Source organism: Vagococcus proximus (assembly GCF_029143285.1).
Lineage (GTDB): Bacteria > Bacillota > Bacilli > Lactobacillales > Vagococcaceae > Vagococcus_D > Vagococcus_D proximus.
Window position 1 is genome coordinate 230686 of the sequence record NZ_JAPDSH010000002.1, and the last position, 194827, is coordinate 425512.

The window sequence follows — 194827 nt, forward strand, 5'->3', positions numbered from 1 at the left end:
TTAAACGTTTCTAATAAATCGTCAACTAATTGTACTAAACGCATATGGTGTTGCTCATATGGCATGTACCATTCGCGATCCCAGTGGCTATGTGAAATAATATAAACTTTTTTCTTTGTCATAATAATCCTCTTTCTTTTAAAAAGGGAGCTAACCGAAACGATTAGCTCCTCTTATGATTTAGTTTTGAAGCTAGTGACAGATAAAATTGTCAAATATAACAGTTATTTCTAACGCTCAACACGGATGTCATAGTAATCCATGACTAATTCACAGAACATCATGTTAGCCCATGAGAACCATTCACGAGTGAATTTGCTTGGATCATCAACATGAACACCTTCATGCATTAAACCAGTTCCGGCTGTTGTTGAGGCTAACATATCTAAGATACGTTTTTTCTCTGATTTATCTGAAGTAGACATTCCTTCTACAGAAACAGCGATAGGCCAGATGTAATCTTCTGGAGTATGAGAGCTTCCCACACCTTTAGCGAATTTACCTTCATAGTAGTAAGGATTTTCTTTACTTAATAGTGTTTTACGAGTGGCTAAGTAAACTGGATCATCTTCAGCACAGTATCCTAAGTATGGTGCTGCCATTAAGCTTGGCACGTTTGAATCGTCTTGGATAGAGTAGTTGCCAAGTCCATCTACTTCGTAAGCGAAGATAGTGTCACCAGCAGCATTTTTAACTTGTGCAAATTCTTTAATACCAGCATCGATTTCTTTTTTTAATTTAGCAGCGCGAGTGACTACTTCAGGTTGAGGTAAGATATCAGTGTAGATTTCTTCTAAGTAATCTAACACAACAACTGCAAACATATTTGAAGGAACTAAGTAACCATAGATACAGCGGTCATCACTTGGACGGAATCCTGACCAAGTCATACCTGTTTTGGCAACGGGTGTTCCGCGGCCATCGTGAGTAAGTGTATCTTCTTCACGCCATGTATCACGTTCAAATGTGTAAGGTGATTGCGTATGATCTTGTTCTGTTTCCCACACTTCTAATATTTTTTGAACGCCTGTTTCAAAATCTTCATTGAAGTGCTCAGTGCGTCCTGTTGATTTATATAATAGGTAAGCTAATTGAATAGGGTAGCAAAGTGAATCAATTTCATATTTACGTTCCCAAATCCAAGGGTTCATTTCTGTGTGGTCAGTTTGGTGACCTGCATTGTTCGCTTCTTCATTGAAAGCATTTGCATAAGGATCCATGTTAATATAGAAGAATTGACGTTTAACAAGGCCAGCAATCATGTCTGCTAAATCGCTATCATTTTTAGCGATAGGTAAGTAAGGTCTTACCTGAGCAGTTGAATCTCGTAACCACATAGCAGGGATATCACCTGTTAATAAGAATGTTGTGTTATCTTCTAAACGTTTAACCGTAGTAAGTAATGTGTTAGCAAAGCAGTTTGAGAAAATCTCGCCCCATGCTGGGTTATCTTGTTGCGTCTTTTTGTTAATCTCATCCATAAAGTTTTGGACAGAAGTTGGTACTGTTTCATAAGCCATAATAATAGCCTCCTTTTAAATGGTATATCAATATTTACAATTACGATTATATGGTATATCATTTGGTTTGTCTAGTAGAAATTATAGGAACCTATAAAATGAGAGTTTATAACTATAATATGTTAGTTTTTAAAATAAGATGTAAGACCTTTCATTGTTTATTTAGAAAGGTTTGTTTGAAAGTGATAGAGTAGATAAACGAAATGTGATAAGATATAGTGGAAAGAAATGGGGAGTCAAGATGAAAAAGAAACCATTATACCAAGTTATTTTAAATGATATAAAAAAAGATATATTAGATGGTCTTTACCAAGTAAACGATCAGATTCCAACAGAGTTAGAGTTATCTGAAAAATATGATGTTAGTAGAATAACATCAAAACGCGCTTTGGCAGAGCTCGAAAATGAAGGGTATATTTATCGTTTGAGAGGTAAAGGAAGCTTTGTTAAAGAAGTGGTTAAACAAAACGGTTCGCCTAAAAAACAAGATATTCTATTTATTATGCCCTTCCCTAAAGATATAGGTTTTGGGAACTATACGCAGGGGATCTTTCAAGGAATAGAAGAAACCAGTTACCGTTTAGTTGTACAGTCACATGAAAATATTAATGTTGACACGTTACCACAGATTATTGAGCATTATGCGGGTGTGATTTTTTATCCAATAAATAAAGGATCAGATTTGGAGCTGTTATATAGTTTGTATTTAAATCATGTCCCAACGGTTATTTTAGATAAAGAGTATGAGGGAATTGATTTTACAACGATTGTTTCTGATAATAAACAAGGTGGATATGAAGCGACGAAGTACCTGCTTGAGTCAGGTCTGGAAAAAATAGGTTTTGTTAGTAGCCAACCTATTATGGATATTTCAACGGTTAGAGAACGTTATTTAGGGTATTTAAAAGCATTGCATGATGCTGGAAATAAAGATAAAACGTTATACCAAGGGAAATCAGGCCAGACAACGGAACAGTTTATTGATAAGATTGTAGCTAGTGTTAAGAAAAAAGAAATCGAAGGACTTGTTGTTGAAAATGATATTATCGCTATTTCATTGATTAATAGCTTAAAGCAAGCCGGTATTTCTATTCCGGAAGAAATTTCAATTGTTGGGTTTGATAATATTCAGGCTAGTGAGCTTATTGAACCAAAATTAACAACTGTCGCACAGAATTTTAATCAAATGGGCTATCTTGCTTGTCAAAAATTAATCGAACAAATAGAAAAACCTTATCCACAATCGGATACGATAGTGGTTGCTGTTGATTTTATTGAACGTGGTACAACTAAAAAAGGAAGAAACGAGTAATCGTTTCTTCCTTTTTTAGTTGTGTAATTTTTCTAAATGAGAAAAATCAACACCTTGTAAATTATCTAAATCGTCTCCATAAGATAAACCGATTCCTCTGGTTTGATCATAACCAATTCCGCTATAAAAGATATAATAGTTCCCGTTTTCTTTTATAAATGAGCTACGATAAAGTCCTTTTCCATCCCAGGCTGTTTTTATTCCAGAGGGATGAAGAATAGCTTTGAGCGGCTCCCAATCTTTACCATTAACTGAAGTGCTGTGATACAGACTCATGGTGTGTCGGTCTTTTAACGTGTTGTCACTTTTTTTTCTGAATCCGACTACCATCATTTCGTATTTGCCATCAATTTTTTGAACATCTAAATGCCAATGTCTCATCTCATCAGGACGCTTAACATCATATGGGATAGATAATTTTTTTACATGTTTCCATTTTTTTCCATCTAGACTGTCTCTATAAACGATATTAAAACCACGTGTCACGTACCACACCTTGTAACCAGATTCATCTTTAACGAAGGCAGGTGAAATCCAATCGTTAGGTTTCCTATTTTCTTTGTAGATGATTTCTTTATTCGACCAATCTTGTCCATCAGAGGTAGTTTGTCTATAAATAGTCACTTTATTTCGAACATCATCAACATAACGCCAAAAAATTTCAAGACGTTGTTTTTCTTTATTGAAGATGAGATGAGTATCCGAATCATATTGTAGGGGACGATTATGTTCGTCATTTTTACTCGAATGTGGTTCATCCAAAGGATTAAGACCACTTTTGGGTTCAACCCATTGTGTTAAATCATTGCTGGCTAAAATATGCGGATTTTCTTTAGTGGCATCACCTTTTGGATAGGCTGTTACGGCCATCCAATAGCTGTATCCATGCCATTTTTTTTCAAAGGAAACGACCGAAGGATGAGTGGCCTCTATTGTGTCATATGCCATAGGTAAAAATAACCGTTCTTTTGCGTTAGCTTGAGTTGTAACTATTTTACCATCAAATTGTATGGCTAATTCCTTACCTGGTATATTTCGTTTATTTTTTAAGTAAATAGAACAAGGATAACTGAAAAGTAAAGAACCAATGATAGTGAGAGTTATCATAAGTGTATAAAATGTTTTTGCCTTGTAATCTTTCTTATTAATGTAAGCATAGAAGCAACTGGTCAAGGCAAAAATAACCAGTGAAACTCCTAAAATGCCAAGAACAACTAATCTTATTCTCAAGGGAACATCTCCTTTAGTATAGTCCATCTCCAAATTCGTTATATACTACCATGAAATGAGAAAAAAATCTATATAGCAAGTACAAATAATATGATATATCAAATGTTTACAAACGGGATAATATGATATATCATATAGTAAAATAAAGTTAAAAGGAGCGCTTACATTGTTAATTGAAAGAGACTTATTAAAGATAGATACGAGGCAAGGGACAAATAATCAACATTCATATTCTAACGGAAATTGTTTACCGTATACAGCAGTTCCTTTTGGAATGAACCATTTTGTAATGCAGACGGCTGACCAAAGAGGCAGTTGGTATTTTAATCCTCATGATCGTGTATTCCAAGGATTCCGATTAACGCATCAGCCTAGCCCATGGATGGGTGATTTTTCTCATATGGTATTTAACCCAATTAGTGGAGAACTTCCTAATCAAACTACTTTTTTTGCTCAAAGTAGCTACCGTCCAGAAGAAGCAGTTTTTGCTCCTCATTATAATAAGGTGAGACAAGAGCGTTATCAGATCACGTCAGAGTTAGTTCCAACTTTGTATGGTGCGAAAATTAAAAGTAGCTATCGCTATACTGACAATAAAGGTATGATTGTAACCTCTCCCGGTCGTTATAAGTTGACGATTGATTTAGAAAAGAATGAGCTTTCAGGTTATATTATTAATTTTTCGGGTGCAGAAGATCCAGACTTTAAGATGTACCTAAGTGTAACTTTTAATCGTAAACTAAGTTCAACTAAATCAGGCTTCTTTATTGAGGATAAGTTATCTGTAGTAACAGAGAATGAAGGCGATGACTTACAGTTGATGCTACGTTTTGAAGAAGGGGAAACAGTCGAAACCACTTTAGCAACAAGTTTTATTTCTGTGGAGCAGGCGAGGTTGAATCGTGAACGCATGATGATGTCTGATTTTGAAGAAACAAAAGCGAACGCTGCTGCTAAATGGTTAGATTATTTAAACCGTATTGAAGTAGAAGATAAAGACGAAACGAAAGTTCATACGTTTTATAATATTCTGTATCGTTCATTTTTATTCCCTCAAACTTTTTACGAGTTAGATAAATCAGGTAATGAGATTCATTATGATACGTTGAGTCAGACTATTAAACCTGGTAAGTTGTTCTCAAACAATGGTTTTTGGGATACGTACAAAACGGTCTATCCATTATATTCATTAATTGCCCAAGATGAGTACGAAGATATGCTAGAAGGTTTCCTAAATTCGTATCACAATAATGGCTTCTTACCAAAATGGTTATCACCAGATGAACGTGGGTTGATGCCAGGAACACTCGTTGACGCTGTGATTGCAGATGCTGCTGTTAAAGGTATCGGAGAAAAAAATATGCCTGAATTTTTAGAGGCGATGATAAAAGCGGCACAAGTTCAAAGTGACAATCCAAATTATGGACGTCGTGGGACAAATCAATACAACGAATTAGGTTATGTATCAAGCGAGTTCGGTGAGAGTGTCAATCATACACAAGATTATGCCTATAGTGATTTCTGTATTGCACAAGTTGCCAAAACACTTGGTAAAGAAGGATTAGTAGAAGAGTATCTAGAACGGTCACATAACTACCGTAATATTTTTGATAAAGAAGTTGGCTTTATGAGAGCGAAAAATCCTGATGGGACTTTTGTCGAAGAGTTTCACCCCTTCAATTGGGGTAAGCATTATACGGAAGGGTCTGCTTGGCAAAATAGTTTTGCTGTCTTCCATGATTTTGCAGACTTAATTGAGCTTCACGGTGGAAAAGAGGTATTCACTGAAAAGTTAATTGAGTTGTGCAATACTTATCCAGAGTTTAACGTGACGGGATATGGCTTTGAAATTCATGAGATGAGTGAGATGGCGGCTGTTAATTTTGGTCAAGTGGCGATGTCTAATCAACCAAGTTTCCATATTCCATACTTGTTTAACTATGTGAATCAACCGATGTATACCCAGTTGTTGGTGAAAAATATTAAGGATAATTTATTCAATGCTGGTTTTGATGGTTTCCCAGGTGATGAGGATAATGGCAGCATGGCGACGTGGTATGTCTTTTCTTGCTTAGGTTTTTATCCAGTGTGCCCAGGATCTGGAGAGTATACAATTGGAAATCCAAGTTTTGATAAAGTAACCTTGCATTTATCTAATGGTAAGGCCTTAGAGATACAGACAACTCATCATTATGATACCCATCATTTTGTTGGGAAAGTGGAACAAGGTGGTAAAGTGGTTAATCCGTTAGCCATTACCCACGATGCCTTGATGACAGGTGAAAAAGTATCGTTTGACATGACGTTAGTGCCACCTTTACCAAAATCAACTTATACAAACTTGCCATTTTCTGTGACAAAATAATAATCTAAAAGCTGATTCTTAGAATCAGCTTTTTCATTTAAAAGATATGGTTTGTACTATTTTATGTGTAATTTATATATAGAGAAATTACAAGTGAAACGTTTACAATTAAGGTGTTGTCAATTTGGTTACTTTTTAGTGCATAGTGACAGAATTCCTTTTTTTAGTAGCATTTACTAAAAAAACTAGGTAAAATCAAGTTAATAAATTAAGAAAGTAGGCATAGAAACTATGACAGATCTAGCTAAAAAATTCGCAGATTATCAAGAAATTTATACCAAAGGAAAGTATGTAACATTTAAATCAGAAAAAGTAAAAGTTATGTTCCATGGAAAATTTTTCCGTTTTGAAGGTGTCAAAGATGTTATCACTGAGGAACAAGAAAATATTTTAGTAGAATGGGTTGCAAGCGATTACTTAGAAGAAGTTGATTTTAAATTTTATCATGAGTTTGATCGTAACCTAACACCAGATAGCTTCACACTAGATGTGACAGAAGACAAAGTGATTACTGTAAAAACTAAAAATTTACGCGGATTCAGATATGCAATGGAAGCGTTTAATTTGTTGTTTGAGAAGATTGAAACAGGAGTAGCATGTCCGATTATTTCATTGTCACATCACGTATCATTTAATATGCGTGGCGTCATTGAAGGTTTTTACGGTATTCCTTGGACTCATCAAGACCGTGTCGAACTGTTAAGTTATTTAGGTCAAAATCGTTTAAATACGTATATGTATGCGCCTAAAGATGATGAATACCAACGTAAATTATGGCGTGAGTTATATCCAGAAGAGAATTTAGTTAAGTTTACTGAATTAGTTGAAAAAGCGGAAAAAGAAATGATTGATTTTTACTATATGATTAGTCCTGGTAATGACATTGATTATACAAAACCAGAAGAAGTAAAAGTGCTGACGGATAAATTACAGCAAATGATTAATTTAGGGATCCGTAATTTTGGCTTATTACTGGATGATATTGATTACATCTTAAAAGGAAATGCGAAGAAAAAATTCTCATCATCTGCAAGTGCCCATGCTTTCTTAATTGCAGAAGTCGATCGTTTCTTAGCTTCTGAATTAGCAGACTATGATCTGGTTGCGTGTCCGACAGAATATGACAACCATCATGATTCGTTATACTTGGAAATTTTAAATCGTGAGTTACCAAAGCATATTCCATTATTCTGGACAGGTCCTTCAACATTAGCGACACAAATCAGTACGAAAGATATTGAAATTATGTCAGCAAGCTATGAGCGTCCAATTGTTATTTGGGATAACATTCCTGTTAATGATTATCAAAAAGATTATGAGTTATTATTCCTTAGTCCATATGAAAATCGCTCACCAAAATTAACTAACAAAGAATTTGATGTTGTTGGGATTGTGTCTAATCCAATGGCACAGTGGGAAATGTCTAAATTTACAGTTCAAAACATGAGTAAATATCTATGGAATACGTCTGCCTATAAAGTTTCACAAAGTTGGACTGAAACGTTAACGGAGTACGCAGGTAGTGATTATTACGAAGCGTTAGAAGTCTTTACATCATTTAATCCAAATAAATACACACGTGAGGTTTACACGTTAGAACAATTAACTAAAATTGAAGCAAAAGATGAAGCTTATATTACTGCAGAGCTAGCTAAATTAGCAGCGGCGAGTGAAAAATTAGCAACATTGCCAAATGAAGCATTCCAAAAAAATGTAGGCCCTTGGTTGGAGCGTGTTAAAAAAGACGTAGCGTATTGGGAAGTAGTGAAGTCTGGTGATGTGACTAAAGTGAAAGAGATGAAAGAAGAGTTATCACAATACCCACATCGTATTGGTTCAGACTTAGTGGCAAAATATGTTGAAGAAACAGGTTTATTAAAATAATATCCTAGGAGTGTTATCTATGACTTGGCAATTAGCAAGTGGTTCGGACTTGCCTCAACCAACATTTGAGATAATTCGATCACATTTAGAAAAAAATCATATATTAAATAAACTGACGGTTGCGCTGGAACTTAAAAGGCAATCGCTAACAATCACATATGATAATAAAAAACAGATGGCGGTCATTCAAGCTCCGACACTTGTTCAATTGTGTCGTGGGTTAGCACGTTTATGTGAGATGCAAGATAAGCAAGAAACCTTTGTGACAGAAAATGCTCATTTTGAAGAGTTGAATTTTATGTTAGAAGCGTCTCGAAATGCTGTTATGACGCTAGCTGTGACTAAAGAATATATCACGATTCTTTCTTTGATGGGATATACTGGCTTATATCTTTATATAGAAGATACATATGAGTTGCCGAATAACCCTTATTTTGGTTATCTGCGTGGTCGTTACAGTAAAGAGGAATTGCAGGAAATTGTTTCTTATGCTTCCATGTTTGGTATTGAAGTCGTTCCGTGTATTCAAACGCTTGCACATTTGACACAAATGATGAAGTGGGAGAGTTATGGTGCTGTTAGGGAAGATAATGATACGTTACTAATTGATGAGCCTCAAACCTACGACCTTATTAATGACATGTTAGTCTTTGTAAAAGAAGTATTTCCATCAGGTAAAGTTCATATTGGGATGGATGAAGCATATGGTGTAGGAGTTGGGCAATATCTTTCTAAACATGAGTATAAGGAACGTTACCAATTAATTCGAGATCATTTAAATAAAGTAGTAGGGATGTGTAATGATTTAGGCTTAGAAACACTGGTGTGGAGTGATTTTATTTATCATACCTTGGATACTAAGCGCATTCCAGGCTACTACCCTGTAAATGTTTCGATAGCACCAGAGAGAGCGGCTGCAATACCTAAGAATATAACATATGTCTACTGGGATTATGGAGAGTTTGTTAGTGAGAACTACGCTAAGCGTATTGAAAACCATAGCAAATTCGCTGATGATATTATGTTTGCTGGAGGTATTCATATATACGGTGCGATGACACCCAATCATGGTAAGTCGCTTAAAACATTGAATCCAGCTTTGATGACGTGTAAAGCACAAGGTGTAAAAAAAGTACTTGCGACAACATGGGGAGACAATGGTCAAGAAGTATCTCATTGGAATGCCTTGCCAATCATGCAGTGGTACGCTGAGCATTGTTATAATACGGGTGTCTCAGAAGACGTGGTTTCGGCTCGTTTTGATTACTCTGTTGCGCCAAATTACTATGGAAAAATGATGGCCATACGTTATTTAGATGAGATTCCAGGGATTGAAGAATTGAATCATTATATGGCTAATCCATCAAAATTCTTACTATGGCAAGACCCGTTAGTTGGTTTGTTTGAAAAGCATGTCAGTGACTATCTGAAGGACCATGATTTGGTAGGGCATTATAAAAAAATGATAGACCAATTATCTTTAGCTCAGTCTGATGGTTCTTTGTTAGCTTTAAATCAAGCATTCTATCAACAATTAGCTCATGTGTTGAGTCTAAAAGCAACACTAGGGTTAGACCTCATAGAAGCCTACCAAACGAATACTGAAGCATTAGAAACAATCAAGACGGAACGACTACCTGATTTAATAGATCAAGTAACTAAATTACGAGACTTACATAGTACTATTTGGTACGGAACATACAAACCATTTGGTTGGGAAGTCCTTGAAAATAGGTATGGCGGGTTGTTAAGTAGATTGGAAACCACTATTAAACGCCTAAATAGCTATTTAAATAACGAGCTAAGTTCTCTTCCTGAATTAGATGAAGAACGCTTAGACTTTACTTCAGTTCCAAATCCTATGACCTTGAATGTTAGTGATTACCGAAGAATAGCATTTACAGGATATAATTAAAAAAACGTGATTGTCGAAAAAGACAATCACGTTTTTTTGTTTGTAATAAGGGGAAATATGTAATTGTTTTCATCCTTGATAGTAAAGGAAGTAACTGCTTACCTATAATCTGTATACAAAAAACAATATTTTTTCACTTATATAAAATGTAAAGGCTTTATATAATGAAGATGTTAAGAAGAGGAGGGGAATTATGAAGAAAGCAATGAAGAATAAGGCCTTACTACTTATGGCCCTACCAGGAACGTTATGGTTAATTATATTCTTCTACATCCCTATTTTTGGGAACGTAGTAGCATTCAAAAATTTTAAAATTTCAGATGGAGGATTCATCAGAAGTTTGATTGATAGTCCATGGGTAGGATTTGAAAACTTTAAATTCTTATTTAAGTCATCAAATGCGTACCTCATTACACGAAATACAATTATGTATAATCTAACATTTATTATTTTAAATCTAATTGTAGCGGTAATATTTGCTGTTATTTTAAGTCAATTAAGATCTAAACGTTCGATTAAAGTGATTCAAACATCAATGTTATTACCATATTTCTTATCATGGGTAATTATTAATTACTTCGTTTATGCATTTTTAAGTCCTGAAAAAGGATTATTTAACGCAATTATTTCAGCAGGTGGCGGAGAAGCGATAAGTTGGTATAACGAACCTAAATATTGGCCATTCATTCTGATCTTTATGGGTGTATGGAAAGGGATAGGATACAACAGTATTATTTACTTTGCTTCTATTATGGGCATTGATCCAACATACTACGAAGCAGCAGAAGTTGATGGTGCAAGTAAATGGCAACAAATTGTTCACGTAACAATTCCACAATTAATTCCGTTAATGACTGTTTTAACAATTTTAGCAGTCGGAAATATCTTTAAAGCTGATTTTGGTTTATTCTACCAAATTCCAAGAAACTCAGGAACATTATATGAAGTAACAGACGTTCTTGATACATACATCTTCAAAGGCTTAACAACAACAGGAGATATCGGTATGGCATCTGCAGCTGGTTTATATCAATCAGTAGTCGGTTGTATTATGGTTGTTGTGACTAACTTAGTCGTTAGAAAATATGATGAGAATTCAGCACTATTCTAGAAGGAGAGAACTATGAGTAAGAAGAAAAAAATCGATTCAGTTAATGTTAAAGGGTTCAGTAAACCAGCTAACATTATTTTTACTATCTTAATGGCACTCGTTGCTTTAACTTGTGTCTTTCCTTTCATCTTTGTTATCATCATTTCTTTTACAAGTGAGCAATCAATTACAATGAATGGTTACCGCTTAATTCCAAGTGAGTGGAGTTTAGATGGTTATCGTTACTTGATTGAAATGAAAGGTCAAATTTTACAAGCATTATTTATCAGTGTGTTTGTAACGGTAGTGGGTACGATTGTAAATGTAGTCTTTACATCAACTTATGCGTACGCTATTTCAAGAAATTCATTTCCATACAGACGCTTTTTCACAATGTTAGCACTTGCTTCAATGTTATTTAGTGCTGGTATGGTTCCAAGTTATATCGTTATGACAAACATGTTAGGTTTAAAAGATTCAATCTGGGCTTTAATTTTACCAATGGCTTTATCACCATTTAACATCATCGTAATGCGTACGTTTTATCGTCGTTCTGTTCCGGATGCTATTATCGAAGCAGCTAAGATTGATGGTGCTAGTGAATTAAGAACATTCTTACAAATTGTATTACCTTTATCAGTACCAGGTATTGCAACAATTAGTTTGTTTGCAGCTCTAGCATATTGGAATGACTGGTTTAATGCATTACTTTATATTCAAAGTGATAACTTAGTACCATTGCAATACTTGCTAATGAAAATTCAAGGTAGTATTGATTTCATGATGCAAAATACAGCATTAGGTGCTCAAGTTACTGGTGGCGTTAATATTCCAAAAGAAGCAACACGTATGGCAATGGTTGTTATTTCAACAGTGCCAATCGCTGCAACTTATCCATTCTTCCAAAAATATTTTGTTGGTGGATTAACAATCGGTGGCGTAAAAGAATAAGGTTATTACCTGATATCTGATTCGAAAAGAATCAGATATCAGATTTATAATAAAAATACTATGGAGGTCTTGAACTATGAAATTAGGTTTTAAAAAGCTTTTATTATCAGGTGCTGTTTTAGGGTTAGCTGCGGTAACATTAGCAGGTTGTGGTAGTTTGACAGGTGATAGTAAGAAGGCAAGTAATGATAAAAGTAAAGATGGTAGTGACACATTATTAATGTATCGTGTTGGAGATAAACCAACAAACTACGATGAAATTATGGAAGTTGTTAACAAACGCATGAAAGAAGAAATTGGCGTTGAGTTAAATATGCAATTTATCGGTTGGGGCGATTATGAAAAGAAAATGTCAGTTATCACATCTTCTGGCGAAAATTATGATATCGCTTTCGCGAACAACTATGTTAATACAGCGCAAAAAGGAGCTTATAAAGATATCACTGAGTTAGCTCCAAAATATGCGAAAGAAACATATGAAAACTTAGATCCAACTTATATTGAAGGTAATAAAGTGAATGGTAAACTATATTCTATTCCAGTAAATGCTAACGTATTTGCACAACGTGTTATTACTTTTGATAAAGAATTAGTAGACAAATATAAAATGGATATCACGAAAGTGAAAACATTAGATGATTTGGCACCATTATTAAAAACAATTAAAGAAAATGAACAAAATGTCGTACCTTTTGCAGCGGGTAAAGATATCCGTATGGGTAATTTCGATTATGTTTATGATGTAAATGTTCCATTAGGTATTGATTTAGATGGCGACGAAAAAACAATTGTAAACCCTTATGAAACATCAGATAGAATGAAGAATGAGTTAAAAGCGATGCATAACTTATACTCACAAAAATTCATTCCTCAAGATGCGGCGACAAGTGATGAAATTTACCGTTTAGATGATAAAACTTGGTTCGCTCGTGTTGAAACACAAGGACCATTCGATTATGGCGATACAATCTTAACGCGTGCTGCTGGCCGTGAATTAGTATCTGTACCACTTACAGATCCATTAAAAGATAATGGTCAAATGTTTGTTGCTAACTGGGTTATTTCAAACACATCTAAAAATGCTGAAAAAGCATTAGAGGCTATTAACTTAATCAATACAGATAAAGATATCTTAACTACTATGGTATTTGGACTTGAAGGCGAAGCGTGGGAAAAAGTTGGCGATGATAAAATGAAAATTTTAGATGGCTACGATGCAAGTAAAAAAGTTATCGGTGGAGCTTGGATGTCAGGGGATAACAAAACATTATACACTGATGAAGCAATCACTGATGATATGATCAAAGAACGTGATGAAAAAATTGCTGCAGCGAAAACTTCTCCTTTATTAGGGTTCAACTTTAATGGAGATAGCGTGAAAACAGAAGTCACTAATATTACTAACGTTACTGCACAATACCGTTCAGGTTTAAGTACAGGAACATTAGATCCTGAAAAAGCTATTCCAGAGTTTAACGCAAAACTTAAAGAAGCTGGTTTAGAAAAAGTACAACAAGAAATGCAAAAACAATTTGATGAATTTAACAGCAAGAAAAAATAGTTATTAATTTATCAACTACAAAATAGAAGTAAAGGTAAATTTCGACTGCGAAGTTTACCTTTACTTTTTAATTTTTTAAGCACAGTTTTAAAACAAGAAAGAATCATGTATCATTAAGGAAGAATGGAGTGGATAGGTATGATAGAAACAGGTGTAACAGAAGGGATTAATAAATTTTATTTTATATTAAAATTAACCCTATATTTTTGGGCATTAAGTATCAGTAGGGGTGTTATATTTGGAGTAGGTCCAGCTTTCTTAACGATCATGGCACTTTTTGGTGAGTACGGCTGGGATCATAGTAAGGTAACATGGAAAAACTTATACCCTGAATTTAAAAAGGAATTTAAATTTGGAAATCAGTTGTTTTATAGCTTTTTCTTGATAGGTTTATTTTTATTTTTAAGCTTATGGACGTCTGTTCAATTAAAAGGAATGTTATTTTTAATGACAGATTTTATTCTTATTTTTCTTTTATTAGTCGTTATAATAGCGGGAGGATTTGCTTTTTCTCTATATAGTCATTATGACATTAGTCTAAAAAATTTAATAAAGTTATCAGTAATCTTATTCTTTAGAGAATTTAAAGCGGCACTATCATTAGTTGTATTCTTAGTAATCATGACGGTTATCAATTTAAAAATGCCGGCTTTTATATTCTTTATATCAGCAGGAGTGCTTGCCTTATTTTTATACCGTTTGGGTAAAAAAGTAAGTGAAGGTCTCGTGGTAGATTAACGAAGAGGTGATCTAATGAAATTGAAAGACAACTTAATGTATCGCCTACTGAAAATTTTTTCATTAACATTAATCGTCATTATCACGCTATTTTCTTTGATAGCAGCTTATGTTGTAAATAGAGATAACCATAAACAAGCTGTAATGTTAGGCGAAAACGCATTAAATAGACTGGAAAATTATGTGACTGAGAATCAAAATAAGATAAAAAAATTGAGTACTGATTTACAAACAGTTGAGACAGAAAATCAAGGGATTACACATTATTTTTCGATGAATGCTACAGAGTACTTGGAGTATACTTTATCGCATAATTATAATTTAGGGTACTTGCCACAAGTTGTTCAAGATGCTTATTTATCTGATGAAACAATCGAATCATTGGCTATTGATTATAATTTATCTCAAGATAAATTTTACTCGTCTAAAGAGTTGAAGAACGGAAAAAAAGTTATAAGCTATCCGGAGAGCAAAGGTGTAAAGTTTAGTTCTGTTTTAAGAAACCAATCAACTAATGAGTTGTATGGGAATGTTCATATTACAGTGGACACAACTAACTTAACGAATAATTTGAAGCAATTGGAAAATCAATTTAATAATGAGTCGTTTATCATTTATAATAGTTCTAATATTAGCTATACTAATACTAGTGATTCAGCGTTATATAATCGCATGAAAAATTATATTGCTACTGGTCAGAAAATGGCTGATTCAGACTTAACATCGGATTATTATGTGTATCAAAAGACATTTGATTCGTATCAAGTACTATCTTTAGTGTCGAGAAAACAAGTATTAAGACACTCATTATCTGTACTATTAGAATTACTTTTATTTAGTGCGATTGTTGACAGTGTGCTTTTACTTTTATTATTTAGATTGTTTAATGGCTATCTTTATCAAGTAGAAGATATTTTAGCCTCGATAAAGAATGTCTCAAATGGTGAACGAACAAAACGTATTTGTTTGGTAGATAAAAAAGCTGAGTTACGTGATATCTCAGAAAGTATAAATGAAATGTTAGAAAGCATGGATTCATTTATTAGAGAAAATTATGAATTAGAATTAAGGCAAAAGGAAGCAAACTTTCAAGCCTTACAGGCACAAATTAACCCCCATTTCATGTATAATACATTAGAATATATTCGAATGTACGCTGTAAGTGAAGGAATGGATGAGTTAGGTGAAGTGGTTTTCTCTTTCGCTTCAATTCTGAGAAATAATATAACGCAATCTAAAATTATTACGTTAGAAAATGAAATGAAATTCTTAGAACAGTATGTGTACTTATATCAGATGCGTTATCCAAAAAGTGTCGCTTATTCTTTCAAGTTACAAGAAGAGGTTAAACTAGTTGAAATTCCAAAATTCTGTTTACAACCACTTGTAGAAAATTACTTTGCGCACGGAATTGATTTTACTCGTACGAATAATGTTATAAGTGTAACTGCAACTAAAAAGGATGATAGGTTGAAAATAGAAATTAGGGATAATGGAAATGGTATTTCTGATAAAAAATTGGAACAAATTAATCGCTATTTATCAGAGGGACATCCTTATGAAAATCAATCAATAGGAATTCAGAATGTTAATGAACGAATGAAAATTATTTTTGGTGATAGGTACAGTATGGTCTTTACACATACAGATGGTGGCGGTACAACTATTCAAATAAAATTAAAACTTGAGGAGTGAGACTGATGAATAATGTGTTACTAGTAGATGATGAATATATGATTTTATCAGGGTTAGAACGCTTAATTCCTTGGGATGATTTAAATTTGAAATTAGTTGGGACTGCTTCTAATGGGCAAGAAGCCTATGACTTTGTTAAAGATAATGAGGTGGACATTATCGTCTCAGATATAACGATGCCCCTGATGTCAGGTATTGAATTTAGCAGAAAGTTGAAGTCGGAGGGTCATAGTGTAAAGACAATTTTCTTATCAGGTTATCAAGAATTTGAATTTGTAAAAGAAGGAATGGCGTTAGGTGCAGTTGATTATTTGGTAAAACCTGTAGACTCTAAAGAATTAGTGGCAACACTAACAAAAGCAATTGAGTTGATAGAAGAAGAGAAAGAACAGTCAACATATAAAGAAATGCAACTTGCCCAACAATTTAAATCATTAATTTTAGGGGATGGCAATGCAGAAGAGTACATCAAAGCCAATAATCTAGAAAGTATAAGTGACTTTAATGTGTTTATAGGAACATCGACATCAGAAGCATTTTTTGATTATTTAGATAAACAGGCTAATATTTCCTACATTGAAGACCCAGGACAAGACAAGATGATTATAGGGTTGATCACGGGTATGGGAAAAGAAGAGTTAAGTCTTTTTTATAATCGTTTAGCTGATATGTTTCCTAAAGATGTTTTTATTTTTGCTGGGACATGGCAAGGCTCATATACTGAAATAAATGCAAGCTACTGTGTCGCTGTGAAATTACAGGAAAGTTATTATTTTTATAATTTAGTACAAGAGGGATGTATATGGTTAGAGTTAAATAACCACCTTGAAGAACTATACTATGATAATTCAGAAGACTTGCCCTTAATTTCAAAGAGTGATACAAGTAAGAGGTTACATGATAAGATTGAGGATATGATTTTGTATATTGAAAGAAATCCAATTCCACCCAATCATGTGAGGTATATTACGTTATTATTACTTTCAGATGCTCTAACATTTTATAACCTTAGTCCTGTAGAATCTTATCAGAAGCAGATTGAGCGCGTAAAAGACATTAAGAATATCTCTGAAGTAAGGGAAGTCTTTGAGGAATTAGAATCTAACATTTCAGAAGTTATATCTGAGCGATCGTATAGCGAACTTACTAAGAAAGCTATTGAGATAGTCAATAAAGATTATCAAAAAGATCTTCTTCTAAAAGAAATTGCAGAGGAATTATTTGTTAATTCTATGTATTTGGGGCAATTGATAAAAAAAGAAACGGGTCAAACATTTTCGCAATATTTAAATAGTTACCGTATGAAAAAGGCAGAGACCTTACTTTTGAAATCAACTAAAACAGTGAATGAAATAGCAACGGACATAGGGTATTCAAGTACGGGTTATTTCCATCGAAATTTCAAAGAAACCTATAATATGACACCTAGGGAATTTAGAGAAAAATTCCAAGCTCTAGGTTAAAAATAAGGACACTATATCTTTATTCTGAGTGGCTATCATGCTATACTTATGAAATAAATGAAGACCATAGTGTCTTTTTTTTTGAGAATGAGTAGTTGACTAACAATAAGTTCCTGATGGTGAAAGGAACACTAAATAAAGAGAATAGCACTTAATTAAGTGTTTAAAATAAGAGGAGCAAACTAATGAGTTTAAATTTAAAAGAAGCGGTAGATAGTCGTCGTACTTTTGCGATTATTTCCCATCCCGATGCGGGTAAAACAACAATTACAGAACAATTACTTTTATTCGGTGGCGCGATTCGTCAAGCCGGTACGGTAAAAGGTAAAAAAACAGGTAACTTTGCTAAATCAGATTGGATGGAAATTGAAAAACAACGTGGTATCTCTGTAACAAGTTCAGTGATGCAATTTGATTACGATGGCAAACGCGTAAACATCTTGGATACACCAGGACATGAGGATTTCTCGGAAGATACTTACCGTACGCTTATGGCCGTTGATGCTGCTGTCATGGTAGTAGATAGTGCTAAAGGTATCGAGGCACAAACAAAGAAATTATTCCAAGTCTGTCGCATGCGCGGTATTCCAATTTTTACATTTATGAATAAACTAGATCGTGATGGTCGTGAGCCGTTGGATCTACTAGCTGAATTAGAAGAAGTTCTTGAGATTGAATCTTATCCGATGAACTGGCCTATTGGTATGGGTAAAGGTTTAGAAGGGTTATACGATGTGTATCACAAACGTGTTGAATTGCACCGTCCTGAGAAATATGATGGCGAACGTTTCATTGAATTAAATGAAGATGGCGATATCCCAGCAGATCATCCTTTACATAAAGACAGTGTTTATACTCAAGCTATGGAAGATGTTGAATTGTTAACAGAAGCAGGAAATGAATTTTCTGAAGAACGTATTGCAGAAGGTAAATTAACACCGGTATTCTTTGGTTCAGCCTTAACTAATTTTGGTGTTCAAACATTCTTAGAGACATTTTTACAGTTTGCGCCAAAACCATCAGCCCATAAAACATTGGCGGAAGAGACCGTTAGTCCTTATGAAAAAGAGTTCTCAGGCTTTGTTTTTAAAATTCAAGCGAACATGAACCCAGCTCACCGAGATCGTATTGCGTTTATTCGAGTGTGTTCAGGTGAATTTGAACGTGGTATGGATGTATTCTTAGAACGTACTGGTAAAAAATTCAAACTAACAAATTCAACACAATTCATGGCAGATAGTCGCGAAACGGTTGAAAGTGCTGTAGCAGGAGATATTATTGGTCTTTACGATACGGGTAACTATCAGATTGGTGATACGTTATATTCTGGTAAAATGAAAGTCGCTTATGAAGAGTTACCACAATTTACACCAGAGTTGTTTATGAAAGTAACGGCTAAAAATGTTATGAAACAAAAGTCATTCCATAAAGGAATGGATCAATTGGTTCAAGAGGGAGCTATTCAACTTTATAAAACGATTCTAACGGAAGATTACATCATTGGCGCTGTTGGTCAACTTCAATTTGAAGTCTTCCAACACCGTATGTTAAATGAATACAATACTGAAGTTATTTTAACGCCAATGGGGAACAAGACAGCACGTTGGATTAATGAAGAAGATTTGGATGAACGCATGAGTTCAAGTCGTAATATCTTGGTTAAAGACCGTTATAACCAACCGCTATTCTTATTTGAAAATCAGTTTGCAATGCGTTGGTTTGCTGATAAATATCCAGATGTTGAATTAAAAGCTCTATTATAATAAAAAAAAGACCTTCCAAGAGGAAGGTCTTTTTATAAATTTTTAATGGAATCAATCTAAAATAAAGTAACCACTAGTTATGAGACTACAGCAGAATCTGGTGCAACAGGGATAGACATTTCTACAATCCCATGTAGTTTAATCATATTTAAATTTTGTCGGTCATTTTCATCTTTGACTAGTCGACGTAAAACGGTATCTATTTCTGATTGGTTGATATTACGTGTTCGGTTGGTAATAAGGATTTCCTTATGTCGTGGTGCTTCTGTGTAAATTACTGAAGTTTTTCCAATACTGTAGACCTTGATAAAGTTGGCATCTGTGTTTGCAAGTTGTTGGCTAACTAAATCAGGGTAGCTGTTTGTTACGTCAATCAATTTCATCATGCTCACCTCACGAAAGTATTTGCTAATCACTTGTAAGTTGTGATTAAAAATTCTTGTTATTTTATAATTAAAGTATAACGCTTTATCAAAGAAACTTCAAAGAATATACTTGATTTAGACAATTAAAATTCACAATTTTTAAAAGGGACATTTTACTCAGTAAAAAAACTATAGTGTGGTAGTATGATAGTATAGTAAAAAGATAGAGAATGGAGGGTATAACTTGGATTATCAAGCGGAATTAGACCGATTAGTTTCTGGAGAAATAAAAGAGTTGGTCATTGATCGGGATCATTTTTTACTATGCAGGACAGCATGGTTAGCACATCCGAAGCGTAAAGAAATAGTAGGAGAAGCGTGTTTAGGAGGGAGTGTTATTTATAGATATATACCTAATCCTACAGATGAAAAATAAAGTTTCATTTAACATATAAGTCTTTGAATATAAAACTGTTGTAAGAATCATAAAAAAATGGTAATCTTTATTGGAGAAAGAGTACCCTAACTATAATTTGTCTATGGTCAAATAACGGTTATGGAAACTCTGATTCATTAAAAAACACTCAAGGGAGAATGATAATTATGGAAACAAAAAACTTTAACATTATTGCTGATACTGGGATCCACGCTCGTCCTGCAACTTTATTAGTTCAAACAGCTAGCAAATTTAACTCTGATATTAACTTAGAGTACAAAGGTAAATCAGTTAACCTTAAATCTATCATGGGCGTTATGTCTTTAGGTGTTGGCCAAGGTGCTGACGTAACTATCACTACTGAAGGTGCTGACGAAGCAGAAGCTATGACAGCGATTGCTGATACAATGACTAAAGAAGGTTTGTCTGCATAATGTCAGAATTATTAAAAGGGATTGCAGCAAGTGATGGCGTAGCGGTTGCCAAAGCTTATATGCTTGTACAACCTGATTTAACATTCGCAAAAAAAACCGTTGAAGATTCAGAAGGGGAAGTAGCTCGTCTTGCTGATGCGCTAGCTAAATCTACTGAAGAGCTTCAAGCTATTCGTAATAAAGCAGCAGAAACATTAGGTGAAGAAGAAGCGCAAGTTTTTGACGCACATTTAATGGTTCTATCTGATCCAGAGATGATTGGTAGTATCGAATCAAGTATTCGAGATAATAAAGTCAATGCTGAATCAGGCTTAAAAGAAGTAACAGATATGTTTATCGGTATGTTCGAAGCTATGGAAGATAACCCTTACATGCAAGAACGTGCTGCTGACATTAAAGATGTAACTAAACGTGTATTAAGTCATTTATTAGGTGTTAAATTACCTAACCCATCAATGATTGATGAAGAAGTTGTTGTTGTGGCTCATGACTTAACACCAAGTGACACGGCTCAATTAGACCGTCGTTATGTTAAAGCGTTTGTTACTGATATTGGGGGACGTACGTCTCACTCTGCTATTATGGCTCGTTCTCTTGAAATTCCAGCTATCGTTGGAACAATGGAGATTACTTCAAAAGTTGAAGATGGTACTATGTTAGCTGTTAATGGTATTGACGGTGAAACATTCATCAACCCAACGGATGAAGAAAAAGCTGCAGTAGCTAAAAAAGGTGATGAATTTGCCGCTCTTAAAGCTGAATGGGATAAGTTGAAAGACGCTCAAACAGTCACAGCAGATGGCAAACACATCGAATTAGCTGCTAATATTGGAACTCCTAAAGATTTAGATGGTGTTAACGGAAATGGCGCTGAAGCTGTTGGTTTATACCGTACTGAATTCTTATATATGGATTCTCCAGACTTCCCTACGGAAGATGCTCAATACGAAGCTTATAAAGCTGTTTTAGAGGGTATGAATGGAAAACCTGTTGTTGTTCGTACAATGGACATCGGTGGGGATAAAGAATTACCTTACTTAACGTTACCGCATGAAATGAATCCATTCCTTGGATACCGTGCGATTCGTATCTGTTTAGCTGAAGATGCTATGTTCCGTACACAGTTACGTGCGTTATTACGTGCGTCTGTTCATGGTCAATTACGCATCATGTTCCCTATGATTGCAACACTTCCTGAATTCAGAAGTGCTAAAGCAATGTTAGAAGAAGAAAAAGCTAAATTAGTATCAGAAGGCGTTGCTGTTGCTGAAGATATTCAAGTAGGTATCATGATCGAGATTCCAGCTGCTGCTGTAATCGCGGACAAATTCGCTAAAGAAGTTGACTTCTTCAGTGTTGGTACGAACGATTTAATTCAATACACAATGGCTGCTGACCGTATGAACGAACGCGTTTCATACTTATACCAACCTTATAACCCAGCGATTTTACGTTTACTTAAAAACGTTATCGATGCAGCTCATGCTGAAGGTAAATGGGCAGGTATGTGTGGCGAGATGGCCGGCGACCAAACTGCAGTTCCACTGTTAGTTGGTTTAGGGTTAGATGAGTTCTCAATGAGCGCAACAAGTGTTCTGAAAACTCGTAGCTTAATGAAACGTTTAGACTCAGCTAAAATGGCTGAATTAGCAGATAAAGCAATCAATGAATGTGATACTGCTGACGAAGTTGTAGCTTTAGTTGAAGCATACACAAAATAATACTTTTTAACACATCTAAGACTTCTTAGGTGTGTTTTTTTATTTTCTAAAAATTGAACATAAAACTTGGGGATTAAGTGTTAAAAAGGGTATAATCAAGGTAACAATAAAAGAAAGTTGGAGGGATAGAAATGAAAAAAATAGGGTTTATAGGTACGGGTGTTATGGGTGCGTCAATTGTTAAACATTTACTGAATGCAAACTATACAGTGACTGTGTATAATCGTACAAAAAGTAAAACTGATGAGTTGGTAGAGTTAGGTGCGACATGGGCAGAAACACCTAAAGAAGTCACAGAAAACAGTGAGCTTATTTTTTCAATGGTAGGCTATCCTTCAGATGTTGAAGAAATTTATTTTGGTGAAACAGGTATCTTCAAGTCAAATGTTAAGGGGAAAGTAATTGTAGACATGACAACAAGTACGCCTGCTCTTGCTAAAAAAATAGCAGATTATGCAGCAAAAGAAAACGCTGTTGCATTAGACGCACCTGTTTCAGGCGGCGATTTAGGTGCAAAAAATGGAACATTGACCATCATGGTGGGTGGAGATGCTAAAACTTACAATGAAATTGAACCTGTTCTTTCAGTTTTTGGCGCTAAGGTTAACTTACAAGGCGAAGCTGGTGCGGGCCAACATACAAAAATGGCTAATCAAATTATGATTGCAGGAACAATGACAGGGATGACTGAGTTACTGGTGTATGCTAAAGAGGCTGGATTAGATCTTGAAAAAGTATTAGATACGGTTGGTGGAGGTAGTGCAGCAAATTGGTCGCTTGCTAATTATGCGCCGCGCATCCTAAGAGAAGACTATTCAGCGGGTTTCTTTGTTAAGCATTTTGTAAAAGATTTAAAAATAGCTCTTGATGAAGCGGAAAAGATGGAAATTTCCTTACCTGCAACAGAGAAAGCTAAAGAATTGTATGAGAAATTAATGGCTGAAGGTCATGAAAATGATGGTACACAAGCCTTAATAAAGCTATGGTGGGATAAATAAAACCTGATTGTAAGGTATTGGACTTTATTGTAAAAAAAGTTAAAAAAAAATAACTTAAAATTCACATTTTTTCGGTGCATGTTATCAGATAGTCTGATACAATATAACAGGAAGTGATATTGAAGGAGGCTTGCCCTATGAAAAACTCACAATTAGTGGCTATTATTAAAAGATTAGAAGCTATGACTGAAGCAACAGACAATGAAATTCAAGTACGCCGTTTTGAGCGTGAAGGCAACGAACGTTGTACCGTAACTTTTGATTCATCTGCTGAGATGTTCGAGCTTACTGAAACAGATACTCGTCAGGTTTATCAATTTGATGATATTGATTTAGTAGGTATGGAAATATACGAATTATTACAAGCTTAAAGTGAACAACTGTCTAAAGTTGGACAGTTAATAATTTGTCGAAGGATCTGGAGTAAAACTTCAGGTCTTTTTTTTGAAATTTATATAAGCGAGGGAAAAATATGACAAAGAAAAGATGGGTAGCTATAGGTATTGCAGTGGCACTTTTGGTAGTGAGAGGATTTTCATTTGGTTCGACAAATGATTCGGTTACAGATGTATTATCTGAAGATGGTGTGACAGAAGTTGTTGTGACGGAGCGTTCACTTGATGAAAAGATTGCGCTGCTTAAAGTAGATGGCACAATAGGACCTTCAGAAGAAGGCGGACTTTTTGGAAGTGAAGGCTATAATCATGATATCTTCATGTCAACTCTAAAGAAAATAGAAGAAGATGAGACCGTTAAAGGAATTCTATTAGAGGTGAATTCTCCAGGAGGCGGCGTTTATGAAAGTGCTGAGATTTCTCGCGCGTTAACTCATTTACAGAAAGATAGAAAACTTCCGATTTATGTTTCAATGAAGAATATGGCAGCCAGTGGTGGTTATTATATTTCGGCTAAAGCTGATAAAATATTTGCTACAGAAGAAACAATGACAGGGTCAATTGGTGTTATTATGTCTGGGTTAAATATGTCAGGTCTTCTTGATAAGTTAGGTGTTAAAGATGAATCAGTTAAAAGTGGGGATCTGAAAGATATAGGATCATCTACACGTAAATGGACTGAAAAAGATCGAGAAGTATTACAAGAAATGGTAGATACATCATACAATCGTTTTGTTAATTTGATTTCCGAAGGCCGTAGTATGCCTGTAGAAGATGTTAAAAAAATTGCTGATGGTCGTATTTACGATGGAACTCAAGCTTTAGAAAATGGCTTAGTAGATGAAATTGGTTTTCCTGATCAAGCGTTAGAAGGATTACGTAAAGATAAAAAATTAAAAGAGGCTTCAGTGGTTGAATATGAGGCGTCAAGTAAGTTATTGTCTGGCTATTTAGGGAAAAGCTGGTTAGGTGCAAGTGCTAAAAAAATGTTTAAGAACCAAAAAGTAGATATGGATTCAATTGTTAAAAATAGCAGTACAACAGAAGCACCTCGCTTGATGTACCAGTATGGGGGTGAATAGGATGTCAGATAATAATGAGGACTATAAGGAAGAACAACAGTCAAATGGTTTGCCAGATTTTCCATCAGAACAAGATTTAGAAACATGGAAAAAAAAGCAAGAAACTCAAAAAGAAAATGAAGATAAAGAAGATACTTTGCTGAAAGAAACGAAAGAAGTTTCTTTCATGAGTGAGCAAGAACAGGCGAAATCTAAACTTAACAAAGACGCGACTGATTTTTTTATTCATAATAAAGAGGATAATAAGAGTAAAGAGGAATTATCTGAATTAAGAGATGAAAATAGTAGGCAATGGGATCACCTTACTCGTTTAGAAGAAGACCGGGAGCCAGTCCATCACTATCATGATTTTCCGATTTATTTTTATGCAGGTTTTTGGATGAGAGTTTGGGCATTTGTCGTGGATACTATGTGTATTGGAAGTTTAACAGGTCTTATTTTAGGTATGCTTTCAATGATGGTAACACTAAATACCGCGTTAAGTGCTTTCTTATCTGTTGTTATTTATCTCCTATATTTTGTATTACTTACGAAATATACGAATGGACAAACGATTGGAAAGATGATTTTTGGGTTGAAAGTAGTAAGTTTTACAGAGGAAGACTTAAGTTGGGCAACGGTATTAGTTAGAGAGGGTGCTTGTCGTTTTATTTTGCAAATAGGGCCATTAATGTTAGGCTATATAGTAGCTGCATTCACCCCTAAGAAACAACATATCGGTGATTTGTTCAGTGATACTAGTGTTGTAACGATAAATACATTAAAGGCTTACAATGGCCAAATTAAATAGAATGTTTGGAAGGATGAACAATTATGGGAGACAGGATAGAATTCCCGAAAAATTTTGAAGGTTACATGAAAATGGCGCAAGACGCTGAGGCTACAGGGGAAAATGAAGAGGCCCTTACGTTGTATGAAGAGGCTTATGATTTACAGCCTGATTTTTTAGCCAATACTAAAATTGTAAAACTATTGATGGCTGAAGGGAAATTCCAAGAGGCTTTAGGTGTATGTGAAGAGATGTTACAAGGCTACTTCGAAGAGGAAGAGTTATTTATGACCTATATCCAATTGTTACTTGGAAATCAAGAATTCATTAAAAGTCGTAAAATGATCAAGAAAAATCGTTCTCGTATAAAAAATGAAGAAGAGCTACTAAGGTTAGTGGATACAAGTGAAGAACAATATGCTATGTTCAATCCTGAAAAGATAAAAGCTTATAAGGCAGAAGGACGAGAGATAAAAGTCCAACCGTTTTACCAGCAAATGGGTACATTAAAGTTATTGGAGAAGCTGCCTAAAAATGATTATATTGATGTCGTTAAAGAGTTATTGGTTAATGACGAGCTTCCGTTATTGCTCAGACAATCTCTTTTAGAATCGGTTGTTGCAATTTGTATATCAGAAGAATACGAGATTATTAACATTTATGGAGAACGTTGTGTAGTGGCTATTAGTGAGATACCATCACCAGGTGAGCAACGTACTTATTTAGAAGCTAAGGAAGTTCTTGAGAAGAAACTCGAAGAATATGAAGATGTCTTCCAGACCCAAATGTTAGAAGAGTTGAGAGTAAATTTTAGTGTGATGTATCCTTTTGCAGATACATGGTTAACTGACGTTTCCCTTTGGGTTAAACAGTTACTTTCTAATTATTTAGAAGTAGAATTTACTGAAGAAGAGCAAAACAGCGAGGCCTTTGATAAAAATAAAGAGTTGCTTGAGTTGATTCAAAAAGAATTAGTAAAAATCATGCAATAACCCCTTGTTTTTAGGGAGTATTTGTTGTAATATTGTTTACTTTTACCCCACAATAGTGTACTATTGTGGGGTATGCAATTGATAGAATTGTGAATAAGAAAAAATTTCTGGAGGGTAATATAATATGACTGCCAAGTTTGAAAAGAAAGGCACCAACGATGGTGTATTAACATTTGAAATCGAAAAAGAATTAGTAGCACAAGAATTAACTAACACATTTAATAAAGTTAAGAAAAACATCTCAGCGCCAGGTTTCCGTAAAGGTAAAATCTCTCGCCAAATGTTTAACAAAATGTATGGTGAAGCATCATTATACGAAGATACATTAAATGCTTTATTACCAGCAGCTTACGAAAAAGCTATCGCTGAAGCAGGTGTTGAACCAGTTGTTCAACCACAAATTAACATCGAAAAAATGGAAGCTGACTCTAACTGGGTTATCTCAGCTGTTGTAACTATGAAACCTGAAGTTAAATTAGGTGAGTACAAAAACTTAACAGTTGAAAAACAAAATACTGAAGTAACTGACGCTGAAGTTGACGAAGCTATTGCTACTAAACAAGCTGGTTTAGCTGAATTAGTTTTAAAAGAAACTGCAGCAGCTAATGGCGATACTGTTGTTATCGACTACAAAGGTATGAAAGACGGCGTTGCATTTGACGGCGGATCTGCTGAAAACTACTCATTAGAGTTAGGTTCATCATCATTCATCCCAGGTTTCGAAGAACAATTAGTTGGCGCTAAAGCTGGCGAATCAGTAGAAGTTAAAGTAACTTTCCCTGAAGAATATCATTCAGCTGATTTAGCTGGAGCAGAAGCTATCTTTGAAGTTACTGTTCATGAAGTTAAATCAAAAGAATTACCAAAATTAGATGACGAATTTGCTAAAGATGTTGATGATTCTGTTGAAACATTAGCTGACTTAAAAGCTAAAATCCGTACTGATTTAGAAGTAAGTAAATTAAATGCTGCTAAAGAAGCTGTTCAAGAATTAGCTATTCAACAAGCTGTTGACAATGCTGAAATCGTTGACCTACCAGGTGAAATGGTTCACGCTGAAGTACACCGCGCTATGGAAGAATTCTTAAACAACATGCAACGTCAAGGAATCCAACCAGAAATGTACTACCAATTAACTGGTACTACTGAAGCTGACTTACATAAACAATTTGAAGGTGAAGCTGAAGTTCGTGTTAAAACTAACTTAGTTATCGAAGCAATCGCTGCTGCTGAAAAATTTGAAGCTAACGACGAAGATCTTGCTAAAGAAATTTCAACATTAGCTGAAACTTATGCAATGGAAGAAGATGCTGTTCGTAAAGTTTTATCAGACGACATGTTAAAACATGATATCGTATTGAAAAAAGCTTTAGACGTAATCACTGATACTGCTAAAGAAGCTTAATAATCAAAACTAGTAAGAGCGAAGGTATCCCCTTTGCTCTTTTTTATCTTAAATAGCATAAAACTAAAAGTATTTTTAGTTTTATGTTAAAATTAATCAAATGGAAATAGCGCTAAAATAATGCTATTTTCTGATAGGTAGGAGGGTAACAATGTACGATAATACAGACGAAGCAGGAACTGTTAGATGTTCATTTTGTGGTAAAAATCAAGATGAAGTGAAAAAAGTTGTAGCAGGCCCTGGCATTTATATTTGTAATGAATGTATTGACTTGTGTAAAGAAATCATTGATGAAGAGTTTCGTGAAGAGTCTATTCCAGAAGAATTAGATGTGCTTAAACCTAATGAAATTGTGAATGCATTAAATGATTATGTAGTTGGTCAAGATAGAGCTAAAAAAACATTATCAGTTGCGGTATACAATCACTATAAGCGTGTAAGTAATGAAGAAGTATCCGAAGATGGTGTAGAGCTTCAAAAGAGTAACATCTGTTTGATTGGACCGACTGGTTCAGGTAAAACATTCCTAGCTCAAACATTAGCGCGTACTTTAAATGTACCGTTTGCGATTGCTGATGCAACGAGCCTGACAGAAGCAGGATATGTTGGAGAAGATGTTGAAAATATCTTACTTAAACTATTACAATCAGCTGACTTTAATGTTGAACGTGCTCAAAAAGGTATCATTTATATCGATGAAATTGATAAGATTGCTCGTAAGGGTGAGAATGTTTCGATTACTCGAGATGTATCTGGTGAAGGAGTGCAACAGGCTTTACTTAAGATACTTGAAGGAACAGTTGCTAGCGTACCACCTCAAGGAGGACGTAAGCACCCTCAACAAGAGCTGATTCAAATTGATACGACTAATATTCTATTCATTGTAGGCGGCGCGTTTGATGGCATTGAAACAATCGTTAAAGAACGTTTAGGTGAAAAAGTGATTGGTTTTGGAACAAGTAATACTAAGCTTGATGAAGAAGAAAGTATTATGCAAGCTATTATTCCAGAAGACTTATTGAAATTTGGGCTTATTCCAGAATTTATTGGTCGTTTACCTGTCATGACAGCTTTAGAGAAATTAACAGTTGCAGACTTAGTACGTATCTTAACGGAGCCTAAAAATGCTCTAGTTAAACAATATAAAAAATTATTGTCATTAGATGAGACTGAGTTAGAATTCAAACCTGAAGCATTAGAATTAATTGCGAAACAAGCAATTGAACGTAATACAGGAGCTCGTGGTTTACGCTCGATTATTGAGCATATTATGCTTGATATTATGTATGAAATTCCGATGCGTGATGATATTGAAAAAGTCATTATTACAGAACATACGGTTGAAACAGGAGAAAATCCTGAATTGATCTTAAAAGATAAAAAATAAACAGAGAGCGTGCTCTCTGTTTTTTTTTATTTATCACATCAGTAGTGTGAGCGTTATAAGTATGCTAAAATAGATAAAGATTTAGAAAAGGAACCTGTTCAAGAGAAGTTTTGTAAAGAATGGGTCACAAGGAGTGTCAAAATGAAAGTACATAATGCAGATATCGTAATCAGTGCGGTTGCACCAAAACAATACCCGGAAGTAGATATCCCGGAAATCGCTTTAGCGGGCCGTTCGAATGTTGGGAAATCTTCTTTTATTAATACGTTGATTAACAGAAAAAATTTAGCGAGAACATCTAGTAAGCCCGGAAAAACACAGACATTGAACTTCTATATTATTGAAGATAAGTTTCATTTTGTGGATGTTCCAGGATATGGTTATGCTAAAGTCTCAAAAACCGAACGTGCTAAATGGGGTGCAATGATCGAAACATACCTTACGCAAAGAGATCAACTCCAAGCAGTAATTTGTTTAGTGGACATCCGTCATAAGCCTAGTGTTGAGGATGTGCAAATGTATCAGTTTTTAAAATTCTATGATATCCCAGCTATTGTTGTTGCAACGAAAGCAGATAAAGTACCAAAAGGTAAGTGGAATAAGCATGAGTCTATTGTCAAAAAAGCGTTAGATTTTGATAATAACGATGACTTTATTTTGTTCTCATCTGAGACAAAAAAAGGTAAGGAAGAAGCTTGGGAAGTTATTGAAAAGTATTTAGACTTAGATTAATTTTATAAGATAAGGATGAGTCAGTTATGGAATTTAATGAGTATCAAGGGTTAGCTAATCAATCGTTAGCGGGTGATGAGCAGGTTTTAACTAAGTGTGCATTAGGTCTAGCTAGTGAAACAGGAGAAGTTTTAGAACTAATTCAGAAATATACATTTGACCATTATGATTTAACTAAAGAGGCTTTGATAAAAGAGATGGGAGATGTTCTATGGTACCTTTCTCAAATCTCTGAGTGGGCGGGTATTCCGTTTGAAGAGGTTGCAAAGCAAAATATAACGATGTTAAGAGAAAGATATCCCGAGCGATTTGAAAAAAAGAGAGATTAGTATAGGAGTTTGAAAGTAAATGCAAAATAGAATGATGAATATGCCTGTTGTCAAACAAGAGGTTATTGATTTTATGCGTAATGGTCAAAAACAGCTGACTGGTCCAGTAGGAGATCTTCAAAAAGTAGCTAATGAAAATGGTGTACCCGTTATCCCTCATGAGACAGTTGTGTTTATGCAGTTTTTATTAGGGCAATTAAAACCTAAAAATATTTTAGAAATTGGGACGGCTATTGGCTTTTCAGCAAGTCTAATGAATGAATTTGTTGGAGATGATGGACACGTAACGACAATTGACCGTTTCGATGTGATGATTGAAAAGGCAAAAGCTAATTTTGAAAAACAAGGAATTACAGATAAAGTAACGTTACTTGAAGGTCAAGCTGCAGATATTTTACCAACTTTAGAAGGGCCGTATGACTTCATTTTTATGGATAGTGCCAAATCAAAATATATCGAATTTTTACCAGATTGTTTACGTGTTTTAAAAACAGGCGGTGTTATTATGATTGATGATGTTCTTCAAGGGGGGACAATCTTCCAACCTATTGAAGAAATTCATAGAAGTCAACGTGCGATACATCGTAAATTAAATGAGTTGTTTGACAGGGTAATGGCATCACCGGACTTAACTGCAAGTCTAGTACCATTAGGCGATGGTGTCTTATTAATTACGAAAAATAACGAAAAGGTTTCCTTATAATAGGAAACCTTTTTTTTGTAAATGTGAGTGTTTAATGATTATATGAATAAGTTGTGAAACTTACTTGAAACAACAGTGAGTTGTATTGAGAAGTACTAGATATTGTTATATTATGAACAAGTAATATAACAAGCTAAAAGGAGTTGTCTTTATGAAAAAAATTCTTATTGTAGGTACAACGGTAGTATTGGGATTAGCTGCATTTGGCGCGATGAGTTCGGCTAGTAGTTTTGATTCGGAAAATTCAAATATGACTAGTATGAGTGACCATCACCAAGATAGAAATCGTAATGGAATGACAGGAGATGAGTTTCTTCTTAATAAAGAGAAGAGATCATCTGGAGGTAAAAGAATGATGGATAGTAATAATCATAATGATAATCACATGAAAAATAATAGAAGAGGCTATTGCCATAGATAAGACGTTTCATTACGTCTTATCTTTTTTTATTGATTATGATTACAAAAAAAGAGTAAGTAATCTTAAGATTACTTACTCTTTTAAACGTTATGTCACAGGAGGGATTCGAACCCCCGACCGTCCGCTTAGAAGGCGGATGCTCTATCCGGCTGAGCTACTATGACGTTTTTTACCGAACAAACTTATTATATAAGTATATGGTGTATAAGTCAATAGCTTGAATGAAAAAAGTTGCTTTTATCCACTAGTTAGAGTTAGTATGTTTTTTATTCTAAAAAATTAGGGTTAATAGGCAAATTTTAGATAAATAGTAGTCTAGACAAATAAAAAAATTCAAGCTATACTGATTTTATTATAAAAACAAATTATTATACGAACGTTAAATGAAAACGACATATATATATATAAATTGAAAGAAGGAATATAAACTAATGACTAAAATAGACCCTCGTGTACTGAAGACTAAAAGAAAATTAAAGTCAGCATTTTTTACGCTGATAGCAAATGGAAAGCTTAATAGTATTAACGTAAAAGATTTAACTGAGACAGCTCAAGTAACAAGAGGAACTTTTTATCTTCACTTTAAAGATAAAGAAACATTTGTTAAAGCTATGATGACAGAATTAGTTAATGAATTCTTCGAACGTTCAATTATTGAACGAGAGTTACCAGACGGTAGTATTCAACCCCGTTTATTTTTAACTAATGTATTCGAGTATGTGGATGAGCGACCTGATTTCTTTACAGTATTACTCAAGGAAGATGATGCGGCTGAATATCAAAGAATGTTAAGTGATAAATTACATAGCTATATAGAAGTCTACAATGAAAAGACTAATCAAAAAACAGAGCATAATATTCCGAAGCAGTTACTAATGAATTTTATGATTTATGGTGTATTAGGATACATCGATCAATGGTTGAGAGATGGAAAAATATATGCGACACATTACATGGCTGATAATTTACAAAAATTATTAGATTCAGCTGTTATTAGAGAAGCAGATTTAACGGGTTTCTTTGTCACGACTGAAGTGTAAACTTTACTACTATAAAATAAGTATAGGGTTTAGGTCTGAAATGTCTTGACTTATATTTTTATATTTGATAAAATGTTAATGTTGTAATTGTGGGCACCACAACTACAACCGCACAAAGTGAGTAATTAAGAATCTTGATCGATCGCTTACGATGGCGAGTCTAAGTTAAAAAATAAGGAGGTGCTTAACAGCATGTACGCAATTGTTAAAACAGGTGGTAAGCAAGTAAAAGTAGAAGTAGGTCAAGCAATTTACGTTGAGAAATTAGACGTAGAAGCAGGACAAAAAGTTGTCTTTGATGAAGTTATCTTAGTTGGCGGAGAAACAACAAAAGTTGGAACTCCTACAGTTAAAGGTGCTACAGTAGAAGGAACTGTTGAAAAACAAGGTAAACAAAAGAAAGTTGTTACTTTCAAATACAAACCTAAAAAACACACTCACCGTAAACAAGGTCACCGTCAACCGTATACTAAAGTTGTCATTGACTCAATCAACGCGTAAGGTTAGCTAACGAAAGAGGGATTAAGGATGATTGAAGCGACATTTAAGCGACAAGCAACAGGTCAGATTGTTTCATTTGAACTTTCAGGTCATGCTAATAGCGGTCCTTATGGTAGTGATATTGTATGTGCGGGTGTTTCGGCATTAGCATTTAATACGATCAATAGTATTGACGCTTTAGCTGGATTTACTCCTATTGTAGAGGTAGATGCAGTGGATGAAGGGTATTTATACTTAGAAACGTATGATGATATTACTGACGAACAATCAGCTAAATCGCAACTTTTATTAGAAAGTCTTGTGTTGGGTTTACAAGGGTTACAAGAAGAATATTCAGACTTTATTAGTCTTAAAACTATTAACAATTAATAGGAGGTGCAACACTATGTTGAAAATGAATTTACAATTCTTCGCGACAAAAAAAGGTGGTGGTTCTACTGCCAATGGTCGTGATTCACAATCAAAACGTCTAGGCGCTAAACGTGCTGACGGCCAAACTGTTACAGGTGGTTCAATTTTATACCGTCAACGCGGAACTAGAATTTACCCAGGTGTAAACGTTGGTAAAGGTGGCGACGATACTTTATTTGCTAAATGTGATGGCGTGGTACGTTTCGAACGTAAAGGCCGTGACAAAAAACAAGTTTCAGTATACCCAGTTGCTCAATAATAACTAGTTAAACCGTTTCTCTTTTGAAGAGAAGCGGTTTTTTTGTATGTTCTAGGTGGTTTAGTTTTAAAAATGTTATTGTTTTGCTATAATGCTAGTAATACTACAAAAAGAAAGAGGGCTACTTTTATGATGAATCGTATTGAAAAGTTAAGAGTTAAGATGCAAGAGGCGGAATTAGAGTCATTTTTAATAACAAGTCCATATAATTTAAGATATTTAACAGGATTTACAGGGACAACAGGTCTAGCAGTTATCACGAAGAAAGAGGCTTATTTTGTAAGTGACTTTAGATACGCTGAGCAAGTTGCAAAGCAATGTCCTGACTACACATTTATTCAAAATATGGGTCCGATTTTTGATGAAGTAGCTAAAATTATTAAATCAGATGGTTTGATTAATATGGCGTTTGAAGAAGAACACATGTCGTTTGCGACGTATACAACATTAGCTGAAATGCTTGAAACAGGATTAGTTCCTGTAGCAGGTATGATTGAAGAACTGAGAGAAGTTAAAGAAGAATCAGAAATGAAAATCATTCGTAAAGCGTGCGAGATTGCTGATAGTGCCTTTAAACATATTTTAGATTACATTAAACCAGGTATGACAGAGATTCAAGTGGCAAATGAATTAGACTTTTATATGCGTTCTTTAGGAGCGACAAGTGTATCATTTGAAACGATTGTAGCAAGTGGGGTGCGTTCAGCTATGCCTCATGGCGTTGCTAGTGATAAAGTTATAGAACAAGGTGACATGATTACGATTGATTTTGGCTGTTACTATGAAGGGTATGTGTCTGATATGACCCGTACGATTGCGTTAGGTGATCCAGGTGAAGAGCTTAAAGAAATCCACCAACGTGTCTTAGATGCGCAGTTAAAGGTTACTGAGGCTGCTAAACCAGGTATGTCAGGCGTTGAGCTTGATGCTGTTGCTCGAGATTATTTTGAGACACTTGGTTGTGCAGAAGCGTTTGGTCATTCTACAGGGCATGGTATTGGTTTAGAAATTCACGAAGGTCCAAATGTATCTCGCATGGCAGAGAAAAAGTTTGTACCTGGTAATGTGATAACTAATGAACCGGGCTTGTACTACCCAGGTGTCGGTGGGGTTAGAATTGAAGATGATATGTTAGTTACTGAAAAGGGAGTAGAAATTTTGACTCACTCACCTAGAGGTCTAATTATTATTTAAGTCTAAACCAACTATTTTACTGATATTCCTAATGACAACACGCCTAGTTTAATGATAAACTAGGGGAGAGTATTTAATTAGGAGGCAGTGTATGATTTCAGTAAATGATTTTAAAACAGGTTTAACAATTGAAGTAGACGGCGGTATTTGGCGTGTAATGGATTTCCAACATGTAAAACCAGGTAAAGGAGCAGCGTTTGTTCGCTCAAAATTAAAAAATTTACGCACTGGTGCGATGCAAGAAAAAACATTCCGTGGTGGCGAAAAAGTTGCCAAAGCTCAAATTGATAACCGTAAAATGCAGTATTTATATGAAAGTGGTGGCAACCATGTCTTTATGGATACTGAAAACTACGAGCAAATCGAATTGCCAGAAGAACAAATTAAAGATGAATTAAAATATTTATTAGAAAATAGCATGTGTAATATTATCATGTATGGTAGTGAAACGATTGGTGTCGATTTACCAAATACAGTGACTTTAGCAGTTAAAGAAACAGAACCTGGGATTAAAGGTGATACTTCTTCAGGTGGTTCTAAACCAGCTATTATGGAGACAGGTTTAGTTGTCCAAGTCCCATTCTTTGTTAATGCAGAGGATAAATTAATTATTAACACGGTAGAGGGATCTTACGTATCACGTGCTTAATCAAAAAGGAGGAGTTCTCATGTCTGAAGAAACATTTGTAATAAATAATGACACTGAAATGATTGGTGGCGATATTGTTATTGCGCCAGAAGTTATCGAGGTAATTATTGGTATTGCGGCCTCAAAAGTTGAAGGTGTTTACGGAATGCGCGGTAACTTAGCATCTAACGTTACTGAACTTTTTGGTAGAGCGTCACATGGTAAAGGTGTCTTCTTAAAAAATGATGAAGATGGTTTGAAAGTAGAATTATATTGTTACTTAAATTATGGTGTTACTGTCCCTAAAGTAGCGCTAGCAATGCAAGAGGCGGTTAAACAACAAGTCTTATACATGACAGATATTGACCTTTCAGAAGTTAATATTCATGTTGTTGGGGTTGTACCTGAGAAATTAGAAGGCCCAAATTTTGACGAATTATTTGATTCAGAAGAGGATGAGTAGAGTGGAATTTACAAGACATGAAATAAGAGAAAAAGCATTACAAGCGTTGTACCCTTTTGATTTTTCTAACGAAACAACAAAAGAAGACGCAATCGCTTATGCTTTAGAGTACAATAACGCTGAGCTAGTTAGTGAAGAAGGCGATATGTTTATTCCGACTTACTTAGACCAACTTGTTGAAGGTGTTTGCTCTCATAAAGAAGAGTTAGATACTTTAATTCAAGATAATTTAAAGAAATGGACATTAGCACGTATTGCTAAACCAGATTTGATCATCATGCGCATTGCTATCTTTGAAATGAAATATAGTCAAGATATTCCAGCGAAAGTAGCGCTAAATGAAGCACTGGAATTAACTAAAAAATATAGTGATGACGACTCACGTAAATTTGTCAATGGTGTCTTATCAAATATTATTAAGAAAGAAGATTTAGAGGGATAACCTCTAAGTTTTCTTTTTTTTATTCTTTATAGGTAGTTTGTCCTAGCTTTATCGAATGGGTTGTTTATGATAAAATGATAGGAAAGACTAATTTGAAAAGAGGGCTAAAATGGGAATGATAATGAATGGTCGCGAACTTGCGGATGAACTGCAATTAGAGATGATTGAAGAAGTAAAAAAAATGCCAGTCAAACCTGGTTTAGTCGTAATGATAGTAGGAGAAAATCCAGCTAGTCAAACATATGTGAAAAACAAAGAACGAGCTGCTGAAAAGATAGGGATTAACTCTAAAATTGAACGTTTGCCAGAATCAATTACTGAAAAAGAACTATTAGAATTGATCAAAAAGTATAATGAGGATAGAGTTTACCATGGTATTCTTGTTCAATTGCCGTTGCCGGCTCATATTGACGAGGAAAAAGTACTTTTAGCGATCGATGCAAAGAAAGATGTAGACGGTTTTCATCCTCTTAATATAGGTAAAATGATGTCGGGTGATGCAGAGTTGATTCCATGCACACCGTACGGGATTATGATGTTATTGAAAAAATATAATGTTTCGTTAGTAGGGAAACACGCTGTTGTTGTTGGTCGTAGTAATATTGTAGGGAAACCAATGGCACACTTATTATTACAAGAGGATGCGACAGTAACCATTACTCACTCTAAAACTAAGGATTTAAAAGCTATTACACAACAAGCAGATGTGTTAGTTGTAGCGATTGGTAGAGGACATTTCATCAATAGTAGTCATGTTAAAGAAGGTGCTGTTGTAATAGATGTTGGGATGAATAGAAGCCCCGAAGGTAAATTGATTGGGGATGTTGATTTCGACGATATGCTTGAAAAAGTGTCGCTAATCACCCCTGTTCCTAAAGGGGTAGGGCCTATGACGATTACGATGTTAATGCGTCAAACAATAGATAATGCAAAAAAATAAAGAGTAAGTGAAGGGGTCATCTTGTGGCGGAAAAGTATTTATCAGTTACAGCGTTAACTAAATATATTAAACGAAAATTTGAAGTTGATCCACATTTAGGTCGCGTCTATTTGACGGGTGAAATTTCAAATTTTAGACCTCGTCCTAATGCTCATCAATACTTTAGTTTGAAAGATGACAAGGCTAAGATCGGTGCTGTGATGTTTAAAGGTGCTTATCAAAAATTGAAGTTTCAACCTAAAGAAGGAATGAAGGTTTTGGTAGTTGGCCGAGTGTCTGTTTATGAAGCGAGTGGTAATTATCAAATTACGATTGAGCATATGGAGCCAGATGGCGTGGGTGCTTTGTATCAAGCACTTGCAGAATTACGTGAGAAATTAGAGCGGGAGGGATTATTTTCATTACCTAAAAAAGAGCTTCCGCGTTATCCAAAGCGTGTCGCAGTGGTAACCAGTCCTAGTGGCGCAGTTATACGTGATATTATGACAACGGTTAAGCGCCGTTACCCCATTGCGCAGCTAGTATTATTTCCAACATTAGTTCAAGGGGATAAGGCAGCTCAAAACATCTGTGATAACTTAGATAGAATAGAAGAAATGGGTAATTTTGATACGGTTATTGTAGCTCGTGGTGGAGGCTCTATTGAAGATTTGTGGCCATTCAACGAAGAGAATGTAGCGCGTAAGATTGTTTCGATGAATTTGCCTGTTATTTCTTCAGTGGGTCATGAAACAGATACGACTATTGCTGACCTAGTAGCGGATGTTCGGGCAGCAACTCCGACAGCTGCTGCTGAATTAGCAGTACCTGTTTTATCGGATGAGTTACTTAAAATAAAAGAAAAAGAAAACAGACTGGTTAAAAGTTATGTGTATCAACTGGAGAGGCAAAAGCAACGCTTTGCTCGCACTCAAGAATCATTTGTATTCAAGCAACCAGAACGTTTATATGAAGGTTTCAGTGTTAAGTTAGATATGCTCGTTAGACGATTTCAGCAGGAAGGATTAGCCATTGTATCTGGTAAGAAAGAGCATATGATAGAGGTTATAAATAAACTTTATCTACAAAATCCAAGTCGCAAAGTCGAGCAATCCTCACAGCAACTGACTCATAATCGTGCCCAGTTAGAACAGGTCATAAAGGCTTATATGAAACAAAAAGAGATCGATTTAGGTAGGCAAATTCAATCGTTGGATATTTTAAGTCCTCTCAAAACAATGAGCAGAGGATATACCTATGTGACAACCCCGGATAAATTGTTAACATCGGTTTCTGATTTGGAACAAGATGATGTGGTGACGCTGCATTTTAGTGATGGTGAAGCCGACGTATCGGTAAATGAGATAAGAAATAAGACGGATGAAAGTGAGGAGAAATAATGGCTAAAAAAGAAGAAATGACATTTGAAGAGTCTATGATGGCATTAGAGTCGATTGTAAGAGAATTAGAACAAGGTGATGTTCCATTGGAGCAGGCTTTAGATCATTTCCAAAAGGGGATTGAGTTAAGTAAAGTTTGTCAAGAGACACTAACAAATGCAGAAACGACTTTAACTAAAATTATGACAGAAACGAATGAAGAAGTCGTATTTGATGAGAGTGGTAATTAGATGACTAAAGAGAGCTTTTCGAAAGAGTACTTACCTTATGTGATGTCAGAAATAACAAATGTTTTAGAAAAGAATGCATCCGAACGAACTCTATTTGAAAGTATGTCTTACTCGTTAGAAGCAGGTGGTAAGCGTCTACGTCCTTTATTACTATTAGCGACGATTGATTTCTTTGGCTCAACACTTTCAAAAGGTCACTTTCAAATTGCAGGTGCCTTAGAAATGATTCACACATATTCTTTAATTCACGATGATTTACCAGCGATGGATAATGATGAACTAAGACGAGGGAAGCCTACTAACCATATTGTATACGGTGAGGCTCTTGCTATTTTAGCGGGAGACGGTTTGCTTACAGAAGCGTTGCATCTAGTGGCTATTAGTGACTTATCTAGCACGCAAAAAGTATGGTTAATGACAGAATTGACAAAAGCATCTGGATCAAAAGGTATGATTGGTGGACAAGTTGGTGATATAGAAGGCGAGAAAACAATACTGACTTTAGAAGAACTTCAAGCTGTTCATGAGAAAAAAACGGGTGCTCTAATTCATTTTGCTGTAGAAGCAGGCTGTTATTTAACTAACCAACCTGAAGCTATTATGGCAGAGATGATGACGTATGCGGATAATTTTGGTGTTGCGTTTCAAATTAAGGATGATTTACTTGATGTATTGGGTGATGAGGCCGAAATAGGGAAGCATACCGGTATGGATGAAGCGTTAAACAAAAGCACCTATACTTCTCTTTTAGGTGTTAGAGGAGCGCAAGAAGCGCTATCGGAGCATTATAATAAAGCTATATGCGCTTTGAATACTGTAAAACATCAGTTAGGAAAAACTGAAGAAATAACGATTTTAGAAGAATTAATTCAGACCCTTATGGGGTAGAGAGTGGTAGAAAAATTATGAAAAAAGAGCGTGTAGATGTATTGGCTTTTAATCAAGGATTGTGTGAAACAAGAGAAAAAGCGAAACGTGCCGTTATGGCTGGTTTGATTTATGATATAAATAATGAGCGTATGGATAAGCCAGGTGAAAAAATAGACGCAGAGATGGAGCTTCACTTAAAGGGTGAAGGGTTGAAGTATGTCTCACGAGGTGGATTGAAATTAGAAAAAGCTTTGGATGTATTTAAGATTGATATAAAAGGCAAACAGTTGCTTGATATTGGCTCATCTACGGGAGGTTTTACTGATGTAGCACTTCAAAATGGTGCTGTGATGAGTTATGCCTTAGATGTCGGATACAATCAATTAGCTTGGAAATTACGTCAAGACGAACGTGTTGTCGTTATGGAACGTACTAACTTCAGATATTCTAAACCAGAAGATTTCGAAAAAGGTTTACCGGATATTGCGAGTATTGACGTATCATTCATTTCACTAAAACTTATTTTACCTGTATTGAAATCGATATTAAAAGCAAATGGTGAAGTTGTTGCGCTAATTAAACCTCAATTCGAAGCTGGGAAAGCTTTAGTTGGGAAAAATGGAGTGATTAGAGAAGCGAGTACGCATCGTTTGGTATTGGAGAAAATGTTAACGTTTATGAATGAAGAAGGCTACAACATTGTGGGCTTGGATTATTCACCGATTAAGGGTGGAGAAGGTAATATTGAGTTTTTAGCTTATCTAAAATGGCCCGGCTTAGGTAAAGAAAAAGTTGAAGAACTTGATATTGAGAAGATGGCAGCAGATATCGTTGAAAAAGCACATACTGAATTGAAGGTAAAAGCTGAAGGTTAGATGTAGGGGAGGCTAATATGAAGAAAATAGAACGCCAACGACTTTTGAGACAGTTGATTAAGGAACGCCGCATTCAAAAACAAGAAGAATTTGTGGAATTACTTAATGAACAAGGAGTAGAGGTAACCCAAGCGACGGTGTCTCGAGATATTAAAGAGATGAATCTGATTAAGGTAAGCCAAGCGGACGGCAGTTTTTTTTATAGTTTACGAGAAGATACAGGAGAACCTGATCGTCAGCGTTTGAATAAAATGCTTAAGCAATCCGTAATATCTGTAGCTCTAATGGATAAGTATATTTCGCTTAAAATAGTACCAGGAAGTGCTGTTGCGCTAGGTATTGTCTTAGAAAGCATTTATGAAAAAGCTCTTTTTACATTGATAACAACAGATGATAAAGTGTTAATGATTTTTTTTGAAGAAGAAAAAGCTGCTGAGGTTTCTTCGATGATAACGCAGTGGCTATACGGATAAGAGGTGTTTAGGATGTTGCAAGAACTGGCGATTGAAAATTTTGCGATTATTTCAGAATTAAATGTATCATTTAATGAAGGGATGACGGTTTTGACTGGTGAAACAGGCGCAGGTAAATCTATTATAATTGATGCGGTAGGCTTGTTAGTTGGTGGTAGAGGTTCTGCTGATTATATCAGACAGGGTGCAGCTAAGTGTTTGTTAGAAGGGCAATTTTTTGTTAAACGTAACGAAAAATTAGATGGATTATTAGATGAGTTGGCGATTGAAGCATCTGATAATACTTTGATTTTATCGCGTGAAATTACTCAAAGTGGTAAAAATACCTGTCGAGTTAACGGGAGATTAGTTAATACATCTAAGCTTAGAGAAATTGGAAGCTATCTAGTGGATATACATGGTCAAAACGAGCATCAAGAGCTCATGCAAGCAGATACTCACTTAGGGCTTTTGGACCATTATGGAGCTGATTCTCTAGGTGATGTGAAAGCAGCGTATCAAACTGTTTTTGAGGGGTATCAAGATGTGCGTAAAAAGCTTAAAAATAAGCAAACGACTGAAAAAGAATTTGCGCAACGTATGGATATGTTGGAATTTCAGTCTCAAGAAATAGAAGCTGCAGAATTAATAGTAGGGGAAGAAGAGTCATTACTTGCTGAACGTTCTAGGTTAGTAAATTTTCATAAAGTAGTTAGCGCATTAAAAAATACTTACGAGACATTAGCAGGTGGTGAAGCGAGTAGTCTTGATGCTATAGGTTATGCTATGAATGAAATGCTAGAAATTGAGAGTTTAGACGATGATTATTTGGAAATTTCAGAAACTGTAAAAAACAGTTATTATCAAATTCAAGAAGCGGCTAATAGTGCTTTACGATTGGTTGATAACTTAGAGGTGGATGAAAGCCGAATAGATGTTGTGGAGCAACGTTTAGACTTGATTAGACAGTTGAAGCGTAAATACGGAGAGTCAGAAGAGTTGATTCTGAATTACCTTGAAGAGATTACTAAAGAAATTCGTGAGTCTCTTGCGTTTGAATCTAAAAATGAACAATTAGAGGCGGAGTTGAAACAGTATGAAATAGAATTGGCTGACTTGTCAGAGCAGCTAACTACTCTAAGGAAACAAGCGGCTCTTGATCTAGAGAAAGCCATTTTAGTTGAATTAGGTGGTTTGTACATGGATAAGACTGTTTTTGAAGTTCGTTTTAAAGAAATGTCAGGTACTTACACATCATCAGGAAAAGATGATGTTGAATTTTATATCACAACCAATCCAGGAGAACCCTTGAAACCCTTAGTTAAAGTTGTATCTGGTGGTGAGTTATCACGGGTTATGCTTGCTCTTAAAACGATTTTCTCTAAATCTCAAGAATTAACAAGTATAGTATTTGACGAGGTGGACACGGGGGTTAGTGGTAGAGTAGCTCAAGGAATTGCTAATAAAATTCATCAGATTTCTAGTCAATCCCAGGTATTGTGTATTACTCATTTACCACAAGTTGCGGCAGTGGCGGATACACAGTATTTTATTGAGAAAGTTGTAAATGATGAGCGGACAACAACATCACTTAGAGAGCTGTCTAATGAAGAGCGTGTGATGGAAATCGCAAGAATGCTTGCAGGTGATGAAATAACTGATCTAACTAAAGAACATGCAAGAGAACTACTAATGTTGGCTTCAAAATAAAAAACATTCCCTAGGGAATGTTTTTTATTTTTTATAGAACAGACATTACAGCGCCTAATACTGCTGAACCAACCATTGCGACTAGCATGATCCAGATTACAACTTTAGTGATTTTAGCAAAAGTACTTGTTTTTTTCTTTTCCAAAAAAATTACACCTCGTTTACCAATTAAATATGACGTTTAAAAAACGCTCTCGCAAGTAGTTTACACCTTTTCAAGAGCAGAGTGCAAGCGTATTAGAAAAATTTCTTTTTCTTTAATATCCAAATTGTAGCGATACTGCTGATAACTATAAGGAACATAAGAATCCAGAATGCGTTAGTATCATTTGAAAATGGTAAGCGGACGTTCATGCCGTAGATTCCACCTACTAAGGTTGGGATAGTTAAGATGATGGTAATTACAGTTAATAGTTTCATTACGATATTCATGTTATTACCAACAATTGCAGAGAACATACTCCCTAGTTGACCTAGTAGCTCCGCTTGAATTTTACCAGAAGCTAAGGCTTGTTTTGTTTCAATGATAATATCGTAAAGAGCAACTGAACCTTCTTTTGTTGTCATAATAATCTTTGACTCATAAGTACGTTGTAAAACAGATAAATTTTGCTCAAGAGCTGAATCAAAGTAAACTAGACTTTTTTGCATATCCATCAATTCGAATAATTGCTTGTTTTCTGTAGCAAGGTGTAGTTCACTTTCTAAGCGATCCGTTTCATATTTGATACCTTTAATATGGTGATTAAATAAATCGGAAAAAGACCAAGCGAGTTGTATCGCTATTTTTTCTGTAGTAGGTAATGGAGAGTTAAAAGCACGGCCTTTTTCAAGTTCATGTCTGAAATTAAAATCACCTTTACAACTAGTGATAAGTAGATGTGGTGTTAGTATGATACTGAATGGTAAGGCTTCAAATTGTACAAATCCACTGGGGCTTGTAATTTCTTTTGGGTACTGTAGTAAGAGTAAAATGGGTTTGATTAATTCATTTTGCACAGGCGCCTCATAACGTGAAATTTCTTGATTATCAAGTACGGCAGAAAGATAGTCTTGTGGAAATTCGTAGTCTCTTGAAAGTGAGGCGATTTCTTCTGGTGTTGGATTTTGGACATGTATCCAGTGCAGAGGTGTTGTTCCATTTGCTTCCAAAATTTTATTGTCTGATGTTACATAAAGCGATTCTATCATGTATTATTATCCTTTCTGATACAATATCTTACCTAATATACTACACAAATACTGTTATTCAAGCAAATTAAAGCTTAAAGTATATCTGGAATTTGCTATAGTAAGCATTCGAATTTTGTAGTACAATAACAAGCGTGAAGTCGGAGTGCTGTGTGCGCAAAGCGAATAGTTTTTTCGCATTATTAATGATGAAAAAGAGAAAGGAATTTTTTGCATGAATGGAATGCCTTTTATGGTTATATTTTGGTACATATTTCCAGTAGTATTGTTATTTGCAAGTAATTTTGTAGTTCAAACGTTATCGTTAACGAGGCGGTTTAACATTAAATCACCAGATATCGCAACGCCATTCTTGTTAATGGGTATCCAAGCGTTATCGTTAGATACTTATCAAAAGTCTGCTGTACCATATGTTGTTATATTGATGTTATTAGTAGGAATTAGTGTCGCGTTGGGGCATGCTTATTATTATGGTGATATTCAATATAAACGTTTCTTTAAGATTTTCTGGAGAATTGTTTTTCTCTTAACATTTGTTTTGTATTTCTTACTAATTTTATTAAATATCTTTAGTTATTTATAAGAGAAAAAACTCCTATTCCTTGTTTAAGGAATAGGAGTTTTTTTTAATCTGAATGATAAGTCTTCCGTGGTAGAGAAAAGTGTGTTTTTTTTGAGGAATTGTGGTAGAAAGTGGGGGAATGTGGTAGACTATTAATATTAAGTGGGTAAGTGGGGTAATCTATCATGTTTATGGGTGAATTCAAACATAATATAGATCCAAAAGGTCGACTGATCATGCCTTCGAAATTTCGTGAAGAACTTGGCGAAAAATTCGTTGTAACGCGTGGTATGGACGGCTGCTTATTTGGCTATCCCCAAGACGAATGGGTTCAATTCCAAGAAAAAATTCAACAAATGCCCATTGGTAGAAAAGAAGCCAGAACCTTTACGCGTTTCTTTTATTCAGCAGCTACAGAATGTGAGCTTGATAAACAAGGGCGTATTAACTTACCACAAACATTGAGAGCACATGGTGATTTAGAAAAAGAGTGCGTTATTATTGGTGTTGCGAATCGTATAGAGATTTGGGCACAAGAGAAGTGGGAAGAATTTTCTAGTGAAGCTGAAGAAAATTTTGATGAAATAGCTGAAACAATGATAGATTTCGGTTTTTAAAAGATAGAAAGGAGGGATAAAGATGATGAAAGAATTTAATCACACAACTGTTTTATTAAATGAAACAGTAGATATGTTAGATATCAAAGAAGATGGAATTTACATTGACTGTACGCTAGGTGGTGCAGGACATAGTAGTTATTTATTGTCGCAATTATCAGAAGAAGGTCATCTTTATGCCTTCGATCAAGATCAAATTGCAATTGATAATGCTAAAGTTAAATTAGCTGAGTATGTGGAAAAAGGAATGGTTACTTTTGTAAAGTCCAATTTCAGATACCTTGAACAAGAGATGTCTTCGCTAGGAGTTAGTGAGGTGGATGGGATTTTATATGATCTCGGAGTATCATCCCCACAATTAGATGAAGCTGAACGTGGCTTTAGTTATCATCAAGATGCCCCTCTAGATATGAGAATGGATCAGGATAGTCCGTTAACGGCACGAGATTTGATTAATGAGTATGATTATCACGAATTAGTAAAAATCTTCTATCGTTATGGAGAAGAAAAATTTTCTAAACAAATTGCACGAGAAATTGAACGCGTTAGACAAATTAAACCGATTGAGACAACTGGTGAATTAGTAGAAATTATTAAAGATGTCATACCAGCGCCAGCTAGACGTAAAGGTGGGCATCCTGCCAAGCGAGTTTTCCAAGCAGTGAGAATAGCTGTTAATGATGAACTTGCGGTTGTTGAAGAGTCTTTGGAACAAGCAATAAGAATTCTAGGAAAAGATGGGCGTATTAGTGTTATTACTTTTCATTCTTTAGAAGACCGTATTGTGAAAACAATATTCAAAGAATATAGTCAACCAAAAGATACACCGCCTGGTTTACCTGTTATCCCAGACGAGTTCCAACCTATATTAAAATTAGTAAATAGAAAACCGGTACTACCTTCTGATGAAGAGTTAGAAGCGAATAATAGAGCGAGAAGTGCAAAATTAAGAGTGGCGGAAAAAAATAGAGTATGAAAGGGAGGGGAAATCGAAATGGCAGAATTAAAAGAGTTTAGTCATCTGGAAATGGAACGTGTTCTAGATGAAGCTGTGGAAGAAAGTAACCTAACTTCACCTGTTGTCACGAAATCTAAAGCAACGTTGAAAAATATTTCACGTATAGAAAAATTAGCGGTGTCATTATTATTGGTGGCCGTTTTGGGATTGGCTGTTGTTACAGTTAAACTTACGACAACTATTTCTCAAGCGGAGGAAGATATTTCTGTGATGCAGCTAGATATTAATGACAAGACAGAAAAAATTACTAAGCTAGAGCAGAAAAAAAATGAAATGTCACGTACAGATAAAATTAAAGCTGCTGCTGAAAAAGCAGGATTAGTGATTAATGATGAAAATATAAGGAATGTTGACTAATGAATTTAAAAAAATGGCGAGCTTTTATCGATAGCAAGTGGTTAGAACCTAGAGCTAATCGGCGTAAGTTTGGCTCATTATTATTTTTCTTAACTATTATTGTATTTTCTGTATTTATAGTACGTTTTATGTATATTGTAGGTGCTGGTAAAGTAGGGAAGACTTCTTTAGAAACTAAAACTCAAGAATTGTACCAAGGCAGTAGCGTCGTTCAGGCAAAACGAGGCACCATTTATGATAGAAATGGTGACGCGATTGCAGAAGACGCTACTTCTTATTCTTTATACGCCGTTATGGATAAAAAGTACTTAGGTCTAGAAAATCCTAAGACTGGTAAACGAGAGAAGTTATATGTAGAAGAGAAAAATAAAGCTGATATTGCAAAGATTCTAGCTAAATATACAAAATTAGAAGAAAAAGAGATACTTAAACGATTAGTACCTAAAAAAAATAAACAAGGTAATTTAATCAAGCAAGTTGAATTTGGTTATGATGGTAAAAAAATAACACTTGAAACAAAGGAAAAAATCGAGAAAGAACTTGAAAAAAAAGAGATTAAAGGGATTTACTTTGAAAAACATCCAGCTCGAATGTATCCAAAAGGGGTATTTTCTCCTTATATCGTTGGCTATGCGTCTTTAGCGGATGAAGATAATGATGCTAAAGGGCTAGTAGGTAAGATGGGAATTGAGAGATCTTATGATAAGATTCTCGCTGGCACCAATGGTAAAATAAGATATCAAAAAGATAGATACCAACAGCCCCTTCCTGGAACAACGGTTGTGGAAAAGGAGACGGAAGATGGTAAAGACATTTATACGACATTGGACGCTCAACTTCAATCACGTTTAGAAGATTTAATGACACAATCTTATGAAGAGTATGGATCAGAAGACATAACTGCTATTCTAGCAGATGCTAAAACAGGTAGTATTGTAGCAGCTTCTCAGAGACCCGCTTTTAATCCAGAAGGATTAGTTGGGTTAGATAAAGGGGAAGATTCTCCTTGGCTTAATTTATTAATTGAACAACCCTATGAACCAGGATCAACAATGAAAGTTTTTACGGTTGCTGCGGCAATTGAAACGGGTGTATTTAAAGAAAATGATACATTTAGAACTGGATCAATTCAGGTGGAAGATAAGAAAATTAATGATCATATTCCTGAAGGTGTGGGAACTATTACGTATAGGCAAGCATTAGCTTGGTCAAGTAACGTTGGTATGGTTCACTTACAGCAAATGATGGACATGAGATGGGTTGATTATATTAAAAAATTTGGATTTGGTGAATCGACTGAATCAGGTTTATATGGTGAGTTGCCTGGAACGGTTAATGATAAAAACGTAGTAGATATAGCCATGTCAGCTTATGGTCAAGCGATTGCGGTAACACCTTTTCAAATGATTCAGGCTTACACAGCGATATCGAACGATGGTAAGATGATGAAACCAAATTACATTAGTAAGATTGTGGATCAAAAAGGAAATGAAACAATCAAAAAACCTGAAATGATATCAAAACCAATCAAAGCTTCAACTGCTAAAAAAGTAAGAGAGATGATGGTTGATGTGACTGAAGATGAAGTCTATGGAACAGGTAAGAAGTTCTATAAAATTGATGGTTATCATGTAGCTGCTAAAACCGGAACCGCTCAGATATTTGAGAATGGTGGTTTGGTACAAGATCAGTATCTCTATTCAGTTGTGCAGATGGCACCAGCTGATGATCCAAAATATATTATGTATGTCACAATGAGAAAACCACCATTAGGTGTAGTAGCTGAAGAACTGATTTCGAAAATTTCTAATCCGTTATTAAAACGTGCTTTGGATTTCGATGAGGGCGAGGCAGCAAATAAAGCAAAAGAAGCTTCTAAAGAAGAAGCTGCTAAAAAAGAACAAACAGGAGAATAATTATTATGGAATGGACACAAGTATTTTTACCAATTGCACTAAGTTTTGCAGTAACAGTTTCGATTATGCCGTTATTCATTGGATATTTTCAAATGAAAAAACACGGTCAATCGATTCGTGAAGAAGGGCCAACGTGGCATAATCAAAAAGCAGGAACACCAACAATGGGTGGTTTAGTTTTCTTAATCGCTATTGTTATAACATCATTAATTTTTGCTATTTGGAAGGGTGCGTTTACTGCATCGTTCGTTATCTTACTTTTCATTTTGATTTTATATGGAGCATTAGGTTTCTTAGATGATTTCATCAAAGTCTTTAAGAAAAGAAATATGGGATTAAATTCAAAACAAAAATTAGTAGGTCAAATTGTGGGTGGACTAGTATTTTATAGCGTATACCGTTATCAAGGTTTTTCAAATACATTAACAATACCAGGTATTGGCAGTCTTAACTTAGGGATTGCGTTTGGTTTGTTTGTATTAGTATGGCTGGTTGGTTTTTCAAATGCAGTTAACCTAACAGATGGTCTTGATGGACTTGTTTCTGGTTTAGGGATGATTTCTTTTGGGACTTATGCGATTATCGCTTGGAATCAAAATCAACTAGATATTCTAATTGTATGTTTAACTACAATGGGCGGTTTACTAGGGTTCTTTTTATATAATAAAAAACCAGCAAAAATATTCATGGGTGATGTGGGATCGCTAGCTTTAGGTGGTATGTTAGCAGCGATTTCAATTCTACTTCATCAAGAATGGACATTGTTATTAGTAGGTCTAGTTTATGTTTTAGAAACATTGAGCGTAATGATGCAAGTAACATCATTTAAACTGACGGGAAAACGTATTTTTAAAATGAGTCCGATACATCATCATTTTGAAATGTCTGGTTGGTCAGAATGGAAAATAGATATTGTTTTTTGGATAATAGGATTAGTAATGTCAGCCATTACTTTAATGATTTTATATTAAGGAGATATCAATAGGATGAAAAAAGTAAATAAGTATGAAAACCAAAAAGTATTAGTATTAGGTCTTGCAAGAAGTGGGATGAGTGCGGCTTCTCTATTGCATGACTTAGGTGCTTTAGTAACAGTGAATGATGGGAAAAGCTTTGATGACAATCCTGAAGCCCAAGAACTATTAGCTAAAGGTATTCGTGTTATTGCTGGAAGTCATCCTGTTGAATTGTTAGATGAGGATTTTACCCTGGTTGTTAAAAACCCGGGTATTCCTTATTCTAATCCCATTCTCGAAAAAGCAATTGAAAAAGATATACCGATTATTACAGAGGTTGAATTAGCTTATCAGATTTCTGAAGCGAAAATTGTAGGTATTACAGGAACAAATGGTAAAACTACGACAACGACAATGATTGGAGAAATTTTAAACGCAGGTTTACCAAAAGGTGAGGCGCGTTTAGCAGGTAATATTGGGATGCCAGCAAGTGGCGTTGCGCAAGAAGTTAATGCTGATGATGTCATGGTCACTGAGTTATCTAGTTTCCAATTGATGGGCATTCAAGAATTTAAACCTGCAATAGGAATTATTGTTAATTTATACGAAGCACATCTGGATTATCATGGGAGTCGTGAGGGCTACGTGAAAGCAAAATGGGAACTTCAAAAGAATATGACGGCATCTGATGTGTTAATTTTGAATGGGAATCAAGAGGAATTGGTTAAGTTAAGTCAGGAGACCAGCGCTAAAGTGATGTTCTTCTCGACTGAAAAGGAATTGGATGAAGGAGCTTACTGTCTCGACGGACGCATGTACTACAAAGGTGAATATATTATGGATTCTTCTGAAATTGGAGTACCAGGTGGGCACAATATTGAGAATGCTTTAGCATCAATTTGTGTAGCTAAACTACTTGATGTAGAAAATAAAGCGATTAAAGAGGCAATTTCTGCTTTCGGTGGTGTTGAACATCGTACAGAATATGTGGGCGAAATTGACGGACGAAAATATTATAATGATTCAAAAGCAACGAACATGCTGGCGACTGAAAAAGCATTAAGTGGTTTTGATAATAGTAAAGTTATTTTGTTAGCAGGTGGATTAGATAGAGGAAATTCATTTGATGAATTCATTCCGACTATAACAGGCCTAAAAGGAATTGTGCTGTTTGGAGAAAGTAAAAATAAAATTGAAAAAGCGGCTGTAGAAGCAGGTATTAACGCAATTAAAGTAGTTGATACTCTAGAAGAGGCTGTTTGCGAAGCTGAGAAGATGAGTTCACAAGGCGATTCGGTCTTATTATCACCTGCTTGTGCAAGTTGGGATCAATATAAGAATTTTGAAATCAGAGGGACTGTTTTCAAAGATGAAGTAAAAAAAATACAAGATAGAAGTGAGAGATAATGAAGATATTAGTATCAGGCGGAGGTACTGGGGGGCATATTTACCCAGCTCTGTCTTTAGTCAAACAAATTAGAGAAGAACATCCGGATGCAGAGTTTATGTATGTTGGAACAGATCGAGGATTGGAAAGTAAGATTGTTCCGAAAGAAGGCATTCCTTTTAGTACAATTCAAATTCAAGGTTTTAAACGTTCATTAAGTTTAGATAATTTCAAAACAGTTTATTTATTTTTAAAGAGCATTAAAGATTCAAAAAAAATAATTAAAGAGTTCAAACCAGATGTTGTAATGGGAACAGGCGGTTATGTATCTGCTGCAGTAGTATATGCAGCGCATAAGTTAAAAATTCCTACTATCGTTCATGAGCAAAACAGTGTACCAGGAGTAACCAATAAATTTTTATCAAAATATGTTGATAAAGTTGCGATTTGTTTTCCAGATGCTGCGGAATTTTTCCCAAAAAATAAAGTGGTTTTAACAGGGAATCCTCGTGGTCAAGAAGTTGTCCGAGTGACAACTACCGATAACTTAACACAATTTGGTTTAGATAATGATAAAAAAACAGCACTTATTTTTGGTGGAAGTCAAGGTGCTTGGACACTGAATCAGGCGATGACAGATATCTTGTCAGAGTTAAGTCAAAAAGAGTATCAAGTACTTTTTGCCACAGGTGAACGTTATTTTGAAACAATTGATAGTAAATTAAAAGAAGAGGGAATAACTTCTGATAATTTAGTAGTTGTACCCTATATTTCTAACATGGAAACAGTATTGAAAAATGTTGATTTAGTTGTAAGTAGAGCAGGAGCTACTACTTTATCAGAGTTAACAGCGTTAGGCTTAGCTTCTATTTTGATTCCAAGCCCTAATGTAACCAACGACCACCAAACTAAAAATGCGATGAGCTTGGTAAAAGTGGGAGCGTCGCGCTTGCTTAAAGATACAGATTTATCAGGTGCTAATTTATTAAAAGAGTTAGATGATATCTTACTTGATGATACTGTACTTAAGGAGATGGGCGATAAGGCAAAAGGACAAGGTATTCCAGATGCAACAGATCGTTTGGTAACGTTAGTCGATGAATTAATTAAATAGTATGAAGGAGGCTAGTCTGTGGATAAGGATGAATCAAATAATAAACTACCTTCTGAAGTTGAAGAAGAATTAACACCGTGGCAAATAGAAAATCAAAAATATTTAGAGTCATTGAAGGAAAAAAGTGAGGATGAATCTGAACAAGATGAGGCCTCAAATGAAGAGCAACCTTCCCTAGATTTGGAAAATGATGACGAAGAAAAAAATCGTCTAAATAAGAAATCTAAGCTAAAATTAGTTCTCAATAGAAAAAGTAAAAAAGTAAAAATAAAAGAACAAGAAGAGATAGAAGAACCAGGTGAAAATGAGAGTGGGGTCAAAGAATTACCAAAGTCAGTCTCATTTGCAGACCGCTTACCTAAAATGAAGGAAACTAGACAGAAGCGCTTAAAACGTCGTCTTGTTGCGATTGTAGGTGTTTTTGGTGTTGGTGCACTCAGCTTGATGTATTATATCTCACCATTAAGTAAGGTGAGTAAAGTCTATGTAACAGGAACTAGACTAGCGTCTAAAGATAAAGTTGTTTCATCTTTGAATCTGTCTAACTCTGATTTTATTTGGGAAGTTTATGGCGACAATAAAATAGAGAGTAAGATAAAAGAGAATAATCCTAGAATAAAAAATGTTGAGAAATCATTAAAAGGTATTAATAGTATTAAATTAGAAGTTGAAGAATTTGAAGAAGTAGCTTATTTGAAAGAAGGGAAAGAACTGTATCCTATTCTTGAAAATGGCACGATAATTAAAGATAAAGATCAAGGACTGCAAAAATCATTTCCAATTTTAATTGGATTTAAAGAAGGAAATGCACTTGTAGAATTTATTAAAAATTATCAAAAAGTACCGATGGACGTTAAAGAAAAAATTGTTGATATAACATCAGCACCGACTAAAGATAATGAGTATTTATTGATGATTAACATGAATGATAAAAATAAAGTAGTTGCTTCTTCGCAAGATTTTCATAAAAAAATAAAGTATTATAACGGCGTCGCTAAAGAAATAACAGAACCTAGCTTGATTGATATGGAAGCGGGTATATTCTCACGAAGCTTCGATTCAATAGCTAAAGAAGAAGCTGAAAAAGAAGCGGTATCTGGTGAGCAATCTGTTGAAGGCATACAATCACCAGTAGAACGAGAACCAGTGTTTGATGAGAATGGCAATGTTATTCCTCAAGAAGATCTTTCGAAAACTGAAAAAATACCAGTTGAGGGAGAAACAGGGGAAGAGCAACCTAAAAAAGATGAAGCAGTTGCAAATCAGTCTATTGAAAAGATGGTTTATGAAGATTGGTTAAATGATTTGAAAGAAAATGGTACTGGTGAACTATTAGAAGAAGATGATTCTGAAAATTCAATAGCTGAATACAATGAAGGTGCGGCTTTAGATGAGTAAAAAAAGTCGTGAATTAGTAAATCAACTATAAAATATCAACCTATAATAATAAATTAAGTAATATCATAGAATCTTCTTTTGAAATGCGAGGTTTTTATGGTAAAATTGTAGGAAGATGGGTTAAAATCTCAGTGAATAATAGATAAATAATAAAAATGACTTGTATAAGAAAAGAAGTTAATAGGAGGGACGACCTATCATGGCAAAAACAGGTATTTATGTTGGTCTTGATATAGGTACTACATCAGTTAAGGTTGTAGTTGCTGAATACATAGAAGGACAAATTAATATAATTGGTGTAGGTAACGCAAAATCAGAAGGTTTAAGCAGAGGAATAGTTACTGATATTGATAATGCAGCAGCATCAATTACTCGTGCTATTTCACAAGCTGAAGAAAAATCAGGAATTAAGATTAGAAATGTAAATGTAGGTTTACCAGCTAATTTATTACAAGTAGAATCATGCGAAGGTATGATTGCAGTTAATACGGAAGCAAAAGAAATCACAGATGAAGATGTGAGAAAAGTATCAGCAGCAGCAATTGTACGTTCAACTCCGCCAGAAAGACAAATTGTGGCTATCGTACCTAAGGAATTCAAAGTAGATGGTTTTGAAGGGATTAAAGATCCTCGTGGCATGATAGGTGTACGTTTAGACATGAATGGTGTTGTTTATACGGGACCTAAGACAATTGTTCATAACATTCGTAAGTGTGTTGAAAAAGCAGGGCTACAAATTGCAGAACTTGTCATTACACCACTTGCTTTGACAGAGTCAATTTTATCAGATGGTGAAAAAGACTTTGGAACAATTGTAATTGACATGGGCGGTGGTCAGACGACAACAGCTGTTATTTATGATCACGATTTGAAATTTGCACATGTCGAACAAGAAGGTGGCGAATTTATTTCTAAAGATATTTCAGTTGTTTTGAATACATCACTTAATAATGCAGAAGCGTTAAAAATTAATTATGGTGATGCTTATCCAGAACGTACATCTGAGCAAGAAGAATTCCCAGTAGATGTTATTGGCAAAAGTGAAGCTGTTAAAGTAGACGAACGTTACTTATCAGAAATCATTGAAGCGAGAATGGAACAAATTTTTAGCAAATCTAAAGATATGCTAGAACAAATTGAAGCGTTAAACTTACCAGGTGGTATTGTTTTAACTGGAGGTAACGCAGGAATTCCTGGTGTTGTAGAATTGGCTACAGATGTTTTTGACCGTCAAGTAAGATTATATGTGCCAAATCACATGGGCTTAAGAAATCCAATATTCTCAAATGCGATAAGCATTGTTGAATACGGTTCTAGACTAAGTGAAATTCACCGTTTAGCTAATTCAGCAATCATGGGTGAAAGACGACCAGTAATGGCAACACCTGATGTTAGACCGGCTATTCAAAAATCACAACCGACTCAACAGTCACAGCAAGTTCAACAATCAGCACCGGTTCAAGAGTATAGTGAATACAATCAAACAGATGAAGAGTTTTTAGGTAATACTGAAACTAAAGGCGACAATGTAAAAGAGAAGTTAAAAGGTTTCCTTTCAAATATTTTTGACTAAGAATTAGGAGGATTTTAAATATGGAATTTTCAATAGATAGCACTATGGATAGTGGTGCAGTAATTAAAGTAATAGGTGTCGGCGGTGGCGGTGGTAACGCTGTTAATCGTATGATCGAAGAAAATGTTAAAGGTGTAGAGTTCATCGTTGCTAATACAGATGTTCAAGCACTTAAAGATAGTAAAGCAGAAACAGTTATTCAATTAGGGCCTAAGTATACAAGAGGTTTAGGTGCGGGATCACAGCCTGAAATTGGTAAAAAAGCTGCTGAAGAAAGTGAAACAATGTTACAAGATGCCCTAAGCGGAGCAGATATGATTTTCATTACTGCAGGTATGGGTGGAGGTACTGGTACTGGAGCTGCTCCAGAGGTTGCTCGTATCGCTAAAGAATTAGGTGCTTTAACAGTAGGTGTTGTGACACGTCCATTTAGCTTTGAAGGACCAAAACGTGGCCGTTACGCTGCAGAGGGTATTTCAGATTTAAAAGAAAATGTTGACACACTACTAATCATTTCAAACAACCGTTTATTAGAAGTAGTAGATAAAAAGACTCCTATTTTAGAAGCTTTCAGAGAAGCTGATAATGTATTAAGACAAGGGGTTCAAGGGATTTCAGATCTAATTACAGCACCGGGTTATGTAAACTTAGACTTTGCTGATGTAAAAACGGTTATGGAAAACCAAGGAACTGCCCTTATGGGAATTGGTTCTGCAACAGGTGAAGATCGTGTTATTCAAGCGACTAAACAAGCTATTTCTTCACCATTATTAGAAACATCAATTGCTGGTGCTGAACAAGTCTTATTAAATATCACTGGTGGATTAGATATGACGTTATTTGAAGCGCAAGATGCATCTGATATTGTAACGCATGCTGCTGATGGTGATGTAAATATTATCTTAGGTACGTCTATCAATGAAGATCTTAAAGATGAGATTGTTGTAACAGTTATTGCTACAGGAATTGACCCAACAAGAAGAGAATCTAAAAGTTCTCGTACTCAAACACGTCAAACAACACCATTAACACAAACAACAAGTAGCTCATCAGTTACTGAACCATTATCAAGACAAAATGTTTCCATCGATCCAGTAGTTCCAGATGCTCATGAGGAAGAAAAAAGTGCATTTGGTGATTGGGATATCAGACGTGAACCAAATCACAGAGGGCGTGTAGAAGAACCTCAAAGTGAAAAAATAGAGAAAAAAGAATTTGATAGTTTTTCTAAAGCGTCAGAACAAGATGACGAAGAATTAAATACCCCAGCATTTTTCCGTAGAAAAAGATAGGAGTTGACTGAATTGAGTAGGCTTGAGAAAAATGTCCTTAGTGTTCAGGAGACTATAGATCAAGCGTGCCAATCAGTTGGTCGTAATGCCAAAGACGTGGTAATGCTTGCAGTTACTAAATCTGTTAGTTCTGAAGTTGCGGCACCTTTATTAGAGCTAGGTATTACTAAATTTGCTGAAAATAGGGTAGATAGTTTATTAGAGAAACAACTTTATTTTCAAGAGAATAAGATTGAATGGCATTTAATTGGAACGCTACAACGTAGAAAAGTTAAGAAAGTGATCAATTCAATTGATTACTTTCATGCTTTGGATAGTTTGAAATTAGCAGAAGAAATTCAAAAACACGCAACGCAAACAATTAAGTGTTTTGTTCAAGTGAACGTGTCAAATGAAGAGTCGAAACATGGATTAATCATAGAAGATACAATTAATTTCATCAAAAGTATTGAAAAGTATGATAAAATTAAAATTGTTGGTTTAATGACAATGGCTCCTAAAGATGCTACAGAAGTTGAAATTAATTACTATTTTAACGAATTAGCTTTAAAATGTAACGAAATCAGAGAATTGGATTTAGACCATGCTCCGTGTACCGAATTAAGTATGGGTATGAGCAATGATTATGAGCTTGCAGTAAAATCAGGTTCAACTTATGTTAGAATAGGAACAGCTTTTTTCAAAGACTATATATAAAGTAGAGGGAAATATAAATGACATTTGTGACAGTAGCGAAGGAGAAATTTCAGAAAATGACGGATTTCTTTGGTCTTGCTGAAGATCAAGAAATGCAAACAAATCCGCAATTTAACCACCGCCAAATTCCAGAAAATAGACAGCAACAAACAACAAATATTGTAGCTGAAAATACACGTATTCCAGTTCCAAATGCCGAAGCTCCAGTTAGAGAAGAAGCGATTAGAGAAACAAGAATGTCACGTATTAGTCAAGCTGCAAAGGGTAAACAAAAGAACACTAGACCAGTAAAACCAACACCAGTTTATCAAGATGACGTTTTAAGAGAAAATGTAAGAATACCTCAAGAAGGTGTTCAAGTGCAACAACCTCAAGAAACGCCAGTTCAACCAAATCGTTCTGCTAGAGTTGACGAAACATACGAAAATGTTCGTGTTGATTCGGTAAAAGCAGATAGACCAGCTATGGCTAAAAAAACTCAATCAGAGGCATCGGGTGAGAATATCGTGAAAAAAGTATCTATTTTAGAACCAAGAACATATACAGAATCAAAAACTATTGCTCAATGTATTTTCAGAAATGAAATTGCGATTGTAAACTTTCATTTAGTTGATGAGAGTCAAGCTAGAAGGATTGTTGACTTTCTTACAGGTGCAGTATTTGCTTTAGATGGTGACATTCAACGTTTGGGTGGCGAAATATTTATTTGTACACCGCCAAATACGGAAATTGATAGTGCAACAGCTAAGAGCTTACTAGAAACACAATTTAAAGAGTATTAGAAGGAAGTGGTTGCATGATTATCAATTTGATTAGTTTTATTCGTCTCGTTTCTGAATTATATTCAGGAGCACTTGTTATTTATGCCCTATTATCGTGGTTCCCAGGTGCGTATGACTCGTCATTAGGACGATTTTTATCAAAAATATGTGATCCATACTTGCGTATTTTTGATCGTCTTAATTTGAACTTCGGAGGCATAAGTTTTTCTATCATGGTTGCCCTGTTGGCATTAAATTTCGGGACAGAGTTTGTCGTAAGATTAATTGTGAAACTATACTATATTTTTTAAGGTGTTATAATTAAACCATGAAAGGGTGTGACTCTATGAATGTTAATGTTTATCAGCATTTTCGTAAAGACGAACATCCTTTTGTTGATATGGTCGGTGACTGGATTGAACAGGTCGATAGTCAGTATACGCCATACTTAACTGATTTTTTAGATCCAAGACAGGCATTCATTCTTGAAACTCTTGTTAAAGCAAGAGGCGAATTAGAATTGATGTTTTATGGAGGGTATGAAGTAGCAGAGAGAAGACGTGTTTTGATTTATCCCAATTATTATGAAGCAACAAATGATGATTTTGATATTGAACTTTATGAAATAAGCTATCCAACAAAATTTGGTAGTTTATCACATGGTAAAATATTGGGAACATTAATTAGTACTGGATTGAAACGTGAATTTTTTGGAGATATTATCTCTGATGGATCGAGATGGCAACTTTTTATAAAAAAAGAAATGGCTCATTATGTGACATCACAATTAGATAAAATCGGGAAACTACCAGTCAAACTTAAAGAATGTGACTACACACAGATGATTGAACCTAAAGATAGTTGGGAAATAGAAATGATGACAGTGACATCTATGAGATTAGATACAGTCATTGCTTCAGCATTCAATATTTCCAGACAACGTTCTAAACTTTTAATTGAAAGTGGGAAAGTAAAAATCAATTGGACAGAAGTAAGTAAAATTGATTTTCTTTTAGAGCATTTGGATATAGTATCTATCAGAGGATTTGGAAGAATTCAAATCCGAGAAATAGAAGGTAAAACTAAAAAAGAACGTATAAGATTACAAGTAGGAATGTTAAGAAAATAAAATATGAGGTGAAGTAATATGGCATTAAGTCCAATCGATATTAAAAATAAAACTTTTTCAAACAAAATGCGTGGTTATAATCAAGACGAAGTAGATGATTTCTTAGATCAAATTATTGAAGATTTTGAAGCAACGTTAAGAGAAAAGAAAGAAACTGAAAAAGCATTAAAACATGCTAACGAGAAATTAACTTATTTCAACGAATTAAAAGATGCATTAAACCAATCAATTATTGTTGCACAAGATACTGCTGATAAATTAAAAGATTCAGCAGAAAAAGAATCAGAATTAACTTTAAATACAGCTAATTCAACATCAGCTGAAATTTTACGTCGTTCAAATGAAGAAGCTGAAACGACAGTTTCTGAAGCTAAACGTAAAGCAAATGAAATTATTACAAATGCCCAAACAAGAGCAACTGTTTTAGCTAAAGAAACAGATGAATTAAAAACAAAAACTAAAGAATTCCACCGTAAATTGTCTCTAATGTTAGAGTCTCAGTTAGAGATTGTTAATGCTAAAGATTGGGATAGTTTATTATTACCATTCTCAGCTTACATTGGTGAGGACCACCAAGAAGTAAAAAAAGTTTTAGATAATGAAGCTAAAAAAACTGAGAATAAAGCACCAGAAACAGCTGCTGAAGCAGTTCTAACTGAAGAAAAAGTTGAAGTTAAAGATAATGCAACTAAAGAAGTTGAAGTGAAAGCTGACAAAGTTGTAGAAACTGTTAAAGAAGAAACAAAAACAGACTCTATAAAAGAAGAAGAAAAAAAAGAAGTTAAAGGTTCTAAAGCAATGCAAGAAGCTATGAACTTAAATCGAAAAAACCGTAAAAAGGTTTAATGTAAAACAGAAAAGCTAATAGGTATTCTTAAAGCGAGTTGCAGATAGTGAAAGTGCAATAGACCCTACCTCTTAGAAAGATCCTTTACTAGATTTAATCATGAACTAGAGTAGTGATTAACGTGTTATTCTCGTTACGAATAACTTGAGGGAAAGATTAGTATTAATCTTTCTAAATCTGGGTGGTAACACGAGCACTTCGTCCCTTTATGGGGCGGAGTGTTTTTTTTATAGATAAAATTTGAGAGGGAGTTGGAAAAAAATGAAATTAAAAGAAACATTACAACTGGGTAAAACAGACTTTCCGATGCGTGGTAATTTACCAGTAAGAGAAGAAGCGTGGCAAGCTGAGTGGGAAGAAAATCAAATGTATCAACAACGCCAAAAATTAAATGAGGGTAAACCAACTTTCGTATTACATGATGGACCTCCTTATGCAAATGGTAACATTCACTTAGGTCATGCTTTAAATAAAATTAGTAAAGATATTATCATCCGTTCAAAATCAATGTCAGGTTTCCGTGCACCGTACGTTCCTGGTTGGGATACACATGGTCTTCCAATTGAACAAGCGTTAACTAAAAAAGGTATCAAACGTAAAGAAATGTCACGTGCTGACTACTTAACGTTATGTGAAGAATACGCTATGGAACAAGTTAATACACAACGTAATGACTTCAAACGTTTAGGTGTTACTGGTGAGTGGGATAAACCTTACATCACGTTACAACCTGAATATGTAGCAGAACAAATTCGTGTATTCGGAAAAATGGCTGAAAAAGGCTATATCTATAAAGGTCAAAAACCAGTTTACTGGTCACCATCAAGTGAATCATCATTAGCTGAAGCTGAGATTGAATACCAAGATGTTAAATCTGCTTCTATCTATGTTGCTTTCCCAGTTAAAGATGGTAAAGGCTTAATCGATACTGACACATCATTTGTAATCTGGACAACAACTCCTTGGACGTTACCTGCTAACTTAGGTATCTCAGTAAATGGTGAGTATGTGTATAACGTTGTGGAAGCTGACGGACGTAAATTTGTTGTGGCTAAAGAATTGTTAGAAACTGTGACAGAACAAATTGGTTGGGAAACAGTGACTGTCTTATCTGAAATTAAAGGTAGCGACATGGATATGATGACAGCACAACATCCATTCTACGACCGTGAGTCATTAGTAATGGTTGGGGATCATGTTACACTTGATGCTGGTACTGGTTTAGTTCATACGGCACCAGGTCATGGTGATGACGATTACCAAATTGGTAAAAAATATGGGTTAGAAATCTTATCACCAGTCGATGCTCGTGGGTGTTATACAGATGAAGCGCCTGGCTTCGAAGGAATTTTCTACGATAAAGCTAATCCAATGGTCACTGAGTTATTAACAGAAAAAAATGCTTTATTAAAATTAGAATTCTTTACACATAGTTATCCACATGACTGGAGAACTAAAAAGCCAGTTATCTTTAGAGCAACACCACAATGGTTTGCCTCAATTGATAAATTTAGAGCAGAGATTTTAAGTGAAGTAGAAAAAGTTGACTGGGTATTACCTTGGGGTAAAACTCGTCTTTATAACATGGTTCGTGACCGTGGCGATTGGGTTATTTCTCGTCAACGTGCGTGGGGTGTGCCACTTCCAATTTTCTATGCTGAAAATGAAGAAGCGATCTTAACTCCTGAAACTGTAGAACATGTTGCACAAATCTTTGCTAAAGAGGGTATTAATAGCTGGTATGAACGTGATATCAAGGATTTATTACCAGAAGGATTTACACATCCGGGTAGCCCAAATGGTATCTTTACAAAAGAAAATGACATCATGGATGTATGGTTTGATTCAGGATCATCTCATGAGGCTGTTTTACGCCAACGTGAGGACTTAACATTCCCTGCTGATTTATACTTAGAAGGATCTGACCAATATCGTGGTTGGTTTAATTCAAGTATTACAACAAGTGTGGCTATTAATGGTGTGGCTCCTTATAAACAAGTCTTATCACAAGGCTTTATCATGGACCAAAATGGTCGTAAACAAAGTAAATCATTAGGTAACACAATTGAACCTAATAAAGTTATCAAACAAATGGGTGCGGATATTATCCGTCTATGGGTAGCCAGTGTCGATGCTGAGTCTGATGTACGTGTTGATATGGATAACTTAAATCAAGTTTCTGAAGTGTACCGTAAAATCAGAAATACAATGCGTTTCTTATTAGCGAACACAAATGATTTTGAACCGAAATCTCATGCGGTATCATACGATGAGTTACGTTCTGTGGATAAATACTTGATGGTTCGTTTAAATGAGTTAGTTAAAACGATTAGAGAAGAAGGGTATGAAAACTATTCATTCCCAACTGTGTATAAAGCAATCGTTAATTTCTGTACAAATGAATTATCAGCTTTCTACTTAGACTTTGCTAAGGATGTTGTGTATATTGAAGCAGAGGATAACTATGAGCGTCGTTGTATGCAAACTGTATTCTACGAAACATTAGTGACATTAACTAAATTAATGACACCAATCTTAGTTCATACATCTGAAGAAATTTGGAGCCATTTGAAAGAGGAAGAGAGCTATGTTCAGTTAGCAGAAATGCCTGAGTACCAAGAATTCCCTAATCAAGATGTTTTAATGAGTAACTGGGCTGAGTTTATGACATTACGTGACAATGCACTTAAAGCGTTAGAAGAAGCGCGTAATGCTAAATTAATCGGTAAGTCATTTGAAGCGAAATTAACAATTTTCCCAAGTGAACCGACTGCAATGTTAATTAAAGCAATCGATTCTAACTTAGAGCAATTATTGATTGTCTCTCAATTAGAAGTGGCTGATGTGAACGCAGAAGTTCCTGCTGAAGCAGTTAAATTTGATGGTATGTCTATCTTAGTTGAAAAAGCTGCTGGTGAAACATGTGCGCGTTGTCGTGCCGTTAAAGAAGATGTTGGTTCACATGAGAAATTAGAAACATTATGTGACCGTTGTGCGACAATTGTGGAAGAAAGCTTTCCAGAAGCTGTTGAAGTTGGATTTGAATAAGCGATAAAAAAAACTTGGAAGAATTTCTTCCAAGTTTTTTTTATTTTATAATTTACCTTGTTTTCGGTACCACTCATCTGGTGTCCAGACCCAGTTGAAACCATCTTGCTCAAGTAAATCAAAAGCGGCTTTGGGTCCCATTGTTCCACTAGCGTAGTTAGGGAAGTCCGGTGTTTCATTGTCCCAAGTCTTTCTTATAACATCCACAATACGCCACGATTGGGCTACTTCATCCCAATGTGAGAAGTTAGTCCCATCCCCTTTAAGACAGTCTAAGATAAGCTTCTCGTAAGCCTCAGGACTATTATCTAAAGCTTCAGCTGAATGACGATAGTCTAATTTTATTGGATCGATGTTAAAGCCATCGCCAATTTCTTTACCGTTCATTGTTAGTGAAAAGCCTTCTGTTGGCTGGATATAAATAGTTAAAACATTTGGAGGCATTGTTTCTGCTTCGCAGGCTGTTTCATTTTCAGAGCGGAAGACATTAATCGGTGTGGGTTTGAATACAATATTAATACGTGTTCCTTTTTCTGTTAATTGTTTACCTGAACGAACGTAGAAAGGCACACCACGCCATCTAAAGTTATCCACCATTAATTTACCAGCAACAAATGTTTCAGTTTCAGATTCTGGATTAACGTTGATTTCTTCACGGTAAGGAATGAACGTTTTACCATCTAATTCTCCAGCACCGTATTGGCCGCGAACAAAGTTTTCTTTTACTTCGTCTTCTGAATAAATACGAATTGAATTGAGTGCTTTTACTTTTTCTTCACGAATATTTTTTTCAGTGAAAATAGCGGGTGGCTCCATTGCTAAAAGTGAGACCACTTGCATAGTATGATTTTGGATCATATCTTTTAAAGCACCACTTGTATCGTAATAGCCACCACGTTCTTCAACACCGAGTGATTCGGCTAACGTAATTTGAATATTATCAATGTACTTATTATTCCAAAGTGATTCGAAAATATTGTTTCCAAAACGGATGGCAGAAATATTTTGAATCATTTCTTTACCTAGATAATGATCGATACGGAAGATTTGTTCTTCTTCAAATGCTTCACGAATTTCGTTATTTAAATTATTGGCTGATTCAAAGTCAGTTCCAAAAGGTTTTTCAATAATTAAATGATTGAAGCCTTTTTCAGTGACAATATTTTCTGATTTTAAATGACTTGTAATAGTCCCAAAGAAGTTTGGTGCCATAGCTAGATAGAAGATACGGTTTTGTTTTAGGTCATAACGTGTATCTAAGTTATCTGCTAATTTTTTTAGATTTGTATAGTGTTCGGTATCCGTCACATTGTGTGATTGATAGTAGAAATGGCTAGTGAATTGAACAAGCTCGTCTTCTGTAGGTTTGAATGAAGCAATACTTTGAGAAACGATGTCACGATAATACTCGTCACTCCATTCACGACGGGCAGTCCCTATAACTGCAAAGTGTTCTTTTAGATACCCTTTACGGTAAAGTCTAAAAAGTGAGGGATATAATTTACGCTGTGCTAAATCTCCTGTGCCACCAAAAATAGTAAATAAGGCAATTTGTTCGTTCGACATACCTAACTCCTAACTGATAATAAATTTTCGAATAGCTAACTAAGTAAGTTAATTCTATCCACAATAACTTCATTCTAGCGTTTTAAGTTTCTTAACGCAAGGTAAAGGAACTGATTTTTTGTAAAAAAAAGAACCTTTCTCAGATTTACAGAAAGGTTGATATTTAGGTGTTTTCTACCTATATTTAGCAAGGACTTACAAAAATATTATTTGCCGCTTTATAGCTGATATGGATTTTTTTATCTGCTTGTGTAATCAAAGTTAAAGGGCCTTCGTATGCACCAATTGTTTTAATCATTACGATATCATGTATATTGAGACCAGCGCTTGCTAAGTAATCAAGTAATTCAGTTTCATCAATGACGCGTTCAATCCTAACCTGGGTGTTAACGTCAAAATCATTGAGTGATTTTAATTTTTGTTCTTGAATGACTTGATTTTCTCCAGGTATTATCCCACCATGAGGACAGACTTTGGGATGGTCTAAAAAAGTTTCTAATCGTGTAGCGAGTTCTGATGAAGTAACATGTTCTAAGACCTCTGCTTCAACGTGAACTTCATTCCATGAATAGCCTAGGTGTTCAACTAAAAAAACTTCCCATAAGCGGTGTTTTCTAACAAGTGAACTGGCGTGTTTTAAGCCTTCATCTGTCAATTGGACACCTTGGTAAGGGGAATGTTTTACAAAGCCATTTTTTTCTAATTTTGAAATCATTTCACTAACGGAAGCCGCGGAAACATTAAGTCCAGCAACGATGGATTTATTATTAATCTTTTTTTCATAGCCACCTAATTCAAAAATGAGTTTTAGGTAGTCTTCTTTATTTGGAGTCATTATATTCGGCCTCGCTTTCACTTACTATTCTATCAGAAATATGTAAGCTATCGCAATGTAAATGGCAACAAATTAACTGTATGAAAACGAATTAATTTACCTGTACTTTAAGAGATCTCACTTGTCAGTCCATCTTGTTTGTTCTAAAATAGTAAATAAACAAAAGATTAGGGTGGTTTGATGGCAAGTAAGTTTACAGAAGAACATGAGATTAAGTTTTATGAATGTGATGTTTTAGGGCGGTTAACGTTGCCGATGATTTTAAACGTTGTAATAAAGACATCAGAGTCACAAAGTGATGCCTTAGATCGAGGAACAGATTATGTAACGAAGTTAGGTCTTGGTTGGGTCATTACTCAACATGAAATAAAAATTAATCGTTTACCAGTCGTAAGTGAGACGGTTAAAGTGACAACACAAGCCACAAGCTATAATAAGTATTTTTGTTATCGTGATTTTTGGATTCATGATGCGGATGGTAATGAATGCTTGACTGTAAGTTCTACCTTTGTATTGATGGACTTAGAAACTCGAAAAATGACAAGTGTTCCAGAGGCATTAATTCAACCGTATGAATGTGAAAAAATCAAAAAAATTAAACGAGGGACACCTATAGAATCACCAGATGCTGATAGAATTATCCGTCCGTATCGTGTTCGCTTTTCAGATATTGACAGTAACCGTCATGTTAACAATGCTAGATATTTAGACTGGATGGTTGACGGTTTAGACTATGACTTTTTAGTTAACCATGAACCAACTGCTGTTAATATTAAGTTTGATAAAGAAGTGGCTTACGGCGATGAAATCAATTGTGAGACTACTTTAATAAATAACGATGAATTAAATTCAAACCATTCAGTAACATTGGACGGAAATTCATGTTCTGCATGTAATATTTCATGGAAATAAATATAAAAAGACACTTTTTTTAAAGTGTCTTTTTTCTTTGATTAGAAAATAATGAGCATATTATTTGTGAAATACACCCGTTTAACATTATAATCTTTTTATAGACAAGTTTTTTTGAAGGGAATGTTTGTATGATTGAGTACAAGAATGTATCAAAAGTATTTAAAGGAGGTAAGGTGGCGGTTGATAATGTATCGCTGTCTTTTAATAAGGGCGAGTTTGTTTGTTTTATTGGAACAAGTGGAAGTGGTAAGACAACAACAATGAGAATGCTGAATCGGATGATCGAACCATCATCTGGTCAAATTTTAATAGATGGTGTGGATATTCAAAGTAAAGATGCAGTTGAATTAAGACGTGAAATCGGCTACGTGATTCAGAATATCGGTCTAATGCCGCATATGACGATTAGAGAAAATATTGTGTTGGTCCCTAAATTACTTAAATGGCCAGAAGAAGAACGTAATCGTATCGCAAATAAATTGATTGATTTAGTGGAGCTACCACGTGAGATGCTAGACCGTTATCCTAATCAATTATCAGGTGGGCAACAGCAACGTATTGGGGTTGTGAGAGCCTTAGCAGCAGATCAAGATCTGATTTTAATGGATGAACCGTTTGGAGCACTTGATCCGATTACACGTGAGTCATTGCAAGATTTGGTAAAAGAGTTACAAGTGAAGATGGGGAAAACATTTGTCTTTGTTACCCATGATATGGATGAGGCTCTTAAACTGGCGAATCGTATTTTAATTATGGACGAAGGTAAGGTTGTTCAATTTGATACACCAGAGAATATTTTAGAAAATCCAGCTAATGAGTTTGTGGAAAACTTATTAGGTGAAGAACGTTTGATGCAAGCACGTCAAGATGAAACGACAGTTGAACAAGTGATGCTTAAATCAGCTATCTCAATTACACCAGAGAAATCTATATCACAAGGTATAGGTTTGATGAGAGAAAAACGTGTTGATACGTTGTTAGTTGTTGATGGTAGTGGTGTCTTAAAAGGCTATGTTGATGTTGAGGATATAAATAAGAACCGTAAGACTGCTACAAGTATGGGCGATATTCTAAATAAAGAAGTGTTCTTTGTTAGAAAGGATACGTTACTTCGAGATACAATGCAGCGCATCTTAAAACGTGGGTTGAAATACGTGCCGGTAGTCGACGATGACAATCGTTTAGTTGGGATCGTGACACGTTCATCACTTGTTGATATCGTCTACGATGCAGTTTGGGGTATTGAAGAGCCAACTCCGATTGTGAAGGAGGAAGCCTAATGAATAAGTTCATATTAGAACATGGCCAAGAGTTGGTCGTTAAAACAGGGGAACATCTTTTTATCTCAGCATTGGCTTTGATTTTAGGGATTGTTGTAGCAGTACCATTAGGCATTGCTTTAACTCGTACGCCTAAAATTTCAGGTTTTGTCATTGGATTGGCAAGTCTACTGCAAACTATTCCGTCATTAGCACTTTTAGCTTTAATGGTGCCACTGCTTGGTGTAGGTAAATTACCAGCTGTTATTGCATTGTTCATTTACAGTTTATTACCAATCTTAAGAAATACGTTCATTGGGATGGATAATGTGGACCCGGATTTAAAAGATGCGGCTAAAGGCATGGGTATGACAAATATGCAGTCGATTTTATCGGTTGAATTGCCAGCAGCACTGCCAACAATTATGTCAGGTGTTAAGTTGTCGGCTGTTTATGTTATTGCATGGGCAACGTTAGCTTCATACATTGGTGGTGGTGGTTTAGGTGACTTTATCTTTAGTGGCCTTAATAACTATTTACCAGAATTAATTATTGGTGGAACAATTCCAGTGACACTATTAGCTTTATTAGTTGATTTTCTTTTCAGTAAGTTGGAAGACAAATTGACGCCTGTAACAGAAAGGGGCGAATAGGATGAGAGGATTAAAAAAGATAAAAGCGATGGCCTTAGTCATGAGTTCACTTTTACTTTTGAGTGCCTGTTCGTTGCCGGGTTTACCAAGTAATAAGAGCAGCAATACAGTATCTATAGGAAGTATGTCGACATCAGAGTCTCAACTTTTAGCTGGTATGGTAAAATCGATGATTGAGCACGACACAGATATCAACGTTAATGTGGTTAATAATTTAGGGACATCTACAGTGATGCATCAAGCGATGATCAATGATGACGTGGATATTTCTGCCTCAAGATATACTGGAACAGATTTAGCAGGAGTCTTGAAAGAAGAACCTGAAAAAGACCCAGCAAAAGCACTGGGGATTGTTCAAAAAGAATTTAAGAAACAATTTAACCAAAAATGGTATGACTCTTATGGTTTCGCTAATAGTTATGCGTTTATGGTAAGTAAAGAAACGGCTGAGAAATATAATTTAAAAACGATAAGTGACTTGAAAGCTGCCGCAGATAACTTAACAGCTGGTGTGGATACGTCATGGTTGGACCGAAAAGGTGATGGCTATAAAGGGTTTACCCAAACTTATGGCTTTGATTTCGGGAAAGTTTTTCCGATGCAAATTGGATTAGTTTATGATGCTGTTAATGCAGGTAAGATGGATGTTGTTCTTGGTTATTCGACTGATGGTCGTATTGCCAGCTATGATTTAGTGGTTTTAGAGGATGACTTACAGTTTTTCCCACCTTATGATGCGTCGATTGTGGCTGATGAGAAATTATTTGAGCGTTATCCAGAATTGGATACTGTTCTGAGTAAATTAGTTGGAAAAGTAGATACTAAAACAATGCAAGAGTTGAACTATGAAGTTGATAATAACTTATTAGAACCAGAAGTTGTGGCAGAACGATTTTTACAAGAGCACCAGTATTTTGAAGAAAAAGGGGGAAACTAGCCAATGGAAAATATGTCAGTCTTTCAACAGTTTATTTATTATTTTCAAGAAAATGGTAGTTATGTTTTAAGTCAGTTTACCCGTCACTTTTTGATTTCAGTATACGGTGTACTGTTTGCTGCGATTGTAGGGATTCCAGTAGGGATTATGATTTCTCGTAAGAAGAAAATGGCAAAATGGGTATTAGGTGCTGCTAATGTTATCCAAACGATTCCATCACTTGCGATGTTATCGATCTTGATGTTAGGTCTAGGTTTAGGGGTAAATACGGTTATTGTAACAGTCTTCCTTTATTCATTACTTCCTATTATCGCAAATACTTATACAGGAATGTCGCAAGTTGACCCAACCATCTTAGATGTAGGGAAAGGGATGGGGATGACTCGTGCGGAATTATTATTTCAAGTTGAATTACCACTATCGCTTTCAGTTATGATGGCTGGTATCCGTAATGCGCTTGTTGTAGCCATCGGGGTTACAGCAATCGGCTCATTTGTTGGAGCAGGTGGTTTAGGAGATATCATCACACGAGGGACAAATGCAACCAATGGAACAGCTCTTATCTTAGTAGGGGCTTTGCCAACAGCTTTAATGGCGATTATGGTGGACTGGTTATTAGGTCTACTCGAACGAAAATTAGATCCAGCACGTAAATTAAAAGGCAATAAATAAAAAGAGACGACCTCGGTCGTTTCTTTTTTTATTAAAATTATTTAAAACAGTTGCAATTTTTTTTCAGTAAGTGTAATTTTATTATGAAAGATTAAAAATAGATTAGAGTAGGTCTGACTAGAAGAAAGTAGGAGCGCAAGATGAGAGAGTTTTTAAAATCAAGCAAACTAGATAATGTAAGTTATGACGTGAGAGGTCCGGTTCTAGATGAAGCGGATAGAATGATTGAAGAAGGTATTAATATTTTAAAATTAAATACCGGTAACCCAGCCACGTTTGGTTTCGATGCTCCCAATGAAATTGTCAGAGATTTAATTATGAACGTTAGAGAATCTGAGGGCTATTCAGATTCAAGAGGTATTTTTTCAGCCCGTAAAGCAATTGAACAGTATTGCCAATTAAAAGGTTTCCCAAATGTGGGAATTAATGATATTTATACAGGAAATGGCGTAAGTGAGTTAATCACAATGAGTATGCAAGGGCTACTTGATAATGGTGATGAAGTCCTAATCCCAATGCCTGATTATCCACTTTGGACAGCTTCGGTATCACTTGCTGGCGGGACTCCTATTCATTATGTATGTGATGAACAAGCAGAATGGAATCCTGATTTAGCAGATATTCGTAAAAAAGTAACACCACGTACAAAAGCAATTGTTATTATTAACCCTAATAATCCGACAGGTGCTTTGTATCCACGTGAGATTTTAGAAGGTATTGCACAAATTGCACGCGAGTTTAATCTGATTATTTATGCAGATGAGATTTATGATCGCCTTGTTATGGATGGTTTAGAGCACATTCCAATGGCGACGATTGCGCCAGATTTATTCGTGGTATCCTTTAACGGCTTGTCTAAGTCACATCGTGTGGCAGGTTTCCGTTGTGGTTGGATGGTATTGAGTGGAGAGAAGCGTCATGTTCAAGGGTATATTGAAGGCTTAAATATGTTAGCATCAATGCGATTATGCTCCAATGTATTGTCACAACAAATTATTCAAACAGCATTAGGTGGGCACCAAAGTAGTGATGAGTTACTTCTTCCTGGTGGTCGTATCTACGAGCAACGTGAGTTTATTACAAATGCTTTAAATGATATTCCAGGCATTACAGCGGTGAAACCTAAAGCAGCCTTCTATATTTTCCCTAAAATCGATGTGAAAAAATTCAATATTAAGAATGATGAACAATTTGTTTTAGACTTCTTACATGAACATAAGATTTTAATGGTTCATGGGGGAGGATTTAACTGGAACCAACCAGATCATTTCCGTGTGGTTTATCTTCCTAAGGTGGACGAATTAGAAAAAATGACAACGTCAATGGCTGAATTTTTGAGTACATATAAACAAAGGTAGACAATAGTCTGCCTTTTTTCCTTAAGGTATACACCAATCTTGACAATTTAGTCAAATGAGCGTAATTTATAGACATGAGAACGTTATCTTAAGAAAGAAGGATTAACAATGACACAGTATATAAAAGCAGACAAATTCTTTTTAAAAAGTGGTCAAGTAGGCCCAGGATTTTTAGAAATTAATGATGGTAAATTTGGTTCTTTTACAAAAGAAGTCCCAACAAATGCAGATGTAATCGATCACTCAGGTAAATGGATTGCACCAGGTTTAGTAGACACACACATTCATGGCTACATGAATCATGATGTGATGGACAATGATGCAGAAGGTATTAAAGTCATGTCAGAAGCGTTACTATCATGTGGGGTAACGTCATTCTTACCAACAACTTTAACATCATCACGTGAGTTATTAACAAAAGTAGCTCGCACGATTGGTGACGTTCATGAAGACGTTGAAGGGGCTAAAATTCAAGGGATTTATTTTGAAGGTCCTTTCTTTACTGAAAAATACAAAGGGGCTCAAAATCCAGGCTATTTCTCAGATCCAAGTCTAGAAATCTTCAATGAATGGCAAGATGCTTCAGGCGGGATTATTAAGAAAATCGCTTTGGCTCCAGAACGTGAAGGCGTATCAGAATTCGTTAAAGAAGTGACAAGTCAAGGTGTAGTTGTCGCTTTAGGTCATAGTGATGCGACTTTAGAAGAGGCGCAAAAAGCTGTCGAAGCAGGCGCTAGTGTCTTTGTTCATGCGTTTAACGGAATGCGCGGCTTACACCATAGAGAACCAGGGATGGTAGGGGCTACTATGACGCTACATGATGTGTATGCGGAGTTGATTTGTGATGGGCACCACGTTCACCATAAAGCAATGGATGTTTTAGTTAAAACAAAAGGTCATGACCATATTGCTTTAATTACAGACTGTATGATGGCTGGCGGAATGCCGGATGGTGAATATATGTTAGGTGAATTCCCAGTAGTTGTAGCTGAAGGTACAGCTCGTATGAAAGAAGGAAACCTAGCAGGTAGTATCTTAAAACTTAAAGAAGCTCTTAAAAATGTAGTGGATTGGGGAATGGCAACACCAGAACAAGCTGTGATGATGGCCAGTCTTATTCCTGCAGTGAGCTGTAATATTGATGATAAATGCGGAATGATTGCCGCTGGCAGAGATGCTGATTTTATCGTGTTAACACCTGAATTAGAATTAGAAGCGACATACCTTGATGGAGCGTGTCGTTACGAAGCATAAAAAAAAGAAGCCTATAGAGGCTTCTTTTTTTAGTCGTTTTTAATATCTGGTAAGATATCTGATGCTAAGAATCCTTGTTCGAACGCTACAAAGAACTCGATAGCAGATAAGTCGTAAACTTCTACGTCATCAGCTATTAATCCTTTTTCCATAACATAAATTTCAGTATCACTAGCTAAAATAAAGTCGCCATCGATAGTCATCGCAACGACATGAATATCATCAGTGAAAAAGTCAGGATCAATAGTTAAGTCACTGTCCATAGCTTGTAGAGATGATAAAAAACGACGATTAATAACAGTTTGATCGAAAATGAAAAAATCCTCATCTGTTGTTTTATGTTCAAGTTGTATAAAATTAATAAAAGTATGAACAGTTGAATCGGGTATAAAATCTGCGAGTTGTTTAAAAGTTAATGTCATATGAAATCTCCTATTTGGTATTTAAAATTTTGATGTTGAAGTTGATGAGTTTTCCGTTACCAATACTTTGAGCTTCCATTAGAATTTCAGTTGGAATAGGTTCTTGTTTGTCGTAAACAGGGATAACACGGTAGCGCACGGTATCTCCTTTACCAACTGCCCAACGAATCATATTTTCATAATCAGTCATAAGAGGGCTGTTAACAGGTTCTTGATACATAGTAACTAAGTTTTTCATATCATCACCACTCCCACCAAATTGACGACCAATTAAATGGCCTCTAGAGTGACCATAAGGTTCTAGACCGGATTTAAATCCAGGCGGGCGAACTTTAGGATTTGCTTTTGTACCAGTGTTAATCATCTCTTTATTGATAACAGCTTCTGCTTCAGTAGCACGGCCTTGTTTGTCTAATGGTTCATAGTTAACCCAGCCTTTTTTTACAAAGTTTAATTCGTCTTTTGTAAATGTTGCTTTACCGAGTTCGATGATACCAGGATTGTCCCCCATAACAGTGCCATCATTTGAATGATCAAATGGAGGTTGCTCTTTATTGTAATCGTGACGAACCCAATCATTATTTTTAGTATTAGATTTTTGTTGGGGTGAATTATTTTTTTTATAGGTATCATTTTTACGATACGATTGTTTCTGTGACGAGTTATTAGATTGACGTTGCTCTTGCTTAGGTTTGAATGTGTCTTGAATAAAGTCAGTCGAACTAATTCCGGCAGCACCTAAAGCAAGAGCTAAGGCTGTTGCAAATGTTTTTGAACGTGTGACTTTTTTATAGTCAAATTTTCTAGGTTGTTGTTTATTATTCTTATTAGGACGATTATGTTGCTTGTTATTATTTGAATTATTTTGATGTGTCATAGTTTCCCTCATTTCTGTTTACTTATTATACGTGAGTTTGTAAAAGAACTCAAAGAAAAAATGAAAGAGTATTTGAACAAAAAACTTCTTTTTTTTAGTTATATGGTAAAATATAGAGGACAGAATAGACTGTGTTAAGGAGTGAAGTAGATGAGTTACGTACAATTAAAGGAGGTTTCTAAGTATTACGAAATGGGAGAAACTACCATTATAGCGAATGATGCAATTACTTTTTCGATAGAAAAAGGTGAATTCGTGGTAATCTTAGGCCCAAGTGGTGCTGGAAAATCAACAACTTTAAATATTTTAGGTGGTATGGACAGCTGTGATGATGGCGAAATAATTGTAGATGGTACAGATATAGCATCATTTTCGGATAAAGAATTAACAACTTACCGTCGTTTGGATGTTGGATTTGTTTTCCAATTCTATAATTTAGTGCCAAATCTAACAGCGAAAGAGAATGTGGAATTAGCGTCACAAATTTCACCCAAAGCGTTAGATGTGGATCTAGTATTAGAGCAAGTTGGGCTGACAAATCGTAAAGATAACTTTCCAGCACAATTGTCTGGAGGAGAGCAACAGCGTGTGGCTATTGCTAGAGCTTTAGCTAAAAATCCAAAGTTACTACTTTGTGATGAACCAACAGGAGCTTTAGATTATGAAACAGGTAAACAAATTTTAAAATTATTACAAGATAGTTGTCGTGATACGGGAACTACCGTGGTTGTAATTACACATAACTCTGCGATTGCGCCGATGGCCGATCGTGTTATCAGGATTAACGATGCACAAGTTCGTTCAGTTGAACTGAATGCAACACCTCAACGTGTAGAAGATATTGAGTGGTAGGAGTGAGATGATGAAGAAAAGAGCATTATATAAATCTATTTTTCGTGAGATAAGATCATCTAAAGCACGTTTTTTCTCTATTTTAGGTATTATTCTACTAGGGGTTTGTTTTTATGCAGGGATTAAAGCAACAGGCCCTAATATGCTTAAAACAGCTGACAAGTATTACGCTGATCAACAGTTGATGGACCAGCATATCGTATCTACTTTAGGGTTAGATAAAGCCGATGAAGAGCTAATAAAAAAAAGACCTGAAGTTAAAGACTATTCACTTGAGTATACGAAAGATTTAAGTGTCGCTTCGGTCAATCGTGTTATCAAATTCCAGTCATTAATGGATGGAAAAAATAAAGGTTTAAACAGGTATCGGATTATGTCTGGTCGTCTACCAGAGAAAGATGGAGAAGTTGCTCTAGATGATCTTGCACGCCTTTTAGGGGACTATCAATTAGGCGATAAAGTCGTTTTAAATGATGATGAGGGAACAGCAGACTCAATTAAATTTAAAGAGTTGACAGTTGTTGGATTTGTCAATTCACCGCTATATGTTGAGAATTCTTCTAGAGGGAACACAACAGTGGGGAAGGGGGCAGTCGATTATTTCGCAGTCCTACCTAAAACGAGTTTTAGCTTAGAAAATTATACGGATTTATTCGTAAGATACCGTACTACGGATAAAGAAAAAGCGTATAGTGATGACTATGATAAAGAATTTAAGTCAGCGCAAAAAGGAATAAAAAAAGAATTTGCTAAACGACCAGCAGAACGTTTGAAAGAAGTTAAATCAAAAATTGAAAAGCCGTTACTTGATAATCGAAAGAAAGTCGATAAGGGAAAAAAAGACTTATCAGATGCGAAAGCAAAAGTTGCAGAAGGTGAAACAGCTTTGAAACAATTAAAAGCAAGTGGTTTACCTAATACAGCGGTACAAATGGTGAGTCTGGAAAAAAACCTTGCTAAAAATAAAGAAGTTATTGCTCGTGAAGAGCATAAGATTATCAAAGCAGAAAAAAGTTTAGATGAAAATCAAAAGAAATTAGACGAGATGAAAGAACCGGATTATTTCTTTTGGACTCGTGATGAAAATCCTGGCTATACAGAGTATCAAGAGAATGCAAAGCGTATTTCCTCAATTGCCACTATTTTTCCAGTGTTCTTTTTCCTAATTGCGGCCCTAGTCAGTCTAACGACAATGACACGTATGGTGGATGAAAAGCGTGGTGAGATTGGGACACTGAAAGCATTAGGTTATCGTAATCATGAAATTGCATTAAAGTATATTGTCTACGCGACACTTGCAAGTTTAATTGGAAGTGGTCTTGGACTAGTTATAGGATTTAATGTCTTTCCTAAAGTGATAATCGATGCGTATGGAGCGCTTTATAATTTACCGCAAGCAGAAGTTACTTATTATTTAGGATATTCTATACAGTCAGTTTGTGTGGCATTAGTTTGTACGTTAGTATCAGCCTTGCTTGTTTTGCGCTATGATTTATTTAGCTCACCGGCAAGTTTAATGAGACCTAAAGCACCTAAAGCAGGACAACGTATTTTACTGGAACGTTTGTCATTTATCTGGCGTCGTTTTAATTTTAATCAAAAGGTGACAGCTCGAAATTTATTTAGATATAAACAGCGCATGTTTATGACGATTTTTGGTATTGCAGGGTGTATGGCTTTGATTATTACAGGTTTTGGGTTAAGAGATTCTATTTCTGATATTGTGTCTTTACAGTTTAATAAATTGTGGCACTATCAAGGCATTGTCTCGTATGCTGAGAACCCTTCAAAAAAAGCGGCAGAAGAACTTGAAAAAACACTAGCGGATTTACCTGAAATCAGTGATCGCTTGGTCGTTAGTCAGCAATCGTTTGAAGCTAAAAAAGAAGGAATAGCGACTCAAAAAGTAACCTTAGATGTGCCTAAAGAATTAAATAAGATACCTGACTTTATGTTATTTAATGACCGACTTTCAGGTGAAACTTATGCCTTAGGAAATAAAGGGGTTATAGTCAATGAAAAATTAGCTAAGATGTTAGGCCTAAAAGCTGGCGATACATTGGAATTATCGGATAGCAAAAACAAACGCTATCCTCTGAAAATACAAGCAGTAGTAGAGAACTATGCGATGCATTTTGTCTACATTAGTCCGGAGTATTATACAGAAGTTTTTGGGAAGAAAGCTGTCTATAATTCTGAATTGTTATTATTTAAAGAAAAACTGACACAAAAAATGGAAGATAAAGTCTCTGAGACCCTGATGGAAAATGAAAAAGTAGTGAATGTCAGCTTCTTAAGTCAAACAAGTAGTGCGATGGATGATACGATTTCTAGTTTAAATGTAGTGGTGTGGGTGTTGATTATTTCAGCAGCACTCTTAGCATTTATTGTGTTGTATAATTTAACTAATATTAATATTTCAGAACGTATTAGGGAACTGTCAACGATTAAAGTTTTAGGTTTTTATAATAAAGAGGTTACGATGTATGTGTACCGTGAAAATAATATTTTAACGATTCTCGGCATAGCAGTAGGGTGTCTAGTCGGCAAGCTGCTTCATGGGTTTGTACTCAACACAGCAGAGGTCGATATGGTTATGTTTTCGCCAACAATCCATGTAATTAGTTATGTGTATTCAGCCTTGTTAACGTTGTTATTTTCAACGTTAGTGATGTGGGCGATGCACAGAAAATTGAAACATGTTGATATGATAGAAGCACTTAAATCGACAGAATAAAAAGAAACTCCCTAATCATTTAGGGAGTTTCTTTTTGAATGCTTCATTTTCTTTTCTCAGTTCAACAAGTTGCTTAGCTTGTTCGTCCAATTGCTTCTGCAAGTTTTCTTCTTTTGATGCTGAAATCTCTAGCGGTTCTGGAGGCTTCACAAAACGGTTAACGAGCAGAGCGATACATGTGCCTATTAAGGTATCGACAACACGATCAATAGCATAGCCTATCGTTTGATATTCAGGAATCGTCATGACGATAATTAAAAAAGTAGCAGACGCTCCAATAATGGCTTTATTTAAATTGATAGCATCAGCTGATGTAATAAGAATAGTGAGTAAGACAGGTATTGCGAGTAATTCAACTAAAAAATTATAGTTGAAATAAGCATATAAATAAAAATAAAAAACACCAAGCAATCCGCCCATCAGATTGCCTAAGATACGAGAAGAACCAAAGCTGATGGACTTGGTTACATCTTCACGCATAGAAAAGACAGCTGCTAAAGAGGCGATCATTGGTGTTGGACGGTCTAACAAGTGAAAGAGTAAGATACAAATCAACACTGCCAAAGACGTTTTAAGTGTTCGGTAGCCAAGGCGTACAGAACTAATTGTCATCAGAACTCACCTTACTTTTTTTTGCATTTTTTTCAAATGTTGTAATGAGGTCAGTTGTATATTTGATATTAGCTTGTCCTTCATCCGTAACAAGATAGATGGCACCGTAGTTACGTTCTAAAAGAGCTAGTTTAGAATCTAATTTTTCAGGTAAGTCTGAATAAAATTCTTCTTCCTTATTAAACGTTGTGTCACAATAATTTTTTAATGATTTGTAATTATTGTCGATAATATCAAGACTGTCTGAGATTAATTTTAATTCATCGTTATTAACATCTGCTGCATTTTGTTTAATAATTTTTTCTAACCCTTTTTTCAATGTAATGATAGACTTCTGTTGATCTGTTATTTTATCTTCTAATGTTAAGCGGTATTGGTAGTTTTCAAAGACAAGACCTTCTTGATCAGGAAAAAGTCCTTTTTCAGGTTTGTCCTTCAAGTCAGACTCAAGAGCATCATTGATACGTGTAATTCGGCTACCCATTTCTTTAAAATAATCACCTTGCGTTTTCAAAGCGACTTTTAACTCAGCAACATTATTTTTCGCTTGGTCAAGTTCTTCTGTGATACCACAGCTTGTTAAAATAAAAAGACAACTCATTAAAAGAGCCATTACTATTTTTTTCATCATTCTATTTTACCTCCTAAAATACGTAACTCTATCATAACATAAAAAAATTAGTGGTTAAAATGACAAACAAAAAATTCGGAAAAAAAATAAAATTCATGTTATCCTATCTAAAGAACTGGGGGAATTGAAATGAGAATTTCTATTGGAATGAGAACAATAAAAACAGCGGTAGGATCTGCCATTGCTATTATGTTAGCTCAATTCTTTAATCTTGCAAGTCCAACAGCCGCGGGTATTATCACTTTACTAAGTGTAACAAATACAAAGCGGTCATCATTTGAAACAGGGTTATTTCGAATTGCGTCCTTAGCGTTAGCATGTACCATCAGTTTTTTATGTTTTACATTAATAGGCTACAATGCTATCGCCTTTGGTTTTTATCTTTTATTTTTTATTCCACTAGCAGTTAAAGGCAAGATGTCAGACGGTATACCCGTTAGCTCGGTCCTAGTCACTCACTTTTTAATTGCCAAAGAAATGACAATAGGGTTGTTACTAAATGCTTTCTTACTATTATTTATTGGTGTAGGGATTGCTTGGCTGGCTAATTTATTTATGCCTGATGTAACGAAGGAATTAAAAGAAAGTCAAAGTATTATCGACGATAAAATCAGACAGCTTTTGGTAGGAATGAGCTTTTATTTAAGTGATAAGGATACTGTTGTGGATTGTGATAACTTATTGGATAAGTTAAAAGTAGCTTTGAAACAATCAGAAACTAAAGCAAGGTTGCATGACGAGAATCAGTTATTCTCTGAAGACTCTTATTACTTGGATTATTTTACGATGAGACGCTTGCAAGTCAATATACTATCTAAAATGAATCAAGTAATTAAAGAGATTGAAGTGGAAGATAGTCGCGTAGTTGTAACAGGTGTGGAGCAGTTATTATTGAAAACAGCGAGTTACTTTTCTGAGGAAAATGACGCGAAAGACTTATCAAAGGAGTTAACTGCTGTTCTTGTGGCGTATAGAGAAGCTGATTTACCTCGAACGAGAGATGAATTTGAGCATCGTGCTAAATTATATCAATTATTAAATGAGTTTGAACGGTTCTTAGAATTGAAAACAACCTTCTCTGAAAAACATCCACCACGTCGGCTATAAAAAGAAACAGCCCTATTTAGGGGCTGTTTCTTTTGGTTTAGTTGCGTGAAGCCCACTGAGTAGACATTGTATCTAATAGTGTCATAACATCTTGGGTTAGTTCAAGGGATGTATTTGATTTCTTCCCTTCAATATAATCAATCATGTCTGCAACTTCATAGACTAATGCGTCTTGAGTGTTCCCAACTGTAATTGAATCGCTAGAACCATCTAGATAAGTAAGTGTTGCAGTATCTGCACGAGGATAGTCCGTCACTGTTATATAGGCTTTTTCTAACGCGATAATACATTGTTTGGGCATTTTTGCTTGGAATGTAAGGGCAACGGTTGCCATTTCATTTTGTTTATTTTTAAAAATAGTAACAGATTGTTCATCGACGCCAGTTTCGAATGGAGACATTAAAGAATGAACGTCATTGGGTTGTTCTGATAAAAAGTAACGAACAAATGAAACAGCGTAAGTTCCAATGTCAAGTAACGCACCACCAGCTAAGTCTGGATTGAAGAATCTATTCGTTGCATCTGCTTCTTTATAGCTACCAAAAGAAGCCTGTATCATTTTTAATTGTCCAAACTCATTATTAGCCATACGTTTTTTTAAATTCTCGAAAAGAGGCATGTGAAAAATAGTCATAGCTTCTGCTAAAACTAAGTTTTTCTTTTTAGCTAACGAGACAGCTTTTTCAAGCTCCAAACCGTTTAAAGTAATGGCTTTTTCACACAGGACATGTTTACCGTGGTTAAGAGCGCTCAATATAGAGTCAATATGGTGATTATGAGGTGTTGCAATATATATAATATCAATAGAGTCATCATTGAACAGCTCATCATATGAACCATAAGCTTTTTCAATATCATGTTGGTTTGCAAAATGTTGTGCTTTTTCAAGTGAACGAGAAGCCGCAGCTTTAAGTGTTGCATTTGGATGTGAAAAGCTTTCTGTGAATTGTTCGGCCATTGCTCCTAGCCCTAGGATTGCCCAATTATAATGTGTCATATTATACCTCCTTATGTGTATAGAGAAATTATAACAGAGATTATGATACAGAGATGCTACAAAAAGATTAAAATTCTGTGTAAAGGATGCAATTTTAATTCATTAGATGTAAAATGTAGATTGAGGTGAGGAATATGCATCAAGCAATGGTAGATATTATGACTGATCGTATTTTAAATCAATTTTCATCAGAAGCATTTTTTTGTGAGCATGTTTTAAAGATTGAACAAACAGAGTGGAACGCGTGGAAATTTCACCAAACACCGCTAAAGACTGAAGATATGCAAAAGTTAATGAGTTTATTTTCAGATTATGAGTGGATGTTGATTCAAAAACTAATGAGACAGACATGTCTGTTTCCAGAGAAAAGGCATTATGTTGTGTCGGAGTATAAACGAGTTAAAACATTAATTGCTAAAAAGTGGTTACAAGAAGGTAACGCTCGTATTGAATTAATCAATCGAACGGATCAAAGTCAATCGGAAGGTCCACAAGGTTATAAGGAAATATTTATTTTGAAAGTCTTTCTCCAGTATGAAGTTTGGGGATATGATGATTGTTTAGAATTTTGTTTACCCGCGACCGTTCAAGATCAAATAAAGGATTCTTCAAAAGGACTTTTAGAATGGGTAAATGAAAATTTAGAAGAAGAGTATATGTAGAAAATGCAAGTCAGAAGTGAGGATATGTAGTGAAGACATTTATAAAAAGAAATAAAAAAAACATTTTGGGCATTGCCTCAATCTTAATGGTTATCTTTATGGTAATAACATTCATAAAAACACCTAGTCCGTCAAATGTATATGAAGATGAGCCGGTTGAAGACAAATCGACAGGTTTGAAAGCAGATAATGAAGCTAGTAAGCCTAAATCGTCGAAAGAGCAATCGAAAGATAAAGCAAAAGATACGCAATCTAAGAAAGACGTACCTAAAGACCTCCCAAATGTGAAAACGTCGGATTGGCAATTGGATTTAGTAAATGCAGAGCATCCGATAAGAGAAGAATGTAAAACGTTAACAGTGATGCCGAATGGTTTCGAGATTGACAAGCGAATTGCTCAGGATTATTATGCACTTGAAAATGAAGCAAGAAAAGCAGGGCATCAGATGGTAGTAGTATCAAGTTTTAGATCAGTTGCTCAACAAGAGAAAGTAAAGCAAGATGATATTGCAAAATACATGGCACAAGGTTTTTCAGCAAAAGAATCCAAACAAAAATCGGATGAATATGTAACAGTGCCTGGAACAAGCGAACACCATACTGGTTTAGCCTTGGATGTTATCGATGCACCTTGGTCAGATGGTGGAAACGGTCTTGAAGAAGCATTCTATAATACACCAGGTGGAAAATGGCTAGATGAAAATGTTGAGAAATTTGGTTTTGTTATTCGTTACCCTAAGCATAAAGAAGATATAACTCATATCAATTATGAACCATGGCATATCCGTTATGTAGGTAAAGAAAACGCTAAGTATATGAATGATAAGGATTTAACATTAGAAGAATATGTGGAAGTTTTAAAAGAAGCTAAGAAGTAAGGTGATCATTAGATGGCAAAGTTAAATAAGCGTCGTTCAAAACCTTTAAATCAGCGTCTTTCTTTTTGGATTATGATAACATTAGTGATGGGAGTAGCGTTTTTTGGAGCATTAGCTCTAATCGCTACTCCTTTTAGAAATTTTCAAGAACCTGTTGATCATACGAAGGAAGAATTTATTGAACGGTTAGCTCCCTATGCTCAGACCATTCAACAACGTGAAGGTGTGCTGCCTTCGATTATTTTAGGACAAGCTATTTTAGAATCAGACTGGGGACAAAGTGGTTTAAGTCAATCTTATAATAATCTATTTGGTGTTAAGGCGGGACCGGGAGAGCCATCAGTTGATTTGGCGACTAAAGAATTTGTAGATGGTAAATGGTTTGATATCAATGCCCCCTTTAAAGTGTATCAAGATTGGGAAGCCTCCATGGATGACCATGCTAAATTATTTAAAAATGGTGTAACGTGGAATACTGAGATTTACAAAGGGGTATTAGCTGCTAAAAATTATAAAGAAGCGGCTCACCAACTTCAGTTAGCGGGTTATGCTACTGATCCAGATTATCAAAATAAAATTATAAATGTTATTGAAGCGTACGAGTTATATCAATATGATTAAGATGAAAAGACTATGGAAAGCCTAGTCTTTTTATTTTTCTGAAAACTTACTTGAAAAAGGAGTAACAATAGTGGATAATATATAAAAAGCCTAGCCGATATAAGTAATAATTGGGGCTAAAATATAGGGGGATGTCGTTGACATGCAAATTTTAAGAGACCGTATTATGAAAGATGGAACAGTAATTGGAGATGGTGTATTAAAAGTAGATAACTTTTTAACACACCAAGTAGATCCTGTCTTAATGCAACAAATTGGTGATCATTTTGCTGAAATTTTTAAAGATGAAAAGATTACTAAAGTCGTTACAATTGAAGCTTCAGGAATCGCTCCAGCTGTATTTACTGGATTATCAATGGGAGTACCCGCTATTTTTGCTCGTAAGTCAAAAAGTTTAACAATGAATGAAGAATTATTAACAGCTGAAGTTTATTCATTTACAAAACAAGTAACAAGTCATATTTCAATTTCACAAAAATTCTTATCTAAGGATGATCGTGTTTTAATTATTGATGATTTCTTAGCCAATGGCCAAGCTGCTTTAGGATTAAGTGAACTTTGTCATCAAGCAGGAGCAACAGTTGTAGGTATTGGCATTATGATCGAAAAATCATTCCAAGACGGTCGCCAGTTATTAATTGATGAAGGGTACCGTGTAGAGTCACTAGCACGAGTTGCTTCGTTAGAAAATAACGAAGTTAAATTTGTAGAAGAATAGAAAGATTAGATGGTAGACATTCATTTTAATTAATGGGTGTCTTTTTTTGCTTATTAAGGATGAAAAAAACGTTTAAAGCTTTGACACTGGTGGATTCCCTTGTTAAACTAAATAGAGTAACTTTATATAAATTTAATTATTTATCACGAGATATAAAAGAAAGAAGGGGAAAAAATGTCAGATTTATTTATACCTGGTCAAACAGTGGGCATTATAGGTGGAGGATATCAAGCACGCCTGCTAGGATTAGCGGCGAAAACAATGGGATATCACGTTGGCATATTAGCAGCTGAAAATGATTGTTTGGCATCTGACATTGCGGATTGGCAAGTAGTTGCCGATGTAAATGATGAGATGGGTTTGTTTACCTTGGCAGAAAAAAGTGATGTTATAACAACGACTACTCCAATAGTAACCCCAGCTCTCTTAGAAGGACTAGATGAATATGTTTCTATTCCAGAGTCAATCGAGCTCTTTAAATTTTCACAAGATCGATTATTGAAAAGACTTTTTTTAGAAGAAGCAAATATAAATATACCGCCATATAATGTCATTACTAAGATGACGGATTTAGAGGCGACAGTAGACTCTATTGGATTTCCTTGTGTTCTAAAAACAGTTAGTCCACTGGAGAATGAAGAAGATGAGCTCGTTTTAAATAAAATGGCTGATATGCGTTATGCTATGGAAATGGTTTCGAAACAGACTTGTATTTTAGAGGCAACGATTCCATTTGAAAAAGAAATTATTGTATCTATTGCAGGTAACGGTAACGGAGAATATACGATTTTCCCACTAGTGGATGTCAGTTTAAATTCAGATAATAGAACATTTAGAAGTATTGTTCCAGCAGGAATAGCTGGAGAAATTAAAACAGAGATTAAACGAGTTGTTCAATTAATTGCAGAAACGTTAAGTTTACAAGGGCTACTGACAGTTGAATTATTAGTAACAGAGCATGGTTTGATTTATGTTCACGATTTACAGCACGGTCCCCACCATGGTGGCAATTATACTTTAGAGGGAACGAATTTATCTCAATATGAAGCACATTTACGTGGACTATTTGGTTGGAAATTACCGGAAATTGAGTTAATTAAGTCTGCTGTGTCACAAGAAATTGTAGGAGATAAGATGGTGGATACGATTAGTTGCATTCCATTTTATAACAATTGGTATCACCATTACTATGGTCGCAGCAGTTTTAACCCCGATGAAATTGTCGGGCATGTTACGGTATTAACAGATAGCGTATCAACGACGCTTGAAGAAATAAATAAAACACAAATTTGGGATAAACCGTTTCAAATTAAAGGAGAAAACTAAATGATTGATCGTTATACACGCCCGGAAATGGGAAAAATTTGGACAGATGAAAACCGCTATGATGCTTGGTTAGAAGTTGAAATTTTGGCAAGTGAAGCATGGGCTGAAATGGGAGAAATTCCAAAAGAAGATGTTGAAAAAATTCGTCAAAATGCTAGCTTTTCAGTTCCTCGTATTTTAGAAATTGAACAAGAAACACGTCATGATGTTGTGGCATTTACACGTACAGTTTCAGAATCATTAGGTAATGAAAGTAAATGGATTCATTATGGCCTAACAAGTACAGATGTTGTAGATACAGCATATGGATACTTATTAAAACAGGCTAATGATATTTTAAGAGCTGACTTACAACGTTTTACTGATATTATTGGTGAAAAAGCGAAAGAGCATAAATATACAGTTATGATGGGACGTACACACGGTGTACATGCTGAGCCGACAACATTAGGACTGAAATTGGCGTTATGGTATTCAGAAATGACACGTAATATTGAGCGTTTTGAACATGCTGCAAAAGGTGTTGAAGCTGGTAAAATTAGTGGAGCTGTTGGGACATTTGCCAATACGCCACCAACTGTTGAAGCTTATGTTTGTGATAAATTAGGGCTACGTGCTCAAGATATTTCAACACAAGTATTACCGCGTGATTTACATGCTGAATATGTTTCTGCTATGGCACTTATTGCAACAAGTATTGAAAAATTTGCTACAGAGATTCGTGGTTTACAAAAATCAGAAACACGCGAAGTGGAAGAGTTCTTTGCTAAAGGACAAAAAGGGTCGTCAGCAATGCCACATAAACGTAATCCTATAGGTTCTGAAAATATGACAGGTCTTGCTCGTGTTATTCGTGGACATGTGATTACAGCAATGGATAATATGGTGCTATGGCATGAACGTGATATCTCACACTCATCTGCAGAGCGTATTATTATTCCAGATACAACGATTTTATTAAATTACATGTTAAATCGTTTTGGTAACTTAGTTAAAAACTTAACGGTTTTCCCTGAAAATATGAAACGTAATATGGATGCGACATATGGTTTAATCTATAGCCAACGTGTCCTTCTTAAATTGATTGATAAAGGAATGACTCGTGAAGAAGCCTATGATTTAGTTCAACCTAAAACAGCTTATGCATGGGATAACCAAACACAATTCCGACCGTTACTTGAAGCAGACGAAAAAATTACATCAGTATTAGAGTCGAGTGAATTAGATGAAGCCTTTGATTATAATTGGCACATGAAACACGTCGATACATTATTCGATCGAGTTGGGCTTGGCAAATAAATCTATTTTTAAAACACCTTTTTCTTATGAATGAGGTGTTTTTTTAAGAATGATTTGGAAGGATGATTCAGTTTGAAAACAAATAAAACAGCACGTTCAGTTCAAGAGAAAATTAGACATCAAATTGAACTTGGCATTTTAAAACCGGGCAGTCGTATTATTGAAACAGATATTGCGGAAGAGTTTAAAGTGAGTCGGTCACCAGTAAGAGCAGCATGTGATTTATTAGTAGAAGAAGGTATCTTAACTAAAATTCCTTATCGTGGTTTAATTGTAAACTTACCAAAAATAACAGAAAAAGAGTTTGTTGATAGGCTCGATGTGTTTGAATTGTTAGTGATTCAATATTTCTTTTATTTAGAAAAGCAGTTAATTAACTTACCAGTTAGTGAGATAGAGGAGCAGTTTGAAGCATTGAAAAAGGTCAAGCAATCAGGCGATGTAACGGATATTATAAGACGAGAATTGCTGTTTTTTCAAGTTTTAGTATCGAGTCATAAAAATGTCTATTATCAAAAATTATTAACGACACTTTTAGATGAATTATTAAATTCAGATCCATTATTCTATAGACAGGATAGCGATCGTCTCTCTTTGGTTTATTTTAATTATTTTACGGATATTTGGGAAAGTCTTAAGATAAAGGACTATCCAAAAGCAAGGCGTGATGTTCGCTTATTTATCAATGATGCTAAATTAAATGTTTTAGACCAACAAGAAATTATGGCAAAGTATCGTAATTAAGGGGAAATAAGATTATAATAGAAGTATATTAAAGGAGGGATTTAGGCTATGAATTATTTAAATTTAGGTGGCAATTCAGACTTAAAAGTATCACAAGTGGCATTAGGTTGTATGAGAATGACAAGTTTAAATGAAAAAGAAGCAACCTCATTACTAGAAACAACTGTATCAGAAGGAATTAACTTTTTTGATCACGCAGATATATACGGCGGTGGAGAATGTGAAACTCTTTTTGGAAAGGCTTTAAAAGAAAGTTCAATCAATCGTGATTCGATTTTTATTCAATCAAAATGTGGCATTAGACAAGGCTCATTTGATTTTTCAAAAGAACACATTATTAACTCTGTTGATGGTAGCTTATCAAGATTAGGTGTGGACTATTTAGATGTTTTAGCGCTACATAGACCGGATACATTGGTTGAGCCAGAAGAAGTAGCTGCTGCATTTGATTACTTAGAGCAAAGTGGAAAAGTTCGTCATTTTGGAGTAAGTAACCAAAAACCAATGCAGATTGAATTATTAAAAAAATCAGTGAAACAACCTTTATTAGTCAACCAATTACAGTTTGGTGTGAAAGCATCAGGCTTAGTAGATCAAGGATTTAATGTTAATATGAAAAACGAAGCTAGCTTTGAACACGATGGTAGTGTTCTAGACTACTCTCGTTTACATGATATGACGATTCAAGCATGGTCACCTTATCAGTATGGCTTCTTCGAAGGTGTGTTCTTAGGAAATGAAAAATTCCCAGAATTAAATGCTACAATTGATAAAATTGCTGCAAAATATGGGGTAACAAATACGGGAATCGCTACAGCTTGGATTTCAAGACATCCAGCTAATATGCAAACTATTTTAGGGACAATGAAAGAAAGTCGTGTAAAAGAAGTAGCTTTGGCATCAGATACCGTTCTAACTAGAGAAGAGTGGTATGAGATTTATCGTGCTGCTGGAAATGTTTTACCATAACCGCTTGACCTGAGACGGGTTTCATATTCTATAGTTAACCTATCAATGGGTAGGAGAGTGTTCACTATGGAAGGAACGGTCTTTATAGGGAGTTTGACTAGTGGTTTTAATTCTTATAAGACAACTTGTGCTTATCAGCCGAGTCGTCTTATTTTTTTTAATGCAAATAGAGAGGTAGTCGTTTCAGAAATAAAGCAAGTTGCTGTGACAACAGAAATTATTCAATTTGATTATCAAGGAGAAAAATATTGTTTAACAGCTTATCAAAACGATTTGTTTGAACCACTCAGAAATTATTTATTAGAGGTACTAAATTAATGGTTATTTTAGATGGGGTGAAGAGATGGCGACTATAAGAGATGTTGCAAAGTTATCTGGCTATTCAGTTTCAACGGTTTCAAGAGTGTTAAACAATCATCCTTATGTGTCAGAAGAAAAAAGACAGAGAATAAAAAATGCGATGAGGGAACTTCATTATATTCCCAACAATCAAGCACGTATGTTAAGTTCGGGGCAATCTTTTAATGTAGGTTTAATGGTTCCTAATACAACGAACCCATGTTTTACGCAGATAATAAGTGGCTGTTTATCTGAAGCTGGTAAAGCAGGCTATCGTGTGACTATTTTGCAAACAGATTTTGATAAAGAAAAAGAGCGAAATTATTTACAGCAATTATTATCGAAAGAGTATGACGGCTTAATTATTAGTTCTCATGCTGTTCCTTTAAGTGAAATCGAGACTATTTCAAAACAAGCACCGATTATTTGTTGTGAAAATCCTCAAGATTTAGCTATTTCAGCAGTTTATAGTGAGCGACATCAAGCTTATACTACACTGTTTGAGACGTTAAAGAGTGAAGGGCACGAGTTAGTTGGGTTAGTTCTGAGTCGGACAGAAAAAGAAAGTCCAAGTATGGGAGCGATTGTTCAGGCTTATCGTAGGACGTATGGTGATATTAAAAATGCCTGTGTTTACAGAGAAGCGATGACATACGAAGATGGTTTGTCTGCTGGGGCATATTTTTTAGGAAAAGAGAATCTACCAACTGTTATTATTTGCAATGATGATGAGGTAGCAGCAGGTGTACTTAATGTTTTAGCACCTAATAATACTGTCTTAATAATAGGGCAAGGAAATAGTTTAGTAAGTAAAATAATGACATTACCGACAATTAATCATCATTATTATAAAATTGGTCAAGAAACGTTTAAAAAGCTTTTTAGCGAAACTTTAGACAAAATTGAGTTAAAAAGTGAATTGATTTGGCGATAAATCAGTCTAATGATACTTGGTCCTTTTTTTATCTATCAAAATTATGTTATGATAGATTTATTTTATAAATACTATAGGTATCTAGCATGTGAAAGCATTGAGTTGGTAACCTCTTGGAGGATGAAAGTATGAGTATATTAACAATTGAAGAGTTGAACTATGAACTTCCTGACAAAGTGTTATATCAAGATAGTTCGTTGACGTTAAATGCCGGTGAACATATTGGGTTAACTGGTAAAAATGGAGCAGGAAAAAGTACCTTAATAAAAATATTAATAGATGAAGTCTTACCAGATTCAGGTAAGATAACATGGCAAAATAATATAAAAATCGGTTACTTAGAGCAGTATTTGAAAATAGAAGAAGAACAATCTATACGAGAGTTTTTGAAGTCAGCTTTTTCAGATTTGTACAAACTAGAGCAAGAAATACAGGAACATTATGACCAGTATGCGATTGATTTTTCTGATGAAAGTCTTGCAAAAGCTGGTGAAAAACAAGCTGTTTTAGAGCAAAAAGGGTTTTATGAAATTGAACAACAAATTGAAAGAATGGCGTTTGGTTTGGGGATTACAGCAATCGGATTAGATAAGAAGTTAGTTGAATTAAGTGGTGGACAACGTTCGAAAGTTTTTCTAGCCAAACTATTATTAGAAGAGCCGGATGTCTTACTTTTAGATGAGCCTACCAATTATTTAGATGACAGCCATGTTCAGTGGTTGAGTGAGTTTTTATCAGAGTTTGAAGGAGCCTATTTGGTCATTTCACATGATGCTCATTTCTTAGATAGTATTACGACATATATTGCAGATATTGAGTTTGGTAAAATTAAAAAATATCCAGGTAATCTTAATAAAGCACTCAAACTGAAAGAGATAGCGAACGAAAATTATTTAAAAGAGTTTCATGCTCAACAAGAAAAGATTAATAAGTTAGAAAGTTATATTAGAAAGAATAAAGCAGGGTCTCGTTCGACAATTGCAAAAAGTCGGGAAAAACAATTGAATAAAATTGATCGAATTGTCGCACCTGAAAAAATTGTAACCTCTACGTTTAATTTTCCTTACAAACCAACTTTAGTTAATTATATTGTTGAAACAACTGATTTAGGTATTGGGTATAAAGAAGAATTATTGCCTCGTCTTAATATCATTATTCAACGCGGTGAAAAAGTGGCAATAAATGGATTTAATGGGATTGGGAAATCAACCTTGCTTAAAACAATAATGGGAGAGATACCAGCGTTAAATGGTGTAGCAAAGTTAGCTGATGGGACAGATGTTAGTTATTTTTCTCAAGAGTTGATTTGGGAAAGTGATCGTATGAGTCCGTTTGATGTGGTCAGACAAGCTTATCCCGATTTAGTTGATAAGGAAGTTCGACAATTTTTAGCACGAGCGGGTATTCAAGATGACAACGTCAAGAAATCACTTAAGTATTTAAGTGGTGGGGAGCAAACGAAGGTTAAGTTGAGTTTAATGACAGTGGATTCTAGCAATGTATTAATATTAGACGAACCAACCAATCACTTAGATAAAGAAACTAAACGCGCTTTAAGAAAAGCCATATCAACGTATGAAGGAACAGTGTTACTTGTTTCTCATGAAAAAGAATTTTATACGCCATTTATTGACAGAGTGATTAATATAGAAGACTTGTCATAATGCATAAAAAAAACCACTATCTTTTTAGATAGTGGTTTTGCTTTTTAAACTAAAGATTCAAAATTAGAAAATGAGACAATTAATCGGTTATTCAGTTCTTCGCTACGTTCTGCATCAATTGCTTCAGTTTGACTGACAATAACAAGTGCTGAAGATTCGTAAAGCTTTTCGACTGCTCCTTGGAACTGTTTTTTCAGGATAGGACTTGTACATACATACGTTGAGCCTACTTCAATAGCATCTGCTTTCATTTCAAATCACCTACACTTTTTATCTTCATTGATTTAATAGTATCATAGTACGATATTTTGATGTGTTTAGCAACCATTATTTTAATTAAATAACATTAAATGGACGTATTCAATCTAAAAAAATAGTAATACATCAAATTGTTATACCTTTAAACACGAACATTATGTCATTGTTTTATATAAAAAGATAAGAAATTGTTGGATTTATTCTAGAGTTGACGTATATTATAGAGGTGGTCAGATGTTAATTACAAAAACTGACTAAAAATGTGTCTTTAAAAGGGGAAATAAAAATGGAAATTTTTGATTATGAAGATATTCAGTTAGTACCTAGAAAATGTATTGTTACCAGTAGAAAAGAGTGTGATACAACAATTAAGTTTGGCTCACATACATTCAAAATGCCTATAGTACCTGCGAATATGCAAACTATCATAGATGAGCCCTTAGCAGAATGGTTAGCGGAAAATGGTTATTTTTATGTAATGCACCGTTTTGAACCAGGAAAAAGAATAGCTTTTATTGAAAAGATGGCTCAAAAGGATTTAATTTCATCAATTAGTGTAGGCGTAAAAACAGAAGAATATGATTTTATAGAAGAACTAGCATCAAAAGAGTTGAAGCCAGATTACATCACAATTGATATCGCACATGGTCATTCAGATAGCGTCATTAAAATGGTTAAACACATCAAAGAGAAATTACCAGAAACATTTGTTATTGCTGGTAATGTTGGAACACCGGAAGCAGTAGTTGATTTAGAAAAAGCTGGTGCTGATGCGACTAAAGTAGGTATTGGACCAGGTAAGGTATGTATTACAAAAATTAAAACAGGATTTGGTACAGGTGGTTGGCAACTAGCTGCATTAAATAATTGTAGTAAAGTTGCTACTAAACCGCTTATTGCTGATGGTGGTATTAGAACAAATGGAGATATCGCTAAATCACTACGTTTTGGTGCGGATATGATAATGATAGGCTCTCTATTTGCGGGGCATAAAGAATCTCCTGGTGATTTGATTGAAGTAGATGGTCAGTTAATGAAAGAATACTTTGGTAGTGCATCAGAGTATCAAAAAGGTGAGCATCAAAATGTTGAGGGCAAGAGAATGTTAATGCCTTACAAAGGGAATTTGGAAGATACACTTATTGAAATGGAACAAGATTTACAATCTTCTATTTCATACGCAGGTGGGACATCGATTCAAGCAATCAAAGAAGTAGATTATGTTGTTTTGAAAAATTCTATCTATAATGGTGATCGTTAAATTTTAATAAATAGTAAAAAGATAATTATGTTAGCATAGTTATCTTTTTTTTGTTCGAAAAAAATAACGTAAAAAAGCTGATATTTTATATCTTTTTATAGTATTATAGAGGGTAGAGATTAAATCGTGAGAAATTGACGAGGAAGGAGATATACTGTGTTTTGTGAAGATTGTGAAGAAGAACTAAAGGAAACCGATAAGGTCTGTCAGGTATGTGGCAAAAAAGTGAAGCAACCTATCGATAAAAAGAAGTATTTAATGGCTCTAGCTTTACTTACTTTAGTTGGTGGGACTGCGACAGCTGGAGTTGTAGCATATAAAAATAATCAAAAAAATTCTGGAAGTGTTTCAACAACAGAAACTAGCGAAAGCAAAGGTGGCATCATGCTAGAAGATGTAGAAGAAACAGAAGAAACTTCTAAAGATAAATCTAAAGACAAGGATAAATCTAAAGACAAGGATAAATCTAAAGACAAGGATAAATCTAAAGACAAGGATAAATCTAAAGACAAGGATAAATCTAAAGACAAAGATAAATCTAAAGACAAAGATAAATCCAAAGACAAGGATAAATCTAAAGACGAGAAAAAATCTAAAGATGAAGATAAGTCTAAAGGCGTGGAAAAATCCAAAGACGAAGGCAAGTCGAAAGATCAAGATAAATCTAATGATGAGGATAAATCCAACAATAAGGATGAGTCCAGAGGTGACGGGAAGTTAAATACTAAGGATAAAGCTGTTGGTATAGCACCAAAATCACCAAACCAAAGCACTATAAATTTATTAGATGATGGAACAGAAGATATTGTTAATCCAGAAGTGAGATCAGCTCTAGATACGCAATTAAAAAACGTTTATGGTACTAATTCTTATTATTTCCAAGATATAAGTGTTCAACAAGCTTTTGAAACAAATGATCAAAAACAGTTGGCTGCAGGAATGATTAATTTATATATTATGCAAATGCTATTTGATAAGGTAGAAGAAGGTAAGCTTGAATTATCGGGCAGTTATAAACTAACTTCTAAAGATAAAACAAGTGGCACTGGTGTATTGAAAGACATGTCAGATGGTACTACTTTAACGAATGAAAAATTAGTTGAGTATATGTTGGTTGATAGTGACAATACGGCAACAAATGTTTTAATCAATCGTTTAGGTGGGCTTGGTGAAATAGAGAAGTTTATTCAATCCAAAGGCTATTCAAATACTCATATAAATCGTAAAATGGCTGATATGGGAGCAATAAGTCAAGGGAAAGAAAATTATACTTCTGTAAAAGATACAGGAAATTTACTTTCTAAGTTGTATAAACATGATTTGGTTTCTAAAGATATGGATGATAAGATGCTTGCCGTTCTTTCTAAAAATAAAGATAAAGCTAAATTAAGAAAAGAGTTACCAAAAGATGCCATCGTGTATAGTAATTCAGGTCAATTTAGTAATTATGGTGTTATCAATGATGCGATGATTGTAAAAACAAAAGATAAAACATTTGTTTTAGTTGTGTTAATGCAAAATGGTGATCAATACACTCAAATCTCAACTATGAATACAATAGGTTCTAAAGTTTATAACTTAATGACTAGTAAATAAAAAACACTGAGAAGAGCTAACTTCTCAGTGTTTTTTATTATAACGATGTTTTCTTATAGAAAGATTGGGTTAATTTTTTTAATGAAGGGTATATAAGAGTTACGATAATGACGGTTGAAACGGTATTAACCAATGTAGCAGGTAATGATCCAATTGCGCTAACTAATGCTGTTTTAGAATTTGATGTCATAATAAAAGACATGGTCCAATTTTTTAAAAATGTCATAATAATTTTAGCTATTCCAGCACCTGTTGCTGTCAAAATAATAGTTAGGATGCTTTCCTTTTTAGTTTTCAGAGTATTAAAAATAAGAATAGCAACCCCCCCTACGATAAAACTTTCAATAAAGAAGTAAGGAGCTTCAAGTGGAAAACCATTTAAAAGATCGAAAATAGCGAAGCCCATTCCACCAGCAAGAGCCCCTTTCTTATATCCTAGTAATAATACTGAAAGTAAAAGAACACTATTACCTAAATGAATAAAGGGCGCTCCAAAGGCACTTGGAACAGGTATTCGAATCATAGTACCAATAATAGTAAGTGTAGCGAAAAGTGCAATAAGCACGATATCATTTGTTGCGATTGTTTTTTTAGTTTGAGAGGTCATTTATTAGTTTTTCTCCTTTTTGAGTCTCAGTTCAGCTTGGTTATAGGCACCATGCCACACATGTCCAAGGAATGGATTGATTTCTAGGCCGTTTTTAATAGCAGCCGCAACGAATTTTTTTGCTAACAGAACGGAGTCTTTGACAGATAAACCATTACCTAATCCGGCAGTGATGGCAGCTGCAAAAGTACAACCTGCACCGTGATTATAATCTGTTTCAAATTTTTCATTCTCTAATAATAAAAACGCGTCACCATCATAAAACAAATCGATTGCTTTATCTGTGTTTAGACGTTTACCGCCTTTTATAACGACATTTTTAGGGCCAAGTTCAAGTATGCGGCTAGCCGCTTGTTTCATATCATCAATAGTCGCTAATTCACCTAGGCCTGATAGGATACCTGCTTCAATCAAATTAGGTGTGGTAATAGTTGCAACAGGAAGTAGCAGTTCTTTCATAAGTGCAACATTCTCTGGTTGTAATAATTCTGACGTCCCTTTGCAAGCCATAACAGGATCGACAACGATATTTTTTTGATTGTACATGTCAATGTATTTTCTAGCAAGGCGAATAGTATCAAGTTCACCAAGCATTCCTGTTTTTAGTGCTTGAAGGGGTGCGCCTGCATAGACAGTTTTTAGTTGTTTATCGACTAAATCAGTAGATAAAGATGTTACTGTATGTGACCAATTCTCGTCGGCATCCATAGTGACAAAACTAGTGATTGTTGAAAAACCAAAAGTTCCGTATTCTTGAAACGTTTTTAAATCGGCTTGTATGCCAGCGCCGCCACTTGAGTCGGATCCAGCTATCGTTAAAATTTTGGGTATCATAATAAGTTAACCTCCATTTAGTTTGTTGTCATAATAATAAGTGATATACTCTTTTATAGAAACATCCAATTGGGTTATCTATAGGTCATCCACTTTAAAGGGAGGTTTATAAAATGTGGCAATTAAAAAAAGAAAAAAGTAAACCGGTCTATCAACAAATTGTTGAACTTATTTTAGACTATATTGATCAAGGTCATCTATTACCTGGTGAAAAGATACCATCTGAAAGAAAATTAGCCGAACTATTAAATGTTAATCGAACAACGATAGTTCATGCATTGGATGAACTGGTGTCAATGGGAGTGATTGTCAGAAAGAGAGGCAGTGGAACCAGTGTAAACGATGGGAAATGGGGTGTATACCGTGGGAGTACGATTGATTGGCGTCAATACCTGTCGCAAGGAAGTACACTAAAAAATCATGAGTATAATCAAAAAGTTCAATTGTTATTATCTAATGAAAAAGAGTTAAGGCTACTGGATGTTTATTCAGGGGATTTACCTTTAGGATTAGTTCCGGAACTAGATCTGCCTACTATTTCTTGGAAGGAATTTTTAAATGAAGAGAAAAGACAAGATAACTATGGTTATTTTCCTTTACGAAAAGTAATAGTTAAGCGATTAAACCAGATAAATAAGTTAAAACTTAATGTGGATAATTTAATGCTAACACCTGGTGCTCAACAAGCATTATTACTTTTGGTTCAAGTGTTATTAAACAATGGAGATGCGATAGCTATTGAAGAGCCCTCATCATTTTATCAGCTGCCAATGTTTCAGGCTGCAGGAATTCGAGTATATGGAATCCCGGTTGATAAAGAAGGGATGAGAGTTGATTTACTAGAAGAAAAAATTTTAAAAAATCGAATAAAAATGGTTTTGGTCAATCCTAATTATCAAAATCCCACAGGAACAACAATGGGGTTGAAACGCAGAAAGGCACTGATAGACCTATGTCGAAAATATCAGCTTCCAATAGTTGAGGATGATGTTTTTGGAGAATTATACTTTGATGAAGAGTCACGGCCACCATTATTAAAAAAAATGGACCCGGAAAATGTTATTTATATAGGGTCATTCTCTAAAATTCTTGGTGCAACTACAAAAATAGGATGGGTAAGCGGACCTGTAAAAGTAATTGAAAAGTTAGCAAAAATTAGATCAGAATTAGATTTAAATATGAGTATATTTCCTCAAGTTTTGGCATATAATGCTTTAGAGAATAAAACGTATGAATCTCAGATGTCACATTTACGAATTGTATTATTTGAAAAGATGACCGATTTGGTTGCCAGATTAGATGAAAAGTTAAAGGATGAGGTTACTTATTATATTCCTGAAGGAGGCTGTTATTTATGGTTAACCTTTAAGAATGTGAGAATAACAATCACTGACTATGATTTTCTTTTAACAAAAGGAGTATTGGTGACACCAGGATTTGTTTTAGGGTCAGGACCTCAAAGTATGCGTATTAATTTTTCGAGGCTAACACCTGAACAGTCTGTTATTTTGGTAGATGCTTTGGTAGAGATGATAGGAAAGAGATAACAGATACTCTGGATATTGTTTGACAGAAATGAAAGTAAAGGCTACACTGTATGTGAATCAAGAACAAAGATACAATCTGTTAGGTGAGGCTCCTATATTGGAAATACGCTGCTGCTCAAAAATGTCGAGAGACGCCAATGAGTCAACTGGAATTGTCGAACAAGGCTCTTCCTAATGTAGCTGACGAACTTTCGTCTAAGCCATATAGTGCTAAAACTCGACGATGAGATTTGGTATTTGCTTGTAGGCTTATTTAAGTTTATTTATGCATGCACTTCTCATTAGTTGAGGAGTGCATTTTTGTATTCAAAACTAAGATTGAAACGTGTTCTTAAATTAAGATAAAAGAAAGGGTGAGGAGTTTGGATAGTTGTAGACAGTTAGAAAAAGCGGAACCAGGAAGTAGTCGACAGCAAAGAAGGACGATTATTGGTTGCTTTGATGATAGAGACATCAAGCTCCCTGCTCTAAAATAATAAATTTTTTATTTTTTTAGCCTGTGGTTTGAGAGTATCAAAGTGTTGATGGCAGTTTTTCTTTGCTACTTATGAAAGCGAGGAAATTGACATGAAAAACAAAAAAAGAAACTTTAATCAATTAAATAGACAGGAAGTAAAAGATTCAGAATTAAAACAATTGGCAGCTCTATCGGAACGCGAGTTGATGATGACCTTAAGAACATCACCAAATGGCCTATCGAAAGAAGATGCTGAAGACCGCCTAGAAGAATATGGACCTAATGAAATTGCTAGTGAGAGTCCGATACCAGCGTGGCGTTTATTCTTAAAGGCTTTTCAAGATCCTTTTGTTTATGTATTGGCTTTATTATTAGTTGTATCAGCAGCAACTAAAGACTATGAAGCAGCTATTATTATGGGGATTATGATTTTATGTAGTGCTTTAATTCAATTTGTTCAAAGCTATCGCTCGCAAAAGGCAAGCTTTGAATTAAAAGAAATGATTGAAAATACTTGTGCGATTACAAGAGATGGTGTGACAACAGAAATCCCAATGGATGAAGTTGTACCTGGCGATATTTTAACACTTTCAACAGGTGACATGATTCCTGCAGATGCAGTATTAATTTGGTCAAATGATTTATTCGTCAATCAAAGTTCTTTAACAGGTGAATCGATGCCAGTTGAAAAGTTTGTTGAAGCGGGTGTGGATGAAAAGCAATTGAAAGACCCAAGTTTGACAGCATTAGATATGGAAGATTTAGTTTTCATGGGAACGGACGTCTTGAGTGGTCAAGGTAGAGCGATTATTTTAAGAACGGGCGCTAGTACATTCTTTGGTGATATTGCTAAAACAGCAACAGGGCAGCGTGGCGATACAGCCTTTGACGTAGGGATGAATAAAGTAAGTAAATTGCTACTTAGAATGGTAGTGGTGTTATTCCCCGTTGTATTATTACTTAATGGCTTTACAAAAGGGGATTGGAGTCAAGCTTTCTTCTTCGCTATTGCTGTGGCTGTGGGATTAACACCAGAGATGTTACCGATGATTGTCACAAGCAATTTGGCTAAAGGGGCATTAAGTCTTTCTAAAAAGAAAGTTATTGTGAAAGAATTAGCCGCTATTCAAAACTTAGGAAGCATGGATGTGTTGTGTACCGATAAAACAGGAACGATTACAGAAGACGAAGTCGTTCTAGTAGAACACGTCAACCCATTAGGTAAAGAAAATGATGAGGTATTGAACCTTGCTTATTTAAATTCTAATTATCAAACAGGCTGGAAAAACCTAATTGATCATGCTGTCATTAATTATTACAGCAAAGCTGTTGCCGAAAATGATCGACCTAGTGTAGAGAAAATAGATGAGATTCCTTTTGATTTTACACGTAGACGTTTAACGGTGGCAGTTGAAACCGAAGGCCACCAACTAATGGTAACAAAAGGCGCTGTTGAAGAGATGATGACAATCTGTTCGCAAGTCGAAATAGATGGTGAAATCCGTGACCTAACACCTGAACTACACGAGCAAATGATGAGAGTTAACAATAGTATGAATGAGAGAGGTATGCGTGTCATTGGTGTAGCCTACCGTAAAGATGTGTATACTGAAGCGAACTACTCAGTTGCAGATGAGCAAGAGATGATACTTGTTGGTTTTATTGGGTTCTTAGATCCGGCAAAAGTTTCAGCAATTCCTGCGATTTCTTCCTTACAAGAACATGGTGTAACGGTTAAAGTACTGACAGGTGATAATGAAATTGTAGCAAGAAAAGTGTGTCAAGATGTGGGAATTCCGGTGACGGATGTATTAGTCGGTAATCAAATTGAAGAGATGTCGGATGATGAACTTATTAATATAGTAGAAAGTGTTAACTTATTTGCTAAATTATCTCCTATGCAAAAATCACGAATTATTAATTTACTTCAGAAAAAAGGACATACTGTTGGCTTTATGGGAGACGGTATTAATGATGCACCAGCATTAAGAAAAGCAGATGTAGGGATTTCTGTTGACACAGCAGCGGATATCACAAAGGATGCTAGTTCAATTATTTTATTAGAGAAAAGTTTAACCGTACTTGAGGATGGGATTATAGAAGGACGTAAAGTATTTTGTAATATGATGAAGTATATCAAAGTAACAATCAGTTCAAACTTTGGTAATGTCTTCTCTGTATTAGTAGCCAGTGCTTTCTTGCCGTTCTTACCGATGTTGTCTCTGCAATTGCTGGTACAGAACTTAGTTTACGATATTGCACAACTAACAACACCTTGGGACAATGTAGATGAAGAAGATATTGAAAAACCTGTAAAATGGGGAACAAACGGTTTACTGAAATTCACATTGTGCATTGGGCCTGTAAGTAGTATTTTTGATATCTTGACATTTGCCTTAATGTGGACTGTATTTGGTGCAAATACAGTAGCTGAACAAGGGTTATTCCAAGCAGGGTGGTTCTTAGTAGGTTTAACAACTCAAACGTTAGTGGTTCATATTGTTAGAACTAAAAAGATTCCGTTTATCCAAAGCCGTTCAAGTTTTTCGCTTGGATTGGCTAGTATAGCTGCAATCTTAATAGGGATTGGAATTATAGTGACGCCTTTGCGTGATTCATTCCATTTTAGTGCGTTACCATCTAACTATTGGGGATGGTGGCTTGCAATAAATATCATGTATATGATAACAGTACAAGCTGCTAAGCAACTTTATATAAAAGTAAATGGCGAATGGCTCTAAAAAAACAAAAAAGTTTTTTAAAAAATCTAAAAAGATTTATTTCACTAAGTAACTTAAAAGGGAACAGATAAAAAAAATAAAACGTAGAGACTATGGTTTTATCCAATAGTCCCTACGTTTATTTTTTTGTGAACAAAGATTAAATAAGAGGATAAGATAACAATAAGGAATGCATAAAACTTGATGATGTAGGGATTTGTGAGATATAATTATAACATAAAGAAAACGTTTCCGATGGAGTGAGTTTAATAGCTTAGGTTATTTATAACAGATTAACTAGATTAAAAGAGGTTTCGTAAGATAGTGAACACCCTCACTAACTATAACAGTGTGTGTAACTGTTATAGTTCTGTTGCTACTTTTTGATAAGCTTAATCACTTGCAATGGTTGAAACCACGTGGTAAATTAGACTCGTAAGCACAGAGGAAACTGATACAGATTTTAACTCTGTTTAAAAAAACACACTAATTAATGTAAAAGAGAGGATTGTGTCACAATGGCGAAAGAAAAAAACAACCCGCTTGATTTTGAAAAGTTCCTAGCAGATATTAGCGCTGACTTTCCAACATACCAAGTTTTAGATGAGGATGGAAATGTAACAAATCCGGATTTAATGCCTGAATTATCAGATGAAGAATTAGTTGAATTAATGAGTAATATGGTTTGGTCACGTGTATTAGACCAACGTTCAACTGCTTTAAACCGTCAAGGACGTTTAGGTTTCTACGCTCCAACTGCTGGACAAGAAGCTTCTCAATTAGGTAGTCAATTTGCAATGGATAAAGAAGATTACTTATTACCAGGGTACCGTGATGTACCTCAATTAATTAAACAAGGTTTACCACTAACAGAAGCGTTCTTATGGTCACGTGGACATGTTGCTGGTAACTACTACCCAGATACATTAAAAGCATTACCACCACAAATCATTATCGGTGCTCAATACGTTCAAGCAGCAGGTGTTGCTTTAGGACTTAAAATGCGTAAAAAAGATAACGTTGTTGTAACATACACTGGTGACGGTGGATCTTCACAAGGGGACTTCTACGAAGGTATTAACTTCGCTGGAGCTTACAAAGGAAACGCAATTTTCTTCATCCAAAATAACGGATTCGCGATTTCTACTCCACGTGAAAAACAAACAGCAGCAACTACATTAGCTCAAAAAGCTGTAGCAGCAGGAATCCCAGGGATTCAAGTAGACGGTATGGATGCATTAGCCGTATACGCTGTAACTAAAAAAGCTAGAGAATGGTCAATTGCAGGAAATGGTCCTGTCTTAATCGAAACATTAACTTACCGTTATGGTCCACATACATTATCAGGTGATGACCCAACTCGTTACCGTTCAAAAGAAGAAGATACTATTTGGGAAAAACGTGATCCATTAAAACGTCTACGTATCTACTTAACAAACAAAGGCCTTTGGTCAGAAGAAAAAGAAGAAGCTGTTATCGAAGCTACTAAAGAAGAAATCAAAGTTGCTATTAAAGAAGCTGACGCTGTTCCAAAACAAAAAGTATCAGACTTCCTTAAAAACATGTTTGAAGTTTCTCCTCAAAGCATTAAAGAACAAATCGAAATCTATGAAGCAAAGGAGTCTAAATAATCATGGCACAAAAAACAATGATCCAAGCGATTACAGATGCGCTTGCTGTTGAATTAGAAAAAGATCCTAATGTCCTAATCTTTGGTGAAGACGTAGGTAATAACGGTGGGGTATTCCGTGCGACTGAAGGCTTACAAGCTAAGTTTGGTGAAGACCGCGTGATGGATGCACCTCTTGCAGAATCAGGTATCGGTGGTATGGCTTTCGGTTTAGCATTAGAAGGTTATCGTCCAGTTCCTGAAATCCAATTCTTCGGATTTATCTTTGAAGTTATGGATGAAGTAGTAGCACAAATGGCACGTACTCGTTACCGTATGGGTGGCACTCGTCACATGCCTATCACAATCCGCGCACCATTTGGTGGAGGAGTTCATACTCCAGAATTACATGCTGATAACTTAGAAGGGCTTATTGCTCAATCTCCTGGTATCCGTGTTGTTATTCCATCAAACCCATATGATGCTAAAGGATTATTAATTTCAGCTATTCGTGATAACGATCCAGTTGTCTTCTTAGAGCACATGAAATTATACCGTTCATTCCGTGAGGAAGTTCCAGATGGTGAATACACTGTTCCTTTAGATAAAGCAGCTGTTACTAAAGAAGGTAAAGATGTTTCTATTATTACTTACGGTGCAATGGTTCGCGAATCTATTAAAGCAGCAGAAAAATTAGAAGCAGCAGGTATCTCAGTAGAAATTATTGACTTACGTACAGTTGCTCCATTAGATATTGAAACAATTATCGCTTCAGTTGAAAAAACTGGCCGCGTAGTAGTTGTTCAAGAAGCTCAAAAACAAGCTGGTGTAGCAGCACAAGTTATTTCTGAAATTTCAGAACGCGCTGTTCTTTCATTAGAAGCACCAATCGGACGTGTATCTGCTCCAGATACTGTTTTCCCATTCGGTCAAGCTGAAAATGCTTGGTTACCAAATGCGGCTGATATCGAAGCTAAAGTTAAAGAAGTTTACGAATTCTAAGAATAGATAATTAAAATAGAAGTTTAGGGAGTGAGCTTATTAGAGCTGCTCCCTAAGCTATAACAATAACTGAAATTGAAGGGAAGAGTGCGATCATGGCATTTAAATTTAAATTACCAGATATCGGTGAAGGTATTGCAGAAGGCGAAATCGTAAAATGGTTTGTAGCAGTAGGCGATACAATTAACGAAGATGATACATTATTAGAAGTACAAAACGATAAATCAGTGGAGGAAATTCCATCTCCAGTAACGGGTAAAGTTTTAAACATCGTTGTTTCTGAAGGAACTGTAGCAAACGTTGGTGACGTTTTAATCGAAATCGACGCTCCAGGACATGAAGATAATGACGCACCAGCTGAAGCTACAGCGGCAGCACCTGCACCAGCAGCGGCTCCAGCAGCACCAGCAGGCGGCGTATTCCAATTCAAATTACCAGATATCGGTGAAGGTATTGCAGAAGGCGAAATCGTAAAATGGTTTGTAGCAGCAGGCGATACAATCAACGAAGATGATACATTATTAGAAGTACAAAATGATAAATCTGTTGAAGAAATTCCATCTCCAGTAACAGGTAAAGTTGTGAACGTTGTTGTTCCAGAAGGAACAGTAGCAAACGTTGGTGATGTATTAATCGAAATCGATGCTCCAGGACACAACGATGCACCTGCATCAGCTCCAGCGGCAGCAGCATCTACAACTTCTTCATCAGCTCCAGCAGCGGCAGCGGTAGTTCCAGTAGCAGCTGACCCATCAAAACGCGTTTTAGCAATGCCTTCAGTACGTCAATATGCACGTGAAAAAGGAATTGATATTTCAACTGTACCTGCAACAGGTAAAGGTGGACGTGTTCTTAAATCAGATATTGATGCAGTTGCAGCAGGCGGCGCTCCAGTAGCGGCAACAGCTCCAGCAGCAACAGCAACTACAGAAGCACCAGCAGCTCCTAAAGCAGCAGCTACACCAGTTGCAGCACCAATTGCTCCAGCAGCAAGCGGCGAAGCTCAAACTCGTGAAAAACTTACACCAATGCGTAAAGCAATTTCTAAAGCAATGGTTAACAGTAAACATACAGCGCCACACGTTACATTATTTGATGACGTTGAAGTTTCTAAAATGTGGGATCACCGTAAGAAATTTAAAGATACAGCAGCTAAGCAAGATGTTAAATTAACATTCTTACCTTACGTTGTTAAAGCGTTAGTTGCGACAATGCGCGACTTCCCAATCTTAAATGCTTCAATCGATGATACAACAGAAGAAATTGTTTACAAAAACTACTATAACATCGGTATTGCTACAGATACTCCAAACGGATTATTTGTACCAAACATTAAAAATGCTGATTCAAAAGGTATGTTTGCAATCGCAAGCGAAATTACTTCTAATGCTCAAAAAGCAATGTCAGGTAAATTAGCTGCAGGCGAAATGCGCGATGGTACTGTTACAATCAGTAACATTGGTTCAGCTCGTGGTGGCTGGTTCACTCCAGTTATCAACTACCCTGAAGTAGCTATTTTAGGTGTAGGTACTATCGATCAACAACCAATCGTAAACGAAGATGGCGAATTAGCTGTTGGACGCGTTATGAAATTATCATTAAGCTTCGACCACCGTATTGTTGATGGCGCGACAGCTCAAAATGCTATGAACAACATTAAACGTTTATTAGCAGATCCAGAATTATTATTAATGGAAGGGTAAGGTGACTCACACATGGTAGTAGGAGATTTCGCTTTAGAATTAGATACAGTAGTAATCGGAGCTGGCCCTGGTGGGTATGTAGCAGCAATCCGTGCAGCACAAATGGGACAAAAAGTAGCAATTATTGAACGTGAATACATCGGCGGCGTTTGTTTAAACGTCGGATGTATCCCTTCAAAAGCCCTAATCAGTGCTGGTCATAAATACCAAGAAGCTCTAGATTCAGAAATCTTTGGTGTTACAACTAAAGGTGTAGAATTAGACTTCACTAAAACTCAAGATTGGAAAGATAACGGCGTTGTTAAGAAATTAACTTCAGGTGTTGAATTCCTTCTTAAGAAAAATAAAGTTGAAGTAATCAGAGGGGAAGCTTTCTTCGTTGACGAGCACACTTTACGTGTTATCAATGACGAATCAGCTCAAACTTATGAATTCAACAATGCGATTGTGGCAACGGGTAGTCGTCCAATCGAAATCCCAGGATTTAAATTTGCAGGTCGCGTTTTAGATTCTACAGGCGGATTAAACTTAAAAGAACTTCCTAAGAAAATGGTTATCGTTGGGGGAGGAGTTATCGGTGCTGAATTAGGTGGCGCTTATGCTAACCTAGGTACTGAAGTAACTATCCTTGAAGGTTCTCCACAAATTTTACCAACATTTGAAAAAGATATGGTTAAATTAGTTGAATCATCATTCGATAAAAAAGGTATTAAAGTTGTCACTAAAGCAATGGCTAAAGAAGCAGTTGACAATGGTGATAGCGTGACAGTTAAATACGAAGTTGATGGAAAAGCTGAAGAAGTAACTGCTGATTACGTAATGGTAACTGTTGGACGTCGTCCAAATACGGATGAATTAGGTTTAGAAGTAGCAGGTGTTGAAATGACTGAACGTGGTTTAGTTAAAGTAGATAACCAAGGACGTACAAACGTATCTTCAATCTTCGCGATTGGTGATATCACTCCTGGAGCTGCTCTTGCTCATAAAGCAAGCTACGAAGCTAAAATCGCTGCTGAAGCTATCTCAGGTAAAGCAGTTGCAATTGATTACACAGCTATGCCTGCTGTAGCCTTTACAGATCCTGAATTAGCTACTGTTGGTTTAACTGAAAAAGAAGCTAAAGAACAAGGCTTAGATGTTAAAGCATCTAAATTCTCATTAGGTGGAAATGGCCGTGCTATTTCTCTTGACCAAATGGAAGGTTTCGTTCGTTTAGTAACAACTAAAGAAGATAATGTAATCGTTGGGGCACAAGTTGCCGGCGTATCTGCAAGTGACGTTATTGCTGAACTAGGTTTAGCAATTGAAGCTGGTATGAATGCTGAAGACATCGCTTTAACAATTCATTCTCATCCATCATTAGCTGAAGCTGTTATGGATACTGCTGAATTAGCATTAGGTATGCCAATTCACATGTAATATAAATAAAAACTTGTCAGATTAAATTCTGACAAGTTTTTTATTATAGTAATAAAAAAAAGAACAGGACTTTTTAGTCTTGTTCTATTTTTTTTCTTCAATTTCTATTAAAGTGACTTCTTCATTTTTATTAACAGTATAGTTCACATCATATGAAAGATTGTAATCGTTGGATTCAAAAACTTGTGAATTTGTTGAGCTATCTTTTATATCCTTTAATTCAGCATCAGGTGGAAGTTGTTCTTCGATTGCTGATAAGAAGAATATTTTATTTAGCTTTTTATTAAGAGGAAGCTCTTCGAAATTTAATTCAATTTTTTGAATAATATTATCAGAATCTACAGTGTAGTTAATCAATCCAGTATCTGTTTTTTCTGAGAAAATAACCGTATCTTCTTTTTCTAAATTTTCTTTATCGAGAACACCTAGAACGGTGTTATTTGGATATTTAGATGTTACTTTTTTCTTCTTTTTACCACTTTTTTCAATTTTTTGTGAACCGTCTGGTTTACTCTTTCTCGGTGGATCAGGTGTACATGCAGAAAGTGAAAGTAAAATGATGACTAGAAATGATGGAAATAGTATTTTTTTCATGGGAACTCCTTTACAGTAGGTTATTACTCTTTTCGTAAAAAATGTTTATAAACTACTTTAATGATAACATATTTGTTCAAAAAAAAGATTATTCTTTTTTTTTAATCAAAATAGATAAAAATTAAATTTGTTTGTTTATAAGGTCTATAGTATTCTACTTAGAGTGATTATTTTAAGTATGTTTGCTTAAGAATTTAGGGGGTGAATCATGTTATTCTATGTATTAACGGGATTAATCGTGATTCTATTAGTTTTAATAGTTATAATGAGTGCGATATTTTGCTATTCGTATATTCAATCTAAGCAGAAAGAATGGTCTGATAAAAATAAGGCGGAATTATAATTTATAGAAAAGTATTTAAAAAAGTTAAATTTTTTTAAAATATAGAGTATAATAAACGTATTGAATTAAAATTTTATATTTTAAAGTAATATTTAAAATGAAAGATTACCTAGGAGGCTATACAATGAACATTACAAGAAATCCTGAGTTAGTTGAATCATTTCATTATGATTTAAACAATCCAGAGAATGAGTTAGAAACAAATATTGCAGTTGAAATCGTACCGATTGATATGAGTGAACAAGAAGATTTTCCGCAGGACACTAGTTGCGTACTAGGCCTACGCGTTGTTTATCAAATCGTTTATGAGGCTTTTGTTTTAACAGGAGCGGTTCGTCAACCTGTTATCGTGAATGACCGTATCATTACAGAGCCGTCAGAATTAACGCAAGAAGAGGTTAGCGAATTGATGCAACCTTTATTCTCTATTATTAAACGCATGACATACGAAGTGACTGAGATTGCTTTAGACCAACCAGGTGTAGAGTTAAACTTCTCATCAACTGCAGAACCGATGACAGAAGAAACAGAAGCATAAAAGACAGCCTTTAAGGCTGTTTTTTGTTTATTATTAGTAGAGAAAGCTGCTTTCAGTTATAATGGTAAAGCAGTCTATTTTATGACTAAAAATGAAATAGTAAAAGAAGGGTTTGTGACGCTAATGGCTACAGAGTTAAATCGAGATATTTTAATATTAATAGAAAAAGAATTAAAGACGTATTCAATGAAGCAAATTAAAACAGTTCTAAATTTATTAGAAGATGGGAATACAGTCCCATTTATTGCACGCTACCGTAAAGAAATGACAGGGAGTTTGGACGAGGTTCAAATTAGAGAAATTTCGGAACGTTATACTTACAGTTTGAATTTGGAAAAACGTAAAGGTGAAGTTTTACGTATTATAGAAGAACAGGGACAACTGACCCCTGAGTTAAGTGCTAAAATAAAAAAAGCAATAAAAATGCAACAAGTGGAAGATTTATACCGTCCTTATAAACAAAAACGTCGTACAAAAGCAACGATTGCTAAAGAAAAAGGATTAGAGCCGTTTGCAAAATGGTTAAAGTCTTTCCCAATACCGGCCGACGTGAGTGCCGAAGCTAAAAAGTATTTATCAACAGAACATGAATTAGAAACAGTAGAGGAAGTTTTGTCTGGTGCCCATGAAATTTTAGCTGAAGCAATTGGTGATGAACCGACTTACCGTACATATTTACGTGACTATCTAGCGAAAAATGCTCTACTAACAAGTACAGTTAAAGATGAAGAAAAAGATGAAAAAGGCGTTTATGAAATGTACTATGATTATACAGAATCAGTCAGTAAAATCGTCGCACACCGTATTTTGGCGACAAACCGTGGAGAAAAAGAAGGGATTCTTAAAGTAAATCTAGATGTGGACGAACAGCCTATTTTGAATTATTTAGAAAGCCAACTTATTGGTAAAAATAGTGACTCACCAACAGCTGAATACGTTAGATTAGCTTATCAAGATGCCTATAAACGCTTTATTGGTCCAGCTATTACGAGAGAAATTCGTAACGACTTAACTGAAAAAGCGGATGAACAAGCCATTTCTATTTTTGGTGAGAATTTACATAACTTATTATTACAATCACCACTTAAGGGTAAAGTTGTGTTAGGATTTGACCCAGCTTATCGTACAGGTTGTAAGATGGCAGTTGTGGATGAAACAGGTAAAGTGTTGGCTATTCAAGTTATTTATCCCCATAAACCAGCCAATGCAGATAAACGACAAGCTGCAGGGCCAGCTTTCGTAGAGTTAGTTGAAAAGTATCAAGTTGAAATGGTAGCAATCGGAAATGGGACGGCTAGTCGTGAGTCTGAGTTATTTGTGGCAGAGCAGTTGAAGACGATTAAACGTGATGTTTATTATGTGATTGTCAATGAAGCTGGAGCTTCTGTGTATTCAGCTAGTGATATTGCACGTCAAGAGTTTCCTGATTTACAAGTAGAGGAAAGAAGTGCGATTAGTATTGCGAGACGTCTGCAAGATCCTTTAGCAGAACTAGTGAAGATTGACCCACAAGCTGTAGGTGTTGGTCAGTATCAACATGATGTATCTCAAAAAATGTTAACAGAACAATTAGACTTTGTTGTAGAAACTGCAGTAAATAAAGTTGGGGTTACGGTAAATACAGCTAGTCCTAGATTACTTCAAAATATTTCAGGTTTAAATAAAACAACCGCTCAAAATATTGTAACGTACCGTGAGGAAAATGGCGCCTTTACGTCTCGTACTCAACTTAAAAAAGTACCGCGTTTAGGACCGAAAGCTTATGAACAAGCCATTGGTTTCTTACGTATTCCTCAAGCTAAAAATATTCTTGATAACACAGGTATCCATCCGGAAAGTTATCCAGTAGCTAAAGAAGTATTAGCTAAAGCAGGCATTACAAATAAAGAATTAGGAACATCAGAAGCAAAAGAACGTTTAGAGCAACTTAAAACAACACAAATTGCTGAAGAACTATCAGTTGGTTTAGAAACATTAACAGATATCATTGCAGGCTTAAGTCAACCTGGACGCGATCTACGTGACGAAATGGCAGCCCCGTTACTTAGAAAAGATGTATTAAGTATGGAAGATTTAAAACCAGGTATGGAATTAGATGGTACAGTTCGTAATGTTGTGGACTTCGGCGCATTTGTCGATATCGGTGTTAAGCAGGATGGTATGGTACATATTTCTAAACTAAGTCGCAAATTTGTGAAGCACCCTACTGATGTTGTGGCTGTTGGGGATATCGTGACAGTATGGGTAGAAGATGTTGATCTTAAAAAAGGACGTGTAGCTCTAAGCATGTTAGGACCAGTAGGGGAAAATGCTTAATCCAAAACTGATTGATGAAAAGCGATTTGAAAAAGAAGTGGAGCCATTACTTCAATTGACTGATAAAGAGACCTTATCTAACCATAAACTACAAGAGTTGGTTGAATTAGTTTCTGTTTGTTTTTTCGCTCGGTCCTTTAAGCACAAGGCCACATTCAATTCTCGATTACGTACGACAGGTGGCCGTTACCATCTATCCAACCATCATTTAGATTTCAATCCCAAAGTGTATGGGAAATTGGGAATTGAAGAATTTATTAAAGTGATAAAACACGAGCTTTGTCACTATCATTTGCATTTATTAGGGATGGGCTTTAGACATAAAGATGCTGATTTTAAAAATTGGTTAGCATGGACTGGTGGGAGTCGATTTGTTCCTAATATGGAAGATGGTGAGAGAACGTATAATTATACCTATGAATGCATAACTTGCTATCAGATTTTTAAGAGACAAAGGCGTATTTCTGTAAAAAGATATCGTTGTCCCTGTGGTGGAACGTTACATCTAAAGGAGCCAAGTCTATAAGACGGGCTCCTTTTTTTGATGTATAGTAACTGTTCTTTAATTGAAATATAAAAGTCAAGTGAGTGCGTATTGCTTTTATATAAAAGAATTTGAATATCCTTGCGTTTTCAGCTATAATTAATAGAGTTAGTATCATGAATTAAATTTTGGAGGTTATCTTTTATGGCTCAAAAAGTATTTTCTGAAAAGAAAATGGCAAACGTAGTGACACAGTCAAATGAATGGTTTGCTGAATACAAAACAAGTACACAGTTTAAGAATTTAACGGCTTCAGAACAAAAAAACAGTGAAGCGATTATTTTAACATTCTCTGAATGGATGTATAGAGAAGAATTACGCAGTGGGAAAGAATGGACAGGGGCATCAGTAGAAAATGTTCTGGTAACAGTCTTACCTAAAGAAATGTCTAATTATTCTGAAGTAGCAGGAGAGTTAGTAGCTGTTTTATCTTCATATTTTGATTTCTTAACAACAGTGGGTAATATTAAGAACGGGGAAACATTAACTCGTAAATTAGAGAAATTACCGACAAGTGTGTCTAATGAAGTGAAAACTGAAGAAGCACCTAAACAAGAGGTTAAAAAAGAAGAGCCTGTTAAAACAACAACATCTGCTAAGAAAGCTAAGTCTTCATCAAGTGACTATTCAACTGATGAAATTCAACGCTTTAATCGTTTTGTAATGGGTGAGTCTATTACAAAAATCAATACCAACAAAGCTGTGCCACAAACAAATAATGTTTCAGTTGGGCGTAATGATTTATGTCCGTGTGGTAGTGGTAAGAAATACAAAAAATGTCACGGTAAATAAAAAAACTACTAGGAAATTTCCTAGTAGTTTTTTTATTTATTTAAACCTGTTCAATCATAAATTCTGTTAATTCATCTTTTGTCAAATTAGCATTTAATGCCACTAATAATTTGATACGAGCTTTTTGACTGTTTAAACCATTACAGAATAAGACGCCTTTTCGTTCTAATTGTATGCCACCGCCGTCGTAGCTGTAAACCCCTTCAGCTATACCGTTAAAGCAACGTGAGACAAGAACAACAGGGATATCGTTTGCAATCATATTATCAATAGCAGGAAGTGTTTGTGGAGGTAAGTTTCCAGCTCCAAGTGCTTCAATAACTAGGCCGTCAATTTCACTTTCAGATAAAATATCTAAAATAGAGCCTTCCATTCCAGCATAGGCTTTGACAATAGGGATACGCGCGTCAACTGTTGTGACATCTAAAGTGTGACTTGTAATGAGTTGTTGGTAAAAGCTCACGTTATGCTTATTAATCAAACCAACTGGCCCAAATGTAGGGGTTCTGAAGGTCGCGACATTAGTTGTATGAGTTTTTGTAACGTAACGAGCAGTATGAATTTCGTCATTCATTACAACGAGTGTTCCTTTGTTAAGAGCAGCATCGCTTGCTGCTACACGAATAGCACTTAGGAAATTATATAAGCCATCAGATCCGATTTCGTTACTTGAGCGCATTGCTCCTGTGATAACGATTGGTATTTTATCACCTATTGTGATGTCTAAAAAGTACGCTGTTTCTTCTAAAGTATCTGTACCATGTGTGATAACAACACCGTCGATACCTTCTGAAAGAGCGCTTAAAATACGTTCTTTTAAGGCAAGCATATGTTTAGGTGTAATGTGAGGTGATGGTATATAAAAGAAATCCTCAACAATCAGTTCAGTTTCAAAGCCGACGGTTTGAGATACTTTTAGTAGAGGATTAGTTGATTCAGTTGAGACTTCGCCTGTTTGGCTATCTTCAGCCATCGCAATTGTCCCACCAGTGTGTAAGACTAATATTTTTTTCATTTCAACCCAACTTTCTATATATAGTTTCTTAATAATTATAACAAAAATAATTAAAACTATCTTGTTTTTGAAAAATAAAATACATTGGGTTACACTAAATAGATAAGGGGGGAGAAACAATGATAAGAGTTGGCTTAACGAGCTGGGGAGAACACCCCATTTTACTTAATAAAGAGAATATAACATTAGCGGAATATGCCTCTGTTTTACCTATAGTCGAGTTAGATACTCCTTTTTATGGTATCCCCTCAATTAAAACCGTAAATAATTGGATTGAGGCAACACCTTCCGACTTCAAGTTTATAATAAAAGCCCATCAATGTATGACGACTCATAGACCATGGCAAGATTTTTTTGAATCTGAAAAAGCCTTATACGAAAAATATATAGCGACATTCATGCCATTACTGACATCCGGGAAGTTGGGAAGTATTTTACTGCAATTTCCAGCTACGTTTGCCTGTACGGAAAGTTCTGTTATTTATTTACGACGCTTACGAAAGATATTGAAAGGCTGGCCATTATCTGTAGAATTTAGACATCCAAGCTGGTATGATGAACAAAATTATAACCAGATGTGTCAGTTTATGAGAGATGAGGTATATAGTTTATTGACTATTGATGAACCCCAAGTTCAGAATAGGTCAGTACCATTTGATACAGTTCGAACAGTATCTGATTATCACATTTTTAGATTTCATGGTAGAAATCCTAACGCATGGGTTGCTAAAGGTGAGGACTGGCGCAAGAAGAGGACGTTATATCGTTATAATGACGAAGAATTAACAGATTTGGCAACTCATGTGAAAGCAACATCTGAAAGTGTTGAAGATGTTTATGTTATTTTTAACAATAATTCTGGAGGGGATGCTGGGGCAAGTGCTCTAACATTCACATCAAAATTAAATTTAGTCTACGATAATCTGAATCCTAAACAATTAGATTTGTTTAGTGAATAAAAATAACAGTAATAAGGTACAAAATTGAAGTCTTAATAGAATAGATTCCTACAAAAAAATGTATTTTGTTAGTGATAGAAATAAGTTATTGTGATATAATTCAGAGTAGATGCAAAAAATTAGATGACATAACGTTACGATAAAAAAATAAATGAATGAAATGATTATTCTTAGTGTCGCAATACTTGTAAACTAAAGATGATGTTCAAAAAAAATGGAGGAAATTTAATGAAATCAAATACTATCCTGTGGATATTCTTGGCTATTATTTTGATTGCAGCAATCATGTATTTAGTTGCTTTCTTAATAAGACGAAAAAATGAAGAACGCTTAGATGATTTAGAAAAGCGTAAGAGTGACTTATTCGATTTACCTGTCGTCGATGAAGTTGAAGAAATCAAAAAAATGCATTTGATCGGCCAAAGTCAAAATACATTCCGTGAATGGAATCAAAAGTGGACGGATATTTCAACAACTTCCTTCGCTGCATTAGAAACGAGAATTTTTGAAGCAGAAAATTTAAATGAAACATTACGCTTTATGCAAGTGAAACAAGCCGTTAATGATGCGTTTGAAACAATGGATGAGATGGAGAAAGAAGTTGAAGAAGTTCGTGCAGGATTAAAAGAACTTAGAGAAACAGAAGAAAGAAACTCAGTTGAAGTTCAAGAAGCTCTAGATAAGTATGAAGTTATTAAAAAAGTATCTAAAGAAGAACCTGAAAAATTTGGTCCAACATTATCAGAAATCAACAAACAAATTGATGAAATTGAAGCTGAATTCAAAGAATTTGTTAATTTAAATTCGTCAGGGGATCCTGTTGAAGCTGGAGATGTTTTAAAGCAAGCTGAAAATCATACGTATGAATTAGAAGCAACGATGGAAAGTATTCCTCCACTTGTTGAAGAACTTGAAGAAGAGTTTCCTAGTCAATTAGAAGAACTGCAAGAAGCTTATCAAAAATTATTAGATCAAAATTACAAATTTGTTTCAGATGATTTTGAAAAAGAATTTGAAAAAGTTAAAACAAAAATTGACTTAAATGTTAAAACATTAGGACGTTTTGAACTTTCAGATGCTAGAGAAGAAAATGAAAAAATTGCATCACGTATTGATGGTCTGTACAGTCAATTAGAAAAAGAAATTGAAGCCAAGCAATTTGTACACGAAAAGTTACCAGTTGTTGAAGCTTATATCCAACATGTTCTAGAAAATAATCATAAACTAGTCATTGAATTAGATCATGTTTCTCAAAGTTATGAATTAAATAAAAATGAATTAGGGATTACTAGAGGGTCTCAAACTCAATTAGAAGACCTGCAAAAATCATTTGAATCATTAAAAGAAAATGTTGAAGCTGAAGAAGTTATCTACAGTCAAGTTCAAGCTCGCTTAGAGAATGATATTGAGATGTTAGATGAAATTGAAAATCAACAAATTGAAATTACAGAAGCGTGTGATGCATTACGTGAGGGTGAAAAAGTTGCTCAAACTAAGATTGATGAGTTTGAATTTGATTTAAGAACCTTAAAACGTTACGTTGATAAACAACGTTTACCAGGTATTCCACAAAATTATTTTGATTTCTTTTATGTGGCAACTGATCGTATTGAAGAATTAAGTCATGAGTTAAATAAAATTAGAATCGATATGGATCGCATCAATCAACTTGTTGATTTTTGTGAACAAGATTTAGAGGTTTTACATAATAAGACTGAAGAACTAATTGATAGCGCCGCTTTAACAGAAGAAATGTTACAGTATGCAAATCGTTACCGTATGAGTCATGAAGAAATTGCAATTGCGGGCGAGAAGAGCTACCGTCTATTCGTTCAAGATTACAATTATCATGATGCGTTAGATGAAATTGGTGTTGCTTTAGAAAAAGTGGAGCCAGGTGCTTTCAAACGAATCGAAGCAGCTTATTTCAAAACTAAAAATCAAGACATTACATTTTAAAAACCAGAAGCTTATGCTTCTGGTTTTTTTATGTGTTCTGGGTATGTAACGTTGATATTAGTTGGGATAAAGACTATAATTAATAATGATTTGTAACAAGAGACGGTTAAGTTCTAGTGACTTAGTCATGACTAATATAAAGAGGTGTTAATGATGATATATTTTGATAATAGTGCGACAACTGCAATTAATCCTAGCGTTTTAGATGCCTACATGAAGACATCTCAACGTATTATGGGAAATCCTTCAAGTTTACATCATTTAGGAAACCAAGCGAGTCGTTTGCTTTCAGAGTCACGGAAGCAAATTGCTGAAGGCCTAAGTGTAACCCCTGAAGAAATCTTCTTTACAAGTGGTGGGACAGAAGGTGATAACTGGGTCATCAAAGGAACAGCTATTGAGAAACATGGCTTTGGCAAACATATTATTATTTCTGCTGTAGAACACAGTGCGGTTTCAAAAGCTGCAGCACAGTTAGTTGAGTTTGGTTTTGAAATTAGTGTGCTACCGGTGGATAAACGTGGCCGTGCTAAAGTTGAGGAATTAGAAAGTTTAATCCGTAAAGATACTATCTTAGTATCTATAATGGGTGTTAATAATGAGATGGGTGCGATTCAACCTATCAAAGAAATAGGGGAAGTATTAGAATCATATCCAACGATTCATTTCCATGTGGATGCTGTACAGGCGTTAGGTAAAGTTCCAGTTTCTAAATATATAACACCTCGTGTTGATTTTGCGACATTTTCAGCTCACAAATTCCACGGTCCTAAAGGGGTTGGATTTATTTATTGGCGTAAAGGCCGTCGTATTGCACCGTTATTAAATGGTGGTGGGCAAGAAGGTCAAAAACGTAGTGGGACTGAAAATGTAGCGGGAATAGTAGCGATGGCCAGAGCAGTTAGGCTTCAGTTAGAAGATCAAGAGTTAAAAAATAAACGTGAAGCAAATATCAAAGAGTACTTAATGGATTCACTAGGAAAATATGATAAAGTAACGTTATTCTCTGAAGACTCAGATGATTTTGCCCCACATATTATTTGTTTTGGTTTGAAGGATATCAAAGGCGAGGTACTTGTACACGCTTTTGAGAAAAAGGATATTATTATTTCGACAACAAGTGCTTGTTCAAGTAAGAGTAAAGTATCTGGTAGTACGTTACATGCTATGGGTGTGGCAGATGATAAGGCTATTACAGCAGTTCGTGCGAGTTTGAATGCCGAATCAACAATGGTTGAAGCAGAGCAATTTATGGTTGCTTTCAATCAATTACAAGAACAGTTTTCAAAAATTAATAGTTAGTAAGGATGGAACTGAATGAATTATACTGAGATAATGGTTCGCTATGGTGAACTATCAACAAAGGGTAAAAACAAAAAGATTTTTATTCGCATATTAGCACAAAATGTAAAAAAAGCGCTGCGTGCTTATCCAAATGTAAAAGTTCACGGTGAACGTGATCGGATGCATTTACTTTTAAATGGCGAAGATAGCCAAGGTGTTATTGAAGCCTTAAAGCCAATTTTTGGTATTCAAAACTTTTCGCCAGCAATACGTGTTGAAAAAGATTTGGATACAATCTATGAAACAGCAGTTAGAATGGTCAAGGAAAATTACGAAGACGGCATGAGCTTCAAAGTTAATACAAGACGTGCTGATCATGATTTTGTACTAGACACGAATGAGTTGAACCGTGAAGTAGGGTATCATGTCATTCAAGCTATTCCGGATATTGCCGTTAAGATGAAACAGCCCGACATCACGATGCGTGTTGAGATTCGTATGGATGGGGCTTACTTGTCATGTGAGACAATAAGAGGAGCTGGCGGTTTACCTGTAGGTTCTAGTGGGAAAGGAATGTTAATGTTATCTGGAGGAATTGATTCACCAGTAGCAGGATTCTTAGCGATGAAACGTGGAGTAGAAATTGAAGCCGTTCATTTCCATAGTCCACCTTACACAAGTCAACAAGCTTTAGATAAAGCCAAAGATTTAACTGTTAAACTAGTGCCGTATGTAGGGGGTATTCAGTTTATTGAAGTTCCGTTCACTGAAATTCAAGAAGAAATTAAGAAACATGTGGATGAAGGGTATTTAATGACAATCACGCGTCGATTCATGTTACGTATAACTGATGAGATTATGAAGAAACGTAAAGGGCTAGCTATTTTTAATGGTGAATCATTAGGTCAAGTAGCTTCGCAAACGTTACATAGTATGATTGCAATTAATGATGTGACAACAACACCAATTATTAGACCAGTCGTTGCGATGGATAAAAATGAAATTATTGAAATCGCTGAAAAAATCGATACCTTTGATTTAGCAATTCAACCTTTTGAAGATTGTTGCACTATTTTTGCGCCACCTAAACCTAAAACAAAGCCACGTTTAGACCGTGCGCTTGCGTTTGAAGAGAAGATGGATGTTGAAGGTCTTGTTGCTAGAGCAGTTGATGGGATTGTCATTTCTGAGATTCAATCAGGACAGACTTATTTACAGGGTGAAAAAGACGAATTTTCTGATTTATTATAGTATGAAAAAGACTAGAAATAACATTCTAGTCTTTTTTGTTTGGTTAATTCTTCACAAAGTTGTTGTCAATAGGTCTAGACAGTGGTAAACTGAAAGTGTGAATATTTTAACAAGGAGGTGTCAGTATGAGCAAGGTCGAAGAATGTAAGATTCCTAACGCAACAGCCAAGCGTATTCCATTGTATTATCGTTATTTAAAAATGCTTGAGGAGTCAAAAGTAGAGCGTATTAAATCAAAAGAATTTAGCCAACTTATCCAAGTGCCATCTGCCACCATTCGTCGTGATTTTTCTCACTTTGGGGAATTAGGTCGCAGTGGTTATGGCTACGATGTCAGTTATTTAATCCAAGTGTTTAGTCATATTTTAAATACCCAAGTTGAAAAGAAAATCGCCTTAGTAGGTGCTGGTAATCTAGGAAAAGCGCTAGTAAAGAATAATTTCCGACGTAATGATAACCTGACGATTGTGGCTGCCTTTGATAGTGATTCAGAATTAGTGGGGACAAAGATTAATAACATCGTTATTCAAGACATGAAAGATTTAACAAAAATAGTTGAAAAAGAAGGAATTACAACAGCAATTGCAACTGTTCCAAGTCAACATTCCCAGGCAGCGGTTGATCAAATGGTTGAAGCAGGTATTACAGCTATTTTAAATTTTGCACCAGGTCGTGTGAAGGTGCCAGATAATGTTAAAATTCAATACATTGATTTAACGACGGAACTCCAAACCCTTATTTATTTCGATGAGAATTTCACATCAAATAAACAGTTTAATTTCGCTAATCAATAGCGCATGGTTAAAAAATCACAAGCGTCTTCTTGGTAGAGGATGCTTTTTTTTTGTACACTAGAGGTAGAACAAATAGACTATCGGAGGCGGATAACATGGAAGTAACATTAAAAGGTAAACCAACAGAATTAGAAGGTAAACAAGTAGTAGTAGGAGAAAAAGCTCCAGAGTTTAAATTAAACAATTTAGAGGATAAAGAAATTTCATTAAGTTCACTTAAAGGACAACCAGTAGTGTTAAGTATCGTTCCAGATATTAATACATCAGTTTGTCACATTCAAACGAAACGTTTTAATCAAGAAGCCGCAAATTTAGAAGGTGTTCATTTAATGACAATCTCTTCTAATACTAAAGAGCAGCAAGCAAACTGGTGTGCTGCTGAAGGTGTAGGGATGGAAATGTTACACGACCCAGAAAAAGTATTTGGCAAAGCATATGGTCTTTATATTCCAGAGATGAATTTCTTAGCACGTACAATTATCGTAATCGATGCTGAAGGTATTGTAAGATATCAAGAAATCGTTCCTGAAGTAGCGGAAGAGCCTAATTACGAAGCTGCTCTCAATTTTGTTAAATCACTATAAGATTAGAATTGACGAATAGAATATTAACGTGTAAACTGTTGATAAGACCCTGATTAAGAGGAGTAACTTCTGGTGAAGTCATAGAGAGAAAATCCAAGGCTGAAAGATTTTTATTTCTAAAGAAGTGAAGGTAGCTTATAGTCTGAGTAGCTGAACTAATAGTAGGCTATTCCGAGTTGTGACCGTTATTTCACACCAAGATGTAGCAGGATAGTCTGCTATAAATTTAGGTGGTACCGCGTAAATTCGCCCTAAAACACAACTGTGTTTTAGGGCTTTTTTTATTGATAAAATACTGTCACCTGACCGTCACGGTTAATCATTATTATTAAAAAAACTTATATAAAAGAAAGAAGGAATCGATATGACAGAAGAAAAAAATCTGGCAACAAAGTACGAACCGCAAGCTGTTGAAGCGGGCCGTTACAAAAAATGGGTAGAAAAAGGGTTATTTAAACCGAGTGAAGACCCTAAAGCAGAACCTTACTCAATCGTTATTCCACCACCAAACGTAACTGGTAAACTACATTTAGGTCACGCTTGGGACACAACCTTACAAGATATTATTATTCGTCATAAACGTATGCAAGGCTACGATACATTATGGATGCCTGGAATGGACCATGCTGGTATTGCGACACAAGCAAAAGTTGAAGCTAAATTAGCAGAAGACGGCATTTCGCGTTATGACTTAGGTCGTGAAAAATTCTTAGATAAAACATGGGAATGGAAAGAGGAATACGCAGGGCATATCCGTGAGCAATGGGGTAAAGTTGGGATTTCTGTAGACTATGACCGTGAACGTTTTACATTAGATGATGGGTTATCAGATGCGGTAAAAAAAGTATTTGTTAAATTATATGAAAAAGGCTTAATTTACCGTGGTGAGTTTATCATCAACTGGGATCCTAAAGCTAAAACAGCTTTATCAGATATTGAAGTTATTCATAAAGATGTTGAAGGCGCGTTCTATCACATGAGCTATTTAATTGCTGATGGTAGTGGGGATAGCGTTGAAATTGCGACAACTCGTCCTGAAACAATGTTAGGAGATACGGCAGTTGCTGTTCACCCGGATGATGAGCGTTACCAACATTTAATTGGTAAAAATGTTATTTTACCTTTATTAAATAAAGAGATTCCAGTAGTTGCTGATGAGTATGTTGAGATGGACTTTGGTACAGGTGTTGTTAAAATTACACCAGCCCATGACCCTAATGACTTTGAGGTTGGTAATCGTCATGATCTTCCACGTGTTAATGTTATGGATGAAGACGGTTCTATCAATGACCTAGGTGGAAAATACGCTGGAATGGACCGTTTTGAAGCGCGTAAAGCAGTTATTGCTGATTTAGATGCTGAAGGACGTTTGGTTAAAATTGAAAAAATGACACATAGCGTTGGACATTCTGAACGTAGTGGTGTTGTTGTTGAACCGCGTTTATCAACACAATGGTTTGTTAAAATGGAGCCTCTTGCTAAAAAAGCAATGGATAACCAAGGAACAGACGATAAAGTAGAATTTTTCCCACCTCGTTTTGAAAATACGTTTATGTCTTGGATGGAAAACGTTCATGACTGGTGTATCTCTCGCCAATTATGGTGGGGACATCGTATTCCAGCTTGGTATCATAAAGAAACAGGCGAAATGTATGTAGGTGAAGAAGCACCAAAAGACCCAGAAAACTGGAACCAAGATGAAGATGTGCTAGATACATGGTTCAGTTCAGCGTTATTCCCATTCTCAGGTATGGGTTGGCCAGATGAAGAAAATCCAGATTACAAACGTTATTTCCCTAATTCAACATTAGTAACAGGTTATGATATTATTTTCTTCTGGGTAAGTCGTATGATTTTCCAAAGTTTAGAATTTACTGAAAAAGCCCCATTTGAAAATGTATTAATTCATGGGTTAATCCGTGCTGAAGATGGACGTAAAATGAGTAAATCTCTTGGTAACGGAATTGACCCAATGGATGTGATTGATAAATACGGAGCAGATAGCTTACGTTGGTTCTTATCAACAGGCTCTACACCAGGACAAGATATGCGCTTCAGCTATGATAAGATGGATGCTGCTTGGAATTTCATCAACAAAATTTGGAATGCAAGTCGTTTCGTATTAATGAATACTGAAGACTTTACCTATGAAGATATCAACTTAGATGGTCATAAGACTGTTGCGGATCGTTGGATCTTAACTCGTTTAAATGAAACAATTGAACGTGTGAACACACAGTTTGAAAAATATGAATTTGGTGAAGCTGGACGTTACCTATATAACTTCATCTGGGATGATTTCTGTGACTGGTATATCGAAATGAGTAAAGAAGTTCTTTACGGTGAAGATGACGTCCAAAAACAAATGACACGTAGTATCTTAGTTCACACATTAGATAACATTATGCGTCTAATCCACCCAATTATGCCTTTCGTATCAGAAGCGATTTGGGAAAAAATCCCTCATCAAGGTGACTCAATTGTTGTGGCACCATACCCAGTTAAAGACGAAAGTATGATTGATACTAAAGCTGCAGATGGTATGGAAGTACTTAAAGAATTAATCCGTTCAGTTCGTAACATCCGTTCTGAGGTAAATACACCAATGTCTAAGACTATTACATTATTAATTAAAACAACAGACAGTTCAGTAGAAGAATTCTTGAAAGAGAACACAAGCTATATCGAGCGTTTCTGTAACCCAGAAGAATTAGAAATTTCACCAAGTATTGAAGCACCAGAGCTTGCAATGAGTGCTGTGATTACAGGAGCTGAAATTTACTTACCACTTGCTGATTTAATTAATATTGATGAAGAGATTGTTCGTCTTGAAAAAGAATTAGACAAATGGACGAAAGAAGTGAAAATGGTTCAAGGCAAACTTTCTAACGAACGTTTTGTAGCAGGGGCTCCAGAAGCCGTTGTTGCAGCAGAACGTGAAAAAGAAAAAGATTACCTTGAAAAACAAGCAGCTGTTAAAGAACGTATTGCAACGTTAAAAAAATAATAAACTAGGAGGGTTTGAATGACGTATCAAGAAGCATTAGATTGGATTCATGGTCGGTTAGCATTTGGTAGTCGACCAGGGTTACAGCGTGTCGAAGCGTTGCTTGAAAAGTTAGATAACCCTCAACATAAAATCAAGACTGTTCATATAGCCGGTACAAACGGTAAAGGCTCGACTGTCACAGATTTAAGATGTTTATTAGAAGAAGAAAATTTAAAGGTGGGGACCTATACCTCACCTTTTATTACTTATTTTAATGAACGAATTGCGATAAATAATCGACCTATTCCTAATGACGACTTAGTCAGATGGGTTCTATTGTTACAGCCTCTAGTAGTTGAACTGGATGCGATTGAAGAAGTGAGTGGTATCACTGAATTTGAAATAGTGACGGCCTTAATGTTTGGTTATTTTGCAGAACAAAAGGTGGATATAGCGATTGTTGAGGTTGGTTTAGGTGGATTATTAGATTGTACAAATGTCATCACACCACTTGCTGCTGCTATTACCACAATCGGCATGGATCATATGGACATTTTAGGTAATACGATTGAAGAGATTGCTTTTCAAAAAGCAGGTATCATTAAAAACGAAGTACCTGTTATTTTAGGTGAGCTACCAGAATCAGCTGTTACCGTCATAACTGCCGAAGCTGATGCAAAAAAATCCCCAATTTACAAATACGGCGAAGCCTTTAGTAGCAGCAAACATGAGTCTATAGCATTAGTTGGAGAACGGTTTACCTATCAATCAGAGCAGTTAGATTTAGCTGATATTAAAGTGTCTTTAATTGGTAAACATCAAGTGGACAATGCATCAGTTGCGATTAAACTTTATGAGATTTTAGCACCGTTGTTAGGTTATACGGTCAGTGAAAAAACGATTAAATCAGGTTTGTCACAAGCTCATTGGTCTGGTCGTTTGGAAGTGGTCCGAAAAGAACCACTTATTCTATTAGATGGGGCACATAATGAGCCGGCAGTGAGGCGTTTGGTTGAAAGTTTAGCAACGATAGCCAGTGGGAAAAAAATTCATGTGATGTTTGCATCATTATCAACTAAAGCGTGTCAGCCTATGATAGAGTTGTTCCAAAGTTTACCTAATGTTGAATTAACAGTAACGACTTTTGATTATCCGAAGGCACGTAGCATTGAAGAGTACCCAACATCAGTGTTAAGAGATGTTAAAAGTGAGAGTAATTGGCAAGATGGTCTGTTGAACTTAACTGAATCATGTCAAAAGGATGATATGATTGTTGTGACAGGTTCGCTTTATTTTATCTCACAAGTAAGAGCATTTATTTTAGGAGGAAAGTTCTATGAGTAAAAGCTACAAAGGTATTATATTTGATATGGATGGTTTGCTATTTGATACAGAGTCTATTTATTGTGATGTTCATACAGCGTTAGCCCCAGAGTATGGTATTAAAGGCTATGATGAGGCCTATTATATGAAACATGTAGGTAAGTCTGATGAGGAGCTTCATGAGGCGTTCTATACTGACTTTATTGAAGCGGGTAAAGAAGCGATTGATGAGTTTATTGAAGTGACTTACGCAGAAACTGAACGTCGTTTTGAAGCAGGATTAGTTGATTTAAAACCAGGTGCACGTGAGTTACTTGATCAGTTAAAAGAGCAAAATATCCCATGTATTATCGCGTCAAGTAACCTTCGTCGTTTTATCAATATTTTAGTACGTGAAGCGGGTATATCAGATTATTTTATCGATATCGTGTCGTCTGAAGATGTTAAACGTGCGAAGCCAGATCCTGAGATTGTCGAAAAAGCAGTAGCTCGTTTAGGGTTAGACGCATCTGACTGTTTGATGTTAGAGGATTCAATCAATGGTGTACGCGCTGCATATGGTGCAGGTGTAGATGTAGTTGTGGTTCCTGATTTATTACAGCCTAATTCAGAGATGATCGAAAAAGCAGAATCAATTGTAACAAGTTTAGTTGATGTTAAAAAAATGTTAACTAAATAAAATGAAAAGACTTTCTTTCACGTATCTAGTAAGTAGAGTGTGAAAGGAGGTCTTTTTATTGATTATCAAAGAATTATCGAACGAATTGGCAGATTTTCCACAAGATTCATTACCAAGAGAGAGAGCTTTAAATGAAGGCGTAAAATCATTGGCTTCATATGAATTATTAGCTGTCATTTTAAGAACGGGTGGTAAAGGAAAAAACGTTATCGAACTAGCTATTCAAATTATGCAAAATTTTCCAACGTTGTATGATTTAAAAAAAGCGACAGTGGAAGAATTACTCGAAATAAAGGGTATTGGCAAAGCAAAAGCGATAGAAATAAAATGTGTTCTAGAATTAGGTGAGCGGTTAGCTGAATCTAAATTAGAAAAAACAGGAAAGGTGTCATCAAGTGAAGGGATTGGAAAAAAACTAATCCATGAAATGAAAGACTTACATCAAGAAAAGTTAGTTGCACTATATTTAAATACAAATAATGAAATAATAAAACAAGAAACAGTATTTATTGGCAGTTTGAATCAATCAGTAGCTCATCCTAGAGAAATTTATCGATTAGCAGTGAGGTATTCTGCGGCTCATCTTATTCTAGCGCATAATCATCCTTCGGGAAATTTAACACCATCAGATAACGATAAGGTATTCACGAAACGAGTAAAAGAATCAGGTGATATTATTGGGATACCACTGTTAGATCACTTGATTATAGGGAATGATGCTTATTATAGTTTTAGAGAAATGGGAGAGTTTTAATATATATCACATTTCTCTATAATCGTTTTCCTTGCTAAATACTATAATTTGGCGTACTATATAAGTGTAATCTCTAGGAAGTGAACGTGAAAGTATTAACTCTCTCGTGCTTTACTGAGTAGACTACATCATTATATAGTGCATAAATGCACGAGGAGGAATGTAACATGGAAAAAGGGTCAGTTAAATGGTTTAACGCAGAAAAAGGATTCGGTTTTATCGAACGCGAAAATGAAGGTGGAGATGTATTCGTACATTTTTCAGCTATTCAAGATGAGGGTTTCAAAACTTTAGAAGAAGGTCAAGCAGTGACTTTTGATGTTGAAACATCAGATCGTGGACCTCAAGCAACAAACGTTACTAAAGCGTAAGCGACTTATATAAAAAAGCTCCCCAAAGATTAATCTTTGGGGAGCTTTTTAGTGGTAAGAATGACTATTTAATGCTATTCTCTAAATCGGAAAGTAAATCTTCTATGTCTTCTATTCCGCATGATAAACGAATTAGAGTAGGGGTAACACCCATATTTAAACGCTCTTCTTCAGGCATACAAGCGTGTGACATTAGCCAAGGATAAGAGAGAATAGATTCAACTCCCCCTAAGCTGACAGCAACAATTGGCACGCGACAATGTTCAAAAAGGTGAGCGACTTGTTCTTCGGTTTCAAGTTCAAATGATAAAACAGCACCGCCATCACTTGCTTGCTTGATATGGATATCGTGGTCTTTATGTGTTTTTAAACCTGGGTAGTAAACATTTTTTACTTGGGGTTTCGTTATTAAATAGTCTGCGAGTTGTTGGGCATTGGCGATTGATTTTTCCATGCGAAGTCCCATTGTTTTAACACCACGTAACATTAACCAAGCATCTTCAGCACCTAATGTACCACCTAATGCTTTTTGATGCATTTTTAGTTGCGTGTGTAAGTCTTCATTATTTGTGACCACAAGTCCAGCAACCACATCGCTATGACCATTGATAAATTTAGTAGCACTATGAATCACGATGTCTATCCCTAATTCAAGAGGATGTTGTGAGAGTGGTGTCATAAATGTATTGTCTGAAGCAGTTAAGATATCATGTTGTTTCGCAATGTTTGCTACTTCTTTTAAGTCTGTAATCGTAAGAAGCGGATTTGATGGAGATTCTAAATAAAACATTTTAGTATTAGGTTGGATGGCGGCTTCCCATTCTTTAACATTTGATTCATCAACGAATGTGCACTCTACACCAAAACGGACTAAGAAGTCATTAACCGTTTGGAAGGTACCGCCATAAATGTTTTTTCCTAAAACTAAGTGGTCGCCATTTGATAACATGAATAGAACAGAATTGATGGCAGCCATCCCTGATGAGAAGGCTAAACCAAATTTTGCATCTTCAAGAGCTGCGATACATTTTTCAGCAGCATCAACTGTTGGATTGGCAAAACGGCTGTAACTATAGCCCGTGTGATTAAAAACATCTTTCTGGTGGAATGTTGACGTTTGATATTTTGGAATTGAAGAAGCGCCAGTTTCTTGATCAATTACTGGATAACCATGTAAAAGTTTTGTGTTGATTTTCATAATAAAACACCCTCCATTTTTTTATAGTGACTACTTGATATAAAAAATTATCATAGAAATAAATCCCTTTCACCACAAAAATACCATTTTATGAAAACGTTTGTCAATACGTTTTGATAAAAAATTATCAAAGATAGACTAAAAAATCAATGAGAAAATAAGCATTTAAATTTAGGAATAACACATTATAGGAAAATGCTTACATGCTTGTCTTGTCTTGTGTGTAAAGTTTTTATAGGTGATTGACAAGCTTTTTTTTGTATGTTAAATTTTGAGTGTGAAAAAATTATCTAGGTGATAAAAAAATATCTTTTGGATAAAAAATGATTATTACGTACGTAATAATAACACTATACTAGGAGGAAATTAAAATGGGAAAAATTCCAGCAGCAATCGGACCGTATTCAGTATATAGAGAGGCGGGAGACTTAGTCTTCGTATCTGGTCAATTGCCAGTAGATGGTATGACAGGTGAGTTTCCATCAGATAAGTTTGAAGATCAAATCAAACAAGTGATGGAAAATATGGCTCTTATTTTAAATGAAGTAGGTGCTTCATTTGATCAAGTTGTAAAAACAACGTGTTTCTTAAAAGATTTAAATGATTTCGCAGTGTTTAACGAGGTATATGGAAGTTACTTTGGGACTGAATTCCCAGCGCGTTCAGCTTTCCAAGTTGCTAAATTACCAAAAGATGCACTAGTTGAAATCGAATTCATCATTGATAAAAAAGCATAATAATAAATTAAATTATTATTCGGAGGAGAACAACTAATGGAAATCGTTATTATTGGAGGGATTGCAGCAGGGATGAGTACTGCTGCAAAAGCTGCCCGTACAAACAAAGAAGCTACGGTAACAGTTATTGAGAAAGAAAAATATATTTCATTTGGAGCATGTGGTTTACCTTATTATTTAGGGAACCAATTTGAAGACCAAAATGAAATGTTTGCTCGTACGCCAGAACAAATGGAAGCATCAGGTGTTAACTTAATGTTAGAGCATCACGTAACATCTATTGACTTTAAAACAAAAACAATCACAATGACAGATTTAAAATCTGGTGAAGAAAAAACAAAAACATATGACCGTTTAATGATTGCTACAGGAGCGCAACCGATTGTGCCACCGTTAGCAGGAATGGATAGCGACAATGTTTATACGATTACAAAAATTGATCAAGTCAATAAATTAAAAGCTAACTTAGATAAATACAACAAGCTTGTTGTCATTGGTGGAGGCTTTATTGGTGTTGAAGTAGCTGATCAATTAGCTATTCAAGGTAAAGAAATGCGTTTAATTGAAGCCGGATCAGCTATTATGAGTGGACCATTTGACCCTGAGTTTTCTGAGAAGTTAAAAGGGGCTGTTGAAGAAGAAGGTGTTAAAATTCATCTAGATGAATTGGCACAAGAACTTATTACGACAGATGGTAAAGTAACAGCTGTTAAGACTCATAAAGGGGATTATGAAGCAGACGCAGTTATTGTTGCGATCGGTTTCAGACCAAATACAGCATTTGTAAAAGATCAATTAGAGATGTTAGGAAATGGCGCTATTATTATTGATAACTATGGCCGTACATCAGAAAAAGATGTCTTTGCAGCAGGAGACTGTGCGTCAGTACCTCATCGTTTACTAGGAGATTCTTATATTCCTTTAGCAACGACAGCAAATAAATTAGGTCGTATTGTAGGAACGAACATTGCAGTACCTGAAGACCAAATGGAAGAGTATGTTGGGGCTCTAGGAAGTAGTGCTATTAAAGCAGGTGCTTATGAAGCTGCCAGTACTGGATTAACAGAAAAACAAGCGAAGGCTAAAGGCCTAAACTATAAAACAACATGTATCGAAACAAACAATCATTCTAATTATTACACTGTACAAGAAAAAATTATGATTAAACTAGTTTATGATGCTGAGACATTTGTCCTGTATGGTGCGCAACTATTCGGTAAAAATGAAACAGTATTACGTGCAACAGGTTTAACAGCTGCGATTCATGCAGGGTTAACAACGAAAGAATTAGGCTTTGTCGATTTTGCTTATGCACCACCGTTTGCTTCAACTTGGGAAGCAATCAATGTTGCTGCTAATACAGCTAAATAAAAGGAGATGAACTTATGATAGATGCACCGTTTTTTACACAGTTTTTGAAGGTTAGTAATTTTTATACAATTGGAGCGATTGCGCTTTTGATTGTGGCGATTCTGTTTTTAAAAGCATTAAAAGGAAAACGTGTTAACTTCTCGAAACGTATGATCATTGCGTTGGTTGTGGGGTTAGCAATGGGTGTGGTAGTTGATTTAATTGGAAGTAAGAGTGCAGTTTACACGGACTATGCTCAATTAGAAATCTCTACGTGGTACGGTTTAATCGGAACAGGATTTTTGAAATTAGTGCAATTATTAGCTGTTCCAGTCGTATTTTTATCTATTATTAAAGTAGTAATTGATGTAAAAGGAGATCGTTTAAAAACGCTAACAGGTAAGACATTTACTGCTCTTCTTGGAACAACAGCAATTGCTGCAGCTATTGGTATCTTAGTTGTTAAACTATATGGTCTTAACGGAGCTGATTTTGCTGGTGATTTAACGGAAGCTAAAGTTGAATCAATGAGTAATATTGCGTCGCAAAGTTTCCCGGAATTCTTTTTAAATCTAATTCCAAGTAACATTATTAATGTTATGGGAGATAATGGAAGTATCGTATCAGTTGTTATTGTAGCAGCATTATTTGCAAGTGCGATTCGTTTCTTACAAGTGAAGAAACCAGATCAAGTTGCACCGTTTGTAACGCTTTTGGATTCATTAAAAGTAACGGTTAATTCAGTATTAACTAATGTTATTAAATTAATGCCTTATGGTGTAGTTGCTTTAGTAAGTAATACAATCATTTCTAAAGGTATCCAATCAATTATGGGAATGTTAGGTTTTATTGCAGCGCTATATACAGGTGTTATTATTATGATGCTAATTTATGTAGTGATGCTTGTGTTGATGGGTGTTAGCCCAGTAACATTCTACAAAAAAGCATTTACAACATTGTTATTCGCTTTCTCTTCACGTTCAAGTGTGGGAACATTACCATACACGCTTAAAACATTAGAGGATGATATGGGTGTTTCTCAAGAAACCTCAAACTTTGTTGGAACATTAGGAACAGCAGTTGGTATGAACGGTTGTGCTGGTGTATTCCCAGCGATGTTAGGAACATTAATTGCGTCAGCTGCAGGTGCTGAAATGAACTTCTCTTTCTACGTTTTAGTAGTGGTTGTTGTGACAGTGGGTTCTATCGGGATTGCCGGTGTACCAGGAACAGCGACAGTAGCGGCAACAGTAACGTTAAACGGTTTAGGATACGGTCAACATATTTCAAGTATTGGTGCTATCTTCGGGATTGACCCAATTGTTGATATGGGACGTACAATGTTAAACGTTGCAGGTTCAATGGTATCAGCTATTATGGTTGATAAATGGGAAGGTACTTTTGATAAAGAAGCTTTCAATAAACCGGTAGAAGCAAAAGAAGAATAAAAAAAAGTCATGACACTTGGTGTCATGACTTTTTTATTTTGCTTCTACTATTTTTATATAACGGTAGACACTAGGTTCAGAAATATTTAAAATTTCTGCAACGCGTGCGACAGCTCCTTTAATTTGAAAGATACCTTTATCATTTAGGTTACTAATAATTTCTAATTTTAATTCTTTGCTTAGTAAAATCTTTTTATCAAGTAATTCAGGGGATATAACACTATGTACAATCCCTTCGATAGAGTCTTCTAAAACTTCGATTGAATCATGAGAAGTTTGGTTAGTATTTGTTTCAAATACCGTCGCACATGGTGATGTTAGGCCAGCTAAACTTAATATGTCACGAGAGAGTTCTTCGTATTGACTTGTATCTTGGTTAATACAAAGCATTCCTTCGAGATCCCCTTTTTTTCCTTTAATAAAAAAAGTCGATCCTTTTAAATTTTTACCGTTGACGGTTTGTGATTTATAATCAACAACATAGTCTTCGGTTAAGTGTCTCTTTGATTTAATTAACTCGAGTGCAAATCCGGTGATAGGTGAATTGATAGTTCTTCCGCTGATGTGGTTATTTTCAATCGCTGCAATATGGAAATTGTCTGTATCTAAAACATGTAAAATGATTTCGTAGTTACAACCTAAGGTTTTCCCTAAAAAGGTAGTAAGTGAACAATAAAATGCTAAATTTTCTTTATTCATATGCGCGCTCCTAATAAGTTATTATCATGTTAAGAATAGCATAGACTTTCTTTTTTTTCACTTTAAATCAAAAGAAAAAGCTTGATTATAATTAAATAATCAAGCTTTGTTTAAATTAACGAGCACGACTTTTACGCATTGCTTTGCGACGGTTTTCGATAACTTCGTTTTCTTTTTCTTCCATAGGATCGATAACTGTTTTTTTAACGCCATACATAAGGCCTGCGATTGTAGCAACTGTTAAAGTAGTCCCTGCAACAACACCTGATACGAATTTTTTCATATGTGTTCACCTGCACTTTCGGATTAATATACATTTATTATCTAATAAATGGACGAAAAAAGCTAGTAAAAAGAAATAACAGCCAAACTATAACTTTTTACTAGAAAGTGATAGAATAGTAGGGAATTGGAGGGATTGATATGACTAAAATAATAGCTCATCGTGGGAGTAAAGGGACTCATCCGGAAAATACATTAGCAGCTTTTAAAGAGGCGATGCTTGTAGGTGCAGATGGTATTGAGTTAGACGTCCAATGCACAAAAGATAATAAATTAGTGGTTATCCATGATAACACTGTAAATAGAACGACGAATGGTAAAGGTGAAATAACAGATTTTACTCTAAAACAATTGAAAAAATTAGATGCGGGCAGTTGGTTTGATCCGAAATTTAAAGGTGAAAAAATTCCAACGCTAGAAGAAGTGTTAGTGTGTCTGCAAGAAGAGAGATATAACGGTATTTTGAATATTGAGATTAAAACTGATGAAAAAGAGTATCCAGGAATTGAAGAAGCGGTGATGCAACTTATGAAATCACAAGACTGGACGTTTAGTTATTGGTACTCAAGTTTTAATTTTCAATCGTTAGAACGTATTCAAGAATACGATAAAGAAACACCGAAAGCGTATATTATGTCTACTGAAAAAGATAAGATTAGTTTGTCTAATCACGTTGATTACATCGAAGCTATACATCCTAGAATCACGTTTGTAACAGCAAGAGAAGAAACGACATCTTACACAACTAAGAAAGTCCGCCCGTGGACTGTGAATAAAGTAGAGCAAATGATTGGTGCTTTTGAACGAGGATTAGACGGTATCCATACTGATTTTCCTCGTAAGGCGCTTGCAGTTCGAGTAATTTTTGAAGCGTTAAATGAAGAGGGGTAACAGAATGAAAGAAAAAGTATTAGTTATAGTAGGGCCGACGGCTGTTGGGAAAACCGCGCTAGGAGTCTCACTTGCTAAAAAATATAACGGAGAGGTCATAAGTGGGGATTCGCTTCAAGTCTATCGTGGTCTTGATGTTGGAACGGCTAAAGTCACTGAAGAAGAGATGGCTGGTATTCCTCATCATTTGATAGATGTTTGTCAGTTAGGTGATACATTTTCTGCTTCTGATTTTCAAGAACAAGGACGTACTCTCATTAAAGACATCACATCTCGTGGGAAGTTGCCGATTATTGTAGGTGGGACAGGCTTGTACATTCAAGCATTATTATTTGATTTTCAATTAGGTGGCGAAGAAAAAGTTCAAGAAAATAGTGTGCTTCGTGACGAATTACAAGCTTATGCAGACTCAGAAGGGCCAGATAAGCTATGGAAACGCCTTGAGAGTCAAGATAAGGCTGCAGCTGAACAAATACACCCTAATAATATTAAACGTGTTATACGAGCAATAGAGGTCGTTGAGACGACTGGTAAAAGTATTACGGAGCAAAAACAAGTCGATTATAAAGAGTTAGCCAATGCGTTGTATGATGTAAAATTTATAGCGTTAGGGACAGACCGTGAGAAATTATATGAACGCATTAATCGTCGGGTGGATTTAATGGTGCCGAAAGGGATTGAGGCAGAAGCAAAAATGATTTTTGATTTTGGTGAGTGTCAAGCTGCACAAGGAATTGGTTATAAAGAATTCTTTCCTTATTTTGAAGGACGTGCAACAAAAGAAGAAACCATAGAACTTGTAAAACAGCAGTCAAGACGGTATGCTAAACGCCAAATGACGTGGTTTAGAAATAGAACATCAGCGCAGTGGTGGGATATTTTAAGTGAGCCGAATGCTGTTGAAAGATTAGACAGATCAGTAGCAGAGTGGTTATAGGAGGTGTCTTATGGAAGAGAAACGTGAAAAAGTCATCATTGTTGGTGTTGAAACCGCTGATAATTATCGATACTTTAGTGAATCAATGGAAGAATTAAAAAACTTAACAGAGACGGCTCAAGGAGAGGTTGTATTTGAAATTGTTCAAAAACGCCCTAATGTGGATCGTCAAACGGTTATAGGTAAAGGTAAAGTAGAAGAGCTAGTCAGATTTGTAGACGCCTATGAAGCAGACCTTGTTATCTTTAATCAAGAATTGACACCACGTCAAAGTCAATTGATTAGCGATGCCGTTCAAGTGAAAGTTATTGACCGTGTCCAGCTTATATTAGATATATTTGCGATGAGAGCTCAATCGAAAGCGGGGAAATTACAGGTTGAATTAGCGCAACTGAATTATTTGTTGCCTCGATTAGTCGGGCAAGGTGCAGCGTTATCCAGACTAGGTGGTGGGATTGGTACGCGTGGCCCAGGTGAAACTAAATTGGAAACAGACCGTCGTCACATTCGTAATAAAATAACAAATATCAAACGAGAGTTAAAAGAAGTAACAGCTAGTCGAGAACGTAACCGTCAACAACGTAAGGCTTCTCAAATTTTCCAAATAGGATTAGTTGGGTATACAAATGCGGGGAAATCAACGCTACTAAACATGTTAACAAATGCTGAAGCTTATTCGCAAAATCAACTATTTGCGACGCTTGACCCTTTGACTAAGCAATGGCAATTAACAGAAGGCTTTCAAGTGACGTTGACTGATACGGTAGGGTTTATTCAAGACTTGCCAACACAGTTAGTTGAAGCTTTTCAATCGACATTAGAAGAAAGTCGCAATATGGATTTATTACTGCACGTGGTAGATGCCAGCTCACCAGATAGAGATTTACAAGAACAGACTGTATTAGAGTTATTAGGGGATTTAGAAATGAAGAAAATTCCTGTTTTGACTGTTTATAATAAAATGGATAAAGTGATACCTGAAGCATTTGTTCCGACGTTATTTCCAAATGTTCAAGTGTCTGCAAAATATCCGGAAGACCGTACAGAACTAGAAGGAGCAATTCGACGTCAATTGATGGAAATGTTTGTCCCTTATGATTTAGAATTGGCGCCTAGTGAAGGGTATTTATTAAATAAATTAACGACAGATACGCTTGTGATTTCTCAAGACTTCTGTGATGAAACAGAGCAGTATTTAGTTAAAGGGTTTGCCCCTGAAACATCACGTTGGGTTAAAACGGATGAGGAGGAAGAAGAATGGTAAATTGGATGAGCTCTTTTTCAGAAGAGTTACAAGATAAAATAAAAAAAGTCGATGAGTTGATTATGCCAGCTCGTTTAAAAGTACAAGATGTTGCGCTTTATAATCAAGGGAAAGTGTTAGAAGCTTTTCGTAATAATCATGTAGCAGAGAGTCATTTTGCTCTAGGGAGTGGTTACGGCAATGATGATATGGGGCGTGATGCGTTAGAAGCAATCTATGCCGATGTCTTTAAAACGGAAGATGCTATCGTGAGACCACAAATTGTGTCAGGTACACATGCCATTGCGACAGCATTATTTGGAATTTTGCGTCCTGGAGATGATTTGCTTTATATTACAGGAACACCGTATGACACTTTATTAGAAGTTATAGGTGTAAACGGTAATGGAATTGGGTCGTTTAAAGAATATAATATCGGCTATGACGAAGTGGCTCTAAAAGAAGATGGGTCAGTTGATTTCGAAGGAATTAAAGCGAAAATGACTCCTAAAACTAAAATGGTTGCGATTCAACGGTCACGCGGCTATGCTGAACGTCCGTCATTTACCGTGGCTCAGATTGCAGAAATGACAGCTTTCATGAAGGAAAATTATCCAGATGTGGTTATCTTTGCTGATAATTGCTATGGTGAATTTTCTGAAGTGAGTGAACCGACAGAGGTTGGTGTAGATTTGATTGCCGGCTCATTAATTAAAAATCCAGGTGGTGGTATCGCTAAAACTGGCGGTTACATTGCTGGTAAAAAAGAGCTAATTGAAAAATGTGCGTACCGTTTAACAACACCAGGTGTTGGTAAAGAAGGTGGAGCTATGATTCATAGTACTCACGAGATGATGCAAGGCTTTTTCTTGGCGCCACATGTTGTCAGTCAAGCGATCCAAGGGGCGATTTATACGTCTGCCTTGTTAGCTGAGTACGGTGTTAACTCAACCCCTAAATGGGATGATCCTCGTACGGATTTGATTCAAATGGTAGAGTTGGGAAATCAAGAAGCGATGGTTAAATTTTGCCAAGCGATTCAGAAGTTTTCACCAGTAGATGCTTATGTTGCGCCTGTACCGTCATACATGCCAGGTTATGAAGATGATGTCATTATGGCAGCGGGGACATTTGTTCAAGGTGCAAGTTTAGAATTGACGGCAGATGGTCCGATTCGAGCACCGTTTAATCTGTATGTCCAAGGTGGTCTAACCTATGAACATGTTAAAGTTGCAGTAAGTCATGCTGTAAATGACGTTTATTCTAAAAAATAAAAAGATAAAACCCTTGATTAATCAAGGGTTTTTATTTATGATTAAAAAAACAACAACTCATGTTAGAAAACCTAACATGAGTTGTTGACACTCTTTTTTTGAATTGGTATATTAAAAAAGTCGAAACGAGGTAAGCTGAAATGAGCGAAAAAGAACTCAGAAAATCAATGGCTGTTTTTCCGATTGGTACAGTGATGAAACTGACAGATTTAACTGCTAGGCAAATTCGCTATTATGAAACCAAAGACTTAGTCTATCCCGAACGTACGGAAGGTAATCAAAGAATGTACTCGCTGAATGATGTAGATCGATTTTTAGAAATCAAAGATTGGTTACAAGCAGGTTACTCAATGGTTGAAATTCAGGAAATGTATCAGGAAGAACAGACAGAAGAGGTTATTCATTGGGAAAATCACGATTTATCTGATCATGATGTCAGACGATTATTTTACGATGAGTTATTATCTGAGAGTCGCTTAGGTCAAGGAAATCCGTTTCAACGGTAATGCGTATTACCACCCAAAATAAGAGAGGTCGCGAAAAAATGGAAGACAAGTCGAAAAGAGTAACAGAAATCAAAGAGATAGCTAAAAAAGAAAATGTGAGATTTTTACGTTTAATGTTTACAGATGTTATGGGAACAATCAAAAATGTTGAAGTCCCAGTTAGTCAGTTAGACAAAGTGCTTAGCAACAAAATGATGTTTGATGGCTCATCAATTGAAGGATTTGTCCGCATTGAAGAAAGCGATATGTATTTATACCCAGATTTAAACACATGGTTGATCTTCCCGTGGGAAAATGGAGAAGGAAAAGTTGCGCGCTTGATTTGTGATATCTACACACCAGCTGGTGACCCGTTTCCAGGAGATCCTCGAGGGAATTTAAAACGAATTGTAGGGAAAATGAAAGAATTAGGATTTAGTTCATTCAATTTAGGACCTGAACCAGAATTTTTCTTATTCAAGTTAGATGATATGGGAAAACCGACTTTAGAATTAAACGATAGCGGTGGTTATTTTGATTTTTCACCACAAGATTTAGGAGAAGATTGTCGTCGTGATATCGTATTAGAATTAGAGAAATTAGGTTTTGAGATTGAGGCATCGCATCATGAGTGCGCGCCTGGTCAACATGAAATTGATTTCAAATATGCGGATGTTATTGAAGCGTGTGACAATATTCAAACGTTCAAGTTAGTAGTTAAAACGATTGCGCGTCGTCATGGTTTACATGCAACCTTTATGCCGAAACCGTTACACGGTATTGCGGGTTCAGGAATGCACTGTAACATGTCATTATTTAATGAGGATGGAAATGCCTTTTATGATGAGAATGGTGAGCGTGAATTAAGCCAAGATGCGTATTACTTCTTGGGAGGGTTATTAGAGCATGCTAGAGCCTATACCGCCATTTGTAACCCAACAGTTAACTCATATAAACGATTAGTACCAGGGTTTGAAGCTCCAGTTTATGTAGCGTGGAGTGGTCAAAATCGTTCACCATTAGTCCGTGTTCCGGCATCAAGAGGCTTATCGACTCGTTTGGAATTACGTTCGGTTGATCCGGCAGCTAACCCGTACTTAGCGATGGCAGTTTTATTAGAGGCTGGTTTAGACGGTATTCGCAATAAAATCGTACCGCCTGCTGAAGTGAACCGTAATATCTATGTCATGAATGAAGCAGAAAGAGAAGCAGCTCAAATTACAGATTTACCTTCAACATTACACAACGCAATTAAAGCGATGCGTCAAGATGAAGTAGTTAAGAGTGCTTTAGGTGAACATATTCATGCTAACTTTGTTGAAGCCAAACGTTTAGAATGGCATGCGTTCCGTCAACAAGTATCAGATTGGGAAAGAGAACAATATTTAGAATTTTATTAAAATAGAAAAGGAACCTGTTATTTACTTAAAATAACAGGTTCCTTTTTGTTTTATGGTAAGAGTTGAATTGACCACGTTACAGTTGATTCATAATTCCCAGCACTAGGGAAGTGTGTATTTTTATCAACGGCTAATGAAATATTTTTTTCTTCGTAAAGATGTTCTTTTTGTAATTCAGGATCGATTGCTTCAGGTCCTAATACAAGATAACCATCCTCGGTTAAGTTATCTGGAGTAAAGGGTGATAACCAATGCTGGCCGCGAGCCGCTTCTCCTCTGTAGTCAGCAACAAGAGTTTCGTTGCTTTCTTCAATTGTCAGGTTAGATGTTAACCAATATGAGTCGGGTGAACCTGCTTCGTTTGAGCGGGAATCACCAAAGAAGTCCATGCGATCGTTAAAATTACCCATGAAAAGGTGAATGCCCTCAATCGCTGCTCCGTTTTCCGTGTTAACGAAAGGGGTACGTTTGACAGAGACTTTAAAGTCTGGATTCCCAAGTTTACTATTGTCTATTCTGACAATAGCGTCTTTAGGAGGTCCGGGAAATGGTTCTGGATCAACCGGTGGAAATTCAGGTGGATTTTCAAAAGGGTTGATAGAGCTATCACTGTTGTAAAATACTGGTGGTGTTGAGTAAGCTACCGTCGATTGTTTAATCGTAGGATGATAGTATCTGACACCGCCTGTTGATGGTTCAATTTCAGGGAAAGTTGCTTCCATTTCTTTTGGGATCAGTGTTTTAAGTGATCCGTCTTTGACTGTAATTGAAAGTTTTTGGTCTGTCTTATTGCTATCAGCATAAGTATTTGTGCTTGTGGCAAATAAAGAAACTGAGCTTAGACCAATTAATGAGTAAATAAATAAGTTCTTCTTCATAATCTTCTCCTTTTAATTTTTCAATAAATAATATTATTGTTAACTTAATTTTACCAAAGGTGGTATTGTTATTTTTTTTAAAAATTGTATAGATTATAGAATTAAACGCAAAAAAAGTAACCCTTTTCAACTTGTTGTTGATTTTTTTAGTTAATTTTAGTAAACTTTTACTAAAGAGAAAAATTATTAAGAAAGTTGGGATAATATGTTAATTAAAAATGAGTTTAATGACATTTTTGGCGCGAAAGAAAACAGTATGAGTTTTTTATCACCGGGTCGAATTAATTTAATTGGAGAGCATACGGATTACAATGACGGGTATGTCTTTCCTAGTGCCATTTCTAGTGGGACGTATGGGGTAGCTTCTTTGAGAGATGATTCTATTATTCGTCTTTATTCCGCTAACTTTGCGGAGGATGGAATTATCGAGTTAGATTTAACAGATTTAAAACGTCATGAGTTACAATGGCCAAACTATATTATTGGTATGGTGACGTTTTTAAAAGAAGAAGGCCATCGAATTGATAAAGGTTGGGATTTTTATATTAAAGGAACAATCCCAAATGGTGCAGGGTTATCATCATCAGCTTCGTTAGAAATTTTAGTGGCAACAGTGGTGAAGGAGTTATTCGCATTGGATATTTCTGATCTAGACTTAATCCGTTTAGGAAAAAAAGTAGAAAATGAATTTATTGGTGTGAATTCAGGTATTATGGATCAGTTTGGGATTGTAAAAGGACGTAAAAATCAAGCAGTATTATTAAATTGCCAAACGTTAGAGTTTGAACATGTAACAGTAGACTTGAAAGAATATCAAATTGTTATTATGAATACCAATAAAAAACGTCAATTATCTGATTCAGACTATAATAGTCGTCAAAAAGAAAGTGCAGAAGCGTTAGAAATTTTACAACGTGAATGTGGTATCTCAAGTATGTCAGAAGTGACTTTGGAAATGTTGCTAACCTTAGAAGAAGTATTAGGAGAGGTATTGTTTAAACGTGTGCGTCATATTGTGACAGAAAGTGCCCGAACATTATTAAGTTATCAGGCATTAAACAAAGGTGATTTAGATGGGTTTGGTGAATTATTAAATCAATCACATCGTTCATTAAGAGACGATTATGAAGTGTCATGCTTAGAGTTAGATACATTAGTTGAAACAGCATGGAAACAAACAGGAGTGCTAGGTGCCAGAATGATGGGAGCAGGATTTGGTGGCTGCAGTATGGCTATCGTAAGAGAAGAGAATGTGCCTGAATTTATTAAAATCGTAAGAGCTAACTATAAAGAGCGTGTCGGATATGACGCTGATTTTTATATTGAAACAATTGGAGATGGGCCACGAGTTTTGAAATAAATTATAAAAGAGGGAATAAGTCATGCAACTAATCATTGATCAATTTGTATCAGCACTACTAGAGTATGGTGAATTTGAAGAAATTGACCGAGCGTATTTAACAAATAAAGTTTTAGGTATATTAGGACGTGATGAGTATCCAGAGGCGCAAGAAATTAATAAAGAAGTGCCAACTTGGACAGGTGATTTAACAGAATTTTTAGTTCTATTAGATAGGCTAGCAGAGGATGCTGTCTCGCGAGATGTGATACCGGATAGTCAAAATATGAAAGATCGTTTAACAGGGCAACTGGTTGATATCATGACCTTAAGTCCTTCTGCCATAAATAAAAAGTTCTGGTCTATGTATGAAGACTCACCTAGAAAAGCGACAGATTTCTTTTATAAGTGGAGTCAACTCACAAATTATATCAAGACTAGAGAGGTTGCTAAGAGTCCTAATTTTTTATATGAGTCTCCGTATGGGCCGCTTGAGATCACTATAAATTTATCTAAACCAGAGAAAACAACTGCAGAAATCATCGCTGAAAAATCAGCACCTAAAGTGAATTATCCAAACAATTTTTTGTGTGTGGAAAATGAGGGGTATTTAGGACGAGAAAATTATCCAGCCCGTTCGCAACACCGTTTAATTCGTTTTCCGTTAGGGGAACAAGAGTGGGCGCTACAGTACTCACCCTATGCCTATTACAATGAACATTGCATCTTCTTAAATACAAGTATTGTACCAATGAGCGTGTCTAAAGAGTCATTCAAACGTCTAGTTGAGATTGTATCAGTTTTCCCGGATTACTTTGTGGGCTCAAATGCAGATTTACCAATTGTTGGGGGGTCGATTTTGTCTCATGATCATTACCAAGCAGGTCGACATACGTTTGCGATGGAAACAGCTCCTGTACGTGAATCGTTTGAGTTGATCGGATTCCCTAAAGTTGAGGCGGGGATTGTAGATTGGCCGATGTCAGTTATTCGTTTAGTTTCAGAAGATAAAAAACAACTTGTAGAAGCTGCAGATAAAGTGTTTAGATCTTGGAAAGAGTATTCGGATGAAAAGGTTGATATTATCGCCTACACAGGAAATACCCGTCATCATACGGTGACACCGATTGCCCGTAAAATGAATGGCAACTATTGTTTAGATATCGTTTTAAGAGATAATCATACATCTGATGAACATCCTGAAGGGGTCTTTCATCCACACCGCAAGTGGCATCACATAAAGCAAGAGAATATTGGGTTGATTGAAGTGATGGGATTGGCAGTTTTACCTGCGCGTTTGGCTAAAGAGTTAGCAGAGGTAGAGGGTTATTTACTGAATCAATCTCATGACATAGCGCAGTACCACAGAGAATGGGCAGAAGAAATAAAAGAGAAACATCAGGTAACCCTTGAGAATTGTCACGAAATCGTTCAAAATGAAGTAGGAAAAGTCTTTTTAGAGGTATTAAAAGACGCTGGTGTTTATAAAGACACGAATGAGGGGCAAGAGGCGTTTAGGCGTTTTGTGGCTCAATTATAAGGGAGAGTAACACGATGGCAACGATTAAAGACATAGCAGGCCAGGCTGGCGTTTCGGTTGCAACTGTTTCGCGAGTTCTTAATTATGATAGTAGTATTTCTGTAGCAGATGAAACAAGACGTAAGATTTTTGAGGCTGCTGAAAATTTAAACTATACAAAGCATATGAAGAATACTAAAGGGAAAGGGCGCCCTAAAAAAATAGCGTTAGTACATTGGTATTCGGAATCAAAAGAGTTGGAAGATTTGTATTATCTGTCGATTCGTATGGGGGTTGAAAAGTACGTACAAGATAAAAAAATAGAACTAGTACGCGTATTTGAAGGGCAAGAGTTGCCACAAGAGCTAGAGGTGGACGGTATTGTTGCGATTGGGAAGTTTAGCAGTTCTCAACGACAAGAATTAGTTGATGTTAGTCGAAATATCGTATTTGTTGACTCTGATCAGACAAGAGAAGGGTATGATTCGGTGGTTGTTGATTTCGCTCAAGGTGTTCATGATGTTTTAGATTATTTCCTTGAAAAAGGACTTTCTAAAATTGGAATGATATCAGGTCAAGAAGCGGTCAAAGGAGCGACTGATTATTTAACTGATTTACGGACGGAAACCTTTACGTCATACATGACTCAAAAAGGCTTATATCAGCCAGAGTGGGTGTATACCTCTGAGTTTAGTGTCGATGCTGGTTACGATTTAATGACACGATTAATCAATGAAAAAGCGACATTGCCGGAAGCGTTATTTGTTGCGAATGACGCGATTGCCATAGGGTGTCTGCGAGCATTACAAGAAAATAAAGTTGACGTACCAAAGGAAATTAGTCTTGTTGGGTTCAATGATATTAGTTTAGCGAAGTACGTCTATCCGACACTGAGTACAGTTAGAGTGAATACGGAAGCGATGGGAGAAATTGCTGTATCAACACTAATTGAAGTCATAGATAAAGAATATGCAGTCTCTCGAAAAATTACGATTTTAACAGAGTTTATTAAAAGAAATAGCTCATTATAAAATTGGAGGTAGTCTGAAATGACTGATACTATCAAAGCGATAAAAAGTTCGAATACTGATTTAGAATATGTAACCCTCAGAAGAGATGGTAGACAATTGACAACTACCAATTATGGTGCACGTTTGACTAGTTTTTGTGTGCCAGATTGTCATGGAAAGTTGACAGATATTATTTTAGGGTTTGATTATGAAGAAGATTTGTTAAAAGATCAAGCTTGCTTCGGTGCGACAGTAGGACCTGTGGCCGGTAGAATTAAGAATAGTTCATGGAATGACTGTCATTTTTCAGAAGATGAAAATGGCCATACTTTACACAGTGGCGAGATGGGGTGGCAAAATCGTATTTGGGAAAGCTCTGTAATCGAAAAGTTGGATTATATAGGCGTTTCTTATCGATTGGTGGATAAACAGGCAGTCGGTTTTGGTAGTGACTTTGATGCTAGAGTAGACTATTTATTGTATGATGAGGGCCGTTTAGAGATGGTTTATTATGTAACGCCAAGTGCTAAAACAATAGTAAATCCAACCAATCATAGTTACTTTAATTTAAGCGGAAATGGGATTGAAACAATTAGGACTCATTATTTAACTGTTAAAGCGGACAAAATTCTCTTAACGGATGACGAATTGATTCCAACAGGAGAAGTGAAGGATGTAAAAGGAACGGCTTTTGATTTCACCCATTCACGCTTACTGGAAACGAGTCTTGAACAGTTGTATACGGGACTGGATACGACGTTTGTGTTGAACGATGAGACAGATGGTCCGAGTTTAAGTTTATTCCACCCACAAACTGGGATTGAGTTGTCCATTGAAACTGAACGAAAAGCGCTCGTGATTTATTCGTCTGGTGGTATGGCAGAAACAGCGATGATGAATGGTTATCCTATGAAAGAGTATAGAGGGCTAGCGATTGAGCCTCAAGAGCATCCTGATGCGTGTCATCATAACGACTTTCCTTCAATAATCGCTGAAAAAGGCCAAGAAAAAATTTACCGAACAACCTATAGAACAGCTGTCAGAAAATAAATAGAAAAGAGGGAGAGGTATGTCAATTTTAGTAACAGGTGGAGCAGGCTACATAGGCTCGCATTGTGTGGACGTGTTGATTGAAAAAGGGTATGACGTAGTAGTGGTAGATAATTTGCAAACAGGACATGAAGAGTCGCTTCCGGAGACTGTAACTTTCTATCAAGGAGATATTAGAGATAAACGTTTTTTAACACAAGTTTTTGAATTTGAAAAAATTGAAGGTGTTATTCATTTTGCTGCTAATTCTCTAGTAGGAGAATCTGTAGAAGAGCCATTAATGTATTTTGACAATAATGTGTATGGCACTCAAGTTTTAGCCGATGTGATGAGAGAACAAGATGTAAAAGCAATCGTCTTTTCTTCGTCAGCTGCGACATATGGGGAGCCGAAGGAAGTCCCGATTTTAGAGACTGCAGAAACAAATCCAACAAGTCCGTATGGTGAAACAAAATTAATGATGGAAAAAATCTTGAAGTGGTGTGACAACGCTTATGGGACAAAATTTGTTGCGTTACGTTATTTTAATGTAGCGGGTGCGAAATTAGATGGTACGATTGGTGAAGATCACAATCCAGAAAGTCACTTAATTCCAATTATCCTTCAGACAGCCCTAGGACAACGAGACAGTTTGAAAATATTTGGTGATGATTACCCAACACCAGATGGCACATGTATTAGAGATTATGTCCACGTTTTAGATTTGGCTGAAGCGCATGTTTTAGCGATTGATTATTTGTTAAAAGGTGGCGAAAGTAATATTTTTAACTTAGGTAGCAGTGTGGGGTTCTCGGTTCAAGCGATGTTAGAAGAAGCGCGTAAAGTGACAGGGAAAGCGATTGAATCGGAAGTGGTTCCGAGACGTGCAGGAGATCCTAGTACATTAGTGGCATCTAGTGAAAAGGCTAAATGTATATTAGGATGGTCGCCTCGTTATACAGAAGTAGATACGATTTTATCAAGCGCTTGGAAATGGCATAGTTCACATCCAGAGGGATACTAATAAAAAGTGACAGTTGCTGTCACTTTTTTTATATTTTTTTAAAGTCCGGAGTGATATACTGTAAAGGATTACATTTTATTGGAAGAGGTGTCAACATGTCTTGGAAAGAGAATTATCAAGAGTGGATTAAATGTGAAACATTAGAAAAAAGAGTTAGAGATGACCTAGAAAAAAATAAAGAAAATCTAAAAGCTTTAGAGGAAGCTTTTTATGCACCGTTAGAATTTGGTACGGCTGGTATGCGTGGTATTTTAGGTGCGGGGATAAACCGCATGAATATCTATACAGTTCGTCAAGCTACAGAAGGGTTAGCTTTATTTGTCGATAGCTTAGGAGAAGAAGCTAAAAAGCAAGGCGTTGCGATTGCGTTTGATTCTCGCCATCAATCACCAGAATTTGGTTTAGAAGCAGCTCGGGTACTCGCTAACCACGGCATTAAGGCTTATCTGTTTGAAAGTTTGCGTCCAACACCAGAATTATCATTTGCAGTCCGTGATTTGAATTGTGTAGCGGGTATCATGATTACAGCTAGTCATAATCCGGCTGAATATAACGGGTATAAAGTGTATGGAGCGGATGGTGGACAAATGCCTCCAAAAGAAGCGGCGGCTCTTACAACGCTTGTAAGAAGTGTAGAAAAACCTTTAGAAATTGAAGTGGCATCACACTCTGAAGCAACGCCGTCACCGTTTATTACTGTTATTGGTGAAGAGATGGATATGCGATATCTAGAGAAGTTGAAATCCATTACAATGAATCAAACTCTTGTCGAAGAGTTTGGCAAAAATTTAAAATTAGTGTTCACGCCACTTCATGGAACAGGTAAAATGATTGGTGAGCGCGCTTTAAAACAAGCTGGTTTCGAAAAGTTTGTAGTGGAGCCTGAACAAGGTGTGGTTGATCCTGATTTCTCAACAGTAGCATCGCCAAATCCTGAAGAATATGCGGCGTTCGAGTACGCTATTCGTTTAGGGAAAAAAGAAGAAGCTGATTTATTAGTCGCGACAGATCCAGATGCGGATCGTTTGGGTGCAGCTGTTAGATTGCCTGATGGTTCATATCAAATCCTTACAGGTAACCAGATTGGTGCGATTTTAATTCACTATATTTTAACGACTAAAAAAGAACAAGGACAGTTGCCAACAAATGGGGCTGTTGTAAAATCAATTGTTTCTAGTGATTTCTCAGCAGAAATTTGTCGAGATTTTGATGTGGAGATGATGAATGTACTGACTGGTTTTAAATTCATTGCAGAAAAAATTGAAACCTTTGAAAAAACAAACAGTCACGAGTTCTTGTTTGGCTTTGAAGAAAGCTATGGCTATTTAGTTAAATCTTTTGTACGTGACAAGGATGCAATTCAAGCTTTGGTGTTATTGTCAGAAGTGGCAGCTTACTATAAATCACAAAACAAAACGTTATTTGATGGATTGCAAGACTTGTTTAAAACGTATGGCTATTTTGATGAAAAAACAATCTCGGTTACAATGCCTGGCATTGAAGGAACTCAAAAAATAAAAGAGTTAATGGCTAAATCTCGTACGGAACGTTTTGAGTCATTTGGTGGTATGAAAGTTGTATCAACAGAGGACTTTTTAAGTCAAAAACGTATCTCATTTAAAGGTGATGTTTCGGGAATTGATTTGCCGCAAGCTGATGTGTTGAAATACACACTTGAGGATGGCAGTTGGGTTGCGATACGCCCGTCAGGAACAGAGCCTAAGATTAAGTTTTATATTGGCGCAAAGTCTGATAGTTCAGCTGAGGTAGCAGAAAAAATTAATAAAATTGAAGAGACTATCCAAGAATTAATCAAATAATAGATAAGAAAGCTAGACATGTTCTAGCTTTTTCTAGTGCGAAACAAATACTCGACTTTTTTGTGAATTGGTATTACGATGGTAAAAAGAGAGTATTAAAAAGAGGTGGTAAAATGACTAAACTTGAGGCAACAGATGATATGATCATAGAAGCGTCTCAGTTATACAAGGCGTTAAGTGATAATACGCGAATAAAAATTTTAACACTTTTGAGTCAAGGTGAACGAAACGTCAGTGGTATTGTAGAGACGTTGGGACTTGAGCAATCTAATATTTCGCATCAATTAAAATTATTACGACATGCAAATCTTGTTAAAACGAGAAAAGATGGAAAAGTAGTGTATTACTCACTGGATGATCAACATGTATTGGATATTTTGGGTCAAACCTTTAAACACGTCAAGCATTCGCCAAGGTGTAAAAAATAAAAAAGAGTTGGGAAAAATCCCAACTCTTTTTGGTTAACCAAGAAAGCTATGTTCTTCTAAACAAAGTGCTTCTAAGATGATAGATGCTGTTTCTTCAATAGATAGATCAGCTACATTGATAACAACGCAATGTAATTTTTCATACAAATCATTAGCGTACTGTAATTCTTCTTGAATTTTATCAATATTTGAATAAGCAGTATCTGGATCAAGTCCATATGCTCGCATTCTTTCTTGACGTATTTTATTTAAAACTTCTGGATTATTAGTGAGTCCGACAATTTTATCAGGATCAACTTCCCAGAGCTCTTTAGGTAACGTTGCTTGTGGAATAAGGGGTAAGTTTGCTACCTTTAAATTTTTATTTGCTAAGAACAGGCTAAGAGGCGTTTTAGAAGTACGAGAAACACCTAATAAAACGATATCGGCATCTAAGAAACCTTTAGGATCTTTTCCGTCATCGTATTTAACCGCAAACTCCATAGCGGTAATTCTACTAAAATATTCTTGATTTAAAGAATGGACAGCTCCTGCAATGCGGTTGGGTTCAATTTCAGAGCGTGTAGCTAATTCATTTACGATTGGTGATAATAAATCCATTGAGAATAGATTATGTTCTTTACAGTAATCATTAGCTAACTGAATAAAGTCTTTTGAAATCAACGTGTGAATAATAATAGCGTTGTGTTCTTTTGCTAATTCAAGAGATTCTAGTAAGTCTTTTTTTTCAGATACAAAGGTTTTCCGAACGAAAGTGATGTTCAGTTCGTCGTATTGTGAAACAGAGGCTTGGGCAAGTTTTGAAGCAGTTTCCCCAGCAGAGTCTGAAATAATATAAATATAGATGTCTTTAGTAGGCATATTATATAACACTCCTTGCATTTAGGTTTCCATTATTATAGCATAGTTTAAGTAGGAAGGTGATGAGAGAAATGCGGAATCCTAAGATAGAAAATGCTTTGTCGATTATGAAGGACAAAGGGTTTAAGTATACAAAAAAACGTGAAGAAATTTTGGCTTTTTTATTAGAAGCAGATAAATATACAAGTGCAAGAGAAGTTTATGATTTTATGAATAATAAATATAGTGGTATCAGTTATGATACGATTTACCGAAATTTAAAAGATTTTTGTGAATTAGAATTGATCGAAGAAACAGATTTTAATGGGGAAAGAAAATTCAGGTTTCATTGTAGTCATAGTGATTTAGGACATCACCATCATTTTATTTGCACAAAATGTGGAAGTACAAGAGAGATACTAATGTGCCCAATGACTTATTTTAAAGAACAACTAGCAGGCTGTGAGATAACAAGCCATAGATTTGAAATATTTGGGACCTGTGAAAAATGTCTAGCAATTAAATCTTAGATAAGCATTTTTTTGTAAATTATTTTAAAAAAAAGTGGAATAAAAATAAAGAAAGTAGAAAAAGATAGTTGACGGTTAAAAAGAGTTTAGATATAATGATAAAAGGACAGTTTTGATAACGTTTTTTAAACGATTATCGAATTCGGTTACTTTTTAAGCACGGAGGGAGGGAATTTGTATGTCAAAAACAGTTGTTAAGAAAAATGAATCTCTTGATGATGCTCTTCGTCGCTTCAAACGTTCCGTTTCAAAAACTGGTACTTTACAAGAATACCGCAAACGTGAATTCTACGAAAAACCAAGCGTAAAACGTAAGAAGAAATCTGAAGCAGCAAGAAAACGTAAAAAATTCTAGTTTTCTATGAATGGAGCTGAATTAGATGCCACTTTTATCGACATTGAATGAAGACATAAAAACTGCCATGAAAGCTAAAGATAAACCAACTTTAGATGTCCTGCGTTTATTAAAATCTTCTGTTCAAAATGAGCAAATCGCCAAAGGTGAAGACCTAACTTCTGATGACGAAGTGACAGTCTTAGCTAGAGAGATGAAGCAACGTCGAGATTCACTTGTGGAGTTCGAAAGTGCTGGTCGCTTAGATTTGGTCGAGAATGTTAGAGCGGGCATTGCTATCGTTGAAAAATATCTACCTAAGCAATTAGATGAATCTGAGATTCGTCAAATTGTATCTGAAGCTATCGAAGTTACAGGTGCTACTTCTGCGAAGGAGTTTGGTAAAGTAATGGGGGCAGTAATGCCGAAAGTTAAAGGTAAGGCAGATGGCAATTTAGTGAATAGTATTGTCAAAGAGTTATTAAATTAAGTTTGAAAACCAACAGGTTAACCTGTTGGTTTTTTTATTATATAAAATAGAGACAAACACATTAAAAAGGGATTAAAAACAAGTGTTATAGGCGTTAGCGCAAGGTTGTTAAAACTTTTTAAGAAGTTAAAAGTATGGTATATTTAACTTGGAAGATATTAGATAAAAGTGAAGGAGATGTTCTTTTTTTGATCGAAAACTTAAAGGAAACTCGCGAGATCGAACTGAAGAATTCAAATGAAGCTCAACAGTTGATGGGGGCTCAAGATCAGTATCTAAAATTAATTGAAGAAAACCAAGGAGTGGAGCTGCATAGTAGAGGTGACATCTTACACATCAGTGGAGAGTCGGATTCAGTTCAAAAAGCGTATGATGTTGTAAAAAAACTGCAAGCTTTATTAGTTAAAGGGATACCAGTTGGAACAGCAGATGTCGTAACAGCACTTAAAATGGCCAACAAGGGAACACTGGATTATTTTATGGACATGTATGAAACAGAAATTATGAAAGACAAGATGGGGAAACCTATTCGGATAAAAAATTTTGGTCAAAAAGAATATGTTGATACTGTTAAGAAAAAAGATGTAACATTCGGCATAGGTCCTGCCGGCACAGGAAAGACCTTTCTGGCGGTGGTAATGGCTATATCAGCTTTAAAACGTGGAGAAGTTCAGAAAATTGTCTTAACACGACCAGCTGTTGAAGCAGGAGAGAGTTTAGGTTTTTTACCGGGAGATCTTAAAGAAAAAGTAGATCCTTATTTACGACCAGTATACGATGCGCTGTATTCAGTATTTGGAATGGACCATACAAATCGCTTGATGGAAAGAGGCATTATTGAAATAGCGCCATTGGCGTATATGCGCGGCCGAACATTAGAAGATTCGTTTGTTATTTTAGATGAAGCTCAAAATACGACGATAGCTCAAATGAAAATGTTTCTGACACGCTTAGGATTTAACTCCAAAATGATTGTAAACGGCGATATCTCACAAATTGATTTACCAAGAGGTGTGACAAGCGGTTTAATTCATGCGCAAAAGAAATTAAAACCTATTAAAAATATAGGGTTTGTGACGTTCTCATCAAGTGACGTAGTTCGTCATCCAGTAGTTGCTGAAATTATTGAAGCTTACAAAGAAGAAGAAAAGAAGTCGAAGTCAGCAGTAGATAAAGAAAGTGACTAGAAATTATATTATAAGTATTAAGGCTTATAGTAAGGAGTAAAATAATGAAGTTGAATTTTAAAAGAAGACAAAAAGGGTTAGGTAACAAGTATATTGTGGCCTTATTACTGGTCTTTGGGATTGCTTGTTTCTTATTACTTTTTAATAATGTGCGTCAAAAATCCGTATCGATTAAAGAAGGTCAACTTGCGGAAGAAACAATTAGGGCCAATAAAACGATTGAAAATAAAGCAGAAACAGAAGAGAAAAAACGTCTGGCTGCGGAAGCTGTGACACCAGAGTATAATTTTGACAAGGAGCTAGAAGGCAAACAAGTTGTTCTTCTAGAACAATTGTTTGAAATTATTGATAGTGTTAGTTCATCAGCTCAAGCGTCGTATCAAACAGAGCTTGCAAGTGCAAAAGACAAAGATAAAGATAAGGTCCAAAAACCAACAAGTGAAGATAAAATAGTTTTGTTAAAGAAACAATTTGAAACTACCGATCAAGAAGATGTTAGTTTTTACCAAGCCTTTCCAAATGTCTTTTATAAAGGAATGTTCGATCTAACAGACAAAGATCGGGATCGAGTTAAAACAGAAAGTATAAAAATTGTCAAAGAAAAAATGTCTGAGCCTATCCGAAATACCAATTTAGACTCAGTGAGACAAAAAGCAAATGATGAAATTCAATATCTTGATTTACCAAGTGATATGCAACAATTAGTTAAGTACGTTGTTGATAGAGGCATTATCAGTAATGAAGCAGCAAATGATAAAAAAACAGAAGAACTTCAAGAGTTAGCTAAAAATAATGTTAAACCTGTAATGATTTATCAAGGTGAAGTTGTTGTCCGTGAAGGTGTCCAAATTGATTCGCGTGCTATAAATAAATTAGAATTATTAGGCATTACTAATAGGGAGCCTTCAGTGTTTCCTTTGGTTGCCTTAGCAGCAATGATTATTACTCAAATTCTTGCTTTGGCCTATCTTTTATACAATACAATCGGAATGGATATGAAAATCCGTTTTGTGACTTTTTATGTGATTACGATGTTAATTGGTGTAGTTATGATGAAAGCTCTAGAGTTTTTCCAAACTGAAAATATGTCTGCAGTTCCATTGTTATTTCCAGCAGCATTTACACCACTGGTTTTAAATTTATTTATTAGTAGACGAGCGAGTATCTTAGCTGCTCTCTTCCAAGTATGTTTTGCCATGTTTATTTTTTACGACATGTTAGGGACGAGTACATTATTATTGATTACGGTTATTTACATGTTTACTGGTTTGATGGCAACTCTGATTAAACAAGACCGAATAGGTAGACAACTGCGAACAGCAGCATTATGGCTAATCGCCTTCCCTATTTTATTTAGTCTTGTTGTAACAACGTATCAAGGTATGGAGTTATCAGATTCAAAAACACTGACAATGCTTTTATGTGTATTTGTGGGAAGTATCTTTACATTCTTGATGTCGGTTGGACTTCACCCTTATATTGAGTTGTTTTTAAATGATGACAGTATCATCGTTTTAAATGAATTAAGTAATCCAAATCACCCATTATTAAAACGCTTGTTACAAGAAGCACCTGGAACGTACCATCATAGTATGATGGTAGCTAGTCTGAGTGCTAATGCAGTGGCGGATATTGGTGGGCGCTCACTGTTAACTAGAGTGGGGTGTTATTACCATGATATTGGTAAGATTAAACACGCTAACTTTTTCGTAGAAAACTTACCAGATGGGGCAGAAAACCCCCATAATTTCTTATTACCTGAGGATAGTAAAGAAATTATCTTTAGTCATGTGTCTGAAGGGGTTAAGATTTTAGAAAAAGAAGGCATGCCGCAGATGGTTATTGAAATTTGTCAGCAACATCATGGGACAACCTTGATGAGCTATTTCTATTCAAAAGCGAAGGAACGTAACCCAGAAGTAACGGAAGCTGAATTCCGTTATCCTGGACCAAAACCTCAAACAAAAGAGGCGGGGGTTGTTAGTTTAGCCGATACGTGTGAAGCAGCAGTTCGTGCAATGGACCATCCTAGTAATGAAAAAATCAGGAAATTTGTGAATAAATTAATTGAAGGTCGTATTACAGATGGACAGTTAGATGATACAGGTCTGACACTTAAAGAAATTCGAATTATTGAAGAATCATTAATTAACGGATTATGTAGTACGTTCCATTCAAGAATTAAGTATCCTAAGATGAAATCAGAAGCAGAAGAAATGAAAAAAGAACAAGAAGGAAGTAATTAATTATGGAAATCACGTTAATGGATGAAACAGAAAAAGTGTCTGAAGAGCAACAAGCTGAGATTGAACGTATTCTAGTATTTGCCGGAGAGCAACTTGAGTTGGAAGAGGATACTGAAATGTCTGTAACGTTTATGGATAATGCAGCTATTCAAGAAATTAACCGTGACTACCGTCATAAAGATGCACCAACTGATGTCATTAGCTTTGCTTTAGAAGAATTAGGTGAAGATGAAATGCCGGTGATTTTTGAAGATGACGACATGAAGATGCCTCGTAATATTGGCGATATTATGATCTCAATTGAACGTGCGGCAGAACAAGCAGAAGAATACGGTCATAGTTATGAACGTGAACTTGGCTTTTTAGCAGTCCATGGTTTCTTACACCTTAACGGTTACGATCATATGACTGAAGAAGATGAGAAAGAAATGTTTGACTTGCAACGAAAGATTTTGGCTGATTATGGCTTATCAAGATAAGGATCCATTTCAAACTAGTAAAAATAAATCTTTTTTTAGATCGCTGCAACATGCTTTAAGAGGAATTAGAACGGCTTTTAAAGAAGAGCGTAATATGCGCTATCATGTCTTAGCAGGATTTGTTATACTAGTCTTAGCGTTAATCGTTCAACTTAAATTGAATGAGTGGTTGTGGTTACTTCTTGTTATCTTCTTAGTCATAGCAATGGAGATACTAAATACACTTGTTGAAAATACTGTTGATTTAGTAACGGATTATCATTACCATCCGTTAGCTAAAAAAATTAAAGACATGGCGGCAGCCCTTGTCTTACTAACAGCATTCTTTGCACTGCTTGTTGGAGGAATTATTTTTATTCCGAAAGTGTTGCCATTACTAATTTAACTAACCAAACAAACAGTGCCAACATTGTCACTGTTTGTTTTTTAAGAAAGAGGAAACTAAATGAGTTCAAACGAACATAAGTCAGGATTTGTGGCGATTATTGGTCGCCCAAACGTTGGAAAATCAACGTTATTAAACAGAATTGTGAAACAAAAAATTGCAATCATGAGTGATAAAGCTCAAACGACACGTAACAAAATTCAAGGTGTCTACACGACAAATGATGCTCAAATCATCTTCATCGATACGCCAGGTATCCATAAACCGAAACATCGCTTAGGTGATTTCATGGTTGAAACAGCATATAGTGCGTTAAGAGAAGTGGATGCGACGTTATTTATGGTCAGCGCAGAGCAACCTCGTGGACGTGGGGATGATTTTATCATCGAACGTTTAAAGAAGAGTCAAGCACCTGTATACTTACTAATTAATAAAATTGATACAATCCACCCAGATAAATTATTACCAATCATTGAAGATTATAAAGAGCAGATGGATTTTGCTGAAATTATCCCAATCTCAGCAACTGAAGGAAATAATGTGGATAACTTACTTTCTATTTTAGAAGCTAAGATGCCTGAAGGTCCTCAGTACTATCCAGCAGATCAAGTAACGGATCACCCAGAATACTTTATCGCTTCAGAATTAATCCGTGAAAAAGTCTTACTTTTAACTCACGAAGAAGTACCTCATTCAGTTGCTGTTGTAATTGAAGATATGAGTCGTGATGAAAATGATAAAATTCATATTCATGCTACTATCGTTGTTGAACGTTCTAGCCAAAAAGGAATCCTAATTGGTAAAGGCGGAAAAATGATGAAAGATATTGGGATCAAATCTCGTAAAGACATTGAAAACTTATTAGGGAATAAAGTTTATCTTGAACTTTGGGTTAAAGTTAAGAAAAACTGGCGTGATAAGCAAAGTTCATTACAAGATTACGGTTACCGTGATATGGACTATTAAAAAGAGTAGGATTGATTTTATATCAATCCTCTTTTTTGTTTAAAAAAGGAAAGGAGCAACGTGATGACACTAAGAAGCGAAACCAAAGGGATGATATTATTTACAAAGGATCACCGAGAAAAAGACAAATTAGTTAAAATCTTTACTGAAAAACACGGTAAGATTATGTTTTTTGTCAGAGGGGCACGTGGTAGAAATAGTAGCGTTGCTCCAGCTATCCTACCATTTACAGAAGCGACCTATATTGCCGATATTAACAGTGACGGTCTTTCTTTTTTGAAGGATTACAAAGAACTAGAGAATTTTAAATTGATACAACAAGATATTTTTGTCAGTGCCTATGCCACATATATCTTGAACTTAGTAGATGTTGCGATAGAAGACCAAACCTATGATCCAGCCCTATATGGGTTTACCAAACAAGCGCTGATGTATTTAAATAAAGGGTTAGATGCTGAAATCATTACGAATATTTTTGAGTTACAATTGCTCTCTCGTTTTGGATATGATTTTGAATGGAAAGGCTGTAGCATCTGTGGAGAGACACATGGACGTTTTGATTTTTCTTCTCAGTATTCAGGTGTCTTATGTGAGCGTCATTGGGAGATGGACCAAAGGCGTTACCATGCTGATCCAAAGGCGATTCATTTCATGCGTCTGTTCGCTAGTATCACGTTAGATCAAATTGAAAGTATTGCATTAAAAGATGAAACTAAACTAGCCATTAGGCAAACGGTCGATTTGTTATACGATGAATTTACAGGTGTAAGATTAAAAAGCAAAAAATTTATTGATGAAATGAAATCTTGGGAAGGCATGCTAAAACCCTTACCATCAAAAGAAAAAGAAGTTGACAACGACTAGGGTTTAACGCTATTATTAAAAGGAATTAAATAGTTACGTTGAAAGAGAAAAGTAGCGACATCAAGTTTAGTAAAGCGAGGTTGGGAGAGTGAAAGCCAACTTAAACAGATGAGTGAAGAGGCGCTCTGGAGTAACACCAAACGAAGCTGCTGATAGTCATATCAGAAGTAGGGTGGAACCGCGATTAGTCGTCCCTATGTGTATTCTGGAAACAGGTACTCATAGGGGCTTTTTTGTTGTTTTAAAGTAGAAAAACTAAAGGAGAAATTAAGATGAAGAAAAAATTAACCGTTCAAGAAATGATCTTAACGTTACAAAAATTCTGGTCTGAACAAGGCTGTATGTTAATGCAAGCATACGATACTGAAAAAGGAGCAGGGACAATGAGTCCTTATACGTTCCTACGTGCAATCGGACCTGAGCCTTGGAATGCCGCTTATGTTGAACCGTCACGTCGTCCTGATGATGGCCGTTATGGTGAAAACCCAAACCGTTTATTCCAACATCACCAATTCCAAGTGGTTATGAAACCTTCACCAACTAATATCCAAGAATTATACTTACAAAGTTTAGAATTAATCGGAATTAACCCATTAGAGCATGACATCCGTTTTGTTGAAGATAACTGGGAAAACCCATCAATGGGCTGTGCTGGTTTAGGATGGGAAGTATGGTTAGACGGTATGGAAATTACTCAATTCACTTATTTCCAACAAGTGGGTGGATTAGAATGTAGCCCTGTTACAAGTGAAATTACATTCGGTATTGAGCGTTTAGCGTCATACGTTCAAGAAGTGGAAAGTGTTTATGATTTAGAGTGGACACACGGTGTTAAATACGGCGAAATCTTTATTCAACCTGAGTATGAGCATTCAAAATATGCCTTTGAAGTAAGCGATCAAGAAATGCTATTTGATTTATTTGAAAAGTACCAAGCAGAAGCTGAAAAATGTATTGCTGAAGGGTTAGTGCATCCAGCCTATGACTACGTTTTAAAATGTAGCCATGCCTTCAACTTATTAGATGCTCGTGGTGCTGTGTCGGTAACTGAGCGTGCAGGTTTCTTATCACGTATCCGTAAAATGGCGCGTGAATTAGCCAAAACGTTTGTTGCAGAGCGTGAAAAATTAGGCTTCCCATTATTAAATAAAGACACAAACAAGGAGGACAAATAAGATGGCTCAAAATTTCCTATTAGAAATCGGTTTAGAAGAAATGCCCGCTCATGTGGTCTCACCAAGTGTGGTTCAATTAAAAGATAAGACAGCAGCATTTTTAAAAGATAATCGTTTAGACTTTGAGTCTATCGAAACATTCTCAACACCTCGTCGTTTAGGCGTACGTGTTAATGGCTTAGCTGAAAAACAAGCAGATATCGAAGAAGAAGCAAAAGGACCTGCTAAAAAAATCGCATTAGACGATGAAGGCAATTGGTCAAAAGCAGCTCAAGGATTTGTACGTGGACAAGGGATGACACCAGACGATATCTTCTTCAAAGAAATCAAAGGTGTAGAGTACGTTCATATTAATAAATTTATTCCAGGTAAAGAAGCAAAAGACGTTTTAGCTGACATGCCGTCTGTTATTAAAAGCATCAATTTCCCAGTTAGCATGCACTGGGGTAGTTATGATTTCAAATACATTCGTCCAATTCATTGGCTAGTGGCATTGTTTGGAGAAGAAGTAGTCCCATTTGAATTACTAGATATCCAAACAGATCGTACATCACGTGGACACCGTTTCTTAGGTCAAGAAGCGTCAATTACAAGTGCTGATACGTACGAAGAAGACTTACGTACGCAATCGGTAATTGTTAACAGCCAAGAACGCCAAGACTTAATCGTGGCACAGATGGAAGCTTTATCTGTGGAAAATAATTTTAAAGTTATTGTTGACGATGAGTTATTAGAAGAAGTGACGAACCTTGTGGAATATCCAACAGCGTTTGTGGGTAACTTTGATAAAAAATACCTAGAAATTCCTGAAGAAGTCTTAATTACATCAATGAAAGAACATCAACGTTATTTCTACGTAACAGACGAAGCGGGTCAATTAATGCCTCATTTCGTATCAGTTCGTAATGGTAATGATGCTCATATCGAAAATGTTATTAAAGGAAATGAAAAAGTATTACTTGCTCGTCTTGAAGATGCTGAATTCTTCTTCCGTGACGATAAAGAATTAACAATTGCTGAATGTGTTGAAAAACTGAAAAACGTAACATTCCATGAAAAAATTGGGTCAACATATGAAAAAATGCAACGCACAGGGGCAGTCGCTCAAATTTTAGGTCAAAAACTAGGATTATCAGCAGACGATTTAGCATTATTACAACGTGCTTCAGAAATTTATAAATTTGATTTAATGACTAACATGGTCGGTGAATTCCCTGAATTACAAGGGATTATGGGTGAAAAATATGCGTTAATGCAAGGTGAAAACCCAGCAGTTGCAAAAGCAATTAAAGAACATTACATGCCAACATCAAGTGAAGGTGACTTACCAGAATCTGAATTAGGTGCTATCTTAGCTGTTGCGGATAAACTAGATTCAGTGATGAGCTTCTTCAATGCTGATATGGTGCCAAGTGGCTCAAACGACCCTTATGGTTTACGTCGCCAAACATACGGTATTGTCCGTATTGTTGCGGACCGTGAGTGGGATTTACCGCTTATCGAGCTATACCGTGATATTTTAGAAACAATTAATAAAGACTCAGCCAAATACGGGGTAACATTATCTGCAGATGTGGATAGCATTTTAGACTTCATTAAAGCACGTATGAAACAATTCTTATCAACAAAAGAAATTCGTCATGATATTATTGAAGCTGTTATTAACACAGATGAAGCAAACTTAACAACTATGTCAGAAGCGGCTCACGTCTTAAAAGCGAGCCAATCAAATGATGATTTCAAGCCATCTATTGAGGCTCTAACACGTGTCATGAACTTGGCTAAAAAAGGTCATGAGTTACTTGAAAAAGGTATCCATGAAGAGGTAGAACCTAAGTTATTTGAAAATGAAGCTGAGAAGAACTTACATACAGCTGTTGCTGATTTAGAATCAAAAGCAATGGACCGTACATTATCAGAGAATTACGATGCGCTTAAAGCATTACAACCTTTAATCGATGCTTACTTCGATGAAACAATGGTAATGGCAGAAGATGATTCTGTTAAAGCAAATCGTCTACGTCAATTGAATAAAATTGCTAAGATTGCTAAATCAATTGCAAGCTTAGATTTACTTGTTATTAAATAATAAATGAAACTCCGCATCTTAATTGATGCGGAGTTTTTAGTATAAGTAGGCTGTTATTTTAATGAGGGGTATTTGTTTAAAAGCTTATTATTACGCATTCTGTTAGCGGTTTAATAAGAAAAAATTAAATAGTTTTCATTAGGAGCCTATGGTATAGTCGAGGTATAATTAGGCGATAAAAGTGGAGAGGAAAAGGGGCGATGGTATGAATTATTTTAAACGAGCGATAGCGAGTGTTACGAGAAAAAAGGGGAAGTCTTTAATTTTATTTGCAGTTATTTTTATTTTAGGAAATGTAATCGCAGGTGCTATCTCAATTCAGCAAGCGACACAAAATGTTGAAAAAAATATTAAGAAACAATTAGGTGGGACTGCGACAGTAGGGATAAATTCAAAAGAGTTTGAGAAATTTTGGAATGAGCACCCTGATGATGAAAAAGGACCAGGAAATAAAGAATTGACATTGGACAAGATTAAAGAGATTGGGTCACTACCTTATGTTAAATATTATGACTACAATATAACAGGTGGGGCGCAAACTAAAGAGTTAAAGATGTATCAAAAGCATGAAGAGGAAGAGATGCAGAGCCAAGATGGCCTAACTGAATTTTTTTCATATAAAGGTGTCAATTATCCTAAAGTAATGGATATTGAAGAGAAGAAAGTTGAACTAACCGATGGTCGAGTTTTTACAGAAGAGGAAATTGCGAGTGGAAAACCTGTCGCGATTATTTCGAAACAAATGGCTAAGAAAAATAATCTAAAAGTTGGTGATAAGCTTGTAGTAGATTCCTCATCACCAAATTATATGGATTCGGAAGCGATGGATGATGAAAAGAATAAGCCAGAGTTATTCACACAAAAACAAGTGTTTGACATTATTGGGTTATTTTCACCGATTATTAATGATAAAAAAGATAAAAAAAGAAATGATGTAGTAGAGAACATGGTAGAAAACTTATACAATTTAATTTATGCTCCGAATGACGTCATTAAAAAAAATAATAAAGCATTTGAAGAAGGAATGTATAAGAAATTCCCTTCTTATAAAAAAGAGATGGAAGAGATGTTAAAAGGGGAGCAACCTTCGGAACCATTGACACCTTATTTTGTTCTTAAAACACCAGAAGATGCTGAGGCGTTTAAACAAGATGCCACAGCGTTACTACCTGATAAATACAGTAAATTAATCATGTCGACAGACCAATACGATTCTATCGCAGGTCCTGTTAAAAATATGTCGAAGATTGCTAAATACGTGATTTATGTATCAGTAGGTGCAACTCTGCTGATTATTTCATTGGTTGTCTTGTTGTTCTTACGTGACCGTAAGCATGAATTAGGGATTTATATTTCTTTGGGTGAGAAACGTACAAAAGTAATCGGTCAAATCGTGATAGAGGTAGTTATGATTGCATTTGTTGCGATTACATTATCTGTCTTTACAGGAAATGTTTTAGCTAAGAATGTATCTGGCTCACTTATTTCAACTCAAATGAAAGCACAAGAAGATAAGAATAATGATATGGGTATGATGAATGAAGATGATTGGGAATTAGCAGAGTTGACGGGTAATTCAGTTGATGCAACTGATGTTAAAGAATCGTATGAAGTCTCATTATCAGCAAAATATATCGGTGTATTCTATGTGGTGGGGTTACTGACTGTTTTACTTTCAACGGTGATACCTTTGATTTATATTTTACGACTAAATCCTAAGAAAATAATGATGTAAGGGGGGACTTAAGATGGCAATATTAGAAACTAAAAATGTGAGTTATTTTTACCAAGATGGCGATCAACGTCGCTTTATTTTAAAAGATACAACAGTTGGATTTGAAAAGGGTAAATTTTACACGATATTAGGGCAATCAGGCTCTGGTAAAACAACCTTTTTATCATTAATTAGTGCACTTGATGAACCTAAGGAAGGAGAAATTCTTTTCGAGGGGAATGATATCAAACAAATTGGTTATGAGAACTTTAGACGTAATAAAATCGGAATAATTTTCCAAAGTTACAATCTTATTCCCTACTTAACCGCGGTTGAGAATGTGATGGTTCCTATGTCGATTACAGAAAATAAGTTGCCAGAAAACCCAGAAGTAGTAGCCTATAATTTATTAGATTATATTGGAATTGTTTTAACAAAAGCGAATCGACCAGTTAACAAACTTTCTGGTGGAGAGCAACAACGTGTTGCGATTGCAAGGGCACTTGCAACAAATGTGGATGTTATATTAGCAGATGAGCCAACCGGAAATTTAGATGAAGAGATGGAGCTAGAAATTGTTGATATTTTTAAAACTTTAGCACATGAACATAATAAATGTGTCATTGTAGTAACTCATTCTAATGAAATAGCAGCGATGTCAGATGAAACATTGTATCTTAAAAAAGGGATGTTGAGTAAATATGAGTGATTTTTTATCTAATTTTGACCAAAATAATTATGGTAAAACCATAGCTAAAAAAGAAAAAAAAGAACCGCTAAAAAAAGAAGAGTTAGAAGAAGTTGTTGATTCAGAATCAATTCAAGATGAGGAAGCACTAAAAAGAGAAATCGAACGTAAATTAATAGAAGAATTTGAACCTGAAGATAAACCAATAATAGAACCAAGAGAAAAGCGTGTATCTGATAAAGAGAAGGTCAATAAGAGTGGTGGTTCTAGAAAAGTTAAATCAAAAAAAGAGGAACCGGTAATAAGTTCTTCCTCAGGAGAAGAAGTTGAGATTGATCCCACATATAAAAAGAAAAAACAGAAGCAGTTAATTGTAGGGGCAATTATTGGTATAGTATCAGGTGGGATCATCGCTTGGGGCTGGTACAGTTATAGTCATGTAGACGTTCCTAATTTTAAAAATAAGCCAATTTCTGAGGCTAGAACGTGGGGAAGTGATAACAATGTCCCTATAACTGTTGAAACTGAATTTAATGTATCTAAAGAAGCAAATACTATTTTAAAACAAAAGCCACAACCTGCCAGTAAACTTAAGAAAAAAGAACCACTGACTGTGATTGCAAGTAAAGGGCCAGATCCTGATGAAACCCTGCCTTTGCCGGACTTTAGCACACTTTCTAAAAAAGCAGCAGAGGAATGGGTTACTAAAAACAAGGCAGATAATTTGTCGATTTTAGAGGATTACAGTAATAAAGTAAAAGATAAAGAGTTTATCAAATTAGAAATAAAAGATAAGGACGTTACAAATAAAACATATAAACGTTCGGATCAAGCGATTGTAACGTATTCTAAAGGCAAAGAAGTATTTGAAAAAGACATCACAGTCCCTGACTTCAAAGGAAAATCTAAAGAGGTAGTGGAAGAGTGGGTCAAAAAAAATGAGCTGGAAGCAACCTATGAAAAAAGCGACTCAGACAAGATTGACGAAGGCCTAGTCATTTCGCAATCACATGAGAAAAATCAGAAAATAGCGAAACACTCACCATTTAAAGTGGTTATTTCTGAAGGGAAATCAGTAATGATTCCAAACTTCTCTGAGTACACGATGGAATCAGCAACGAGTGTAGAAGGCTTGGAAGTAACTGTGAAACAAATTTTTTCAGGATCAGTTCCATACGGTAATTTGATTTCGCAATCAATAGAAGCGGGAACTAAGCTAAAAACGAAAGAACAACCTAGAGTAACTGTAACGTATTCAAATGGTCGTCCTTATTTAAGATCATACTTCGGTCAACTAGAGGGCGACTTGGAGAAAGCTTTTTATGAGGATTATCAATCAAAAGGTGCGGCAATTTATTATCAAACGTATGAAAAAAATTCAACTGAAGAAAAAGGAACAGTGGTTGAAATGAGTGCTTATAATCAGTATGTCCCAATGGAATATACTGTTAAAATTGGAATAAGCAATGGGAAAAAAGCACCTAAACCCGCAAAGAAAATTGAAAAAGAATAGGCATATGTTGTCAAAAATAAAGTAAAAGAAATGAGAGCTAACGGGAGTATAGTTAGCTTTCATTTTTTTGTAAAAAAAGCGTTTTAATCAGAGACCTAGCAATTGCTATACAAGGGAAGTGTGCTATAATAGAATATGAATATTTATGGACATTTCCAAGGGTCGTGTCGAACGTTTCGTTCGGTACGACCTTTGATACCTGTAACCATAATAAGTGAGGTGAGAACAATGGCACAACGTATTCCTCAAGAGATGCTTGAGGATATTAGAACACAGACTAATATTGTTGAGATAGTTGGACAATATGTACAACTGAAAAAATCAGGTAAAAATTATTTTGGCCTGTGTCCGTTTCATGAAGAACGTTCTCCCTCATTCTCAGTCGTAGAAGATAAACAAATCTTTTATTGTTTTGGTTGTGGTAAGGGTGGGAATGTATTTAAATTTTTACAAGAGCTTGAAGGACTTAGCTTTCCTGAATCAGTGAAGAAAGTTGCTGAAATTGGCAATATCTCGACTGACTTAAGTTTTGTAACACCCGCAGAGGTTGAAGTGACACCCGCTATGCGTCAGCGTCAAGAACTTTTGAAGTTACATGAAACGGCAGCTGATATTTATCACCATGTGTTACTCAATACAGAGGCTGGAGAAGAGGCACTTCATTATCTTAAAGAACGGGGCATGACAGAGGAACTTATCAAAGAGTTTGAGATTGGCTATGCACCCAAAGAGCGGATTCTTTTACAAAAAGTATTTGAGAGGGATAATGTTTCTGATGAATTATTAGCCGAATCAGGTTTAATGACAGAGAGAGATGAAGGGTTCATCGATCGATTTTATCAGAGAATTATGTTTCCAATCCGTGATGATAAAGGGAAGACAGTCGCATTTTCAGGTCGTGTTCTTCCAAGTGAAACGGTGGATACATCAAAGCAACCCAAGTATCTAAACAGTCCAGAAACACCGTTATTTAATAAACGCCAAGTCTTATTCAACTTTGACAAGGCAAAGGCTATAGCTCGTAAAGAGCAGGAGCTTATTTTATTTGAAGGGTTTATGGATGTTATAGCGTCATGGCGTGCAGGTGTAAAACAAGGTGTAGCCTCAATGGGGACAAGCTTAACAAACGAGCAAATCAACATGATAAAACGCCAATCCAAAAATGTTGTCATTGCCTATGACGGTGATTCAGCTGGGATTGAAGCCACGCATCGTGCAATTGACTTATTAAGTGCCCAAACTGATTTGGGTATAAGTATTTTAAGTTTACCGGGCGGTCTAGATCCGGATGATTTTATTAAAGAAAATGGAGAAGACCGTTACCGAGAAATAATGAAAAATGGTCGTGAAAGTCCATTTAGTTTTTACATGAGATACCATCAAAAAGGTAAAAACATGAAAAATGAGCAAGAAAAATTTGCTTATATTGAAACGATGGTTAAAGAACTAGCAAAAATTCCTTCGGTTATCGAAAGAGAAGTCTATATTACTCAATTATCAGAAGAATTCAGTATTTCACCAGAAGCGATTGAATCTGAATTACAAAAGGTAAAACAGGTAGACCGAACACGTCAGAAGCAACAACGACCAGATCGTTCGGTAGTAGAAGACACCATGATGCCCGAACCACCTTATCCAGAAACTTTTGAACCGCCGTATGGCGAGCCTGTTTATCATGGTGAACCTCCTGTTTACCAGAAGTCCAGTATACAGGTAAAAGAGTTTCAAGAAAGACCGCTTAGTGTGGGAGAAAAAGCAGAGCAATTTCTTTTATATCGCATTATGCATGAACGTGGTGTACAAGCCAAAATTTCTCAAATCGAGGAGTTTGCCTTTATTCACGATGAGTATCAAGAGTTGTACCATCATTTTAGCGATTATATGATGATACATAGTGAATTTGAAGAAGCGGCATTTTTAGATTATCTTAAAGAAGATTATCTGAAAAATAAAGTGGTTCAATTATCTTATCAAGAACTATCAGATGAGAGTTCTGAAAGAGAAATAAATGATTATTTACTAGCCATTAGGCGTCAACGACTAGAAGTAATCAAGCAAGAAAAGTTAAAACAACAAAAAGAAGCAAGTCGTCAAGGGAACAAGCAACTCGAACAAGACCTGACGATTGAAATTATAAATCTACAGCGTGACTTAAAAAGTCTACGATAAACTAAAAGGGGGCTTTCTTCTGTGGCAGAGAAAAGTGGAGAAAAAAAAGTAACATATGATAAAGCGGTCTTAGCGCTTATAAAAGAGTATAAACCAAAAGGTGCAGTTGTAATTGATACATTAACTGATGTGATTGCAGTGCCTTATGAACTAGGTTCAGAAGGAATGGATAGCTTAATTCAACGTGTTGAAGATCAAGGTATCAGTGTTGTTGATGCGTCAGGCGAACCAGCTGAACGTGCTTTAATTAAGGAAGAAAAAGTAAGTAAAAAAGATTTAGAAGATTTATCTGCCCCCGCAGGTGTGAAAATCAATGACCCAGTTCGTATGTATCTTAAAGAAATCGGACGCGTGTCACTTTTAACAGCGGAGGAAGAAGTTGAACTTGCACTTCGTATTCAAGAAGGAGATCAAGAAGCAAAACAAAAATTAGCAGAAGCTAACTTACGTTTAGTAGTAAGTATTGCCAAACGTTATGTGGGCCGTGGTATGCAGTTCCTTGATTTAATTCAAGAAGGTAATATGGGGCTTATGAAAGCTGTTGAAAAATTTGACCATACTAAAGGATTCAAATTCTCAACTTATGCGACATGGTGGATTCGTCAAGCGATCACTCGTGCTATTGCTGACCAAGCAAGAACAATCCGTATTCCAGTGCATATGGTTGAAACAATCAATAAATTAATTCGTATTCAACGTCAGTTACTTCAAGATTTAGGTCGTGAGCCTTTACCTGAAGAAATTGGAGCTGAAATGGAGTTACCTACAGAAAAAGTTCGTGAAATCTTAAAAATTGCTCAAGAACCAGTGTCATTAGAAACGCCAATTGGCGAAGAAGATGATTCACACCTTGGGGATTTCATTGAAGACCAAGATGCGACAAGTCCTGCTGAACATGCTGCTTATGAATTATTAAAAGAACAATTAGAGAGCGTACTTGATACGTTAACTGACCGTGAAGAAAACGTGCTACGTTTACGTTTCGGTTTAGATGATGGTCGTACACGTACACTTGAAGAGGTTGGTAAAGTATTTGGTGTAACACGTGAGCGTATTCGTCAGATTGAAGCGAAAGCGTTAAGAAAATTACGCCACCCATCTCGTTCTAAACAATTAAAAGATTTCTTAGAATAAAAGACCGAAACACTTTCTGCCTTAGTGGAAAGTGTTTTTTTATTGGATTAGAATAACAAGCAGAAACTTGTGAAATGTAGTAAAATAGAGAGGTAATATGAAACTAACTCATCCATAAATAGGGTCGAGTAAATGAAAAGAGGCGTTTTGATATGAAGAAAAAATATTTAGTGACAGGTGCATTAATCATGAGTATGGTGGTTCTTGGAGCATGTGGCAATAAAAATGATAAAGACAATACAACGGAGACAAAAACAGAGATGACAGAAGGAACTAAGGAAACAGAAAAAACAAAAGATACGGAAGTAGCAAAACAAGGTGAAGTGGTATTTAAAGGGTCATTAAAACAAAATGCAGTAGTTGATGGTGATAAAGTAAGTCTGTATATTATCGGTGCTGAGGGGATTAAAGATCCAGATGGAATTTCGAAAGGATTAGTTGATGGTGTTATTATCAATACAACCAAAGAGTTAGTCGCAGGTGAATTTAAAGAAGAGGACTTTGCCGAAGGAAAAATGGTTGAAGTAACGATGAAGAGTCCATCAGCCATGACAAGTTCACTACCGCCACAAGTAGCTGGGAATGCTATTGTGTCTGTTAAATTATTAGATGAGAAAGTAACAGAACAAAAAGATAATGTCGTTTTCACTGGAACATTGAAAGGTGAAACAAAAATGGCTGAAGGTCAAATGAGTTGTCATGTTTCTGATCTCCATGCTGAAACAGACCCGGAGGAATTAGTAAATGGTTTTGGAGAAGATGGGGTTATCTTAAACTTGGATGAAAAACAAGTTGAGGATGATTTCAAAGTAGAGAATTTTGTTGAAGGCGATAAAGTAGAGGTAACAGTAAAAGGTGATGCCGTTACAACGCGTTCATTACCACCTCAAATCCCTGGTATGTCAATTGTTAGTATGAAAAAACTTTAAGATTAACGCCCTCTTGTAGGGCGTTAAGTGTTATAATGAAGCGGTAAATAAACAAAAGGTGTTGTGAAAAAATGAATGAAAAAAAGCTATCAGACCGTCTAGCTAAAGTCTGTGAATTTGTACCGAATGGTGCGATTGTAGCGGATATCGGATCAGATCATGCGTACCTACCTGCATGGTTAATACTAAATAATAAAATAACAACTGCTGTAGCAGGAGAAGTTGTAAAAGGCCCATATGAGTCAGCCTGTCATTTGGTTAAAAGTTTAGGATTAGAAGATCAAATTACAGTTCGTTTGGCTAATGGACTTGAAGCAGTTAAACCAGAAGATAACGTCACAGCTGTTACCATTGCTGGTATGGGAGGTTCTTTAATTAGCGAGATTTTAGATCGAGGCTATGAAAAAGATATCTTATCAGGTAAAGAACGTCTCATTTTACAGCCGAATATTGGCGAAAGAACCCTTCGTTTATGGTTACAGGATCATTCTTATGAGATTATTGCTGAAGATATGTTAGAAGAAGATGGTAAATTTTATGAAGTTATCGTGGCTGAAAAAGCAACAGAAGCTCCGACTTATACGGAAAAAGAATTGCAGTTTGGACCATTTTTACTTTCAAACCAAACGCCTGTATTTAAAGCGAAATGGGCAGATGAATTGGAGCAGAAAGAGTATGTCTTAAAACAATTAAAAGCAGCTAAAGGTGACCAGAGTGCTAAGATTGAAAAGATGACACAATTAAAAACATGGATTGAGGAGTTGATCTAATGGGGTTACTATTAAAAGACTTTATCAAACAGTTTGAAAGCTATTGTCCTCAAGAATTAGCAGAGGCAGGAGATCCAGTAGGGTTACATTTTGGTTCGATGGATCAAGAGATTAATAAGGTGATGTTAACGTTAGATGTTCGTCCAGATACAATCAAAGAAGCGATTGAAAACAACGTCGATTTAATCGTGGCGAAACATCCTCCTATCTTTAGACCGGTGAAGCGTTTAGTGCCAGATACTCCTCAAACGAAGATGTATACTGAGATTATTAAACACGACATCGCTGTATATGCAGCACACACGAACCTGGATATCGTAGACAATGGTTTGAACGACTGGTTCTGTGAAGAATTAGGCATAAAAAATACGAGCTATCTTACGCACACTCATAGTATTCCAGAGTGGGAACTAAGCGTGATGGCGACCGACGCTGAAGAATTAAGTTTAGTAGAAGCGGCAATCAGTCAAGACTTCACCTGTTATCCGACAATCGTGGAAGAGATGGAAGGCGAATTAGTAGTTGGAACCTTTAAAGTTCTAGAGTTTGCTAAACAATCTGTTGAAGCGAAATTGAAGGACTTATTTAATAAAGAGCCGATGGACTATGCTTGGGAGCCTATGCCATCAACAACAGCAGACTTTGGAATTGGTCGTATCGGTGAGTTAGCTGAAGAGGTATCACTAGAAGCATTCGTACAGACAGTGAAAAAAACCTTTAATTTAGACGGGTTACGTTTAACGACAGACTCTGTTGATAAAAAGGTAAAACGTGTGGCGGTTTGTGGCGGCAGCGGAGAAAAATTTTACCCGGATGCAGTTACTAAAAAAGCTGACGTTTATTTGACTGGAGATGTGTATTATCACACAGGACATGATATGATAGAGGAAAGATTATCCGTGATTGATCCAGGTCATCATATTGAAGTCTTATGTCAATCTCGCTTGCGAGAGTTATGCGAACAATGGAAAGATGCTTATAATTGGGATCTTGAATTTGTAGAGTCATCTACCGATACAAACCCATTTAAATATTATTAAACTATAAAGGAGATTTTTCTTATGTATGAAAATTTAGTACCTCGTTTTATCCGTTATGTCAAAACTGAAACACGTTCTGACGATACTAGCACTACAGTACCTTCAACTCAAACACAGGTTGATTTTGCTCAAACATTACTAGCTGAATTAAAAGAAATCGGCTTATCAAATGCTAGCTACAACGAAAAAAATGGTTTCGTAACAGCTGAATTACCAAGCAACACATCTAAAGAAGGTGTACGTCGCATTGGTTTTATCGCTCACATGGATACAGCTGATTTTAACGCTGTTGGTGTTAATCCTCAATTTGTTGAAAACTATGACGGTGAATCTGATATCGCATTAGATGCTGATGGTAAATACAAATTAACAACGAAAGATTTTCCTAACCTTAAAAACTATAAAGGTCAAACACTTATCACAACTGATGGGTCAACTCTTTTAGGAGCTGATGACAAATCAGGGATTGCTGAAATCATGACAGCGATGGAAATTTTAATTGCTAACCCAGATATCGAGCACGGTACAATCAAAGTAGCTTTTGGTCCAGATGAAGAAATCGGAACTGGTGCTAACAACTTTGATGCTGAAGGATTTGGCGTAGACTTCGCTTACACAATGGACGGTGGCCCATTAGGCGAATTACAATTTGAGACTTTTAGTGCAGCTTCTGCTGAAATCACGATCCACGGTAAAAACGTTCACCCAGGTACTGCTAAAGATACAATGATTAGCGCAATCAAATTAGCAATGGAATTTGACAGTAAATTACCAGCTAAAGAAGTACCAGAACATACTGAAGGATACGAAGGTTTCTATCACTTAGAACACATCGAAGGAAACGAAGAGAAAACAGAAATGTCATACTTAATTCGTGACCACGATCGTGAAAAATTTGAAGCTCGTAAAGAAGTTATGAAAAATCTAGTTGCTGAAATGAATAGCCGTTTTGATGAAGAACGTTTTGTAATCGAAATTGCAGATTCATATTACAACATGGCAGATATCATTGCTAAAGATATGAGTATCATCGACCTTGCTAAAGAAGCAATGGAAAACTTAGACATCGTTCCTAACACTGCGCCAGTTCGTGGTGGTACTGACGGTTCTAAAATTTCATACATGGGTATCCCAACACCGAACGTATTCGCTGGTGGCGAAAACATGCATGGACGCTTTGAGTTTGTTTCTGTTGAAACAATGCAAAAAGCAACAGACGTTATCGTTGAGATCGTTAAATTAAACGCTAAAAACGCATAATACTGACTAATCAAGAAAACTTCTTCGCAAGGAGGAGTTTTCTTTTATTAAGATAAAGAATAGATGAGGTGTCAAATGTTATCATTTGAAGAAAAAAAAGCGATCTTTGACGAGTTTGAAGAGCTAACATGCCAACCCGTATCAATGAATCGTTTAAACTACCATTACGAAGGTAGTGCTGTTCCAAAAACAACAGTAGTAAAATTTTTGCATCCTAAAAGCGGAAATGCTTTTGTGTATGCTGGTTATTTAGCTCCAGAAAAAACAAAAGATGGCTACGTATCAGTTATCGAACTTAATCGCGAAGAATTAATCGAGTATGTAAGAAATGCGATTGAATTTTTAAACTTAACAGAAGATGGCTATGTAGATGGTTATGAAGAAGAATGGTCAGACGCACATGATGACCGCTTATACCTACGCTACCAAAACTATATGTGGGTTGTAGTTATGCAAAGCGGAGGCATCGAAGCAGTCTTCAAAACAAAAGAACAAGCCGAAGCCTACCTAATGGACGAAGGCTTTAATTAAAGCTGTGAGAGTGGTTGTTTTACCTTGGATCGTTGGAATTTCACACTAAAAATGCTTTTTATTTTTTAGTGTGAAATGAAACGACTGAAAGGTAGACCACACGAGCGCGTAGATAAAGCTGTAAAAAAAATCGATCTGCTCCAAGTAACTGGAGAAATAGGATGAATTTTTTGCGCGTAGGTAAAGCTATAAAAATAAACTAAAAAGCATGACCTGTTAAATTAAGCAGGTCATGCTTTTTAGTTTATAAGTTAATTTATTTTATCAAAGAGAATAGTATAACGAGATACATTATATAATGATACCAACTTTATGAAAAGTGGCTAGTATTTTTATTAGCTAGTTGGAGTTGGAATAGCGTTATGACAGATTCGATAATAAAAAATATTAAGAAGTATGAGCTAGTGAAGTAGAATAAGAATGTTCCTACTAATATAAAACTTCCAATTATATAGTAGTAATTAAGGTAAGAGTAGATAGTAGTTAATGAAGAAAGGGCGAGCACGATAAGAAATATCAAATTTAAGATTAATAAAATAATACCAAGTTCTAAAGGCAGTTGGTCAGTGTAAAAATAATAGAAAGCATTAAAAATGGAAGCCAATAAAAAAATGGCTAAACCAAGAAGCAGTAGTCTAAGTATGTTTTGATAATGCGACATGATAATCACGTTCTTTCTAACGATAGCATCGTTTAATTTTAGAATTGTTATTTTATATTTGGATCAAATATAAATAGGATTTATTTTTTGATGAAAAGTGTTCAAATAAAAATAAAGGTTAAGTCAGTTTATAGAGTATTTTCTAAAATATTATTGCCAAAAAAGTCTTTGGCTTCTTTTTCCATATTGGTTATTTGTATTTGTTTTTCTATAGATAAATTAGTAAATTCAAGATCAATAGAGTCATTTTTTATTTCGAGTGGGTAGGATAAAAATTTTTGACTTTTGTTAGAGAATACTTGAAAAGTTGAGGTTGTCTCTTTTGGAAATTTTCGCCAAATAATAAGTTTGTAGTTGCCGTCTGTAGAGGTGACAGTAAGTTGTCCAGTAAGTGTGCCATATAAAGGGGGATATGCTTCTATATAGTAGTGATTATCTAAATCAATGGTAGAATATGTCTCATGGTTTAGAGGTGTGCCAAATTTAGAAGTGATGTGACTAAAATTATAGTCTAAATAAAAATAGGCAAAATGATAACCTATTGCGATAAAAAGTAAACTTGTACCTATTAATTTGACTAAAGTATACAAAGATAATTTCATAAAAAACCTTTCTTTTACGTAGTATGCTTCTGCTCTTTTCAAAGGAGCGAGACGTGTCTTAATCATAAAGGAGACGGAAGAAAAAGTTAATTTCCATTTGTTTTAATTTTTGTATGAATTGTATATAACTAGGAATTATTTTTCAAAAAAAGTATCAATCATTTTAACTCTTGAGATAAGAGTGTTATTTAATGTATTTGTTACACTATTAACTGCTGAACTAGTGTTATAGTACCCTCATATAATGCGATAAGGAGTGAGATCGATGAGTGACACGTTTAAGCGAGGATTAGTAGTGGGGTGCTTAGTTTTAATTGGGTTAGTAGGTTTGATTTTTATAACGGATAGGGAGAACGATCATTATTTAAAATTCAATCCGCTAGTTAAGTTAGAAATAGGTTATGCTAAATTACCTAAAACAGTGACGTATAATCATGGTAAAGCTTTTAACAAACAAGCGACAACGCCTCAATTTCCTGATCCATATGAAGAGGTAGAAGTGGTTAATCAATTTGGTAAAGTAGAAAAATTAACCTTCAAGGGTGGGCAATCTCCGGATGACATGAATTATGCAAAGGTCAGTCATAAAGGGGATTTTGTTCAAGAGATAGAATTTGTTTCATGGGACGATATACCATCGACTTATCAGTTATATATGACTCGCTAAAAGCTTACGTTATGTGAGCTTTTTTTGTTCATTAATCCTACTCTTATCATTTGCAAATTAGCCTCTGTTTCTTATAAACTAAACCTGGATAAGTTAAAATATTGGACTAAAGGCTGATGTTTACTGACTTATAAACTATTATAATTATAGTCAATAAAGGTCAATTAAACCAAGTGTTATTCTTTGACCTTTCCTGACCTTGTTGATATAATAAGGTATAAAGTTAAGGAGGCAATGCTTATGAATATAGAAAAAATGACAACAACCATGCAAGAAGCCATAGCAGCAGCCCAACAAGTGGCGATGACAAGACGTCATCAAGAGATTGATATCTGTCACTTATGGAAAATCTTTTTACAACCGGATCATTTTGCGTATAAATTCTATGCAGATGCCGGCGTACCGGTAAACGAATTTGTAGCAGCAGTTGACCGTGATTTAGATAGTAAATCAGTAGTAGAAGGCAGCAATGTTCAGTACGGACAAGGCTTAAGCCAAAATTTATTTAATTTATTGCAAGAAGCAGATAAAATCAGAGAGAGCTTTGGAGATGAATATTTAGCAACAGAAGTCATCCTACTCGCTTTGATGGAATTAAAAAATCATCCACTAGCAAAATTCTTAACCGACAGAGGGATTAAGAAACAAGACTTACGTCAAGCAGTGGAAGACTTAAGAGGGGGAGAGCGTGTGACATCACAAAACCAAGAAGAACAATATGAAGCTTTAGAGAAATATGGTACTGATTTAAATAAATTAGTGAAGAGCGGGAAACAAGACCCGATTATCGGACGTGACGATGAAATTCGTGATGTCATTCGTATCTTGTCTCGTAAAACAAAAAATAACCCTGTCTTAATTGGGGAACCAGGTGTTGGTAAAACAGCGATTATCGAAGGGTTAGCTCAACGTATTGTCCGTAAAGACGTCCCTGAAAACTTAAAAGATAAAACAATTTTTTCACTTGATATGGGTGCTTTGATTGCGGGTGCGAAATACCGTGGCGAGTTCGAAGAGCGCTTAAAAGCGGTCTTAAAAGAAGTGAAGAAAAGCGAAGGTCAAATCATCTTATTCATTGATGAAATTCATACGATTGTCGGAGCGGGTAAGACGGAAGGCAGTATGGATGCCGGTAACTTGCTGAAACCAATGTTAGCTCGTGGTGAGTTGCACTGTATTGGTGCGACAACATTAGATGAGTACCGTGAATACATGGAGCAAGATAAAGCTTTAGAACGTCGTTTCCAACGTGTGTTAGTTAAAGAGCCAACAGTCGAAGATACGATTAGTATTTTACGTGGGTTGAAAGAACGTTTTGAAATTCATCATGGTGTTAATATTCACGATAATGCGTTGGTCGCAGCGGCTACATTATCAAACCGTTATATCACGGACCGTTATTTACCAGATAAAGCAATTGACTTAGTCGATGAGGCCTGTGCCACAATTCGTGTAGAGATGAACTCTATGCCAACAGAATTAGACCAAGTGACACGTCGTTTGATGCAATTAGAAATTGAAGAAGCAGCCCTTAAAAAAGAGGATGATGACGCAAGTAAAAAACGTCTAGATATCCTTCAAGAAGAGTTAGCAGAATTACGAGAAGAAGCCAACTTAATGAAAATGCGTTGGGAAACAGAAAAAGCAGAAGTCAACTTACTTAGCGAAAAACGTAGTGAGATTGATAAAGCGCGTCATGAATTAGAAGAGGCAGAAAGTAACTATGACTTAGAACAAGCGGCTGTCTTACGTCATGGTACTATTCCAAAATTAGAGCAAGAATTAAAAGATTTAGAAGCTAAAAATGAAGCAGAATCAGATAACCGTTTAGTACAAGAAGCGGTAACTGATAATGAAATTTCAGTGGTAGTCGGACGTTTAACAGGTATTCCTATGACAAAATTAGTCGAAGGCGAACGCGAAAAAATCTTACGCTTGAATGAAACGTTACATAAACGTGTAATTGGTCAAGACGAAGCAGTAGATGCAGTATCTGATGCGGTTATTCGTTCACGTGCGGGACTTCAAGATCCAAATCGTCCACTAGGGTCGTTCCTATTCTTAGGGCCTACAGGGGTCGGTAAAACAGAATTAGCAAAAGCTTTAGCGGAAGACCTATTCGATTCAGAAGAGCACATGGTCAGAATCGATATGAGTGAGTACATGGAAAAACATTCAGTGTCTCGTTTAGTCGGAGCACCTCCAGGATATGTGGGTTACGAAGAAGGCGGTCAATTAACAGAAGCCGTACGTCGTAGTCCATACACGATCGTCTTATTAGATGAGATTGAAAAAGCGCATCCAGATGTGTTCAACATTCTGTTACAAGTGCTTGATGATGGTCGTTTGACTGACTCTAAAGGTCGTATGGTAGACTTCAAGAATACTGTTTTAATCATGACAAGTAATGTCGGGTCTCAAACGATGTTAGATGGCGTTACACCTGAAGGAACATTGCCGAAAGAAACAACGGATTCTGTGATGTCTCAATTACAAATGCACTTCAAACCAGAATTCTTAAACCGTATTGATGATACGATTTTATTCACACCGTTAACATTAGACAATGTAAAACAAATCATCGACAAGATGACACGTCACCTAAGCGAACGTTTAGAAGACCAAGATATTCAATTAGAATTATCAGAAGAAGCGAAAAGTTGGGTTGCCGAGTCAGCCTATGATCCAATTTACGGGGCTCGTCCACTTAAACGTTTCTTAACTAAAGAAGTGGAAACACCACTTGCTAGAGAAATCGTAGCAGGTAAAGTTGGGCCACAAACAAAAGTCATCGTCACACTTAAAGATGACAGCCTACACTTCGAAACTGAAAGTTTGGAAGGTTAGGAAGGTAATAGAAAAGATAAAGGAAAAGACATGCCAGAGATGGCATGTCTTTTTTTGTTCCTACCAAGTTTCTTCATCCCAATTCCCAGAAACATTATAGCTATCCCCATTAAAATTATTGTTTTCTGCAGTTAGCCAAACATTAATTTGACTGGCTGATTTATAAGCATCCTTGTAATAGGGCCCGGAACCTTGTTTAGCATTTACCGTTTTACTTACGTTAGTATCGTTTTTATTTTCTAACCAAAATTTTGTGATAGTACCTTTTCCTTCACCACTTTTAAGAAGTTTGACCTTCCATTGATTATCCGTGTGAGTTGTTTGTCTGTATTGTCCAGTTGCTTCATGACCATTGCTTTGATAGGAAGGGACACGAAAATTAAATGAGATATTATCATCAGTTGCGAGAGCGTTAATATAGAAACTTGAACTAAGTGTGACGACACTTGCGAGAGCAAAAAATAGAGTTTTCTTTTTCAACATTATTATCACCTCCTTTCAATGACGATTTAACTTATCAACTCACCATCAACCATTTTCATAATGTGGTCTGCTAGGGCAAGGAGTTCTTCTTTATTATGTGTTGCCAAAATGATGGTACAGCCTCGTTCTTTTAAGTCGAGTAATATATCATGTATCAACTGAACGCTATCTTCATCCAAGGCGTTGGTAGGTTCATCGAGTAGTAACAAGGATGGCTTTTCAAAAATAGCTTGAGCTAAACTTAATTTTTGTTTCATTCCTAAGGAGTAGTTCTTAACTTTCGTATGCTCATGACCGCCAAGGCCGACTTGTTTTAAGCTGTCTAAAATATCGTCATCTGTGGCAGTCTTATTGATTTTACTCAGCATTTTCAGGTTTTCGTAGCCTGTCATATTAGGTAAAAGTTCAGTATGTTCGATGATAATTCCTGTGTGAGGTGGAAAGTCGATATCCTTTTGGAGAAGCTTTCCATCTATAGTAACTGTTCCTGTAGTGGGGAAGATTAAACCAGAGATCGCCCGAAGTAACATGGTTTTACCAGAACCATTTTGTCCGTGGAGACCGTAGATTGTTCCATTCTCAAAGTGATAGTTGATTGAGTTAAGGACAGGTCGTTTTTTGATTAGTTTTGAGTAGTTTTCAATGTCAATGATAGGCATCTGAGTTCCTTCTTTCTATATCCAATTTTTAGTTTTAAAGAGGTGTAACATCAATCCAATACTGCAAACCATCACACTACTCATAATTATTAATGACAAGAGTGTCGGATAAGGTAAGGACTGGCTAAAATGATTAAATCTATTTGTAAGTGTCAAGTTCAGTGGAAGTAAGGCATTTAGCCAAGAACCTGGTGCTAGAAAATTTAGGATATCGCTAACAAACACTGAGCAACTAACAGATAAAAGTGTTGCGATGAGTGCTTTAGGACTGTCTAGTAATAATTCTAAAAGAGCTTGTATCACTAAAATAAAGCATAGGAATAAGCAGTTAAGGATGTAAGGCTTAATCAGTGGGACTAAACTAGGTAGAACTGGAACAGTTAATTTAAGATACAGACAAAATGTTAGGACTTTTAAGGTCTCCATAATGATTACAAACTGAATAATTTGCTTCAAAAAAATTGTAAAGATAGGGTAAATACTATGAGAACGAATTAAAATACAAGGAACGATTTCTTTAAGATGACTTTCGATTACCCCCATAGTAAGACAGGCATACGACCCAACATTAAAAAAGTAACATAAAATAAAGATTATTCTGGCGTGATAGTCTGGTCCAGCATAGAGAGTTGAAACAAGCCCAGGTTGAGAAAAATGTTGCGCTATTAAGATGTAAAAAATAGTTAAGATACCCATGACACTATAATTAATCCGATTCATTCAGAAAATCCTTTCTATTAAAAAGTAGGGACGCGATAAGAGCTGTCCCGATAGAGAGTGTGATGAGATTAGCTAATATGAGGCTATACCCTATTAAGTTAACCGCACCAGAGGCTTTTATAAAAGTGTCTAAAATTTCAAATGAACGGATGGGACTAGGAAAAAATAAAAATAAGCCGCCATAAGTCATGAGAGCACTGAATAAAAAGCTAATGCTAAGTGCTTGAGTATGTGTTTTGAAAATGAGACTGATGATTATGAAAACAAGTCCTAGCCACAAATAAAAAAGAAACATAATCACGGCATAGAGCATCATGCTACGGTAAAAATGAGTAGAAGATAAGATGGCATGAGAGAAACGATACCGATTTAAAAGAAGACTACTTCCTATAAATAAACTGGTAAATGCCAAGGAAATCCAAGAATATCTGATGATATGACAGGTGAGAGATTGTTGACGACTTCGGCGAATTAAGAGTTGTACCTTTGGTAAGGGAGGTAACAGGATGAAAAATAATAAAGCATTAATTGTCCCAAGTCTTAACATAGAGTTATAGCCGGAGTAAGGTTCATTAGTATCAAGAATACTAAGTACTGTATTGTGTAAGTCTAGGTTTCTACTACCAAAGAGCCAAGAAAAGATAAAAATAGCCAAACATAGAATATATTTTAATAAATTATAGTTCATGATATCTCCTTTGGTAAATTATGGCAGTGACAGTAACAATGAGTACAAGACTAGTGTAGACGAGTAGCGCGGGTATAATACTATCCAATCCGTATTCGATAAAAGGCTGCATCACATAAGTTAGACTATTGGGTGCTATGATTTGAATAATCCATATTAAGAAGCAAGCAGGATAGACAACTTTGGGATTTGGGAATAAAAATGAAAGACTCAGACATAAAATAGAGAGTAGGGCGGTCAGTACTGAAAATACTAAAATATAAGCGAAATAAATACTGTAGGGATGGTCGATTGAAAAATTAAGCAGAGTGGGATTCGGATTACGATAAAGCTCTAACCCTTGAAAGCCATAGCCTTTGTGGAAGACGAGGGTGACTAGTCCAAAATTAAGAAGTAAGCCGCTAAATGCTACGATAAAAGATAAACTTGTGGTTAAGATATAACGTTTCTTTAGCCAGTCTTTTCGAGATAGCTTGGTTAACTGTATGCTATCAATGCCATTTTTCATATCTGTTAAATAATAATCGCCATTAATAGCAAGTAATAATAAAGGGAGTACCCAGATGTACAGCATTTGTGGCAGATGGCCCGGCGTATTGCCTGCTAAAAAAGAGGTAGCTGCAGGATGAATGTCAAACTGATGGTCAAATGGATGTGTTTGGAAATAATGGTAATAATAAACAGGGTCAGTCAGATATTCTTGAAATTCTTGTGTAAGGCTAAGTAAAAAGTCGAGTAGAGGAATAGCAATCATAAAGCCGATGAAAAAGAGACTGCGTTTATTTTTTGAAATACGATAAAGTTCTGCTTGCATATAATCACCCTTTTTAATTTTTTTAGGAATATAGTCCTATTATATCGGATTATATTCGAAATTGGAACCTTAAATTAAGAGTGGGATTCAGTCTTTTTCATTAAAACCCTCTAAAAATATCACCTATATTTAAAGGGAAATCATAAGAAATCCCCTATCTCTTTTCAAGCTATGCTAAAATGAACCCACAATTACTCAAGTTGGAGGTAGAAAAATGAGTCAGGGTGTATCAGTCTTACCGTTTGACATATCGTTGGTATCGATAGTTAGCGCATCGCCAGAGAAGGATAATCAGTATCGGTTATTTTTTGCAGTAGAAGGGACAGTGTCGTATCAGTTAGAGGGACAACAGGGGCAACTGAAAAAAGACGAGTTGCTTGTGATTAACCCTAATGAAAGTTTCACACTGACATCAGAAGAAGATAATGCGATTTTGTTTATGACCTTTGATCGCAGCTTGATTGAGGGGACTAATCGATATGATCGGTTACCGTTAATTGTAAATGATTTGAGTAAGTTAACGTTGATTAAAGAAAGTCAGCTAGACATTGTGAAGAAGAATTTACTGTTGATTTTATTGGATTGTATCGGTGGAGAGAGCAATGTATTTGATCAACTGCAAAAGTTTTATGAGCTGTTGGCTATCTTGGTAGGAGAGTTTGTCGTCGGGTATCAAGAGGAACAAACCGATGAGCGTTTGCCACAAGTAGAGGACTCACGTATTTCAGAGACGCTTCGTTATATTGAGGGGCATTATCAAGAGAAATTAAGTTTAGAACAGTTAGCTAATTTACAGTATTTAACACCGTTTTATTTTTCAAAACTATTTAAAGATGAAGTCGGGATGAGTTTGTCTGATTATCTGCAAACACGTCGAGGGGCAAAGGCTAAAGAACTGTTAGAGCAACCAGAGTTGACGATTTCTCAAATTGCAGATGAGGCAGGTTTCTCCAATGAAAAAGCCTTTTATAAGTTTTTCCGAGAAACCTATGGCCTGACACCTAAACAGTATCAAAAGCAAGTCAGTTCTGAATCGGTTGAGTTGGAATCCGATGATGTTAGACCAATCGAAACAGAAGAAATCTACCGTTTACTGTCTTATATTTTGGTAAATAAAAATATCCCGTATCGTTTTTATAACAATCAAGGGAGTCTAAATTTATCTGTCAAAGAATCTTTAGATATGTCGTTAAGCTTGCCAGATCGCTTGGTTACTATTGGAAATGTTGAAAATGGGGAGAAAGCGATTGTCCAGAAACAATTGGTACAGTTGCAACAAGAGCAAGGATTTGAGTTTATTCATTTTACAGAATTGCTAACAGAGGATAATTTTAGTTATTCCAATGAGATGGTCTCTAATTTTATTCGCAATAGAAATTGGTTTGATTTTATTAATGAGCAAGGTTTAAAACCGATGGTCCGCCTAACGTTGCCTCAACAGGTGAAAAGTTTTCATGATTTAGAAGACTGGTTTGCCACTTACCGAGAGACGTTGGTTTATTTGAAATCACGGGAGCAAGCCCTGCACATTGAGATGGCGATTGTCGCGTATGATGAGCAGTTTCAACAGTATCAATTAGTTTATGATTGGATGAAAGAAATCAGTGATGATTTTACCGTAGGTTTAAAATTAAATTTAACGACACAAGAAGAGTTGCTTCAGCTAGAGGAACATCTGGTGAAGTATCAACCGATTATTGAGTTTTATAGTGTGATATTAGTTGGTGAGATCGATACGCAAAAAGGCACGCAAGGTAATGATATTATCGAGAAAATTACGTATTTAGCTGATTTTTTAGATGGGTTAAAATTGGAGAGTGTACCCATTTATTTACTAGATTGGAACACGTTAATGGGGTATGGTGATGTGTTGAGTGGGACATTTTACCGTGCAGCCTTGATTTTAGATACAATAGTGGCGCTTGCGGATCGTTTGAGTGGTATCGGCTATTGGTTAAATATTGGGATTGACCGAACAGATGAAGACAAATGTGAAATCAGTTCACTATCGTTGTTTATGTATGATGGACTTCGTCGACCGGTGTATCATGCCTTAACGTTACTTTATCAATTGAGCAATCAAGTCTTAGTAAAAACAGAAACCAGTGTCTTGACCTTTGATAAAAAACGCGAGGCGTATCAGATGGTTATTTGGAATCCAACGTATATGAATCCTTTGTATTCACTAGATTATCACAGTATACAAAAACAAAATCATGAGTTAATGGTCGCCCTAAAAGGTTTGCCACAAGGAACGTACTTCATAAAGAAATACACGTTGAGTAAAGACCAGGGTGGGATTTATAACACGTGGCTATCACTAGGTGGTGTACGAGAGATAGACCGTGCGAGCCAAAATCATCTTGAGACAACGATTTTACCTCAGTTGGAAGTACAAGAAAAAGCAGTGACAAATGAATTAGCATTCCAGTTAGAGATGAGCTTTAATTCGTGTCACCTATTAGAGATTAAAAAAGTTAAATAGAATAATCGTATCTTTTGACTGTCAAAAGATACGATTATTTTTTTGGTGATGTATAAATAACGTATGATAAGGGGAGTTTTTCATATGGAATAAACTTATATATATCTTTCACAAACGTATAATACTAAGTGTGAGAGCGTTATCACACGCTTCAAGACAAATTTCAGGAGGGTTAATATGATTAACACGAAACAAAAAGAGTTATCGAAAGGTGGCAGTATCAAATTAGTCATTGCGCTTATGGCAGGTTATTCAATGGTTTATATGGATAAAAATATGATTTCAACTGCAATTATTCCCATTGCCAAGCAATTAGACTTTGCCCCGTCACAAACAGGGATGATTATGAGTATGTTCTTCTTAGGTTACTCATTAATGCAAATTCCAGGAGGTTGGTTAGCAGACAAGATTGGTGCTAAAAAAGTTCTGATGATTTCATTAGGAATGATTTCATTATTTTCATTCTTATTCGGAACAGTTAGTAGTTTAATGTTATTCTTCTGTATTCGTTTCTTTGCAGGGATTGGACACGGAGGCTATCCACCAAGTTGTTCTAAATCAGTAGCTGAGAATTTCCCACAAGAAAAACGTACGTTGGTTCAATCATGTATCTTATCTACATCAGGTATTGGTGGGATTTTAGCCTTTACATTAGGCGCGAACTTAATCGCAAACAATTGGCGTTATGCTTACTTAGCGTTAGGGTCATTATTCTTATTAGCACTAGTACTAGTGGCGTTATTTGTTCCTAAAACTGAGCCAGTTGCGAAAGAAGCTAAAGTTAAATCATCTGTATCATTTAAAGAAATGATTTTAAACAAAGACGTTATTATTTTATTTATTGCAATGTTATTCTTAAACATTACGTACTACGGTAGTATGTCATGGTTACCAAGTTACTTAACGGAAACATATGACTTAAGTATTCAGTCAGCAGGGTATATTTTAACTGCGAATTCAATCGCACAAGTAATCGGAACAGTGTCAACAGGTTTCTTGTTATCTAAATTCTTCGTTGGACGCGAAAAATTATTTGTGATGGGTGGTTCTGTTATTATTGCAGCCATGATTATGCTTTTAATTAATACAGACTTACTTTGGTTATCATCAATCTTAGTTGTATTTATTGGCATGTTAACTATTTCATGTTTCACAGCTGTATTCACTTGGCCACATAAATTATTTGAAGAAAATTCAATTGGGTTATCGATTGGTATTGTCAATACAGGTGGAACACTTGGTGGGTTCTTAGCCCCAATGATCTTAGGTAAATTAATTGAAAAAGCAGATGGTTCTTATTCATTAGCCTTTACCTTTATTGCAGCAGCGATTGTTGTTGCAGGTCTATTAACATTCTTAGTTTCGAATAAAAAACAAGCATCAGCAAACTAATCGGAGGTTGAAATTATGACAACATTAAAAGCAACATTACAAAAAAAGATTGATGACAAAACACCGAAAATGATTGAGATGAGACGTTACCTTCATCAACATCCAGAATTATCATTTGAAGAAGAAAAGACAAGTCAGTATATTGTTGATTTTTATAAAGGGAAAGACTGTGACGTTAAGACCAATGTAGGAGGATACGGTGTTGTTGTAACCATTGACAGTGGCAAACCAGGTAAAACGATTGCCTTACGTGCCGACTTTGATGCACTACCGATTACTGAAGAGACAGGTTTAGAATTCACCTCTAAAAACCCAGGGTGTATGCATGCTTGTGGGCATGATGCTCATACATCATATATGCTAACATTGGCTGATACTTTGTTAGAAATCAAAGATCAATTAGTTGGGAAAGTCGTTATCTTACACCAACCAGCAGAGGAAACACCACCAGGCGGCGCGATTGCGATGATTAAAGATGGCTGTTTAGAAGGTGTTGATAATGTGTTAGGAGTTCACTTGTGGAGTCCAATTGACACGGGAGATATTCACTACTGCTTAGGTGCCACAATGGCTGGGCGTTCTTCATTTAAAGTGAAGTTTAAAGGAAAAGGCGGACATGGGGCAGTACCTCATGAAGCGAATGATACAATTGTAGCAGCGAGCCAATTTGTTGTGGCAGCTCAAACAATTGTGAGCCGCCGTGTGTCTCCATTTGAAATGGCAACCTTAACAATCGGAAACTTCGATGGACGTGGGTCTTTCAATGTGATTAAAGACAGCGTATTTATTGAAGGAGACGTTCGTAGTATGGACCCGGCAACACGTGAATTAGTTGCGAAGGAGTTCAAATCAATCTTAGATGGTATTGCGGCGATGTTCCGTATTGAATACGAGTTATTCTATGAGCATGATTACCCAGTTTTAATGAGTGACGAAGCGTTGACATCAAGCGTGATTCACAGTATTGAAACAGCAGGCATTGAAAATCTGAATGAGATTTCATTAGCCCAAGCAAATCCTGCCTCAGAAGATTTTGCTTATTACTCAGAAGTTGTACCAAGTTCTTATATTTTCGTAGGAGCAAAACCTGCTTCAGGTGAGTTCTTCCCACATCACCATCCGAAATTTGATATTAATGAAGATGCGATGGGGATTGCAGCAAAAGCGATTGGAACAGCAACACTTGATTATTTACTAGGTTAAAGTAATCGAAATATTTAAAGAAGTGAAAACAAAAGACATGTCATTATTGGCATGTCTTTTGTTTTATAACTGTTATTTGAACGGATGTTTTATTAAAAAGTTCAAATAACTAAAAACTTAATTTTAAAAGTAATATATTTATTCATATTTGTAGTTATTTTTGTTAGCTATGTTAATTTATTTGAGAAATTGGAAAGTGTACTCAGTCAGGTTCGAACATTTTATTCTATTTTATTAAAATCCTCTTTGACTTCTTCGATCGAATTATACCTATAATTAAAAGTTTTTTCATATATTACTCCATACTTCATGTTTCTAAAATTAGATATAAGTCTACCCATTACTAATTCTTCATAATTTTTAATAAGATCAACATATGTTTTTGAACTGATCATTTCAAAGTACTTAAAGTCTTCACTCCAAAAAAGAAGACATACAGCACTCCAAATATCCTTGTAAAAATATGGTGATGAATTGTTTAATTTAGAATCATAAAATCCTGGAGTGCCAACAACCTGTTGGTTATTTTTGTCAGAAATGTTCTCAAAATTTACAGAATATTCAAAATCAATAAAGTGTAGGGTCTCATCATTAATAAGAATGTTCTTATATGAAATATCTCCATGCAATATGTTTTTTTTGTGCATTGTTTTTATTGCATCGAGAACTCTAACAAACCATTTATACGGTTTATTCACTTTGATATATTCGTCTAGAGTTATACCCACTAGATATTCTTCTTCAGAAAAATAGGTAGTATTTACATAAAATTCATTTATAATCTTAGGGACTAAAGAAGTATATGCTAGACTATATATGTTTTCATTTGCATGATATAAGCGATTGACAGAGTCTTCACCATTTATAAGTATATTCGATAAGTGAGTTGCTTCTCTAAGAATTGCGAATCTATTATTTTCTAAATTTAATACTTTATATACTCCACCTTTTGATGTCTTTTTTATAATGTCTATAACCAGATACTTATTAGGTATCGTATGGAGCCGTTCAATATAATAATCTTTTATTGGGACAACGATATTCTCTGGTATCATTCGTACTCTTTTATCAGTAAAACTTTCATCTTTAACAAATTCTCCATATCTATAATAAACAACTGAGCTATTTAAATAGTTATAATCAGAAGGAATTATCGGTGAAGCCCCTTGATTTTTAAAAACCAATTCTAAGTCGTTTAACAACATAATAAACTGACTATTACTTTCAGGATATATCGTAATAAATTTTCCTATTTGTGTGAATCCGTACATAGATGAATTTTGCAGCTCTAATAAAGATAAATTGGAAACAATTTTAAAGTCTACATTAGAATCTGTATATAAATCAAGAAATATTTTAGCTATTTCATAGGCATTAATAATAGACGCACTCAGGTGTATCTTAAATCCTCTTTTTTGTGTAGGTTGTTTTTTTACTCGATATGTCCAATGAGTGTCATCCGTTTTATATAACTCATTTTTTTCTAAAAGTTTTAGAAATTTAAGCCTGTTCTCAATATGACTTTTCATACTATAAAACCACCTCTGTACACTTTTTCTCCATTACTAAGTGCTAAACAATTCAGTGAATGATAATAAATATTTATTATCATACTAACTTCTAAATTTCGACAAAGTAACTCTTCTGCTAACAATGATATACTGTATCGTTCTCTAACAGAAACTTGGTATGAAAGTAAAATGAAATCATAGAGCAATAATGTAGTATGCTCTGATAAACCGTTTTTTGTGTAATTTTCTAAAAAAAGTGTCAATAATTGTTTAACTTTCGGACTCACATTCCTGTTCATTGTTAATTTCATTTAGTGTGCTCCTTTCTGCAAATATGTAGTAGTTGAACTTATCTGTATCTTTAAGTAAATGATTATGAGTAAAAAATATTCTTATAAATAATACAATAAAAGACACTACATTTTGTAGTGTCCTTTATTAGCTTATCCCTAAGCTTGCTCATGACAACCTGAACTGTGGGCTCCTGATAGGGCGCCAACTAACTCTTGTTGTTCGATACCAATAGAATTGAGCGCATTGATATCTTTAGCTAATAAAGCTTGCCTCTCAATACCTTGAATTCCGTAGTTATCTAGAGTTTGTTCAGGATTATCAAAGAAATTACCTACAACTTCCAAATTACCTTGTAGATCTTTAATCAGAACTTTTAATCCATTTGACATCTTTTTCACCTCCTTTCCTCTTGATATCCTCATCATATTATAATACTATAGGGATATCAAGGTTAAATTAAGCGTTTTCAGGAGGTGTTTACATATGTTGGAGGTTAAAGATCTATCGATAAATTATGATGATAATGTGGTACTCAATAATTTTAACTTTTGTTTGAGTCCTGGAGATTTCATTGGAGTTTTAGGATCCAATGGATCTGGGAAATCCACTCTGTTAAATTCTTTAGTAGGTGTATATCCCAATAAAAGTGGTGGTATTATTTATAATCAAAAGTACTTAGACAAGAATCACCCGTTCTCTTCTATAGGTTTTTCTCCACAATCTCAAGTAATGGACTGGTATTTGGATGTTTGGAGTAATGTTGAGTTAGGTTTACGTCTTGCTAATATTGATAAACATAAAATCAAAGAGTATTGCGATTTTGCAATTGATATTGTCTCACTCAATAGTGCTAAAAAAAAAATAGTAGATACTTTGTCTGGTGGACAACAACAAAGAGTTCAAATAGCTAGAGCGATTGCTCATAAGCCTAATATATATATACTAGATGAACCAACTACCGGATTAGATGTTGAGTCCTCTGAAAAACTTCTGGATTTTCTCCTACTTGAATCTCAAAATAATAAAGGTGTAATCATATCAACACATGATATTAGTTTATTGGAATGTTTTTGTACAAAAATATTATTTATTAAAGATAATAAGATAGAATTTTTTGGATGTAAAGAAGAGTTCATGAAAGAGCAGATGATAAGATTTTATATTGAATTTGAATATAAAATAACTGATGCGGAATTCTCTTGGTTGAAAAAAAATATCAATGAATACCAAGTAATTAACCCATTTTCTATAGAAATTTTCACTCCAAATACAACTGATCATACAATTTTTAGTATAATTAATACCTTTCCCAAGGATACCTTTAATATTAAAAATATATCATCAAATGTCATTAACTTGAGAGAAACTTACTTGAATAAAGTAAAGCATTAAGGAGACGTGAAAAATGAAAGCAGAAGATTTAAGATTTGAATCTAAATTAGGTGTAAAGGGCTTTCGGATTGTCGCTCACAATGAAATTGTTGCCTTTTTTCTCAATAAAGGTCTTGTTTTATCCCAAATAATTCAACCGCTATTATATGTATTGTTTATAGGTGTTGGTCTAAATGGAGCTATTTCTAGCGTTTTTTATAATGAAACAGAAGTTTCGTATCTCTTATATTCCTCAATTGGAATCTTTGGTTCTTTAATAATAGGACAGACCACACAAGTCATTTATAGAACGACTATTGATAAAAGGTATGGTTTACTAGCTTTGAAGTTATCAAGTGGTGTTTCTTCTATATTTTATATTTTGGGAATGAGCCTTTATCCAATGCTAGGTTTGCTTATTCAAGAACTAATAATAGCTTTTATACTAATATTTTTTAATACTAGTGGAATTTCTTTAGTCAGCCTAATTTTTACTATTATTTTTTCAATATTCATATTACTTTTTTGGACATCCGTAGCTATTTTACTAACGACATATATTAATGATTACCAAAAAAGAGACATAATTATTAGATTTTTTTTGACTCCACTCGGCTTTACAGCGCCTGTATTTTACATGTTGAAAGACGTTCCTACTGTATTAAAATTTTTCGCTTACTTAAATCCTTTAACTTATCAAATTGATGCTTTAAGAAGTATCGCATTCGGAATTAACGATACTCTCTTAATATTTATAAATATCATCATGATTATTTTTGCTGTATTAATATCTGCTATAAACCTTTCAAAAGTTAAATTAGTTTTTAAGGAAATATAGTTTATGGAAATATTAACTATAAGATTAATTGGAAATGATATTGTAGCTATTTGTATGAATAAATACGATGAAATAAAATTATTTCGAGTTAACAGAAATAATAAATTAGAAATAAAAGCTATTGAAAGTACTATCTATAAAGGAAATCTATATTTCACTTTGGATGAACAAAAAATTCAATTACTTATGAGCGAACTGCATTTTTCTAGAAGTATAATTGATTCTTTTGAATTTATAAGTATACATTCACAACCAATAACTGTATCTATGTTTACTTTTTTTTGTGGTAGCACACCATACATCAAACACACACTTTTTGTAAAAAAAAATAATAATGTATATGTTGCTGATTTTAATGCCAAAATTTTTAATCTATATTCAATAGTGGAAAATATTTTTCATAAATATGTCGGTAAACAAAAAATACCTTGTTTTATTTTGGATAATAATAGTAATCACTGTGTTTTTTACTTACATGGGGGGCCAGAATATCACGTTGATAATTCCTTTAATCCAGTAATTAATCTATTGATAGAAAGCAATATCGATGTTATTTGTATTAATTATGTAGGCAGTACAGGATATTCAAATGAGTACCAAGAACGATTAATTAATAATGGTGGCATTTTAGATGTTGAGTCTGTAGACGATGTAATCACTCATTATGCAAGTAAGTATAGTAGTTTTATAATATATGGCGATAGTTACGGAGCATACATCTCATTATTTTTTTCACAAAAAAAATATTCGAACATTAAAGGTATTGTTGCTACTGGGACATTTTATGATGCTCACTATACTTTACTTTTTTCTAACTCTAGACAAGTAATACAAAAGTATGTGGATATGTCAGCTAACAAAAGACTGAAAAATGATATTATCAATCATTCAAACTGTCAAATTGTATTAATACATGGAGAAAATGATTTAAATTGTCCAATATTTCCATTAGTATATTTAACAGGAAAAAATCCTATGGTAAAATTAATTAAAATGAATAATTATATGCACTACGAAGTTCTCCCTTCAAAGATAGCCTGTAAATCTAATTTGACAGCAAAGACAATATTAGATTGTTTTAGTGACTGAAATAATTTAAAATATTTAATGTCATAGTAAACATAATCCTTATTATTCCTATTAAACCAAGCATTTAAAATAATCATAATCAAGGCGAATGGAAGAGTAACCATAAAGCCAACTGTTCCATAGATTTTTGCTAACATAGGATATACTCCTAACCTATTTTCAGACGAATCCAAATTAGTATAAAAGTTAAAAATTTTAAAAAATAATTGGTACGAATACTAATATAAATATATTAAATACTAAAATAATTAAACTAATTCGTATCATGTTCTTTATAATAGTAAAAACCTCGTAATAGGGGAACTGACTCATAAAAAAAGCACTTCTTGTGGAATTCAAGTAAACTGAATTTAACAAGAGGTGCTTTTTAGCATTAAGCCATTAATACGGCTAAGGTTAAAGCGTATATTTCCATGTTTTTCATTAAATCACTGACGTCCATATACTCATTTTTGTTATGAGCGATACCTTTTTGACCAGGGAATGATGGACCAAATGCGATGATATTTGGCATTGAACGGGCGTAAGTTGCACCTGTTGTCGTAACAGGCGTACCGTCTTGACCCGTGCAGTTTTCATAAACCTTTTGCATCGTTTTAAGCATGGGATGATGACGGTCAAAGACTGTTGATTTCATGCGGCGACGTGCGATTAACTCACTATCCAGTACAAGGTGGCTAGTGATTGCCTCAAGCACCTCTTCTTCCGTAACGGAAATAGGGTAGCGGATAGATAACGATAAAATCGCTTGGTTTTCTGTTAGGTTTAACTCATAAGGAGAAAGTTGAAGCGAACCAGAATCTTCATCTGAAAAACCAGCGCCAATACCAGAACCGTCATGTTTATCATGGAAGCCATCAGCTAACCATGACAGATACGTTGCCAGCTCACCAGTAAAGCGAGCCTCATCAGTCGAGTTTTTGGCAAATAAAGTAATGGTATTCAGCCCCATATCAGGCGCGTTACTTGGCGAACGTTTTCCCCGTACTTCAATAATTTCACCAGTTGCTAAAGTCACATCAAGTGTATCAGGAATACTGCTGCGATCAAAGTTACCAACAAAAGATTGGATTTGGTTTAACGAGTCATCTGAAAATGTTGTGACGATATCGATCCCAACCACGCCTCGTTCACCGTAAACGGCAGGATACTTACAGTCAGGTGTATAGCCATAGAGTGGAGCGGGTTCTTTTTCAAGATACATCGGGATATCAGCTGAGCCACTTTCTTCATCACTTCCGAATACAATTCGAACAGTTTTCGTTGTCTTAAAGCCAAGCTCTTTTAAGACAGACAGGGCATACAGATTACTCATGATAGGGCCTTTATTGTCTAAAACACCACGACCGTATAGAACACCGTTGTCTTCAGTTAAATCAAAAGGTTCATAGTCCCAATCTGTCCCTTCAGGAACCACATCTAGATGTCCAAAGACACCGATATAGTCAGAGGAATCTGGGCCCCACTGAGCATAGCCCATTGCATTATTGACCATTTTAGTTTTAAATCCCATTGACTCCGCAATCTCAAGAGCTTTTAAAACGGCTTGTTTCGGTCCGACACCAAAAGGGGCATCCTCGGTAGAGTCTGCTTTGACGCTATTAATCTGCATGACTTCTTTTAAGCCAGCAAAGAAATCCTCTTGTCTAGCATATACTGCTTGTTTAATCAAATCATAGTCTGGTTTCATCTTGTTTTCTCTCCTTAGTGGTTACGTTTAAGTATATTTTTGAAGGTATATTTATCAGGACGGTAATAAGATAAATCGATTAGAATAGGTTCTCCTTGGATGGAACTAGTCGTTGTATCGACAAGTAAGATAGGGGAGCCTTTTTCAATATTTAAAAGAGAGGCGGTTGTATCTGATACGAGTTCGGCACTAATCTCTTGATGAGAATAGCCAATTAAAATGTGATTTTCAATCGTTTCGAAAAGAGAATCTGTTTCAAAATCTACTTTGGAAATATCACCCAGATATTTCTTTCTAATATGTAAGTTTTCAATAACCAGTGGCGTTTCATTGGCATAACGGACACGTTTGATAAAAATAACAGATTCCTTTTCTTCTAACTCTAAGCGTGATGAAATTTCTTCTGAAGGTAAAAAAACTTCTGTCATTTCAATGAGTTTAGTACTGGGAGTCATACCTAGGTTACGAATTGTTTCGGAAAAACCTGCTAATCCGCTTGCACCACTTTGAATCTTACTTTGTTCAACAACAAAAGTGCCATGATTTTTTTGTTTGATAAGAATATTCCGAGTAATAAGATAGTCAAGAGCTTTTCTGATGGTTAGGCGACTGACTTTAAAACTGTCGGCTAATTCGTATTCGGTAGGGAGTTTGTCGCCACCTTTCAATGAACCAGATTGAATGTCAGTTAATAAATCATTGGCTATAGTAATATAAAGCGGAGTTTTTTTAGAAGTCATGATTGCATATCCCTTTCTCTAAGTGAAATTTACGTCACGTTTAATGTATAGCAAACGACAGTTAGGTTCAATCTTTTCTTTAAAAGAAAGCGTTTGTATAAACAAAGTATATACTATTGTGTTTCGTATTACAATGAGGTTTTTGCTTTTAAAATAGACCTAAAGTTAATCATTTTTTAATAATAGTCTAGATTAAGTTGATTAAATAAAAATATAATTAATAAAAGTATATACAATGTGTGGTTTATAGTGTAAGATACAGTTATTAAACGTGGACACTATGCTCTAAAGAGGGATATATAAGAGAAGATGTTAGCACGTATTTTTTTGAAACAACATTGAAAGCGGTGTCAAAAGGTTAGTTGGGTAGTTAGAAAAAAGAAACTACTACAACACTGTAGGAACAAACTGAATGAGATAATAATAGAAAGTGAGTGTCGGACTTATGTGGGGAATTATTGCAACGTGGCGCATGGCGCATGACGGGATTGTCGCAGCGTCAGAACAATTAAAGAAAAATGGCAAAGCAGGAGATGCTGCTGAAACGTGTATCAAGATGGTAGAGGATTACCCTTACTATAAATCAGTAGGGTATGGTGGTTTGCCAAATGAAGAGGGTATCTTAGAGATGGATGCCGCTTATATGGATGGCGATACATTTAAAATTGGTGGGGTTGCAGGGATTGTCGATGTGGCTAATCCAGTTTCAGTCGCTCGCGCTTTAAGTGATCACAAATTTAACAGTTTCCGTGTTGGAAATGGTGCAACGAAATATGCTCAGCTAGAAGGCTTTGAACGTAAAAATATGATGACTGATCGTTCTAAAAAAATGTACGAGTTACGTTTAGAAGAAATGAAAGAAAAAGGGCTAAGTGCTTATGATGGCCACGATACAATCGGAGCCGTTAGTTTAGATCAATCTGGAAGCATGGTAGCTGCAACGTCAAGTTCAGGTTTATTCATGAAAAAGGCAGGGCGTGTAGGGGATTCACCTTTATCAGGTTCAGGGTTCTATGTGGATAGCGAAATCGGTGGTGCTGCAGCGACAGGCTTAGGTGAAGACTTAATGAAAGGCTGTCTAAGTTACGAAATCGTTCGTTTGATGGGCGAAGGCATGCACCCGCAAGAAGCAGCAGATAAAGCAATGTATAGTTTCCACCACAAATTAACCAAACGTTATGGTAAAGCAGGTGCTTTCTCACTGGTTGCTATGAATAATAAAGGAGAATGGGGTGTGGCAACAAACGTTGAATTTACTTTCTCAGTGGCGAATGATCAAGAAGAGCCAGCTATTTATATTGCACAAATGGGTGAGGATGATAAAACGATTATCGAACCGATCACTCAAGAATGGTTAGATGCTTACGAAAAACGCATCAAAACGCCAATCGATCAATTAGGAAAATAATAGAAGCCAATTAAAATGTGAAAAGGAATGATAGGTGTGTCTAAATGTAAACTCGTAATAGATATTGGAGGAAGTAGTGTCAAAGGAGCCATCTTCAAAGAGGAGGCGTTAAGTGACCGTCGTCATTTTAAGTCACCTAAAAGCTGGGATGACATGGCCAGTGAGTTGGATAATATGATTAAGGGGTACATAGCAAAACATGATGTAGAGGCTATTTCTTTTAGTGTGCCAGGTATTGCCAATCAACAAACAGGTGAAATTGATGGGGCAAGTTCTTTGCATTATTTACACGGTTTTCCTTTTGTACAACACTTTAAAGAAGCCTATCAGTTACCTGTCTTTTTTGAAAATGATGCCAATTGTGCCTGTCATGCTGAAGTAGCAGCAGGGGCAGCGAAGGGTGCTAAGAATGTTATTTTTATCATTATTGGAACAGGAATAGGCGGTTCTATCGTCATGAATGGCGAGTTTGTTTCTGGTGCTAATAATTTTGCTGGTGAGTTTGGTATGATGTTAACTGAAAACAATGAGGAGTGGAGTGTCACTGGTTCGGCTGTTCATATGGCGAGAGCTTATTCTAAAGAAGTGGGCGAAGAGACGAGTGGTAAAGAGGTTTTTGACCGAGCAGAGTCAGGTGAGGCTTTGGCCTTGTCTTATGTAGATACACTGTATTTAAACTTAGCAAAAGGGTTATATAATCTTCAATACATTCTAGATCCAGAATACATTGTTATAGGTGGCGGAATTTCTAATAAGCCTAATTTATTAGAAAAATTAGAAGAAAAGTTAGATGTTGTCATGGGTTATGGGCAACGCTGTCCAATTCGTCCGACAATTGTCAGTTCATTTTATAAAAATGATGCCAACTTGATTGGGGCAGGACTTTTAGTAGATAAGAACTAACGGTTTAAAAAATAGATAAAAAACTAATGAAAATGAAGAGGAGAGATGGCAATGAGTAATAACATTAAATGGTTTAAAGAAGCGAAGTATGGCATGATGATTCATTGGGGACTTTATTCATTATTAGCAGGAGAATATAGGGGTGAGTCTGCCAGTGCTTACGCTGAGTGGATTCAATCTAAATTCCAAATCCCAAATAGCGAATACGGGAAATTAGCTGAAAGTTTCAATCCGATGTATTTTGATGCAGATGAAATTGTCAGTTTAGCAAAAGAATGTGGCATGACATACTTAGTAGTCACAACAAAACATCATGATGGATTTGCAATGTATAAATCAGAAGTAAGCGACTATAACGTTTACGATGCAACACCTTTCAAACGTGATGTTTTAATGGAATTATCAGAAGCGTGTAAAAAACACGGTTTAAAATTAGGTATTTATTATTCTCAAGATTTAGATTGGCACGAAGAACACGGTGGAGGGTACTTATCTAACCATATTGAAACAGCAGGTTCAACTTGGGATAACAGTTGGGACTTTACTGGTGAGAAAGATTTTAGTATTTGTTTTGAAAATAAAATCATCCCACAAATTAAAGAAATCATGACGAACTACGGTGAGATTGTAACGGCTTGGTTCGATATGCCGATGACATTAACACCTGAACAAAGTGAAAAAATCTATGACACAGTTAAAGAATTACAACCTGATTGCTTGATTAATTCTCGTTTGGGTAATGGTAAATATGACTATGTTTCTTTAGGAGATAACGAAATCCCAGAAATGCGTGAAGAAGTGTCTGGTGAGGTTGATTATAACGATGTGAATGGTTTTAAACCTTCTCCAAATGGTTTATATGAAACAGCTGGAACGACAAACGATTCATGGGGCTTCACTTACCGTGATCAAAACTGGAAGTCAGCTGATGTTATTTATAAACAAAAACATCATCTAAATAGCATGGGAATTAACTACTTATTAAATGTTGGACCAGATGGTTTGGGAAGAATTCCGATGGACTCTGTGGCCATCTTAAAAGCTGTACGTGAGATGGAAAAATAAAATAAAGAAGACAGTGCTGAGAACGCGTTCTCGGCACTATTTTTTTTTGTGAAATTTCGAATTAAAGTAGTTATTACTAAAACTGCATATCCTTAGGTAATTATTGAAATGCTAAAAAAATGGTGAAATTGTATCATTAATTAACAACAGTTATCTTAAAAGGAGGAGACAAGTGTGAAACGATTTAAAAAGAGTATGTTAGGGCTTTTAATTGCTAATCTAGTGGCACCGTCATTAGTGCTGGCAAGTCCAACAACTGAAAATAGAGATGCTTACAGCAAGGAAACAGAAACGGTAAAGAAAACAGAGACGTATGAAGAAAAGAAGGTCACATTAAAGGCAAAAAAAGAAAAAGACCCATCGAAAGAGCCAGAAAAAGTTGATTATGAGTTACTAATTGATGGATCAGGATCTATGCGTGATACGGGCAGTTTAGATAAGACAAAAGAAGCGATTAATCACTTTATCGATGAGCGAAATTCAAAATATGAACGAGTTGGTATTTCCGTATTTAGAGGTCCTGGTTATGATAGTGGCAAAGGCGAAGTAGTGTATGACGCGATTACGAAGACGTTAACTGACTACTCAAGCGATTTTTCTAAAGTGAAAGAAGCCGTTAATACGATGGAGGCAGGTGGCTTAACGCCATTGTATGATGGTTTAGATTATGTGTTACCTAAAATGAATGAGACGAGTAGAGATGATGCTCGAAAAGTTTTGATTATATTTGCAGATGGTCATCCGAATATAGGGCCAGAACGTGATTATTTTGTTGGCATATCAGGTGAGGAAGAGTACCGAAACGATGCTTCTAACTATCCTTCAACAACTAAATATGCAAGAGAATTATCCGAAAAAATTGAAAAAATGTATGAAGCTGGGGACTATGATTCTCCTGAATTATTCGAATTAGAAGATGAAAAAAATAAACTAGAAACTGATTATCCTATAGGGATGAAACGTCCACTTACAGGCTATAATGAAAAATTAAAAGGGCGATTATATGAGAATCACAAACAAGAATTTTATGATTTGATGTCCCTTATTGAAGGCAAAGCTGATGTTATCAAACAAGCGGGGTACGAAGTATTTACAGTTTATTTGGATAATTCAAGTAAAGATCCTAATAGTAAAGTTGTTAATGATAAAGGGGAAGCGGAAGGATTGTTCCGCCGTATTTCAACAGATGCTGCCCATTATCTACCAGCGGAAAATGTAAGCTTGTTGCCAGAGATGTTTGAAAAAATTAATGACAGCATGACAAAATTTGTATATAACATTAATGATATGATTGAAGATGGTTATACGTTAATGCCTGAAACGATTAAAGAAAATCATGAAGGTGTTAAAGTTAAACATTCAGATAAAGAGATTGAATGGAACGCAACGGCAGTCGATTATGAAGAGTTGACTGTATCGTATCATATTTATCGCGAGATTGATCCGACTGAAAAAATGGGAGAGCTAGTGGTTAACCATGTAACGGAAGACGGAAAAGTCTTGAAGGAACCTGTGAGTTCA

185 protein-coding genes, 1 tRNA gene, 1 riboswitch and 2 other annotated features (1 of these 189 cut by a window edge) are annotated in these 194827 nt (G+C 35.5%); of the genes, 151 read left to right on the plus strand and 35 right to left on the minus strand.

The genetic code is table 11. The features are described 5' to 3' along the window. Together OL233_RS03660 and OL233_RS03665 are read right to left on the minus strand one after the other, a co-directional pair. A protein-coding gene (locus OL233_RS03660) for an alpha-mannosidase (protein WP_275471014.1) crosses the window boundary here: on the minus strand, positions 1 to 122 show its 5' portion. Its footprint begins 2566 nt before the window's first position; 122 of the gene's 2688 nt are visible here — the first part of the coding sequence; its start codon is at positions 120 to 122; its stop codon lies beyond the left edge, outside the window. A gap of 108 nt (positions 123 to 230) precedes the next feature. Then, positions 231 to 1520 carry a glycoside hydrolase family 125 protein gene (locus OL233_RS03665; protein WP_275471015.1) on the minus strand — a complete coding sequence of 430 codons (1290 nt, stop codon included), beginning with the start codon at positions 1518 to 1520 and terminating at the stop codon, positions 231 to 233. Positions 1521 to 1761: 241 nt separating this feature from the next. Between OL233_RS03665 and OL233_RS03670 the strand changes: the two genes are divergently transcribed. Next, complete coding sequence (locus tag OL233_RS03670) at positions 1762 to 2832, plus strand: GntR family transcriptional regulator (protein WP_275471016.1); 1071 nt, start codon at positions 1762 to 1764, stop codon at positions 2830 to 2832. 15 nt (positions 2833 to 2847) lie between these two features. Here OL233_RS03670 and OL233_RS03675 read toward each other — a convergent pair whose 3' ends face one another. Beyond that, a complete protein-coding gene (locus OL233_RS03675; RefSeq protein ID WP_275471017.1) occupies positions 2848 to 4062 on the minus strand; it encodes a glycoside hydrolase family protein in 1215 nt (404 codons plus the stop codon). Positions 4063 to 4228: 166 nt separating this feature from the next. On the opposite strand from OL233_RS03675, the gene OL233_RS03680 reads away from it, so the two are divergent. The 10 genes from OL233_RS03680 to OL233_RS03725 all read left to right on the plus strand — a co-directional run bounded on the left by OL233_RS03680 (position 4229) and on the right by OL233_RS03725 (position 19487). Then, a complete protein-coding gene (locus tag OL233_RS03680; protein WP_275471018.1) occupies positions 4229 to 6427 on the plus strand; it encodes a GH92 family glycosyl hydrolase in 2199 nt (732 codons plus the stop codon). A gap of 231 nt (positions 6428 to 6658) precedes the next feature. Further along, positions 6659 to 8311, plus strand: a complete 1653-nt coding sequence (locus OL233_RS03685; protein WP_275471019.1) for a protein O-GlcNAcase — start codon at positions 6659 to 6661, stop codon at positions 8309 to 8311. 19 nt (positions 8312 to 8330) lie between these two features. Then, positions 8331 to 10226, plus strand: a complete 1896-nt coding sequence (locus OL233_RS03690; protein ID WP_275471020.1) for a beta-N-acetylhexosaminidase — start codon at positions 8331 to 8333, stop codon at positions 10224 to 10226. 193 nt (positions 10227 to 10419) lie between these two features. Then, the gene (locus tag OL233_RS03695) at positions 10420 to 11337 is read left to right on the plus strand and encodes an ABC transporter permease (RefSeq protein ID WP_275471021.1); all 918 of its coding nucleotides are present in this window, start codon (positions 10420 to 10422) and stop codon (positions 11335 to 11337) included. A gap of 12 nt (positions 11338 to 11349) precedes the next feature. Next, the gene (locus OL233_RS03700; protein WP_275471022.1) at positions 11350 to 12267 is read left to right on the plus strand and encodes a carbohydrate ABC transporter permease; all 918 of its coding nucleotides are present in this window, start codon (positions 11350 to 11352) and stop codon (positions 12265 to 12267) included. Positions 12268 to 12343: 76 nt separating this feature from the next. After that, positions 12344 to 13828 carry an ABC transporter substrate-binding protein gene (locus tag OL233_RS03705; RefSeq protein ID WP_275471023.1) on the plus strand — a complete coding sequence of 495 codons (1485 nt, stop codon included), beginning with the start codon at positions 12344 to 12346 and terminating at the stop codon, positions 13826 to 13828. 138 nt (positions 13829 to 13966) lie between these two features. Further along, positions 13967 to 14566: a DUF624 domain-containing protein gene (locus OL233_RS03710; RefSeq protein WP_275471024.1), complete on the plus strand. Its 600-nt coding sequence runs from the start codon at positions 13967 to 13969 to the stop codon at positions 14564 to 14566. A 15-nt stretch (positions 14567 to 14581) separates the two neighbouring features. Continuing rightward, positions 14582 to 16261 carry a sensor histidine kinase gene (locus OL233_RS03715; RefSeq protein WP_275471025.1) on the plus strand — a complete coding sequence of 560 codons (1680 nt, stop codon included), beginning with the start codon at positions 14582 to 14584 and terminating at the stop codon, positions 16259 to 16261. A gap of 5 nt (positions 16262 to 16266) precedes the next feature. Continuing rightward, positions 16267 to 17724 carry a response regulator transcription factor gene (locus tag OL233_RS03720; protein ID WP_275471026.1) on the plus strand — a complete coding sequence of 486 codons (1458 nt, stop codon included), beginning with the start codon at positions 16267 to 16269 and terminating at the stop codon, positions 17722 to 17724. 185 nt (positions 17725 to 17909) lie between these two features. Further along, a complete protein-coding gene (locus OL233_RS03725) occupies positions 17910 to 19487 on the plus strand; it encodes a peptide chain release factor 3 (protein WP_275471027.1) in 1578 nt (525 codons plus the stop codon). A 77-nt stretch (positions 19488 to 19564) separates the two neighbouring features. Here OL233_RS03725 and OL233_RS03730 read toward each other — a convergent pair whose 3' ends face one another. Further along, positions 19565 to 19873 carry a DUF1827 family protein gene (locus OL233_RS03730; RefSeq protein WP_367618488.1) on the minus strand — a complete coding sequence of 103 codons (309 nt, stop codon included), beginning with the start codon at positions 19871 to 19873 and terminating at the stop codon, positions 19565 to 19567. Positions 19874 to 20096: 223 nt separating this feature from the next. On the opposite strand from OL233_RS03730, the gene ykzS reads away from it, so the two are divergent. The 14 genes from ykzS (at position 20097) to OL233_RS03800 (ending at position 31656) form a co-directional block, all read left to right on the plus strand. Next, a complete protein-coding gene (gene ykzS, locus OL233_RS03735) occupies positions 20097 to 20288 on the plus strand; it encodes a protein YkzS (protein WP_275471028.1) in 192 nt (63 codons plus the stop codon). Between the two features lie 167 nt (positions 20289 to 20455). Continuing rightward, complete coding sequence (locus OL233_RS03740) at positions 20456 to 20722, plus strand: phosphocarrier protein HPr (RefSeq protein ID WP_126831444.1); 267 nt, start codon at positions 20456 to 20458, stop codon at positions 20720 to 20722. Further along, the gene (gene ptsP / locus OL233_RS03745) at positions 20722 to 22443 is read left to right on the plus strand and encodes a phosphoenolpyruvate--protein phosphotransferase (RefSeq protein ID WP_275471029.1); all 1722 of its coding nucleotides are present in this window, start codon (positions 20722 to 20724) and stop codon (positions 22441 to 22443) included. Before OL233_RS03740 ends, ptsP begins: the two co-directional genes overlap by 1 nt. Positions 22444 to 22568: 125 nt before the next feature. Then, the gene (locus tag OL233_RS03750) at positions 22569 to 23441 is read left to right on the plus strand and encodes an NAD(P)-dependent oxidoreductase (protein ID WP_367618489.1); all 873 of its coding nucleotides are present in this window, start codon (positions 22569 to 22571) and stop codon (positions 23439 to 23441) included. 137 nt (positions 23442 to 23578) lie between these two features. Further along, positions 23579 to 23812: a YkuJ family protein gene (locus OL233_RS03755; protein ID WP_126831441.1), complete on the plus strand. Its 234-nt coding sequence runs from the start codon at positions 23579 to 23581 to the stop codon at positions 23810 to 23812. Positions 23813 to 23913: 101 nt separating this feature from the next. Then, a complete protein-coding gene (gene sppA, locus OL233_RS03760; protein WP_275471031.1) occupies positions 23914 to 24918 on the plus strand; it encodes a signal peptide peptidase SppA in 1005 nt (334 codons plus the stop codon). Positions 24919 to 25084: 166 nt separating this feature from the next. Continuing rightward, positions 25085 to 25708, plus strand: coding sequence for an RDD family protein (locus OL233_RS03765; protein ID WP_437184401.1), 624 nt, complete (start codon positions 25085 to 25087; stop codon positions 25706 to 25708). Between the two features lie 23 nt (positions 25709 to 25731). Then, a complete protein-coding gene (locus tag OL233_RS03770; RefSeq protein ID WP_275471033.1) occupies positions 25732 to 26679 on the plus strand; it encodes a tetratricopeptide repeat protein in 948 nt (315 codons plus the stop codon). 124 nt (positions 26680 to 26803) lie between these two features. Further along, the gene (gene tig, locus OL233_RS03775) at positions 26804 to 28084 is read left to right on the plus strand and encodes a trigger factor (RefSeq protein ID WP_275471034.1); all 1281 of its coding nucleotides are present in this window, start codon (positions 26804 to 26806) and stop codon (positions 28082 to 28084) included. A gap of 151 nt (positions 28085 to 28235) precedes the next feature. After that, complete coding sequence (gene clpX / locus OL233_RS03780) at positions 28236 to 29471, plus strand: ATP-dependent Clp protease ATP-binding subunit ClpX (RefSeq protein ID WP_275471035.1); 1236 nt, start codon at positions 28236 to 28238, stop codon at positions 29469 to 29471. 141 nt (positions 29472 to 29612) lie between these two features. Further along, positions 29613 to 30203: a ribosome biogenesis GTP-binding protein YihA/YsxC gene (gene yihA, locus OL233_RS03785; RefSeq protein WP_126831436.1), complete on the plus strand. Its 591-nt coding sequence runs from the start codon at positions 29613 to 29615 to the stop codon at positions 30201 to 30203. Positions 30204 to 30229: 26 nt separating this feature from the next. Then, positions 30230 to 30532 (plus strand): nucleoside triphosphate pyrophosphohydrolase family protein, encoded by a 303-nt coding sequence (locus OL233_RS03790; RefSeq protein WP_275471036.1) that lies wholly within the window; start codon positions 30230 to 30232, stop codon positions 30530 to 30532. Positions 30533 to 30551: 19 nt separating this feature from the next. Next, positions 30552 to 31235: an O-methyltransferase gene (locus OL233_RS03795; RefSeq protein ID WP_275471037.1), complete on the plus strand. Its 684-nt coding sequence runs from the start codon at positions 30552 to 30554 to the stop codon at positions 31233 to 31235. Between the two features lie 151 nt (positions 31236 to 31386). Continuing rightward, positions 31387 to 31656, plus strand: coding sequence for a hypothetical protein (locus OL233_RS03800; protein ID WP_275471038.1), 270 nt, complete (start codon positions 31387 to 31389; stop codon positions 31654 to 31656). Between the two features lie 90 nt (positions 31657 to 31746). On the opposite strand, the gene OL233_RS03805 is transcribed toward OL233_RS03800, so the two are convergent. Continuing rightward, a tRNA-Arg gene (locus tag OL233_RS03805) sits at positions 31747 to 31820 on the minus strand. A 267-nt stretch (positions 31821 to 32087) separates the two neighbouring features. On the opposite strand from OL233_RS03805, the gene OL233_RS03810 reads away from it, so the two are divergent. The 15 genes from OL233_RS03810 to recN all read left to right on the plus strand — a co-directional run bounded on the left by OL233_RS03810 (position 32088) and on the right by recN (position 43050). Continuing rightward, positions 32088 to 32696, plus strand: coding sequence for a TetR/AcrR family transcriptional regulator (locus OL233_RS03810; RefSeq protein WP_275471039.1), 609 nt, complete (start codon positions 32088 to 32090; stop codon positions 32694 to 32696). Between the two features lie 96 nt (positions 32697 to 32792). Then, positions 32793 to 32868, plus strand: a sequence feature (ribosomal protein L21 leader region). Positions 32869 to 32888: 20 nt separating this feature from the next. Continuing rightward, positions 32889 to 33197 (plus strand): 50S ribosomal protein L21, encoded by a 309-nt coding sequence (gene rplU / locus OL233_RS03815; RefSeq protein WP_126831431.1) that lies wholly within the window; start codon positions 32889 to 32891, stop codon positions 33195 to 33197. A 27-nt stretch (positions 33198 to 33224) separates the two neighbouring features. Beyond that, positions 33225 to 33566: a ribosomal-processing cysteine protease Prp gene (locus tag OL233_RS03820; RefSeq protein ID WP_275471040.1), complete on the plus strand. Its 342-nt coding sequence runs from the start codon at positions 33225 to 33227 to the stop codon at positions 33564 to 33566. Between the two features lie 16 nt (positions 33567 to 33582). Then, positions 33583 to 33867, plus strand: coding sequence for a 50S ribosomal protein L27 (rpmA, locus tag OL233_RS03825; RefSeq protein ID WP_126831429.1), 285 nt, complete (start codon positions 33583 to 33585; stop codon positions 33865 to 33867). A gap of 129 nt (positions 33868 to 33996) precedes the next feature. Continuing rightward, entirely contained in the window at positions 33997 to 35061 is a 1065-nt protein-coding gene (locus tag OL233_RS03830; RefSeq protein ID WP_275471041.1) for a M24 family metallopeptidase, read from the plus strand. Positions 35062 to 35152: 91 nt separating this feature from the next. Beyond that, a complete protein-coding gene (efp, locus tag OL233_RS03835) occupies positions 35153 to 35710 on the plus strand; it encodes an elongation factor P (protein ID WP_275471042.1) in 558 nt (185 codons plus the stop codon). Positions 35711 to 35729: 19 nt separating this feature from the next. Continuing rightward, positions 35730 to 36152, plus strand: coding sequence for an Asp23/Gls24 family envelope stress response protein (locus tag OL233_RS03840; RefSeq protein ID WP_275471043.1), 423 nt, complete (start codon positions 35730 to 35732; stop codon positions 36150 to 36152). Further along, positions 36145 to 36594 carry a transcription antitermination factor NusB gene (gene nusB, locus OL233_RS03845; RefSeq protein ID WP_275471189.1) on the plus strand — a complete coding sequence of 150 codons (450 nt, stop codon included), beginning with the start codon at positions 36145 to 36147 and terminating at the stop codon, positions 36592 to 36594. Before OL233_RS03840 ends, nusB begins: the two co-directional genes overlap by 8 nt. A 109-nt stretch (positions 36595 to 36703) precedes the next feature. Further along, entirely contained in the window at positions 36704 to 37534 is an 831-nt protein-coding gene (gene folD / locus OL233_RS03850; RefSeq protein WP_275471044.1) for a bifunctional methylenetetrahydrofolate dehydrogenase/methenyltetrahydrofolate cyclohydrolase FolD, read from the plus strand. 23 nt (positions 37535 to 37557) lie between these two features. Continuing rightward, complete coding sequence (xseA, locus tag OL233_RS03855) at positions 37558 to 38913, plus strand: exodeoxyribonuclease VII large subunit (protein ID WP_275471045.1); 1356 nt, start codon at positions 37558 to 37560, stop codon at positions 38911 to 38913. Next, on the plus strand, positions 38913 to 39143 hold the full coding sequence (locus OL233_RS03860; RefSeq protein WP_275471046.1) for an exodeoxyribonuclease VII small subunit: 231 nt from the start codon (positions 38913 to 38915) through the stop codon (positions 39141 to 39143). The genes xseA and OL233_RS03860 overlap by 1 nt, the downstream gene beginning before the upstream one ends. Continuing rightward, positions 39144 to 40031 (plus strand): polyprenyl synthetase family protein, encoded by an 888-nt coding sequence (locus tag OL233_RS03865; RefSeq protein ID WP_275471047.1) that lies wholly within the window; start codon positions 39144 to 39146, stop codon positions 40029 to 40031. Between the two features lie 17 nt (positions 40032 to 40048). Beyond that, positions 40049 to 40888: a TlyA family RNA methyltransferase gene (locus OL233_RS03870; protein ID WP_275471048.1), complete on the plus strand. Its 840-nt coding sequence runs from the start codon at positions 40049 to 40051 to the stop codon at positions 40886 to 40888. A 17-nt stretch (positions 40889 to 40905) separates the two neighbouring features. Further along, on the plus strand, positions 40906 to 41361 hold the full coding sequence (locus OL233_RS03875) for an arginine repressor (protein WP_275471049.1): 456 nt from the start codon (positions 40906 to 40908) through the stop codon (positions 41359 to 41361). Positions 41362 to 41373: 12 nt separating this feature from the next. Then, entirely contained in the window at positions 41374 to 43050 is a 1677-nt protein-coding gene (recN, locus tag OL233_RS03880) for a DNA repair protein RecN (protein ID WP_275471050.1), read from the plus strand. 31 nt (positions 43051 to 43081) lie between these two features. On the opposite strand, the gene OL233_RS03885 is transcribed toward recN, so the two are convergent. Then, positions 43082 to 43195: a DUF4044 domain-containing protein gene (locus OL233_RS03885; RefSeq protein ID WP_275471051.1), complete on the minus strand. Its 114-nt coding sequence runs from the start codon at positions 43193 to 43195 to the stop codon at positions 43082 to 43084. Positions 43196 to 43287: 92 nt separating this feature from the next. Continuing rightward, on the minus strand, positions 43288 to 44241 hold the full coding sequence (locus OL233_RS03890; RefSeq protein ID WP_275471052.1) for a magnesium transporter CorA family protein: 954 nt from the start codon (positions 44239 to 44241) through the stop codon (positions 43288 to 43290). A 232-nt stretch (positions 44242 to 44473) separates the two neighbouring features. Between OL233_RS03890 and OL233_RS03895 the strand changes: the two genes are divergently transcribed. From OL233_RS03895 to ileS, 17 genes are all read left to right on the plus strand, one after another. Continuing rightward, on the plus strand, positions 44474 to 44824 hold the full coding sequence (locus tag OL233_RS03895; RefSeq protein ID WP_437184399.1) for a DUF3397 domain-containing protein: 351 nt from the start codon (positions 44474 to 44476) through the stop codon (positions 44822 to 44824). A gap of 164 nt (positions 44825 to 44988) precedes the next feature. Beyond that, complete coding sequence (gene mraZ / locus OL233_RS03900; protein ID WP_126831415.1) at positions 44989 to 45420, plus strand: division/cell wall cluster transcriptional repressor MraZ; 432 nt, start codon at positions 44989 to 44991, stop codon at positions 45418 to 45420. Between the two features lie 25 nt (positions 45421 to 45445). Next, positions 45446 to 46396: a 16S rRNA (cytosine(1402)-N(4))-methyltransferase RsmH gene (gene rsmH, locus OL233_RS03905; protein WP_437184402.1), complete on the plus strand. Its 951-nt coding sequence runs from the start codon at positions 45446 to 45448 to the stop codon at positions 46394 to 46396. 18 nt (positions 46397 to 46414) lie between these two features. Further along, positions 46415 to 46795 (plus strand): cell division protein FtsL, encoded by a 381-nt coding sequence (locus OL233_RS03910; protein ID WP_275471054.1) that lies wholly within the window; start codon positions 46415 to 46417, stop codon positions 46793 to 46795. Beyond that, positions 46795 to 48711 (plus strand): penicillin-binding transpeptidase domain-containing protein, encoded by a 1917-nt coding sequence (locus OL233_RS03915; protein WP_275471055.1) that lies wholly within the window; start codon positions 46795 to 46797, stop codon positions 48709 to 48711. The genes OL233_RS03910 and OL233_RS03915 overlap by 1 nt, the downstream gene beginning before the upstream one ends. Before the next feature lie 5 nt (positions 48712 to 48716). After that, complete coding sequence (gene mraY, locus OL233_RS03920; RefSeq protein ID WP_275471056.1) at positions 48717 to 49682, plus strand: phospho-N-acetylmuramoyl-pentapeptide-transferase; 966 nt, start codon at positions 48717 to 48719, stop codon at positions 49680 to 49682. Between the two features lie 15 nt (positions 49683 to 49697). Then, entirely contained in the window at positions 49698 to 51074 is a 1377-nt protein-coding gene (gene murD, locus OL233_RS03925; RefSeq protein ID WP_275471057.1) for a UDP-N-acetylmuramoyl-L-alanine--D-glutamate ligase, read from the plus strand. Next, complete coding sequence (murG, locus tag OL233_RS03930; protein WP_275471058.1) at positions 51074 to 52168, plus strand: undecaprenyldiphospho-muramoylpentapeptide beta-N-acetylglucosaminyltransferase; 1095 nt, start codon at positions 51074 to 51076, stop codon at positions 52166 to 52168. Before murD ends, murG begins: the two co-directional genes overlap by 1 nt. An 18-nt stretch (positions 52169 to 52186) precedes the next feature. Beyond that, positions 52187 to 53566, plus strand: coding sequence for a cell division protein FtsQ/DivIB (locus OL233_RS03935; RefSeq protein WP_275471059.1), 1380 nt, complete (start codon positions 52187 to 52189; stop codon positions 53564 to 53566). A 199-nt stretch (positions 53567 to 53765) separates the two neighbouring features. Beyond that, positions 53766 to 55139 carry a cell division protein FtsA gene (gene ftsA / locus OL233_RS03940; protein ID WP_275471060.1) on the plus strand — a complete coding sequence of 458 codons (1374 nt, stop codon included), beginning with the start codon at positions 53766 to 53768 and terminating at the stop codon, positions 55137 to 55139. A gap of 20 nt (positions 55140 to 55159) precedes the next feature. Continuing rightward, complete coding sequence (gene ftsZ, locus OL233_RS03945) at positions 55160 to 56431, plus strand: cell division protein FtsZ (protein WP_275471061.1); 1272 nt, start codon at positions 55160 to 55162, stop codon at positions 56429 to 56431. 12 nt (positions 56432 to 56443) lie between these two features. Next, entirely contained in the window at positions 56444 to 57127 is a 684-nt protein-coding gene (locus tag OL233_RS03950; RefSeq protein ID WP_275471062.1) for a YggS family pyridoxal phosphate-dependent enzyme, read from the plus strand. Between the two features lie 17 nt (positions 57128 to 57144). Next, the gene (locus OL233_RS03955; protein ID WP_275471063.1) at positions 57145 to 57909 is read left to right on the plus strand and encodes a cell division protein SepF; all 765 of its coding nucleotides are present in this window, start codon (positions 57145 to 57147) and stop codon (positions 57907 to 57909) included. Between the two features lie 14 nt (positions 57910 to 57923). Next, positions 57924 to 58199, plus strand: coding sequence for a YggT family protein (locus OL233_RS03960; RefSeq protein WP_126831405.1), 276 nt, complete (start codon positions 57924 to 57926; stop codon positions 58197 to 58199). A gap of 35 nt (positions 58200 to 58234) precedes the next feature. Then, entirely contained in the window at positions 58235 to 59017 is a 783-nt protein-coding gene (locus tag OL233_RS03965) for a YlmH family RNA-binding protein (protein ID WP_275471064.1), read from the plus strand. Positions 59018 to 59035: 18 nt separating this feature from the next. Continuing rightward, a complete protein-coding gene (locus tag OL233_RS03970; RefSeq protein WP_275471065.1) occupies positions 59036 to 59863 on the plus strand; it encodes a DivIVA domain-containing protein in 828 nt (275 codons plus the stop codon). Positions 59864 to 60125: 262 nt separating this feature from the next. Beyond that, positions 60126 to 62912: an isoleucine--tRNA ligase gene (ileS, locus tag OL233_RS03975; protein WP_275471066.1), complete on the plus strand. Its 2787-nt coding sequence runs from the start codon at positions 60126 to 60128 to the stop codon at positions 62910 to 62912. A gap of 45 nt (positions 62913 to 62957) precedes the next feature. On the opposite strand, the gene zwf is transcribed toward ileS, so the two are convergent. Together zwf and OL233_RS03985 are read right to left on the minus strand one after the other, a co-directional pair. Continuing rightward, positions 62958 to 64478, minus strand: a complete 1521-nt coding sequence (gene zwf / locus OL233_RS03980) for a glucose-6-phosphate dehydrogenase (protein ID WP_275471067.1) — start codon at positions 64476 to 64478, stop codon at positions 62958 to 62960. A 184-nt stretch (positions 64479 to 64662) separates the two neighbouring features. Further along, entirely contained in the window at positions 64663 to 65313 is a 651-nt protein-coding gene (locus OL233_RS03985; protein WP_275471068.1) for a metal-dependent transcriptional regulator, read from the minus strand. 180 nt (positions 65314 to 65493) lie between these two features. Between OL233_RS03985 and OL233_RS03990 the strand changes: the two genes are divergently transcribed. From OL233_RS03990 to nagA, 7 genes are all read left to right on the plus strand, one after another. After that, positions 65494 to 66225, plus strand: coding sequence for an acyl-[acyl-carrier-protein] thioesterase (locus OL233_RS03990; protein WP_275471069.1), 732 nt, complete (start codon positions 65494 to 65496; stop codon positions 66223 to 66225). A gap of 131 nt (positions 66226 to 66356) precedes the next feature. Then, a complete protein-coding gene (locus OL233_RS03995; protein ID WP_275471070.1) occupies positions 66357 to 67508 on the plus strand; it encodes a betaine/proline/choline family ABC transporter ATP-binding protein in 1152 nt (383 codons plus the stop codon). Beyond that, entirely contained in the window at positions 67508 to 68140 is a 633-nt protein-coding gene (locus OL233_RS04000; RefSeq protein WP_275471071.1) for an ABC transporter permease, read from the plus strand. The genes OL233_RS03995 and OL233_RS04000 overlap by 1 nt, the downstream gene beginning before the upstream one ends. Position 68141: 1 nt before the next feature. Then, on the plus strand, positions 68142 to 69077 hold the full coding sequence (locus OL233_RS04005) for an osmoprotectant ABC transporter substrate-binding protein (protein WP_275471072.1): 936 nt from the start codon (positions 68142 to 68144) through the stop codon (positions 69075 to 69077). A 3-nt stretch (positions 69078 to 69080) separates the two neighbouring features. After that, positions 69081 to 69749: an ABC transporter permease gene (locus OL233_RS04010; protein ID WP_275471073.1), complete on the plus strand. Its 669-nt coding sequence runs from the start codon at positions 69081 to 69083 to the stop codon at positions 69747 to 69749. A gap of 140 nt (positions 69750 to 69889) precedes the next feature. After that, entirely contained in the window at positions 69890 to 71107 is a 1218-nt protein-coding gene (locus OL233_RS04015; protein ID WP_275471074.1) for a pyridoxal phosphate-dependent aminotransferase, read from the plus strand. Positions 71108 to 71215: 108 nt separating this feature from the next. Beyond that, on the plus strand, positions 71216 to 72361 hold the full coding sequence (nagA, locus tag OL233_RS04020; RefSeq protein WP_275471075.1) for an N-acetylglucosamine-6-phosphate deacetylase: 1146 nt from the start codon (positions 71216 to 71218) through the stop codon (positions 72359 to 72361). 29 nt (positions 72362 to 72390) lie between these two features. Here nagA and OL233_RS04025 read toward each other — a convergent pair whose 3' ends face one another. Then, positions 72391 to 72783: a hypothetical protein gene (locus OL233_RS04025; RefSeq protein WP_275471076.1), complete on the minus strand. Its 393-nt coding sequence runs from the start codon at positions 72781 to 72783 to the stop codon at positions 72391 to 72393. Between the two features lie 10 nt (positions 72784 to 72793). Next, positions 72794 to 73660, minus strand: a complete 867-nt coding sequence (locus tag OL233_RS04030; protein ID WP_275471077.1) for a DNA/RNA non-specific endonuclease — start codon at positions 73658 to 73660, stop codon at positions 72794 to 72796. 150 nt (positions 73661 to 73810) lie between these two features. On the opposite strand from OL233_RS04030, the gene OL233_RS04035 reads away from it, so the two are divergent. Beyond that, positions 73811 to 74512 (plus strand): ABC transporter ATP-binding protein, encoded by a 702-nt coding sequence (locus OL233_RS04035; protein WP_275471078.1) that lies wholly within the window; start codon positions 73811 to 73813, stop codon positions 74510 to 74512. A gap of 10 nt (positions 74513 to 74522) precedes the next feature. After that, on the plus strand, positions 74523 to 77249 hold the full coding sequence (locus OL233_RS04040; protein ID WP_275471079.1) for an FtsX-like permease family protein: 2727 nt from the start codon (positions 74523 to 74525) through the stop codon (positions 77247 to 77249). 15 nt (positions 77250 to 77264) lie between these two features. On the opposite strand, the gene OL233_RS04045 is transcribed toward OL233_RS04040, so the two are convergent. Continuing rightward, positions 77265 to 77861 carry an FUSC family protein gene (locus OL233_RS04045; protein WP_275471080.1) on the minus strand — a complete coding sequence of 199 codons (597 nt, stop codon included), beginning with the start codon at positions 77859 to 77861 and terminating at the stop codon, positions 77265 to 77267. Further along, positions 77851 to 78492 (minus strand): hypothetical protein, encoded by a 642-nt coding sequence (locus tag OL233_RS04050; protein WP_275471081.1) that lies wholly within the window; start codon positions 78490 to 78492, stop codon positions 77851 to 77853. Before OL233_RS04050 ends, OL233_RS04045 begins: the two co-directional genes overlap by 11 nt. Positions 78493 to 78639: 147 nt before the next feature. Between OL233_RS04050 and OL233_RS04055 the strand changes: the two genes are divergently transcribed. Further along, positions 78640 to 79599 (plus strand): aromatic acid exporter family protein, encoded by a 960-nt coding sequence (locus tag OL233_RS04055; protein WP_275471082.1) that lies wholly within the window; start codon positions 78640 to 78642, stop codon positions 79597 to 79599. 37 nt (positions 79600 to 79636) lie between these two features. On the opposite strand, the gene OL233_RS04060 is transcribed toward OL233_RS04055, so the two are convergent. Next, positions 79637 to 80596, minus strand: a complete 960-nt coding sequence (locus tag OL233_RS04060) for a Gfo/Idh/MocA family protein (protein ID WP_275471083.1) — start codon at positions 80594 to 80596, stop codon at positions 79637 to 79639. A gap of 134 nt (positions 80597 to 80730) precedes the next feature. On the opposite strand from OL233_RS04060, the gene OL233_RS04065 reads away from it, so the two are divergent. From OL233_RS04065 to OL233_RS04115, 11 genes are all read left to right on the plus strand, one after another. Further along, the gene (locus OL233_RS04065) at positions 80731 to 81258 is read left to right on the plus strand and encodes a hypothetical protein (protein ID WP_275471084.1); all 528 of its coding nucleotides are present in this window, start codon (positions 80731 to 80733) and stop codon (positions 81256 to 81258) included. Between the two features lie 29 nt (positions 81259 to 81287). After that, positions 81288 to 82136 carry a M15 family metallopeptidase gene (locus OL233_RS11400; protein WP_275471085.1) on the plus strand — a complete coding sequence of 283 codons (849 nt, stop codon included), beginning with the start codon at positions 81288 to 81290 and terminating at the stop codon, positions 82134 to 82136. A 12-nt stretch (positions 82137 to 82148) separates the two neighbouring features. After that, complete coding sequence (locus OL233_RS04075) at positions 82149 to 82757, plus strand: glycoside hydrolase family 73 protein (RefSeq protein ID WP_275471086.1); 609 nt, start codon at positions 82149 to 82151, stop codon at positions 82755 to 82757. A gap of 142 nt (positions 82758 to 82899) precedes the next feature. Continuing rightward, positions 82900 to 83475, plus strand: coding sequence for a xanthine phosphoribosyltransferase (locus OL233_RS04080; RefSeq protein WP_126831381.1), 576 nt, complete (start codon positions 82900 to 82902; stop codon positions 83473 to 83475). Between the two features lie 174 nt (positions 83476 to 83649). After that, the gene (locus tag OL233_RS04085; RefSeq protein WP_275471087.1) at positions 83650 to 84801 is read left to right on the plus strand and encodes an ATP-grasp domain-containing protein; all 1152 of its coding nucleotides are present in this window, start codon (positions 83650 to 83652) and stop codon (positions 84799 to 84801) included. Next, on the plus strand, positions 84802 to 86100 hold the full coding sequence (gene purB / locus OL233_RS04090) for an adenylosuccinate lyase (protein WP_275471088.1): 1299 nt from the start codon (positions 84802 to 84804) through the stop codon (positions 86098 to 86100). A gap of 72 nt (positions 86101 to 86172) precedes the next feature. Continuing rightward, entirely contained in the window at positions 86173 to 86844 is a 672-nt protein-coding gene (locus tag OL233_RS04095; protein WP_275471089.1) for a GntR family transcriptional regulator, read from the plus strand. Between the two features lie 48 nt (positions 86845 to 86892). Continuing rightward, entirely contained in the window at positions 86893 to 87813 is a 921-nt protein-coding gene (locus OL233_RS04100) for an aldo/keto reductase (RefSeq protein WP_275471090.1), read from the plus strand. Positions 87814 to 87879: 66 nt separating this feature from the next. Beyond that, positions 87880 to 88131 carry a hypothetical protein gene (locus OL233_RS04105; RefSeq protein WP_275471091.1) on the plus strand — a complete coding sequence of 84 codons (252 nt, stop codon included), beginning with the start codon at positions 87880 to 87882 and terminating at the stop codon, positions 88129 to 88131. Positions 88132 to 88156: 25 nt separating this feature from the next. Continuing rightward, complete coding sequence (locus OL233_RS04110) at positions 88157 to 89086, plus strand: LacI family DNA-binding transcriptional regulator (RefSeq protein WP_275471092.1); 930 nt, start codon at positions 88157 to 88159, stop codon at positions 89084 to 89086. Between the two features lie 128 nt (positions 89087 to 89214). Then, the gene (locus tag OL233_RS04115; RefSeq protein WP_275471093.1) at positions 89215 to 90750 is read left to right on the plus strand and encodes an ABC-F family ATP-binding cassette domain-containing protein; all 1536 of its coding nucleotides are present in this window, start codon (positions 89215 to 89217) and stop codon (positions 90748 to 90750) included. Between the two features lie 44 nt (positions 90751 to 90794). Here the strand turns inward: OL233_RS04115 and OL233_RS04120 are convergent, their stop codons facing one another. After that, complete coding sequence (locus OL233_RS04120) at positions 90795 to 91001, minus strand: hypothetical protein (RefSeq protein ID WP_275471094.1); 207 nt, start codon at positions 90999 to 91001, stop codon at positions 90795 to 90797. 293 nt (positions 91002 to 91294) lie between these two features. On the opposite strand from OL233_RS04120, the gene OL233_RS04125 reads away from it, so the two are divergent. Continuing rightward, positions 91295 to 92269, plus strand: coding sequence for a GMP reductase (locus OL233_RS04125; RefSeq protein ID WP_275471095.1), 975 nt, complete (start codon positions 91295 to 91297; stop codon positions 92267 to 92269). 156 nt (positions 92270 to 92425) lie between these two features. Beyond that, positions 92426 to 93865, plus strand: a complete 1440-nt coding sequence (locus tag OL233_RS04130; RefSeq protein WP_275471096.1) for a serine hydrolase — start codon at positions 92426 to 92428, stop codon at positions 93863 to 93865. 37 nt (positions 93866 to 93902) lie between these two features. On the opposite strand, the gene OL233_RS04135 is transcribed toward OL233_RS04130, so the two are convergent. Continuing rightward, positions 93903 to 94472 (minus strand): ECF transporter S component, encoded by a 570-nt coding sequence (locus tag OL233_RS04135; RefSeq protein ID WP_275471097.1) that lies wholly within the window; start codon positions 94470 to 94472, stop codon positions 93903 to 93905. Positions 94473 to 94475: 3 nt separating this feature from the next. Continuing rightward, positions 94476 to 95306: a bifunctional hydroxymethylpyrimidine kinase/phosphomethylpyrimidine kinase gene (thiD, locus tag OL233_RS04140; protein ID WP_275471098.1), complete on the minus strand. Its 831-nt coding sequence runs from the start codon at positions 95304 to 95306 to the stop codon at positions 94476 to 94478. Between the two features lie 113 nt (positions 95307 to 95419). On the opposite strand from thiD, the gene OL233_RS04145 reads away from it, so the two are divergent. The 6 genes from OL233_RS04145 (at position 95420) to lpdA (ending at position 105763) form a co-directional block, all read left to right on the plus strand. After that, positions 95420 to 96853: an aminotransferase-like domain-containing protein gene (locus OL233_RS04145; protein ID WP_275471100.1), complete on the plus strand. Its 1434-nt coding sequence runs from the start codon at positions 95420 to 95422 to the stop codon at positions 96851 to 96853. A 68-nt stretch (positions 96854 to 96921) separates the two neighbouring features. After that, positions 96922 to 97089, plus strand: a riboswitch (M-box (ykoK) riboswitch). A 331-nt stretch (positions 97090 to 97420) separates the two neighbouring features. Continuing rightward, a complete protein-coding gene (gene mgtA / locus OL233_RS04150) occupies positions 97421 to 100051 on the plus strand; it encodes a magnesium-translocating P-type ATPase (protein WP_275471101.1) in 2631 nt (876 codons plus the stop codon). Between the two features lie 497 nt (positions 100052 to 100548). Next, positions 100549 to 101661: a pyruvate dehydrogenase (acetyl-transferring) E1 component subunit alpha gene (gene pdhA / locus OL233_RS04155; protein ID WP_275471102.1), complete on the plus strand. Its 1113-nt coding sequence runs from the start codon at positions 100549 to 100551 to the stop codon at positions 101659 to 101661. A gap of 2 nt (positions 101662 to 101663) precedes the next feature. Further along, the gene (locus tag OL233_RS04160; RefSeq protein ID WP_275471103.1) at positions 101664 to 102641 is read left to right on the plus strand and encodes an alpha-ketoacid dehydrogenase subunit beta; all 978 of its coding nucleotides are present in this window, start codon (positions 101664 to 101666) and stop codon (positions 102639 to 102641) included. 95 nt (positions 102642 to 102736) lie between these two features. Then, positions 102737 to 104344 (plus strand): 2-oxo acid dehydrogenase subunit E2, encoded by a 1608-nt coding sequence (locus OL233_RS04165; protein WP_275471104.1) that lies wholly within the window; start codon positions 102737 to 102739, stop codon positions 104342 to 104344. A gap of 12 nt (positions 104345 to 104356) precedes the next feature. Then, a complete protein-coding gene (lpdA, locus tag OL233_RS04170; protein WP_275471105.1) occupies positions 104357 to 105763 on the plus strand; it encodes a dihydrolipoyl dehydrogenase in 1407 nt (468 codons plus the stop codon). Between the two features lie 84 nt (positions 105764 to 105847). Here the strand turns inward: lpdA and OL233_RS04175 are convergent, their stop codons facing one another. Continuing rightward, the gene (locus OL233_RS04175; RefSeq protein WP_275471106.1) at positions 105848 to 106357 is read right to left on the minus strand and encodes a hypothetical protein; all 510 of its coding nucleotides are present in this window, start codon (positions 106355 to 106357) and stop codon (positions 105848 to 105850) included. 208 nt (positions 106358 to 106565) lie between these two features. Here OL233_RS04175 and OL233_RS04180 point away from each other — a divergent pair, with 208 nt between their 5' ends. From OL233_RS04180 to OL233_RS04200, 5 genes are all read left to right on the plus strand, one after another. Then, positions 106566 to 106700: a hypothetical protein gene (locus OL233_RS04180; RefSeq protein WP_275471107.1), complete on the plus strand. Its 135-nt coding sequence runs from the start codon at positions 106566 to 106568 to the stop codon at positions 106698 to 106700. A gap of 124 nt (positions 106701 to 106824) precedes the next feature. Further along, positions 106825 to 107238: a DUF1149 family protein gene (locus tag OL233_RS04185; RefSeq protein WP_275471108.1), complete on the plus strand. Its 414-nt coding sequence runs from the start codon at positions 106825 to 106827 to the stop codon at positions 107236 to 107238. Between the two features lie 123 nt (positions 107239 to 107361). Further along, a complete protein-coding gene (locus OL233_RS04190) occupies positions 107362 to 109554 on the plus strand; it encodes a Tex family protein (RefSeq protein ID WP_275471191.1) in 2193 nt (730 codons plus the stop codon). Beyond that, positions 109547 to 110080: a SprT family protein gene (locus OL233_RS04195; RefSeq protein ID WP_275471109.1), complete on the plus strand. Its 534-nt coding sequence runs from the start codon at positions 109547 to 109549 to the stop codon at positions 110078 to 110080. Before OL233_RS04190 ends, OL233_RS04195 begins: the two co-directional genes overlap by 8 nt. A 162-nt stretch (positions 110081 to 110242) precedes the next feature. Then, positions 110243 to 110890: a YecA family protein gene (locus tag OL233_RS04200; protein ID WP_275471110.1), complete on the plus strand. Its 648-nt coding sequence runs from the start codon at positions 110243 to 110245 to the stop codon at positions 110888 to 110890. Between the two features lie 40 nt (positions 110891 to 110930). Here OL233_RS04200 and OL233_RS04205 read toward each other — a convergent pair whose 3' ends face one another. Further along, a complete protein-coding gene (locus OL233_RS04205; RefSeq protein WP_275471111.1) occupies positions 110931 to 111905 on the minus strand; it encodes an asparaginase in 975 nt (324 codons plus the stop codon). A gap of 119 nt (positions 111906 to 112024) precedes the next feature. Here OL233_RS04205 and OL233_RS04210 point away from each other — a divergent pair, with 119 nt between their 5' ends. The 11 genes from OL233_RS04210 (at position 112025) to OL233_RS04260 (ending at position 124852) form a co-directional block, all read left to right on the plus strand. Then, entirely contained in the window at positions 112025 to 112864 is an 840-nt protein-coding gene (locus tag OL233_RS04210) for a DUF72 domain-containing protein (protein ID WP_275471112.1), read from the plus strand. Between the two features lie 228 nt (positions 112865 to 113092). Next, a complete protein-coding gene (locus OL233_RS04215) occupies positions 113093 to 114823 on the plus strand; it encodes a septation ring formation regulator EzrA (protein WP_275471113.1) in 1731 nt (576 codons plus the stop codon). Between the two features lie 153 nt (positions 114824 to 114976). Continuing rightward, positions 114977 to 116125: a cysteine desulfurase family protein gene (locus tag OL233_RS04220; protein WP_275471192.1), complete on the plus strand. Its 1149-nt coding sequence runs from the start codon at positions 114977 to 114979 to the stop codon at positions 116123 to 116125. Positions 116126 to 116140: 15 nt separating this feature from the next. Then, on the plus strand, positions 116141 to 117358 hold the full coding sequence (thiI, locus tag OL233_RS04225; protein ID WP_275471114.1) for a tRNA uracil 4-sulfurtransferase ThiI: 1218 nt from the start codon (positions 116141 to 116143) through the stop codon (positions 117356 to 117358). A gap of 125 nt (positions 117359 to 117483) precedes the next feature. Beyond that, positions 117484 to 118152: a redox-sensing transcriptional repressor Rex gene (locus OL233_RS04230; RefSeq protein WP_275471115.1), complete on the plus strand. Its 669-nt coding sequence runs from the start codon at positions 117484 to 117486 to the stop codon at positions 118150 to 118152. Positions 118153 to 118247: 95 nt separating this feature from the next. Then, positions 118248 to 118736, plus strand: a complete 489-nt coding sequence (gene tpx, locus OL233_RS04235) for a thiol peroxidase (protein ID WP_275471116.1) — start codon at positions 118248 to 118250, stop codon at positions 118734 to 118736. A 39-nt stretch (positions 118737 to 118775) separates the two neighbouring features. Further along, positions 118776 to 118993, plus strand: a binding site (T-box leader). A gap of 107 nt (positions 118994 to 119100) precedes the next feature. Continuing rightward, positions 119101 to 121743: a valine--tRNA ligase gene (locus OL233_RS04240; protein ID WP_275471117.1), complete on the plus strand. Its 2643-nt coding sequence runs from the start codon at positions 119101 to 119103 to the stop codon at positions 121741 to 121743. Between the two features lie 18 nt (positions 121744 to 121761). Next, positions 121762 to 123069 (plus strand): bifunctional folylpolyglutamate synthase/dihydrofolate synthase, encoded by a 1308-nt coding sequence (locus tag OL233_RS04245; protein WP_275471118.1) that lies wholly within the window; start codon positions 121762 to 121764, stop codon positions 123067 to 123069. After that, positions 123062 to 123727: an HAD family hydrolase gene (locus OL233_RS04250; RefSeq protein ID WP_275471119.1), complete on the plus strand. Its 666-nt coding sequence runs from the start codon at positions 123062 to 123064 to the stop codon at positions 123725 to 123727. The genes OL233_RS04245 and OL233_RS04250 overlap by 8 nt, the downstream gene beginning before the upstream one ends. Positions 123728 to 123788: 61 nt before the next feature. Further along, positions 123789 to 124481 (plus strand): RadC family protein, encoded by a 693-nt coding sequence (radC, locus tag OL233_RS04255; RefSeq protein WP_275471193.1) that lies wholly within the window; start codon positions 123789 to 123791, stop codon positions 124479 to 124481. 167 nt (positions 124482 to 124648) lie between these two features. After that, entirely contained in the window at positions 124649 to 124852 is a 204-nt protein-coding gene (locus tag OL233_RS04260; protein ID WP_275471120.1) for a cold-shock protein, read from the plus strand. A gap of 64 nt (positions 124853 to 124916) precedes the next feature. Here OL233_RS04260 and OL233_RS04265 read toward each other — a convergent pair whose 3' ends face one another. Beyond that, complete coding sequence (locus OL233_RS04265; protein WP_275471121.1) at positions 124917 to 126050, minus strand: trans-sulfuration enzyme family protein; 1134 nt, start codon at positions 126048 to 126050, stop codon at positions 124917 to 124919. A gap of 371 nt (positions 126051 to 126421) precedes the next feature. On the opposite strand from OL233_RS04265, the gene OL233_RS04270 reads away from it, so the two are divergent. From OL233_RS04270 to OL233_RS04280, 3 genes are read left to right on the plus strand one after another with little or no spacing between them, the layout of a single operon-like run. Next, complete coding sequence (locus tag OL233_RS04270; RefSeq protein WP_275471122.1) at positions 126422 to 126787, plus strand: Rid family detoxifying hydrolase; 366 nt, start codon at positions 126422 to 126424, stop codon at positions 126785 to 126787. Positions 126788 to 126823: 36 nt separating this feature from the next. After that, positions 126824 to 128158, plus strand: coding sequence for a CoA-disulfide reductase (locus OL233_RS04275; protein WP_275471123.1), 1335 nt, complete (start codon positions 126824 to 126826; stop codon positions 128156 to 128158). Positions 128159 to 128172: 14 nt separating this feature from the next. Then, entirely contained in the window at positions 128173 to 129585 is a 1413-nt protein-coding gene (locus OL233_RS04280) for a cation:dicarboxylate symporter family transporter (RefSeq protein WP_275471124.1), read from the plus strand. 33 nt (positions 129586 to 129618) lie between these two features. Here the strand turns inward: OL233_RS04280 and OL233_RS04285 are convergent, their stop codons facing one another. After that, a complete protein-coding gene (locus OL233_RS04285) occupies positions 129619 to 130284 on the minus strand; it encodes a helix-turn-helix transcriptional regulator (protein ID WP_275471125.1) in 666 nt (221 codons plus the stop codon). A gap of 115 nt (positions 130285 to 130399) precedes the next feature. Beyond that, positions 130400 to 130567 (minus strand): DUF3042 family protein, encoded by a 168-nt coding sequence (locus OL233_RS04290; protein ID WP_126831342.1) that lies wholly within the window; start codon positions 130565 to 130567, stop codon positions 130400 to 130402. Between the two features lie 140 nt (positions 130568 to 130707). Here OL233_RS04290 and OL233_RS04295 point away from each other — a divergent pair, with 140 nt between their 5' ends. The 6 genes from OL233_RS04295 to glnA all read left to right on the plus strand — a co-directional run bounded on the left by OL233_RS04295 (position 130708) and on the right by glnA (position 136796). Continuing rightward, positions 130708 to 131457, plus strand: a complete 750-nt coding sequence (locus tag OL233_RS04295; protein ID WP_275471126.1) for a glycerophosphodiester phosphodiesterase — start codon at positions 130708 to 130710, stop codon at positions 131455 to 131457. A 4-nt stretch (positions 131458 to 131461) separates the two neighbouring features. Further along, positions 131462 to 132394, plus strand: a complete 933-nt coding sequence (gene miaA / locus OL233_RS04300; protein ID WP_275471127.1) for a tRNA (adenosine(37)-N6)-dimethylallyltransferase MiaA — start codon at positions 131462 to 131464, stop codon at positions 132392 to 132394. Positions 132395 to 132404: 10 nt separating this feature from the next. Then, positions 132405 to 133658, plus strand: a complete 1254-nt coding sequence (gene hflX / locus OL233_RS04305) for a GTPase HflX (protein WP_275471128.1) — start codon at positions 132405 to 132407, stop codon at positions 133656 to 133658. Beyond that, entirely contained in the window at positions 133652 to 134911 is a 1260-nt protein-coding gene (locus OL233_RS04310; protein ID WP_275471129.1) for a methionine gamma-lyase family protein, read from the plus strand. The genes hflX and OL233_RS04310 overlap by 7 nt, the downstream gene beginning before the upstream one ends. A 140-nt stretch (positions 134912 to 135051) precedes the next feature. Then, a complete protein-coding gene (locus OL233_RS04315) occupies positions 135052 to 135417 on the plus strand; it encodes a MerR family transcriptional regulator (RefSeq protein ID WP_275471130.1) in 366 nt (121 codons plus the stop codon). 38 nt (positions 135418 to 135455) lie between these two features. After that, entirely contained in the window at positions 135456 to 136796 is a 1341-nt protein-coding gene (gene glnA / locus OL233_RS04320) for a type I glutamate--ammonia ligase (RefSeq protein ID WP_275471131.1), read from the plus strand. A 50-nt stretch (positions 136797 to 136846) separates the two neighbouring features. Here glnA and OL233_RS04325 read toward each other — a convergent pair whose 3' ends face one another. Continuing rightward, the gene (locus OL233_RS04325; RefSeq protein ID WP_275471132.1) at positions 136847 to 137674 is read right to left on the minus strand and encodes a hypothetical protein; all 828 of its coding nucleotides are present in this window, start codon (positions 137672 to 137674) and stop codon (positions 136847 to 136849) included. Positions 137675 to 137879: 205 nt separating this feature from the next. Between OL233_RS04325 and OL233_RS04330 the strand changes: the two genes are divergently transcribed. From OL233_RS04330 to OL233_RS04360, 7 genes are all read left to right on the plus strand, one after another. Beyond that, a complete protein-coding gene (locus OL233_RS04330) occupies positions 137880 to 139034 on the plus strand; it encodes a galactokinase (protein WP_275471133.1) in 1155 nt (384 codons plus the stop codon). 22 nt (positions 139035 to 139056) lie between these two features. Beyond that, positions 139057 to 140553 (plus strand): UDP-glucose--hexose-1-phosphate uridylyltransferase, encoded by a 1497-nt coding sequence (galT, locus tag OL233_RS04335; RefSeq protein ID WP_275471134.1) that lies wholly within the window; start codon positions 139057 to 139059, stop codon positions 140551 to 140553. A 14-nt stretch (positions 140554 to 140567) separates the two neighbouring features. After that, positions 140568 to 141563: a LacI family DNA-binding transcriptional regulator gene (locus OL233_RS04340; protein WP_275471135.1), complete on the plus strand. Its 996-nt coding sequence runs from the start codon at positions 140568 to 140570 to the stop codon at positions 141561 to 141563. 18 nt (positions 141564 to 141581) lie between these two features. Further along, positions 141582 to 142592 (plus strand): aldose epimerase family protein, encoded by a 1011-nt coding sequence (locus OL233_RS04345; RefSeq protein WP_275471136.1) that lies wholly within the window; start codon positions 141582 to 141584, stop codon positions 142590 to 142592. A gap of 19 nt (positions 142593 to 142611) precedes the next feature. Continuing rightward, positions 142612 to 143595: a UDP-glucose 4-epimerase GalE gene (galE, locus tag OL233_RS04350; RefSeq protein WP_275471137.1), complete on the plus strand. Its 984-nt coding sequence runs from the start codon at positions 142612 to 142614 to the stop codon at positions 143593 to 143595. A 95-nt stretch (positions 143596 to 143690) separates the two neighbouring features. Next, a complete protein-coding gene (locus OL233_RS04355) occupies positions 143691 to 145415 on the plus strand; it encodes a phospho-sugar mutase (protein WP_275471138.1) in 1725 nt (574 codons plus the stop codon). A 113-nt stretch (positions 145416 to 145528) separates the two neighbouring features. Continuing rightward, the gene (locus OL233_RS04360) at positions 145529 to 145843 is read left to right on the plus strand and encodes an ArsR/SmtB family transcription factor (RefSeq protein ID WP_275471139.1); all 315 of its coding nucleotides are present in this window, start codon (positions 145529 to 145531) and stop codon (positions 145841 to 145843) included. Between the two features lie 33 nt (positions 145844 to 145876). Here the strand turns inward: OL233_RS04360 and OL233_RS04365 are convergent, their stop codons facing one another. Continuing rightward, the gene (locus tag OL233_RS04365) at positions 145877 to 146725 is read right to left on the minus strand and encodes a pyruvate, water dikinase regulatory protein (RefSeq protein WP_275471140.1); all 849 of its coding nucleotides are present in this window, start codon (positions 146723 to 146725) and stop codon (positions 145877 to 145879) included. Positions 146726 to 146775: 50 nt separating this feature from the next. On the opposite strand from OL233_RS04365, the gene OL233_RS04370 reads away from it, so the two are divergent. From OL233_RS04370 to OL233_RS04470, 21 genes are all read left to right on the plus strand, one after another. Then, positions 146776 to 147213: a Fur family transcriptional regulator gene (locus tag OL233_RS04370; protein ID WP_275471194.1), complete on the plus strand. Its 438-nt coding sequence runs from the start codon at positions 146776 to 146778 to the stop codon at positions 147211 to 147213. A gap of 178 nt (positions 147214 to 147391) precedes the next feature. Further along, positions 147392 to 147568, plus strand: coding sequence for a 30S ribosomal protein S21 (rpsU, locus tag OL233_RS04375; protein WP_126831326.1), 177 nt, complete (start codon positions 147392 to 147394; stop codon positions 147566 to 147568). A gap of 25 nt (positions 147569 to 147593) precedes the next feature. Next, the gene (locus OL233_RS04380) at positions 147594 to 148037 is read left to right on the plus strand and encodes a GatB/YqeY domain-containing protein (protein ID WP_275471141.1); all 444 of its coding nucleotides are present in this window, start codon (positions 147594 to 147596) and stop codon (positions 148035 to 148037) included. 254 nt (positions 148038 to 148291) lie between these two features. Beyond that, positions 148292 to 149224: a PhoH family protein gene (locus tag OL233_RS04385; RefSeq protein WP_275471195.1), complete on the plus strand. Its 933-nt coding sequence runs from the start codon at positions 148292 to 148294 to the stop codon at positions 149222 to 149224. A gap of 44 nt (positions 149225 to 149268) precedes the next feature. After that, positions 149269 to 151470: an HD family phosphohydrolase gene (locus OL233_RS04390; RefSeq protein WP_275471142.1), complete on the plus strand. Its 2202-nt coding sequence runs from the start codon at positions 149269 to 149271 to the stop codon at positions 151468 to 151470. 2 nt (positions 151471 to 151472) lie between these two features. Beyond that, positions 151473 to 151949, plus strand: a complete 477-nt coding sequence (ybeY, locus tag OL233_RS04395; protein ID WP_275471143.1) for an rRNA maturation RNase YbeY — start codon at positions 151473 to 151475, stop codon at positions 151947 to 151949. Then, complete coding sequence (locus OL233_RS04400; RefSeq protein WP_275471144.1) at positions 151933 to 152334, plus strand: diacylglycerol kinase family protein; 402 nt, start codon at positions 151933 to 151935, stop codon at positions 152332 to 152334. The genes ybeY and OL233_RS04400 overlap by 17 nt, the downstream gene beginning before the upstream one ends. Before the next feature lie 60 nt (positions 152335 to 152394). Continuing rightward, positions 152395 to 153300 carry a GTPase Era gene (gene era, locus OL233_RS04405; protein ID WP_275471145.1) on the plus strand — a complete coding sequence of 302 codons (906 nt, stop codon included), beginning with the start codon at positions 152395 to 152397 and terminating at the stop codon, positions 153298 to 153300. Positions 153301 to 153363: 63 nt separating this feature from the next. Then, positions 153364 to 154164, plus strand: a complete 801-nt coding sequence (gene recO / locus OL233_RS04410; RefSeq protein WP_275471146.1) for a DNA repair protein RecO — start codon at positions 153364 to 153366, stop codon at positions 154162 to 154164. Between the two features lie 272 nt (positions 154165 to 154436). Beyond that, a complete protein-coding gene (gene glyQ, locus OL233_RS04415; protein ID WP_275471147.1) occupies positions 154437 to 155339 on the plus strand; it encodes a glycine--tRNA ligase subunit alpha in 903 nt (300 codons plus the stop codon). Position 155340: 1 nt separating this feature from the next. Beyond that, positions 155341 to 157428 (plus strand): glycine--tRNA ligase subunit beta, encoded by a 2088-nt coding sequence (glyS, locus tag OL233_RS04420; RefSeq protein ID WP_275471148.1) that lies wholly within the window; start codon positions 155341 to 155343, stop codon positions 157426 to 157428. Between the two features lie 205 nt (positions 157429 to 157633). Continuing rightward, positions 157634 to 159163 (plus strand): ABC transporter permease, encoded by a 1530-nt coding sequence (locus OL233_RS04425; RefSeq protein ID WP_275471149.1) that lies wholly within the window; start codon positions 157634 to 157636, stop codon positions 159161 to 159163. Between the two features lie 13 nt (positions 159164 to 159176). Continuing rightward, positions 159177 to 159851: an ABC transporter ATP-binding protein gene (locus tag OL233_RS04430; RefSeq protein WP_126831316.1), complete on the plus strand. Its 675-nt coding sequence runs from the start codon at positions 159177 to 159179 to the stop codon at positions 159849 to 159851. Beyond that, positions 159844 to 161343 (plus strand): PASTA domain-containing protein, encoded by a 1500-nt coding sequence (locus OL233_RS04435; protein WP_275471150.1) that lies wholly within the window; start codon positions 159844 to 159846, stop codon positions 161341 to 161343. The genes OL233_RS04430 and OL233_RS04435 overlap by 8 nt, the downstream gene beginning before the upstream one ends. Positions 161344 to 161571: 228 nt before the next feature. Next, on the plus strand, positions 161572 to 163512 hold the full coding sequence (gene dnaG / locus OL233_RS04440; RefSeq protein WP_275471151.1) for a DNA primase: 1941 nt from the start codon (positions 161572 to 161574) through the stop codon (positions 163510 to 163512). Between the two features lie 21 nt (positions 163513 to 163533). After that, positions 163534 to 164646, plus strand: coding sequence for an RNA polymerase sigma factor RpoD (gene rpoD, locus OL233_RS04445; protein ID WP_126831313.1), 1113 nt, complete (start codon positions 163534 to 163536; stop codon positions 164644 to 164646). Between the two features lie 152 nt (positions 164647 to 164798). Next, on the plus strand, positions 164799 to 165575 hold the full coding sequence (locus OL233_RS04450) for a hypothetical protein (RefSeq protein WP_275471152.1): 777 nt from the start codon (positions 164799 to 164801) through the stop codon (positions 165573 to 165575). A gap of 71 nt (positions 165576 to 165646) precedes the next feature. Beyond that, positions 165647 to 166345, plus strand: coding sequence for a tRNA (adenine(22)-N(1))-methyltransferase (locus tag OL233_RS04455; RefSeq protein WP_275471153.1), 699 nt, complete (start codon positions 165647 to 165649; stop codon positions 166343 to 166345). Next, positions 166345 to 167385: a Nif3-like dinuclear metal center hexameric protein gene (locus tag OL233_RS04460; RefSeq protein WP_275471154.1), complete on the plus strand. Its 1041-nt coding sequence runs from the start codon at positions 166345 to 166347 to the stop codon at positions 167383 to 167385. Before OL233_RS04455 ends, OL233_RS04460 begins: the two co-directional genes overlap by 1 nt. Before the next feature lie 21 nt (positions 167386 to 167406). Continuing rightward, positions 167407 to 168645, plus strand: a complete 1239-nt coding sequence (pepT, locus tag OL233_RS04465) for a peptidase T (protein WP_275471155.1) — start codon at positions 167407 to 167409, stop codon at positions 168643 to 168645. Between the two features lie 75 nt (positions 168646 to 168720). Then, on the plus strand, positions 168721 to 169176 hold the full coding sequence (locus tag OL233_RS04470) for a hypothetical protein (RefSeq protein ID WP_275471156.1): 456 nt from the start codon (positions 168721 to 168723) through the stop codon (positions 169174 to 169176). Between the two features lie 789 nt (positions 169177 to 169965). Here the strand turns inward: OL233_RS04470 and OL233_RS04475 are convergent. Further along, the gene (locus OL233_RS04475; RefSeq protein ID WP_275471157.1) at positions 169966 to 170505 is read right to left on the minus strand and encodes a hypothetical protein; all 540 of its coding nucleotides are present in this window, start codon (positions 170503 to 170505) and stop codon (positions 169966 to 169968) included. Between the two features lie 199 nt (positions 170506 to 170704). On the opposite strand from OL233_RS04475, the gene OL233_RS04480 reads away from it, so the two are divergent. Continuing rightward, positions 170705 to 171106, plus strand: a complete 402-nt coding sequence (locus tag OL233_RS04480; protein ID WP_275471158.1) for a YxeA family protein — start codon at positions 170705 to 170707, stop codon at positions 171104 to 171106. Positions 171107 to 171346: 240 nt separating this feature from the next. After that, positions 171347 to 173953 carry an ATP-dependent chaperone ClpB gene (clpB, locus tag OL233_RS04485; protein ID WP_275471159.1) on the plus strand — a complete coding sequence of 869 codons (2607 nt, stop codon included), beginning with the start codon at positions 171347 to 171349 and terminating at the stop codon, positions 173951 to 173953. 60 nt (positions 173954 to 174013) lie between these two features. On the opposite strand, the gene OL233_RS04490 is transcribed toward clpB, so the two are convergent. From OL233_RS04490 to OL233_RS04510, 5 genes are read right to left on the minus strand one after another with little or no spacing between them, the layout of a single operon-like run. Continuing rightward, positions 174014 to 174436 (minus strand): DUF2712 domain-containing protein, encoded by a 423-nt coding sequence (locus OL233_RS04490; protein WP_275471160.1) that lies wholly within the window; start codon positions 174434 to 174436, stop codon positions 174014 to 174016. 26 nt (positions 174437 to 174462) lie between these two features. Continuing rightward, positions 174463 to 175095: an ABC transporter ATP-binding protein gene (locus tag OL233_RS04495; protein ID WP_302470526.1), complete on the minus strand. Its 633-nt coding sequence runs from the start codon at positions 175093 to 175095 to the stop codon at positions 174463 to 174465. A 15-nt stretch (positions 175096 to 175110) separates the two neighbouring features. After that, positions 175111 to 175815 (minus strand): DUF2705 family protein, encoded by a 705-nt coding sequence (locus tag OL233_RS04500; protein WP_275471161.1) that lies wholly within the window; start codon positions 175813 to 175815, stop codon positions 175111 to 175113. Beyond that, positions 175802 to 176503, minus strand: a complete 702-nt coding sequence (locus OL233_RS04505) for a hypothetical protein (protein ID WP_275471162.1) — start codon at positions 176501 to 176503, stop codon at positions 175802 to 175804. Before OL233_RS04505 ends, OL233_RS04500 begins: the two co-directional genes overlap by 14 nt. Next, positions 176493 to 177317, minus strand: coding sequence for a hypothetical protein (locus OL233_RS04510; protein ID WP_275471163.1), 825 nt, complete (start codon positions 177315 to 177317; stop codon positions 176493 to 176495). The genes OL233_RS04505 and OL233_RS04510 overlap by 11 nt, the downstream gene beginning before the upstream one ends. A gap of 214 nt (positions 177318 to 177531) precedes the next feature. Here OL233_RS04510 and OL233_RS04515 point away from each other — a divergent pair, with 214 nt between their 5' ends. The 3 genes from OL233_RS04515 (at position 177532) to OL233_RS04525 (ending at position 182397) form a co-directional block, all read left to right on the plus strand. Further along, positions 177532 to 179802: a helix-turn-helix domain-containing protein gene (locus OL233_RS04515; RefSeq protein WP_275471164.1), complete on the plus strand. Its 2271-nt coding sequence runs from the start codon at positions 177532 to 177534 to the stop codon at positions 179800 to 179802. 177 nt (positions 179803 to 179979) lie between these two features. Further along, entirely contained in the window at positions 179980 to 181194 is a 1215-nt protein-coding gene (locus tag OL233_RS04520; protein WP_275471165.1) for an MFS transporter, read from the plus strand. Positions 181195 to 181209: 15 nt separating this feature from the next. Continuing rightward, positions 181210 to 182397 (plus strand): amidohydrolase, encoded by a 1188-nt coding sequence (locus OL233_RS04525; protein WP_275471166.1) that lies wholly within the window; start codon positions 181210 to 181212, stop codon positions 182395 to 182397. Positions 182398 to 182618: 221 nt separating this feature from the next. On the opposite strand, the gene OL233_RS04530 is transcribed toward OL233_RS04525, so the two are convergent. From OL233_RS04530 to OL233_RS04540, 3 genes are all read right to left on the minus strand, one after another. Then, positions 182619 to 183926, minus strand: coding sequence for a class III lanthionine synthetase LanKC N-terminal domain-containing protein (locus OL233_RS04530; RefSeq protein ID WP_275471167.1), 1308 nt, complete (start codon positions 183924 to 183926; stop codon positions 182619 to 182621). Beyond that, positions 183923 to 184219, minus strand: coding sequence for a hypothetical protein (locus OL233_RS04535; protein ID WP_275471168.1), 297 nt, complete (start codon positions 184217 to 184219; stop codon positions 183923 to 183925). The genes OL233_RS04530 and OL233_RS04535 overlap by 4 nt, the downstream gene beginning before the upstream one ends. A 138-nt stretch (positions 184220 to 184357) precedes the next feature. After that, positions 184358 to 184591 (minus strand): hypothetical protein, encoded by a 234-nt coding sequence (locus tag OL233_RS04540; RefSeq protein ID WP_275471169.1) that lies wholly within the window; start codon positions 184589 to 184591, stop codon positions 184358 to 184360. A 94-nt stretch (positions 184592 to 184685) separates the two neighbouring features. Between OL233_RS04540 and OL233_RS04545 the strand changes: the two genes are divergently transcribed. From OL233_RS04545 to OL233_RS04555, 3 genes are read left to right on the plus strand one after another with little or no spacing between them, the layout of a single operon-like run. Continuing rightward, entirely contained in the window at positions 184686 to 185594 is a 909-nt protein-coding gene (locus tag OL233_RS04545; protein ID WP_275471170.1) for a metal ABC transporter ATP-binding protein, read from the plus strand. 13 nt (positions 185595 to 185607) lie between these two features. Further along, positions 185608 to 186411 carry an ABC transporter permease gene (locus tag OL233_RS04550; RefSeq protein ID WP_275471171.1) on the plus strand — a complete coding sequence of 268 codons (804 nt, stop codon included), beginning with the start codon at positions 185608 to 185610 and terminating at the stop codon, positions 186409 to 186411. A 3-nt stretch (positions 186412 to 186414) separates the two neighbouring features. Further along, a complete protein-coding gene (locus OL233_RS04555; protein WP_275471172.1) occupies positions 186415 to 187500 on the plus strand; it encodes an alpha/beta hydrolase family protein in 1086 nt (361 codons plus the stop codon). A gap of 373 nt (positions 187501 to 187873) precedes the next feature. On the opposite strand, the gene OL233_RS04560 is transcribed toward OL233_RS04555, so the two are convergent. Both OL233_RS04560 and OL233_RS04565 read right to left on the minus strand, forming a co-directional pair. Continuing rightward, a complete protein-coding gene (locus tag OL233_RS04560; protein WP_275471173.1) occupies positions 187874 to 189190 on the minus strand; it encodes a Sapep family Mn(2+)-dependent dipeptidase in 1317 nt (438 codons plus the stop codon). 14 nt (positions 189191 to 189204) lie between these two features. Beyond that, the gene (locus OL233_RS04565) at positions 189205 to 189930 is read right to left on the minus strand and encodes a GntR family transcriptional regulator, LSA1692 subfamily (protein ID WP_275471174.1); all 726 of its coding nucleotides are present in this window, start codon (positions 189928 to 189930) and stop codon (positions 189205 to 189207) included. 445 nt (positions 189931 to 190375) lie between these two features. Between OL233_RS04565 and OL233_RS04570 the strand changes: the two genes are divergently transcribed. The 4 genes from OL233_RS04570 to OL233_RS04585 all read left to right on the plus strand — a co-directional run. Then, positions 190376 to 191338 carry a glycosylasparaginase gene (locus tag OL233_RS04570; RefSeq protein WP_275471175.1) on the plus strand — a complete coding sequence of 321 codons (963 nt, stop codon included), beginning with the start codon at positions 190376 to 190378 and terminating at the stop codon, positions 191336 to 191338. 36 nt (positions 191339 to 191374) lie between these two features. Continuing rightward, positions 191375 to 192241 carry an ROK family protein gene (locus OL233_RS04575; RefSeq protein WP_275471176.1) on the plus strand — a complete coding sequence of 289 codons (867 nt, stop codon included), beginning with the start codon at positions 191375 to 191377 and terminating at the stop codon, positions 192239 to 192241. Between the two features lie 51 nt (positions 192242 to 192292). Beyond that, the gene (locus OL233_RS04580) at positions 192293 to 193306 is read left to right on the plus strand and encodes an alpha-L-fucosidase (protein ID WP_275471177.1); all 1014 of its coding nucleotides are present in this window, start codon (positions 192293 to 192295) and stop codon (positions 193304 to 193306) included. A gap of 174 nt (positions 193307 to 193480) precedes the next feature. Continuing rightward, the coding region (locus OL233_RS04585) for a vWA domain-containing protein (RefSeq protein ID WP_275471178.1) at positions 193481 to 194827 on the plus strand (1347 nt) is incomplete at its 3' end.

Bases quoted from the DNA above. Each gene is read 5' to 3' on its own strand.
- OL233_RS04500 (WP_275471161.1), bottom strand. From the start codon at position 175,815: ATGAATCGGATTAATTATAGTGTCATGGGTATCTTAACTATTTTTTAC.
- OL233_RS04190 (WP_275471191.1), top strand. From the start codon at position 107,362: ATGGCTACAGAGTTAAATCGAGATATTTTAATATTAATAGAAAAAGAA.
- thiD (WP_275471098.1), bottom strand. From the start codon at position 95,306: ATGATACCCAAAATTTTAACGATAGCTGGATCCGACTCAAGTGGCGGC.
- tpx (WP_275471116.1), top strand. From the start codon at position 118,248: ATGGAAGTAACATTAAAAGGTAAACCAACAGAATTAGAAGGTAAACAA.
- murD (WP_275471057.1), top strand. From the start codon at position 49,698: ATGAAAAAAGTAAATAAGTATGAAAACCAAAAAGTATTAGTATTAGGT.
- OL233_RS04580 (WP_275471177.1), top strand. From the start codon at position 192,293: ATGAGTAATAACATTAAATGGTTTAAAGAAGCGAAGTATGGCATGATG.
- OL233_RS03720 (WP_275471026.1), top strand. From the start codon at position 16,267: ATGAATAATGTGTTACTAGTAGATGATGAATATATGATTTTATCAGGG.
- OL233_RS03870 (WP_275471048.1), top strand. From the start codon at position 40,049: ATGAAAAAAGAGCGTGTAGATGTATTGGCTTTTAATCAAGGATTGTGT.
- clpB (WP_275471159.1), top strand. From the start codon at position 171,347: ATGAATATAGAAAAAATGACAACAACCATGCAAGAAGCCATAGCAGCA.
- OL233_RS04275 (WP_275471123.1), top strand. From the start codon at position 126,824: ATGGAAATCGTTATTATTGGAGGGATTGCAGCAGGGATGAGTACTGCT.
- OL233_RS04220 (WP_275471192.1), top strand. From the start codon at position 114,977: ATGATATATTTTGATAATAGTGCGACAACTGCAATTAATCCTAGCGTT.
- hflX (WP_275471128.1), top strand. From the start codon at position 132,405: ATGGAAGAGAAACGTGAAAAAGTCATCATTGTTGGTGTTGAAACCGCT.
- yihA (WP_126831436.1), top strand. From the start codon at position 29,613: ATGAAAGTACATAATGCAGATATCGTAATCAGTGCGGTTGCACCAAAA.
- OL233_RS03730 (WP_367618488.1), bottom strand. From the start codon at position 19,873: ATGATGAAATTGATTGACGTAACAAACAGCTACCCTGATTTAGTTAGC.
- OL233_RS03705 (WP_275471023.1), top strand. From the start codon at position 12,344: ATGAAATTAGGTTTTAAAAAGCTTTTATTATCAGGTGCTGTTTTAGGG.
- OL233_RS04280 (WP_275471124.1), top strand. From the start codon at position 128,173: ATGATAGATGCACCGTTTTTTACACAGTTTTTGAAGGTTAGTAATTTT.
- OL233_RS03985 (WP_275471068.1), bottom strand. From the start codon at position 65,313: ATGACTCCAAATAAAGAAGACTACCTAAAACTCATTTTTGAATTAGGT.
- era (WP_275471145.1), top strand. From the start codon at position 152,395: ATGAGTTCAAACGAACATAAGTCAGGATTTGTGGCGATTATTGGTCGC.
- OL233_RS04040 (WP_275471079.1), top strand. From the start codon at position 74,523: ATGAAGAAAAGAGCATTATATAAATCTATTTTTCGTGAGATAAGATCA.
- OL233_RS04290 (WP_126831342.1), bottom strand. From the start codon at position 130,567: ATGAAAAAATTCGTATCAGGTGTTGTTGCAGGGACTACTTTAACAGTT.
- OL233_RS04270 (WP_275471122.1), top strand. From the start codon at position 126,422: ATGGGAAAAATTCCAGCAGCAATCGGACCGTATTCAGTATATAGAGAG.
- OL233_RS03715 (WP_275471025.1), top strand. From the start codon at position 14,582: ATGAAATTGAAAGACAACTTAATGTATCGCCTACTGAAAATTTTTTCA.
- OL233_RS04180 (WP_275471107.1), top strand. From the start codon at position 106,566: ATGTTATTCTATGTATTAACGGGATTAATCGTGATTCTATTAGTTTTA.
- OL233_RS04490 (WP_275471160.1), bottom strand. From the start codon at position 174,436: ATGTTGAAAAAGAAAACTCTATTTTTTGCTCTCGCAAGTGTCGTCACA.
- OL233_RS03665 (WP_275471015.1), bottom strand. From the start codon at position 1,520: ATGGCTTATGAAACAGTACCAACTTCTGTCCAAAACTTTATGGATGAG.
- OL233_RS04175 (WP_275471106.1), bottom strand. From the start codon at position 106,357: ATGAAAAAAATACTATTTCCATCATTTCTAGTCATCATTTTACTTTCA.
- OL233_RS03915 (WP_275471055.1), top strand. From the start codon at position 46,795: ATGAATTTAAAAAAATGGCGAGCTTTTATCGATAGCAAGTGGTTAGAA.
- OL233_RS04455 (WP_275471153.1), top strand. From the start codon at position 165,647: ATGAATGAAAAAAAGCTATCAGACCGTCTAGCTAAAGTCTGTGAATTT.
- OL233_RS04135 (WP_275471097.1), bottom strand. From the start codon at position 94,472: ATGACCTCTCAAACTAAAAAAACAATCGCAACAAATGATATCGTGCTT.
- OL233_RS03830 (WP_275471041.1), top strand. From the start codon at position 33,997: ATGATGAATCGTATTGAAAAGTTAAGAGTTAAGATGCAAGAGGCGGAA.
- OL233_RS04000 (WP_275471071.1), top strand. From the start codon at position 67,508: ATGAATAAGTTCATATTAGAACATGGCCAAGAGTTGGTCGTTAAAACA.
- OL233_RS04145 (WP_275471100.1), top strand. From the start codon at position 95,420: ATGTGGCAATTAAAAAAAGAAAAAAGTAAACCGGTCTATCAACAAATT.
- OL233_RS04115 (WP_275471093.1), top strand. From the start codon at position 89,215: ATGAGTATATTAACAATTGAAGAGTTGAACTATGAACTTCCTGACAAA.
- OL233_RS04205 (WP_275471111.1), bottom strand. From the start codon at position 111,905: ATGAAAAAAATATTAGTCTTACACACTGGTGGGACAATTGCGATGGCT.
- OL233_RS04260 (WP_275471120.1), top strand. From the start codon at position 124,649: ATGGAAAAAGGGTCAGTTAAATGGTTTAACGCAGAAAAAGGATTCGGT.
- rplU (WP_126831431.1), top strand. From the start codon at position 32,889: ATGTACGCAATTGTTAAAACAGGTGGTAAGCAAGTAAAAGTAGAAGTA.
- OL233_RS03670 (WP_275471016.1), top strand. From the start codon at position 1,762: ATGAAAAAGAAACCATTATACCAAGTTATTTTAAATGATATAAAAAAA.
- OL233_RS03685 (WP_275471019.1), top strand. From the start codon at position 6,659: ATGACAGATCTAGCTAAAAAATTCGCAGATTATCAAGAAATTTATACC.
- OL233_RS03895 (WP_437184399.1), top strand. From the start codon at position 44,474: ATGGTTATATTTTGGTACATATTTCCAGTAGTATTGTTATTTGCAAGT.
- folD (WP_275471044.1), top strand. From the start codon at position 36,704: ATGGGAATGATAATGAATGGTCGCGAACTTGCGGATGAACTGCAATTA.
- OL233_RS04385 (WP_275471195.1), top strand. From the start codon at position 148,292: ATGGGGGCTCAAGATCAGTATCTAAAATTAATTGAAGAAAACCAAGGA.
- tig (WP_275471034.1), top strand. From the start codon at position 26,804: ATGACTGCCAAGTTTGAAAAGAAAGGCACCAACGATGGTGTATTAACA.
- OL233_RS04380 (WP_275471141.1), top strand. From the start codon at position 147,594: ATGCCACTTTTATCGACATTGAATGAAGACATAAAAACTGCCATGAAA.
- murG (WP_275471058.1), top strand. From the start codon at position 51,074: ATGAAGATATTAGTATCAGGCGGAGGTACTGGGGGGCATATTTACCCA.
- OL233_RS04045 (WP_275471080.1), bottom strand. From the start codon at position 77,861: ATGACAATTAGTTCTGTACGCCTTGGCTACCGAACACTTAAAACGTCT.
- nagA (WP_275471075.1), top strand. From the start codon at position 71,216: ATGACACAGTATATAAAAGCAGACAAATTCTTTTTAAAAAGTGGTCAA.
- OL233_RS04050 (WP_275471081.1), bottom strand. From the start codon at position 78,492: ATGATGAAAAAAATAGTAATGGCTCTTTTAATGAGTTGTCTTTTTATT.
- OL233_RS04530 (WP_275471167.1), bottom strand. From the start codon at position 183,926: ATGAAAAGTCATATTGAGAACAGGCTTAAATTTCTAAAACTTTTAGAA.
- OL233_RS03725 (WP_275471027.1), top strand. From the start codon at position 17,910: ATGAGTTTAAATTTAAAAGAAGCGGTAGATAGTCGTCGTACTTTTGCG.
- mraY (WP_275471056.1), top strand. From the start codon at position 48,717: ATGGAATGGACACAAGTATTTTTACCAATTGCACTAAGTTTTGCAGTA.
- OL233_RS04065 (WP_275471084.1), top strand. From the start codon at position 80,731: ATGCATCAAGCAATGGTAGATATTATGACTGATCGTATTTTAAATCAA.
- ileS (WP_275471066.1), top strand. From the start codon at position 60,126: ATGAAATTAAAAGAAACATTACAACTGGGTAAAACAGACTTTCCGATG.
- OL233_RS04560 (WP_275471173.1), bottom strand. From the start codon at position 189,190: ATGAAACCAGACTATGATTTGATTAAACAAGCAGTATATGCTAGACAA.
- OL233_RS04035 (WP_275471078.1), top strand. From the start codon at position 73,811: ATGAGTTACGTACAATTAAAGGAGGTTTCTAAGTATTACGAAATGGGA.
- pdhA (WP_275471102.1), top strand. From the start codon at position 100,549: ATGGCGAAAGAAAAAAACAACCCGCTTGATTTTGAAAAGTTCCTAGCA.
- OL233_RS04515 (WP_275471164.1), top strand. From the start codon at position 177,532: ATGAGTCAGGGTGTATCAGTCTTACCGTTTGACATATCGTTGGTATCG.
- purB (WP_275471088.1), top strand. From the start codon at position 84,802: ATGATTGATCGTTATACACGCCCGGAAATGGGAAAAATTTGGACAGAT.
- OL233_RS04470 (WP_275471156.1), top strand. From the start codon at position 168,721: ATGTTATCATTTGAAGAAAAAAAAGCGATCTTTGACGAGTTTGAAGAG.
- rsmH (WP_437184402.1), top strand. From the start codon at position 45,446: ATGAAAGAATTTAATCACACAACTGTTTTATTAAATGAAACAGTAGAT.
- OL233_RS04325 (WP_275471132.1), bottom strand. From the start codon at position 137,674: ATGAAGAAGAACTTATTTATTTACTCATTAATTGGTCTAAGCTCAGTT.
- OL233_RS03840 (WP_275471043.1), top strand. From the start codon at position 35,730: ATGTCTGAAGAAACATTTGTAATAAATAATGACACTGAAATGATTGGT.
- mraZ (WP_126831415.1), top strand. From the start codon at position 44,989: ATGTTTATGGGTGAATTCAAACATAATATAGATCCAAAAGGTCGACTG.
- OL233_RS04245 (WP_275471118.1), top strand. From the start codon at position 121,762: ATGACGTATCAAGAAGCATTAGATTGGATTCATGGTCGGTTAGCATTT.
- OL233_RS04015 (WP_275471074.1), top strand. From the start codon at position 69,890: ATGAGAGAGTTTTTAAAATCAAGCAAACTAGATAATGTAAGTTATGAC.
- OL233_RS03710 (WP_275471024.1), top strand. From the start codon at position 13,967: ATGATAGAAACAGGTGTAACAGAAGGGATTAATAAATTTTATTTTATA.
- OL233_RS04365 (WP_275471140.1), bottom strand. From the start codon at position 146,725: ATGCAAGGAGTGTTATATAATATGCCTACTAAAGACATCTATATTTAT.
- ftsA (WP_275471060.1), top strand. From the start codon at position 53,766: ATGGCAAAAACAGGTATTTATGTTGGTCTTGATATAGGTACTACATCA.
- efp (WP_275471042.1), top strand. From the start codon at position 35,153: ATGATTTCAGTAAATGATTTTAAAACAGGTTTAACAATTGAAGTAGAC.
- OL233_RS03755 (WP_126831441.1), top strand. From the start codon at position 23,579: ATGAAAAACTCACAATTAGTGGCTATTATTAAAAGATTAGAAGCTATG.
- OL233_RS03865 (WP_275471047.1), top strand. From the start codon at position 39,144: ATGACTAAAGAGAGCTTTTCGAAAGAGTACTTACCTTATGTGATGTCA.
- OL233_RS03700 (WP_275471022.1), top strand. From the start codon at position 11,350: ATGAGTAAGAAGAAAAAAATCGATTCAGTTAATGTTAAAGGGTTCAGT.
- OL233_RS03875 (WP_275471049.1), top strand. From the start codon at position 40,906: ATGAAGAAAATAGAACGCCAACGACTTTTGAGACAGTTGATTAAGGAA.
- galT (WP_275471134.1), top strand. From the start codon at position 139,057: ATGCAACTAATCATTGATCAATTTGTATCAGCACTACTAGAGTATGGT.
- OL233_RS03910 (WP_275471054.1), top strand. From the start codon at position 46,415: ATGGCAGAATTAAAAGAGTTTAGTCATCTGGAAATGGAACGTGTTCTA.
- recN (WP_275471050.1), top strand. From the start codon at position 41,374: ATGTTGCAAGAACTGGCGATTGAAAATTTTGCGATTATTTCAGAATTA.
- zwf (WP_275471067.1), bottom strand. From the start codon at position 64,478: ATGTCGAACGAACAAATTGCCTTATTTACTATTTTTGGTGGCACAGGA.
- OL233_RS03995 (WP_275471070.1), top strand. From the start codon at position 66,357: ATGATTGAGTACAAGAATGTATCAAAAGTATTTAAAGGAGGTAAGGTG.
- pepT (WP_275471155.1), top strand. From the start codon at position 167,407: ATGTATGAAAATTTAGTACCTCGTTTTATCCGTTATGTCAAAACTGAA.
- OL233_RS04340 (WP_275471135.1), top strand. From the start codon at position 140,568: ATGGCAACGATTAAAGACATAGCAGGCCAGGCTGGCGTTTCGGTTGCA.
- OL233_RS04540 (WP_275471169.1), bottom strand. From the start codon at position 184,591: ATGTCAAATGGATTAAAAGTTCTGATTAAAGATCTACAAGGTAATTTG.
- OL233_RS04230 (WP_275471115.1), top strand. From the start codon at position 117,484: ATGAGCAAGGTCGAAGAATGTAAGATTCCTAACGCAACAGCCAAGCGT.
- OL233_RS04055 (WP_275471082.1), top strand. From the start codon at position 78,640: ATGAGAACAATAAAAACAGCGGTAGGATCTGCCATTGCTATTATGTTA.
- OL233_RS04010 (WP_275471073.1), top strand. From the start codon at position 69,081: ATGGAAAATATGTCAGTCTTTCAACAGTTTATTTATTATTTTCAAGAA.
- OL233_RS04495 (WP_302470526.1), bottom strand. From the start codon at position 175,095: ATGCCTATCATTGACATTGAAAACTACTCAAAACTAATCAAAAAACGA.
- OL233_RS03820 (WP_275471040.1), top strand. From the start codon at position 33,225: ATGATTGAAGCGACATTTAAGCGACAAGCAACAGGTCAGATTGTTTCA.
- sppA (WP_275471031.1), top strand. From the start codon at position 23,914: ATGACAAAGAAAAGATGGGTAGCTATAGGTATTGCAGTGGCACTTTTG.
- OL233_RS03695 (WP_275471021.1), top strand. From the start codon at position 10,420: ATGAAGAAAGCAATGAAGAATAAGGCCTTACTACTTATGGCCCTACCA.
- OL233_RS04005 (WP_275471072.1), top strand. From the start codon at position 68,142: ATGAGAGGATTAAAAAAGATAAAAGCGATGGCCTTAGTCATGAGTTCA.
- glnA (WP_275471131.1), top strand. From the start codon at position 135,456: ATGGAAGACAAGTCGAAAAGAGTAACAGAAATCAAAGAGATAGCTAAA.
- thiI (WP_275471114.1), top strand. From the start codon at position 116,141: ATGAATTATACTGAGATAATGGTTCGCTATGGTGAACTATCAACAAAG.
- OL233_RS03800 (WP_275471038.1), top strand. From the start codon at position 31,387: ATGAAAAAAATTCTTATTGTAGGTACAACGGTAGTATTGGGATTAGCT.
- OL233_RS03810 (WP_275471039.1), top strand. From the start codon at position 32,088: ATGACTAAAATAGACCCTCGTGTACTGAAGACTAAAAGAAAATTAAAG.
- OL233_RS04315 (WP_275471130.1), top strand. From the start codon at position 135,052: ATGAGCGAAAAAGAACTCAGAAAATCAATGGCTGTTTTTCCGATTGGT.
- glyQ (WP_275471147.1), top strand. From the start codon at position 154,437: ATGAAGAAAAAATTAACCGTTCAAGAAATGATCTTAACGTTACAAAAA.
- OL233_RS03790 (WP_275471036.1), top strand. From the start codon at position 30,230: ATGGAATTTAATGAGTATCAAGGGTTAGCTAATCAATCGTTAGCGGGT.
- OL233_RS04160 (WP_275471103.1), top strand. From the start codon at position 101,664: ATGGCACAAAAAACAATGATCCAAGCGATTACAGATGCGCTTGCTGTT.
- recO (WP_275471146.1), top strand. From the start codon at position 153,364: ATGACACTAAGAAGCGAAACCAAAGGGATGATATTATTTACAAAGGAT.
- OL233_RS04085 (WP_275471087.1), top strand. From the start codon at position 83,650: ATGTCAGATTTATTTATACCTGGTCAAACAGTGGGCATTATAGGTGGA.
- OL233_RS04165 (WP_275471104.1), top strand. From the start codon at position 102,737: ATGGCATTTAAATTTAAATTACCAGATATCGGTGAAGGTATTGCAGAA.
- OL233_RS03860 (WP_275471046.1), top strand. From the start codon at position 38,913: ATGGCTAAAAAAGAAGAAATGACATTTGAAGAGTCTATGATGGCATTA.
- OL233_RS04450 (WP_275471152.1), top strand. From the start codon at position 164,799: ATGAAGAAAAAATATTTAGTGACAGGTGCATTAATCATGAGTATGGTG.
- OL233_RS04425 (WP_275471149.1), top strand. From the start codon at position 157,634: ATGAATTATTTTAAACGAGCGATAGCGAGTGTTACGAGAAAAAAGGGG.
- ftsZ (WP_275471061.1), top strand. From the start codon at position 55,160: ATGGAATTTTCAATAGATAGCACTATGGATAGTGGTGCAGTAATTAAA.
- OL233_RS04100 (WP_275471090.1), top strand. From the start codon at position 86,893: ATGAATTATTTAAATTTAGGTGGCAATTCAGACTTAAAAGTATCACAA.
- OL233_RS04390 (WP_275471142.1), top strand. From the start codon at position 149,269: ATGAAGTTGAATTTTAAAAGAAGACAAAAAGGGTTAGGTAACAAGTAT.
- OL233_RS04480 (WP_275471158.1), top strand. From the start codon at position 170,705: ATGAGTGACACGTTTAAGCGAGGATTAGTAGTGGGGTGCTTAGTTTTA.
- OL233_RS04060 (WP_275471083.1), bottom strand. From the start codon at position 80,596: ATGACACATTATAATTGGGCAATCCTAGGGCTAGGAGCAATGGCCGAA.
- OL233_RS03690 (WP_275471020.1), top strand. From the start codon at position 8,331: ATGACTTGGCAATTAGCAAGTGGTTCGGACTTGCCTCAACCAACATTT.
- rpsU (WP_126831326.1), top strand. From the start codon at position 147,392: ATGTCAAAAACAGTTGTTAAGAAAAATGAATCTCTTGATGATGCTCTT.
- OL233_RS04345 (WP_275471136.1), top strand. From the start codon at position 141,582: ATGACTGATACTATCAAAGCGATAAAAAGTTCGAATACTGATTTAGAA.
- OL233_RS04510 (WP_275471163.1), bottom strand. From the start codon at position 177,317: ATGCAAGCAGAACTTTATCGTATTTCAAAAAATAAACGCAGTCTCTTT.
- OL233_RS03955 (WP_275471063.1), top strand. From the start codon at position 57,145: ATGACATTTGTGACAGTAGCGAAGGAGAAATTTCAGAAAATGACGGAT.
- rpmA (WP_126831429.1), top strand. From the start codon at position 33,583: ATGTTGAAAATGAATTTACAATTCTTCGCGACAAAAAAAGGTGGTGGT.
- OL233_RS03960 (WP_126831405.1), top strand. From the start codon at position 57,924: ATGATTATCAATTTGATTAGTTTTATTCGTCTCGTTTCTGAATTATAT.
- OL233_RS03970 (WP_275471065.1), top strand. From the start codon at position 59,036: ATGGCATTAAGTCCAATCGATATTAAAAATAAAACTTTTTCAAACAAA.
- clpX (WP_275471035.1), top strand. From the start codon at position 28,236: ATGTACGATAATACAGACGAAGCAGGAACTGTTAGATGTTCATTTTGT.
- OL233_RS04030 (WP_275471077.1), bottom strand. From the start codon at position 73,660: ATGACACATCAAAATAATTCAAATAATAACAAGCAACATAATCGTCCT.
- OL233_RS03770 (WP_275471033.1), top strand. From the start codon at position 25,732: ATGGGAGACAGGATAGAATTCCCGAAAAATTTTGAAGGTTACATGAAA.
- OL233_RS04565 (WP_275471174.1), bottom strand. From the start codon at position 189,930: ATGACTTCTAAAAAAACTCCGCTTTATATTACTATAGCCAATGATTTA.
- OL233_RS04360 (WP_275471139.1), top strand. From the start codon at position 145,529: ATGACTAAACTTGAGGCAACAGATGATATGATCATAGAAGCGTCTCAG.
- OL233_RS03965 (WP_275471064.1), top strand. From the start codon at position 58,235: ATGAATGTTAATGTTTATCAGCATTTTCGTAAAGACGAACATCCTTTT.
- OL233_RS03990 (WP_275471069.1), top strand. From the start codon at position 65,494: ATGGCAAGTAAGTTTACAGAAGAACATGAGATTAAGTTTTATGAATGT.
- OL233_RS04195 (WP_275471109.1), top strand. From the start codon at position 109,547: ATGCTTAATCCAAAACTGATTGATGAAAAGCGATTTGAAAAAGAAGTG.
- OL233_RS04505 (WP_275471162.1), bottom strand. From the start codon at position 176,503: ATGAACTATAATTTATTAAAATATATTCTATGTTTGGCTATTTTTATC.
- miaA (WP_275471127.1), top strand. From the start codon at position 131,462: ATGAAAGAAAAAGTATTAGTTATAGTAGGGCCGACGGCTGTTGGGAAA.
- OL233_RS04125 (WP_275471095.1), top strand. From the start codon at position 91,295: ATGGAAATTTTTGATTATGAAGATATTCAGTTAGTACCTAGAAAATGT.
- OL233_RS04110 (WP_275471092.1), top strand. From the start codon at position 88,157: ATGGCGACTATAAGAGATGTTGCAAAGTTATCTGGCTATTCAGTTTCA.
- nusB (WP_275471189.1), top strand. From the start codon at position 36,145: ATGAGTAGAGTGGAATTTACAAGACATGAAATAAGAGAAAAAGCATTA.
- OL233_RS04105 (WP_275471091.1), top strand. From the start codon at position 87,880: ATGGAAGGAACGGTCTTTATAGGGAGTTTGACTAGTGGTTTTAATTCT.
- OL233_RS04285 (WP_275471125.1), bottom strand. From the start codon at position 130,284: ATGAATAAAGAAAATTTAGCATTTTATTGTTCACTTACTACCTTTTTA.
- OL233_RS04550 (WP_275471171.1), top strand. From the start codon at position 185,608: ATGAAAGCAGAAGATTTAAGATTTGAATCTAAATTAGGTGTAAAGGGC.
- OL233_RS03795 (WP_275471037.1), top strand. From the start codon at position 30,552: ATGCAAAATAGAATGATGAATATGCCTGTTGTCAAACAAGAGGTTATT.
- OL233_RS04520 (WP_275471165.1), top strand. From the start codon at position 179,980: ATGATTAACACGAAACAAAAAGAGTTATCGAAAGGTGGCAGTATCAAA.
- OL233_RS04200 (WP_275471110.1), top strand. From the start codon at position 110,243: ATGGCTCAAAAAGTATTTTCTGAAAAGAAAATGGCAAACGTAGTGACA.
- OL233_RS04400 (WP_275471144.1), top strand. From the start codon at position 151,933: ATGGCTTATCAAGATAAGGATCCATTTCAAACTAGTAAAAATAAATCT.
- OL233_RS04355 (WP_275471138.1), top strand. From the start codon at position 143,691: ATGTCTTGGAAAGAGAATTATCAAGAGTGGATTAAATGTGAAACATTA.
- OL233_RS04185 (WP_275471108.1), top strand. From the start codon at position 106,825: ATGAACATTACAAGAAATCCTGAGTTAGTTGAATCATTTCATTATGAT.
- OL233_RS03765 (WP_437184401.1), top strand. From the start codon at position 25,085: ATGAGTGAGCAAGAACAGGCGAAATCTAAACTTAACAAAGACGCGACT.
- galE (WP_275471137.1), top strand. From the start codon at position 142,612: ATGTCAATTTTAGTAACAGGTGGAGCAGGCTACATAGGCTCGCATTGT.
- OL233_RS04570 (WP_275471175.1), top strand. From the start codon at position 190,376: ATGTGGGGAATTATTGCAACGTGGCGCATGGCGCATGACGGGATTGTC.
- ptsP (WP_275471029.1), top strand. From the start codon at position 20,722: ATGTCAGAATTATTAAAAGGGATTGCAGCAAGTGATGGCGTAGCGGTT.
- dnaG (WP_275471151.1), top strand. From the start codon at position 161,572: ATGGCACAACGTATTCCTCAAGAGATGCTTGAGGATATTAGAACACAG.
- OL233_RS04435 (WP_275471150.1), top strand. From the start codon at position 159,844: ATGAGTGATTTTTTATCTAATTTTGACCAAAATAATTATGGTAAAACC.
- OL233_RS04265 (WP_275471121.1), bottom strand. From the start codon at position 126,050: ATGAAAATCAACACAAAACTTTTACATGGTTATCCAGTAATTGATCAA.
- lpdA (WP_275471105.1), top strand. From the start codon at position 104,357: ATGGTAGTAGGAGATTTCGCTTTAGAATTAGATACAGTAGTAATCGGA.
- OL233_RS04250 (WP_275471119.1), top strand. From the start codon at position 123,062: ATGAGTAAAAGCTACAAAGGTATTATATTTGATATGGATGGTTTGCTA.
- glyS (WP_275471148.1), top strand. From the start codon at position 155,341: ATGGCTCAAAATTTCCTATTAGAAATCGGTTTAGAAGAAATGCCCGCT.
- OL233_RS04210 (WP_275471112.1), top strand. From the start codon at position 112,025: ATGATAAGAGTTGGCTTAACGAGCTGGGGAGAACACCCCATTTTACTT.
- OL233_RS04075 (WP_275471086.1), top strand. From the start codon at position 82,149: ATGGCAAAGTTAAATAAGCGTCGTTCAAAACCTTTAAATCAGCGTCTT.
- OL233_RS04330 (WP_275471133.1), top strand. From the start codon at position 137,880: ATGTTAATTAAAAATGAGTTTAATGACATTTTTGGCGCGAAAGAAAAC.
- OL233_RS04025 (WP_275471076.1), bottom strand. From the start codon at position 72,783: ATGACATTAACTTTTAAACAACTCGCAGATTTTATACCCGATTCAACT.
- OL233_RS04555 (WP_275471172.1), top strand. From the start codon at position 186,415: ATGGAAATATTAACTATAAGATTAATTGGAAATGATATTGTAGCTATT.
- mgtA (WP_275471101.1), top strand. From the start codon at position 97,421: ATGAAAAACAAAAAAAGAAACTTTAATCAATTAAATAGACAGGAAGTA.
- OL233_RS03890 (WP_275471052.1), bottom strand. From the start codon at position 44,241: ATGATAGAATCGCTTTATGTAACATCAGACAATAAAATTTTGGAAGCA.
- OL233_RS04215 (WP_275471113.1), top strand. From the start codon at position 113,093: ATGAAATCAAATACTATCCTGTGGATATTCTTGGCTATTATTTTGATT.
- OL233_RS04295 (WP_275471126.1), top strand. From the start codon at position 130,708: ATGACTAAAATAATAGCTCATCGTGGGAGTAAAGGGACTCATCCGGAA.
- OL233_RS03740 (WP_126831444.1), top strand. From the start codon at position 20,456: ATGGAAACAAAAAACTTTAACATTATTGCTGATACTGGGATCCACGCT.
- OL233_RS04475 (WP_275471157.1), bottom strand. From the start codon at position 170,505: ATGATTAAGACACGTCTCGCTCCTTTGAAAAGAGCAGAAGCATACTAC.
- OL233_RS04310 (WP_275471129.1), top strand. From the start codon at position 133,652: ATGGTAAATTGGATGAGCTCTTTTTCAGAAGAGTTACAAGATAAAATA.
- OL233_RS04240 (WP_275471117.1), top strand. From the start codon at position 119,101: ATGACAGAAGAAAAAAATCTGGCAACAAAGTACGAACCGCAAGCTGTT.
- OL233_RS04080 (WP_126831381.1), top strand. From the start codon at position 82,900: ATGCAAATTTTAAGAGACCGTATTATGAAAGATGGAACAGTAATTGGA.
- OL233_RS04430 (WP_126831316.1), top strand. From the start codon at position 159,177: ATGGCAATATTAGAAACTAAAAATGTGAGTTATTTTTACCAAGATGGC.
- OL233_RS04545 (WP_275471170.1), top strand. From the start codon at position 184,686: ATGTTGGAGGTTAAAGATCTATCGATAAATTATGATGATAATGTGGTA.
- OL233_RS04120 (WP_275471094.1), bottom strand. From the start codon at position 91,001: ATGAAAGCAGATGCTATTGAAGTAGGCTCAACGTATGTATGTACAAGT.
- OL233_RS04525 (WP_275471166.1), top strand. From the start codon at position 181,210: ATGACAACATTAAAAGCAACATTACAAAAAAAGATTGATGACAAAACA.
- OL233_RS04535 (WP_275471168.1), bottom strand. From the start codon at position 184,219: ATGAAATTAACAATGAACAGGAATGTGAGTCCGAAAGTTAAACAATTA.
- OL233_RS04460 (WP_275471154.1), top strand. From the start codon at position 166,345: ATGGGGTTACTATTAAAAGACTTTATCAAACAGTTTGAAAGCTATTGT.
- ybeY (WP_275471143.1), top strand. From the start codon at position 151,473: ATGGAAATCACGTTAATGGATGAAACAGAAAAAGTGTCTGAAGAGCAA.
- OL233_RS04370 (WP_275471194.1), top strand. From the start codon at position 146,776: ATGCGGAATCCTAAGATAGAAAATGCTTTGTCGATTATGAAGGACAAA.